The following is a 230,686-nucleotide window of genomic DNA, read 5'->3' as shown; positions in this document are numbered from 1 at the left end:
CGCTCGGCACCGCCCCTCAGCGCACCGCACCCGCACCGCCCCGCACCGTACCCGCACCGCGCTCCGTTCCGGGGCCTCGGACGTCGCCGTCCCGGTTCCGGGTAATTCGCCGTGGCTCTACGGGAGTTGGGCCGCTCCCCGTCCGCACTTCGGTCTCTTCTCACTCCAAGGTGTGAGAACTGGGCGCCCTCTGCGGAGCATTGTGCCGATGACGCCACACTCGGGCCCAGTCCGTCCTATTCTCTCCCCTTCCACCGTGATGTGGGGAGGGAGTCACCGATGCGTGCAGGGCGAGCCCGCCTGCCGTGGGAGGCGCGCGGGCTCATCGCGGCGTCTTCGTCCTGCGCGCTGCTGTGCGCGGCGCCCGCCCTGCTGGACCCGGGCGGCCTCGAATGGAGCGTGCTGCTGCCGCTGGCCGCGCTCTACGCGATCTGTGAATACGCGCCGCGCTGCCCCCTGATGGGCCACAAGGTGCCCGGGAACATGGGCGCCTTCTTCCCCGTGCTGCTGACCGCGGCCTTCCTGCTGCCGCCGGCCGCGGCTGCGCTCGTACCGGTGCCGGGGGCGCTGATCGGGCGCGTCGAGCCGCGTCACGCCGCCGCGCGCCGGTCATGGCACGCCGCCCAACTGGCCCTCGCCGCCTGGGTGTCCGGGCATGTGTGGACCGCGGCGGACGGCAGCCTGACCGCGCCGCACCATGGGACGGCGCTCTTCCCGGACGTACTGGTCGCAGCGGCCGCAGCCGCGCTCACCTTCTGCGCGGTGGTCACGGTGCTCGACGGCGCGGTTCTCGTCGCCGCCGAGCGGTGTGCGCTGCGGGCGGCGTGGCGCGGGCAGTTCCAGCGGGCGGTGGCGCCCCATCTGCTGCACGGATTCGTGGGGTTGATGATGGCGGTGCTGTGGCGCAGCCCGTACGGACCCGCCTCGGCCTTCTTCGTGCTGCTGCCGATGTACATCTGCTGCTGGGTCTTCGCGCAGTACCACCGCGAACGGGGCGCCCACCAGTCGACGATCCGGGCCCTGGTGCAGGCCGTCGACCTCAAGGACCGCTACACGCGCGGCCACAGTGAACGAGTCGGCCGGGCCTCCGTCCTGATCGCCCGCGAACTCGGCATGGACGACGACCGTACGGAGGCGCTGCGGTTCGCCGGAATACTGCACGACATCGGCAAACTCGGCGTCCCCACAAGGCTGTTGCGCAAGGACGGCCCGCTCACCGAGGAGGAGCGGCGCGTCATCGAGCTGCATCCCGAGTACGGGCACGAGATGGTCCGCGGCATCGGCTTCCTCGGGGAGGCGCGCGCCGCGATCCTGCACCACCACGAGCGGCTGGACGGCAGCGGCTATCCGTACGGGCTCACAGGTCTCGAAATCCCCGAGGTCGCCCGCGTGGTGGCGGTGGCCGACGCCTTCGACGCGATGACGTCCACGCGCAGCTACCGGCGTGCGCGGCCCGTCGGCACGGCGGTCGCGGAGCTGGAGCGGTGCGCGGGCACGCAGTTCGACCCCCGTGTCGTACAGGCGCTGGCCCGCGCGCTGGAGCGTCAGGAGTGGTCGCCGGCCGTCACGGCGGACCGGACGGGGAGAGCGGCCGGAGCGGAGGGGCGGGGCCGGAGCGGGCGAAACGTCCCAGCTGCGCGCGACCGGGACGAATCCGCCCTCGCCGCGGACCCGGACCGCGTGCGGTCCGGCGCCGAGGCCGCGGCCGCCGCGGACGAGGCTGTGGCGGACACCGCGGAGGAGGCCGCCGCGGAGGCCGGGGCGGGGCGGCCCCCGGCATGAGATACCTGGTAGCGCTGAGCCGTGGCGCCGCGGCGGCCCTCAGCTTCGCCGCGCTCGGCCTCACCCTGTGGCGCGGGCTCGAACAGCCTTGGGTGGCACTGGCGTTCGCGGCGGTCGTCGCGGTCGGCGAGTCCGTGCGCGTACAGCTGCCCGGCGGCGACCACGACGGCAACCCCGCCACGAGCGCGCCGCTCGCCGCCGCCGGAGCCCTGGGCTACGCCCTGCTCGGCGAGGTCGGCGGCGAACGGACCACCGGCGGCGTCCTCCAGGTCGTCGCCGTGGTGATCGTCGCCGCACTCGCGGGCAACGCCCCGCGCGCCGCGGCGGGCCCGGCCCTCGAACTCGACCACGCCGTACGCGGAGTGCTCGCCGTCGGCTTCGCCGCCACCTGCTTCCAACCCCTTTACACTTCGGGCGCGTTGGCGCAGTGGGTGGGGCCCGGTCCGTACTACGCGCTCTATCTGCTCGCCGTCACGCTGCTGACGGCGCTGTGCGACTCCCTGCTGGCCGCCGTGTTCGCCGCGAACAGCACCGGCCGTCCCTTCGGGCCGCTGCTCCGCGGCCGGTTGCGTACCCGCGTCGGCATAGCTCCGGCCATCGGCGCGACCGGGGCCGTCATCGCGCTCGCCGTCGCCGTCGCCGGACTGTGGGCGCTGCCGGTCTTCTGCGTGCCGCTGCTGCTCACGCTGTTCTCCTTCCGCCGGTACGCGACGGTGCGCGCCACGTACCGGCAGACCATCGCCTCCCTCGCGCGCTCCACCGAGGTCGCCGGCTACACGCCGCACGGGCACGCGCGCAGGGTGGCCGAACTCAGCTGCGCAGTGGGCCGCGAGCTGGGCCTGGCCCATCCCGAGCTCACCGTCCTGGAGTACGCGGCTCTGATGCACGACATCGGGCAGCTCTCGCTCGTCGATCCGGTCGCCTCGGGCGCCACGGAGGGGCTGGATCCGGAGTTGCAGCGCCGGATCGCCCTGCTGGGCGGCGCGGTCGTACGGCAGACCGGGGTGGCGTCCGAAGTCGCCGTGGTGGTCGAGCGGCAGGCGGACCCTTTCCGTGAGCAGCCGCTCACGGCGCGTATCGTCCGCGCGGTCAACGCGTACGAGGACATGGTGGCCGGGAAGGCTTCCATGGAGGGGTCGTTGCGAGCGCTGGAGCGGCTGCGGCTGGGGAGTGCGCACGACTACGAACCACGCGTCGTGGAGGCCTTGTCACGCGTGGTGTCGCGGGGGTCGAGAGGTTGACACCCGGGTAGTGAGCAGCCCCCTGTGCGGGCATGGTTGGATGCGAGAAGGGAACTCCGAGCAGTGCGCACGCCCTGCTCACAGCAGTCGTACGAGGAGCGCCGGGAGGGCGCCGGAAGCAGGGGCGAGCGCCACAGCAGCCGGTCGACAGGCGGGAATCAGGCGGGAACATCGTGAGGATCTTCGGCAGGGTGAGGCACCGTCCCTCCGCCTCGTGGCGGCAGGCGACGGACCGTGCCTTCGCGCTCATCGGGGACGGGCGCTACGAGGACGCGGACGAACTGCTCACGCAGGCCGCCGACCTCGAACCGTGGCTTTCGGAGTCCTGGTTCAACCTCGCGCTGCTGCACAAGTTCCGGCACGACTGGGAGCAGGCACGTACGGCGGGACTGCGGGCCGTGGCGCTGCTGGAGCGGCAGACCGGCGCTCCCGACTGGTGGAACGTCGGCATCGCCGCCACCGCCCTTCAGGACTGGCCGCTGGCCCGGCGGGCCTGGCAGGCGTACGGATTGCGCGTGCCCGGGCAGTCACAGTCCGCGGCGGTCGCCGAACCGTCCGGCATGCAGCTGGGCAGCGCGGCCGTGCGGCTCTCCCCGGAGGGCGAGGCCGAGGTCGTATGGGGGCGGCGAATCGATCCGGCGCGGGTCGAGGTGCAGAGCATCCCGCTGCCGTCCTCGGGGCGGCGCTGGGGCGAAGTGGTGCTCCACGACGGTGTGCCGCACGGCGAGCGCACCACGGCGGGCGGCCCGTCCTATCCGGTCTTCGACGAGATCGAGTTGTGGGCGCCCTCTCCCGTACCGACATGGGTGGTGCTGTTGCAGGCGGCCACCGAGACGGACCGCGACGCGCTGGAACGGCTGGCGGCGGACGCCGGGTTCGCCGCGGAGGACTGGTCTTCGTCGGTGCGGCTGCTGTGCCGTACGTGCTCGGAGAGCCGGATGCCCGCCGACGAGGGCGACGGTTCGGTGCACGTCGATCCGCACGACCACAGCTCGCCGGGGCATCCCGGACCGCTGGGCCACATGACTCCGGGCGGGCCCGGGGAACTCTGGGCGCCCGAGCGCGAGTGCGGGCTGGCCGCACCGGGCGGTCTCGTACGAGGGCTGCTGGACAGCTGGGTCGCCGACAGCCCGGACACCCGGGAGTGGCGCGACCTGGAAGAGGTCTGCTGAGCGCGGCTCCGCTGAGATCCAGCGGGACCTGGTGAGATCCGCCGGGGCCTGTTGAAGTCGGCCGGGGCCTGAAGTCGGCCGGGGCATGCCGAAGTCGGCCGGGGCCTGCCGAAGTCGGCCGAAGCGCGCCGGGGTCCGGTCCGCCGGGCCGGTCGACGAGGCGGCTGCGCACCGTGCGATGCCGGACCTGATGTTGCCGGACTCGATGCCGGGCCTGGTGCTACGGGGCGAGGGCGGCGCACCTCCGGCTACGCTGTGGGGCGAAGGTTCACGTGGCGAGGAAGGCAAACGGCGGGATGGCGCGACAGCAGCAGGAGATCAGCGGGGAGTCCGTGGCGGGTGTGACCGGCACCGCCGGTTCCGGCTTCGTGGACGACACCAGGGACTGCGAGGCGCGTGAGAACGCCCACCGTGAGCGCGGCACGGCCCGCCCGATCACCGTCGTCGGGAACCCGGTGCTGCACAAGGAGTGCCAGGACGTCACCTCCTTCGACGGTGAACTGGCCTCGCTCGTCGACGACATGTTCGCCAGCCAGCGTGCCGCGGAGGGCGTCGGCCTCGCAGCGAACCAGATCGGCGTCGATCTGAAGGTCTTCGTCTACGACTGCATGGACGACGAGGGCGTCCGCCACGTCGGAGCCGTCTGCAACCCGGTGCTGGACGAACTTCCCGCCGCCCGCCGCAGCTTGGACGACTCCAACGAGGGCTGCCTGTCGGTCCCCGGCGCCTACGAGGCTCTCGCGCGCCCCGACTACGCGGTGGTGCGCGGCCAGGACGCCGAGGGCAATCCCGTAGCGATCGAGGGCACCGGCTACTTCGCGCGCTGCCTCCAGCACGAGACGGACCACCTGTACGGCTACCTCTACATCGACCGGCTCTCGAAGCGGGAGCGGAAGAGCGCCCTCCGGCAGATGGCCGAGGGCACACCGCGGTACGAGACCGTGCCCAACGACGGCGTGCCCAACGACTGAGCCCGAGCGGGGACTTCGGCCCCGCCCGCTCGCCCTCCGGCGCCGTCTCCCGTCGCCTGCCGCCTGCCGCCTGCCGCCTGCCGCTTGGCGTCCGGCCTCCGGTGCCGTACGTGCGCCGGTGCACTGGGCGAGGCGTGGATCCACGGAGCACGCAGGGGCGACGGCGTACCGCATGACATCCGTAACGCATGACGGCCGCCTGCGCCTGACAGACATGACGCGTGACGCATGACCGCGGACGGGCGCCCAGCGTGCCGACCGCTGCCGTGCGCTGCCCCTACGGCTCCGGCCTGCGCCTCCGCGTGCCGGAGCCGCAAGTCGTGCGGCCGCCCCGCCCATTGGCCTCGTCCATTGGCAGTTTCCGGCAGTTGTTGACGCGTTCCCTTTGTCCCGACAAGCTCTGGTGCACGCCCCACAAGACATGGAGGCACCATGCCCCGACGTGCGGTCAGAGCCGTACTGGCCCTTGTCATGGTCGCGGCAGCAGTCCTGGTGGGCACGGCCGCAGTGGCGACCGCCGGCCCCGCAGCCCCCAAGGACGGATGCTTCACCTGGAGCCACGACCTCGCCGAGGGCGCCTCCGGGGACGACGTGAAGCAGCTCCAGATCCGTGTCTCGGGATACCCCGCGAGCGGTGAAGTCATCGCCGTCGACGGCGAGTTCGGCCCGGCCACCAAGGCGGCGGTCGCCCGCTTCCAGAAGGCGTACGGGCTGAGCGAGACCGGCAAGGGCGACTCCGCCACGTACAACAAGATCTACGAGTTGCAGGACGACGACTGCTCGCCCGCACACTTCGCGTTCGGCGAGCTGAACAACTGCAACTCCGACTGGAGCGGCGGGGCGGTCAGCGCCGCCGAGGCCAAGTCCAACGCGCTGCGCACCATGTGGAAGCTGGAGGCCATGCGGCACGCCATGGGTGACAAGCCGCTCCGCGTCACCAGCGGCTTCCGCTCCAAGGCGTGCAACGACCAGGTGGGCGGCGCCGCTTCGAGCCGTCACCTCTTCGGTGACGCGGCCGACCTCGGCGCCGGATCCCACTCGCTGTGCGAGATGGCCAAGGAGGCGCGCAACCGCGGGTTCCACGGCATCCTCGGGCCGGGCTTCCCCGGCCACGACGACCACACGCACGTGGACCACCGCTCCAGCAAGTACTGGGACGCGCCCGACTGCGGCGTCACCAACTGACCCGGCACCACTTCTGATCAGCACCGCTCGATTCCAGGAAGGGACCAACCCCCCATGAACAGAAAGATCGCTGTACGGGCGGCCGTCGGCGCTTCGGCGATGGCGCTCGCGATCTTCTCCACCGCCTACGTGGCGGAGGCGACGGCCGAGGCGCCCGCCAAGGCCAAGGACGCGGCTCCGCTCGCGAAGATGAGCCACGCCGCGGCTGCGAAGAAGCTGAGCGACGCCGGGATCGGCATCACCTCCAGCGGCGGCTGCTCCGACCGCAACAACTCCAGCTGCACCTCGCTGGACCAGGTCAACTCGGCGACCATCGACGGCGCCGTCACGCTCAAGGGCGCCAGCAAGTGCGACCTCACGGTCACCGGCGGCACCGAGACGGGCCACGCGAGCGGCACGTACAGCCACTGGAACGGCTACAAGCTCGACTTCCACATGACCAGCTGCCTGACCAGCTACGTCAAGAACACCTTCACCTCCATCGGTGGGAACAAGTGGCAGTCCGGGTCGGGGAACGTCTACTTCGACGAGGGCAACCACTGGGACGTCACCTTCCACAACTGCGGGGGCTGCCTGAGCGGCGGCAAGGGCTGACCGCCGCCGGCTGACGGCAGACGGGGCCCAGTCAGCGGCACGAAGTCAGCAGTACGGAGGGGGCCGCGCCGGCAGCGCGGCCCCCTTGCCGTGCCCCCTCGTGGTGCCCCCCTTCCGCGTGCCGCCGCACTCCGCACTCCTCAACCGCCCGAGCCTGTACGGGCGTACGGCGGCAGCCGCACATCACGTCGGACGTCAGCCGTGTTCAGAATTCGTCGTCGAAGGCGACCGAGCCCTCCACGGCCACCTGATAGGCCGAGGCCCGGCGCTCGAAGAAGTTCGTCAGCTCCTGCACGTTCTGCAACTCCATGAACGAGAAGGGATTACGGGCGCCGTAGCGGGCGGGGAACCCCAGCCGGACGAGCCGCTGGTCGGCGACGGCGCGCAGATACTGCTCCATCGACTCCGTGTTCATCCCCGGCAGCCCTTCGCCGCACAGGTCGCGGGCGAACTGGAGCTCCGCCTCGACGGCCTCTTCCAGCATCCGGGTCACCTCCGACTCCAGCTCCTCGTCGAAGAGTTCGGGCTCCTCCTCGCGGACGGTGTCCACGACGTCGAAGGCGAAGGACATGTGCATCGACTCGTCGCGGAACACCCAGTTGGTGCCGGTGGCCAGCCCGTGCAGCAGCCCGCGCGAGCGGAACCAGTAGACGTACGCGAACGCGCCGTAGAAGAAGAGCCCCTCGATGCAGGCCGCGAAGCAGATGAGGTTGAGCAGGAAGCGCCGCCTGTCCGACCGGCTCTCCAGCCGCTCGATCCTCTCCTCGCCCTCCTCCAGCGCCGCCATCCAGCGGAAGCAGAACTGTGCCTTCTCCCTGATGGACGGGATGTTCTCGACGGCCGCGAAGGCCTCAGCTCGCTCGTCCACGTCGGGCAGATACGTGTCCAGCAGCGTCAGATAGAACTGGACGTGCACCGCCTCCTCGAAGAGCTGCCTGGAGAGATACAGGCGCGCCTCCGGGGAGTTGATGTGCTTGTAGAGCGAGAGCACGAGATTGTTCGCCACGATCGAGTCGCCCGTCGCGAAGAAGGCGACGAGGCGGCCGATCATGTGCTGCTCGCCGGGGGAGAGCTTGGCGAGGTCGGCGATGTCGGAGTGGAGATCGACCTCCTCGACGGTCCAGGTGTTCTTGATGGCGTCCCGGTAGCGGTCGTAGAAGCCGGGATAGCGCATGGGGCGGAGCGTCAGCTCGAAGCCGGGGTCGAGCAGGTTCCCGGCGGGGGCGGCGGTCCTGCCCCCGGAGGTCCCGGCGACGGTCCCGGTGTCGCCCGTGGCCGCGGCGGTCCTTGTGACTTCGGTGGTCTCGGTGGTCTTGGCGCTCGTCATTACTGGCATGCCTCGCAGGACTCGGGGTTCTCCAGGGAGCAGGCGGCTGCTTCGCCGGCGGCTTCGGGCGCCGCGGCACCCGAAGCCGCCCCGGCGGACGTCACTTCGCCCGATGTGACTCCGCCCGGCGTCACTTCGCCCGGCGCCGCTTCTGCGGTCGTGCCGCCGCCCGCGGCGCGCGCGATCCGCGTCGCCGGCCGCGAACGCAGGTAGTACGTGGTCTTGATGCCGCTCTTCCACGCGTAGGCGTACATCGAGCTGAGCTTGCCGATCGTCGGCGCGGCCATGAACAGGTTCAGCGACTGGCTCTGGTCGAGATACGGAGTGCGGTCCGCCGCCATGTCGATCAGCGAACGCTGCGGCAGCTCCCACGCCGTACGGAACAGCGCGCGCGTCTCCGCCGGGATCCGCTCGATGTCCTGCACCGAGCCGTTCGCCTCGCGCAGCTCCTCGCGGGTGCGCTCGTCCCACAGCCCCAGCCGCTTCAACTCCGCGACCAGATAGGCGTTCACCTGGAGGAACTCGCCGCTGAGGGTCTCCCGCTTGAAGAGGTTCGAGACCTGCGGCTCGATGCACTCGTAGACGCCCGCGATGGCCGCGATCGTGGCGGTGGGCGCGACGGCCAGGAGCAGCGAGTTGCGCATCCCCGTACGGCCGACGCGCTCACGCAGCGCCGACCAGCGCTCCGGCCACGCCTGAGCGGCCTGCGGATAGTGGTCGGGGTGCAGCACGCCGCGCGCCGTACGGGTCTCCTCCCAGGCGGGCGGCGGCCCGTGCCGCTCGGCGAGGTCCGCGCTGGTCTCGTACGCGGCGAGCATGATCCGCTCCGCGATACGGGTGGACAGCTCCCGCGCCGCCGCCGAGTCGAAGGGCAGACCGAGACGGAAGAAGACGTCCTGGAGGCCCATCACGCCCAGACCGACGGGACGCCAGCGTGAGTTGGAGCGCTGTGCCTGCTCCGTCGGATAGAAGTTGATGTCGACGACGCGGTCCAGGAACGTCACGGCCGTACGGACCGTGGCGTCCAGGCGCTCCCAGTCCATCGCGCCGGCCGTCCCGTCCAGGTGCGCCGCGAGATTCACCGATCCGAGATTGCAGACGGCCGTCTCGGAGTCGTCCGTGACCTCCAGGATCTCGGTGCACAGATTCGAGGAGTGCACGACGCGGCCCGGCCCGGCGGTCTGGTTCGCGGTGCGGTTGGAGGTGTCCTTGAAGGTCATCCAGCCGTTCCCCGTCTGCGCGAGGGTGCGCATCATCCGCGCGTACAGCCGGCGGGCCGGCACCTGCCGCTCGGCATGGCCCTCCGCCTCGGCCTTGCGGTAGGCGGCGTCGAACTCCTCGCCCCACAGGTCGGTCAGCTGCGGCACGTCGACGGGGGAGAAGAGTGACCAGTCGGCGTCGGCCTCCACTCGGCGCATGAACTCGTCCGGAATCCAGTGCGCGAGATTCAGATTGTGGGTGCGCCGCGCCTCCTCGCCGGTGTTGTCGCGCAGCTCGAGGAACTCCTCGATGTCCGCGTGCCAGGTCTCCAGATAGACGCACGCGGCGCCCTTGCGCCTGCCGCCCTGGTTCACCGCGGCCACGGAGGAGTCCAGGGTGCGCAGGAACGGCACGATGCCGCCCGAGTGCCCGTTCGTCCCGCGGATCAGCGAACCGCGCGCGCGGACACGGGAGTAGGACAGGCCGATGCCGCCCGCGTGCTTGGAGAGCCGGGCCACCTGCGTGTAGCGCTCGTAGATCGAGTCCAGCTCGTCCTCCGGGGAGTCGAGGAGATAGCAGGACGACATCTGGGCGTGCCGCGTACCGGAGTTGAAGAGCGTGGGGGAGGAGGGCAGATACGCCAGCGAACTCGTCAGCGCGTACAACTCCGCGACCTCGTCCGCCGCTTCGCCCGACTCGTCGGCTGCCAGCCCGCAGGCCACCCGGAGCAGGAAGTGCTGCGGCGTCTCGATCACCTGCCGCGTCGTGGGATGGCGCAGCAGATAGCGCGAATGCACCGTACGGAGACCGAAGTAGCCGAAGCGGTCGTCCGCACCTCCGGCGATCGTCTCCTCCACGAGGGCGTCGAACCGCTCGGCGTGCTCGCGTACGAAGTCCGCCGTGCGGTCCGCGATCAGACCCTCCCGGTGCCCGGTCGCGACGGAGGACGAGAAGGACGTCACGCCCTCGCCGCGTGCCTCGTCACGGATCGCGAGCGTGAGCAGCCGGCCGGCGAGCCGGGAGTAGCCGGGCTCCTCACCGATCAGACCGGCGGCCTCCTCCGCCGCGAGCGACCGCAACTCGGCCTCCCCGGCGCCCTGCCGGCGTCCGCGGAGCACCGCTTCGGCGACCCGCTCGGGCTCCGTGCCGGGCAGCCCTTGGGCCAGCTCGGTAAGGGTGCGCAGCAACGCACCCTCCTCGACGGGCGGTTGGGCGGGCGGCGGCACCGCGGCGGAGGACCCGGCGGAGGGCCCGGCGGAGGGCCCGGCAGCGGAGGCCCCGGCATCGGAGTCCGGTGGGGACGCCGCCGGCGAGTCCGGTGGGGACACGGCTGAGGCTGCGGTTGCGACGGTCACGGGATGTGCTCTCCCTCGCTCGGATCAGGTAACCGGGTCACCGGGGGAGGAGCCGCACACGGCGGGCGCGCACAGGCACGCCGCATCGCACACGGCACACCTGGCGGCGTCCACCGGCCCAGTCCTCGGGACCCGGACGTCATTCGTCACGGCCGGCAGGCACTCGGACTCGCGACGGGACTGCGGAGCACCCGTCAACGACGGGCAGCAGGGCAGCACATCGCACACCGTTGCGGGACAGTTCCGGATTCGCACCGGATTCCCCTGCGCGGCAGCGAGCACGAGCATACATCTAGTAGCGGCGAGTGCCACTCGCCCCCACATCTTGTGCCGACCCGATCCGGGTCAGTTGGCACCCGGATCGAGTCGGGGCCCGGGTAGGCCGGCGTCGGCCCGGGGCGGCCCCTGCCCGGCCCCGCCCCGGCCCTCTCTCACAGCCCCGGCTCCCACGGCCCCGACTGCCCTCACAGCCCCGGCCGTCACGGCCCCGACTGCCCTCACAGCTCCAGGGCGTACGCCCGCAGCATCAGGTTCGGATACGGCGCCCAGTCCTTCTCGGGCGCGCGGACGAAGCCCAGCCGCTCATACAGCCGGTGTGCCGTCGTCATCCGCTCCTGGCTGCACAGCAGAAGGCGTATCAGCCCCTGCTCGCGCGCCCGCTCCACGCAGGCCCGCACCAGGGCCTCGCCCGCTCCGCGCCCGCGCGCCTCGGACCGCACGGCGAGCATCCTGAACTCGCCCTCTCCCGGGCCCGCCAGGTCCGCGTACTCCCCGCCGTCGCCGACGAACGCGACCGCGCCCAGCACCCGCTGCTGCGCGGAGCCGACGGCGACCAGCACCTCCGTGTGCAGCGCGCGGCGCCGCGCGGCCCGCAGCGTCTCCAGATACGGGTCGTCCTCGCCGAACTCCACGAGCCCGTCCAGCAGATACGCCTGCGCGGTCAGCTCGCCGACTTCGTCCAGCTCCTCGTCCCGCGCCGGTCTGATCGTGATGTCCATGGAACGAGCATGCCGCGCCCCACTGACAATCGAGCCGTCAGTGGGGCGCGGGCGGTGTTCGTGGTGGTGAGGGTGGTCAGTGCGCGCCGGTCGGCGAGGGCAGCTCCTCCTGTACGCCCGGGTCGCCCGCGTCCGCCGTGTAGTCCGACTCCTGCGTCTCGTCGACGCCGTCCGGCGCCTTCACGGCCCGCAGCACGAAGGTGAGCACCACGGCGACGACCGCGTTGAGCACGAAGGCGGTCAGGCCGATGTAGCCCATCTCCCCGAGCCCCGGGACGATGTCGTTGGAACCGCCGAAGTGCTTCTGCACCGGCGACGCGACGCCGTACGCCGTGACCGTCCCGTAGACCATGCCCACGGCCCAGCCCGCCAGCAGCGCCCACCGGTGGAACCAGCGAGTGAAGAGCCCGCCCACGAGAGCCGGGAACGTCTGGAGGATCCAGATGCCGCCCAGCAGCTGGAAGTTGATCGCGACGGTCTTGTCCATGCCGAGAACGAAGATCAGCGCGCCGACCTTCACCAGCAGCGACGTGATCTTGGAGACCTTGGTCTCCTGCTCCGGAGTCGCGTCCGGCTTGAGGAAGTCCTTGTAGATGTTCCTGGTGAAGAGGTTCGCGGCGGCGATCGACATGATGGCCGCCGGTACGAGCGCGCCGATGCCGATGGCCGCGAAGGCGACGCCCGCGAACCAGCTCGGGAACATGTTCTCGAAGAGCTGCGGGATCGCCAGCTGCCCGTTCTGCACCTTGATGCCCGCCGCGATCGCCATGAAGCCCAGCAGCGCGAGCAGGCCCAGCATCAGCGAATACAGCGGCAGGATCGTGGTGTTGCGCCTGATCACGTTGCGGCTGCGGCTGGAGAGGGTCGCCGTGACCGAGTGCGGATACATGAAGAGCGCCAGCGCCGAGCCGAAGGCCAGCGTCGCGTACGCCCACTGGTTGGGCGAGCTGGTGACCACCTCGCCCTTCGGCTTGCCCGTGGCCGGATTGGTCTGCGAGAGGGCGTCCCCGGCCTTGGCGAAGATGTCGTCGAAACCGCCCAGTTTGATGGGGATGTAGATGATCGCCACCGCGATGACGATGTAGATCAGGGTGTCCTTGACGAAGGCGATCAGCGCCGGCGCCCGCAGCCCGGAGGAGTAGGTGTACGCCGCGAGCACGGCGAAGGCGATCAGCAGCGGCAGGTCCTTGACGAACCAGTGCGTCGACTCGCCGCCGCCGACGCCCATCACGTCCAGCACCGACTGGATCCCGACCAGCTGGAGCGCGATGTACGGCATCGTCGCGAGGATGCCCGTCACGGCGACCGCCAGCGCCAGCGACTTCGAGCCGAAGCGCCCGCGCACGAAGTCCGAGGTCGTCACGTATCCGTGCCGGTGCGAGACCGACCAGAGCCGGGGCAGGAAGGTGAAGATCAGCGGGTAGACGAGGATCGTGTACGGGACGGCGAAGAAGCCCGACGCACCGGCCGCGTAGATCGCCGCCGGCACCGCCACGAAGGTGTACGCCGTGTACAGGTCGCCGCCGAGCAGGAACCAGGTGACCCAGGTCCCGAAGCTCCGTCCGCCCAGGCCCCATTCGTCGAGGCTGTCGGCGTTCTCCGCCTTGCGCCAGCGCGCCGCCAGGAAGCCCATCGCCGTGACGAGCAGGAAGAAGAAGATGAAGACGGCGAGCGCCACACCGTTGATCCCGTTCATCGGGCACCGTCCTCTCCGGCCGCGTCCCGGTCTCCACTCGCGTCCCGGTCTCCGCCCGTGTCCCGGTCCCCGCCGGGCCGCCGCCTGGCGGCCTCGTCACGCTTGACGAGCTTGTAGGCGACCATCGTCATCACTGCCGAGATCAGCACCCACAGCATCTGGTACCAGTAGAAGAACGGCAGCCCGGCGAGCGTGGGTTCGGTGCGTGAATAGGAGCTGACCCACATGAGCGCGACGAACGGGATGAAGAGGCACAGCCCGACCACCACCCGTACCGGCGTGACGACGGGCGAGTGCGACGGCGACTGCGACGCGGTCTCGGATGTTTCGGGGGGCGCTGGCATGCCACGGCTCCGTCCGTCGGGTTTTTCCTGTCGAGACGCGCAGGAAATCTAAACGAGCCTTTCGTGATCCGTCACTACCTGCACTGATAACGGAACGGCACCTTTTGTGGCGCGTTCGGCGGGGTGCGCGGCCCGGAGCCGTCCAAATGCCGGACTCCTGGCGCCGGTTCGCGAATTCCGACCCGCAATGCGTGCTACGTCCCGAAGAGTCCGGGAATCCCGATCCGCGCCGTCAACGGCCTATGAGGCATAAGGCCCTTGACCGCCTGCATCCGCCGCTCTCAGCCGTTACGTCCGTGTCGCGGCCGCTGGAGGTTGGCGACGAACTTGTAGCGGTCGCCCCGGTACACCGAGCGCACCCACTCCACGGGCTCCCCTTCGGTGTCGAGCGAGTGCCGCGAGAGCATCAGCATCGGCAGTCCCACGTCAGTGCCGAGCAGGCCGGCCTCGCGCGGAGTCGCGAGCGACGTCTCGATGGTCTCCTCGGCCTCGGCGAGATGGACGCCGTACACCTCGGCCAGCGCCGTGTAGAGCGAGGTGTACTTCACGAGGCTGCGCCGCAGCGCGGGGAAGCGCCGCTGCGAGAGGTGCGTGGTCTCGATCGCCATCGGCTCGCCGCTCGCCAGCCGCAGCCGCTCGATGCGCAGCACGCGTCCTCCGGGGGGGATGTCGAGGGTGCCGGCGAGGCGGTCGTCGGCCGTGACGTAGCCGATGTCCAGCAGCTGGGAGGTCGGCTCCAGGCCCTGTGCGCGCATGTCCTCGGTGTACGAGGTGAGTTGGAGCGCCTGGGAGACCTTCGGCTTGGCGACGAAGGTGCCCTTGCCCTGTATGCGCTCCAGCCGTCCCTCGACGACGAGTTCCTGAAGGGCCTGGCGCACGGTCGTACGCGAGGTGTCGAACTCGGTCGCGAGAGTGCGCTCCGGCGGGACGGGAGTGCCGGGCGGCATCGTCTCCGTCATCTCCAGCAAGTGCCGCTTGAGCCGGTAGTACTTGGGCACGCGCGTCGTCCGCGCGCCGCCGTTGCCGCTTCCCGACTCCGGCTCTGCCGCGGCTGTGACCGCGCCCCCGTCCGTGCTCATGGCTTGCCTTCCCGCTCGAGTCCCGCTGCCGTCACCGGCTTGCTCCCGGTCCGTCCGCGGCGGCTGCCCGCCGCCTTCCCGGTCCCGGTCACGGCGCCGTGTGCGACGGCGTCTTCGGTGGTGTACCCGGTGGTGTTCCGTTCTCCGGCCGCCGCTCCGGCTGTACTTCGCGGCTCACATCGTGGCACGGGGTCGGGCCTGCTGGACTCCCGCGCCCAGATGTCGTTCCGATAACGGAACCCCAGGCTCGGAATCTGCACCGTTGACACCCCAATAGGTCTAGGCCAAGCTTGCGAACTGGTCTAAACCATTAGACCAGCACATGCAGTCCGTTGGGGAGGATGCCGTGAGACGAGGACTCATCGCCGCTACAGGAATCGCGGCTCTGATGGCGGGAGTTGCCGCCTGCGGGCCCGGCGGCGAGGCGGACTCCGCCGACGGATTCAAGGGACAGACGCTGACGCTGTGGGCCATGGACGGCTCGACGCCCAAGAAGTGGCAGAAGGACGTCGAGGCGGCCTTCGAGAAGAAGACCGGCGCCAAGCTGAGGCTCGAAGTCCAGCAGTGGAACGGGATCCAGCAGAAGATCACGACCGCGCTCTCCGAGCCCGACCCGCCGGACGTCATCGAGGTCGGCAACACCCAGACCCCCGCGTACGCCAAGACCGGCGGCCTCGCCGACCTCGGCGACCTGAAGAAGAGCGTCGGCAAGGACTGGACCCCGTCCGTCAACAGGTCGGCCGTGTACGGCGGCAAGCAGTTCGCGGCGCCCTGGTACGCGGTCAACCGCACCGTCATCTACAACAAGCGGATCTGGGCGAAGGCCGGCGTCGACAAGCCCCCCAGGACACGCGCCGAGTTCTTCGACGCGCTCGACGCCATCGACAAGAAGACCGACGCCGAACCGCTCTATCTCCCCGGCCAGAACTGGTACTTCTTCGACGGCCTGCTCGTCGGCAAGAAGGCGGACCTCATCAAGAAGCAGGGCGGCAAGTGGGTCTCGGACCTGGCCGACCCCAAGGTCGGCTCCGCGATGAAGCTCTACGAGAAGTACGCGTCCTACTCCAAGGCGCCCAAGGACAAGGACGAGGCGACCCCGCAGCAGGCCGAGGTCTTCGCCAAGGGCAAGACGGGAGCCTTCATCGGCCTCGGCTGGGAGGCCGCGACCGCGATCGAGGCCAACCCGAAGATCGAGAAGGACATCGGGTACTTCACGATCCCCGGTGAGCGCGCCGGCAAGCCCGAGGGCGTGTTCCTCGGCGGCTCGAACCTGGCCGTCGCCGCGGGCAGCGAGAAGCAGGAACTCGCAAAGGAGTTCCTCAAGATCGCGCTGTCCGACAAGTTCGAGGGCGCACTCGCGAAGGAGGGCGGCGTCATACCCAACAAGGCGTCCCTCCAGAAGAAGGTCGAGGGCAATCCGGCCGCCGAGGCCGCCGCTCCCGCCGTCGCGGACGGCGGGCTGACACCGCTGATCCCGCAGTGGGCCGCGGTGGAGAACCCGCCCAACCCGGTCAAGCGCTATATGACCGCCGTACTCAAGGGCAAGTCGCACGCCGCCGCCGCCGCGTCCGTCGAGGACGAGATGAACAAGAGGCTCTCGCAGAAGCAGTGACGCCCCGCCGGGCTGCCGGAGTGCAGGCAGTCGTGTTGCCGGAGGGGGCGGCACGACTGCCGGCACACCGGCAGCCCGGGCCCGGGCTCTTCGACCGGTGCGAGCCGGTCGACAGACGTGAGCGATCGACAGACGTGAGCCGAGCTGGAGCAGAGATGTCAGTGCAGACCCACGAGGACGCGCCACCGTCCGCGTTGAGCGCGCCCCCTGCCACGCGCGGGCGCCCGCCGCGGCAGTACGGCGCACAGCGGGACGGCGTACGACCGGGCGGTAAGGGCGGCCGGCTCCCGTACCTGCTGCTGCTTCCCGCGCTCGTGGTCACCGCCGTGCTCCTGGGCTGGCCCCTGGTGATGAACGGGCTGCTGTCCTTCCAGAACCTCAACATGACGCAGCTGATCCAGCACGTCACCGAGTGGGCCGGGTGGGACAACTACCGCGCCACGCTGGGCAGTGAGGACTTCTGGCGGGTCACCCTGCGGTCGGTGGTCTTCACCGCCGTCAACGTCGTACTGATCATGCTCTTCGGCACCCTGACCGGGCTGCTGCTCGCCCGGCTGGGGTCGCGCATGCGGCTGCTGCTCTCCGGGGGCCTCGTGCTGGCCTGGGCGATGCCCCCCATCGCCGCAACGACCGTCTACCAGTGGCTGTTCGCGCAGCGCTTCGGAGTCGTCAACTGGGTGCTCGACGCGGCCGGCTTCCACTCGATGGCCAGGTTCAACTGGACCGGCGGGCAGATCTCCACGTTCTTCGTCATCTCGCTGATCCTCGTGTGGACCTCGGTGCCGTTCGTCGCGATCAATCTCTATGCCGCGACGACGACCATCCCCAAGGAGCTGTACGAAGCCGCCGCACTGGACGGTGCGAGCGCCGCGCAGAGCTTCACCACGGTCACCCTGCCCTTCCTGCGGCCGTTCCTCCTGGTGACGACGTTCCTCGAAGTCATCTGGATATTCAAGGCGTTCCCGCAGGTCTTCGCCGTCAACGAGGGCGGCCCCGACCGCCTCACCGAGACCCTGCCCGTCTACGCCTTCGTCGAGGGCGTCGGCAATCAGCACTACGGCGCGGGCGCGGCGATCTCCGTGCTCACGATCCTGATCCTGCTGGGGCTGATGTCGTACTACCTGCGCATCGCCATGCGCCAAGAGGAGGACGAGAAGTGAAGGCGGCGAAAGCCATGAGGGCCTCCACGGGGCGGCCCGGCGGACCTACGGCGATCCTGGCGGGCGTCTGGCCGAACGCGACGGCACTCGTGCTCTTCGCGGTCTTCGTCTTCCCCGTGTACTGGATGTTCAACACGGCGCTCAAGCCGGACAGGGACATCGTCAGCGAGACCCCGGTGTGGTTCCCGGCACGGCCGACGCTGGAGCACTTCGCCACGGCGGTCCAGGCAGACAACTTCCCCACGCTGGTGCGCAATTCGGTCACCGTGACGCTGCTCGCCGTCGGATTCGCGCTGCTCATCGCGCTCTTCGCGGCCTTCGCCCTCGCGCGCATGCGCTTCCGCGGGCGCAGAAGCGTCGTACTCACCTTCATGGTCGCGCAGATGGCGCCCTGGGAGGTCATGGTCATCGCGATCTACATGACCGTGCGCGACGCGGACATGCTCGACAGCCTCGTCCCGCTGACGCTCTTCTACACCGCGATGGTGCTGCCGCTGACCGTGCTGACGCTGCGGGGCTACGTCGCCGCCGTACCGAAGGAGCTTGAGGAGTCGGCGATGGTGGACGGCTGCGGTCGCGTACAGGCCTTCCGCAGGGTGATCTTCCCGCTGCTCGCGCCGGGCCTGATGGCCACCTCGCTCTTCGGATTCATCACGGCCTGGAACGAGTTCCCGATGGTGCTCATCCTCAACAAGGACGCCGGGGCACAGACCCTTCCGCTGTGGCTGTCGGGATTCCAGACGGCGTTCGGCGACGACTGGGGCGCCACCATGGCGGCAGCGTCGCTCTTCGCGCTGCCGATCCTCCTGCTCTTCCTCTACTTGCAGCGCAAGGCCGTCAGCGGACTCACGGCCGGCGCGGTGAAGGGATAGCCGTACGGCCGGAAGCGGGGGAGACGCGGGCAGAGCGGCGCACCGCGCACCGCGCACCGGCGGAGCGGCCGTGAGACCGGCCGTACGACCGACCAGGCAGGGCACACGACGAGCGGAGGGCGAAGCAGAAACGGCAGCACGAGCCTCAGTACGAGCCCGCGACCGATCTCCCGGCAAAGGGCCTTCAGTGAAGGGACAATGCGCCACATGACCACGCTCGCAACCGGCACCGAGAGCCTCACCCGTGACGCCCTCACCGTGCTCCAGCCCGGCTTCACCGGCACCAGCGCCCCGGAATGGCTGCTGCGGCAGCTCGGCGAAGGCCTCGCATCCGTGGGCCTGTTCGGGCGCAACATCGAATCGCCGGAGCAGCTCGCCGCGCTCACCGCCCAGCTGCGCGAGGTCCGGCCCGAGGTGCTGGTCGCCATCGACGAGGAGGGCGGCGACGTGACCCGCCTGGAGGCCCGCACGGGCTCCTCCTTCCCCGGGAACCTCGCCCTCGGCCATGTCGACGACACCGCCCTCACCCGGGACGTGGCGAACGAACTCGGCCGCCGGCTCGCCGAATGCGGAGTGAACCTCAACTGGGCGCCGTCGGCTGACGTCAACTCCAACCCCGACAACCCGGTCATCGGCGTCCGTTCCTTCGGCGACGAGCCGGGACTGGTCGCCCGGCACACCGTCGCCTATGTGGAAGGGCTCCAGGCGGCGGGCGTCGCGGCCTGCGTGAAGCACTTCCCCGGACACGGCGACACCGCCGTCGACTCCCACCACGCCCTGCCTCGCATCGACGCGGACATGGGCACGCTGCGCGAACGCGAACTCGTCCCGTTCCAGGCCGCGATCGACGCCGGTGCCAAGGGCGTGATGAGCGCCCACATCCTGCTGCCCGCCCTCGACGAGACGCTGCCCGGCACGCTCAGCCCGGCCGCGCTGATGGGTCTGCTACGCGCGTCACGCGAGGACGGCGGCCTCGGCCACACCGGCCTGATCGTCACCGACGGCATGGAGATGCAGGCCATCTCCGGCACCTACGGCCTGGAGCGGGGCAGCGTCCTCGCCATCGCCGCGGGGGCCGACGCGCTGTGCGTCGGCGGCGGGCTGGCGGACGAGGAGACGGTGGTGCGGCTGCGCGACGCGCTCGTACGGGCCGTGCGCGAGGGCGAGTTGACGGAGCAGCGCCTAGCGGACGCCGCGGCGCGCGTACGGACCCTCGCGCGCTGGACCGCCACCGCCGGGGGCGCCGCCGGGGCGGCGGGCGCGGGCGCGCGCGGTTCCCGGGGCGGCGGCGGCCAGAGAGGCGCCGCGGACGTGGGCCTCGCAGCCGCCCGCCGTGCCCTGAGCGTCACCGTCCCGGACGCGGCCCCGGCCGGAGGCGCCGGCGGTGCCGCGGCCGGCGCGCATCCCCACCGGCCGCTCACGGAGCCCCCGTTCGTCGCCTCCTTCTCCCCGGCCGCGAACATCGCCGTCGGCGGCGAGACCCCCTGGGGCGTCGCCGCCGAACTCGCACTGCTGCTGCCGGGCACGTCAGCCGGTACGTACGGAGCGGGAAGCGCCGACGCCGGAGCCGCCGGTACGCCGGCGCTGGTCGCAAGCGTGCTCGCCGATGCGTCGGACCGTAGGATCGTCGCCGTGGTACGTGACGTGCACCGTCACCCGTGGATGGCCGCAGCCCTGGAGGGCCTGCTCGCCGCACGCCCGGACACCGTCGTGGTCGAGATGGGAGTGCCGCAGGCACCGCCCGCCGGAGCACTGCACATCGCCACCCACGGCGCCGCCCGCGTGTGCGGAAGGGCCGCCGCGGAGGTCATCGCCGGCGAGACCGCCGGCGACTGACGACCGCTGACGATTGACGACTGATAGCTGACGACTGACGGCGCGCAACCCGCCCCGCACCACCGACATCTCAACTGGAGGCAGCCAGCATGTCCGCCACGTCGGCATCGACCCCCGAGCAGTCTCCGTCGGCGGACCGGCCCGGCAGCGCGCCGGGCCGCGTCATGGCCGGCGAGATGGCCGAGCAGCCGGCAGTGCTGCGCCGCATCCTCGAAGAGGGGGCGCCGCGGATCCGTGAGATCGCCGAGGAGGTGGCGGCCCGCAGCCCCCGCTTCGTGCTGCTGACGGCACGCGGCACGTCCGACAACGCGGCGCTCTACGCGAAGTATCTGCTGGAGATCCTGCTGGGCAAGCCGTGCGGCCTGACGTCGATGTCCACGACCACCGCCTACGGCGCGAGGCCGGACCTCACCGACTGCCTCGTCGTCACCGTCAGCCAGTCGGGAGGCTCACCGGACCTGGTCGCCTCCACGAGGGCCGCGCGGGAGGCGGGCGCGCTCACGCTGGCGGTGACGAACAACTCCGCGTCGCCGCTCGCGGAGGTCAGCGAGTACCACATCGACGTGCTGGCCGGCGCCGAGAAGGCCCTGCCGGCGACGAAGACGTACACGGCGGAACTCCTCGCCCTCTACCTCTTCGTGGACGGCATGCGCGGCGGCCAGGGCGCCGGGAAGGCGGAACTGCTGCCGGAGCTGGCGCAGTCGGTGCTCGACTGCCAGGCGGAGATCAAGGCGCTGGCGGGCCGCTACCGGTTCGCCGAGCGGATGGTGCTCACCTCCCGCGGATACGGCTATCCGACGGCTAAGGAGGCGGCGCTGAAGCTGATGGAGACCAGCTACATCCCCGCGCTGTCCTACTCGGGGGCCGACCTGCTGCACGGCCCGCTCGCCATGGTCGACAACATCTCGCCGGTGATCGCCGTCGTCACCGACGGCAAGGGCGGCGAGGCGCTCCAGCCCGTCCTCGGCCGCCTGCGCGACCGCGGGGCGGACCTGGTGGTCATCGGCAGCCGCGAGGAGGTCGACCGGGCGTCAGCGGGGTTCGCGCTGCCCACGGAGGGTCTCCCGGAAGAGCTCCAGCCGATCCTGGAGATCATCCCGCTCCAGATGCTCGCGTACGAGGTCACGATCGCCCGCGGCCAGGACCCGGACGCCCCGCGCGCATTGGCCAAGGTGACGGAGACCCGCTGACGGAGACCCGGTGATGCAGACCCGCTGAGACCGCGACGGCACCCGACTCGCGCCGACCGAGCGTGATCCGCGGCGTCCACTGAGACCCGTCCCGTGACACACGCCGGGCCACGGCGCCAGGGCGGGACCCTCAACCCGCCCGGCACCGCAGCCCGATGCCGGAGACCCGGCGCAATCAGGGCAGACGACGCGCGGGCCTCTCTCTGCTCTCCTGTGCGGGGAGAACAGAAGCCGTTGTTACTACGGGTTCATTGTGGACTAGACCACCAAGTCTGTCCATGCCACTGCTGTTTTTCATCACGACGAGACGAATTCCGGCGGTCTTTCGCTACGGATTCCGTCGTGCCCCGCCACGGTCCGTCCACGGCCCCGCGGAATCCGCCCCGGCCACCCGGCACCGCCCGCCGGTAGGCTCGCCGGTGTGCCCTCGATGAACGACCTCGTACGCCAGCACACGGCCCTCTCCGACACCGATCTGGAGTGGCTCCATCTGCTGATCTCCGAGTGGCAGCTCCTCTCGGACCTGTCCTTCGCGGATCTCGTGCTGTGGGTCCCCACCCGGGACGGCACGCGCTATGTCTCCGTGGCGCAGATGCGGCCGAACACCGGGCCCACGTCCCACCAGGACGACATGGTGGGCCACCTCGTGCCGCGCGGCCGGCGCCCCCTTCTGGACGCCGCGCTCGACGAGGGCAGGATCGTGCGCGAGGGCGACCCGGAGTGGCGTGAAGAGGTGCCGGTACGGGTCGAGTCGATCCCCGTGTGCAGGGAGGGCCGCGTCCTCGGCGTCATCGCGCGCAACACCAACCTGCTGACCGTCCGCACCCCCAGCAGGCTCGAACTCACCTATCTCCAGAGCGCGTCCGATCTCGCGCAGATGATCGCCGCCGGCTCCTTCCCGTTCCTGGGACAGCAGCTCGACATCGACCACCTTCCCCGTGTCGGGGACGGCCTGATCCGCCTCGACTCCGACGGCGTGGTCCAGTACGCCAGTCCCAACGCCCTTTCTGCGTACCACCGGCTCGGCCTGGCCACCGAGATCGTGGGCCTCCACCTCGGCCAGGTCACCGCCGAACTCGCGCCCTCGCGCGCGCCGGTGGACGAGGCGCTGGTCAAGCTCGCCAGCGGATGGGCGCCGCGCGGAGCGGAGGTCGAGGCCAACGACTGCGTCGTACAGCTGCGCGCCATCCCTCTCGAACCCAAGGGCACGCGCATCGGTTCGCTCATCCTGCTCCGTGACATCACCGAAGTACGGCGGCGCGAGCGGGAGTTGATGACCAAGGACGCGACGATCCGCGAGATCCACCACCGGGTGAAGAACAACCTCCAGACGGTCGCCGCGCTGCTGCGCCTCCAGGCCCGCAGGATGGACTCCGACAGGGGGCGCGACGCGCTCAACGAGGCCGTGCGGAGGGTCGGTTCGATCGCCATCGTGCACGAGACGCTCTCCCAGACCCTCGACGAGAGCGTCGAGTTCGACGAGATCGCCGACCGCGTGCTGGCGATGGTGGCCGAGATCTCACCCGGCCGCGTCAACGGCCATCGCACGGGCCACTTCGGGGTGCTGGAGGCGGAGGTCGCCACACCGCTGTCCATGGTGCTGACGGAAGTCCTCCAGAACGCCCTGGAGCACGGCTTCGGCCCGGGCGAGCAGGGCACCATCGAGGTCGGCGCGGTGCGCACGGCAGGCAAGGCCAAGGACGCGGGCAAGGCGAAGGAGCCCGGCCGGCTGCTGGTCACCGTCCAGGACGACGGACGGGGCCTGCCCGAGGACTTCGACCCGAAGCACGCGGGCAACCTGGGTCTCCAGATCGTACGGACGCTCGTGGAAGGGGAGTTGGGCGGCGAGTTCGACATGCTGCCCGCGCCGGGACGCGGCACGCGCGTGGTCTTCGACCTTCCGGTCTCGGTCGAGAAGCGCGAACGCTGAGGCATGCGCACAGACTTGGAGCCCCGGTCCTTGTGGGACCGGGGCTCCAAGTCTGTATGAACGCGGTGCGCTTCGTGGCACTGCGCGCTGCGGCTCGGGATGCAGCGGGTGGCCGGGTGTGGGCGTCAGTCTCAGGCGGTCGCGGCGTTGTTCCGCGCCCGGTTGCGAGCGGCGCGGCGCTTCATGGCGCGGCGCTCGTCCTCGCTGAGGCCCCCCCAGACACCGGAGTCCTGACCGGACTCCAGGGCCCACTGCAGGCACTGCTCCATGACGGGGCAGCGACGGCAGACGGCCTTCGCTTCCTCGATCTGCAGCAGCGCAGGACCAGTGTTGCCGATGGGGAAGAACAGCTCGGGGTCTTCCTCGCGGCAAACGGCGTGGTGACGCCAGTCCATGGCTGCTACCTCTCCTCGTGAGTTGCTTTGGCTTGTGAATGTGAACGCTTTCACGAATCCTCTCGCAAGGGAAGGGGTGCCGATCGACTGTGATGCGGGTCCCAGTGGAATGAGAGAGAGGATTCGGGCGCCTAGGGGGCCGCCGTGAGGGGCCGCCCGATCGCCATGAAGAGACTCGCAAACCTCGGCGGCGGATACAACCCCTTCCGCTAAGTTTTTTTTGATTCCTTGGTGTCGCATCACTCACAGTCGTACTTCCAGGGGGTGGACCCTGGTCTAAACGTTCGACTGGAAGGACTTTTGGGCGTTCGACTTAAGCAATCACACGCAGTGCACGGCGTACGCCTGTGAAGTTCACGCTGTTCCGCACTCCCAGGTGGTCACCGTCCAACTGAAACGGCAGCGGCACCTGCGAATGCAAGGTGAAGTCGCTTACGTCGTGCAGGGTTACCGCGTGTTTACCCCGAGGTCCGCGCTCCGGGCTGGAAGTGAGGAGCTGGGTGCCGTACAGGCTCATCGCGAGCGGTGTCAGGCGTGAGAGTCCCAGCACGTCGAGGGCGGTGTCGAAGGACGCATGGGGCGCCGCGTATACGGGACGGTTGCCCAGGTAGGTCCACGGCGAGGTGTTGCAGACTATCGACGCCACGAGTTCGCGTACCGGCTCCTCGCCCTCCCGTTCCAGCGTGATCGTCCCGCCTCTGCGGTGCTGTTCCTTCGCGAACTGCTTCAACACCTGCCGTACGTACAGCGCATGAGTTGAACGCTTGCCGAGCTCCCGCTTCTGTTCGACGCGGCCGACCACGCCCGCGTCGAAGCCGAAGCCGGCGCAGAACGTGAACCAGCGCGGCTGCACGCCCGCGTCGTCGGTGTCCGGCACCCCCGATGCCAGGCCGAGTCCGATCGTCCGCTCGCGGCCGTGCTCGATGGCGTCGAGCAGCGCGCCCGTGGCTTCGACCGCGTGGTTCGGCAGACCGAGCGCGCGGGCGAAGACGTTGGTGGAGCCGCCGGGCACCACTGCGACGCGGGGGAGTCGCTCGGGGTCGGGGCCCTCGTGCAGCAGACCGTTGACGATCTCGTTGACGGTGCCGTCGCCGCCGAGTGCGATCACCAGCTCGGTCTCGCCGTTCTGCGCGGCCAGCCGGGCCAGCTCCCGGGCGTGGCCGCGCGATTCGGTCGTCGCCACGTCCAGTTTGAGATCGCTTGCGAGCGCGTGAGTGATCACCTCACGGGTCCGCTGGCTGGTAGTGGTCGCTACCGGATTGACGACGAGGAGTGCGCGCATGAGGGGCAGCGTACCCATCGGGAGGCCGTGGTCAGCCGGGGTTGGAGAGGTCGGCGGGCGTGGGACTACGCTCTTCACCGTGCCCACACCGAACGAGACCCCAGCCTCCCCCGGCCGTCCACGGCGGATCACGGCCGCCGCTTCGCTGACCGCTCTCGAAGGACTGGTCGTCGCCGCCTTCGGTGTCGTGTCCCTGGTGAAGCTGGCGACGGACAAGCCCGACGGGATGATGCAGGCGGTCACGCTGGCGGTGACCGTACTGGCCCTGTCCGTACTGCCGTTGGCCGCCGCGCGGGGGCTGTGGCTGCGCAGGCGCTGGAGCCGCGGCCCGTCGATGATCGTGCAGTTGATCGCGCTGCCGAGCGGCTATCAGATGGCGCAGAACGGCGGTGTGTGGACGGCCGCGGGCATCGTCATCGGGCTCACGGGTGTGGCGGTGCTCGCCTGCCTCGTCAATCCGACGGCGACCGAGGCGCTGGGGATCGGGCCGCGCGACGCATAGCCGCCTGACTGCTGTCCCGTCTCTGCTGTCCCGTCCGGGTCCTTTCCCCGGCACGCGCGCGCCGCCCGGCCCCGGGAAGGAGACGGGCGGCGCGTGCGGTGGGTCCACTGTGCCGGCGGCGGATCACTCCTCGACGAGAAGCCTGTCGCGCAGCTGCGCCAACGTCCGTGCCAGCAGGCGCGATACGTGCATCTGCGAGATGCCGACCTCCTGCGCGATCTGCGACTGGGTCATGTTCCCGAAGAAGCGCAGCAGGAGGATCTTCTTCTCGCGGGGCGGGAGTTCCTCCAGGAGCGGCTTGAGCGATTCGCGGTACTCGACGCCTTCGAGCGCGTCGTCCTCCGCGCCGAGGGTGTCCGCGACGGCGGGCGACTCGTCGTCCGTGTCGGGCACGTCGAGGGAGAGAGTGCTGTAGGCGTTGGCGGACTCCAGGCCCTCCAGCACCTCCTCCTCCGAGATCGACAGCCGCTGCGCCAGCTCGTGCACCGTCGGTGCCCTGCCGTGCAGTTGGGACAGCTCGGCGGTCGCGGACGTCAGGGACAGGCGCAGCTCCTGAAGGCGGCGCGGGACGCGCACGGCCCAGCCCTTGTCGCGGAAGTGCCGCTTGATCTCGCCGACCACGGTGGGAGTGGCGTACGTGGAGAACTCAACGCCGCGCTCGGGGTCGAAGCGGTCGACGGACTTGATGAGGCCGATCGTCGCGACCTGGGTGAGGTCGTCCAGCGGCTCGCCGCGGTTGCGGAAGCGGCGGGCCAGGTGCTCGACCAGCGGCAGGTGCATCCGCACCAGGTGATTGCGGAGTTCGGCACGCTCGGGCGAACCGTCGGGAAGGCCGCGCAGCGCGATGAACATGGCCCGTGCTCCGCTGCGGTCGTGCGGATCGAAGTGCGCGAACTGCGCAGCCCGTGCCGTACGCGCGCCGCGCTCGCCGGTCCCGTGCTCGAGCCCGTGCGCGGTGCCGTGTCCGTGCGTCTCCTGCTGCTGCATGTCCATCGCGTCCGCCCGCTCTGCCTGCTCCGGTCGCTGACTGCTGGGGTCGGCGGGGTGCGGCCTGGCCTGCTCAGGCACGACTGGGTCGGCCGCCGCACCGACGCGGCCTGCCCAATGCTCCCGTGCCTCGTGGTCGGTCACGGCGCTCCGGGGCCCGCACCGCGCTTCTTGTGCAGGCTGATGCTGACCGTACGGTCTTCGGACACCGCCGAGTCCACCTCGCCGGCCAGGGCGGAGAGCACCGTCCATGCGAAGGTGTCGCGCTCCGGCGCCCTGCCGTCGGTGGTGGGTGCCGAGACGGTGACCCTGAGGGAATCGCCGACGAGCCGGAAGACGCAGCTGAGCACCGAACTCGGCAGCGCCTGCTGGAGAAGGATCGCGCAGGCCTCGTCGACGGCGATCCGCAGATCCTCGATCTCGTCAAGGGTGAAGTCCAAGCGGGCCGCGAGTCCGGCAGTGGCCGTCCGCAACACCGACAGATAGGCACCCGCCGCGGGCAGCCGGACCTCCACGAAGTCCTGCCCGTCCTGCCCCACGGGCTCACCTGCGATCTGGGACACCCTCACCTCCAAGGTGGCACAAGCCGGTTCGGCTCGTTGTCTGTACGAGTGCGTCGGTCCGCCGCCCGGTCCGTGGATCCCCTCCAGGGAGAACCGGCGGACTGACGCCATCGATGTTTCGCCTGCGACGCTATCGCGATCCGCGAGCTGATGTCGCCCGCACGGATCTACGACGGCCCCACGGCGCCCCATCACTTGAGCGTCACCCATAGTAAACATATGGGCACTGTCTGTGGCTAGGGGTCGGGAGTCCCGAATCCGAAGTGATTACGCTGCGTTGCCGTTTGCCAGCTTCCTCAGTGGTGCACCGGACATGCGGAAGACCGTCCACTCCTCCATCGGTTCGGCGCCAAGCGATCTGTAGAAACCGATTGAGGGGTCGTTCCAGTCCAATACCCACCACTCGAAGCGTTCATAACCCCGCTCGACACAGATTCCGGCAAGGGCTGAAAGCAGTTGCCTCCCGTGCCCGGAGCCGCGGGCCGCCGGCCGTACGTACAAGTCCTCCAGATACACACCGTGAGTGCCGGTCCAAGTGGAGAAATTGAGGAACCACAGAGCGAAACCGACGGGGTCACTCTCCGTGTCCTCCTCGGCGATCAACGCGAAGACCGCGGGGTGCTCGCCGAACAACGCGTCGTGCAGCTGCCGCTCGGTGGCCTTCGCGTGCTCCAGCGACCGTTCGTACTCCGCGAGTTCGCGGATCATCGCGTGGATCGCCGGTACGTCCTCGGGCGACGCGGCTCTGATCATGCGTCCACGCTAACGCGGCCCTGTGACAACGGCGGTGACGGTGCTGCCCGGTGCGAAGGCGCCCTCCTCGGCGAGGGCGGTGAGCGCGAACAGCAGCTTGGCGACGTAGAGCGGTTCGAGCGGGGGCAGGCCGTGCCGGGTCGCGAAGTCGGCGGCGAAGTCCTCCAGTTCGGCGGTGGTGCGCGCGTAGCCGCCGAAGTGGAACCGCTCGTCCAGCCGCCATTCGCCGCGGACGCCGCCGAAGGCCGCCCGTTGCAGGTCACGCACTTCGGCGGCGAGGAAGCCGCCGCGCAGGACCGGGACGCCGAGGGCGCGCTGCCCTTCGCCGAGGCCCGCGGCCAGTCCGGCGAGGGTGCCGCCCGTGCCGCAGGCGACGGCCGCCACGTCGGTGCGTCCGCGAAGTTCCGCTCCGAGGGCGCAACACCCCTGTACGGCAAGGGCGTTGCTGCCGCCCTCGGGTATTCGGAAGGCCTCGCGCGGCAGTTGCGGCGACCGCGCGGCTTCCGCGGTGGGCTCTGTCCGGCCTTGCTCTTCGCGGTCCGCGGCCTCCCGGAGCAACTGCCGTGCGTAGTCCGGGTCTTGGCGGCGCCGGTAGTCGGAGCGGGAGACGAAGTGCAGCCGCATGCCGTCGGCGGCGCAGCGCGCCAGTGAGGGATTGAGCGGGCGGGCCGCCAGTTCGTCGCCTCGTACGACGCCGACGGTGGTGAGTCCGAGCATCCGTCCCGCGGCGGCGGTCGCGCGCAGATGGTTGGAGTAGGCGCCCCCGAACGTCAGCAGGGCGGTGTGGCCGCCTTCGAGAGCGGCCCTCAGGTTAGGGGCGAGTTTTCGCCATTTATTGCCTGGAACGGCTGGGTGTATCAGATCGTCGCGCTTGAGCAGCAGCCGTATGCCCCGCCGTACGAAGCGCTCGTCCCGCACCTCCTGGAGCGGTGAGGGGAGCCGCGGCGGCGGGTCGACCGCCGCGAGCACCGCGTCGGCGTCCGGGGCCGAGGGGCGCGGGGGAGGGGCGGGAACGCCGCTGATCCTGCTGCTCACTCCTGCATTCTCGCGCGTGCCGGCGCGCTGCGGCGTCCCGGCGTCCCTCCCCGCAGTCGCTTCAGGCTCCTCTCGCTCCCGGCGTACGGACGGCTCCCGGTGTACGGATCCCTGCCGGTGTACGGGCGGCTCCCGGTGTGCGGCTCACTTCAGGCGGGCGGCGATCCGCTTGCGCATCGCGTCCATCGTGAAGCCGCGCGGATCGGACTTCTGGTCCGTCCACTCCAGATGCCCGATCACCGAGCCCTCGTTCCAGCCGTGATGCCTGCACAGCGCGGCTGCGGCACGTTCGATGGCGTCGAGCTGCTCCTCGGGCCACGGGTCGTCGCCGTCGCCGAGGTTCTCGCATTCGAAGCCGTAGAAGTACCGGTTCCCGTCCGTGTTCATCTGGTTGGGTCCGGGCAGTTCGTCCTCGGCTGTCACCGCGCGTAGCACGTCGTCATCGCCGAGCCCGGCATGGTTCGCGCGGCCGTGGCCGACGAGGTGGACGGTGCCGTCCTTGGTGATCACACCGTGCGCCAGCGGACCGGGCAGATCGGAACGTCCGTCGTAGACGAGGTCGACCGTCTCCTTGGCGCCGCTGGTCACGGTGTGGTGGATCATGATGCCGTGCACCGGGCTCCACGGGCCCTTGTGGTTGCGGTTGTGGTTCCGCCAGTCGCGGACCTCCTCGACCGTGACGCCCTCCTTCTCAAGGGCCGTGATGAAGGCGCTTGCCGTGATGGGTGTGGCCATCTCTGCCCCGTACCTTCCCTGTGCGCTCTCGTGTGTTCGAGGGTGATGCCCGTCAGGCCGGGCGCTTACTCCGCTCCCGGGCCCTTCGGCAGCAAGCCCGTTCGGGTCAACAGGCCCTGTACGCAAGGCTCGTGCGCGTACGGGCGCAGCAGCCGCGGCATCCGGTCCCGGGCCCGGCGGGCACGCCCGGAGCGTACGAGTGCCGAGTCCTCCAGGAACCCCTGCCACGCCGCGCAGGCCTCTTCCAGGCGCCCGGCCGCCAGCAGGAGTTCGGCCAGCTCCGCCTCGCTGAGCGCGCGGGAGCGGCGTTCGCCGGCGGGCCGGGAGCGCAGCGAGGCGTGCAGTTCGCGGACCGCGCCGGCGCGGTCGCCGAGGGCGGCGCGCACCTGGCCCGCCTGGTAGTGGAGCGCGGCGTCCTGGTAGGCGCCGACGGGCTCGCCGCCGTCCGGCGACTCCGGGCCCGTCGTCAAGTCGGCCGGGGCACGGGCGAGTTCGTGTTCGGCACGGCTCAAGGCCGCCGTCGCGCGCGTACGTTCGCCCTCCGCGGCCTGGGCGACGGCCAGCCCCGCGTACAGGAACGAGCGCGTCGAGGGCGCCGCGTCCGCGGGAGCCGTCTCGCACGCGGACTCCGCGAGGACGAGGCTCTGGCGGGGGTGCCCGAGCTGGTGCGCCTGGGAGCTGAGCGCCCGGTGCACGAGCGCCACCGCCTCGGGGTCGTGCCCCTCGGCGGCCAGCTCGGCCGCGGTGCCGAAGGCCCGCTGTGCCAGCCCGTGCCGCTGCTCGTCCGCGTAGACGCGCCCCAGCAGATAGCTCAACCGGGCGGCACCGGCGACCAGTTGAGGGTGGTACGGGCCCTCCCCGCCCGTACGCAGCCGCCGCACCAGCCCCGCGAGGCAGGCGGCCAGCGGCGTCCTGATGTGGCCGCCGCCGTGACGGTCCGCCTGCTGGGCGAAGAAGCGCGCGTGCTCCCGTACGGATGCGACCTCGTCCGGCGTGGTGCGCCGGGCGGGCCGCCCGCCCCGGGGGAGGGAGGGGAAGTGTGCCCGGGGCGGACGGGGACGGAGCGGCTCGGCGGTCTCGGTGGGGACGTCGCCGATGCCGGGCTCGTTTGGTGCGTGTGCGGTGTCGGGGGTGCTGCCGGTGCGGGTGCCGGTGCCGATGCGGGTGGCGCTGCTCGCTGAGCTTGCGGCGCTCGCGGTGCTTGTGGTGCCGGCGGTGTGAGCAGTGCCTGCCGCGCTAGGGATGTCTCCGGTGGCATCTGTCCTCGCGGAGGCCGTGGCGCCCACGGGCAGGCCGAGCGCGAGCCGGTACGGCGCGGGCGGCGGCGGATCCGCGCGCGGCGGGCCCACCACCGCGGCCGTGAGGGCGGCCAGTTGGTCGGCGGGGCGTGCCTCAGTCCGCAACTGCCCGCGAAGTCCGGGGAGTTGCCGCATGCGGTCCGCGTTCCCCGTGCGGTTTTCGGTGTCGCCGTCGGCGCTCCGGCGCCGCCCGGGCCCGCCGGACAGCCCGTCGCCCATGCCCAGTCCGGTCACCGGCACGGGGCGGCCGAGCCGCCTGGAGAGCGCCTCGGCGATGTAGCTCTGCACCCGCGGCGAGGGGCGGCTGCCGCGCAGCCAGTGCGCCACGGACGTACGGTCATAGCCCACTCGTACCCCCGCCTCGGCGGCCACCTTCGCGATGGCGCGGGCGAAGGACTCCTGCGTCCAGCGGGTCTCCTCAAGTAAGGCGCGCAGCACGTCATTCGGCGTCGGGTCACGGCGCCGGTGCTCACCGGGCCGCACGGCGGACCGTCCTCAGAAGACCGAAGCGGAATCGGATCGGGTCGTTCACGGTATTCCCTCCTTGGATGCTCCGCGCGCGGGGTCGCGTACGGAGTGCTTCCAAGCGAACCGCAGCGTCCGCTTCTTCGGGAGCATGTGCGGTGCGCACGGAGAGGTGTGACTTTCACACCCCGTGTGAACGGATGTCCGTTACTCTCTGAAACAAGGGTTGGACGACCGGAGGGCGAGATGGAGCCCAACAGTCAACTGGACGTGCTGCTTGACCAGTCCGGAATCTCCCGGGCCGGTCTGGCCTTGAGAGTCAATCGCCTCGGCGCGGAGCACGATGTCACTCTGCGTTACGATCACACGGCTGTCGCGCGCTGGGTCAAGGGCCAGCGACCGCGCGGCCGCGTACCGGAGTTGATATGCGAGGTCCTCGGTGCGCGCCTGGAGCGCACACTGACTCTCGCGGACATCGGCATGGCGGGTCCGCCGGGCGCACAGCCCGCTTCCTCCCGGCCGTCCGGAACGGCGGGCGAGGACGACGACGGGCAGGCCACGCTGGGCAGGTTCGTGGAGCGGGCCGCCGTCTCCTGGCGGGCGGACGAGATGCACACGTACAGCCAGGGGCCCGCGCTGCTCACGGGTGCCGCGGCGGTCGCGCCCGTATGGGAGTGGGAGAACCCTCCCGACGACCTGGACGTCTCCCACAAGGGGAAACGCGAAGTCTCCGGCGTGGACGTCGCGTTGCTGCACGCCGCTCGCGGCCACTACGAGCACCTCTACCGCAACGCCGGCGGCGTCGCCACGCGCCCCCGAGTCGTCGGCTTCCTCACCGGCGAGGTTGCGCCGCTGCTGCGCGGCGAGTACGGCGACGGCACGGGACGCGAACTGTTCCACGCCGCGGGCGCGTTGGCGGCCGTCAGCGGCATCTGCGCGTACGACGCCGACGAACAGGGCCTGGCGCAGCGCTACTTCCACCAGGCGCTGCGCCTCGGAAAGGCCTCCGGCGACCGGCTGTTCGGCGGCTACGTCGTCTCGCTCATCGTCAACCAGGCGCTCTTCCTCGGGGACAACAGGCGCGCGATCGCCTGCGCCGAGGCGGTGTTGCGCACGCGGGCGCCCCGGTACACCCCGGCGCTGGCGACCGACCTGTACGCGATGCAGGCGAAGGCGTACGCGCGCATCGGCGATCGCAGGGGTGCGCACGACTGCATGCGCAGTGCCGAGTCCTCCTCCGCACGCATACGTCCCGAGGAGGAGCCCGAGGAGACCGGCTACGTCCAACCGGGCCTGGTCCAGGTGCGATTGGCGGAGGCTCTCCTCGTACTCGGAGAGCTCGAACCGGCCCGCCGGTATGCCGAGGAGGCGGCGCGGGCACCCGCCCATGTGCGCGGCCGGGTCAACCGGCTGGCCACGCTCACCGGAGTCGAACTTCGCACCGGCTCGCCGGAAAGCGCTGCGGAGACGGCGGTGCGGATGGCCGATCAGGCGCAGGGCATCGAATCACAGCTGCTGCGGCAGCGCATGCGGCAGGTGCGGGAGCGGCTGCTCCGGCACCCCGGTGCGCCGGTCGCGGAGGCGGCGGAGCTGATCGAGGAGACGCTGAGAGTTCCCCTCTGAAGGGAGGGCGGGCCGTACGGCGCCTCTGTCAGGGGGACGCCGCGGCGTGCTGGGATGTGCCCAACCTCCGTCAGGAAGGGGGCACATACGTGCGATGGAAGAACCTGGGTGAACACACGGTGTACGAGAACCAGTGGTTACGGGTCAATCTCGCGGACGTACTGCTGCCGGACGGCCGTCATCTGGACCACTATCTGATCCGGCTGCGGCCCGTGGCCATGGCCACGGCGGTCAACGAGCGCAACGAGGTGCTGATGCTCTGGCGGCACCGCTTCATCACCGACAGCTGGGGATGGGAACTCGCGGCCGGAGTCGTCGAGGACGGCGAGGACATCGCCGAGGCGGCCGCGCGCGAGATGCTGGAGGAGACGGGCTGGCGGCCCGGTCCGCTGCGTCATCTGATGACGGTGGAGCCCGCGAACGGGCTGACGGACGCGCGCCATCACATCTACTGGTCGGACAGCGCCGCCTACGACGGCCACCCCGAGGACGACTTCGAGTCGGACAAGCGCGAGTGGGTGCCGCTGAAGGAGACGCCGGATCTGATCGCCGGAGGTGAGGTGCCCGCGGCCAACACGGCGGCGGCGCTGCTGATGCTGTACCGGCTGCGCTTCGGATAGCCGGGCCGCGGTCGGGAACGGAAGGCCGGGCCGCGGCCGGGCTCTCCGGTACGGCCGGACGGCCGGGCCGCGGTCGGGAACGTCATGGCCTGGCCGTGGTCGGGAACGTCACGGCCGGGAACCTCACGGCCGGGACGTCACGGCAGCAGAACTGCTTCGGCAGCAAAGTGCCCCGGTCCGCCTTCGGGCGGGCCGGGGCATGCGTACGTGCGGCAGGGGTGCGGCGGGATCCGTCAGCGGAGCCGCGGCGGCGCGGCAGCAGCGCCCCGGGCGGACCGTGAGACGGACCGGACCGGACCGGACCGGACCGGACCGTGGACCGGCACCGGCCGTGGCCCGCCTCAGCTCTGACGCAGGAATCCGTCGCCGTGCTGCGCGATGTGCTGCTCCAGTGCCGACAGCGCCTGCTGCACCTGCGCCGCGGAGCCGCTGCCCCGCTGCTCCGCGTAGTACGCGGCGCCCAGCTTGCGCAGCAGCTCGCTGCCCTGACGCTGCGCCTGGACCTCCTCCACCTTCTCCTTGCCCTGCGCCAGTCCGCGCTGTGCCTGCTCCTTGGCCCTGTCGAGAAAACCCGCCATCGCTCCCGCCTCCTGTGCCTGTCTGCGGCCGGTGCCCGATCCGTGTCCCGGTCCGTCTCCCGATCCGTGTCCCGGTCGGGTCCCGGTACGAGTCCGTATCCGGTCCGGCTCAGTGCCTGATTCGTGTCCGTCTGACTGCTCGTCCAACGTATGCGGTGATCAGGGGGTTCCCTGTGCATCCTCGGCCAGCACCTCAAGGGCCACCCGTACGAGCTGCGGAACGGCGGGATGCCCTGGCCTGCCCGAACCCACGGGGCTCTCCCGCCAGATGAGCATCAGCGGTACGTCGCCGGCTCCCGCGAGCGGCCGGTAGACCACCCCCGGGTGCGGGTGCATCTCGGCGGTCGCGGACGTCGAGACGCCGACGGCGTCGCCGGCCGCGATGGCGCCCAGCCAGTCGTCGGTGTTGGCGACGAGCACGGCCGCGTCCGGGTCGGGACGGATCGGCGCCGGCCACAGGTCGAGCGTCGTGAGCCCGGAGACCGTGTTCAGCGCGATGGGGTGGTGTGCGAGGGCCGCGAGGTTCAACGGGCCGGTGTGCGCGGCCAGTTCGCTGTCCGCGGGCACGGCGGCCACCCGCGGTTCGTCGCACAGCCACTCGCCGAGCAGGCCCTCGGCGTCCCGCGGGATCGAGGGTGCCCGTACGAGCGCGACGTCGACCTTGCCGCTGAGGAGTCCCGCCGTGCGTTCGTCCACGCGCATCAGCTCAAGCGGGGTCTCCGGGCTGGTCTCCTTCCAGCGGCGCAGCAGCGGCGTGGTGTGCCGTCCGAAAGCGGACCAGGAGTGGCCCAGCCGCAGCGGCCAGGGGCGCAGCCGAGCGGGGTCGAGCGCCTCGTCGACGGCGGCGACTGCGGTGGCGGCCTTGTCGCGGAAGCGCCGTCCCTCGGTGGTGAGTTCGAGATGGTGCGTGCTGCGGTCCACCAGCCGCGCCCCGAGGTGGATTTCGAGCTGACGGAGCGTACGGGACAGGGCGGGCTGGCTCATCCGCAGCATCGCGGCCGCGGACGTCACGCTTCCGGCATCCGCGATGGCGAGGAAGGCGCGGAGATGGCGCAGTTCGGCGGTCATGCGCACGGAGCATATCCGCAGGCCGAAACGCATTTCACTCGCCGACGCGGCGGCCATAACGTGTGCTTCATGAGTTCTGGTGACGGCACGTCCGGGGATCGACCGGCACAGGCCGCGGCCCCGGCGGCACGGGCCGGGGCAGGGGGCGGGGACCGGCGCCATGGCCCTGGTGAAGGCCCTGTTCGAGACCCGGGGCGAGGCCCTGTTGAACGCCCCGGGCGAGGCTCTGCCGGCGGTGCCGGTCAGGCCCCCGCGGACGACCCCGGCGGCGGTCCCGGCCAAGGCCGCCTCGGTGCGGTCGGCATGGTCGTCGGCAGCGCCCTGTCGCTCCAGTTCGGGGCGGCCGTGGCCGCCACGCTCTTCCCGCGCGCCGGTGCGCTCGGTGTGGTCGCGCTCCGTCTCGTCTTCTCGGCGGTGCTCCTGCTCGCGGTGTGCAGGCCGCGGCTGCGCGGTCATTCACGTGCGGACTGGGCCGCGGTGACCGGGCTGGGCGTCGCCCTCGGCGCCATGAACACGCTCTTCTACCAGGCCATCGAACGCATCCCGCTGGGTGCCGCCGTCACCCTCGAACTGCTCGGCCCGCTCGTGCTGTCCGTGGCCGGCTCGCGCCGGCTCGTGAGCCTGCTGTGGGCGGGCCTCGCGCTGACGGGGGTCTATCTGCTCGGCAGCGACGGCTTCAGCGGGAGCTTCGGCGGCGTTTCCGGCGGCGGTTCCGGAGGCGGTCCCGGCGAGATCGACCTCGCGGGCGCCGGCTTCGCGCTGGCAGCCGGTGCGATGTGGGTGGCGTACATCCTGGCCAACTCCCGTACGGGCGCCCGCTTTCCGAAGGCCGACGGCCTCGCCCTGGCGATGGCGCTGGCCGCGGTGCTCAGCGCGCCCCTCGGGGTGGCGAGCGCCGGGCGGGCCCTGCTGGACCCGGTGACGCTCGGGCTGGGCGCCGCGGTGGCGGTGCTGTCCTCGGGCGTTCCGTACACGCTGGAGCTGTTCGCGCTGCGCAGGCTGCCCGCGGCCACCTTCGCGCTGCTGATGAGCCTGATGCCGGTTGCCGCGGCGGCGGCGGGCTTCCTGGTGCTGGGGCAGCGACTGGAGACGCCCGAACTGGTCGCGATCGCGCTCGTCATCGTCGCCAGCATGGGCGCCGTACGCACTTCGCCGCGCGCTTAGTCTGGCCCGGTGGACGAGGGCGAGCGGCCGACGGCCGTCTGGAGCGAGGACGGCCGTGAACGGGTGGCGCTTTGGCGTTCGGAGAGCGGCATGCGGCCGCCGCGGCACATCCGCGTCGTGGACGACCGGATGCCGGCGGACGCCGCCTACAAACTGGCCTGCGAGGGGACGGCGCTGCTGTGGCGCGGCGACTACCACGGAGCCAGGCAGCTGCTGTCCGCGCTGGGGCGGCGGGTCGACCGCAAGCAGCCGAAGGCGGGCGCGGATCCGCGCGAGAGATTCCACCGCCATCGTCAGGCGCAGTCGCGGCGGGCGCGGGTGCTGGGCATGCTGCTGGTGCCGCTGGACGCCGGACCGGAGCGCGGGGCTCACGCCGTACCGCTGCGCCGCGCGCCGGATGTGAGCGAAGCGTGCGTCGAGGCGTACGGACCGGCGGCCGGGGCCCCGGAGCACTCGCTGGTGCCGCTGCGTGAACTCCTCGGTGTCGTCGGCGCTCACGAGTGGCACCGCAGGGGTGTACCGGTCCCGGCGCTCGGCGGCGACCGGGTGCACCCGGCGTACGGGGTCTTCGCGCCGGTGCGCGGAGAGTACGTCGACCTGGTGGCCCGTGCCGAACTGCCGCCCGGCGGGCCCGCGTTCGACATCGGCACCGGTACGGGCGTGCTCGCCGCGGTGCTCGCACGGCGCGGCGTGGCACGGGTCGTCGCGACGGACCGGGACGAGCGGGCGCTGGCCTGCGCACGCGACAACGTCCGGCGCCTCGGTGCCGGCGGGCAGGTGACGGTCGTCGCTTCCGACCTCTTCCCGCCCGGCGGCGAACGTGCCTCCCTCGTCGTCTGCAACCCGCCCTGGCTGCCCGCGAAACCGGCCTCTCCGCTGGAGCACGCCGTCTACGACCCGGGCAGCCGGATGCTGCGCGGCTTCCTGTCCGGACTGGCGGAGCGGCTGACGCCGGACGGTGAGGGCTGGCTGATCCTCTCCGACCTGGCGGAGCTGCTTCGGCTGCGTACGCGCGAGGAGTTGACGTCCTGGATCGCGGCGGCCGGTCTCACCGTGGCCGGCCGCGAGGACATCCGCCCGCGTCACCCGCGTACCGCCGACGCCTCGGACCTCCTGCACGCCGAACGCGCCGCGGAGGTCACCTCGCTGTGGCGGCTGCGGCGCATGTGAGGCCGGTCCGCGCGATCCGGGACCCCTTGAGTGCGGGGAGGCGCACCCGGCGTGGCCGCCGGACCGCAACCGGGGCCTGGGGAAGGGGCCGGGGGAAGGGGAGTCAGGCTGCGGACCGCCTCCGTCAGCCGGTCGCCCGCCGGACCTCCGCCGGAGCCGCCGGGTTCTTCTTGATGAGCTCGATGAGGCCGGGGAAGCGGTCTTCGAGGTCCTTGCTCCGCAGCTGTGCCATCCGGCTGTTGCCCCGGTCGACCTGCCGGATGAGCCCGGCCTCCCGAAGGATGCGGAAGTGGTGGCTCCGGGTGGACTTGGAGACCGGAAGCCCGAAGGACGTGCAGTGCCGTTCGGTGCCCTCGGGCTCCCATGCCAGGCGCGAGATCACCTCGTAGCGCATGTGGTCGGAGAGGGCGTCGAGAACCGTCCGCAGGTCCATCTCCTCCACCGCGGGGTGGCCTTCTGAATCGGGCATCGTCGGCGGCTCCTTCGTAGGCGGGCGGGGAAACCGGTAGGTTCTACTTGCATGATACCTAAGGGCTGTGGGATGTTTGCCCCGGCAGGTTCGACATATTGCGAACCTATTGCGGCGGCGGCTTCGCGAACCTGCTTCACGAACCTGCCGAATCCGATGACCGGCCCCGGGTGGTCCTGCCCCGGGCCGCCCTGGGAGCTGAGATGTCCACACAGACCGACCCTCCGGCCGAGGAGCGGACCGCCACCGAAGCGGAGTCCGGGCGGGCGCCCGGGCAGGGCAGCGGAGGCTCGTCCCGGCGGGGGCTCACGCTCTTCGCCGTCCTGCTCGCGGTGTTCGTCGTGCCGACCTCGATCTCCGGGACTGCGGTGGCGCTGCCCGGCATCGGAGCGGACACCCACGCCTCCCTGATCTCTCTTCAGTGGGTGGTCAACGCCTTCAACGTCGCGTTCGCCTGCTTCACGCTCGTCTGGGGCTCGGTCGCCGACATCGTCGGCCGGGTGCGGGCGTTCGCGCTCGGTGCGGGCGTCTACGCTCTCGCCTCGCTCGCGGGGGCACTGTCCGCGAACGTGGTCCTGCTCGATGTGACGCGCGCGCTCGCGGGACTCGGAGGCGCGGCGATCTTCTCGTGCGGCAGCGCGATCCTCTCGACCGTGTTCGACGGGGCGGCACGTGCCAGGGCGTTCGCCCTTTTCGGCACCGTCGCCGGTGCCGGGGTCGCCGTCGGGCCGTCGCTCTCCGGCCTGCTCGTGGAAGGCCTGGGCTGGCGCTCGGTCTTCGGCCTGCACGCCGCCGCCCTGGCCGTCGTGCTCCTCGCCGTGCCCGCCATGGCACGCAACACCCCCGCCGCGCGCCGTGAGGGCGCCCGGATCGACGTCGCCGGCAGCGCCCTGTTCGTGGCGGCCATGGCCTTGCTGACCACCGGAATCGTCCAGGGCTCGCAGTGGGGCTGGGCCGGTCCCGGGGTGCTGGGCCTCTTCGCGGGCGCGGCGGTGGTCCTCGCGGCCTTCGCCGTGGTGGAGAAGCGCCACTCGTCCCCGATGCTCGACCTGGGCCTCATGGCCGACCGCCGCTTTCTCGCGCTGTGCCTCGTGCCGGTCGCCGCGTCCTTCGGATTCGTCACGATGCTCACGTACCTTCCGAGCTATCTGACGACGGTCACCGGTTACAGCAGCGGCAAGGCCGGACTGGTGATGGTGCTGCTCACCCTCCCGGTTCTGCTCTGCCCGATGCTCGCGGCCAGGCTGGTCTCCCGCGGCGTACGGGCGTTGACGGTGATCCGGCTCAGCCTGGTGTGCCTGGTCGTCGGCGACATCGCGCTGAACCTGTTCAGCGCGGACGTGGCCGTCGTCCTCGTGGCCGTGCCGATGCTCGTGACGGGCGCGGGGATGGGGCTGTCCGCCGGGCTGGTCGACGGACAGGCGCTGGAGATCGTGGAGCCCGGGAAGGCCGGCATGGCGGCGGGCTTCCTCAACACGCTGCGGCTGGGCAGCGAAGCGGTCGCCGTGGCCGTCTACGGGTCCCTCCTGGCCACCGTGCTGTCCGCCCGCGTACGGGAGGGCATCGGCGCCTACGCGGACGCCGGCGACCCGTCGCGCGTGGCCAACCAGGTCGCCGGAGGCGATGTGTCGGGACCGGCGCAGGCCGTCGCGGCAGGCGAGCGCGGCCGGTTCACCGACTTCCTCGCCGGTGCCTACGACTCCGCGTTCCACACCGTGCTGTGGATCCTGGCCGTCGTCTGCCTGGTCCTCCTCGCCGTCATCACGGTGCTGCTGCGCACGGGCCGCAACGACCGGCCGCACGGCGCCCGTTGAGCGCGGGGCGCGCCATGTCCGCGTCGGGGGCGGGCAGTTCCGGATTCGGCGGTCCCGGATCCGGGGCTGCCGGATCGGACGCCCCGGGCGCCTCAGACGCACCGGGCACTCCGCGCACAACGGTCCCGGGTACCACGGCACCCGGGGAGCCGCGGCACTTCGAGGTCGCCATCGTCGGCGGCGGTCCCGTCGGGATGCTGCTCGCCGCGGAGTTGGGGCTGCACGGTGTCCGCACCGTCGTGCTGGAGCGCAACCCCGCCACCGTCGATCAGCCCAAGGCCGGGACGCTGCACGCGCGTACGGTGCAGTCCCTCCTCCGGCGCGGTTATCTGCCGGCTCCGCGCGACGGCCGCCCGTACGCACGGGCCACCGCGCCCTTCCACTTCGCCGGGCTGCCGGGCCTGGTCATCAGCGCACCGGCGAGCGAGGGCCCGCCCGTCGTCGGACGGTCCCAGGCCGATCTGGAGCGCGCCTTCGAGCGGCGGGCACGCGAACTCGGGGCGGAGGTCCTCCGCGGCCACGAGGTGACCGCGCTCGAACAGGACGACCGGCGGGTGCTCTTGACGGCCCGGGACCTGCACGGGCAGCCGGTGCGCGTGAGCGCCCTCCATGCCGTCGGTGCCGACGGCGCACGCGGCGTCGTACGGACGCTCACCGGCATCCCCAGCGACGAGACTCCGCCGACGCTGGCCGCCCTGCTGGGCAGTGTGCGCCTCGGCGACCCCGGCGGCACGCCTCCCGGGTGGCGGCTCACCGACCGGGGCTGGACGGTGATCAACGTCGATCCGTACGGGCACAGCCGCGTGATCACCTTCGATTTCACCGGGCCGCACGAGGACCGCGGCGCTCCGCTCGGCCTGGAGGAGTTGCAGGCGACCGCCGGCCGCATCGCGGGCCGGGCCATTCCCATGACCGACCTGGTCTTCGCGAGCCGCTTCAGCGACTACTCGCGCCTCGTGCGCACTTACCGCAGCGGGCGCGTCTTCCTGGCCGGCGACGCGGCGCACGTCCACTTCCCGGTGGGAGGCCAGGGGCTCAACCTGGGGCTTCAGGACGCGCTGAACCTGGGCTGGAAGCTCGCGCTGACCCTGCGCGGCTTTGCCGGGGACCGCCTGCTCGACACGTACCACGAGGAACGGCACCCGGCCGGGGCCCGCGTCGTCGAGAACACCCGTGCCCAGCTCGCCCTGATGAGGCCCGGCGCGGAGACCGCACCGCTGCGCGCGCTCTTCTCCGAGCTCCTCGGACTCGAAGAGGTCCGCTCCCACCTCGGCGACATGATCAGCGCGCAGGAGACGTCGTACGGCATGCCCGGCGAGCCTTCCGGGCAGGGCCGCTTCCTGCCCAACGTGCCGCTGACCGTGGGCGGTCGGGCCACGTCCGTGGCCGAGGAGCTGCACGCGGCCCGGCCGGTCCTGCTGATCTTCGGGGCGAACGGCTCCGGCACCGGCGGCCTGGCCGGCGAGGCGGCGCCGTGGGCCGCGGCCGTCGACGTCGTCCATGCGACCTCGTCGGTGAGGATGCCCTGGGACGCCGTCCTGCTGCGCCCGGACGGCTATCTGGCGTGGACGCCGACGGGGCCGGTGCCCGAGCCGGGGGGTCTGCGTGCGGCGCTTACGCATCTGTTCGGCGAGCCCCCGGCGGCACGGGCGGCCGCCGGGGGACGGAGCGAGCGGGACGTCCAGGGCGTCCACGGCACACAGGGCGGCCGGGCCGTCCAGGCCGTGCGGAGTGCTGGTGCTCAGGGCGCGCAGAGCCCCACGCAGAGCCCCACGCAGCGCCCCACGCAGAACCCGCAGCGCCCGTAGGCCGTCACCAGCGGACGGGCAGCGCCGTGGGGCGGCGCAGCAGTACGCCGTGGTCCCACGGCAGGGAGCGGGGTTCCGCGTCCAGGGCCAGGCCGGGGAACTCCTGGGCGAGCCGGGCGAGTACGAGCGGGATCTGCATCCGGGCCAGCGCGGCCCCCATGCAGTGGTGCATGCCGTATCCGAACTGGAGGTGGCGCTTGCCGGCCCGGTCCGGATCGATGGTCAGGGGGTCGGGGAACGCCCGCGGGTCCCGGTTGGCGGCGAACGCGTCGGCGTAGACGACCTCTCCGGTGCCGATCACGCCGTCGCCCACCGCGACATCGCGGGTAGCGACACGGGGGAAGGCGGAGATGGTGCCCAGCGGCATCAGACGGATCAGTTCCTCCGTCATGCGCGACGCGAGGTCCGGATCGTCGACGAGGCGCCGCCACAGCGGCGGCGCGCACAGCAGCGCGTACACCGCCTTGGTCAGCACGGACAGGATGTTCTGGTCGGCGCCGAGCAGCGAGCCGAGCAGGAGACCGGTCAACTCCTCGTCGCTGAGCGGTGGTTCCGCACTGTCCCGTCCGGTGACGAAGCGGTCGACGAGTCCGCCGGGCTGCACGGGCCGGGCTCCCGTCACCAGGTCCGTCACATAGCCGTAGACCTTCCAGAAGTGGTCGAGGAGGTGGGATATGTCCTCGGCGGAGGCCATCTGCACCGTGCGGGCGTACGGGCGGAAGGAGGCGATGTCCGAGGCCGGGATGCCCAGTAAGCGGCAGTTGACGGTGACGGGCAGCGGATCGAGCACCGTACGGAAGAGGTCGGGGGCCGCGGCGGCGCGCAGCTCCGTGAAGCGTTCGGCGATCACCGCCTCCACGGTGGGGCGGAGCGACTCCACTCCCGCCGCGCTGTAGTCGGCGGCGACGAAGCCCCGCATCCTCGCGTGGTCGGGGACGTCGAGGTTGAGCAGCAGCTCCGGCGGCATGACCGTCGGAAGGAAGCTCGGGCCGGTCTCGACATTGGTCTCGGCGCGGGCGAACGTCGCGTCGGTGAGCACCTTGTGGACGTCGGCGTAGCGGGTCAGGTGCACGGCGGTGTGCCCGCTGGGCAGGACGACCTGCGGCAGGCCGCCGGGAGAACGGGTGCTGTGGGCGCGGTAGGCGGGCGGGGGATCGAGGTGCGGGATGTCCGTGGTCGTCACGGCGGGGGTGGCGGTGGTCATGGGCTGCCTTCCTGACAACGGGCGGGCTTCCTGACAACGGGCGAGGGACGGTCACAACAGGCTCGGGAGACCGGTGAGTTGCTGGAGGTCTGCCAGCGCCTGCCGGTTCTGGCGGAAGTGCACCGCGCGCCAGCCGCGGGCACGTGCCGCGTCGCAGTTCTCGGCGAGATCGTCGATGAGCACGCAGTCCCCGGGGTCCGCGCCGGCCGTCCGTGCCGCCAGGTCGAAGACGGCCGCCTCCGGCTTGCGGTGGCCGGCCTTGCAGGAGTCGACGAGGCAGTCGAGGTCACCGGCGGGAGCGATGATCCGGCGCCAGTGCTCCTCCCACTCCACGACGTTGTTCGACAGGACGCCCACGCGGAATCCGTTGTCACGCGCGTACCGCAGTGCGCACACCATGACGGGGTTGGCCTCGACACCGTCGAACCACTGCTCCCCGAAGCTCTCCAGCCGTGCACGGGAGAGATCGAGGCCGGGGTGGCGGTCGGACAGGACGCGTCTGAGCCGGCCTCCCCACTCGGCCTCGCTCAGCAGGGCGAGTTCGACGGGCGCGAGCGGCGGTAAGTCCATCGCCGCGGCGACCTCCTTGATCGCCCCCTTGAGTTGCTCGGGGGCGATGCCGGTCTTGGCCTGGTACGCGTCGTAGAGGTCGTCCAGCGGTGGGGACAGGACCCCGCCGAAGTCGAACCAGAGCATGGGTGGGGACATGGGGGTTCCCTTCTCTGAGGAGGGCGGCACCGGGAAAGCGAGGCGGCACCAGGAGAGATGTGGCACCGGGAGAGAGATGCGGCGGGCGCTCAGGCCTTCTCAGCGCTCTGCCGTCGTCCTACGGCGCCGCGGCGGCTGCGTGGACGACGCGCTGCCCGGCGGGGCTGGTGCACTTCAGGGCGATCTGCGCGGTCGAGATGACGGCTTCGTCCTGGAGCATCTGCAACTCGAAGACGAGCGCGGAGCGTTCGGGGTCCTCCACCAGCTCGGCCCGGCAGGTGGTGGCCAGTTCGAACTCCCCGAAGCGGGTGAACTCGGCGGCGCACCTGTGGAGCGTCAGCAAGCGCGGGGAGAGACCGAGCAGTTCGTGCGCGGCGTGTACGGCGGTCTGCCGGCAGGCCTCGAAGAGCAGCGCCCCCGGGATGTGGTCCAGCGGGTGGTCGAAGAGCGCGGGGTGCGACTGGTCGACCTCGACCTGGGCCACGACCTCGGTGTCCAGGACCACGGCCTCGCGCAGCACCACGTTGCGCGGCGAGGTGCGGCCGACCGACTCGGGAGTGAGCCTGCTCCCGACGGAGGGCGGTCTCGGGCTGCTCAGATCGAGCCCCGCACGGCCCCGCTCCCGTAACCCGTTCCACACTCCGGGCGGCATCCACTGGATGGACATCGTCATCGACGCCGCGCGCCGCTCGTCGATGGCCAGTCTCATCTCCAAGGTCACGCCGACGAGTTGGCCGTCGCGGCGCTTCTCGGCGACGACGGCGGCGTCGACCACGGCGTGCCCGGGCAGCGGGCCGACGCGCAGCGCGTCCGTGTCGATCACCCGCAGATCGCCGGAGTTGAAGACGAACCTGCTGTCCTGGGGTATGGACAGGTGCTTGTGCGTGAGCAGGATCGAGGTCTGGCGGAAGACCTCCAGGAGAAGCAGCGGATCGTAGGACGCGGGGCTCGCGGCGTGATCGCTGTAGTAGCTGTGCACTCGCGGCAGTTGGGCCGCGACATGGAACTCCGTGTCGGAGAGCCGCACCGAGTCCGTCAGGAAGACTTCGCAGACTGCGGCCCGGTGAACCAGCTGGCGGGAGACGGTCGTGGCGTATGACAGACCTTGTGGGTCACCTGCGGACATTTCGATCCCCGTTTTCGTTCGGCATGGCGATAGGTTCGAAACTGAACGTACCAAGGTTCGATGGAATTAGGCTGTGCCGGGAGTCACACGAGTTGCGTCCTGTGAGTTAAGAGTTCATTGCCGGGCGGTTTGCGGGCGTTTCGCCGGCACGCTCCGAAGCCGGCCACCGCCCAACTCGCCGCAGGAGCCGCCTTGTTGTGGCGGCCGCGGGGGTGCGGCACGTGCGGGCATGTACAACTCCCCTCCCGCCGGGCCGAGTTGCCGCTCCGAGGTGGGCCGGTACCGCACTGCGCGCCGTGCGCTAGCATCACGTGACCGTCGACACAGCGAGGAGCGTGCGGAGATGGCGGACGACGCGGAAGCCGGCGGCGAACCAGGGGTTGACGTCCCGCTGATCGTCAGTCGTGATGTCCCGATGGTTGTCAGCAATGTGCCTCACTCGGCACGCATGTGGGACTACTGGCTCGGCGGCAAGGACCACTATGAGGTCGACCGGCTGGCCGGTGAGAAGGCACGCGAGGCGTATCCCGGCATCGTCGACATCGCGCGTACGAGCCGGGCGCTGCTCAGCCGGGTGGTGCGGTACCTCATAGCCGAGGCGGGAGTCCGGCAGTTCCTCGACATCGGCACGGGGCTGCCCACCGCCGACAACACCCACGAGATCGCGCAGCGGGCCGCGCCCGAGAGCCGCATCGTCTACGTGGACAACGACCCGCTGGTGCTCACACACGCCCGCGCGCTGCTGACCAGCGCGCCCGAGGGCGCCACCGACTATCTGCACGCCGACGTCAACGAACCGGGCCCGATCCTCGAAGAGGCCGCGCGGACACTCGACTTGTCCCGCCCGGTGGGCCTGATCATGTTCGGCATCATCGGGCACGTGCCCGAGCACTCCGACGCCGTCTCCATCGCACGAGGCCTCATGGACGGTCTCGCCCCCGGCAGTCATCTCGCGCTCTACACGGGCACCGACGCCGACCCCGACCTGGTCGAGGCGGAGCGGCAGGTGGGGGAGCACGGCGGAGTCCCCTACCGGCTCTCGAACCTGGAGCAGGTCGAGGAGTTCTTCGCGGGCATGGAGCTGGTCGAGCCGGGCGTGGTCCCCGGGACCCGCTGGCGTCCCGAGGGAGAGGTCGTCGAGTCGGCGGCGGACGTCGCCTCGCTCGGCGGCCTCGCACGCAAGCCCTGACGCTCCGGGGCCCGGCGTTCCCGGGCCCTGACCGACCGGGCCCCGAACTGCCCGGCGGGCCCCTGCGATTGCCCCGGCGCCGCTCAGCGATCCGCCCCTGTACGACGGTCGAGTCCCGTCGTACAGGGGCGGATCGGGCTCGTCCGGCCCGAAGTGCCGGACGTCCGTTGCGGTTTCAGCCCTTCTTCGTCTCCCAGAAGATCTTGTCGATCTGGGCGATGTAGTCGAGGGCCTTCTGCCCGGTGGCCGGGTCGGTCGAGCCCTTCGCGGTGGAGAGCGCCTTGAGCGTCTCGTTGACCAGCTGGTGCAGGTCCGGGTACTTCTCGAAGTGCGGAGGCTTGAAGTAGTCGCTCCACAGCACGGAGACGTGGTGCTTGGCCAGCTCGGCCCGCTCCTCCTTGATCGTGGTGGCACGAGCGCGGTAGTGCGGGTCGTCGTTGGCCTGGTACTTCTCCTGGATGGCCTTGACCGACTCCGCCTCGATGCGGGCCTGCGCCGGGTCGTAGACACCGCAGGGCAGGTCGCAGTGGGCGCTGACCTTCACCGTGGGCGCGAACAGACGGGAGAGCATAGAGCCGTCCTTCCTCGTGATCGTCTTCTCACCTGTGAGATTACTCCGTAGGGGAGGCCCTTTCGCGTGTGCCCCCGGGGGCTTAGGACAAAAGTCCGGTGTTGGGTGAACGTGAGGACGGGGACGAGGTGAGCGGCACGGATGCGGCCGGCGCAGGAAGTGCCGGACGCGGATCGGGAGCGGGCGGTGCGAGGCTACGGAGAGCGGAGGAACGGGGCCGTGAGCGGTTCGGGCGGTTTGCTGAAGCGGATCGGGCTCGCCCGGGTCTACAACCCGTCGATGCTGCCCACGCTGCGTCCCGGCGACCGGCTGGTGCTGAAGTACGGCTCGCGCGTGCGCCCCGGGGCCGTGGTCGTGGTGCGCCATCCCCTCCAGCACGATCTCCTCATCGTCAAGCGGGCCGTGGAGCGCCGTGCGGGGGGCTGGTGGGTGATCGGTGACAATCCGCAGGTGCGCAATGACAGCAGGGAGTTCGGGCCGGTGCCGGACGATCTGATGGTGGCGCGCGCGTGGGTGCGGCTGCGTCCGCCGCGGGGGCCTCAGCGCTCGCTGCGGCCCGTGCTGCTGTGGGCGCTGTCGGCGGTGCGGCCGCTGGTGGCGCCGCCGTCGGCGGCACGGTCCGTGGCGCGCTTGCGGGCGCGGTAGGCGGCCACGTTGGCGCGGGTCGCGCAGCGGTCCGAGCAGTAGCGCCGGGAGCGGTTCGTCGAGGTGTCCAGGTACGCGTTGCTGCACGCCGCGGCCTGGCAGATGCCCAGCCGGTCCACGCCGAGGTCGGTGAGGTGGAAGGCGAGGCCGATGCAGGCCGTGGCGGCGTAGCCGGCCGCGGCTGTGACCGGGTGCTCGGCGAGATGCATGTGCCAGCGGGGGCGCCCGTCGGCGGCGCGGTCGCCGTGGCCGCTGATCCGGGGGCTCGTGGGGAACTCCATCAGCAGGGCGTTCAGCAGGTCCACGGCGCGGGTCTCGTCGCCCTCGCCGGCAGCGGTGAAAACGGCCCGGAGGCGGGTCCGTACGGCGCGCAGACGCGCCACGTCGGCCTCCGTTGCGCGGCGGGCCGTCTGGCGGTTGCCGCCGCACAGCTCCCGTACGGCCTCGACCGACGTGAGGGTGTCCTCGTCGCGCTCAGGCTGCTCGGTGTTGACCAGGCGCACGGCCAGGTCCGAGTAATAGCTGAGTTCCACTTGTGGTCCTTACGGTACCGGTCTATCGTCGACCGTGTCGGTAATGAGTGCGATCGGTGCGAGGGTATTACATCCGTTTCCACCCGGCAGGAGGACGGCGGCGTGACTGCGTACACGGACAGCACAAGCGAGGCGAACTGGCAGGCGTGGCAGGACAGTTGGGACCGGCAGCAGGAGTTCTACCTTCCCGACCGCGAGGAGCGCTTCCGGGTCATGCTCGACATGACCGAGGCGCTGGTGGGACCCGAACCGCGGGTGCTGGACCTGGCCTGCGGCACGGGCAGCATCTCCGCGCGGGTGCTGCGGCGCTTCCCCGCGGCACGCTGCACGGGAGTCGACCTCGACCCGGCGCTGCTCACGATCGCGCGGGGGTCCTTCGAGGGCGACGAGCGCGTGGAGTTCGTGAGCGCGGACCTGACCGGCCCCGAGTGGACGCGCGCGCTGCCGCACCGCTCGTACGACGCCGTGCTCACGGCCACGGCGCTGCACTGGCTGCGCCTGCCTCAACTGAGCGCGCTGTACGGGCAGTTGGCGGGCGTGCTGCGCGAGGGCGGCGTCTTCATGAACGCCGACCACATGCCGGACGGCTCCACGCCGCGCATCAGCGAGGCCGCTCACGCCTTCGCCCGGATCCGCTGGGAGCGGAGCGGCGCAGGGGGCTCGAAGCCCTGGATCGACTGGTGGCAGCGGATCGCCGGTGAGCCGGAGCTGGCGGACGCGGTCGCCGAGCGCTACCGCATCTTCGGGAACCCGGTGAACGGCGATCACGCGGACGGAGAGGTCCAGTCCGCCGGCTGGCACGCCGAGACGCTGCGGGCGTCGGGCTTCGCCGAGGCGCGGCAGGTGTGGTGCTCGCCGGAGGACGGGATGGTGCTCGGGCTGCGCTGACGGCGTCCGGAACGCGGAAGGGCGGTGGGGGCGTTTCCGCCCCCACCGCCCTTCCTGATTCGCGTACTTGCTCCTTGGCGCCGGCCGGCGACCGGTCAGCGCCGCGCGACGCCTTCCGCGCGCGCGGCCGCCGCGACCGCCGAGGTCACGGCAGGGGCGACGCGCTCGTCGAACGGCGAGGGGATCACGCACTCGGGGCTCAACTCGTCGGAGACCACGGCCGCCAGGGCCTCGGCGGCCGCGAGCTTCATCCCCTCGGTGATGTCCGTCGCCCGCACCTGGAGGGCGCCCGCGAAGACACCGGGGAAGGCGAGCACGTTGTTGATCTGGTTCGGGTAGTCGCTGCGGCCCGTCGCGACGACCGCGGCGTACTTGGAGGCGACGTCCGGGTGGATCTCCGGGTTGGGGTTGGCCATGGCGAAGACGAAGGAGTCCTCGGCCAGCGTCGCCACCGCCTCCTCCGGGACCGTACCGCCGCTGACGCCGATGAAGACGTCGGCGCCGGCCATCACCGACTCCAGCGAGCCGGTGCGTCCCTCCTTGTTGGTGAACCGGGCCAACTCCCGCTTGACGTCCGTGAGATCGCCGCGGTCCTCGGAGACGACGCCCTTGCGGTCGCAGACGACGACGTCGCCGATGCCCGCCTCCACGAGGATCTTGGCGATCGCGAATCCCGCCGCGCCCGCGCCGGAGATGACCGCACGCAGGTCGCCCAGCGTCCGCTTCGTCAGCAGCGCGGCGTTGCGAAGTGCCGCGAGCGTGACGATGGCCGTGCCGTGCTGGTCGTCGTGGAAGACGGGGACGTCCAGCCGCTCCTTGAGCCTGGCCTCGATCTCGAAGCACCGCGGCGCCGCGATGTCCTCCAGGTTGACGCCGCCGAAGGACGGTGCGAGACGTGCGACGGTCTCCACGATCTCGTCGGTCTCGCGGCAGTTCAGCGCGACCGGGAACGCGTCCACGCCGCCGAACTGCTTGAAGAGAATGGACTTGCCCTCCATCACCGGGAGGGACGCCTCCGCTCCGATGTCGCCCAGACCGAGCACCGCGCTGCCGTCCGTGACCACGGCGACCACCTGCGACTTCCAGGTGTAGTCCGCGACCAGCTCCGGCTGTTCGGCGATGGCGCTGCAAATCTTGGCGACGCCGGGCGTGTACGCGAGGGACAGTTCCTCCGCGTCGCGGACCGGGACGGTCGCCTGCACGGCCATCTTCCCGCCGCGGTGCAGGGCGAAGGCCGGATCGATCACGTCCTCGTCCAGTCCGTCCTTCGAATTGACGATCTCCGCTGCCACTTGTCGAACCCCTTTGTCGAAAAACCTTGTGAGAGTGGCCGCTCCCTGGTTGAGGAACGGGCGGGCAACCACGTCCGCCGCCGCGGCGCCCCTTGGCCCTGGTGGGAGCCCCGGGCCGAGCCCGGTCGGAGGCCCCCGGGCCGCTGGGCCCAGGGGGAGAAGGCGAACGCCGGGCGCGCCGCACACGCGCCCCGGTCCCCGGGTGAGGGGTGTAATCGACCTTTGTACCTGACGAAGCCCTCCCGTTACGACCCGCTTTCCTCATGAGCGACCGCCGACAACCGGACATTAGCCGACAGAACGCCCGGAAGGTGACGGGGTGTCGGGGATCCGCGGGCTCAACGCGCCCGCCGTTGAAGGGTCTTCGGCGGGGCCCGCCGATGTGCCGAAGGTCTCCTGCCGGACTGAGCGCGACACCTCGTATGCGACGAGTGAGTGCCCTGTATCCGGATCCCGGCCTCCGTTATCCGATTTTGACTCCGGAAGCCTCGGTAAGGGCTCGAACGGATGGCAGGATTTCCATCCAGCCGAGCATCCCCCAGACCGGCCGCTCCCTCATCCGCAGGAGGACCCCGTGATGACCGCACGCACTCCCCGACGCCCGGGCGCCGCGCGCAGGCGGAGCTCCCTCAGGGCCTTCGGCCCGGGAGGCAACCGCCGCATGGCCGCGTCCGTCGCCGTAGCGGTCACCGGCGCCCTGCTGCTGGCCGGCTGCGGCGACCAGACGGACTCCGCGGGCGGCGGCAAGGTGAAGGGCAGCAAGGCCCCGCTCTTCGACAAGCTGCCGAAGAAGATCCAGAAGGCCGGCGTCATCAAGGTCGGTACGGACGCCGCGTACAAGCCCATGGAGTACAAGGACGGGCAGAAGATCGTGGGCCTCGACCCCGATCTCGCGAACCTGCTCGGCAAGCAGCTCGGCGTGAGCTTCCAGTTCACCAACGGCACCTTCGACGGTCTGATCACCTCCATGCAGACCGGGCGCTTCGACCTGATCATGTCGTCGATGACGGACACCAAGGACCGGCAGCAGGGCCTCGACGAGCAGGGCAAGAAGGTCGGCAAGGGCGTCGACTTCGTCGACTACCTCACCGCCGGGTCCTCGATCCTCGTCAAGAAGGGCAACCCGGAGAAGGTCAAGTCGGTGGACGAGCTGTGCGGCGAGAAGGTGGCCACGCAGCGCGGCACGACGTCGCACGAGATCCTCAAGAAGCAGATCGACAAGTGCAAGAAGAACCGTGAACGGCCGCTGACGATCGAGCCGTTCGAGACCGACGACCAGGCTCGCATCCGTCTGGAGGCCGGGGGCGTCGTCGCGGACATCTCCGACTTCCCGGTGGCCGCCAACGCGGCCAAGGGCGGCCAGTTCGAGGTCGTCGGCGAGCAGATGGAGTCCGCGCCGTACGGTATCGCCGTCGCGAAGGAGAACAGCAAGCTCCGCGACGCGCTCAAGGAGGCCCTCGCGAAGGTCATCGAGGACGGCTCGTACAAGAAGGCGCTCAAGAAGTGGGGCGTCGAGGACGGCGGCGTGACCGAGGCGAAGACCAACAGCGGTACGTGAGCCGTGCGGTGACCGGCCGGCCGTGAGAGCACGCGGCCGGCCACGCCACGACCGACGACCCCGGGCGCCCGACGGCGCGCCCGCCCGAACGACAGGCAGCAGCATCCATGACCGCACCCCTCGACAAGGCGCCGAGCGACGCGCCGCAACCGGCCGAAAGAGCGCCTGAAGCGATCAAGGCGATACCGGTACGGCACTACGGCCGCTATGTGTCGGCCCTGGTCGTCATCGGTCTGCTCGGTCTCCTCGTCAACGCCTTCGCCACGGCGGACGAACTCCGGTGGAGCTCCGTCGGCGAGTTCTTCTTCGACGGAGAGGTGCTGGAAGGCGTCAAGAACACCCTCCTCGTGAGCGTGCTCTCGATGCTGATGGGGCTGATCCTGGGCATCGTCCTGGCCGTGATGCGGATGTCGAAGAACCCCATAACCTCCTCCGTGGCGTGGGGCTACATCTGGTTCTTCCGCGGCACTCCCGTGTACGTGCAGCTGCTGCTGTGGTTCAACCTGGCGCTGGTGTTCCCCGTTCTCAATCTCGGGCCCATCTACAAGGACGAGATGACGGACGTCATGACGCCGTTCATGGCGGCCCTGCTGGGGCTCGGGCTCAACGAGGCCGCGTACATGGCGGAGATCTGCCGTGCGGGCATCCAGTCGGTGGACGAGGGGCAGACCGAGGCCTCACAGGCCCTGGGCATGACCCACGGACAGAACATGCGCCGAATAGTGCTCCCGCAGGCGATGCGGGTCATCGTGCCGCCCACCGGCAACGAGTTCATCAACCTGCTGAAGACCTCGGCCCTGTGCGAAGTGGTCCTGTTCGAGGAGACACTGCGCAAAGCCCGGAACATCGGCAACAACGCCGGTTCCGTCGTCGAATTGCTGCTCGTGGCCACCGCCTGGTTCTTGATCATCACGACGGTCTTCAGCATCGGCCAGTACTACCTGGAACGGCGGTACGCGCGCGGTTCCTCCAGGCAGCTCCCCGCGACGCCCTGGCAGCGAGTCCGCCGGCTCGTCTTCAGCATCGGCCGCGGCACGGGATCGGGAGCAGGGGGAAGCGCATGAACGCGATGGTGAAGGCCGAGGCCGTCCACAAGTCCTTCGGGCCCCTGGAAGTGCTCAAGGGCATCGACCTGGAGGTGGCGTCGGGCGAGGTGTTCTGCATCGTCGGGCCTTCGGGCTCCGGCAAGTCGACGTTCCTGCGGTGCATCAACCACCTGGAGAAAATCAACGCCGGGCGCCTGTACGTCGACGGCACCCTGGTCGGCTACCGGGAGCACGGCAACAAGCTCTACGAGCTGCGTGACCGCGAAGTGGCCGCGCAGCGCCGCGACATCGGGATGGTCTTCCAGCGCTTCAACCTCTTCCCGCACATGACGGCCGTCGAGAACGTGATGGAAGCGCCGGTGCAGGTGAAGGGCGAGAGCAAAGCGAGCGCCCAGGAACGCGCGCGGACCCTGCTCGACCGCGTCGGGCTCGTCGACAAGACCGACACCTACCCGACGCAGCTCTCCGGCGGTCAGCAGCAACGCGTCGCCATCGCCCGTGCGCTGGCGATGGAGCCGAAGCTGATGCTCTTCGACGAGCCCACATCCGCGCTCGACCCGGAGCTGGTGGGTGAGGTGCTGGACGTGATGCGGGACCTCGCTCAGGACGGCATGACGATGATCGTCGTCACGCACGAGATGGGCTTCGCGCGCGAGGTCGGCGACTCGCTCGTATTCATGGACGACGGCGTGGTCGTGGAGTCCGGGAATCCGCGGGACGTGCTGAGCGACCCGCAGCACGAGCGGACCAAGTCCTTCCTCTCGAAGGTGCTTTGACGCCTGGCGAAGGTGGCGTGGGCCGGGGTGCTGTAACCCACACCGCATCCGGGGTCCCCGCCGCGTAGCAGGTGGGAGTACCGTCTGGATCATGTTTGCTGCATACGCCGCGCGCATCGACAAGGACCGGCCGCTCGACGGGCTGGAGCTGGGCGACCGTCCGGAGCCCACCGTTCCGGACCGCTGGACGACCATCGACGTCAAGGCGGCGTCGCTCAACCATCACGACCTGTGGTCGCTGCGGGGCGTGGGCCTCGGCGAGGACTCGCTCCCGATGATCCTCGGCTGCGACGCCGCGGGCGTGGACGCCGACGGCAACGAGGTCGTGGTCCACTCCGTGATCGGCGCCACCGGGCACGGCGTCGGGCCGCGCGAGCAGCGGAGCCTGCTGACGGAGAAGTACCAGGGGGCCTTCGCCGAGCGGGTCGCCGTACCCGAGTGGAACGTGCTGCCGAAGCCGAAGGAGCTCTCCTTCGAGGAGGCCGCCTGCCTGCCGACGGCCTGGCTGACCGCGTACCGCATGCTCTTCACCAACGCCGGTGTACGGCCGGGCGACAGCGTGCTCGTGCAGGGCGCGGGCGGCGGCGTCGCGACCGCCGCGATCGTGCTCGGCGCCGCCGCCGGACTGCGGGTCTTCGCCACGAGCCGGCACGAGGACAAGCGGGCGCGGGCCGTGGAACTCGGCGCCGAGGCCGCCGTGGAGAGCGGGGCGCGGCTGCCGCAGCGCGTCGACGCCGTACTGGAGACCGTCGGCGCGGCCACCTGGTCGCACTCGCTGAAGTCGCTCAAGCCGGGCGGCACCGTCGTCATCTCGGGCGCCACCAGCGGGCCCAACCCGCCCGCTACCGAGCTCAACCGGGTCTTCTTCCTCGAACTGAAGGTCGTCGGCTCGACGATGGGCAGCAAGGAAGAGCTGGCCTCCCTGCTGGACTTCTGCGCCGCGAAGGGCGTACGCCCGGTCATCGACTCGACGCTGCCGCTGGACAGGGCTCGCGAGGGCTTCGCGAAGATGGCGGAGGGCGAGCTCTTCGGCAAGGTCGTGCTGACGGTCTGAGCCGTGCGGTGGCGGGGCCGGGAGCTGCGGTCGGCACGGGGAGCCGGAATCCGCTGACCGACCGCGACCCGTCCGTCAGCCGGCGGCTCCTTTGCCTCCGGCGCCTTCCGTGCCTCCGGTGCCGTCGGCGCCTTCCGAGTCGCCGGTGCCTTCCGGGCCGCCGTCTCCGTCGCGCAGCAGGGCGACCAGGTGGGCCGCCGTGGCCGACAGGTGGTGGCGGGCCTCGCGGAGCTGGTCGTCCGTCACGCCGTGGTCGCGTGCCGCGTCGCGCACGTCGTCGCGGAAGTGGTCCAGCAGCCGTGCCAGGTCGCGGCCCGGATCGTCGCTCGGGGCGTCCTTCTCCTGCGCCCAGTCGGGGCGCCCGGCCGCGCCGTCCACGGGCCACTCGTGCCCCGCGAACGGGAACCACGGCGTGGTGTGATCCGTGATGCGGCCCAAGTTGCCCATTTCGCGGGCGAGTTCGGACATGCCTTCGCGGACCGCGCCGGGCCAGTCGCCGGACTTCGCCCGTGACTGGACCTGGTCCTGGACCTGCCGGGCGATGCGCCGCACCTCCTCGGCCGCCGCCGCGCGCGCCTGGGCCTCCTTCGCCTGGCGCCTGGCCTGCTGGGTCTCGCGCTTGGCGCGGCGGGCCTGCTCCTTCCACTCCTCCTTGGCGCGCTTCATCTCCTCCTTGGCCTGCTGCCAGGCCTCCTTCTCCGCCTTCCCGGGCCAGCCGTGCACGCCCGTACCGCCGTTGTCCGTACGGGTGCGGCGGGCCTGTTCGCGCATCTCGCGCCGCAGGTCGCGGGCGGAGCCGCTGACGTCCTCGCGGATGTCGGCGGCCAGGGTGGTCAGCGAAGCGCTGATTTCGACCTCCAGCTCCGCCAACTCGTCCTCGCGGTCGGCCAGTTCGGCGCGCCCGGCGTCGGTGATCGAGTAGACCTTGCGGCCGCCGCCCTCGGTGGTGTGGCTGACCAGTCCCTCGGCCTCCAGCTTGGCGAGCCGCGGGTAGACGGTGCCCGCGGACGGCGCGTAGAGGCCCTGGAAGCGCTCTTCGAGCATGCGGATCACCTCGTAGCCGTGGCGGGGCGCCTCGTCGAGCAGCTTGAGCAGGTAGAGGCGGAGGCGGCCGTGCGCGAAGACCGGAGGCATGTCAGGCGTCCTTGCTGAGGAGGAGGTCGTCGTCGTGGAGGGGGGCCGCGCGCCGGAGGAGGGCGATGGACCCGGAGACGCTGTTGGCGCGGAGCCGGCCGCTGCCGGTGCCGAGGGTGCCCTTCACCTTCTTCGCGCCCCACTCTCCTTCGACCTTCAGCTCGTCGAAGGCGCTGGAGACGGCGCCGCTCGCGGTGCTCGCCTCCACCCTGGCGTCGACGGGGTCCGCGAGCCGCAGGGCGACCTCGCCGGAGACCGTGCCGAGGGCGATGTCGGTCTCGGCGTCGCCGCCGCCCGTGTCGAGGTCGAGGATCATCGAGCCGCTGACCGAATCGGCCTTCACGGAGGAACGGCCGTCGATGACGGTCAGGTCGCCGGAGACGGAGTTGAAGCCGATGCGTCCGGTGAGGCCCTGCGTCTCTACGTTGCCGGAGACGGTCTCGGCGCGGACCGGGCCGTCGATGGCCACGAGTGTCGTGTCGCCGCTGACGCCGCGTACGTCCGTACGTCCCGTGATGCCGGAGACGAAGGCGTTCGCGTCGACGACGCCGACCGAGAGCCGCACCTTCGAGGGCACCGAGACCGAGACCACCGCGTGCCGGTTCCAGCCTTTGCGGTCGAGCCACTTGAGGAAGCCCTTCCAGGGCACGTCCTCGTAGGCGATCACCAGCGAGCCGTCCTTGAGGGTCACGATGAGGGGCGGTCCCTGCACCTCGCCGACCTCGACGCGGGTACCGGGCTCGGAGGAGCCGACGACGTTTACGCTGCCGCCCACGATGCGCACCTGGAGCGATTCGACGCGGTCGTCGATGTCGAGGGTCTGCGGCTCGGAGATCGGCCACGAGGAGCTTTCGGCGGGCACGGCGGCCTCCCGGGTAGGCGGGCGTGAGCACGGGCGCGAAGCGACGACATATCGCGTCCATGCGAGAGAACATGGAACACGATATGTCGTGTGTGGGTCCGCAGGCAACCGTACGACGGACGCGGCCCGGCCCCGGCTCCCAGCCCCGCCCCGGCTCCCTGCCCGGCCCCGGCTCCCTGCCCGGCCCCGGCTCCCTGCCCCGCCTTCCCTCGCTACCCGGCCTCGCCTCCGCCCGCCGCCAGATCGCGCAGCGAGCCGACCGTCATGCCCGGAGCCAGCCGCCCCTCGGCGGGCCGCAGGCAGATCAACGCGGGGCGTCCGGAGCGGCAGTGGGTGAGGGAGCGTTCCAGGGCGGGAGCGAACTCCTCGGTGGCCGCGACCGTTTCGCCGTGTGCGCCGAAGGCCCGGGCGTAGGCCGCGAAGTCGGGATTGCGCAGACCGGTGCCGCTGACGCGGCCGGGATAGGCGAGCTCCTGGTGCTTGCGGATGGTGCCGTAGGTGCCGTTGTCGACGACGAGTATCAGCAGCGCGGCCTCCTCGGCCACGGCGGTGGACAGCTCCTGGCCGTTCATCAGGAAGCAGCCGTCGCCCGCGAACGTGACGACCTGGCGTCCGGGGCTGCTGATCGCGGCGGCGACGCCCGCGGGGACGCTGTAGCCCATCGAGCCGTTGCGCGGCCCGAGTTGGCGCATGCCGTCGCGGTACGTGAGGAAACGCTGGGCCCAGAGCGCGTAGTTGCCGGCGCCGAAGGTGATGACGGCGTCCGGTTCCAGACGGGCGTCGAGGGCGGCCGACACGGCACCGAGGTCGAGCGGTTCGGGATCGTGCAGGGGTCGGTGGAAGGCGAGTTGGGCGGCGTGGCCGGCGCGGGTGAGGTCCGTCCACGGAACGGGCCCGGCCGGCTTGAGAGCCGCCACGGCCTCGCCGAAGGCGGCGGGCGCGGCGAGCAGCGTGAGGTCGGCGCGGTGCCAGACGCCGGGCGGCGGCGAGTCGGGAAGCACATGGACGATCCGCCGGGAGGTCCGCGGCGCCGTCCCCGGAGGCTCGGCGGCATCGGCATCGGCATCGGCATCGGTGTCCGTGTCCCGGTCACCGCGGTCGGCGATCTCCGCCGGGTCGGCCGGATCCGCCGGGTCGGCCAGGCCCACGGGGTGCACCAGCGAGAAGCCGTCAGTGCCCACCTCCCCCGGCGCGGCCCCCACGCAGATCAGCAGGTCGGCCGAGGCGACCTGCCGGGCGAGGGCGTCGGAGCGCCCGTAGCCCAGGTGTCCGGCGAAGAGCTCGCAGTCCGCGGATATCAGGTCCTGGCAGCGGAAGTCGACGGCCACGGGCAGCGACCAGGCCTCGGCCCAGGCACGTACGTCCGCGCGTGCCGTGTCCGTCCAGCGGCTGCCGCCCAGGATCACCAGCGGGCGTTCCGCGTCGGCCAGCAGGCCGTCCAGCTCGCCGAGTTGACCGGCGGAGACGGCGCCCTCGGGCACCGGCAGCGGGCGCGCGTCCGCGACGGCCGCGGTGTCGGTGAGCATGTCCTCGGGAAGGCCGACCACCACGGGGCCGGGACGTCCGGAGGCCGCGGTGGCGAAGGCGCGGGCGGTCACCTCCGGCAGCCGCGCCGCGTCGTCCGCGGTCTCGACGAGCTTCGCGTGCGCGCCGAACGTGCCGCGCAGATCGAACTCCTGGAACGCCGCCCGCCCCGTGTGGCCGCGGGGCACCAGCCCGACGAAGAGCACCAGCGGTGTCGCGTCCTCGTCGGCGGTGTGCAGTGCCACCAGCGCGTTCGTCGCGCCGGGGCCGCGCGTGGTGAAGCAGACGCCGGGACGCCCGTTGAGCTTGCCGGACGCCTCGGCCATATAGGCGGCCCCGCCCTCCTGGCGGCACACGACCATCCGTACGGGAGCGTCGTACAGCGCGTCCAGCACCGCTAGATAGCTCTCGCCCGGCACGCCGTAGACCCGCTCCACGCCGTGTGCCGCCAGCTGGTCGACGAGTATCCGGCCGCCCGTGCGCGGGAGCGTCATGCGATGGCCTTCGACGTCTCGTGCTGCTTGCTCGGGTCGTGGCCCAGCCTGCGCGCGAGCTGCGGGCCCGCCAGGTACGAGCCGACGGCGGTGCACGCCGCGATGAAGATCAGCAGCAGCGCCGCGCTCCACGACGCGCCCCCGGACAGCCCGAGCAGCGAGGCGGCCACGAGCGGCACGAAGCCGGAGAGGACGCCCGCCAGGTTGTAGGACATGGCGACGGCGCTGTAGCGGAAGTTCTCGGGGAACATTCCGGAGACGACGGCGCCGATCGGCGCGTACGGGATGGAGATCGCCCCGATCCCGAGCGCGACCCCGAGGACCACGAGCGGAGTCTCCCCGGTGTCCACGAGCCAGAAGGCGGGGAACGCCGCGAGCACGGAGACGACGCCGCCCACCACGCACACCTTCCACGGTCCTGCCCGGTTGGCGATCCTGCCGCCGACGACGAGCACGCCGATCTCCACGACGGCCCCGACGAGCGTCGCGTTGAGCATCACGGACTTGTCCACGCCGAGCTGTCCGGTCCCGTACGAGATGATGAACGTGGTCAGCAGGAAGAAGCCGCCGATGCCGAGGAAGGCCGCGGCGATCCCGATGAGGATCCGGCCCCAGGTGCGGCGGAAGGCCTCGATCAGCGGTGCCGGGGGCGGCCCGTTCTTCTCGCTGTCGGCCATCATGGCCTGGAAGACGGGCGACTCCTCGATGCGCAGCCGCATGTAGAGGGCCACGAAGAGCAGCACGAAGGCGAAGAGGAACGGTATCCGCCAGCCCCACGAGTAGAAGGCGTCGTCGGGCAGGGCCCCCACCGCCGCGAAGGCGCCGCTGGAGAGCAACGTACCGACGGGGGAGCCGAGTTGGGGCACGGCGGAGTAGCTGCCGTGCTTCTCCTTCGGGGTGTGCTCCAGCGTCAGCAGCATCGCGCCGCTCCACTCGCCGCCCACGGAGACGCCCTGGAGGAAGCGCAGCGCGGCCAGCAGTGCCGGCGCCCAGATCCCGATGGTGCCGTAGCCGGGCAGCAGTCCGATGCAGCCGGTGGTGAGGCCCATCAGCACGACGGTGACGATCAGTGCCGTGCGCCGCCCGTAGCGGTCGCCCACGTGCCCGAAGACGGCGGCGCCGATGGGACGGGCGACGAAGCCGACGGCGAAGGTGATGAATGCGGCGATGGTGCCTACGGCCGGGTCCAGTTCGGGGAAGAAGAGCCTGTTGAAGACGAGGGCCGCGGCGGTGCCGTAGAGGAAGTAGTCGTACCACTCCAGGGCCGTGCCGATGAACGCGGCCGAGAGCAGGCGCCTGATGTCCGCCGTGCCGGGGGCGGCGGAGGCGGTCGCGGACTGAGCCGTGGGCGAGGACGGGGACGGGGAGGAGGACGACGACGGGGACGGGGGCGTGGCGGGGGACGGGGAGGTGCTCATGCGGTCTCCTAGGGGACGGTGACCAGACTGTGCGGGTCGTGTACGGCGGCACCGCCGACGGCGGTGGCCAGGACGCTGATCGAGCCGATGCGGGCGGGGTCGGTGCCGAGCGGGTCGGCGTCGAGCACGGCGAAGTCGGCGAGCATGCCGGGGCGCAGCCGGCCCTTGCGCGCGGCCGTGCCCGTGGCCTGCGCGGACCCGGTCGTCCAGGCGCGCAGCGCGCTCTCGGCGGGCACCCGTTCGTCCGGGCCGAAGGGCGCGCCCGATTCGGTCAGCCGCAGCACGGCCGCCTCGATGGCGGGCAGCGGCGCTCCGGGTGCGACGGGCCGGTCCGAGGAGCCGGGCACGGTCAGCCCGTGGTCGAGGAAGGAGCGCAGCCGGTAGGTCCAACCGGTGCGTTCCGGGCCGCAGTCGGCGGCCATGGCGTCGCCGAAGGCCGCGAGGAAGTTGTGCTGCGGCACGGGGACGATGCCGAGGGCGGCGAAGCGCGGCAGCTGGTCGGGACGTTCGCCGTCCAGCGTGCGGATCTCGGCGTCCCGCACGATCAGATCGAGCCGCATGTGTCCTCTCCTGCGTCAGGCCAGGTGGTGGAGTCGGGCGAGCGGGACTTCCGTGGCGGCGTCGGTGGCGGTGGGCCTGCCGTCGACGAGTACGGGCCCGGCGGAGCGGGGCACTTCGACCCGGGGCGTGGCCGTGTTGTGCAGCATGTCGGCGCGTCCGAGCCCGCGGCTGTCCCGTACGGGCGCGTAACACAGCCCGGAGGGAAGGGAGTTGCGGGCGCCGGTGTCGGCCAGTGCCTCGGCGCCGACGAAGACGCGCGCGAGCTGCGAGGCAGCGTCGCCGAGCGCTCCGTAGTACGGGCGGTAGGTGCGGGGCTGGGTCAGCCTTGTCGAGCCGGAGCCCGATCCGGTGTTGCCCCACGCCACGAAGCCGCTCTTGATGACGAGTTCGGGCTTGGTGCCGAACCAGGCGGGGTGCCACAGCACGATGTCGGCGAGCTGCCCGGGTGCGACGCCGCCAACCTCGTGCGAGATCCCGTGCGCGACGGCCGGGTTGAGCGTGATCTTCGCGAGGTAGCGCAGCACCCGCTCGTTGGCGCGGTGTTCCACGCCGCTCTCCCCGCTGCGTACGGCCTGAAGGTGGGCCAGCTGCCAGGTGCGGCGCACGGTCTCGGCGATCCTGCCCATGCCCATCGAGTCGGAGTTGACGATGCTGATGGCGCCGAGGTCGTGCAGGGAGTTCTCGGCGGCGATGGCGTGCGCGCGGATCCGTCCGCGCGAGACCTCCACGTCGCTGTCGATGTGATGGTTCTGCCGGTGGACGGTCATCGTCATCGGGAACAGCTCGTCGACGGTGTTGACCGTGTACGGGACGGTCGGCGTCGTCGACGACGGCAGGATGTTCGCCTCGGAGAGGATCTCCAGCAGGTCGGGGTGACCGCCGCCGCCCTCCACGTGGTACGCGTGCACGGTGCGGCCGCGGGTCGCGCCCACGGTGTCGCGCAGATAGCCGGACTCGTTCATCGAGTCGGTGTGCAACGCCACGGGCAGATCGGCCTGTTCGGCGGCGTCCAGGCAGGTGTCGACGATGCGCGGCGTCGCGCCGAAGTCCTCGTGGATCTTGAAGCCGCCCGCTCCGGCCAGCACGATCTCGTCCAGCAGCCTGCGAGAGGAGGACGAACCGCGGGCCAGAAAGGCCACGTTGAGCGGAGTGCCGCGCCACGCGCTCATCAGCGTGTGCAGATTGCGGGCCGGGTTGCAGCCGATCTCCCACATCCCGCCCAGGCCCATCCCGACCACGGTCGTCACGCCCGCCGACAGCGCGGCGGGCGCGATCTCGGGCGAGGAGAGATGCACGTGGCTGTCGACGATGCCGGGCGTCGCGAGCAGCCCCTCGCCGGGAACCATCGACGTATGGGAGTCGACCGCGAAGTCGACGGGCGCCACGTCCGGGTTGCCGACCCCGCCGACAGCCACGACACGGCCGTCCTTCACGCCGATGTCCGTCTTGCGCACGCCCAGCCGCGGATCGAGCAGCACCACGTTGGTGACGACCATGTCCAGGGCGGAGTCGCGGTCGGAGCGGGGCGAGGCGAGCAGGCCGTCGCGCACTGTCTTGCCGCAGCCGCCGAGGAGTTCGTCGCCCGGAGTGCCGTCGTCCGTCTCGACCTCGACCCACAGGCCGGTGTCGCCGAGACGGATCCGGTCGCCGGTCGTCGGGCCGTAGAGCGCGTTGTAGGTGCGCCTGTCCACCTGGGCGTGGGTACGCGGGGTGCTCATGCGCGGGCCTCCACCAGTCCGACCTCGCGTTCGCCGCCCGGCTCGAAGACGAGCGCGGTGCCCGCGGGGATGTCGAGCCGCATGCCGGCGGCCGCTTCGCGGTCGAAGCTCAGCGCCGCGTTGGTCTCGTCGAGGGGGTAGTGCGAGGAGACGTAGACGGCGCGGTCGCCGGTGTTCCGCACGGTCAGCCGCAGCCTGCGCCGGCCCTCGTTGATGCGTACGGGCTCGGGAGCGGTGCGCACCGCACCGGGCGGATCCGCCTGCGCAGGGCCCGCGGCGCCCGGTGTGATCGGCGCGTCCACGGCGACGAGCGCCGTGCCGCTCGGGAACAGCGCCTCGACCTGGACGGTGGGCACCATCGCGGGCACCCCCTCCATCACGTCGTCCTCGGTGAGGACCGAGCGGCCCACGGCGATCACGTCGTCCATGCTCAGCCCGTCCCACGCGGCTTCGAGGATCTCGTCGCAGATGAGGGCGACGGCCTCGGGTGCGTTGAGCCGCCGGCCGCGCGCGCGGCGCCTGCGCGCCAATTCCGCGGCGGTGAACAGCTGGAGCCGCTCGTTCTCGCGAGGAGTCAGATGCACTGTCGGGGCCTCCGGGCTCGACCGGCCGGTCGGTGGGACGCGGGCGATCGACCCAGGATTGCTTGCGGTGAGCGGAAGGCCAACGTTGAAGTATCGCGGACCTGAGCCTCACAATTGTGCATATGCACACCCCGCAGGACCGCGCGGCCGAACTCGCCGTCGAGTGCCTCAAAGGCGTCGACGGCCTGCTCGGCGACTGGCTGGAGGCCGTGCAGCCGCTGCGCGACACCTACGAGGGCGCCGTGCCCGACGACGACTTCCGTGAGTCGGCGCTCCAGGCGTTCGAGCTGCTGCTGCGCACGGTCGCCGAGCTGCCCGTGCCCGCCGAGCTGGCGGGGATCTCGGAGCGCATCGGCGAGCGCCGGGCCCGCCAGGGCGTGCCGCTGGACTCGCTGCTCTCCGCGGCACGGCTCGACTTCCGCGTGGTGTGGGACGCGCTCGTCGAACGGGCCGACGACGAGGACAAGGTGCGGCTCGTCGCGTCCGCCTACCACGTGTGGGAGGCGGTGGAGGCGCACGTCACCGGCATCATGACCGCGTACCAGCGCACGGTGCTGGAGATGGGCAGGCAGCGCGAGGACGAGCGCAGGCTGTGGTTCGACCGGCTGCTGGAGAGCGGCGGCCACAATCCGACGGTCGTACGCGACGTGGGGCTGGCGCTGGGATTCGTGCCGTCGGGGCGCTTCCTGTGCGCTGCGGCGCTGCCGGGACCCGGGCCGGGCGGCGGGCTGCACGGAGCGGCGGCGGCGCTGCGCTCCGCGGGGGCCACGCTTCAGCGTCAGACGCTCTCGTCGGCCTCACTGCTGGTCGTGCAGCTGGCGCCCCGCGTCACCGAGGAGACCGTGCTGGACAGGCTCGACGGTGTGCCGTGCGGGGTGTCACCGCTCGCGGACGGTCTCGCCGGGGTGCCGCGGGCCGTCGAGCTGGCCACCGCCACGGTACGGGTGCTTCCCGAGGACGCGGACGGGCCGCTGCGTCTCGCCGACGCCTGGCTGGACGTACTGGTCAACCGGGCGGGCCACTTCGCCGCGCACCTCACGGACGACGTGCTCGGCGGCCTGTACGACGGCGAGGGCGGCGCGGTGCCCGCCGCGGAGAAGGAACGGCTGCTGCACACGGTCCGGGTGCATCTGGCGGGCAACGGCTCCATCGCGGAGACCGCCCGCGCGCTCTACTGCCACCGCAACACCGTCCAGCAGCGCTTCACCCGCTTCTGCGAACTGACCGGCCGCGATGTGCGGCGCCCAGGGGACGCGGCGCTGCTGGCGTTCGCACTGCGGGCACGGGACAGCGGGGCGGCCAAGTAGGCACGGGCGCGGGCGGGTTCGGTTCGGGGAACGGGTCCGCGGAACGGGTCTGCGGGCCTGTCCGGGAAACGGGTCCGCGGAACGGCGGTGCCCGGTGGGGTCCGGCGGCGCCCGTCAGCCTTCGCCCCTGTCAGCCCTCGCCCGTCAGCCCTCGCCCGTCAGTCCTCGTCGTCCTCCTCGTCGAGGCGCGCCAGCCAGGTCGCCAGCCGCTCGACGGGAACCTCGAAGTCCGGGTTGAGATCCACGAACGCCCGCAGCTGCTCCGCCAGCCACTCGAACGTGAACTCCTCTTCGCCGCGCCGGCTGGACAGCTCTTCGATGCCGCGGTCGGTGAAGTACACGGGGACTCCTGGCTCCTTCGGACGGGACGTTGCCTCCCCAAAGATAATGCGCGAGGGGCACCGGAGAGACCGGCCGCCCGCCGAGGGGGAGGGACACCTGTGGAACGGGGCATCCAGGAGATCGAACTGCCGGGCGGCGAGCGGGTGCTCGCGTCCGTGCGCGTGCTGGAGCCCGGGCGGCTGCCCGGCATGTCCGGCGGGTACGAGGAGGAGTCCGAGTTCGAGGACACGGCAGCGCCGGAGTGGCTCGGCGCACGTGTCGAACGGCTCAACGAGCTTGTGAGCGGCGTCGGTTCGGCCGTTCTCGACGCCGCCGCCTCCGCTCGCCCCGACGAGGTGAGCGCGACCTTCGGCGTCGAGGTGATGGCCAAGCCGGGCAGGGCGGTGGCGATGCTCGCGGACGGCGAGATGAAGGGCGCGATCTCGGTGACGCTGACCTGGCGGCCCGAAGCGCGCTCGGCAGGCCGGGAGGGGGCAGATCGGGAACGGCGGGAGCAGTAACCTGGCTGCTGCTTCACACGCCGAGTACCGGGGCAACGGGGGGAGTTGGGGAGCATGGTCACTGAACTCGGGACCGGCACGGCACGGGCGGCACACATCCTTCTGCGGTCGTGCGCCGTGCGTGTCCCGTGAGCGCCGTCGAGAGCGCCGCCCGGGCCGCCGTCGTACGGATTGGTGCACCCGCCGACGGGTATGACGGCGGAGACGATGGTCCACGTGCGGAGTTCTGGGGCAGCGGCTTCTTCATCGCGCCGGGCTGGGTGCTCACGAGTGCGCACGTCGTGGACGTGGGGAGGCGTGCCGTGTGGAGGGGTGAGCGCGTCATCGGCATCACCACCGAGAGCGGCGACAGGCTCGTCGGTGAGCTGGCGTGCGGCCTGCCCTGTCCGTCAGGTGACGGGCCCCGGTCCGGGCCCTGGCCCGATCCCGACCTCGCTCTCGTGCGCGTGCCGGACGCCGTCTCCGGCACCAGCGCCCTCTGGCTGAGCGACCGTATGCGGCTCAGCGCGCCCCAGGTGCAGATGCACGGCTACTCCGTGGCCCTGGGCAGCGGTGGCGAACCCGGATATGTGCAGGGCTCCGGCAAGGCCAGCGCACCGGTCGACGGGCCGATGATGCTCCAGGGCGCGTATGTGCCGCCCGGCTGCTCGGGCGGGCCCGTGGTCGACGTGGAGCGCGGCGCCGTAATCGGCGTCAACAAGGGCCGCTCGAAGGACCCTCAGGTCGCACGGGCGACACCGATCACGGCGCTGCGCAGCTTCATCGAGGCGGGCCCGCGCGAAGCGGAGGCGTGGCACGAGGCGCTGTGCGCGCACGACCGGCACCATCTCCAGCGCTTCCGCGGGCCCGACTGGAGCTGGCCCCGGCTTCAGTTCGACCGGGGCAGGCAGCGGGACAGCGGTTACGCGCTGGGCTTCAACGCACATGACCGCGCCCAGCTCTTCGGCTGTTTCGCCGAGCTGCCACCGCCGGACAGCGCCGGCGAGGTGCTGGGCATGGTGCAGGAGGCACGCCGCGAGGTGGTGCAGGAGGCCATCAGGCTGCACATCAACAAGCCGAGCAGCTGGCGCGAGGGCGTCGGACTCCTCTACGCCGAGGGCGGCGACCGCGACTTCGAACGGGCGGCGGTGGTGCTGTACGCCGCGCAGGTCTGCCAGGCGCTGGCGGGCCGCGGCGTACCGGACGGTGCGCTCACGGAGCTGCGGGAGTGGGTCCGGAACATCGCGATCACCCTGCCGACGGGCGACCTGAGGAAGAAGGTGCGGGACATCCTGGCGGGCGGCGCCGCCGCGTCCGGGGCCCGTACCTCCTACGCCGACGTGCTCGTCGAGATCGACCCGGATCTGTACGGCACGCACCCCTGGCGGATCAAGCTCGTCCAGCCGGACGGCCAGGCGGCCTTTGTGAAGGGGAACGAAACCGGCGCCGAGCGCGACCAGTTGGAGCGGGACATCCGGACAGCGCTCGCCGAGGCCCTCGACCAGGGCGACGTGGGCGAGCATCTGGCCGCCGTGGACTTCATGCTGCCGCGGGCGCTGTTCGACGAGCCCGTGGAGCTGTGGCGGGCCCACGAGCTGGACCCCGGGGAGACGTTCAGCCCGCGCAGCCTGCCCCTGGGCCACCGCCGCACGGTCGCGCTGCGCGACCACCACCGGTGGCAGAAGGGCGAACGCATCCCGGAGTGGCACCAGCGCTGGCGGGCCGTGCGCAGGGGGCAGATGACCGCGGCGCCGCTGTGCCCGGGGCACGACCGCCAGGAGACCCAGCTGACGGCCTGGGGACGGCTGAGCGGGCTGCCGCGGAACGCGGTGCCGGTGCACTGCTCGGGCGTCTCGGAGGAGCCCGGCGCGATGGCGATGGGAGTGGCGCTGGGCGCGGGCCATGCCGTGGCCCTGTGGCGGCGCTGCGACGAACCGCACGCCGACTGCGACGAGTTCAGGGCCCGCGTCGCCGAACTGCTGCGCTCCGCGAAGCCTCACGGTCTGGCGGAGTCCCTGCGCGAGCTTGTCCGGGACGTGCGCAATCAGAGCGCGGGGCTCCACGTCTCGCTGCGCGGTGAGCTGGTTCTGCTCTACGATCCGCCGCACGGGGGGCCGCAGTTCGAGGACGAACCCCTGCGTGCACCGCCGACTCGCCCGTGACCGCCGCCGTCAGCCGACCGATGACCGTCAGGACCACTCACCAGAACCCGGCCCAGGACAGCACCAGCAAGGAGCTCGCAGTGAGCGATTGGCGGATCTACCGGGGAGCGGGGACACCGCACACGGGCGCCCAGAGGTTACCGGACCCCCCGCCCTGGCGGGACTTCACGCAGGAAGGCGACGCGGGCCGGCGGCTGGGCGTGCAGCGGCAGCTGGTGGAGAATCTGCATCCGCGCCCAGAAGAGGTCGAGGCGGTCAACGCGGCGCTGTATCTGCGCCGTCCGCTGCTGGTGACGGGCAATCCGGGCACCGGCAAGTCGACGCTCGCGCACGCCGTCGCGCACGAACTCCAGCTCGGACGGGTGCTGCGCTGGCCCATCGTCAGCCGCACCACCTTGCAGGACGGGCTCTACCAGTACGACGCCATCGGCAGGCTCCAGGACGTACAACTCGAGCAGGCCGTAGAGGGAGAGCGGGCCGAACGGCCGCCCATCGGCTCGTACATCAGGCTGGGTCCGCTGGGGACGGCGCTGCTGCCACGTCCCACCGGCGCGGACGGTGAGGCGCCCCTGCCGCGGGTGCTGCTCGTCGACGAGCTGGACAAGAGCGACATCGATCTCCCCAACGACCTGCTCAACGTCCTCGAAGAAGGCGAGTTCCCCATCCGGGAGCTGGAGCGCAGCGCCGACCGGGAGCCCGTCAGCGAGGTGCTCACGGACGACGGGGACAGGGTGGCCGTCACGGGCGGCTGGGTGCGCTGCACGACCTTCCCCTTCATCGTGCTGACGTCCAACGGCGAACGGGACTTCCCCGCCGCCCTGTTGCGCCGCTGCATCCAGCTCGAACTCAAGCCGCCCACCGACAAGCAGCTCGCCGGGATGGTCGCGGCCCACCTCGGGGAGGAGGCGCTCTCGGAGGGCGAGGAGTACATCCGCCGCTTCCTGGAGCGCGACGCCGGGCAGGTCGTCGCCACGGACCAGCTGCTCAACGCATTGTTCCTTACGCAGCGGGCAGTTGGAGCGGAACGGGTGACGCGCAGCCGTCTGGCGGACATGCTGCTGCGGCCCCTCGACCGCCCGAGGTGATGGCCGATGGACCCGAACGGGCCCGCGCCTCAAGGCCGTTCGCGGCAGCCTGAATCGCGGCTGCCCGAATTCGTCTCCCGGCTGCGCGCGGCGGGCTGGGAGCCGACGGCCGAAGAGATCGCCGAGGCGCTGTGGTTCGCCCGCTGGGCGGACCACAGCACAGGTGAGGCGGAGCCCGCCGACGCGGTACCGGAGGAAGACGGCTCGGACGCACCCAGGCAGGAGGACCCCGCACGGCGCCGCCGGCCGTCCGCGACCCGTGGCCGGGGCGAGCCGCCGTCGCGCACCGGCGCCGTCACGGAGCGTCTGCCGTCCGTCTCCACCGTGTCGCTGTACGCCCCGGACCGGCACGGCGGCGGCGCGGGCGGAGCGGGCACCGCCTTCCCCGTGCGCGCCCCGGCCGCCACCACCTTGCCGGGTCTGCTCGAATTCCAGCGCCGCATGCGTCCGTTACTCGGGTACCGGCCGCCGCTGCGGGCGGTCGAGACCGTACTGGACGAGGCGGCCAGCGCCGAACTGAGCGCCCGGAGCGGCGCCGTACGCCCCGTCTTCGGCCCGTCACCGCGACCCGACGCCGAACTGCTGCTGCTGATGGACGCGTCGGCGACCAACTCCGTCTGGCAGCTCACGTTCGACAAGCTCCGGCAGACCTGCGAACGCCTCGGCGCCTTCCGTGACGTACAGGCCCTGTATCTGCACCGGGGCGCGGACGGCACACCCTTCGTCGGAACCGGCCCCGACCCGAAGACGACCCGGCTGCGGCCCGCCGACCAGTACCGCAACACCACCGGGCGACGGCTGACGCTCATCGTGAGCGACTGCGTCGGCTCGTTGTGGCAGGACGGACGCGCACAGCGGCTGCTGCACCGGTGGTTGAGAAGCGCGCCGTCGGCCGTCGTGCAGCCGCTGCCGCCACGGCTGTGGCGGCGCACCGCCTTGCCGGGCGAACCGGGGCTGCTGATCCGCGACAAGGGCGCGGGCGGGCCCGTCACCTTCGAACCGGACGGCTACGGGCCGCCGCCCGCGGACGACGCACTGCCGGTGCCGGTGCTGCTTCCCACGCCCGCGGCGCTGGGCAGTTGGGCGCGGCTTCAGGGCGGCGAGGGGCGGCAGACGGTGCGCGGCGCCGCCGCGTGGGTCAGGCCGCGACACCACGCGATGCCCCCGCCCACCAGCCCGCGCCGCGGCGAGCCCCGCGAGATGCTCGCCGCCTTCCGCGCCTCCGCCTCACCGGGCGCGCTCGACCTGGCCGTCCATCTGGCGGCCGTACCGCTGCTGCTGCCCGTCATCCAGCTCGTCCAGGAGGCGATGCTGCCCGACACGGGCCCGATGGAGCTGGCGGAGGTGCTGCTCAGCGGCCTGCTGGAGCGGCTTCCGGACGTCGAGGACTCGCCGGGGCCGCGCTACGACTTCGTACACGGCGTCCAGGAACTGCTGCTGCACTCCCTCGACCAGGGCGCCGCGGAGCTGGTGCTCAAGCACCTCTCGGAGTACGTGACGAGGCGCTTCGGCAACGGCACCCGGAACTTCCCCGCGATGGCCGTGGCACGGCTGGGCAACAGGCCCGTGGGGGACGTCGCGGAGGAGGATCTGCGGGCCTACCCGCCGGACGTTCCCGACGAGCTGTTCGCGCAGATTCCGGCGCGGGTGGTACGGCAGTACATCCCGGACCCGGAGACCGCGCCCGACGACATCTCGCAGGCGGAGCTGCTGTTGCGGCGGTGGCGGGCGCAGGCCGACCCGTGGCTGCTGGACGAGGCGCGCAGGCACGCGGAGTCGGCGGTGGAAGCGGCGGGGCCGGCGGCAGCGGCGGGAGCGGCGGCGGACGGGGATGCGCCCGCGCGGCCGCGGCGTGTACTCGGACAGGTCCTGCATGCCATGACGAAGACGGGCCCGGTGCGCCGCAACCCGAAGCGCGTACGGGAGCTGCTGCACGAGGCCGCCTACGTGCTCACCGCGAGCACCGCGGCCGGCGACGAGGCCGCCGCCGGGATCGAACTGGCCGCCGTGCGCTACGACTTGTGGAAGGCCGAGGCCGCCGCCGGGCATCTGCACAGCGCCGTGCGGACGCTGCGCGCCATGGAGGAGCGGATCCGGCACCGCGCGGACGGGGCGCTGCGCGAACACCTGGAGGCCGAGCGGCGCATCTGGCTGGGCAAGGCGCTGCTGGAGCTGAGCCGGGCCGGGGAGACCGCGGAGCAGGGCGCGCCCTCCTACGAGGTGCAGGCCGCGGACGAACTGGGCGCCGCCGCCGAGCTGTTGACGGCCGGCGGTTCGCGCGGCCGCCGGCTCTGCGAGGCGCTGCTCGACCGCGGTGCCGCGCTTCGCCGGGCGGGCGCGGAAGTGGGCGAGCGGCTGGCGAATCTCGACCGGGCCGAGGCGGCGGCGACCGGCGACGCCGAACTCCGGCTGCGCTGCGCCCGCGAGCGGGCCCGGGTGCACCGGGACTCGGGCCGGCGGTCCGCGGCCGAGGCCGCCTATGCGGAGGCCGAGACCTACACCGGCCGGTACAGCTCGCAGAGGGCCGAACTCCTCACGGAATGGGGAGTGATGCTGCTACGCGCCGACGACGAGCCCGCCACGGCGGAGGGCGAACCGGAGGCAGAGGCGGCCGCCCCGGAAGCCGTCGGGACATCGCCGGGCAGCAGGGCCGGCCGTGCCGAGGGTCTGCTGCGTGAGGCGCTCACCACCGCACCGGCCGACGGAGCGCTCGCCGGGCGTCTCCAGCTCCTACTCGGCGGCGCCCTGGTGGACCGCTTCGAGCGCGGCGGCTTCCGGCCCGACCTCTACGAGGGCTGCCACATGCTCGAACAGGCCGCCCGCAAGGCCCCGGAGGGCGAACTCCGCGCCGACGCCTGGCTGTTGCTCGGGAAGGCGCTCGACTCCTTCCAGGACGGCGGTGCCGACCGCGCGGCCGAGGCATTCTCCAAGTCCGCCGACGAGGCGCGGCAGGTGCGCGGCGGTGCCGCCGGGGCGGTGGCGGTGGCGCGTGCCCTGATGGGCCGGGCGAAGGTCAACGAGCGCCGCTCCCACCACGGGGAGGCGCTCGCCGACTACCGGGCCGCGCGCGAGGAGTGGCAGCAGCTGACGGGCCGCCTCGCCGACGACATTCCGTGGGACGAGGTGCGCGAGACCATTGAGCGGCTTGCCGCGCTGGAGGGTCGATGAGGGGCCGGGGGACGGGACTTCACAAGGCCGAAACGCGTCAGGCGGGTCGTCCCGCCCGGCGGCCGAACACGTTTCCGATGCAAGGCGCTTGGGAAGAACCCTGCACTGTCGTTGCCGAACTCCCGCGTGAGGCGGCAGGGAGGAGACCAGCGTGCCGAAACTGGGCCGAGGCGCGCCTGCATCCGCAGGCTCTGACAACACGGGGAGTCCGCCCCTGCCCGACCTCACCGGCGTCGACCTGCACGTTCTGCGGGTCGCCGAGGATCCCGCGCTCCGTGCCGCGGTGGACGACGTGCTGCGTGATCCGTACCGGTGCACCGATCTGTGGTGGGGACCGTCGGACGGCGGCGACACGGGGAAGCTGCACTGCGTGCCCGCACAAGGCGGAACGGGCCACAGAACCGTCTGATCGCGCCAAATCTCGGAGCGGGGGAGGAGGCACGATGCCGCATGCCACGCCATCGTTCGCCGTCCCCCAGGCCACAGTCGGCGCGCTGGCAGGCACCCGTCCCGCTCTCCGCGAACTGCGGCTGTTAGGGGCCGGGTTGCACAGCCGGCGGCTGGTGCTTCTCAAGTCGCTGCTGGTGCGGGCCGAACGGCACGGCGTGCCGCCCTCCGTGCGCCGGAACCTCAACGAGCACTGGCAGTTGCTCGCCCGCGCCGAGGCCCGGGACCCGGTCGCCGCCCGCGAGGCGCTCGACTATCCGTCCGTGGGCAACTGGCTGCTGCACGGCCTGGGCATCCCGCTCAGCCGCCCGTCGGCCTTCGCCGAGTTCCTCGGCGGCCTCGGCGCGCTCGCCGCGTCCGTCGCGCTCCAGACGGGCACCGGCTTCCGTCTCACGCTGCCGGCCCGCAGCGGACGGCTCGTCCTGCCCGGGCTCGGGGTGTACCGGTCCGGGGCCTCGCGTGTACGGGTCGTCGCAGGTCCGCGCAGTCTCCGGCTGACGCCGGGGCGGCGCGGCACCGGCACTGTGCTGGCGCCGCCGTACGAGCGTGCCGCGGGCGCGGGCTGGCACGGGCTCCTGCCGCTGCACGGAGGGGCCACGCTGCTCGACGCACTCGATCCGCACCGCGCGGGCATCCGTCCCCGCGAGCCCGGAACGCCCTCGCTAACCCCGCGGACCGCCCGCCGCTGGGCGGCACGCTGGCGAGGCGCCCTGGTGCTGCTGGAGGCCGCGGACCCGGAACGCCGGGTGGAGGTCGCCCGCCTGGTGCGTGCCCTGGTGCCGCTGCCGCGGCCGGCTGGCAGGACGAAGGGCGCCTCGGCGAGCGGCACGCTGCGCTCCGCGCCCCTCGCCGTTATGACCGAATTGCCCTGTTCCGCACAGGAGTTGGCGGCCGTACTCGTTCACGAGGTGCAGCACAGCAAGCTCGCCCTGCTCTCGGACCTCACCCCGCTCCACCACGCGGACGGCACCCCTGCCCACCGCGTCCCGTGGCGCACGGACCTCCGCCCGTTCGACGCGGTGCTACAGGGCGCCTACGCACACCTGGCCCTCGCCGACCTCTGGCACCGGTTCGCCGCCCGCCCCGGCGCGACCACGGCTGCCCGCGCCGCCGCCCGCGCCACGTGCGAGGGCTACCGCGCACAGGTCGCCGAGGCGCTCGCAGTGCTGGGCGCATCGGGCGAACTCACCGACACAGGAGCCCGGTTCACGGACGGCATGGCCCGCCGTCTGGGGGCTCTGCACAGACATCCGAGCTCTGCATCCCGTACGTGACCCCGTTACCACGGGGTGACGTACGGTGATCCCTGCGGAGCGGCCGGGACGGATCCGGCGGCCCGTGACCACCACTGACGAGGGAGAACGTGCCCATGGTCGAGCAGCGGTACCCGGACGGGAGCAGTGCCCCGGGGGACCTCGGGCAGGAGCCGCAGCATGTCACGGTGGCCTTCCCCGGCTACCACCGTTCCTGGGCGACCTGGCTCGCCCACCGCCTGGAGACCCACGGCCACAGGCCCGCGCTCCAGCGCTGGGACCCGTCGCGCGAACAGCCCCTGGAGGAGGCCCTGGAGGACCTGCTGCTCGCCCGCGGCCGGGTGCTGCTGGTCCTCAGCGACTGGTTCTTCCAGCTCGGGCCGCGTCCCGAGGGCGAATGGAACACGGTGCTGCGCGGCTTCGTACGGGACAACTCCGAGCGGTTCGCGGCGGTCAACCTCACCAACCGTCCCCTGCTTCCGGCCACGGCCGTGCTGGAGCCCGCCGACCTGTGGGGCGTCAGCGAGGAGGAGGCCGAGCGGCGGCTGTTCTCCCGGCTGGGCCTGCCGCGCCGGAGCGAGCCGCTGTCGCTGCCGGGCGGTCCCGGCTCCCGCTTCCCCAACGACCCGGTGGCCGTCTGGGGCGAAGTGCCGCGCCGCAACCGTCAGTTCACCGGACGGGACGAGCTGCTCAACGAGATCCAGCAGCGGCTCACCGACTCCAGGCCGGGCGCCGCGGCCTGCACGCTGGTCGGGATGTCCGGCATCGGCAAGACGCAGATCGCCGCCGAGTACGCCCACCGCTTCAGCCCGGACTACGACGTGGTCTGGTGGATCAACTCCGACCAGCGCAACACCCTGCGCGAACGCTTCGGCGAGCTGGCCGTCGAACTCGACCGCACGGAGAGCTTCGAACTCGGCGAGCGAATCCGCGCCGCACGCGAGGCCCTGCACCGCGGACGGCCCTACGGGCGCTGGCTGCTCGTCTTCGACGGCTGGGACGAGACCGAGGAGGCGAGCCAGTACCTTCCTCAGGGCGGCACCGGGCACGTGCTGATCACATCGCGCAACCGCTCGTGGGGCGAGGTGACGGACGTGATCGATGTGACGGGCTTCCGCCGCGCCGAGTCCACCGGCTATCTGATGCGCCGCGCACCGCACGTCGGCGCCGCCCAGGCCGAGCAGATCGCGGGCGAGTTCAACGACGTACCGCTCCAGATGGCACAGGCCGCGGCCTGGCTCGGCGAGTCGAAGATGGACCCGGGCGAGTATCTGCGGATGGTGCGCCGCAGCGAGAGCGGCGGCACGGCACGGCCGTCTGTGATCCCCGACTACTCGGACTCCTCCATCACGTCCTGGTCGATACTGATCAACCGGCTCCGCTCCTCCGAGCCCCACACCATCGAACTCCTCAAGCTGTGCTGCGCGTTCGCCCCCGGCCGTATCCCGCTGGGCCTCGTGCGCGGGCTCAACCCGGCCGACCTGCCGGAGAACCTGAAGTGGATCGCCACCGACCGCCCCGCCTGGGCCCGGGCCCTGGACAGCCTCGTCAACTTCTCCGTGCTCACCCGGCAGTCGCGCGGCAGCGCACGCAGCGAGGGCGGCCCGGAGCGGGAATCCGTGCACATGCACCGCACCGTGTACAACATCGTCGGCGAACTCACCGTCTCCACCGACCGGCCCGTCTACCAGGAGGTCGTGCGGAAGGTCCTGGCGATGGCCAACCCCGGCGCCCCGGAGGACAGCCGGAACTGGACCGCCTACACCGAGCTGATCCCGCACCTCGGCCCGTCGGGCGCCTTCACCAGCGAAGCGCGGGACACCCAGGCCCTGGTGCTCAACTGCGTGCGCTACTGCCAGTCCGGAGGGGAGTACCGGGCGGGCGCGGACCTCGCCGAGACGGTCCGTGAAGAGTGGTCGCAGTTCCTCGAACCCGACGCCACGCCGATGCTGCACCTCACCACGATCCAGGGGAACATCCTGCGCGCCGCCGGCCGGTTCCAGGAGGCGTACGACCTGGACAGCAGCCGGCTGGAGCGGCTGCGCGGCGTCCCGGACACCGACGAGGAGAAGCTGATGACGGCGACCGCCTCGTTCGCCGCCGACCAGCGCTTCCTCGGGCAGTACGCCGAGGCGCTCCAGATGCAGCGCGAGGTCGTCTCCACCGCGGAACGCCTCCTCGGTCCGGACGACTGGACGACGCTGCTCGCTCACCACAACCTCGCGGTCGGCCTGCGCCTGCTGGGCCGTTACGCCGAAGCGTACGAAGTCGACCTGGAGACGCTGCGGCAGCGGGAGACGCTGCTGCGCCACCGGCACCCCGACACCCTCAGCTCCGTCAACTCCTGCTCCCGCGACCTGCGGCTGATGGGGCGCTACCAGGACGCCCTCGCGCGGCAGGAGCTGTGTGTACGGCGGCACGTGCAGGTCATGGGAGCGCAGCACCCCAAGACGCTGTGGGCACGGCACAACCTCATGCTGTGCGAACGACGTGCCGGCACCTCCAAGCAGGACACCGGCACGGTGCTCGAGAGCCTGCTGGAACAGCAGCAGCAGACCTACGGGCGCAGCCACTACAGCACGTTCGCCCTCATCACCGACTACGGCAACTTCCTGCGGGTGCGGGGCGAACTGGACCGGGCGGCCGACCTGTTGAACGAGGCCGAAGAGGGCTACCGCCGACTGCTCGGCCAGGCACACCCCGTCTCCACCGGCATGCAGTCGAACATCGGCCTCGTCCTACAGGCGGAGGGCGACAGGGGCGGCGCCCTGAACATGTTCGAGCAGGCGCTGGCCGGTCTGCGGACCACGCTCGGCGACAACCACCCGGCGACGCTGGGCTGCGCGCTGAACGCCGCATGCGGGCGGAACTTCATCGGGCGGCTGGACGACGCCGTGGAGCTGAGCCGCGAGACCCTGCGCCGCGCACGGCACGTTCTCGGCGACGACCACCCGCTCACGCTCTCCTGCCAGGTCGCACTGGCCGCTGATCTGCGGGCCGTACGGGAGCGCAAGGAGGCGGGCAAGCAGGAGGAGGACGCCCTCCAGCGGCTCACGCGCTCGCTCGGCGCGCAGCACCCGCACACGCTCTCCGCGCGTCAACGGGTGCGCCCGTACTGGGACTTCGAGCCCTACCTGGGCTGAGCACCCACTGCTGAGAACGCTGCTGGGCACCCACTGCCGCAGCACACGGCGGAGGGCCCGCCGGTACCTTCCGTACCGGCGGGCCCTCCTCGCTGTGCGCGGAACGGCGCGCCGCGGGCGCCGAGTTCGGCTCCTCAGAGGTCGAAGACCTCCTGGATCAGCCGCTGCTGCTCCTCCTGGTGCCGCTTGCCGGAGCCGACGGCGGGCGACGAGGAGGAGGAGCGGGAGACCCGGCGCAGCCGGTCCGCGTTGGGAACCGGCTCGGAGCCGATGATCAGGTCGAGGTGGTCGACCAGGTTGAGCGCGATGAACGGCCACGCGCCCTGGTTGGCCGGCTCCTCCTGCGCCCAGACGAACTTCGCCGCACCGCTGTAGCGCGCCATCTCCGCCTGGATCTCCCTGCCGGGCAGCGGGTACAGCCGCTCCAGCCGGACGATCGCGGTGTCGGTCAGTCCGCGCTTCTGCCGCTCGGCGTCGAGGTCGTAGTAGACCTTGCCGGAGCAGAAGACGACCTTGCGGACGTCGGCCGGGTCCACGGACGCGTCGCCGATGACGGGACGGAAGCCGCCGGAGGTGAACTCCGACGCCTTCGACGCCGCGGCCTTCAGCCGCAGCATCGACTTCGGGGTGAAGACGACCAGCGGCTTGTGGTGCGGGTTGTGGACCTGCCAGCGCAGCAGGTGGAAGTAGTTCGACGGCAGCGTCGGCATCGCGACCGTCATGCTGTTCTGCGCGCACAGCTGGAGGAAGCGCTCGATGCGGGCCGAGGAGTGGTCCGGGCCCTGGCCCTCGTAGCCGTGCGGAAGCAGCAGCGTGACCCCGGAGGTCTGGTTCCACTTCTGCTCGGCGGAGGAGATGAACTCGTCGATCACCGTCTGCGCGCCGTTGGCGAAGTCGCCGAACTGCGCCTCCCACATCACCAGCGCCTGCGGGCGGGCCAGCGAGTAGCCGTACTCGAAGCCCATCGCCGCGTACTCGCTCAGCAGCGAGTCGTAGACGTTGTAGCGGGCCTGGTCGTCGGAGAGGTACAGCAGCGGCGTGTAGTCGTTGCCGGTGTTCTGGTCGAGGAGCACCGCGTGGCGCTGGCCGAACGTGCCGCGGCGCGAGTCCTGCCCGGACAGCCGGACCGGCGTGCCCTCCATCAGCAGCGAACCGATGGCCAGGGTCTCGCCCATGCCCCAGTCGATGGTGTCGTCCTCGATCATCGCCGCGCGCCGCTGGAGCTGCGGCAGCAGCCGCGGGTGCACGGTGACGTGGTCGGGGATGTTGACCTGCGACTCGGCGATCCGCTTGACGACCTCCTGGCCGACGCCCGTCTCGACGTGCACGGGGAACTCCGCCTCGGGCTGCGGGACTTCGGCCGGTGCGGGCGCGTTGGCGACGTCCCGCACCTCGGTGAAGACCTTCTCCAGCTGGCCCTGGAAGTCCTGGAGCGCCTGCTCGGCCTCCTCCAGCGTGATGTCGCCGCGGCCGATGAGGGACTCGGTGTACAGCTTGCGCACCGAACGCTTCTTGTCGACCAGGTTGTACATCAGCGGCTGCGTGAACTGCGGGTTGTCGGTCTCGTTGTGACCGCGGCGCCGGTAGCAGATCAGGTCGATGACGACGTCCTTGTTGAACGCCTGCCGGTACTCGAAGGCCAGCCGCGCGACGCGGACCACGGCCTCCGGGTCGTCGCCGTTGACGTGGAAGATCGGCGCCTCGATCATCCGGGCCACGTCGGTGGAGTACATCGACGAGCGCGCCGACTCGGGCGCCGCGGTGAAGCCCACCTGGTTGTTGACGATGATGTGCACCGTGCCGCCGGTGCGGTAGCCGCGCAGCTGCGACATGTTGAGCGTCTCCGCGACGACGCCCTGGCCCGCGAAGGCCGCGTCGCCGTGCAGCTGCACGGGCAGCACAGTGAAGTCCGTACCGCCCTTGCCGATGATGTCCTGCTTGGCGCGGGCGACGCCCTCGACGATCGGGTCGACGGCCTCCAGATGCGAGGGGTTGGCCGTCAGCGAGACCGTGATCTGCTCGCCGTCGAGACCGGTGAAGGTGCCCTCGGCGCCCAGGTGGTACTTCACGTCGCCGGAGCCGTGCATCGACTTCGGGTCGAGGTTGCCCTCGAACTCACGGAAGATCTGCGCGTAGGACTTGCCGACGATGTTGGCCAGCACGTTGAGCCGGCCGCGGTGCGCCATGCCGATCACGCACTCGTCCAGGCGCGACTCGGCGGCGGCGTCGAGCACGGCGTCCAGCATCGGGATGACGGACTCGCCGCCCTCCAGGGAGAAGCGCTTCTGGCCGACGTACTTGGTCTGGAGGAAGGTCTCGAAGGCCTCCGCCGCGTTCAGCCGGCGCAGGATGCGCAGCTGCTCGTCGCGCTCGGGCTTGGAGTGCGAACGCTCCACCCGGTCCTGGATCCACTTGCGTTCCTTCGGATCCTGGATGTGCATGTACTCGATGCCGGTGGTGCGGCAGTACGAGTCGCGCAGCACGCCGAGGATGTCGCGCAGCTTCATCATCGACTTGTTGGCGAAGCCGCCGACCGCGAAGTCCCGCTCCAGGTCCCACAGGGTGAGCCCGTGCTCGGTGATGTCCAGGTCGGGGTGCTTGCGCTGCTTGTACTCCAGCGGGTCGGTGTCGGCCATGATGTGGCCGCGCACCCGGTAGGAGTGGATCAGGTCGAAGACGCGGGCGGCCTTGGTGACATCGGAGTCGTGCGAGGTGTCGATGTCCTGGTTCCAGCGCACCGGCTCGTACGGGATGCGCAGCGCCTTGAAGATCTCGTCGTAGAAGCCCTCTTCGCCGAGCAGCAGCCTGCTGACGATGCGCAGGAACTCGCCGGAGGCGGCGCCCTGGATGACCCTGTGGTCGTAAGTGCTGGTCAGCGTCATCACCTTGGAGACGCCGAGCCGGTTGAGGGTGTCCTGCGAGGTGCCCTGGAACTCCGCCGGGTACTCCATCGCGCCCACGCCCAGGATCAGGCCCTGGCCGGGCATCAGCCGCGGCACGGAGTGGACGGTGCCGATGCCGCCGGGGTTGGTGAGGGAGCACGTGACGCCGGAGAAGTCCTCCATCGTCAGCTTGTTGTTGCGCGCGCGGCGGACGATGTCCTCGTACGCCTGCCAGAACTCGAAGAAGGTGAGCGTCTCGGCCTTCTTGATCGCCGCGACGACGAGCTGGCGGTCGCCGTTGGGCTTCACCAGGTCGATGGCGAGGCCGAGGTTGACGTGGTCGGGCTTGACCAGCGTCGGCTTGCCGTCCTTCTCGGTGTACGAGTGGTTCATCGACGGCATCGCCTTCAGCGCCTGCACCATGGCGTAGCCGATCAGGTGCGTGAAGGAGACCTTGCCGCCGCGGGCGCGCTTCAAGTGGTTGTTGATGACGATGCGGTTGTCGAAGAGCAGCTTCACCGGGACGGCACGCACCGACGTGGCGGTGGGCAGCTCCAGCGAGGCGTTCATGTTCTTCGCGACGGCCGCGGACGGGCCTCGCATCTGCACGTAGTCCGGGCCCGCGGGCTGCTCCGCCCCGGCGGCGGACCCGGCCGGCGCCGCCGTGGGCTTGGCTGCCTGCTTCGCAGCGGGCTCGGCGGCGGGCTTCGCGGCCTTCGCCGCCGGCGCGGGCTTGGCCGGTGCGGACTTCGCGGGCGCCTGCGCGGCGGACCCGGCCGCCGCCGGCTTGCTCTCCGCCGGCCTGGCGGGCGCGGGGGCGGCCTGCTGCGCGGGCTCGGCGGGAGCCGGTGCGGCCGCCGCCTGCTTGGCGGTGGCCGGCGCTGCGGGCTCCGCCACGGTCCCGGTGGATTCGGCGCCCGGCTTGTAATCGGCGAAGAAGTCCCACCAGGCTCGGTCTACCGAGTTCGGGTCCTGGAGGTACTGCTGGTAGATCTCGTCGACGAGCCACTCGTTTGGTCCGAACACGGCGGCGGGATCGCTTCCCTGACCGTCCTGCTGGGTCGAGACGCTCGAGCTGTTGGGGGACTGTGACGACACGGCGGCAACCGCCCTCTTCCGCGTTCCTTAGGTGGTGGACAGCGGGAACAAAGGCTACGCCCCTCCCCGCCTCCCTTGCAGTCCAGCCCGGGTTGTCGTCACGCAAGTCACATCACGAGTCCGGTTTCGGCGCATGATCTGGCGGGAAACAAGCAAGGTTCGCGACAGAGCGGAACCGATGGACCCCGTTCCGCGTCGTACACCTCAGGGCCCGGGCGGCGCGGTCACTTCTGCGCCTCCTCCACCCCCGGGAGCGTGACCTGGATACGGCACCCCTTCGGGGACTCCGCGACCCTGATCCAGCCGCCGTGCAGGTCGACCGCCCAGCGAGCGATCGCCAGGCCCAGCCCCGTACCGCCGTCGCCGCCGCCGGGGCCCCCGCCCGAGACCCCGCTGCGCTGCGAGGAGCTCTCGGCGGCCTTCGTGGCCTTCGTCCGGTTGAAGCGCTCGAAGACGTGCGCGCGCTCGGACTCCGGGATGCCGGGCCCCTCGTCGAGCACCTCCACCTCAAGGCTCTCCGCGGTCGCCCCGGGCCGTGCGCGCACGGTGACGCGACCGTGCGGCGGGCTGTGCTTGACCGCGTTGTCGATGAGGTTGGCGACGACCTGGTGCAGCCGCTCGGCATCGGCGTAGGCCGTGAGTTCGGGCGGGGAGACGTCCAGGTGCAGATGGACGTCCGTACGCGAGTGCCCCTGCCCCTTGCTCATGTTGGCTTCCTTGAGCACGCCCGCCATGTACGGCCACACCTCGAAGCGGCGTGCGTGCAGCGGCACGACACCGTTGTCCAGGCGGGAGAGGTCGAGGAGGTGCGCCACGAGCCGGCCCAGCCGGTCCGTCTGCTGGAGCGCGATGCGCATCGTCTCGGGATCGGAGTCGGAGACTCCGTCGACGACGTTCTCCAGCACGGCCCGCAGCGCCGCGATGGGGGTGCGCAGCTCGTGCGAGACGTTGGCGACCAGCTCCTTGCGGTGCTGGTCGACCGCTTCGAGGTCGGCCGCCATCTGATTGAAGGTCTCGGCGAGTTCGCCGAACTCGTCCCTGCGGTCGCCCCGCACCCGCCGCGAGTAGTCGCCGTCCGCCATGGCGCGCGCGGCGTCGGTCATCTCGTCCAGCGGCGCCGTGAGCGACTGGGCCACGAACTGCGTGATCAGCAGCGAGGCGATGATCGAGATGATCGTGATCACGCGCAGCTCGGTCGCCGAGTTGACCGCGAAGAGCGCGAGCAGCGTGGTGATCACCACGGAGACGATCACCAGCGCGCCCAGCGCCGCCTTCACCGAGCGGTACGGGTCGAGCGGGCGCAGCCCCTCCCAGATCCGGTCGAGCCAGCCGATCCATACGGGCTCCCAGCGCCGGCGCAGGCGCTGGTGCAGGCGGCCCAGGGCACGCAGAGCGCGCCACAGGAACCGCCCGGTGACCCGGACCGCGTACGGCAGGCGCAGCCTGGGGCGCCTGACAGGCGTGTCGGACACCTCTGTCACGTCGCGACGCCCGCCCGTCAGGAGCCGTCCGCGGCCGGCGCCGGGTATCCGCCGCCCTCCGCACCGGCACCACCGTTCGCACCGTTGGAGCCCGAAGAGGGGGTCTCCAGCGCGTAGCCGACGCCGTGCACCGTACGGATGCGCTCCGCGCCGATCTTGCGGCGCAGCGCCTTGATGTGGCTGTCGACGGTGCGGGTGCCGGAGGCGTCCGCCCAGTCCCACACCTCGGCGAGCAGCTGCTCGCGCGAGAGCACGGCCCGCGGGGAGTGCGCCAGGCACACCAGCAGGTCGAACTCGGTGGGCGTGAGATGCACGTCCTCGCCGGTGACGCGCACCCGGCGCTGCGAGTGGTCGATCTCCAGCTCGCCGAGGCGGAGGATCCCGCTGCGCGGCGTGTGGGCGGCGAGCGTGGCCCGCTCGACGCGGCGCAGCAGCACGTGCACCCGCGCCGCCACCTCGCGCATCGAGAACGGCTTCGTCATGTAGTCGTCCGCGCCCACGCCGAGCCCGACGAGCATGTCGGTCTCGTCGTCCCGCGCGGTGAGCATCAGCACGGGAACCGGACGCTGGGACTGCACCCTGCGGCAGACCTCCAGCCCGTCGAAGCCCGGCAGCATCACGTCGAGCACGATCAGATCGGGCTGCCACGCCTCGGCGGTGTCGACGGCGGCAGGGCCGTCGCCCGCCGTCTGCACCTGGAATCCCTCCGCGCGCAGCCGCATCGCGATGGCGTCGACGATCGTGGGATCGTCCTCGACGACCAGGATCCTGCGCTGTGCGCCGGGGGTGGTCGTCGCGGACGCGTTGCTGCTCTGTGCCGTTGTGATGTTCTTCTGGTCCATTCGACCCCGCCCCTGCAATGGCCCCGTGGCTTGTTTGTATACGTGCTTGCAGCAGCGTAAGGGGCTCGTGTCGGCTGCGGCTATGCCGGTTTGGTTGCGAAGTGGACCACGTCGGGGACGCCTCGGGCGACGGGGATCTCTTCCGTGCGAACCCTCTGGAATCCGGCATTCCACAATGCGTCCGCGAATGTCGGGGAGCTTTGTGCGGACCAGACGGCCAGTACGCCGCCGGGTGCCAGCCGGGCCCGGCAGGCGGCGATTCCCGCGGGGGAGTAGAGGGAGGCGTTGTCCTCGGTGACGGTCCATTCCGGGCCGTTGTCGACGTCGAGGCAGAGCGCGTCGAAGGGGGGCCGCCCGCCGGACGGGTCGCACGGCGCCGCGTCAGGCGCCGCTTCCGGGGCCTCTCCCGGATCCTCCCGTCCGGCGCCCTCCCGCAGAAAGGCGCCGAGGTCCGCGTGCACGATCTCCGTACGGGGGTCGCGCAGGGCAGCGGCCGTCAGCTGCGAGAGCGGACCGCCCTCTCGGTGCCAGTCGACGACGGCCTCTTCGCGCTCAACGACGGTGATGCGGCCCCATCGCGGCTCCCGTGCCGCCTCCGCGAGCGAGAAGCCGACGCCGAGACCGCCGATGAGCAGCCGGGGCGACCGGGGTGGCCGGGACGTCCGGGGCGGCCGAAGCGGTCCGGGGTGCCCGCCGTACCGCTGCTCGCGTCCGCGGTCCAGCTCCGCGAGGGCGGCCCGTACGAGCAGCCGCTCGGAGCGCCCGTCGGAGGTGTCCATGAGGAAGGTCCCGTTGGCGATGATCTGAAGCAGCTCGCCGTGGCGTCGCAGTACCACCTCGCCGTACGGCCCGTCCCTGCGGTCGAGAACGACGGGACGCGCCCCACCGGTCTCCCGGGTCCCGGTCTCTCCGGTCCCGATCTCTCCGGTCCCGGAATCGCGGGCCACGGAATCGCCGCCGGTGGGTTCGCTGCTTACAGAGGTGGGCCGCTGATGCATGGGCCCATCCTGCCGCTTGTGCACCGCCGTCCGGTGGGCCGGTGATCGCTCCTGGCGAACAGCCGGGACCCTGCGGAACATCCGGGGCCCCGCGTGCATTGAGGAAGCACAGCTTGAGCGAATACAGCTCAACTTGCATGCCGAGGGAGAGATCATGGCTTCGATGTCCACACCGCTCACCCTGCCCGTGCTGCCCCTCGATGACGAGGTCGTGCTGCCGGGAATGGTGGTGCCGCTGGACCTGTCCGACAGCGATGTACGGGCGGCGGTTGAGGCCGCACAGGCCGCCGCCACCGGAGGAGAGAAGCCGCAGCTGCTGATGGTGCCGCGGATCGGCGGAAGCTATGCGGCCATGGGCGTGCTCGGCAGCGTCGAGCAGGTCGGACGGCTCGCGGGCGGCGACCGCGGCGCCCTGATCCGCGCACGCGGACGTGTGCGCGTCGGTTCCGGTACGAGTGGTCCCGGCGCGGCCCTGTGGGTCGAGGGCACCCCCGTGGCCTCCGAGGACGGGGGCCCGGGCACGGAGGAGAGCGGCAGCGGCGAAGCACCGGACGCCGCCGCGGACGGGCAGCGTTCCGAGCTGATGACCGAGTACAAGGCCCTCGCCGCCGACTGGCTCCGCAAGCGCGGCGCCTGGCAGGTCGTGGACCGGCTCCAGCAGATCGACGACGCGGGCCAGCTGGCCGACAACGCCGGCTACTCGCCGTTCCTGTCCACCGAGCAGAAGATGACGCTGCTGGAGACGCTCGACCCGGTCGAGCGGCTGCGCTTCGCCGTCTCGACGCTGCGCGAGCACCTCGCCGAGCAGGACGTCGCCGAGTCGATCGCGAAGGACGTGCAGGAGGGCGTCGACAAGCAGCAGCGGGAGTTCCTGCTCCGCCGCCAGCTCGACGCCGTGCGCAAGGAGCTCGCCGAGCTCAACGGCGACCCCGAGGACGAGGGCGAGGACTACCGCTCCCGTGTCGAGGCCGCCGCCCTGCCCGAGCACGTGCACAAGGCCGCGATGAAGGAGCTGGAGAAGCTGGAGCGGTCCTCCGACCAGTCGCCCGAGGGCGGCTGGATCCGCACCTGGCTCGACACCGTGCTGGAGCTGCCCTGGAACGAGCGCACCGCGGACGCGTACGACATCGCCGGAGCACAGGCCGTGCTGGACGCCGACCACGCCGGACTCCAGGACGTGAAGGAGCGCATCACCGAGTACCTGGCAGTCCGCAAGCGCCGTGACGAGCGCGGTCTCGGAGTCGTCGGAGGCCGGCGCGGAGGTGCCGTCCTGGCGCTGACCGGGCCGCCCGGAGTCGGCAAGACCTCGCTGGGCGAGTCCGTGGCGCGTGCGATGGGACGCAAGTTCGTGCGCGTGGCGCTGGGCGGCGTACGCGACGAGGCCGAGATCCGCGGTCACCGCCGTACGTACGTGGGTGCGCTGCCCGGACGCATCGTGCGTGCCGTGAAGGAAGCCGGCTCCATGAACCCGGTGGTGCTGCTGGACGAGGTGGACAAGCTCGGCGCGGACTTCCGCGGCGACCCCTCGTCGGCGCTGCTGGAGGTCCTGGACCCGGCGCAGAACCACACGTTCCGCGACCACTACCTGGAGGTCGAACTCGACCTGTCCGACGTGGTCTTCCTCGCCACCGCCAACGTCATGGAGGCGATCCCGGACGCGCTGCTGGACCGCATGGAGGTCGTGCAGCTCGACGGCTACACCGAGGACGAGAAGGTCACGATCGCCCGCGACCACCTGCTGCCGCGCCAGCTGGAGCGGACCGGCCTGGAGGCCGACGAGGTCCGGCTGGAGGACGGCGCGCTGCGCAAGCTCGCCGGGGAGTACACGCGGGAGGCGGGCGTACGCAACCTGGAGCGCTCCGTCGCCCGGGTGCTGCGCAAGGTCGCGGCCCAGCACGAACTGGGGGAGCGTGAACTGCCCTTCACCGTAGGGGCGGACGAGCTGCGCGCGCTGATCGGCCGGCCGCACCACACCCCCGAGTCCGCTCAGGACCCGGCGGAGCGGCGCACCTCCGTGCCCGGCGTGGCGACCGGACTCGCCGTGACCGGCGCGGGCGGTGACGTGCTCTTCGTCGAGGCGTCGCTCGCCGACCCCGAGACGGGCGGCTCCGGGCTGACCCTGACCGGGCAGCTGGGCGACGTGATGAAGGAGTCCGCGCACATCGCGCTGTCGTATCTGCGGTCGCGCGGCGCGGAGTTGGAGCTGCCGGTCGGCGATCTGAAGGACCGCGGAGTCCATCTGCACGTGCCCGCGGGCGCGGTGCCCAAGGACGGGCCGAGCGCAGGCGTCACCATGACCACCGCGCTGGCGTCGCTGCTGAGCGGACGTCAGGTGCGTACGGACGTGGCGATGACCGGAGAGGTCTCGCTGACCGGCCGGGTGCTGCCCATCGGCGGCGTCAAGCAGAAGCTCCTCGCCGCGCACCGTGCGGGCATCACCACGGTCGTCATCCCGAAGCGGAACGAGCCCGATCTGGACGATGTGCCCGAGGAGGTGCTGGAAGGGCTCGACGTCCGGCCGCTCTCCGACATCCGCCAGGTGCTCGAACTGGCCCTGACGCCCGCGGAGTCCGGCCGCGCCCCCGGCGAGCAGGAGCTCCCGGTGGCGGCCTGAGCCCGCCGCCCGCTGCCCGCCGCGCGCAGGGTGTGCGGCGGCAGACGGGGCTCACCGGCCGGGAAGCCGGTGCCGGACCCCGCCCACACTGCCCGTGGGCGGGGCCGGAGCGCGCCGGAGCCGAGCGCTACCCGTTGGCGAGCGCCTTGAGGCGGTCCATCGCTCCGTTGAACAGATCGTGGTCGCCCACGGTCGGCCCGCTGGAGGTGTACTGCCAGAAGGTGTAGAAGCCCCAGCCCTTCGGGAGCGTGCCGGCCGACGAGGCATAACGCGCGACCCACAGCGGGTTGCTGTTGCCGAAGCCGCCGTTGTTGCCCGTGCACTGGCTCCACCAGTCCGTCGTGGTGTAGATGACGGCGTCACGGCCGGTCTGTGCCTTGTAGGTGCTGGTGAAGTCCTTGATCCAGCTGACCATCGCGCTGTCGCTCTTCCCGTAGCAGGTGGAGCCGTACGGGTTGTACTCGATGTCGAGCACGCCGGGCAGCGTCTTGCCGTCCTTGCTCCAGCCGCCGCCATGGGCCGTGAAGTACTTGGCCTGCGCGGCGCCGCTGGAGTTGTCCGGCAGCGCGAAGTGGTAGGCCCCGCGGATCATTCCGACGTTGTACGAGCCGTTGTACTGCTGCGTGAAGTACTCGTTCGTGTACGAGGTGCCTTCGGTCGCCTTGACGTAGGCCCACTTCACGCCGCTGCTCCACAAGGTCGACCAGCCGACGTTGCCCTGATGGCCGCTCACGTCGACGCCGTGCACGCTTGCGGCGAGAGCCCCCGGCTGTGAACCGCCGGTGGAATCACCGCCCTCGTGCATGCGCACGCCGACGCCCATCGAGGCTTCGCCGGGTTTGACAGGGTCGGGTTGAGGGGATGCCGCGCTCGCCGCACCGGGTGCGGTGATCAGCAGGGCGAGTGCGGAGATGAACAGTGCCGCCGCAGTGAGGAACCTTCCTCCGCGGCGAGCCGTACCGGATCCGTGACCTGGCATCGCTGCCTCCGAGGCCGTGGGGGGGCGGGGGACGAATGGCGGTGCGTGTAGGCGGTGTTGCGGTTCCGTGGGGGGCTCGGCATGCCCTTTCTGGTGTGGGCATGTCATATCTGTAACGGTACGCGCACAGACATATTCGGGGAAGACGGACAGCACGCCTCAGGAGCCCGTACCTGCGAAATCCAGCCGCAGCTGCGACGATCGCCGTCGGCGACGCGGAGTCTGCGCGCGTAGGTGCGGGGACGGGAAGACGGAAGAGGCGTACAGGTGGACGAGTCCATGTGGCAACACGCACCCGAACTGCTCGAACTGGAGCGGGAGTTGGCCGTCTTCCTGCGCCGGGCGCGTGCCTTCTCGGGTGAGCTCGCCCGCGAGGTCCATCCGGAACTGGAGCCCGCCGCCTACGGACTCTTCGTACGGATCGACGACGGCGGCCCCCAGCGGGCCACCGACCTCGCCGTCTACTTCGGCGTCGGCAAGGCGACCATCAGCCGCCAGCTGCGGGTGCTGGAGAACCTCGGGCTGATCTACCGCGCCCCCGACCCGGACGACGGCCGCGCCTCCCTCGTGCATCTCACCCAGCGGGGCCGCGAACGCTTCCGCGCGGTGCGGGAGGCGGTACGGGCCGAGTACATGCGCAAGCTCGGGGCCTGGGACCCGGTGGAGATCGCGGAACTGGCCCGGCTGCTGCACCAGCTCAACGCCATGTCCGACGGCGAGAGTTGACGCTCCGCGCGTCAGGTCCCGACGGGCTCCGGCCCGCCCAGCTCGGCGAAGACCGCCGACGCGTCGTCGTGCCGCTTGCCCCGCGGGTGCGCCGTGCCGTGCGGATCGGCGCGCTCCGCCTCCCGTACGGCTGCGATCAGCGCCGCGGTGCCCTCCTTCCGTACGAAGGCGAGCAGCGCCGCCCAGTCACCGTGCCGGAACGTCTGGCTCCAGCGTGCCGCGCCGTCGCTGAGGGCGAGCAGCGCCCGTACGTCGGCGCGCGGCGTCGAGCCGGTCACCGCGAGCGAGGCGACGCCGGGGTCCGCGGCGGCCGTGTAGAAGCCGGTGCCGCCTGGGGCGTTGCGCAACGCCTCGACGGCGCCCACGTATTCGTCGCGCGCGGCGCCGCGCTCCGGGCTGCCTTCGGGGAGCGCGCGCACCTGGTCGCGGAGCGTGCGGACGTGCTCGGGCAGCCGGTCGAGCCGGGTGTCGAGCACCTCCGTCACCGAGCCGCCCGGAGCCTCGACCAGCAGCGCCGAGTCGGACAGGACCAGGTGCTCCACGCGCTCCTCGTTCCAGCGGACCGCGACGACGGTCGCCTGCGGAGTGCGACTGTGAGAAAGGTCACAGATTGAACCATGTGCCGCGGCGGTAGACGAAATGGCTTCCGCAAGACATGCATCCAGCGTCAGATCCCGCTGTGCGGTGGCGAGTTGGAGCAGCGAACCGCCCAGCCGCGCCGTGAACCACGGCACTCCGTGCACGCATCCGGTCCCGCCCCGAGGGGGCGTCACACCGTCCAGGAGCACCAGCGCGCCGCCCTCTCCGGAGGAGGGGAGAGCCGCCGACACGTAGTCCTCGTTGGGGCGACGAGGATCTCCGGGTTCGCCGGTCATGTCGATGCGCATGCCGTCAGTCTGCACTCCGCCGCCAGCCGGCCGACGGCCCGCTCGCACGTGTCAAGAGCCGGAGAGCCACCTGAGGACCGCCAGGTCAGCGTCCCGGGGGGCCGGAGTTGACCGGAATTAGTCCGTCCGCAAGTATGCGATCGCGCATCCTGCCAGGGCGCCGACGGGTTTTCCAATTGAAGCCCGTTGCAGGCTGGTTGGGGTGCACAAGGGGAGTTGTTCGCCGACTCCCGGTTACGGTTCACTCCTTCGAGTGGTCCAGCAGGAGATGGTCACACCGCCTGTCATCCGTACTGGAAGGGTCTGACGGCGTCCGAGGGGATGCACAGGGACGACACGGGACCAATTCCGCTTCTGCGACACGAGGTTGGAATGAGCCGACCCCGGGCCGGTCCCGGGGCAGGCCCCGACGAGATTGCGAGCACGGGTGCGGACGAAGCTACTGCGGAAACCGGGCGGACCTGGTCTACCGGGCGGACTGCGGGCCAGGCCCGCGAGCCGGACCACGGGGGCGACGGCACAGGGCGGCGGTCCGTCCCAGCAGACCGGTCCCCGCCGCGCCCGGGTGCGCAACCGCCTGCTGGCCTCCGTCGCGCTCTGCTCGATCGCGGTGCTCGGCGCCGGCACCCCCGCGCTGCTCAACGCCTACGACGACCTCACCGAGTCCCAGCAGCTGGTCGACCGTGCCGAACTCGACAAGCGGGCCATCTCCCTGAGCCACGCCCTCGCCGACGAGCGCGACGGAATGGTCGAGTACGTCGCCGCGGGCCGTACGAGCCGCAACGGTGCGGGCGTCACCGAGGAGCAGCGCTCCCGGGTCGACCGGCAGATCACCGAGATCCGTGAGACGGCGCCCGCCTCCGTGCGCAAGGCGCTGGGCAAGCTGCCCCGCATGCGTCAGGAGGCACAGGCCGGCGACAGCGGCCCGCTGGACATCTACGCGGACTACACGGGCACCATCAAGACGCTTCAGGACGTGAGCGCCGGCGTCGCGCGTTCGCTGCCCGCGCGCGCCGACGGGCCGGGCGGCTCGGGCGCGGCGTACGCGCTGCCCGACCTGGGCCAGGCCGCAGCGCAGGCCTCCGCGGTGCGCGGGCTGCTGCGCGGCGGGCTCGCCGCGGGAGGACCGCAGCGCGCGCTGACCGCGGAGGCCCAGCGCGCCTCCGTACGCGAGCAGGGCGCGCTCGCCGACTTCGGCGACGGGGCCGACCGCGCCGCCCGCGATTCGTTCGCGAAGACGGTCACCGGCGCCGATGTCTCCCTCGCCGAGCGGTACTTGGCGCGGCTGACCGACCAGCCGTATCTCGCCCCGTCCGACCGCGGCCTGAACCACGGCCGCGTCGACGCGGCCCTGTCCGCCCGCATCGACGGCATGCGCGGCGTCCAGTCGTCCTTCGCGGCCGACGAGTTGAAGCATCTCGAACGGCTGCGGGACGACGACGTCACCGCCCTGGAGTGGGGGATCGCCCTTGTGGCGGCCTGCCTGCTCCTGGGCGCGGGCATCAGCGTGCACACGGCACGGTCGATGGCCCGCCCGCTGTCCGTGCTCAAGCGCGGCTCGAAGCGGCTGGCGGGCGACCCGGCAGGCGAGGAACCGGTCGTCTTCAACGGCAGAAACGATGAGTTCGCCGAAGTCGTACGGTCGCTGAACACGCTCCGCGAGACGGTCGTCGCCGCTCAGGAGCGTGCCGCCGAGGCCGAGGCCGACAACACCTACCTGGTCCGTCACAAGGACGCGCTCACCGCCGAACGGGACCGCGCCCGCAGCGAGTTCGAGACGCTGAAGGAGCGTCTGGACGCGCTGTCCGGCGCCGTGCACAGCACCTTCGTCAACCTCGCCCTGCGCACCCTGGGCCTCGTGGAGCGCCAGCTCGGCGTCATCGAGGACCTGGAGGAGCGGGAGAGCGACCCCAGCCGCCTCAGCACGCTCTTCAAGCTCGACCACCTGGCGACGCGGATGCGGCGCTACAGCGAGAACCTGCTGCTGCTCGCGGGCGCCGAGCACGTCACCGCGGGCCACTCGGGACCCGTACCGCTGCTGGACGTGCTGCGGGCCGCGATCAGCGAGATCGAGCGCTACGAGCGGGTGGAGCTGGGCACGCTGCCGCCGCACGTGCAGGTCTCGGGACACGCGGCCGACGACCTCAGCCACCTCGTCTCCGAACTCCTGGACAACGCTGCCACCTTCTCCCCGCCGGACGCCCAAGTGCAGCTCTCCGGCTGGCTGCTGGAGAGCGGCGAGGTGATGCTCTCCATCGAGGACGAGGGCATAGGCGTGACGAGCAGAAGACTCGCGGCGCTCAACGCCCGGCTCAGCGTCCCCGAGGGGCAGGACCCCCCGGAGATGGAGCCGGTGGGCGCGCAGTCCGCGAACCGCGGTCCGGAGGCCGGGCTCGGCATGGGCCTTTACGTGGTCGCACGGCTCGCCGCGCGGCACGGGCTGCGCGTGCAGCTGCGGGAGCGCCGGCAGGGCGGCGGCATAGCGGCCGTCGTCGCGGTGCCCAGCGCGCTGCTGCCCTCGCGACCCGCGCCGGTCGCGGCGGGAGCGCACGAGGCCTCCGGCACACGCCTGCCGGAAGCGCCGTCGTCCGCCTTCCCCGGATCGGTCGCGGAGGCCAACTCCAATGCGCTGCCCGACCGTCGGAGCAGCGGCGACCCGCTGGTCACGGCCGCGGAACAGGCCGTGCGGGACGCGGGCGCCACGGGGCGGGACGGCGACGGGGCAGCCGACGCCGCGGAGGAACACGGCTGGGCGCCGGGCGAGTCGGGCACACCGGCCGGTCATGAGCCGGAGCCGGGGGACCAGGCGGAGCCGGAGAGCCGCTCCGGGCCGGGCGGCGGCTCCGGGGCCCGTACCGGATCCGAGTCCGTGTCCGGGCCGGGACCCGAGTCCGTGTCCGAGCCCGAAGACGGCGCGGAGTCCAGCGGAATCCCGGAGCAGCCGACGGTGACCGACAAGGGTCTGCCCAAGCGGACCCCGCATCACGTGGAGGCGCAGACGAAGCCCGCACCGCCGTCCAGCCAGGGCGCGAACGCGGACGAGATGCGCCGCCGCCTGGGCGGTTTCCAGCAGGGCGCCGCCCACGGCCGCCGTGACGCGGCCGCCGAGACCGGCGCTGAGGAGAGTGTGATCGACCGACGGGGGGCGCAGTCAGATGGTGGCACCGCCGAGGAGGCTCGCACGTGAACGCGTCCACCACGCGCACTACCGACAGCACTCAAGCACGCAATGTGCGCTGGCTGTTGGAGAACCTTGTCGACGAGGTGCCGGGCATCCTGTCCGTCGCCGTCGTCTCGTCCGACGGGCTTCTGCTGCTGGCCTCTGACCAGCAGACGGCACCCGACGCCGACGACGCCGCTGCGGGCGCACACGGCCGCCCGCACCACGGCGGCGACGGCGGCGAGTCCGGCGGCACCGGCGAGAGCGGCGGCTCCGCAGGCCCCGCCGGGCACAGAGAGGCCACCGGCCGCCCGGCCGCCCGCAGGGGCGCCCGCCGCAGCCCGAAGGGGTCGAGCGCCGATCTGGCCACCATCGTCTCGGGCCTCGGCTCGCTCACTCTCGGCGCCGCGAAGCTGATGAACGGCGGCGAGATCCGGCAGACGGTGGTCGCGATGGAAGAGGGCTCGCTCTTCGTGATGTCGATCAGCGACGGTTCCCTGCTCGGTGTGCACGCCACGCCGGAGTGTGACATGAGCGTCATCGCGTACCACATGGCGCTCTTCGTCGGCCGCGTCGGCCATGTCCTCACCCCCGAACTCCGAACCGAACTGCGCTCGTCGATGGAGCTGAACCAGTGACACCTGCTGCTTCTCCCTCCCCTTCCTCTCCGCCTCCGTTGCCCGTACGGCGCGAGAGCGGCAAGTCGAAGAGAGTCCGTCCCTACACCCTCACCGGAGGCCGTACCCGCTTCGGCCATGTGCTGCTGGTCGAGACGATCGTCGCGGCGATCGAAGCCCCGGAGGAGCGCCCGGAGTTGACCTCGGGCGGTCTTCGCGACCGCGTGATGCCCGAGATGCGGGCGATTGTCGAACTCTGCCGCCGCATGCGGTCGGTGGCGGAGATCGCAGCACTGTTGAAGATGCCTCTGGGCGTGGTACGGGTTCTGCTGAGCGACCTCGCCGATCAGGGACGGGTACGCGTTCACGGCACCGGGCACGGCAGCGACCGTCCCGACCGTGCGCTGTTGGAAAGGGTGCTGGGTGGACTTCGCAGGCTCTGAGCCGGTCGTGGAAGAAGTGAAGGCTGCGGACGGGACGGCGCCCGGAGTGCAGGACTGGCAGGAGGATCTCTCGCAGGCCCCCATATCCACGAAGATCGTGGTGGCGGGCGGCTTCGGCGTCGGCAAGACGACGCTCGTGGGCTCGGTCTCCGAGATCGAGCCGCTGACGACCGAGGCGCTGATGACGCAGGCGAGCGAGTCCACGGACGACATCGCCGAGACGCCGGAGAAGACCACGACGACGGTCGCGATGGACTTCGGCCGCATCACGCTCGAATCGGACCTGGTGCTCTATCTGTTCGGGACACCGGGCCAGCAGCGCTTCTGGTTCATGTGGGACGACCTGGTGCGGGGCGCCATCGGCGCCGTGGTGATGGCGGACACCCGTCGCCTGGAGGACTGCTTCCCCGCTCTGGACTATTTCGAGAGCTGCGGGTATCCGTACGTCGTCGCGGTGAACCACTTCGAGGGCACCACCGCGTATGCCGCCGAGGACGTGCGGGAGGCCCTGTCCGTCCCGCGGCATGTGCCTGTCGTGGTCATGGACGCACGGGAGCGGCCGACCGTTCTGAAGTCCCTGCTCGCGCTGGTCAGTCACGCCCTGGAAGTCACTCCCGCCTGAACGGGCGCGGGACGCGAACTGCACGTACGTACGGAGAAGAGAGACCGCCATGCGGAAGATACTCATTGTCGGAGCCGGCCAGGCAGGACTTCAGCTCGCGCTGGGCCTCCAGGCGCAGGGCTACGAGGTCACCGTGATGTCGAACCGCACGGCGGACGAGATACGCGGCGGCCGCGTCATGTCGACGCAGATGCAGTTCCACACGGCGCTTCAGAACGAGCGCGACATCGAGGTCAACTTCTGGGAGAGCCAGACCCCCAAGGTCGAGGGCCTCGGCGTCTCCGTCGCGGACCCCGAGTCCGTGCAGGGCCCCGGCGAGACCAAGCGCGCCATCAACTGGCTCGGCATGCTGGACGGTTACGCCCAGTCCGTCGACCAGCGCGTGAAGATGTCCGGCTGGATGGAGACCTTCGCACAGCGCGGCGGCCAGCTCGTCATCCACGGCGCCGCCGTCTCGGACCTCGACTTCTTCGCGCAGAAGTACGACCTGGTGCTCGTCGCCGCCGGCAAGGGCGAACTGGTCTCGATGTTCGAGCGGGACCCGGAGCGTTCGCCGTACGACGCGCCCCAGCGGGCCCTCGCGGTCAGCTACGTCAACGGGCTCGGCCCCCGCCCTGAGCACCCCGACACCGAGGCCGTGCGCTGCAACCTGGTGCCGGGCGTCGGCGAACTGTTCGTCATGCCCTGCCTGACCACGTCCGGGCGCTGCGACATCCTGTTCTGGGAGGGCATCCCGGGCGGTCCGCTCGACGTCTTCCAGGGCGTCAAGGACCCGAACGAGCAGCTCGCCAAGACCCTTGAGCTGATGGAGCAGTTCACGCCCTGGGAATACGCGCGGGCCACGAAGGTGGAGCTGACGGACGCCAACGGCACGCTCTCCGGCCGTTACGCGCCGACCGTGCGCAAGCCCGTCGGGCGGCTGCCCGGCGGCGGCGCCGTGCTCGGCGTCGCGGACGTCGTCGTCGCCAACGACCCCATCACGGGCCAGGGTTCGAACTCCGCGTCCAAGTGCGCCGCGGCGTACCTCGCCTCCATCCTGGAGCGCGGCGACAAGCCGTTCGACGAGGAGTGGATGCACCAGACCTTCGACCGCTTCTGGGCCGACGTGCAGCACACCACGAAGTGGACGAACGCGATGCTCGCGCCGCCGCCCGAGCACGTGCTCAACATCATCGGCGCGGCCGGCCAGCTCCAGCCCGTGGCCGACCGTTTCGCCAACGGCTTCGACAACCCGGCGGACTTCGAGGAGTACCTCTACGACCCGGCGAAGGCCGAGGCGTACCTGGGCAGCGTCGCCGGCGGCTGATCCCCGGCTGATCCCCGGCCTCTCTCCGGCTGGGACTCCCGCCCGGTCTTCCCGTCTCCCGGCCCCGGCCGCCGCGCCCGGTGTTCCCGGCGCGGCGGCCCGTCACGGGCGGGGAAGGGGGACCCGCCCGTGGTCTGCGTGCCGTCCGCGCCTCAGCGCAGCGGCTTCGGCAGCCGGTAGTGGAGCAGCGAGCGCGCACCGGCGTCGGGCCGCACCGCGCCCCGTACATGCGGTACGGCGCCGACCGGCGACAGCTTCACGTCCGAACCCGGCCGCGGCGCGTGTACGACCTTGCCGCGCCCCGCGTACATCGCCACGTGCGACGCGCTCTTGTAGTAGACGACGAGGTCGCCGGGGCGCAGCCGGTTCATCGGCACGTGCCGAAGACCCTTCCACTGGCCCTGGCTGGTCCGCGGGATGGAGCGCCCCGCCTTCTGCCACGCCTTGTGCGTCAGTCCCGAGCAGTCGTACGCCTTCGGGCCCTGCGCGCCGAAGCGGTACGGCTTCCCGATCTGACGCAGTGCGAAGCTCACCGCCTCGGCGCCCGCGCTCGACGGCCTGCGCCGCACCTTCGAACCGCTCAGCCCGTGCGCCGACATCAACGAGCGCTGGGCACCGGCCTGTTGGGCCGTCTCCAGACCGCGCAGCCGGGTCAGCTGCTCGGGGGAGAGCGAGGCCAGCGTGCGTTCGACCTGCTTCAGCCGGGACCGTACGGTGTCGCGCTGCTTCTTCTTGCGGTCCGCGAGCCGCTGCTGTCCGGCGAGCGCCTTGCGGGCGACCGCGGTGAGATGCCGCTGCCTCTTCTCGCCCGCGACCAGACGCTGCACGGTCAGCGCCTGACGTCCCGCGGCGCGGGTGAGCACGCGCATGCCGTCCATCGCGTCGCGGGTGTCGCGGGTGAGCAGCAGCTGGACGACCGGGGGGAGCGCGATGTCGCCGCGCCGGTACTGCTGGCGGGCCAGGCGTCCGGCCTCGCGGCGGGACCCGGCGAGCGCGGAACGCAGCGAAGTCAGCGCGCGCTCGGCCTTCTTGGTGCGCTTGCGCTGCCGCTCCAGCTTGCCGGCCGTGGTGTTGTAGGCGTCGGAGGCCGACTCCGTCCGCTCGTACATGACCCGCAGGTCGCGCAGCAGCTCGGCGACCGGCTTGCCCACCGGGTCCGCCATGACCACGGGCACGGGCTGGAAGGCGAGTGCTGCCGCTGCCACCGTGGCCACCGCCCCGGCGGCGACGGAGCGTGGGACCCGTACGTGCGACACCGCTCGCCTCCGATCTGACTCGCTGACGGAGCGATCGTGCACGGCGCCGCCGGTTACCGGCGGGGATGTCCCGTTCCCGGCCGTGGTCAGTCACCCGAAGGGTGCGCGGGCGTCGTCCGTGCGGCGGCGGCAGGGAGCGGGCGGCGCGGCACGGGCCGCGGGAAGGCGGTTCGGAAGGTCCTTCCGGGCCGGGAACCCCGGGCTCACCTGCCGAAGAGGCGGCGTCCCGTGAGGCGGCGGGCGGCGTCAGCGGCGAGCCCGATCTCGTGCCCGTAGGCGTCGGGCAGCCACCGGAGGGCGGGCTGGTCCGCGGTGTCGGCCAGATCGAGCGCGGTCGCCAGCACGCTGGGAGACGGACGGGACTCCGGGGTCTTGTGCAGGCACGCGAAGAGCGCGGGGCACAGGCCGTCGGGCACGCCGGTCAGGTCGGGATCCTCGCGGGCCATGGGCAGCATGTTCCCGGCGAAGGGCTGGTGGGCGCTGGAGGCGAAGACGAGGGTGGCGCCGAGGTCGAAGACGTCGTCGGCCCGCTCGTCGGTGGCGGGGCCGCTCATCCTGCCCAGCGCGAGACCGTAGTCGACGACGCGGGGCGCGTCGCCGGCGAGTATCACGTTGTGCGGGCCCAGATCGCGGTGGGTTATGCCCGCCGAGTGCAGCGCCATCAGCGAACGGGCCAGCGCACCGCCGAGAGCGCGCACCGACGACTCGGGGAGCGGGCCGTACTTGGCGACCAGCACCTCCAAGGAGACGCCGGGAACGAAGGCGTTGGCCAGCCAGGGCCGGGCGCTGTCGAGTTCGCAGCCGGCGGCGTCCGCCACGTACACGCTGCTCACGTTCGACGAGGCGGACTGCATCTCCTGCCGGAGCCGCGCTCTGAGCGGCCGGTCGCGGATCAGCTCGGGCCGGAGCGTGCGCACGGCGACGAGCATCTTCCGCGCACCGCGCTGTGGTGCCCCCCGCCCCAGGTACACCGCGCCCATGCGCCCGTCGCCGAGAACCCCGTGAAGGCGGTAGGGGCCCAGCTGCTGGGGGTCTGTGCTGCCGAGGCTCGCCATCCCTTGGATCACGCTGAGCAGCCTAGGCGTACTGCGAGTACAAGGGGACGTCGCGAACAGAACCATCGCAGTTCTTCGCAAACTTCACGTGAGCCTCAGAAATCATCACGGATGTGCTAGAGGCGGTTCTGACTCAGCGTCGGATCCGGCCTTGCGCCGGACGGGCCTGCGGGTCGTAGACGTAGCGCCAGCCCCGCGGGATGCCCAGCCTGGATGTGAAGGCGGCCGGTTCCAGACAATAGACGTGGACCGTGTCAGGACCGTCTCCGTCCGCCGAGGGCACCGGGACCTCGTAGCGCTTCGGGGGGCGGCCGTTGATCCCGGTGAGCACCGGCAGCACGCGGCCGTCGAGCGGCCCCCCGACGAAGAGGCTCTCCTCGCTGCGCATCAGCAGCACCCGTCCGTCGAGTCGCAGCCCGCGAGCGAACGCGGGCCGGGGCCTTGCTCGCCGAGGGTGTCGAACGGGTTGGCCAGCGTGCAGTGGTCCAGCGAGAGGCAGCCGCAGCCGATGCACTCCGTGAGGTGGTCGCGCAGCTGCGTCATCAACTTGATGCGCTGGTCGAGGTCCTCCCGCCAGCACTCCGAGACCTTCGCCCAGTCCTCTCTCGTGGGCGTACGGCCCTCGGGCAGCAGCGCGAGCGCCTCGCGGATCGCGGCCAGCGGCATGCCGAGGCGCTGCGAGGCGCGGATGAAGGCGACGCGGCGCAGGGTGTCGCGGCTGTAGCGGCGCTGGTTGCCGGAGGTGCGGCGGCTGCGGATGAGGCCCTCGCGCTCGTAGTAACGCAGCGCGGAAGTGGCGACTCCGGCCCGCTCGGCGACTTCGCCGACCGTGGCCTCCTTGGCGTGCCAGGGCAGATGAGTGGACATGGAGCCACGATAGAGGTTCTTCAAGCGGTGTTTAAGTTCGAGTTCCGGATTTCCGCCGCGACGGGTCGTGCGGACCTGCGGACCGGGTCGGGTGCCTCAGAGTCCGCCGGGTGCCTCCAGCAGGTGCCCCTTGTCGCCGACGACGGGCAGCATCCGCCGCGCCAGCTCGCCGACGGGGCCGTCGCCCTCCTCCAGGTCCAGCGCGTGCCGGACGATGCGGGCGGTCTCGGCGTCCCTCGTCGCCGACGCCATCAGCAGGGCGACGAAGTGGTCGAGCAGCCAGTCGCGCAGCTCGGTGACCGGCGGCTGCTTCTCCTCGTCCAGCCACATCAGCGAGGCGGCCTCGACCACCGTGATCCAGGTGCTGACGGTCATGCGCAGCCGCGAGCCCGCCTCGCCGGGCTCGAAGCCGAGATGGAAGAGGATCTGGTCGGCCGCGGCCCGGCGCACCTCGTCGACGATCGCGTGCGTACGCGACGTCTGTACGACGCTGCCGCCCTGGAGGAGCGCCATGAAGCCGGCGTCGTGCTCGTCGACGAAGGCCAGATAGCGCTCCAGCGCGCGGACCAGCCGCCGCGTCAGCGGTCCGGTCTGCGGCTCGGCGAAGCACTGCTCCAGCTCGTCGGCGGCGCTGCGCAGCGCCGCCTCGTACAACTGCTGCTTCCCGCCCGGGAAGTAGCGGTAGACCAGCGGGCGCGAGACGCCGGCGCCGGCCGCCACGTCGTCGATGGAGACCTCCTCCGGCGGGTGGTGGGCGAAGAGGCCGAGCGCGGTGCCGATCAGCTGCGTACGCCGTTCGTCCACGCTCAGCCTGCGATACGCCGGGGCCGTGCCGCTGCTGCTCATGCCTTGAGCGTAACCGGCAGGTCCCGGCACCGGGCGCCCCGGCCGCTACCTCGGCAGGAGACCCGAGCTGACCCACAGCTTCCGGCCGATACCGCGCATCACGCCGATCTCGTCCAGGAAGTCCGTGAGCCGCCGGGCGCCGGTCTGCATCACGTCGCGGCGGTGGCCGCTGGCCTTCACCTGGGCCATGGCCTCGCGCTTGTCCAGGCCCACGTTCGTATAGACCTCGGGGTTGATGAAGGAGATGGAGAAGACGCGGGCGGCCTCTCCCGAGCTGATGCGGGTGAACTCCGCTTCCCAGCGAGGGCAGTTCACCATCTGGCGGCGCAGCTCCTCACGCGCGTAACGCACGTGGCGCGCCTCCTCCACGACGTGGATGCGGGTGACTCCGCGGATCAGCGGCTGGACCCGCTCGTCGGGGAAGGTCAGCCGCTGCATCCAGTCGAGGATCTCCTCGCCGAGGAGCGTGGCGGTGAACGAGCCGGGCGTCGTGGAGACGGTCTTCAGCAGCCGGGCGAGGTTGTGGTGGATGCGGGAGACGGGGTAGGTGGGCGCTCCGGACTTGGTGATCATGCGGGCGAACATCTTCGAGTGGCGGCACTCGTCCTCGATCTCCGTGAGGGCGTACCGCACATGGCTGCTGGTGAGGGGCTTGTCGTAGATGTGGCGCACCAGGAGCTGCATGAGGATGACCTCGAACCAGATGCCGAGGGAGGCGAGCGAGGCCGCCTCGTGGCGTGCGAGGTCGAGGCGCTGCTCCTCCGGCATCCGCTTCCACAGCGGGGTGTCGTAGAGGGAGACGAGCTCCGGCGGCCAGAACCACTTGCCCTCTTCGAACTCCGCGTCCCAGTCCAGCTCGGTTTCCGGGTCGAACGAGTGCTTCTTCGAGGATTCGAGCAGGCGCTCCGCGACCCGTTCCCTGTCCTTCAGCAGGCCGAGGGCGTCCCGGAGCGGCCGGTTCGGGTTCTCTTCGGTGGTGGCCGTGTCAGGGGTGATCGTCATGCTGCGGCACCTCTTCGTGCGTTACCGGAGTGCTTCCCCTAGGTCTGCGACCTGGGGAGGCCCCAGGCCGTCCTGTCTTATGAGACTGCCTGTCAGTAAGGGAGTCAATCCCCTCGACATACATTGCGCGACTGTTGTTGACCCGGTGGTAACGGCCGTGTGAGCCTGCCAACTGTCTGCCGCAGGGCCCTTGTTGAAGCCGCCGTCGAAGCCGCGGAAGGCCCAGCGACCCCGGAGTCAGGAGGCGTCCATGTCCACCCACGACCTCTATACGAACAGCCCGGGATCCGGTGGCTGGGAGGTTCCCGCCTCGGGGGACGCCCGTTTCAGCTGGGACTACGACGACGGCCGCGACCGCCTCCTCGCCCTCTACCAGAAGGGCAAGGACAAGCAGTGGGACGGGCAGCTGCGCATCGACTGGGACCTGGAGGTCGACCCGAAGGACCCGCTCGGCACCCCCGACGAGGCCATGTCGCTGTACGGCACGTCGTACTGGGACAAGATGAGCGCCGCCGAGCGTGCCGACCTGCGCCAGCACTACGCCTCGTGGCAGTTCAGCCAGTTCCTGCACGGCGAGCAGGGCGCCATGGTCTGCGCGGCGCGCATCGTGGAGTCCGTGCCCGACCTGGACGCGAAGTTCTACTCCGCGACCCAGACCATGGACGAGGCCCGGCACGCGGAGATCTACGGGCGCTTCCTCCACGAGAAGATCGGGATGCTCTACCCGATCAACGACAACCTCCAGTCCCTGCTGGGCGACACCCTCCGCGACTCCCGCTGGGACATGCCGTACCTGGGCATGCAGGTGCTCATCGAGGGCCTGGCGCTCGCCGCGTTCGGCATGATCCGCGACACCACCAACAAGCCGCTGCCCAAGCAGATCCTCGCCTACGTCATGCAGGACGAGGCCCGTCACGTCGCCTTCGGGCGGATGGCGCTGCGCGACTACTACAAGCAGCTCACCGAGGCCGAGCTGCGCGAGCGCGAGGACTTCGTCATCGAGGGCTGCTACCTGATGCGCGACCGGCTCAAGGGCGTGGAGGTGCTGGAGAACTTCGGCGTACCGCGCGAGGAGGCCGAGACCTTCAGCGAGCAGTCGGAGTTCCTGAAGCTCTTCCGGCAGCTCCTCTTCAGCCGCATCGTGCCCTGCGTGCGCGACATCGGGCTGTGGGGCGAGCGGCTACAGCGCGCGTACGTCGACATGGGCGTCTTCGAGATGGGCAACCAGAACCTGGACCTGCTGATGGCACAGGACGAGGAGATCGCCGAGAAGCTGGACGCGGAACGGTTCGCCGCGGAGGAGGCCGAACGTACCGCCGAGGTCGCCGACGCCATCGCCGAGGGCGAGCGGGAGGAAGCGGAGGCCGGCGGTTCCGCGCGCTGACGCTGAGTCGCTGCTGAGTCGCCGGGCGCGGTACGCCGCATAGGCGCTGCTGAGGCGCCGACGTCGCGGGAGGGCCCCGGGTGTGCTGCTGCGCACCCGGGGCCCTCGTGTGTCCGCTGGGCGTGAGGAGCCTCGTGTGCCGGGGCGGCACCAGGGGCCGTCACCGGAAGAGCTGTGCCGAAACACGGCGTACGTGTGGCACGAGACTCCGGCGCGACGTAGTTTGAAGGGGATCGGGAGTAATGAGGATGTAATTACTCTTCGGGTGTTTTGAGCACCATGTGCTTCGGTCAGTAGGCACAGCTGCGGGAGGGCGGTCGGCGCCGCCGCGCTTGATCGCTGTGTCGGCTCCCGTGGGGACCGCGCTACCCGTAGTCCACCGCGCACCGGGAGGCAGCAAGTCATGTCAGCAGTCCGTTTCCGTGCGAAGCACGCACGCCACCCGCATGACGATGCACCCGACACCGCGGCCCACTTCGAGCGCATCACGTCGCTTCCCGACGGGCCGGAGAAGGAGGAGCTGCGCCAGGAGGTCGTACGGGCCTGGATGCCCATGGCCGACCGCCTCGCCCAGCGCTTCCGCAATCGCGGCGAGAACCTGGAGGACCTACAGCAGGTTGCCGCGCTGGGCCTGGTCAAGGCCGTCGCGCGCTACGACCCGGCCCGCGGTTGCGCCTTCGAGAGCTTCGCCGTGCCGACCATCGTCGGAGAGATCAAGCGCCACTTCCGCGACTACATGTGGGATCTGCACGTGCCGCGCCGGGTGCAGGAGCTGCGCAACCGCGTACGTGCGAGCAGCCGTGAGCTGGGCGTGACCCTCGACGACCGTTCGCCCACCGTCGCGCAGATCGCCGAGCACAGCGGCCTGAGCCAGGAGGACGTCGTCATCGGCATGGAGGCGCTGGAGAGCTACAGCGCGCTGTCGCTCGACGCCGAGCTGTCGAAGAACGAGGACGGCTACTCGCTGCTCGACACCCTCGGCGCGACCGAGCCCGGCTTCGACCGCGTGACCTACCGCGAGGCGGTCAAGCCGCAGCTGCGCAATCTGCCGGAGCGCGAGCGGTACATCCTCTACCTGCGGTTCTTCTGTGACATGACGCAGAGCAGCATCGCCGAGCAGCTCGGGATCTCCCAGATGCACGTCTCGCGGCTGATCAGCCGCACGTGCGAGCGCCTGCACCGCGAGGTCGAGGCCGAGGTGGCGGCGCGCGCGCACGAGCCGGCTTCCCAACGGGCCCCGATGACGGTCTGACCGCTCCTCCGGGGCGTCGTCGGGGCTCGCCGGGGTCACCGGGCCCGCTCGCATCCAAGTCGCCAGGGTGCGGGCGGGCCGTTCCGCTGTCTGCGGGCGGGGATCGGATCCGCGAACTCCCTTGTGCGGTCTGCCCGGAGGCCGTCTCCCGCCGCGTTCGTCCGCCGTACGCCGAGCCCTCAGTCGCGGTGTCTCCGGAATCGATTTCAGCATCCTGCGCCGGGTGCCGTATGGAGACTGTATGGAGGTCGGGTACGCCCATTGACGGCCGCAGGGGTGCTTCCTAAGCTCTGCTGAAATCGATTTCTAGAGCTGGTCGGGAGGCGCTGGGGATGGAGAACGGTCACGACGAGGTGGCCGGAAGCGGTGCGCCGCCGCTGCTTTCGATGCGCGGTGTCGCCAAGAGCTTCCCCGGGGTGCGGGCGCTGCGGGACATGCGGCTCGATCTCCGCCACGGCGAGGTGCTCGCGCTCGTCGGCGAGAACGGCGCCGGCAAGTCGACCCTGATGAAGCTGCTTTCGGGCATCCACACGCCGGACGCCGGGGAGTTCGTGCTCGACGGCGAACCGGTGCGCATCACGGGGCCGCGCCACGCGCAGCGGCTCGGCGTCAGCATCATCCACCAGGAGTTCAACCTGATGCCCGACCTCACGGTCGCGCAGAACATCTTCATCGGCCGGGAGCCCCGCGGCCGTCTGCTGCTCGACGAGCGTGCGCTCAACGACCGCGCCCGCGAGCTCATCGAGCGGCTGGAGCTGCCGCTCGACCCGCGGCGTCGGGTGGGCACGCTCACCGTCGCACAGCAGCAGATGGTCGAGATCGCCAAGGCGCTGTCGTACGACGCCAAGGTGCTGATCATGGACGAGCCGACGGCGGCGCTGAACGACGCCGAGGTGCGCGTACTGCACGCGCTGATACGGCGGTTCACCGGCAAGGACGGCAAGGACGGCAAGGACGGCGACGGCCAGGGCGGCGGCGGAAACGGCGGCGGAAACGGCGGCGGTACGGCCGCAGGCACAGGCACAGGCACAGGCACCGGGGTCATCTACATCTCCCACCGCATGGAGGAGCTGAAGTCCCTGGCCGACCGCATCACGGTGATCCGCGACGGCGAGTACGTTGACACCCTGCCCGCAGCCGGCACCCCCATGCGCGAGGTCGTATCGCTCATGGTCGGACGTGAACTCGACGGCGGCACGGGCCCGCAGGGCGTGCGCGACGACCGCGAGACGGTCCTCACCGTCGACGGCCTCTCCACCAAGGACCTGCTGAAGGACGTCTCGCTGGAGCTGAAGCGCGGCGAGATCCTCGGCCTTGCCGGGCTCATGGGCGCCGGACGCACCGAACTGGCCCGCGCGCTCGTCGGCGCCGACCCGGTCACCGCCGGGACCGTCACCCTCGACGGCCGTACGGTCCGGATCGGCAACCCCGCGGACGCCGCCCGGCACGGCATCGGCTATCTCTCCGAGGACCGCAAGAACTTCGGTCTGCTGCTGGAGCAGGACGTGGCCACCAACATCGGGATCGGCTCGCTCAAGCAGCGCTTCCAGTCGGCCGGGTTCGTCGACGCCCGTGCGGTGCGGGCCGCCGCCGAGGACTTCATCGGCAGGCTCGGCATCCGTACTCCCTCCGCGGGCCAGACGGTCAAGCACCTCTCCGGCGGCAACCAGCAGAAGGTCGTCATCGCCAAGTGGCTGCTGAAGGACTGCGACATCCTCGTCTTCGACGAGCCGACCCGCGGCATCGACGTCGGCGCCAAGGAGGAGATCCACCGGCTCGTCGACGAACTGGCGCAGCAGGGCAAGTCGTTGATCGTGATCTCCTCCGATCTGCCCGAGGTGCTGCGGATGTCGCACCGCGTCCTCGTGATGTGCGAGGGCCGTGTCACCGGTGAACTCTCCGCGGACGAGGCGACACAGGAGAAGGCCATGCACTACGCGACGCTGCGCACGCCCGCGCCCGGGGAGACGGCGGACGATTCCCGTACGCCCGGGTCCGCGTCCGGGGCGCCCCCGGAACCCCCGGCACCTGAAGACGGCAACGGCAGGCAGGAGATGGTCCGATGACAGCCCCGACAGTCGCCGCGCCGCAGCAGGAGTCCGGCGGCGGCACACCCTCCGGCGGCGGGATGCGCGGCGGAGTGCTGGGCAGGGTCCAGCAACTGCTCGCGTTCGCAAGCCTGATCGCGGTCTTCGTCTTCTTCTCGGTCGCCAGCCCCAACTTCCTCAACTACAGCAACATCACCTCGATGCTGTTCTCGACGGTGGTCATCGGGACGCTGGCGCTCGGCGCGACCTTCGTGATCGTCACCGGCGGCATCGACCTGTCCGTCGGCACGGGCATGGCGCTGTGCGCCGTCATGGGCGGCGTGCTGATCATCGAGGCGGGGCTGCCCGTATGGCTCGGCGTGCTCGGCACGCTGCTGTTCGGCGCGCTGATCGGGCTCGTCAACGGGCTGAACGTCACGGTGCTGAAGCTCCCGCCCTTCATCGCGACGCTGGCGATGATGCTCGTGGCGCAGGGGCTGGCGCTGGTCATCTCCGGCAGCGCGCCCATCTACTTCTCCGAGGAGTCGGGGTACGCGGACATCTCCACCGGCAGCATCGTCCCGGGCGCGGAGTTCCCGAACGCGGTGCTCATCTTCGCGGTGGCGGCCGTGGCCGGCGGTGTCGTGCTCAACAAGACGCTGCTGGGCCGCTACACGTACTCCATCGGCAGCAACGAGGAGGCGACGGCGCTCTCCGGCATCGACGTACGCAAGTGGAAGATCATCGTGTATGTCGTCTCCGGGCTCTTCATCGGCCTCGCCGGGGTACTGATCTCCGCACGCCTCGGCTCGGCGCAGCCCGCCACGGGCATGGGCTACGAACTCCAGGCGATCGCCGCCGTGGTCATCGGCGGCACGTCGCTGTCGGGCGGCAAGGGCTCGATCGTCGGCACGGTCATCGGCGCGCTCATCATCTCCGTGCTCAACAACGGACTTCAGATCACCTCCGTGCCGCAGGAGTGGCAGAACGTCATCCTCGGCTGCGTCATCGTCGCCGCCGTCTACGCCGACAACGCACGCAGGAGCAGGGCGTGAGGCGGCAACGGCGCTTCGTGCAGGGGCGGTTCGAGCACGGGCGGTTCGAGCGCGAGGGGTTCGCGTACCGGCGGTCCGCGTACCGGCGGTTCAAGCGGGCGCGGGGAGCCCTGGCCGCGGTCACGGCCGCGGCGGCCGCGCTCGCGCTCGGCGGGTGCGGTGGCGAGCAGACGGGCGCGGGCGGCGGGAAGCCGTACGTCGCGATCGTCTCCAAGGGCTTCCAGCAGCAGTTCTGGCAGGCGGTCAAGAAGGGTGCGGAGCAGGAGGCGCGCGAGCAGCACGCCACCATCAGCTTCGAGGGGCCCGCCACCGAGGCCGATGTCGAGGCACAGGTGAACATGCTGGCCAACAGCATCGGCAGGAAGCCGGACGCGGTCGGCCTCGCGGCCCTGGACTCCCGTGCCCTGGAGCCGTATCTGAAGAAGGCGCAGCGCAGCGACACCCCGGTCGTCGCCTTCGACTCGGGCGTCGACAGCGACATCCCGGTGACCACGGCCGCGACCGACAACAAGGCCGCCGCGGCGGAGGCCGCACAGCACATGGCCAAGGCCGTCGGCGGCAAGGGCAAGGTGGCGCTGGTCGTGCACAGCCAGACCGCGGGCTCCGGCATCGACCGCCGCGACGGCTTCACTTCGTGGATGAAGGCACACGCACCGGGAGTCGAGCTGCTGCCCGTGCAGTACGGCGGCGGCGACCAGACGAAGTCCGCCGACATCACCAAGGCGATCATCGCCGCGAACCCCGACGTCAAGGGGATATACGGAAGCAACGAGGGTTCCGCGATGGGCGTCATCCAGGGCGTGAAGGAGAGCGGTCGCAAGGACATCGCCACCGTCGGATTCGACTCGGGCCAGGGCCAGATCAACGCGATCAACGAGGGCCGCATGGCCGGCGCGATCACCCAGAACCCCGTCGCCATCGGCCGCCAGGTCGTAAGGGCGTCGGTCGCCGCCATCAAGGGGAAGAAACTGCCCGAGGTCATCAACACCGGCTACTACTGGTACGACCGGCGCAACATCGACGATCCGAGGATCCGTTCGGTGCTCTACCACTGAACCGCGGCCCGCGGCCCGGGACTTGCGCCGCCCGACGGCGGGGCGGGGCGGGGCGGGGCGTGAGTGTGGCTGCGCACCATGTGCCGTCCGGTGAAGGTGGCGGTCCGTCACGTGTGTCGAGTGCGGCGGGTGCTCATAGTCTTCGGGCACTCACCGCACTACCGCACCATCACGCCACGGCCCCACCGCACCACGGCACCACCACGCCAACGCCCTTGCGCACGCAGCACCTTCCTCCTGGAGGCCTCGCCGATGAAACGGGCCAGCAGCGCAGCCCCGCGCACCGCAGCCGCACGCCCGTACCGCCTCGCGACGGTCGCCGCAGTCACCGCGGCACTGCTCTCGTACCCCACGCCCGGCGGTGCCGCGGCTCAGCAGCAGGACGCGGGCCGCGGCTGCGCCCGTACGCACGTGCCACGCGTGCCCGGCGCCGCCCGCCAGAAGGCGGCGTGCCTCGACGAGCTGACGACGGCGGGCACCGTCCGTACGGGACACACCGACCCCGCCGACTGGGCCGGGCTGACGCCTTCGAAGCTGCCCACGCCGAGCGGGGTGCCCGGCGTCCAGATCGACGGCTACTTCCCGGACACCTCCAGCACGAACACCGACAACGGCTGGGCGCACGACGCCCAGTTCGTGCTGCGCCTGCCCGCCCGCTGGAACGGCGGACTGGTCGTCGGCGGCACACCCGGCAACCGCGAGCAGTACGCCAACGACCGCGCCATCGGCGACTGGGCGGTCAAGCGCGGCTACGCCTTCGCCGCCACCGACAAGGGCAACACCGGCGCCGGCTTCCACCGCGACGGACGCACGCCCGGCGACGCCGTCGCCGAGTGGAACCGGCGCCTCACCCAGCTCACGCGTGCCGCCCGTGCGACGGTCGCCGGCCACTACAAGCGCCGGCCCGCACGGACCCTGGTCACCGGAATGTCCAACGGCGGCTATCTCGTGCGCTGGCAGCTGGAGAACCATCCGGAGCTCTACGACGGCGGCGTCGACTGGGAGGGCACGCTGTGGCGGGCGGGCGGCGAGCCGCCGAACCTGCTCACCTTCCTTCCGCCGGCGCTGCGCCACTACCCGGCGTACGAGAAGGGCGGCCCGGGGGCGGCGAAGGCGCGGAAGGCCATGCACGGCGCGGGCTTCCCGCGCGGCTCGGAGTTCCTGTGGCCGTACTTCCACAAGAACTACTGGGACCTCACCCAGCGCGTCTACCGCGAGGAGATGGACCCCGGCTTCGACGGCGCCACCGAGGCGGGCACTCCGTTCTGCACGCCGGGCGTTCCGGACGGCCCGCCGTGCGACGCGGACTACGAGTACGCGCAGCGCCCGGCCGAGGTGCGCCGTGCCGTGGCGAAGACCGGGCTGACCGGCAGGATCGGCAAGCCCCTCATCACGCTGCACGGCACGCTCGACACGCTGCTGCCCATCGGCGAGGACTCCGACGTGTACGCCCGCATGGTGCGCGACGCGGGCCGGGGCGGGCTCTTCCGCTACTACCGCGTCGAGGACGGCAATCACGTCGACTCGCTCGTCGACACCTTCCCCGGCAGGCTGCGGCCCCTCACGCCGTGCCACCGCTCGGCCTTCACCGCGCTGGAGCGCTGGCTCGACGACGGCCGGAAGCCGCCGCGAAGCCACACCGTGTCCAGGCCCGAAGGGGCCCGGCAGAGCGAGCTGTTGCGCAGCTGCCCCCTCGACGGCTGACGCCGGGTACGGGCGGGACGGGACCCGCTCGGGAACGGTGACCGCGTCCGGCGGGACGGGACCGCTCCGGACGGTGACCGCCTGCGGCGGGGCCGCCGTCCGGGTCCCGCGGGTGAGGCGGCGGCGGGGCACCCGGACCCGCACACGCGAGGGGCCCGTGACGTCCGGTGCGTCCGTACGTCACGGGCCCCGTCCGTACGTCACGGGCCCTCGCGGCAGGATGCCGTGCGGCGCGCTCAGTTGCCGGTGAGCATGCCCGTACGCAGCCCGGTCAGCGCGCGGCTGAGCAGCCTGGAGACATGCATCTGGGAGAGTCCGAGCCGCTCGCCGATCTGCGCCTGGGTCAGCTCCTCGCCGAAGCGCAGCTCGATGATCTTCCGGTCGCGTTCGGAGAGTTCGGCGAGCAGGGGCTTGAGGGCGTGGAAGTCCTCGACCAGCTCCATGGCCTCGTCGCACTCTCCCAGCACGTCCGCCAGCGAGGCCTCGCCCTCCTCGTCGTTGACGGTGGCGTCCAGCGAGGAGGAGTTGTAGCCGTTGGCCGCGACCTGGCCCTCGACGATCTCCTCCTCGGTCACGCCGAGATGCTCGGCCAGCTCGCTGACGCGCGGCGAACGCCCCAGCTTCGAGGTGAGCTTGTCGTTGGCGCGCGCCAGGTCCATGCGCATCTCCTGGAGGCGCCGCGGCACCCGCACGTCCCAAGTGGTGTCGCGGAAGAAGCGCTTGATCTCACCGACGACGTAAGGGATCGCGAAGGTGGTGAACTCCACCTCGCGCGAGAGGTCGAAGCGGTCGATCGCCTTGATCAGGCCGATCGTGCCGACCTGGACGATGTCCTCCATGTCGTCGCCGCGCAGCCGGAAGCGGCGCGCGGAATACCGCACGAGCGTCAGGTTGATCTCGATGAGGGTGTTGCGCACGTACTGGTACTCGTGCGTGCCCTCCTCCAGGACCGCGAGCCGGTCGAAGAGCGACTTGGAGAGCTGGCGTGCGTCTTCGGGAGCGAGCTTCTCGGGCTCCTCGATCACGGGCAGCTGTTGCGACGCCCCGTCTGCTCCCCGCCCTTCGAGTACGGACGGCTCGCCGCTGACGGCTTCCTCCGCTGTCGTGACGGTCGGCGTTGCGGATGTCATCGCGTGGACCTGCCCTTCCTTCGGTTGTGAAGACGTCGGGCTGTTCCGCTTACCCCGCTCCACTCCGAACAAGCCTATGAGGGCGAAAAGTTGTCGTCTATCGCCGGGTTTGTCATCTATTGCGGCCTGCCCGATGTGCCGTTTGGCATGAGCAGTGTGTGGCTGGGCAAGCGGATCTGGGACCGGAAGACCTGCCACGCCGGGCGCCGTAAGGCGCGGCGGCAGTGGATCGACTGCGTCCTCGGCAGAGGACGGGAGGTGATGCCTGTGCCCGCGGGTACCAGCCCTAAGGCGACAGGCGACGGGGAACAGGCCGTTCTCCAGATGGACTCGGTGTACACCGATATCGGACAGGCGCGTAAGGCGGTCGAGGAGCATCTGGCGCCCGCCTGCTCATGGGTGGACATGGGTGGCGTGCTCCTGGTGGTGTCCGAACTCGTCACCAACGCCCAGCGCCACGCCCGCGGGCAGTGGCAGCTGCGCGTACAGGCGGAACACGACCGTGTGCGGGTGGAGGTCACCGACACGGTCCCGCTGCCGCCGCGGTGGCGGCCCGGCCGGCTCGACGGCAGCGGCGGATGGGGCCTGTGCATCGCGGAGCAGTGCGCCGACACGCTGGAGGTGCTGACCTCTGCGCGCGGCAAGACCATGCGGGCGCAGTGGCTGCACCCGGGAGGCCCCGGCGCCGCCTTCGTCTGACCGCGCCGCCCCCGCCGAGGGGCACGGCCGGTCGCGTCGGTTCAGCGGCGTACGGAGCGGCGTGTGACAAGGTAAGACGCTGTGACGACCGGTGACGACGCGACGGGTGAGCCCCAGGCACAGGGGCGGCACGACGAGCAGGCTGAAGTGACGGCGGAGGACGGCCGTCCCGTGGTCTCACGCCGGAACGAGCAGGGCGTGGAGGTCGTGGTCCTCGCCGGCGAACTGGACTTCGAGACCGTCCAGGACATCGCCCCGGTGCTCGACGAGGCGCTCGCCGCCAGCCCCGGCCGCCTCGTCGTCGACCTCTCGCGGGTGAGCTTCGCGGACTCCTCCGCGCTCAATCTGCTGTTGCGCACCCACTCCCGCACGCGGCTGTATCTGTGCGGGCCGCTCCAGCCTTTCGTGGAGCGGCTGTTCGACGTCACGGGCCTCTCGGGAGTGCTCAGCCTCCACCCGGGTCTCGACGAAGCGGTACGGGCGGCGGCCGCGCGCGACTGATCGCCGCGGGGGCGCACGGGTCGCGGGCACGTGGACCCGCGGCGTCACCTCCGGCCCCGCCGATCCGAGTGCGTGCACGCCGGTCCGGATCCGAGTGCGTGCACACCGATCCGGGTACCAGCACACCGATCTGAGTACGTGTACTCATGCGCGGGCCCGCCGCGACGGTGAAGGATCGGCCGGACACGCGCGACCGTCACCGGGCCGCCGCTGCCGTCGGGCCCGGACCGTCATCGGGCCCGAACGCCGTGGGGCCCGGCCGTCATCGAAGAAGGGCGAGAATTGCGGGACCGCAGCGCCTGGAGGCGAATTCTGTCGGCGGCGACGGACAACTGGCTGTCGCGCGGCTATTTGGCGGTGTGTGCCGCACTGCTGATCTGGACGGTCGGCGACGCGCTTTTCGCGAATGACGAAGGCCCGTCGTTCGCGGGTGTCTGGCCTATTTTCGCGACGCTTCCGACGAGTCTGCTCGTCGTGCTTCTCGTGGGCGGACTCGGATTCCTGCTGCCTTCCGCGGTGACGCTCCCCATTTTCGTGATCTTGCTGGCGGCGGTCGCTCTGATCAATGCCACATTGCTCGGACTGCTGCTGCGCTGGGCGCGCAAGTCCAGGTCACGACCGTAAGTCCGGTTTGAATCGCGCCACTTGGCGCTCGGGACGTGCCATTCGGAAAGCCACTCGGAAGGCTGCGGTCAGTGGTGCGCGAATTCGCATCCTGACATTCGTCATGCATGCGGACCGCCGCCCCGGAAAATCTTGACGCGTTCACTTCACCGCTCCTAGTGTCCCCGTCGTCGGGCAACGGACCGCCGAATCAGAAGCGGGGACGAAGGCCGTGAGGACCGGATCCTCTTCCGGACGGGCCGCTCCCGGACCGGATCCGGTCCTCCACCGCCCGGCTGACAGCCCGTAAGGGAATTCCGAAGAACCACGGGGAAACACATGAACCGCAAGATGCGCATTGTTCTTCCCATCGTCGCGGGCGCTGCCGTGCTCGGCTCCCTCGCCCCGCTGGCCACGGCCGGCGACGCCCCGGCGGACGCCGGTGCCAAGGCGAGCGCGGCGAAGGCGGACGCCGGCACGAAGGGCGCCATCAGCCGCGACACCGTCATCGCGCGTGCGAAGACCTGGCTGACCGCCGTCGACGGCCACCAGGTGCCGTACAGCCAGAGCAAGACGTTCCAGGGCTACCGCACGGACTGCTCCGGCTACGTGAGCATGGCGCTCAAGTACGGCAAGCCGGGCACGAACACCGTGGGCTTGGCGTCCTCGCAGTTCACCAGCAAGATCAAGGTGTCGCAGCTCCAGAAGGGCGACCTGATCATCGACGCGAACGGCAGCAACACCACCCGTCACGTCGTCATCTTCGAGTCGTGGGCCAACTCCGCCCACAGCAAGTACAACGCCTATGAGCAGCGCGGCAGTTACGGCACCGACCACAGCGTGCGCAGCTACGGCATCGGCAGCGACGAGTACGACGCCTACCGGCCGAAGAAGTACTGACGGCCGGCACCGCGGCAGCGCGACCCCGCGACTGTGCCCTCGTCCCGCGGCGGCGGGACGAGGGCACAGTGCCGTCTTCGGTGAGCGGTGCCCCCGTCGGCGGGCGGCGGCCTACTTGTAGATGTCCGCGACCCACTCCGGGTGGTCGATGAACGGGTTCCTGTTGTGCTGGAACTTGTCGAAGATGACCTGGTTGCGGTTCTTCTCGAACTTGTCCGGCGGGTCCTCCTCGCTCCACTTCTTCAGCACCGACAGCTTGCCGATGTTGGGCTTGGAGCCGTTGTCCACCTGGTCGTTGGCTTCCAGGTCCGGGAACTCGTCGTCGCCCTCGTAGCGGACGTCCATGTAGAGGATCATGCGGGCCACATCGCCCTTGACCTCGTCGCGCGGCTCGAAGGAGTCCTCGTCGGTGCGGTTGCCCGGCGCGCCCTCGACCTCCTCGCCGCCCTCGTCGAAGTCCTTGTTGTTGCGGATGCTGTTGACCTTGACGTTGGCCGGGCGCAGGTGGTGTACGTCCGTGCCGGGGCCCTGGGAGGTGCCGAAGTCGCCGTGGGACTTGGCCCAGACGTGCTCGCGGTTCCACTGGTCGGCGCCGCCGCCGCTGTTGTCCGCGGATTCGGACTTGCCGCTGTAGAGGAGGATGACGTTGCCGGCCTTGTCCGGGTCCTTGTCGGTCTCCTTCAGCGCGTCCCAGACGTCGTCGTACGAGAGCGTCTTGACGTTCTTGCTGATGATGCCGTGCAGCGCCTTCTTCAGCTCTTCGCCGGTCTTGCCGTCGGCGTCCTTGTAGTAGTCGTCGTCCTCCGCGGCGCTGAAGGCGGACGGTGCGCCGGAACGCGCGGAGTGCTTGTCCGGTGCGGTGGCCGTGCCCGCGGAGGCGGGTATCTGGATGACGGCGGCTATGAGCGCGGTGCCGGCGAGTGCGCCGAGCGTTCTGCGGCGCGCTGCGGAACGTATGAAGTCCACGTTGGCGTCCTCTCCCCGAGGTGTGGCGCCGTGAGCGCAATGTGGGGGTCGCAGCACGGCACCGGCCGAAGGGTGATCGGCCGCTGCGAAGCCTTCCATTGCTTCGAACACCGATGCGGGCAAATATGAAACGTTCCTGTGAAGAAGCAGTGAAGGAGAGCGTGTCGTCACCCAGGGCGATGTGCGTCTCACGCCTCCAACATCTCGACGGGCAGCCGCTGTTGGGGGTCCGACGGCTGCAAGTCCTTCCTGAATGCTGCGGCAAGGCTTGCCAGATGTGCGGGGCGCCGTTACGTTCCCTTCAAGTTCCCGTGGACACAAGGCAGTCGGGGTCATGCGACCTGCGACGGCCTGCCGACGGGACGTCCGGCTGCCGGCGCGTGCGGCCCTTCCGAAGCGATGTGAAGGAGCCTTCGTGCGTACGCGCATCCCACCGCGCCGGCCGGGAGCGGCCGGCACCCTCGTGCCCGTCCTCGTACTCGTGCTCGGCCTCGCCCTGCTCACCGGAGTCTCCGGGCCACCGCCTGCCGGCGGCCAACGCGCCCTCGCCGCCAGCGAGATGGGCGGGGTCGCGGGCGAGAAGGCCCCCGCCGCGGGCCAGAAGAGCCCCGCGGTGGGCGGGAAGGCCGGGGCCGCGGGCGGGAAGGCGGGCCGCGCGTCCGCCTCGCTCGGCGCCCACTACGACGACGGCGGGGAGCACATCACCTTCCGGGTCCGCTCCTCGTCCGCGACACGGATGCTCGTCGCGCTCTACGACAAGCCCGCGGACGCCGACGACAAGGGCACCCTGCTGCTGAAGAAGGACCCCGAGTCCGGCGGCACCTGGACGGCGACCGTGTCCGCCGCCGAACTCCGCGAGAAGTACGGCATCGACGGCACCGTCTACTACGGCTACCGCGCCTGGGGCCCCAACTGGCCCTACGACAAGGCCTGGACGAAAGGCTCGGGGGCGGGCTTCGTCTCCGACGTGGACTCGCACGGCAACCGCTTCAATCCGAACAAGCTGCTGCTCGATCCGTACGCCCGCGAAGTCAGCCACGATCCGCTGCGCGAGGGCATGACCGACGAGGGCGTCTACGGTTCGGGACCCGCACACCGCACCGAGGACAGCGGCCGTCAGGCCCCGAAGGGCATCGTGCTGCCCGAGACGGCGCCCGGCGACGGGGGAGGCACGGGTGAGAAGCCGAAGCGCGCGCTCAAGGACGACATCGTCTACGAGGTGCATCTGCGGGGCCTGACGAAGAACGACCCGGCGGTGCCCGCGGACGAGCGCGGAACGTACGCGGGCGCTGCGGCCAAGGCGGGGGAGCTGGCCGAACTCGGAGTCACAGCAGTGGAGTTCCTGCCCATGCAGGAGTCGCAGAACGACGCCAACGACGCGGATCCGGGCAGCAGCGCCGACGACAACTACTGGGGATACGTCACCGACGACTTCTTCGCGCCCGACCGCCGTTACGCAGCGGACCGCTCACCCGGCGGCCCCACAAGGGAGTTCCGCGCGATGGTCAGGGCGTACCACGACGCGGGGATCAAGGTCATCGCCGACGTCGTCTACAACCACACCGGCGAGGGCGGTCCCTGGAAGGAAGGGGACAAGGACACCTACGCCATCCACTCCTACCGCGGCCTCGACAACCCGGCGTACTACTCGCTGACCGACGACCGCCAGGAGCCGATGGACAACACGGGAGTCGGCGGCAACTACAACACCCGCAACCCCGTCGCGCAGGACCTCGTCATCGACTCGCTCGCGTACTGGAAGGACACCCTCGGCGTCGACGGCTTCCGCCACGACCTCGCGCCCCTGCTCGGCAACACCTGCCAGCACGGCTGCTTCAAGTACAGCGCCACCGACCCGAAGACCGCGCTGCACCGCATCACGGAGGAGATGCCGGCGCGCGGCCCCGGCGGCGGCGAGGGAACCGACTGGATCGCGGAGCCCTGGGCGCTCGGCGAAGGCACCTACCAGATCGGCGAGTTCCCGGCGGGCTGGTCGGAATGGAACGGCAAGTACCGCGACACCCTGCGGACCGGCCAGAACAAGCTGGGAGTCGAGGAGGTGACGCCGAAGCAGCTCGCCACGCGCTTCGCGGGCTCCTCCGACCTGTACGGAGACGACGGCAGGCGGCCCTTCAACTCGGTCAACTTCATGGTCGCGCACGACGGGTTCACGCTGCGGGACCTGTACGCGTGCAACGAGAAGGACAACGGCCGGTCCTGGCCGTACGGGCCCTCCGACGGCGGCTCCGACGACAACATCTCCTGGGACCAGGGCGGTTCGGCCACGGCCCAACGGCAGGCGGCCCGCAACGGGTTCGCCTTCCTGATGCTCTCGGCGGGCACGCCGATGATGACGGGCGGCGACGAGGTCCTGCGCGGCACCCGCTGCAACAACAACCCCTACAACCTCGACAACGAGGCGAACTGGCTCGACCACGAACCCGGCGCCGACCAGCGCACGTTCCGTACGTACACCCACCGGCTGCTCGAATTCCGCAAGGCCCACCCGGCGCTGCGGCCCGCGGACTTCTACAAGAGCGGTGACGGCAACGGCAACGGCATGGGACAGCTCGACTGGTTCACGCCGGCCGGCGAGGCGCCCGACGAGACGTACTGGAACGGCACGTCCAACCACGCGCTCGGCTGGCGCCTCGACGGCACGGAGCTCGGCGACCCGGCGGACGCGCTCTATGTGGCCTACAACGGGTCGTCGGACCCCGTGGACTTCACGCTGCCCTCGCCCGGCGAGGGCAAGGAGTGGCACCTGGTCACGGACACGGCCGCCGGCTCGGAGGGCCCGGACCAGGTCGCCGAACCGGGCACGGAGCCACGGGCGGGCGGCAAGGGCGACTCGTACGAGCTGGGCGCCCGCTCGACGGCGGTTCTGATCGCCAAGCGGCAAGGAACGACGGGCCGTTGACCGAACGGCTCCGCCCGGCGGTGCGGGGCCCGTGCGGGCGCACCGCGGGGCGGAGCACGGGCAGCCGCTGTCGTCCAGCGCTGCCCGTGCCGGTCCCGAGGGCTCTGCGTGTCTGCTTCTGCGACCGCGGAACGTCAGCACGGGATCACCGTCGGTCGGCGCGGGTCCGTTGGCGGGGCGTCGGGGCGGTGGGTCGGGAGGTGGTGGCGTATGTCTCGACCGGAGGTCTCGGCGGAGCTACCTTTGAAAGTGGTTCTCTCCCTGAATGCCGGGCTTGTACGGCAGTGCAGGAGGCCGTGATGGTCGTCGAGGTGATCGTTGGGCTCGTCATCGCGCTGGCTCTGTATGCGATGACGGCGGCACGTGTGGTCAGGCAGTACGAACGGGGCCTGGTCTTCCGGCTGGGGCGGTTGCAGTCGGGGCTGAAGGAGCCGGGGTTCACGATGATCGTGCCCGGCATCGACCGGCTCCAGAAGGTCAACATGCAGATCATCACGCTGCCGGTGCCGGCCCAGGAGGGCATCACCCGGGACAACGTGACCGTCCGGGTGGACGCCGTCGTCTACTTCAAGGTCGTACAGCCCGCCGACGCGATCATCCGCGTCGAGGACTACCGCTTCGCCGTCTCGCAGATGGCACAGACCTCGCTCAGGTCGATCATCGGGAAGAGCGAGCTCGACGATCTGCTCTCCGACCGCGAGAAGCTCAATCAGGGCCTGGAGTTGATGATCGACAGCCCCGCGGTGGAGTGGGGCGTCACGGTGGACCGGGTCGAGATCAAGGACGTGTCGCTGCCCGAGACGATGAAGCGCTCGATGGCGCGGCAGGCGGAGGCGCAGCGGGACAGGCGCGCCCGCGTCATCAACGCGGACGCGGAGCTGGAGGCGTCGAAGAAGCTCGCGCAGGCCGCCGAGCAGATGTCGGAGACACCGTCCGCGTTGCAGCTGCGGCTGCTCCAGACGGTCGCGTCCGTGGCGACGGAGAAGAACTCCACCCTCGTGCTGCCCTTCCCCGTGGAGCTGCTGCGCTTCCTGGAGGGGCCGCGTGAGGGCACGGTCACGGACGGCGGTCGGGGCGGAGACGGCGGCGGCAAGGCCAAGACGGGCAAGGCGAAGGCACTGAAGGCCGGGAAGACGGAGAAGGCCGCGAAGTCGGAGAAGACCGGGAAGGCCGGGAAGGCGGCTGAGATCGGCAAGGGGGAGCGGCAGAAGCCGCTGCCGGAGGGCGTCGGCGCTCTCCCGCCGGACGCTCCGCTTCCGCCGGAGGCGGTCGTGCCGGAGGGGCCGGCGCCAGGGGCGATCTCCCCGGACGACGTGCAGGAGGAGGCCGTACCCGAAGAGGCCGTATCCGAGGAGCCCGTGCCCGAGGAGGGCGTGGCCGAGGAGCTTTCCGGGACGGACGGGGAGCAGGCGGCTGAGGAGGCGGAGGACTCCGCCCCGGGCGAGGAGGACGTGCCGAGAAGCCGCCGCAGGCGGCGGCGCTAGCGGCCGGTGGCCGGAGGGGCCGGGGCCCGCGGAGGTGCGGGCATGCGTGCCGTCCGTACGGCTCGGCTCGGCTCGGCTCGTAAGGCTCGCACGGTCGGCCGGTGCGAAGGACCGCGGAGGACGGGGACAGTGTGCGTGTCTCCGTCCTCCGCGCTGAGCCCTCCGCACCCGCGGAACCGCGCAACGGTACGGCGGTGCGCCGCGGCGGCGGCCGTACCGGGACGTCGGCCGTAACGAAACGGCCGGGCACCGCGCCGGGTCAGGTCAGGCGGTGCACCGGACGCCCGTCGCCCCAGCGGTCGATCGCCTCTTCGTCGGCGAAGGCGAGCGCCCTCAGCATGTTCCCGCCGTCGCTGACCTTGACGGAGTGCCGCAGACGCTCGACGTGCGCGTCGCTGAGCTTCGTCGTGCCGGCGTCGATTGTGTCGCCGAAGAACGGCTCGAAGGCCACACCCGCGAAGCCCGCCTGGCGCAGCAGCCTCGGCATGGTCTGCTTCGAGTAGAACATCAGGTGGTTCCGGGTGAACCCGTTCCACTTCGAGCCGTACGACTTCAGCAGCATCGACTCGGCGTTGACGGTGAGGATCATCAGCACGCCGCCGGGCGCGAGCAGATTGCGGAACGTGGTGAAGTCGTCGACCGGGCGCGGCAGATGGGCCAGCACCGACCACAGGGTGACGACGTCGAAGCCGCCGGCCGCGATCTCCGGTACGTCCTCGGGGGCGCCGAAGTGCGCGGTGGCCGACGTCAGGCGCTCGTTGGCCTCCTTGACGGAGTCCGGCGAGAGATCCACGCCCTGTGCGTCGAAGCCGCGCTCCTCCGCCAGCTCCAGGAAGAGACCGGCGCCGCAGCCGAAGTCCAGCAGCCTGCGCTTGTCGCCCTCTTCGAAGACGGGCTTGAAGGCGTCCATGGCCTGGCGGTAGCGGCGCTGCCTGTTGGCGGCGTAGTTGCCGGTCAGGAAGCTGCTGTAGTTCTTGGAGTACAGATCGCCGAGGCGCTCGGGCAGGACGTTGGGATTGCGGTACAGGAATCCGCAGGAGGGGCAGCGGACGACGTGGTACGACCACGCGGTCTTGCCGTTCTTCTTCACCTTGGTCGGCTCGTAAAGCGGCTGCTGCCTTGTCTCGCCGCACATATGGCAGGAGATGAACTCCTCGATCGCGCCGAGCTTGACGCGTGAACGGTATTCATCGAGGGATATGACCGGGGAACTGCGCAGGAGCCTGCGGTACTGAAGCTCCCGGAACGTACGCTCGCCCGGCCTGACGTAGACGCGCTGTTCCCACGGAACGCTGTCGTAACGCGAACCGTAAACGGCACGGGCGACGGCTCGTTTGACTGACACCATGTGGGTACCTCTCGAACGGCTTTCGGATCACAGTGTCACTCGGGATCGGTTTTCTTCAAATAGCTCTGTGACTTTTTTGTGCCGTGATTGGCCGCGCGGGGACCACATCTGATCGACGAGGCGAACTCCCCGAGTCGTATGGGGCGTTATGTCCGTTAGTGCGGGCGATTGATGATGATTTGGCGCGCTCCTGGCGGGCTGAATGCTTCGCTCCGCTTCCGCGTGTGCAGCACCCATGGAGTTCGCGCAGCACCTGTAGCCGGTGGTGACGTTGCGTGTCTTTTCCCGGCCCCAGCAGGGCTTTCCGTGACCGGTCTCCTCGTGAATGCACAGCCGAATCCCGCGCCCCTCCAGGCCTCTTCCGGCGATGATTTCACTGCTGTCCGGTCTTCAACCGAAGTGCTTCTCTTCATCAGCCGTCAATGTGTGCACACGCCAACGGAGTTGAAAAGCCGCGCCATGACCAGTGCGGACTTCGCTGCGAAACAAGACGGACACGCAACTGTTCTACGAGGCGGTAATGTGACGGAGGGCGACTGTCATGAGTCGGTAACAGATTCCGCGACCGCACCGGTAAAGCGGCCTCCATTGCCGGGAATTGGGTGCCGTATTACCGGCGATTGATCGTCGCGCCCGCTACGGGAGTCCTTCTCCGCCGCTGCCGGGTACGACCCTCATCGTGTGCCTACGGGCGGCGTAAGGGCTGCGTAATGGCGCGTACGGAAGGCGCACGGAACGCCTACGGAACGCCTGCGGAAAGGCGCACGGGCCGGGGCCGTGACCCTTGCCGGGGTCGGGCGGGGCCGGGCGCGCGTGCCCGGCCCCGCGCACAGCAGCGCCCCCGCTCCGGTGTCCGTGCGGACACCCGGAACAGGGGCGGGTCCGGCCGCCGCCGGTGTGCTCAGAGCCTGCGTACGCGCGCCGAGATGCCGTGCCCCACGAGCAGGTAGATCAGTGCGGGGAGCCCGTAGTTGAAGAAGACCCGCAGGCCCTCGCTCTCCATCGTGAAGATGTCCTGCGCCCATGCGGCGAGCCAGTCGGCGGTGCCCTTCACGAACTCGACGAAGGGGTTCGCCTGGTTCGCCTCCAGCAGGTACAGCATGATCCACAGGCCCAGGATCACGGCCGCGATGTCCGCGATCGTGTGGATGACGAGCGCCGCGCGCTGGGTCCCCTCGCCGTCTCCGCGCGGACGCCGCTCGCGGCGCGGAGGAGGAGGCGGCGGCGGGCTGTTGTACCCGTAGTCGGGGGGCGGGGGCGGGCCGCCGCCCTGATAGCCGGGGCCGCCGGGACCGGGACCGCGGCCGGGACCACCGGGGCCCGGGCCGGGGCCGTAGCCCGGGCCGGGTCCGTAACCGGGGTCTCCAGGCGGGCCGCCCTGCCTGTATACGGGCGCCGGGCCCGGAGGGGGCCCGCTCGGGCCCTGGTTGTACGGCTGCCGGGGCATGGGCTGGGTGTCGTCCACGGGATCGGTCCTATCCGACGCGCAATCAGCGTCTCGTCGCTGTCAGGAGTCTCGTCCAGGAGAAGAACGGTGATGGGCGGCCGCGGGCGGACGGAATCCAGGCGGAGTGCGGGGTGAGTCCGGCCGGAGATCCGGCCGATCCGGATGGAACCCGGCGACCCCGGCGAACCCGGGCGAGAAGCTCCGGAATCCCGTGCCCGCATTCCCTCTGCGCCGCGGCACGCCGACGGCGTTACTCACGTCACCGCACTCGCACACCACGGGTTCAGCCCGCACGCATGCGCTGCACGCACGCTCCACACCGGTTAGTGCCCGGTCCGCGGCGGTTCCATCCCCAGGGAGCGGGTCCGAGGGGGCGGGCCCGGGGAAGCGGTCCCGTCCCGAGGGAGGCTTCGCCGCATCGCGGGCACGCGTCACCGCATCATCGACGCCGCCTTCTTGATCGCCTCACGTATGCGGAAGTACGTCCCGCAGCGGCACACGTTCGCGATCGCGTCGATGTCCTCGTCCGAGGGGTTCTCGGTCCTGCGCAGCAGCGCCACGGCCGCCATGATCTGCCCGGGCTGGCAGTAGCCGCACTGGGCGACGTCCTGCGCCAGCCACGCCTCCTGCACCGGATGCAGCCGGTCGCCGTCCGCCAGGCCCTCGATCGTCGTCACGTCCCTGCCCTCGGCGTCGGAGACGGGCACGACGCACGGGTTCACCGCCTGCCCGTCGAGATGGCTCGTACAGGCCTTGCAGACGTCGATGCCGCATCCGTACTTCGGGCCCCGTACGCCGAGCAGGTCGCGGAGCACCCACAGCAGGGGCATGTCGTCGGGGGCGTCGACCGTGACGGACTCGCCGTTGACGGAGAAGGTGTGGGAAGGCAACTCGGGCTCCTCAACGGGGGAACGGGTCGAAGTCGACGTCGAAGTTCACGGGGAAGGAGCGCGGCCGGGTGCCGGTCGCACGCGCGTAGGCGTTGGCGATCGCGCCGACCGCGGCCGGTACGCCCAGCTCGCCGGCGCCGCCGGGCTCCGCGCCGTCCTCGGCGGGCATCACGTGCACGCGTACGTCACGGGGACTGTCGGCCTGCCGCGCGTAGTGGAACTGCGAGTAGCTGCCCTCCAGCGGCAGCCCGTCGTCGATGTGCAGGCCCGCGCGCAGCGTCGTGGAGATCGCGTCGGTGAGCCCGCCGAGCATCTGCGCCTCCAGGCCGCGCGGATTGACGGGCCGGCCGACGTCGACGGCGATCACCGCCTTGGTCACCCTGGGGTCCTTCGGGTCGCGGGCGTCGATCTCGACGAGGCACGCCGTGCAGGACTTGTACTCCTCGTGGAAGCCGACGCCCTGCGCGAAGCCCTCCGGCAGCTCCCTGCCCCACTCGCCGCTCTCCGCGGCCTTCTCCAGCACGGCCCGCTGACGTGCCGACTTGAGGAACTCCCGGCGGAAGGCGACGGGGTCCTTCTTCATCTTCCGGGCCAGCTCGTCGACGATGATCTCCTCGGCGCCCCGGGTGTTCGCCGAGTAGACCGAGCGCCAGGACGCCGTCGGCATCCTGAGCGGCACCTCGTTGAGGAGCTGCGTCGTGACGCCGAAGTCGTACGGGGACTTCACCGTGGTCAGGAAGAGCGACTGGGCGAGCGTCGCGTTACCCGCGACGGGCAGCTTCGCGGCGTTCGCGGAGAGGATCTCGCCCAGGCCGTGCCGGAAGTCGGTCTCGACGGCGGCGACCCGGTGCTCGAAGCTGATCACGTTGCCCAGCGAGTGCGTGGCGCGGATCTTGTGGTGCGTGGCGGGCCGCATCCGGCCGTGGCGCATGTCGTCGATGCGCGACCACATCAGCCGCACCGGCCGCCCGCTCTTCTTCGAGATGCGTGCCGCCTCCAATGCCGCGTCGAAGAAGAGGCGCCGCCCGAACGAACCGCCGCCCTGGACGACATGGACGGTCACCTTCTCCTCCGGCAGCCCCAGTTCGGCGGCGATGGTCTGAAGCGCCACGATCGGCGACTTCAGCCCGGACCAGATGGTCGCCCCGTCCTCCCGTACGTCCGCGACGGCCGAGTTGGACTCCAGCGGCGCGTGCGAGACGAACGCGAAGTCGAACTCCGCGTCGACGTGGTCCGTCAGCACCGGAGGCACCGCGAGAGGCGGGGCCGCGGCGCGCAGCTTCTTTCGTATGCCGTCGTCGGACAGGCCGTCGACGCTGCCCCCGCCCCAGCTGACGTCGAGGGCGTCCTTGCCGTCGAGCGCCTGCCCGAAGGTCTCCGCGACCACGGCCACGCCCGTCTCGACGACGACCACGTCCAGCACGCCGGGCATGCCGCGTACGGCGGCCTCGTTGTGCACCTTCTTCACGGTGCCGTTGAGCGTCGGGGGCCGGCGCACCATGGCGGGCTTCGCGCCGGGTACGTCCAGATCGAGGGTGTAGTGCTGCTGCCCGGTGACCATCGCCCGCGCGTCGACGCGGGAGGTGGGGCTGCCGACCAGCGAGTGCTCCGACTCGCGCTTCGTGCGGGCCTGTTCGCCGCTCAGCTCCTCGGTCCGTGCGGCCGCCGCGGCCCTGGCGAGAGACGCGTAGGAAGCGCGCCTGCCGCCGGGCCCGGCCACCACGCCCTCGTGGACGGAGAGTTCGTCCGGCTTCATGTCCCACTTGCGCGCGGCGGTGGCGACCATGCGGGCGCGGGCGGCCGCCGCGGTCTGCCGTACGGGACCGTACAGCGACCTGATCGAGTTGGAGCTGCCGGTGAGCTGGTTCCAGAGCAACTCCGGGCGTGCGTCGTCGAGTCGGACCCGTACCTTCTCCAGGGGCGTGTCCAACTCCTCCGCGACGAGCATCGCCACGGCCGTCGTGAGGCCCTGGCCGACCTCCTCGCGCGGCAGCCGGAAGTGCGCCGTGCCCTCCTCGTCGACCGTCAGCACCAGCATGTCCGCCGTGGGCTTCCCGGCGAGGATCAGCACGTCACCGAGGTCGAGCACGTCGGCGGGCGCCGGGGGCGAGGGAACTGAAGCACGGGCCTCGGCGGGCGCGGCGGCCTCCGAGCCGATGCCGGTGGCAACGGCGAGCGTGGGCGCCGCCACGAGGTAGGTGAGGAACGTGCGGCGGGCGGGCCCGGACGGGCCGGGCTCGCGGACCTGCACGGGCTCCCGGGCCTGTACGGGCTCACGGGCCCGCGCGGTCCGCACGGCCTGCCCGGCGCCGCCGGGCTCCTCGTCCGCTCCGGCCATGGTCGGCTCCTTCGCAACGGGACGGCTGCCGGACAGCGGTACGGGCGGGCTGCGGCCAAGACGGCACCGCCAGCCCGCGATCCGGCTGGCGAACACACTTCCGGGCCCTGGCCTGCCGGGCAATGTGCGCCCCGTGAGGATTGTGCGTAAGTACGTGTTCGTGACACGGCCTACTTGCTGGGCGGGTGCTTGCTGAGCGAGACCCCGTGCTCTTCAGCGAAGGCCCGGCGGCACAGGCCGTGGCAGAAGCCGTACAACGCGCCCTCGTGCACCAGAGTGGGAGTGGAGGCGTCGATCTCCACACCCATGCCGCAGACGGGGTCGATCAGCTTGCCCTGTGCCGTTCCCGCCGTCGGACCGCTGTCGCTGCCGTCCCGGTACGGCCGGGAGACGAACTCCATGAGATCCATGCTGCCCATGACCTCTCCGCGGATTCCGATGCCGCCCTCAGAGATCCCATCCACCAGGACCACCGCGTGAGGTTCGCGCCGTACACGCTCGGGATCGCGACCGGCGGCGCGTTCGATCTCGCCCAGGACACCGGTAACGAGCTCGACGACGCTTCTGCTGATCTCCTTGCGCCAGGACGCGGGCGCACTGACCCGCACCAGGTAACGCGGCGGGTCCGCGGGGTCCGCAGAGGTTCGCTGGCCCAGAACCCAAGTGGCGGGCTCATGCACGAGCACCTGCGTGATCATGCGCTGAGCGTCGATGACCTCGATGGCATGGCTGTCGTCCTCAACCATCAGCGTGTCGACCAGTCGTCGCCCCAGGCTTTGGCGTTCCGCTTCACTCAGCGCACCTCTCGGAACCCAGACCTCGATGAGAAGCATCCGTAGTCACCCCTTCCGGCAGACCGTCGGCGAATGGCCAATATACCCACTAGGGGTATATGGGAGTATCCGTCCGGAGAGAGAAGGGACCGCTGCCGGCCGTGATGCCGGAGGCGCACATCCGGCGCACCGCGGGAAGTCGGCTCGGGGTCGAGAACGCGCGCTGGGCATTGGAAACCCGGAATCACATGCGGCGCGGAGATGGGCGGGGGCTTGGAGCGCGGGGCGCCGAGGGTGCGTGGCGGCCGGAGCTCCCGGGGCAGTGGTTACCGCCTTGCACGCGGCCCGGGCGGGGCTGTCTGGCGGGTGAGGCTCAGCCGGTCCGCGCTTGCGGGGCCCTGCCGTGGGGGCCGGGTCTAGGTACTTATTGCTCATGCCTCCGCTGTCACCGTTCTGTGATCCTGGGCGAGGGCAGGGTGCGGACGAGGCGCGGTCGGGTGCCTGCATCCGCGTAGGAGCGACACGGAGGACCGACGGAAGCCGGAGACACGGACCACCGACTGACGGCGTCGGGCTCGGCCGGGGCGCCGTCGACTCCCGGGGAATGAACGAGCGGATGGTATTAACGCGACTGTCTGACGCCGAGCTGCGCCGGCTCGTCCAGGAGGACGGTAGCGCCGCCTCCGGTGCGCGCGAGGAGCTGGAGAAGCGTCACTATCAGGCCGTACGGGCCTTCGCGTTCGTCGCCGGTCCCGGAGCGGGCGACCGGCTGGCAGGGGAGGCGTGGGAGCAGGCGCTGCGGCCCCTGGACGAGGACATCACGGGTGCGGTGCGTCCGCGTGCGCTCACGGCTGTGCTTCGTACGGCCGCCGAGTGGCTGCGTACGGGTCAACGGGGCGAGCTGGCACCGGAGTTGGTGGACTGGTTCGAGCCGGACGGTACGGAAGACGCGGGTGCGGCGGGTGCGTTGGGCGTCGTGGACGGCGCGGGCGGCGCGGAGGACGGAGGTGGCACGGACGGTGCGGGCGGCGGTACCGCCGATGTCGTGGGCACCGCCGACGTCGGGGCGGATCTCGTCCCCGGCCCGGACTCCGCAGCCGCCGTCCGGGCCGGAGCCGCCGACGCGCGGAGTGAGGCGGGGGCCGCGCGGCTCGCGCGCTTCCGTTCGTCGTCGGTGACCGCGCGCGCCTTCGAACGGCTGCCGGCCCGCAGCCAGACCGTGCTGTGGCACCACGAGGTCGAACACGACGACTCCGCCGCCATCCACGAACTCCTCGGCTCCGACGCCGAGGACGTGTCGCTGCTCGACAGGCGCGCACGCCGGGAGCTGTACAACACCTACGTCGCCCTCCACCAGAACGAGACCGTCGACGACGCGTGCCGGCGGCTGCACCGGATGCTGCTCGCCTACGCCGAGCAGACGACCATGAACACCCCCGGCGACCTCGTCTCCCACCTCGACCGCTGCGCCCACTGCGCGAGGGCCGTGGACGATCTGGAGCGCATGCGCTTCGAGTTCGGGAGCGTGCTGGCGGAGGCGCTGCTGCCGTGGGGAGGCGCCGACTACGCACTCTCGGCGCACACGCTCTCGTCCCCGACCCTGGACGTCTCCGGCGCCGCGGGCACCGGTCTGCGCCCCAGGGCCGCGAGCATGAAGGCGTGGGCGGCGGCCGGTCCCGGCGGGCGGCTGCTCGGCGCGATGCGTACGCGTGCGGCTGCGCTGCCCGGCATGGGTGCCGTGGGTGCCAAGGGTGCCGTGGGTGCCGTCGCGGGGCGCGAACGCAGCCCGCGCGCACGCCGGTTCGTGCTGTCGGCCGCGCTCGTCGGACTCTGCTCGCTGGTCGTGGCCGTCGCCTATACGGGCGGGCTGCGGCAGGGAGCGGAGAACAGCGCTGCGCCGCGGCCCGGGGAGTCGGGTGCGGCGGCGCCCGGCGGCTCGAAGCCGACCGCGACGGCCACGTCCACCGTGACGGCCACGCGATCACCCGGCGGGAACGGATACAAGCCCTCATCTCCCGTGCGCGGACCGGTACTTGAGTGGCTGTTCGACGCGGTCGACGACGGTACGACGGTCGACACCTCCGGCCGCGGCAAGGACGGAACGCTCGACGGCGACCCGCTCCCGGAACCGGTGAAGGGCGGGGCGCTGGAGTTCGACGGGGAGCAGTCGGTGGTCTCCGACGGTCCCGTCGTCGACACGTCCAAGAGCTTCTCCGTGTCCGCCCGCGCCAAGTTGAACGGCACCGAGGACTTCCAGACGGTCGTCAGCCAGGACGCCTCCTACATCAGCGGTTTCGCCGTGCAGTACGACCCGGATTCGGACCGCTGGGAGATGATCGCGCCCGAGGAGGACGACGAGGACGCCGAACTGGTACAGGCGGGCGGCTCGCCGGGACCTCCCGCGGACAAGTGGACGTATCTGACCGGTGTACACGACGCCGGTGCGGGTGAGATCCGGCTGTACGTGGACGGAAAGCTGGAGGGCAAGGCCTCAGTTGGGGGAGGCGGTGGCGGCGCCGCTGCCGGCGGCGGTGCTGACGGGGCCGCGGGTTCGGGCGGTTCGCCGACCGCCACGCCGACCGCGACCTCGGGAGGTGGCGCCGGCGGCGGGGGCGGCGGGGCCGGCAGGAACGGTGGTGGCGGGCGCGGCGGCCCGGGCGGTTTCGGCGGTGGCGGGCGCAGCGGCCCGGGCGGCGGTGGGGGATTCTTCGGCGGGCCGGTGGGCAGGGGGGACGACTTGGCAGTCAGCGCGGCCGACGCGGTCGGTGCGGCCGACGCGGCCGACGCGGCCGGTGCGGCCCGTGCCGCGGGCGCCCAAGTCATCGACGCGGACGGGGACTTCGCGGTCGGCCGCAGCCTGGCGGGCGAGGAGTTCGACCGGGGCTTCGACGGGACGATCGACGACGTGCGGGCGTTCAAGAGGGCGCTCACGGCGAGGGAGGTCGCTGCGCTGGCGGGGCGGTGAGGGGCGGCCTGGCGGCCGCGGGTTGTGACGGGGTGGCGGCTGCGCCGCCGCGGTGGGTGTGTTTCCCGCCCGCCCGCCCGTTGCTCCGAGGTGGCGTTCGGACCCGGTCGGCAGCGGCTGGCGCCGTGCCGACGTGTGTGTGGTCGGGGCGTGCGGCGCGTGAACGTCCGTGCGGGTTGGGTGGGTTCGGGGTGCGCCTGGGCGTGGGGCGGGGTGCCGTTGGTGGGCGGGCGCGCCGCCGTGGGGGGTGTTTCCCGCCCGCCCGCCCATTGCTCCGAGGTGGCGCTCGGGGGCGTTCGGACCGGCCGCCGCCGCGCCGCTCGCGGAGGAGGCGGAACCCCCGCCGGAGGTCCGGGTCCCCGGGCGCGGTGGCGCCAGTTGTCGGGGCCGCCCGCCCGTTGCTCCGAGGCGGCGGGCGTCAGGCGAAGTCCTCTCTCAGGTACTCCGCCCGGAGGGCGCGCCGGCTGCGGACGCCCAGCTTTCGGTAGATGTTCTGGAGGTGGTTGTCGACCGTGCGTTTGGAGATCGTGACCGTCTCCGCCACCTCGATGTTCGTGAGGCCGGAGCAGACGAGGCCCGCGATCTCGGCCTCGCGTGCGGTGAGGTGCTTGGCGGCGCCGAGCACTGTGAGGCCCGGGGTGCGGGCGTGTTCGCAGTGGCGCTGGAGGGCGAAGGAGAGGTTCTCGGCGGCCGTCGCCGGGCGCTGTTCGCCGCGTTGGCTCCACTGGTTGCACGCCGAGGCGGCTGCCTCGGCGGCGATCAGTGAGGCGCCGGTCTCCTCCAGCGCGCGGGCGCCGTCCGTCAGCCGCTCGGGGTCTCCCGCGGCGAGCGCGGCGACGAATGCGGCGCGTGCGCGTATGAGCCGTCCGTCCGAGATGTCCGCGATGTGCGTCAGCCGGGGCTCGGGGCCCCGCGGGTCCCCGAGGCGGGCGATGTCGGTGAGGATCCTCGCCTCGCTCGCGAGATGACCCGCCGCACGGGCGTCCTCCGCCGCCTCCCACAGCACGCTGCGCGCGGCCTGCTGCTTGCCCTGCGCGGCGAGCAACCACGCCCGGCCCAGCGGCAGTTCGGAGCGGAAGGCGCCCCAGCGCGGCAGGTCCGCGCTCGCCGCGACGGCCTTCGCCGCGGCGGGCACGTCCTGCATCAGCGCGCACGCCTCGGCCTTGCGGGCCAGTGCGACGTGGAGGGTGCCGGGGAAGGAGTTGCGAGAGGCGATGCACGCAGACTGCGCGGCCCAGCGGCGCGCCTCTGCGGGCCGCCCCAGCAGCAGCGCGCACCGTGCGAGCGCCCCGGCGATCAGCGCCTCCGCGCCCGCGACGTCGTCGGCGAGGGCCTCCTGCCAGCCCCGTTCGCCGGTCTTGTAGGCCTCGTCGAGCCTGCCCTCCTCCTCCAGCGCGAACATGACGATGGCCAGGTACTCCACCGGGTGCGGTATCGCCGGGGACTCCTCCAGGCGTACCCGCTCGTCGTACGCCTCGTGTGCGGCCTCCAGGCCCTCCTTCACCCGGCCCGTGGCGACCAGCGCCGTGGCCCGCGAGCCGTTGCCGAGGACGCCGGCGAGGCAGTTGCCCTCGAATCCCCCGAAGTCCTCGAAGCCCCGCATCTCCCCGAAGCCCCGCATCTTCTCGGAGTCCCGGACCTCCTCGAAGTCCCGGATCTCCCCGAAGTCCCGGGAGTCCTCGAAGCCGTCGGGCCCGGTGCGTCCGGTCACGCGCAGCGCCTCCTCGGGCCGTCCGAAGGCCATGAGGATCGCGCCGCGGGACGCGGTCAGCGCCTCCAGGTGCCGCGGTTCGGTGATCTCGCGGGCAGCCTCCGCGTTGACGTCCAGCGCCTTGCGGGCATCGATGCAGCCCCATGCCAGCAGCCGCGACCTGCCCAGCGCGAGGAGCAGCCGGTCGAACTCGCCGTCCGTACGCTCGGCCGCCTCGTCGAAGACCTCCCACGCGCCGGCGAAGTCGCCGAGTTCGTAGAGGGATTCGGCGAGCAGCAGCCGGGAGAGGAAGTCCTCGCCCTCGCGGCACGCTGCGCGTGAAAGCTCGCGTACCGTACGGAAGTTCTGCGTGCGGCGGGCGAACGTCGCGGCACGCAGCAGCATGTCGGGGTCGGCCGAGCCGGTGGCGGCGAGCTGCCAGGAGGCGATCCGGATCTTGTCCGTGAGCCGCTTCGCGCCTTTGGCCCGCATCAGTTGGGCCTCGTCGCCGAGGATGCGCCGCCGCTCGGTGGAGGGGATCGCGGAGCGCAGCACCTTCTCGTGCGCGGGATGGCGCAGGGAGACCGATTCGCGGCGCCCTTCCCGCACCGTGCGTGTGAAGCCCAGGACTTCGAGCTCGTCGAGCGCGCCGTCGCGGAGGGTGGAGGCGTCCACGGGCTGGCACAGCGCGATCCGGTTCAGCGCCCTGCGGGTCTCGGCCGAGACACCGGCCAGGCTGCGCTCGACCATCTCCGTCAGCAGCGGGGTGACGCCGACGTCGGAGATCAGCGTCCACGACTCGCCGTCCTCGAAGACCAGGCTCTCCTCCGCGAGGGACTGGACGACGAACTCGCGGAGATAGCAGGGGTTTCCGCCGCTGATCCGGTGCAGCAGCGAGACGGTGCGCGGCTCGACGGGGCCGCCGAGCACCCGGCGCATCACCGCGCCGGTCTGCGGCTCGCTGAGGGCGGCGAGGTCGGTGCGGCGGACCTGGGCGCCCGACTGAAGGCGGTACGCGGCGAGGCCGAGGCTCTGTAGCGAGCCGACGGTGGCGACGAGGAACACGGCCTTGGCTTCGAGGAGTTGGGCCGTGAGCGACGCGGACGCCTCGTCGAGTCCGTCGAGTTCGTCGACGACGAGGGTGAACCTACGGGGAGCGGAACGGGCTCCTGCATCAGCGCCGGTCTCGGCCCCGGTCCCGGTCGCGGACCCGCTCCGGGCCGCGGTTCCCGCTCCGGACCCGGTTCCCGTCCCCGACCCGAACCGGGTCGCCGTCTCGGCCCCGGCCCCGGCCCCGGCCCTGGCCCGGGTCTCGGTCCCGGTCACGCCCCCGGCTCCGCCCTCAGCCCCGGCCCCCCGCCCGGCCCCCGGCCGGGCCCCCGCATCGGCGCCGCCGCCGACCGACCCGCTCCTAGCCGTCAGCGCATCGCGGGCCTTCCCGAACAGCGCCACCGCGTCCCCGGTGTTCGTGCCCTGCGGCAGCAGATGCGCCAACGAGGCCAGCGGAAAGCCCTGTTCGAAGGCGGCTATCGCGTTGCCCGTCGCGTGGCCTCGGTGTTCCGCGCGCTCGCGGCAGATCTGCGCGAAGCGCGACTTGCCGATGCCCTGCGGTCCGTGGACGACGTACGCGTGCCACTCTTCGTTCGCCAGCGCCTCGTCGAAGTCCGCGATCTCACGCTCGTGTCCGACGAAGGGCCATGCTGTCGGAGCATCCACGCTGTCGCCCCCTCGCAGGAAGTCGGCTCGCAGCAGAGTAGGGACCGCGCCGCCCGGAGCGGGGCCGTACGTACGGGAATTGGCGGATCCCGAGTGTTCGGGTGTGCGGTCCGGATGCGGCCGGGCGCGGTTCGGAGGTGTGACGTACCGGCTTCCCGTACGGACCCGCGGACCCGCCGTACGGGAAGCCGCCGCGCGGGCGCCGACGCGGGAAAAAGCGGTGGGGGAGCGCGGCACGAGCGGCGATACTCGGCCGGGTGTTCTTGACGATAAGCACCGAAGGAAACGCGCGGGATCCGGCGACCGACCTGGGCTTTCTGCTGCACAAGCACCCGGAGAAGGCCCAGCGGTTCGCCACCTCGTACGGCGACGCGCACGTCTTCTACCCCGAGGCGTCGCCCGAGCGCTGCACCGCCGCGCTCCTGCTCGACGTGGACCCGGTGTCGCTGGTCCGCCGCGGGAAGGGCAAGGGCCGCGGCGGCGCGCCCGACTCCGCGCTCGCGCAGTACGTCAACGACCGTCCGTATGCGGCGTCTTCGCTGCTCGCGGTCGCTCTGCGCACGGTCTTCTCCAGCGCGCTGCGCGGCCGTTGCGACGCCAGGCCCGCCCTCGCGGAGCGTGCGCTGCCGCTGCGCATCGACGTGCCCGTGCTGCCCGCGCGCGGCGGCCCCGCCCTGGTGCGGCGGCTGCTGGAGCCGCTGGGGTGGAGCGTCGGGGCCGAAGTGCTGCCGCTCGACGAGGAGTTCCCCGACTGGGGCGGGTCGCGGTACGTGCGCCTGGCCCTCACCGGGGAGGCGCGGCTGTCGGACGCCTTGCGCCATCTGTACGTACTGCTGCCGGTGCTGGACGACGCGAAGCACTACTGGGTGGCGCCGGACGAGGTCGACAAGCTGCTGCGCGCCGGCGAGGGCTGGCTGCCCGGGCACCCCGAGCAGGAGCTGATCACCCGGCGCTATCTGGCCCGGCGCCGGGCGCTGACCCGTGACGCGATGGAGCGGCTGGAGCTGGCGAGGCTCGCCGAGGCGGACGACAGCGAGGCGGAGGAGCTGGACAACGCCGTCGACGAGGAGGCCGACACCGAGGAGCGGCCGGTGCCGCTTGCGGTGCGGCGCCGTGCGGCGGTCGTTCGCGCGCTGGAGGAGACGGGGGCACGGCGCGTGCTCGATCTGGGCTGCGGCCAGGGGCAGTTGGTGGGCGAGCTGCTGAAGGACGGCCGCTGGACCCAGATCGTGGGCGTGGACGTGTCGGTGCGCGCGCTGAACGAGGCGGCCCGGCGGCTGCGCCTGGAGCGGATGCCGGAGCGGCAGGCGGCACGCGTGAAGCTGATGCAGGGCTCGCTCGCCTACAGCGACGCACGGCTGAAGGGGTACGACGCGGCGGTGCTCAGCGAGGTCGTCGAGCACGTGGACCCGCCGCGGCTGCCCGCCCTGGAGCACGCGGTCTTCGCCGTGGCCGCGCCGCGGTCCGTCGTGGTGACCACGCCGAACGCCGAGTACAACGTCCGCTGGGAGTCGCTGCCCGCCGGGAGCGTCCGCCACCCCGACCACCGCTTCGAGTGGGACAGGAAGCAGTTCCGTGCCTGGGCCGAGGAGGTGGCGGGCCGCTACGGATACGGAGTCGAGTACCGGCCGGTCGGCGACGACGACCCCGAGGTGGGCCCGCCGACGCAGATGGCGGTGTTCCGGGCCGTGAGCCCGGAGGCCGTAGGGACCGGTGAGGCCGTAGAGACCGGTGAGCCCGGAGGGACGGGCGGAGCGAAGGAGGAACCGAGATGACCGGCAGCACGCAGCGCACCGGCACCACGCAGCGAACCGGCGGCCCGGAGACCACCGGGGCGGCTCTCGGCGTGCCCGACCTCTGCCTCGTCGTCCTCGTCGGCGTCACCGGCTCGGGCAAGTCCACGTTCGCCCACAGGCACTTCCTGCCCACCCAGGTGCTCTCCTCCGACTTCTGCCGCGGTCTCGTCGCCGACGACGAGAACGACCAGGGCGCCACCCGCGACGCCTTCGACGTCCTGCACCACATCGCCGGCAAGCGGCTCGCCGCCGGCCGCCTCACCGTGGTCGATGCGACCAACGTGCAGCCCGAGGCGCGCAAGTCGCTGGTGAAGCTGGCACGCGAGCACGACGTGCTGCCCGTCGCGATCGTCCTCGACATGCCGGAGAAGCTGTGCGCGGAGCGCAACGCGCAGCGGCCCGGGCGCGCGGACATGGGCCGCCACGTGCTGCCGCGTCAGCGGCGCGAACTGCGCCGCTCCATGGGCTCGTTGCAGCGCGAGGGCTTCCGCAAGGTGCACGTGCTGCGCGGCCCCGAGGAGGCTGAGGCGGCACGGATCGTCATCGAGAAGCGCTACAACGACCTGCGGCATCTGACCGGCCCGTTCGACATCGTCGGCGACGTGCACGGCTGCCGCGCCGAGCTGGAGTCGCTGCTGGAGCGGCTCGGCTACGCACTCGTGCGGGACGACGAGGGCCGGCCCGTGGACGCGCGCCACCCCGAGGGCCGCACTGCCGTCTTCGTCGGCGACCTCGTCGACCGCGGCCCGGACAGCCCCGGTGTGCTGCGGCTGGTGATGGGCATGACGGAGGCGGGGAACGCGCTGTGCGTGCCCGGCAACCACGAGAACAAGTTCGGCCGGCACCTCAAGGGCCGCAAGGTGCGCCTCACCCACGGACTGGCCGAGACGGTCGCCCAGATGGAAGGCGAGAGCGAGGAGTTCACGCGGCGGGTCGGGTCGTTCATCGACTCCCTCGTCAGCCACTACGTGCTCGACGGCGGCGGCCTCGTCGTCTGCCACGCGGGACTGATCGAGAAGTACCACGGCCGCACGTCCGGCCGGGTGCGCTCCTTCGCGCTGTACGGGGACACCACGGGCGAGACCGACGAGTACGGCCTGCCCGTGCGCTATCCGTGGGCCGAGGAGTACCGGGGCCGCGCGGCCGTCGTGTACGGGCACACGCCGGTGCCGTCCGCGTCGTGGGTGAACAACACCCTCTGCCTGGACACCGGTTGCGTCTTCGGCGGAAAGCTGACGGCGCTGCGCTGGCCCGAGCGCGAACTCGTCGACGTCGACGCCGGGCAGGTCTGGTACGAGCCGGTGCGACCGCTGGACGAGCCGGGCGGGCACGGGCACGGGGCGGACCGCGGCCACCGGGAGCGTCCGCTGGAGCTGACCGACGTCGCCGGGCGGCGGATCGTCGAGACCGCGCACCACGGCCGGGTCTCCGTGCGGGAGGAGAACTCGGCGGCGGCGCTGGAGGTGATGAGCCGGTTCGCCGTCGACCCGCGGTGGCTGGTGTATCTGCCGCCGACGATGGCGCCGTGCGCCACCTCGTCCGAGGAGGGCTTCCTGGAGCATCCGCGGGAGGCGTTCGCGGCCTACCGGGCGGACGGCGTGGGGGAGTTGGTGTGCGAGGAGAAGCACATGGGCTCGCGTGCGGTGGCCGTGGTGTGCCGCGACGCGGAGGCCGCCCGGCGGCGCTTCGGCGCGGCGGACGGCACCACCGGCGCCGTGCACACCAGGACGGGGCGGCCGTTCTTCGACGACGCCGGGACGTGCGAGGAGGTCGTACGGAGGCTGCGCGAAGCGGTCGCGGCGGCCGGGCTGTGGGACGAACTGGCCACGGACTGGCTGCTGCTGGACGCGGAGATGCTTCCGTGGTCGCTGAAGGCGTCGGGTCTGCTGCGCAGGCAGTACGCGGCCGTCGGCGCCGCCGCCCGCGCGGTCCTCCCGCCGGCGGTCGGCGCGCTGCGGGACGCCGGAGCGCGCGGCGTGGACGTGGCGGAACTGCTGGAGCGGCAGCGTGAACGGGCTGGCTGCGCCTCGGCGTTCACCGACGCCTACCGCCGCTACTGCTGGCCGGTGGACGGGCTGGACGGCGTGCGGCTGGCACCGTTCCAGCTGCTCGCCGCCGAGGGACGCTCCCTGGCGGCGGTGCCGCACGGCGAGCAACTGGCCTGGCTGGACCGGCTGGTGGAGGCCGACCGCGGCGCGGCGCAGTCCGCGGGCCGCCGGCCGCTGCTGCGGAGCACCGCACGGATCACGGTGGACACCTCCGACCCGGAGAGCGAGGCCGCCGCGGAGAAGTGGTGGCTGGAGACGACCGCGTCGGGCGGCGAGGGCATGGTCGTCAAGCCGCGGGACGCCCTGGTGCTGGGTGCGAAGGGCCTGGTGCAGCCGGGCGTGAAGTGCCGCGGCCAGGAGTACCTGCGGATCGTCTACGGGCCCGAGTACACCCTGCCGGGGCAGCTTTCGCGGCTGCGCTCCCGCTCCCTGGGGCACAAGCGGTCGCTCGCGCTGCGCGAGTACGCGCTGGGTCTGGAGGCGCTGGACCGGCTGGCGGCGGGTGAGCCGCTGTGGAGGGTGCACGAGGCGGTGTTCGCCGTACTGGCGCTGGAGTCGGAGCCGGTCGACCCGCGGCTGTGAGCGCGTTGCGAGCGCGTTGAGAGCGCCCGCGAAGAGCCGTCGCGTCCGGGCCCGAGGCGCGACGCGACGCTCACCGGAGCCCGGGCCGGGGCAGCCGTGCCGGGATGCGGCTGCCCCGACTGCCGGGCTCCGACTGGGCATTGCTCCTCACGCCGGGCCGCCAAACCCCTGCCCGCCGGGACCGGCGGTAACCACCCGGCGCGGCTACGCCACATCACCCGGGCCCGCCCCGCCGGGTGATTGGACGGCGACATCGGAAGCGGTGCCCGGCTAGGTACATATTGCCTATGGCCTTTTCAGCATCCTTGCGCTGAGCTGGAGATCGACCTTTGTCGCCGGCGCGGTCAGGGCGCCGGCGGGCACGCGAAGCAGCCGGCCCGCACGGGGCCGCCGCCCAACCCGTCGGGGAGATTGAACGAACGGATGGAATGCGCGCACCTGTCTGACGCGGAACTGCTCCGGCTCGTACGAGGGGGCGGGGAGCCCTCGGCTGCCGCTCTCCGCGAGCTGGAGCGGCGCCACTTCCAGGCCGTGAGGGTCTACGCGTCGTCCTGCGCCAACACCTCCTCGGCGGCCGACGCGCTGGCCGGGCAGGCCTGGAAGCTGGCGCTGCGTCCGCAGGACGGCGGCGCCTCCGGTGCCGTGCGTCCGCGGGCGCTGTCGGTGGTGCTGCGCACGGCCGCCGCCTGGTCGCGCACGGACCGGCGCGAGGCGCTCGCACCGGAGTTGATCACCTGGATCGGTACGCATGTGCCTGCGCCGCCGGGTCTCACCGCGGGTGCGGACGGCACGTACGGCGACGGCACGTACGGCGGCGGAACGTACGGCACGGCCGGTGCGGACGCCGCCAACGCACACGTCGCGGAGCCGGAGTTCCTGCCCCTCTCCGTGGCCGGGCGGACCTTCGAGGGCGTCGCCGACCACAGCCAGACCGTGCTGTGGCACCAGGCCGTCGAGCACGACGAGCCCGAGCGCATCGAGGACCTGCTCGGCCCGGACGCCGAGGCGATCCCCCTGCTCGCGCGGCGTGCGCGCAGCGAGCTGTACAACATCTACGTACAGCTCCACCAGGCCGGACTGGCCGACGAGTGCCGGCCCTTCCACCGGATGGTCCTCGCCTACGCCGAGGAGAGCGCCATCGACATGGCGGCGGATCTCGCGCCGCACCTCGAAGGCTGCGCGGCCTGCACCCGTGCCGTCGCCGACCTCGGACGGATGCGCGTCGACCTCGGGGCGTTCCTCGCGGAGGCCGTCCTCCCGTGGGGCGGCGTGGAGTACGCCGCGCTGCGGGCCGAGGAGGACGCCCCCGTCGGCTCCGCTCTCGAACTCCTCCCGGCCGGCGCCCACTTGGCGCGCGCTCCCGGCAGGGTGCGCCGCCGCCTGTTCGGGCGCTGGGGCGCCGGAGTACGCCCGGGAGCGGGCCGTCCCGCGGGCCGCGGACTGCGCGCCAACCGGCTCGTGCAGAGCCTCGTCCTCATCGGACTCGCCTCCCTGGCCGTCGCGTTCGCCGTCTCGGGGAACCTCCGCAACGGAGCGCCGCAGAGCGACGATTCCAAGCCGTCGGAGAGCGCGCAGCCGGCGCCGCCGCAGAAGCAGCCCGGCCCCTCCGGTCCGACGGCGACCGAGACAGCCACCTCCACGGTGACGGCGAGCCCCGGCTCCAAGCCGCCCGGCACCGGCAAGAAGCCGCCGCCGGCCTCGAAGCCCCCGGTGGACGGCGCCATCCTGGAATGGCTCTTCGGCGGGGCGCGCGCCGGAGTCGTGGCCGACACGTCGAAGCACGGCCGCAGCGGAACCCTCAGGGGCTCGCCCCCGGCGACGGTGTCCGGGGGAGCGGTGGACCTCGACGGTGGTCAGGCCGTCGTCTCGGACGGGCCGGTGATCGACACCGAGAGCAGCTTCTCCGTCTCGGCACGCGTGAGGCTGGACGACACGGAGGACGACCAGGCGGTGGTGACGCAGGACGCCGACGAGTCCAGCGGCTTCCTGCTCCAGTACGACGCGGACGAGGACCGCTGGGAGATGCGGATCCCGTTCGAGGACGAGGAGGACGCCGAGGACGCCGACGCCGACGAGGCGGCGGCCGACTTCGGGCCCGAAGAGGGCGAGTGGACGCAGCTGACGGGCGTCTACGACGACCCCGACGACGAGATCCGCCTCTATGTCGACGGCAGGTTGCAGGACACCACCGAGCACGCGGACGACTTCGCCGCAGAGGGCGTCTTCGCCGTGGGCCGCGGGCTGTCGTTCGGCGAGGGCTTCCGCGGCGTGGAGGGCACCGTCGACGACGTACGGGTCTTCGCCAAGCCGCTCACCACGAGCCAGGCGGCGGCACTCGCGCGATAGCGCCGCACGCCGCCCGCCCGGCACCCGCCCCCGCTCGGCTCCCTCCGTGCTCGGATTCGTTGCCGCTCGGTTCGTTGCCGCTCGGCTCCGTCCCCGCTCGGCTCCGTCCCAGCTCGGAGCGGCTTCCCCCGGCGGTGGGTCCGGCCGCGGAACTCCCGTACGGGGTCTGATAGTTGCTTGAGGCTCCCATCTACTAGTGTGCGCCCGGGTGCCGCCCGCACGGGTCACCGGGCCGCCGCACGGCCAGGGCGTGAGCGGCGCCTCGCAGCACGGACCAGCACAACCGCGAACACGGAGGTGTCCGTTGAGCACGGACCAGCAGTGGGACATCGTCACCGGCGTCGGGCTGACCGCCCTGGCGGTGGCCGCCGGCAGAGCGGCCGAGTCCACACGCACGGATGCGCTGATACGCGATCCCTACGCCTCCCGGCTGGTCGCCGCGGCGCAGGCGCCGGTGCCGTTCCCCTTCGCCGACGGTACGGAGAACGGCGGCGCGGACGGTGCCGGAGGCGGCGGCGAGGCGAACGGCGGGGCGAACGGCGAGGCGAACGGCGACGGGCACCCGCTCTCCTTCCCCGGCATGGGGGCCGGCGAGCAGGAGATCTGGACCGCGACCTCGGAGTACGTGGGCCTTCGCTCGCGCGTCTTCGACGACTACTTCCTGAGCGCGTCCGAGGACGGCATCCGGCAGGTGGTGATCCTCGCCTCGGGTCTCGACACCCGTGCCTACCGGCTCGGATGGCCCTCCGGCACCGTCTGCTTCGAGCTGGACCAGCCCGCGGTGCTGGAGTTCAAGTCGAAGACGCTTCAGGAGGAGGACGCCACCGCGGGCTGCGAACACCGCCTCGTACCCATCGATCTGCGCCACGACTGGGGAGCCGCGCTGGAGGCGGCGGGCTTCGACGCCTCCCGCCCGACGGCGTGGCTGGCCGAGGGCCTGCTGCCGTACCTTCCGCCCGAGGCCGAGACGCGGCTCTTCGAGGAGGTCAGCCGGCTCTCGGCGCCCGGCAGCCGGTTCGCCGTCGAGCGGATCGACGACCTCACGAACCTGCTCGACGATCCGGTGCTGCGGGAGCGCTCCAAGGACCTCGGCATGGACATCGGCGCCCTGTTCCCCGGCGGTGAGCGGGTGCCCGCGCAGGACCAACTGGCCGGTCTCGGCTGGCGGTTGGAGCACCGCTCGATCGAGGAGTCGGCGGCCGACCTGGGGCGCCGCCCCGATCCGAGCATGCCGATGTTCACCGACCACGTCACCCACACCTTCGGGCGGTTGGGCTGACGCGCGCCCGGCGGCCGGCGACGTAGCGCCGGCGGCACCCGCCCGCCGGCCCACCGGCCGTCACCGGGCGGGTGCCTCACCGGGCGCGAAGTCCCGGCCGTACACGGCGAGTCGGGGAGTCGGGCCGCGGGCCTCCCGGATCAGAGCCGGTAGCCGCCGCCCGCGGGAGGCAGTCCCAGCGGTGGCCGCACCGCCTGCGGCGACCCGGCGGCCGGCCAGACCGTGGTGGGCGCGGACGGTCCCGCCGTCACCGCGAGCGGGCCGTTGCCGCCGGAGGGAGTGGCACGTCCGGGGGCGAGCAGCGCATAGAGGACCGTGTCCCGCCAGCTGCCGTCCGGGCGCCGCTGGTGCCGCCGCATCACGCCCTCGCGCACGGCCCCGATCTGGAGCATCGTCTCGTGGCTCGCGCGGTCGAGGTCGTCGAGCTGCCACTGCACCCGGGAGAAGCCCAGGTCGTTGAAGGCGTGCTGCACCAGCAGCAGATGCATCTCGACGGTGGCGTACGTGCCGGACAGCGAGTTCCCCAGCCAGTGCCAGCCGATGTCGACCCGCTGGTCGATGACGTCGATGTTGAGGTACGCGATCCAGCCCACGGGCCGCCGGATGCCGGGATGCAGCGCTGCGAAGAGGAAGGCCCCGCCGGCGGCCTGCTGGGCGAGCCGCTGCTCGACGATGAGACGCATCTCGGCCGGTGAGCGCGGAGCGTGCACCGGAAGCCAGCCCCATTCCGTCTCAAGGCCGCCCTGAGCCGCGAAGAGGTCGGGGACGTGATCGATCCTGAGGGGCTCCAGCACGACGTACCGGCCTGTCAAGGCCACGGGAGCGGGGGGCCGCGCGGTCATGAGCGCACGCTAGCGGGCCGATGACGGCATGTGTGAGAGATGTGCAGCAAACCATCAGGACTCTTTCACAGGCGCGGGCCGACGGACCTGACCAGAACCGGACGGACCGGACGGGCGCCCTCCGCTCCTCAGTCGGCGGCCGACTCCAGCTCCCGCCAGAAGCGCGTCCACGGGCCCCTCGGAAAGCGTTCCTCCACGATCTTCCTGTTGACCTCCAGCCGTCCCCGCAGCCAGTCGTCGCCCCGGCGGAAGGCCGCCAGCGTCCGTATGAACTCGGCGGCGCCCGTACGGGCCGCCTCCGGCGGGACGCCCGTCCGCACCCGGCTGAACTCGGGCCCGTACACCGGCTCGAAGACGTCGTAGTCCGTCGTCAGGCACGGCAGACCGGCCATCGCCGCGAGTCCCGGCCCGAGCCCCACCGTCTCCACGTCGGTGACGCCCGGGGTGAAGACGACGCCGCCCGACGAGGCGGCGGCCACCCGCAGCAGGTCCACCTCGTCCAGGTGCCAGCCGCCTTCGTCGTCGCGGAAGCTGGTGAGCGGGACGCCGTCGAGGAAGCGGATGTCGTCCTCGACGCCCGCCCGGGCGGCGAGGGCGGTCACCTCGCCCGCGTACTCGGGGTCCTCGTCGAGTCCGCCGAACACCAGCAGATACGGCACGGGCTCGCCTGCGGCGCCTGCGGCGTCCTTCATCTCCGCGAGCAGCCGCACGGCCACGTCCACGCCCTTGATCCTGAAGACCCGCACCGGGTCGAGCAGCACGGGCCGTTCCGCGTCCAGGCCGTGCTGTGCCGCGAACTCCCGGTGGCGTGCCTCCAGCCGGCCTTCGGGTACGGAGGGCAGCAGGTTGGAGACGACCTCCGGTACGGCGTCGGTCGGATAGCCGGCGGCCTCCTCGGCGAGCCCGTCGGAGATGACGATCCACCGCGTGTGCGCGTCGTCTCGGGGGAGCGGCGTCAGGTCGTAGGGCCGTTCCGGATAGACGCGTGCGCCCGTCTCCTCGTCGTGGATGGCGCAGCTGCCGAACAGGTCGTGGTCCCAGAAGACCATTCCCCCGCGGCGCCCGCCCGCGAAGTGGTCCCGCACGGCGGCGTGCAGTCCGGCCGTGGCCGGCACGGCGTCGGAGAGGGTCATGTTGAGCCCGAAGATCCAGTCCGGTTTGTGTTCGGCCAGCCATTCGGCGAAGTACGCGCGGTAGGCGTCGGACAGCCTGTCGATGCGGGACGACAGCTCGCGCCGTGCCGCGTCGTCCAGCGAGCCGTGGGCCGCGACCTGGTCCCTGATGGACAGCAGCTCCTCGGCGCGTTCGGCGTCGGTCATCCCGTCCCGCACGCGCCGCCGCGTTGTGCGCATCCACCCCGAGTCGGCCGGGCGGCGGCCTCCGGCCGGAAAGTACTCGGCCTTGTCCGGGCGCCACGCGTAGCCGAGGTCGGTGGCGACCGGCAGGTCGACGAGGCCGAGGTCGCGGCCGACGTCGAGCACGTTGCGGAACACGGTCAGCAGTCCGGACGTGGGCAGTCCGTCACCGGATACGAGTGCGATGCGCACGCTGTTCCTCCTCGGGGGATCTGTGAACGCCTTTGCGGGGGCGGGTACTTCGGCATGCGGCGGCCGGAGTGCGACCGGGCCGCGGGACGGGCCGGGGCAGGGCGGGCGGCCGCGGGGTACGGATCAGCGGAATCCGGCGGACGGGCCGCCTCGCCGGTGCCGGGCCGCGCTCAGCCGCGCAGTACGCGCGAGCGCGGGTGCCCTCGCTGCCCGGCCGACTTGCGCAGGTCCCGCGTCACCGTCAGCTTTCTCAGCCATCTGTCGGTGCCGTCGAGCCGTGCACGGAACGGCTTACGGCCGTGCACACAGCGCTGGTTGTCGATGACGAGCACGTCCCCCGGTTCGAGCGCCACGTCCACGAGCCCGGCCTGAAGCTGTTCGCAGAGCCTCCCCAGCGCCGCCGCGGCCTCCGGGTCGCCGGGCAGGGCCTCCATGTACGGGGGGTCGACGCGTACGCCCGGATCGTCGCGGTCGCCGAAGAGCACCGCCACGGGCCGTTCGTACGAGGCGATCTCCGCTTCGGTCATGTGCCGCCGGTGCTCCGTGTCGGGCCTGATCACGAACCGCCGCTGGAAGAGCACGTCACGGTCCTCGCCGCTCAGCCGCAGCGCACGGGACGCGCCCACCGTCGTCGGCACCCGGTCGTGATTGCGCAGGGAAAGCAGCAGGATGTAGTCGCAGCGGTATTCGTGGAACGCGTCCTCGGTGTGGAATTCCAGCACCGATGTGCTGCCGTGGCCAGTCTGATGGAGTTCGTTCCCTTTTATGGGATGGATGTCGTTGTAGAGGCGGCCGTCCTGGAGGGTCGACCAGCAGAAGGGGTCGCCGAGAAGCGACGCGAGAAGCCCGAGCCAGAAGTCCTGTGCGGCGGTACGGCCCGGTTCGCGGTGCCTCCAGTGCGAGGGGGTCGGGCCGATGGCCGAGTCGTCCACGGGGAATCCGCGTACGAGCGCCGCGGGAGGAACGTCGTCATAGCGCAACTCCCGTAAGCCCTCGGTCAAATGGGCCGGAAGCGACAGGGACTCCGCCTGGGCGGACCGGAGGAAGTCCTCGTCCTCGGGGCTCGTGTGCCGGTCTCTCAGCTCCTCGACGAGTTCCTGCGCGGAGGCAGCCTGTGCCTCGTCCAAGTCCATGATCGCCAATGCGTCTCGCAACAAAGGCATTCCTTGCGTGGGGGGCTCACTCGAACTTCAGGCGGATACGGGAACGCCGCCCCGAGGACTACCCCGGTAAGCCGCCGCCATTCCCGCGACGCGGAAGGGCGCCGCGGGAAATGCGTGCACCCGGACGAGCCCGCGCACCGTCCCGTCCCTGGTGAAGGCCGTTCACAGAGAACTCACAAGGTCCACCGCCAACATGCCCGGCACGCAAGGGACTTGAGGATCCGAGAGGAGGGCCGATGCCCACCGGCAAGCGTCTTCACCACCAGGGCCGAGGGCTCGGGCGACCGGGCCGCACTGCCGTCGCCGGACTGTGCCTCGCCGTCACCGCGGCGCTGCTGACGTCGTGTTCGGCAGCGCTCGGCACGGACGCGGAGGACTCCGCGAAGGCGTCGTCCGCCGGAAGCAGTGAGGCGGACGGCGGCAAGCCCAACATCGTTCACGTGCAGACCGACGATTTGTCGTGGAATCTCGTGCGGTACATGCCGCACGTACAGCAGATGCAGAAGAAAGGGGTGACGTTCTCGAACTTCTTCGTCACCGACTCGCTTTGCTGCCCGTCCCGTTCGACAGGTCTCACGGGGCAGTATCCGCACAACACCGGCGTATTCACCAACAACGGGAACGACGGCGGCTACGGCGCCTTCAACAAGAAGGGCAACGAGAAGAAGTGCTTCGCGCCCGCCCTCCAGGACGCCGGCTACCGGACCGGATTCATGGGCAAGTACCTCAACGGCTACCAGCCGGCCGACGAGAACGGCACGTCGAAGCCGTACGTTCCGCCGGGCTGGGACGAATGGGACGTCGCCGGGAACGGCTACCCGGAGTTCGACTACGACCTCAACGAGAACGGGCGCGTAAAGCACTACGGACACGAGCCGCAGGACTATCTGACGGACGTGATGGCGAAGAAGGCGTCGTCGTTCGTGGACTCCTCGGCGAAGGCGAAGAAGCCGTTCATGCTCCAGCTCACGCCCTTCGCCCCGCATTCGCCGTCGACTCCGGCGCCCAGGGACAGGGATGAGTACCCGTCGCTGAAGGCGCCCCGCACCGAGGCGTACGACAAGGCGCCGAAGCCGGCTCCCGACTGGCAGAAGGACGTCAAGCCGCTGACCGCGAAGGAGAAGAAGCAGATCGACCGCAAGTTCGCCAAGCGGGTGCGCTCCGTGCAGGCGGTCGACAAGATGATCGGCGACCTTCAGGACCAGCTGAAGGAGAAGGGGCTGGCCGACGACACCTACTTCGTCTTCGGCTCCGACAACGGCTTCCACATGGGCGAGCACCGGCTGCGGCCGGGCAAGCAGACCGCCTACGACACGGACGTCAACGTGCCGCTGATGGTCACGGGCCCGGCGGTGCCCTCCGGCGAGCGGGTCTCGGAGCTCACGGAGAACACCGACCTCAATCCCACGTTCCTAGACCTGGCCGGGGTGAAGCCGCCCCCGTCCGTCGACGGAAGCAGCCTCGCGGAGCTGCTGCGCGGCAAGCCGGGAGAGGACTGGCGCGAGTCCGTACTGGTGGAGCACCACAACGCCAAGTCCAAGAAGGGCGATCCGGACGCGGCGCCCCGCAAGAACCACGGCGATCCGCCGAGTTACGAGGCTCTGCGGACCTCGGACTCGCTGTACGTCGAATACGCGGGCGGCGACCGCGAGTTCTACTCGATGAAGTCCGATCCCGAGCAGCTGCGGAACCGGATCTCGTCGCTCCCCGACGACCGGCGCGACGAACTGCACGACACTCTGCACGACTTGAAGAGCTGTGACGGCTCGGACAGCTGCCGCAAGGCGTCCCGCGTCGGCGAGTGAGATATCGCGGCCGCCCGCGCCCCGTCTGCCCGGATGCGGCGGGCTGGGCGCGGGCGCGGGCGAGGCTCATCGCGGGCGGCGGAGGCGTGCGTTGCGGGGGCAGTGGCTCGGGTCAGCCGCCGTCCCCGGCGCTCGCGGTGCTTCCGCCGCTTCCGGTGTTCCCGGGGTTCCCGCCGTCCCGGCCGCTGTTGCTGTCGTCGCCGTCGCCCTCGCCGTCGGCGTGCTCCTCGCCGGGCGCGGGGTCGATCTCGGGTCGCTGTTCGCCGGACCGGGCGACGCGCTCGGCGAGCCGCCGGGCGAGCGCCCGCCGGGTGGCGGCGCAGCCGGGGTCTGCGACCCGGTTCGCCGACTCCTCCGGATCGGCGTCCAGATCGTAGAGGTAGGTCTCCACATAGCGGTCGGCCGACGGCACCCGCCAGGCGTCGGCGCCCGGTGCCACCACGCCGTACTTCCAGCGGTGCGTGCGGATCGCCCGCCCGACCTCGGACTCGCTGATCTGGATCAGCACCTCGTCCGGCCAGCCGGTGTCCTCGCCGCGCAGCAGCGGCAGCAGCGTGCGGCCCTGCATCCCGGCGGGTACGGCAACTCCGGCCGCGTCGAGGAGCGTTGGAGGCAGGTCGACATGGCTGACCACCTGCTCCAGCCGCACCCCCTGCGGCAGGCCCGGCCCGCACAGCACGGTCGGCACCCGTACCGACGCGTCGTGCAGGCTGCGCTTGTACTCGTCGTTGCGGGTCTTGAAGTGGCAGCCGTGGTCGGAGGTGAAGAGCACGACGGTGTCCTCCAGCGTCCCCTGCTCGGCGAGGGCGTCGAGCACCGTGCCGAGCACCTCGTCGAGACGGCGCACCATGCCGTAGTAACCGGCAAGGTGCTCACGGGAGTTGCCGCCGCCCAGCGCACGCAGATCGGCGGGTGTCCAGGGGTCCGCGTAGCGTTCGCGGTAGCCGTCGGGGGCGGGGTAGTCGTCGCGGGAGTTCTGGTGGTGGGGTTCCAGGAACGACAGGAACAGGAAGAACGGCCCGTCCCGCCGCTCGCGTACGAACTCGGCGGCGGCGGTGCCCAGCGCGTCGGCGCGGTAGCCGTCGAAGTGCCGGGGCCGTCCTTCGCCGTCGTAGAGCGTGGTCGTGTAGGCGTCCGAGGTGAACTCCAGCAGGTTCGCGGCCAGCCAGTGGTCGTAGCCGCCGCGGTAGCGCTCCGGCACGGGCCCCGTGTACTCGTCGGGTGCCAGATGCCACTTGCCGATGTATCCGGTCTCGTAGCCCGCGGCGCGGAAGTGGTGGGCGAGGGTGGGGATGTCGGGTGCGAGGGCGATGCCGTTGCGGAAGACGCCGGTGGTGGTGGGGTAGAGGCCCGTCTGCATGCTCGCCCTGGACGGAGCGCACACGGGCTGACAGGTGTAGGAGTGGTCGACGCTCACGCCGCGCTCCGCCAGGCCGTCGAGGAGCGGGGTCAGGCCGAGCGGATTGCCGTGCAGACCCGTCGTGTCCCAGCGCTGCTGATCGGTGAAGAAGACCAGCACGTTCGGCTTCGTGCGGGGGCCGTCGCCGTTCACGCGGTACCAGCGGCCTTCCGGCCGGAGTGCGGGGAGACGGGCGGGCGTCGTGCTTCGGCTTCGGCGACGTCCTCCCCGCGGGTCTCGGTGAGCAGCACCGTCGAGACGAGCGAGGCGAGCGCCACGACGATCAGCAGCACCGCCGCCGGCCAGCTCGAACCGGACACCACGATCAGCGATGTCGCGACCGCGGGCACGAAGCCGGCCACGAGCGCCGACGCCTGGGTGGCCATGCCCAGTGCCGAGTAGCGCACCCGTGGCCCGAACAGCTCCGTGAAGTAGGTGGCCTGGATGCTGGACATGCCGACGGCGCCGCCGAGCGCGGCGAGGCACATCGCGCTCCAGGCCAGCGGGGTGGAGCGGCTGTCGACGAGCCAGAAGTACGGGAACGCCGAGACCGCGACGAAGACCGCCCCCGCCAGATACAGGGGCCGGCGGCCGATCCGGTCCGAGAGCGCGCCCGCCACGGGCATCAGCGCCAGACCGAGCACGTTGTAGAGGACCACGCCGAACAGCACGGCGTTCCTGCCGTAGCCCACGGTCGCGGTGGCGTAGGCGATGACGAACGGCTGGTAGATCTGCGAGCTGCACGCCTCTCCGATGCGGGCGCCGAACGCGAGCGCGACCGTGCGCGGATACTTCCGCAGGGCCGCGATCAGTGGCATCCGCTCGCGGGTGCCGGAGTTCTTGATCCTCTGGAAGTCCGGGGTCTCGCGGATGGTGCGCCGTACGAGCACCCCGGCGGCCATCAGCACCGCGCTCAGCAGGAACGGCACGCGCCAGCCCCAGGCGAGGAACTGATCCTCCGGAAGCGTGGCGAACAGGCTGGTGGTGCCCACCGCGATCAGATAGCCGATCGGTGCCCCGGTCTGCGGCAGGCTCCCCCAGAAGCCCCGCCGGTGGCGGGGCGCGTGCTCCACCGTCAGCAGGGAAGCGCCCGCCCATTCGCCGCCGAGCCCGAGGCCCTGTCCCAGCCGCAGCACGACGAGGAGGACCGGGGCCCAGATGCCGATGTGGCGGTAGTCGGGCAGCAGCCCGATCAGGAACGTGGCGCCGCCGATGATGAGCATGGTCGCGACGAGCGACTTCTTCCGTCCCACGCGGTCCCCGAGGTGCCCGAAGAGAAGGGCGCCGAGCGGCCGCAGGACGAAACCGGCGCCGAACGTGGCGAGGGCGGCCATGGTTCCCACGGCCGGGTCGGCCTCGGGGAAGAAGATCTTGTTGAAGACCAGGGCGGCGGATATGCCGTAGAGGTTGAAGTCGTACCACTCCAGGGCGGCCCCGGACAGGCTGGCCGCCAGGACCTGGCGCATCGACTGCGGCCGGGGCCCTTCATCGGACGACCCTTCATCGGACGACCGGGCATCGGACGACCGGGCATCGGACGACCGGGCATCGGACCCGGACTGGGACCCGGACTGGGGGACATGATCCGGCGGCGGTGCGGCTGTCACGTCATCACCTTCCGACTGGTGACTGGAGGGGCCCGTCGGTGTCCGCCGGTGCCGGGGCGCGCGGCGGAGCGCGGTGGTCCGGCTCGGGGCTTCGCGGCTGCGGGGGCCGGACGGCGGCGGGCGGTGCGGGGGAGCAGTGCTCGGGGTGGCGAGCAGTGCCTTTAATAAGACTCGTTTATTTATTGCTGGCGTTACGCTGGCATGCCATGCCGAGCACGTCAAGAGATGTCGCGGACACCGCCTATGTCCGCCGGCTCAACGCCCAGCGCGTACTGACCGCGCTTCGCGCCGGCAGCGCGATGTCCGCCAGCGAACTCATCTCGGCCACGGGCATGTCCCGGCCCACCGTGCACGCCGCCGCCCGGCATCTGATCGACCTCGGCTGGGTCGCCGAGGCGGCCGCCGACCACGGGACGAGCGCCCCGCGCAGGGGACGCCCCTCACGGGTCTTCGCCTTCCGTGCCGACGCGGGGCACGTTCTCGGCATCGACGTCGGAGCCCACACCGCACGCGCGGTCCTCGCCGATCTGCGGGGCGAATCCGTGGCCGAGCGGCAGATCACGTTCGACGACCCGGACGTCGAGGCGCGGCGGCGGATCGCCCTCGTCCGTGACCTGGCCGCCGGCACCGTGCATGACGCGGGCTTCGGGCCCGGCCATGTGCTGTCGGTGTGCGTGGGCACCAGCGGCACCATCAGCGAAGCCGGTGTCGTGCGCGTCCGCACCGGCATCCCCGGCTTCCTCGACGTCGATCTGCGCACCGCCATGGCCGAGGGCTTCGGCTGGCACGTCACCGTCGAGAACGACTGCAACCTCGCCGCCGTTGCCGAGCGCTGGCGCGGCACGGCCGCCGGGACCGAGGACTTCCTCTGCCTCCTGGCGGGAGAGCGGCTGGGCGTGGGCGTCTTCACCGGGGGGACTCTCCTGCGCGGCCACCACAACAAGGCCCGCGACCTGTCCTTCCTCAAGCTCATGCCGGGCGCGACGCTCGACGGGATCGGCCTCCTCGCGCGCCGCCGCGGAGCGGAACTGGTGGCCGGGCCGGCCCGGCGGCGCACCGCCCGGACTCCCCGCGCGGCCGCGGCGGTTCTCCACGACCTCGTGGACGGGGACCCGGAGCGCGTCGACGCCGAGGCCGTCTTCAGGGCCGTACGGGAGGGCGACAAGGCGGCGGCCGGGATCCTCGACCAGGCCCTGGACTCCACGGCCAGGGCCGTGGCGACGCTGTCCATGATCCTGGCGCCCGAACTCGTCGTCGTCAGCGGCGCGGTGGCCGCCGCGGGCGACGTGCTGCTCGAACCCCTGCGCCGGGCCGTCGGGCGCATCGTCGACGACGTTCCCCGGCTCGCGGCCTCCCCGCTGACGCACAGAGCCGTCGTCACGGGCGCACTCCACCACGCGCTCCAGCACACCGAGGGGCGCTATCTCGACGCGCTCGCCGAGGCTCCCTCCGGTGTGCGGCCGTGACGTCAACGCGAGCCGGCGTGGGCCGTTTTGTACGGATTTCACGCTTCCCTCATCAGCGCGTGCAAACGATCCCCTAACGGACCGTGCTGCTCCGCAGTGCGATCCGGGCCAGAGTCGCGCCGCCCGCTCTACGCGGGTCAACGCCGCCTGGGGCCGTCAACTCGCCTGTCGCGCCGCTCCGTTGCAGGTGGGAGCGGTCGCCGGGTGCGGGTCGGGGCGCAGCGGGCATATGTTGCGGATTGTGACGCTCCGCTCCTGTTCCGGCCGTACCGGCCCGATGCACCCAGCGTGACCTGGGGCGAAGTCCGCCCCCGCGGGAGGCTCCGCCGCCTGACGGGTTTTCACCCCTGGCCCCGGGGCCCGTAATGAGGGACGCCGGCCGAGCGCGCTGACCTGGCGCTTCTTCCTGACGCGAAGTCAGCCGCACCGGGCGGCACTTGGCGGAACCTTTCCGTGTGGCCGGAAATCACGGCTGTGAGAGCGCGTTCTTCCCTATAACAATGGCGACGCACTCGGGCATCAGGAGTCGCACCACGGGATCGCTGAGTCCGTACGCAACCGCATGCGTACGGCGGGCCGGGACCGGCGGTGAGGCACGGGGGGAAGTTCGCGAGTGCGTCGTCGCGCGCCCTGGCCGGCGCTTCCGACCGGCCTTGTCGTCCCCCTTTCCCCCTGAATGCCGCTGTTCAGGCGCTCGTAGGGATTGGAGGGGGAATGCCGACGAAGCCGACCTACCCCGGTGTTTACGTCGAAGAGATTCCCAGCAGCGTACGTACGGTCACCCAGGTCACCACGGCGGCGACCGCGTTCGTGGGCCACACCCGGCGCGGCCCTCTCAACAAGCCGGTGCGCGTCACCAGTTACGCGGAGTTCGAACGCCGTTTCGGGGGCCTGACCTCGCAGAGCGCCGTCGCCTACGCCGTGCACCAGTTCTTCCGCAACGGCGGGTCCATAGCCGTCATCGTGCGCGTGGCCAAGGCCGGTTCGGGCAAGGCGGCCTGCGTCACGCTCGACTCCACCGAGGACCGCAGCGAATGCCCCGTGCTGGAGATCACCGCCAGGGAGCCGGGCGTGTGGGGCTGCGGGCTGCGGGTGGCCGTCGACTACGACACCGCCACGCCCGAGGAGACCTTCAACCTGCGGGTCTTCGACGCACGCGGCGGTGCACGGGAGTTCTTCGGCGGGCTGTCCATGGACTCCGGCCACAGTCGCTACGTGCAGACCGTCGTCAACTCCGGGTCGGCGCTCGTACGGGCCGAGGTCGTCGGAGAGGGACGGCCCGACCCGTCCGGCACGGTCTCCAGGCCCTACTCCGGTGACCTGCCCGACCTCAACGTCGAACTCACCGTCAAGATCGGCGAGACCGAGCGGCAGTTCGTCCTCTACGAGCCGGACGAGGACGGCGAGGCGCCCTGCACCGTGGCCGAGATGGCGCTGCTCCTGGAGCGCAAGCTGCGCTCACTGCCCGACGCACCGGGCCGCCACGACTTCGCCGCCGCGGAGGTCACGCCGTTCGGCGAGCGGCACCAGACCGTCGCGGGCAGCGACGACCCCGAGGCCGTCGTGCGCTACCTCGGCGAGTGCGCCAACGACCTCGGCCTCGAAGCCTCGGTCAATCCGCCCGTGTTCGCCCTGGAGGGCGGCGAGGACGGCGAGGCCCCGGGGCCTCGCGATCTGATCGGCAGCCAGGCACGCAAGTCCGGGCTGCACGCGCTGCGCGACGTCGACGACGTCAACCTGCTCGCGCTGCCCGAACTCGCGTCGTACGAGTCGACCGAGGACATGATCACCGTCCTCGCGGCGGCCCAGCGGCTGTGCCGCGAGGAACGCGTCTTCCTCATCGCCGACGCACCGGCCGCCTGGTCCTCGGTGGACGCGGTGCGCACCGGCATCTCTGCCTTCGAGTCCGTGCGCGGAAGCCACGCCGGACTGTACTTCCCGCACCTGGAGATGACCGACCCGCTGACCGGGCGGCTGCGTTCCTTCCCGCCGTCCGGCGCCGTCGCCGGCGTCATCGCCCGCACCGACGGCGAGCGCGGCGTGTGGAAGGCGCCCGCGGGCACCGAGGCGCGCCTCGACGGCGTGCACTCCCTGTCGGTGCGGCTGACCGACCGCGAGAACGGGCTGCTCAACCCCCTCGGCGTCAACTGCCTGCGGACCTTCCCGCTGGTCGGCAACGTCGTGTGGGGCGCCCGGACCCTGGAGGGCTCGGACGCGCGGGAGAGCGAGTGGAAGTACACCCCGGTGCGGCGGCTCGCGCTGCACATCGAGGAGAGCCTCCACCGCGGGCTGCGCTGGGCCGTCTTCGAGCCCAACAACGAGCAGCTGTGGCAGCAGATCCGGATGAACGTGTCCTCGTACCTGCACACGCTCTTCCAGCAGGGCGCCTTCACCGGCGGCACCCCGCGCGAGGCCTACTTCGTCAAGTGCGACCACGACACGACCACCGACGAGGACGTCGAGAACGGCGTGGTCAACGCCGTGGTCGGCATCGCGCCGGTGCGCCCCGCCGAGTTCGTGATCGTCAAGGTCCAGCAGATGGCGGGGCAGTTCACGTCCTGACGGCGCCGGGCCGCCCGGCGCACGGGACCCGCCAGGGTCCCGCGGGCGGCCCGGCGGCCGGGCATCCGAACAACCCCAGGAACCGAAGGAATCCGATGGCAGAGTTCCAGATAAACGCCCATCGCTTCGACCCGTACAAGAACTTCAAGTTCCTCGTCCTGTGGGACGGACGTACGGTCGCGGGCATCAGCAAGATCAGCCCGCTGAAGCGGACCACCGAGGTCGTCAAGCACCGGCACGGCGGCGACCCCAACTCCCCGCGCAAGTCCCCGGGGCGCTCCGAGTTCGAGGGCGTCACCCTGGAGCGCGGCGTCACCCACGACCCCGAGTTCGACCGCTGGGCCAACAAGGTGTGGCAGGTCGGCGCGGGGCTCGGCTCCGAGGTGTCGCTGGCCGACTTCCGCAAGGACATCGTCGTCCAGGTCCTGAACGAGGCCGGTCAGGTCGCCGTCTCGCACAAGCTCTACCGGTCGTGGCCGAGCGAGTACCAGGTGCTGGGCGAGATGGACGCCAACGCGAACGCGGTCGCGATCCAGAGCCTCAAGCTGGAGTGCGAAGGCTGGGAGCGGGACTACGAGGTCCCGGAGCCCGCCGAGCCCTCCTTCACGCACCCCGCCTGAACGCCGGGCGGGGAGAGCGAGGGGGAGAGCGACGGCGATGGCGCACACGGAAGCCGCACGTCTGCTGTCGGTCTGGGAGGAGGCCCTCCCACGGACCGACGCGGACCGTGCGCGAATCCTGCACCGGGCGGCGCGTCCGCAGGCCGGTCCGGGCGAGCTGCCACGCGTCCCGGTCGGCGAGCGCGAGGCCGACCTGTACGCGCTGCGGCGCGCGCTGTTCGGCGACCGGATGCAGGTGCTGCTGGAGTGCGCCCCGTGCGGCGAGGCCATGGAATTCGACCTCGACGCGGGTGAGTTGGCGGCGCGGCCACCGCGGTCGCGGGAACCGCTGCGGGTGGCGGCGGACGGCTGGGAGATCGACTTCCGGCTGCCCGCCGTCGCCGACCTCGAAGCCGCGGCGGCCGGAGCGGCTGCCGGAGCGGGTGCCGAGGGCGACCCGGCGGGCGCCGCTCGCGAACTGCTCGTCGCCTCCTGCGTCGTCACCGCGCGCAGGGACGGAGCGGAGGTGCCCGCCGAGCGCCTGCCGCGGATGCTGCCCGCGGCTGTGGCGGAGCGGATCGCGGCGGCGGCCGAGGAGGCCGACCCGTCGGCCGAGATAAGCCTCGACATCGCCTGCCCCGAGTGCGGCGAACGCACCACCGCCGAGCTCGACATCGCCTCGTACCTGTGGACCGAACTGGACGCCTGGGCCCGCGACGTGCTCCTCGACGTCCACCTGCTCGCCACCGTGTACGGATGGACGGAGCCGGACATCCTGGCGCTCAGCCCGGCGCGGCGCCGCTACTACCTGGAGCTGTGCGCTGATGTCTGACTACTTCGACCGGCTGCTGGCGCGGCACGTGCCGGGGGTGCGTGGTGCGGCGGCGGGCGGCCCGGCGGGTGGTTCGTCGCCGGGGGGCGGCGACTCGTCCGGGGCTGGGGCTGGGGCTGCCGCGCGGCCGGTGCGCGTACGGCCGCGGCTCGCGGGCCCGTTCGAGCGCGTCGAGGCGCTGCGCGAACGGTCCGACGCCGGCGACGGGCTCTCCGCTCCGGTCACGGGCGCACCCGCCGCGCGCCCCGTCCGCACCGGCCAGGGAGAGGGCGGAGTGCCGCGCACCGTGCGCGAGATCCGTACGGAACGGCACACCGTCGTACGTGACACATCGGCGGCCCAGGCACCGGCCCCGGAACCCGCGCGGTCCCAACGGCTCCCGGACGGCGGCCGGTTGAGGCCCGCGCCCGGGCCGCCGCGGCCCGCCGGGAACACGCCGGCGCGGCAGGCGGGGCGGCCGGCGGCCCGTGACGCCGGTCCGGACGGCTACGGCGCACCCGCCGCGGGAGCCGCGCCCGCGCTCGTCGCACGCAGCGGAGAGGTGGTGGCCCGCCCGGCCGGAGTGCGGCCGGGGGACGACGGCCTCTCGCCGGAGCGCGGCGCCCGGCAGCAGGCGGCGGCACGGCGCGGCGGGGGCCGCCGGCAGGAACGCGTCGTACACGTGCAGATCGGCCGCCTCGAAGTCACCGCCGCCACGCCGCCCGGAGCGGCACGGGACGGCGCCGGCGGCACGGGGCGGCAGGCGGGCGGGCGGCCCGTGCCGACGGTGAGCCTCGACGACTACCTCGCGCGCGGCCGCACCGGGGAGAGGAGCAACTGAGCCCATGAGCAACGCACTTGCCGTCGCCCATGTGACGCAGGCACTGGCCCTGCTGATCGAGAGCAACCTGCGACCCGAGATCGACATGGCCGTGTCCGTGGAGACCCGCAAGCCGCCGGCCGAGCCACCGACGGAGCCGACGATCACCGTCTTCCTGTACCAGGTCACGCACAACCCGTCGATGCGCAACCACGACCTGCCCACCCGCGCTTCCGACGGCACGCTCCTCAACAGGGCCGTGGCGGCGCTCGATCTGCACTACGTGATCAGCGCGTACGGGGAGGAGAACGAACTGGTCGGGCAGCGGCTCATCGGCTGTGTCGCCCGGATCATGCACGAGTTCCCCGTGCTGCCCGCCGACGTCATCGAAGAGGCGGGCGAGCGGCCCTACTTGGCGGGCAGCGACCTGGCGCAGTCGGAGCAGAAGGTGCGCTTCACGCCGCAGCAGATGGACGTCGACGAGACCTCGAAGCTGTGGGGGATGCTCCATCAGACGCCGTACTCGCTGTCGATGACGTATCAGGCGTCGCTGGTGCTGGTCGAGGGCCGTGAGGAGCCGGAGCGCAGCCGCCCTGTGCGGCGTACGGAGGTCGCCGTCGGCGCCTCGTACGGGGCGGGCGCCGGGGGCGGCGATTCGCTTGCTGCGGGGGGCGGTTCAGCGGCCCGGCCAGGGGCGGGCGCACCCGCGAACGCGTCGGCCGGTGCGTCGGGTGGTGCGTCGGGTGGTGGCGCGCCGGGCGTGTCCGTGACGCCCGGTGGCGGGGAGGCGGGAGCGCGGAACGGCGGTCGTGCGGATGGGACGGTCCCGGCCCGGGCCGGGACCGCTGACGGAAGGGCCGCCGGAACCGCTGCCGGGGCCGAGGCCCGGGCCGCGGGCGCGAAGCGGACCGCCGCGAGGCGGACCGAGCCGCACTCCGGCGCCCGGCAGTCCGCGGCGAAGCAGACCGTCGGGAAGAACGCCGTCGGGAAGAACGCCGTCGGGAAGAACGCCGTCGGGAAGAAGGCCGTCGCCAAGCAGACCGCCGCCAAGACGGCGGCCAAGGGGGCGGCCAAGGGGGCGGCTGCCCAGAGCGCGGGTGCGAAGAAGGCGGGCGCCACGAAGGCGAGCGCCAAAAACACGGGCGCAACCACCAAAGCCGCTGCGAAACAGGCCGCTGCGAAACAGGCCGCTGCGAAACAGGCCGCCGTGAAGCAGGCCGCCGCGAAACAGGCCGCTGCCAAGAAGAGCGGCGCCGCGAAGAAGGCCGCCGGGAGCCCCGCGCGCAAGGCGTCCCCCGGCAGGCCCGCGAACGGCACGTCCGACGGCTGGGGGAGCTGAGGCGCGGTGCACATGACGGGGGGTGAACGGGAGAAGACGTCTGCGGCCGCCGGGCTGCCGGCCGCGGTCGCCGGGGTGCTCGCACGCCTCGACGCGCACGCGGCCCGCGCCCGTACGCGTGGGAAGGGCGCGGACGCCGACGCGGACGAAGCCGTACGTACGGACCCAGGCGCACCTACGGACCCAGGCGCACCTATGGACCCAGGCGTACCTACGGACCGAGGCGTACCTACGGGTCGAGCCGCACGTACGAAGACAGGCGTACGTACGGACCGAGCCGCACGTACGGATCGAGCCGCACGTACGGACCCGGAGCCCGGAGCGGGAACGGACCCGGCGTCGGAGCGGGACCCGGCGTCCGAGCCGGACCACGCACCGGACCCGGCGTCCGAGCCGGACGCGGACCCGGGCCCCGCCCCCGCCGTGCCCGCGCCGCTCGCCACGCTCCGATCCGCCTTCGGGCTCAGCGAGTTCGAGCGCGACGTCGTACTGCTGTGTGCCGCCGCCGAGCTCGATCCGACCACCGGCTCCCGCTGTGCCGCCGCATCCGGCGACCCCGAGCGCGCGCACCCCACCTTCTCCCTCGCGTTGGCGGCGCTGCCGGACGCCCACTGGAGCGCCCTGACGCCCGTGGCGCCGCTGCGCCGGTGGCGGATCGTCGAACTCGCCGACGAGACCCGGCTGACCACCTCCCGGCTGCGGCTCGACGAGCGCATCCTGCACTTCCTCACCGGCACCCCGTACCTCGACCCGAGGCTGCACGGCACGCTCCGCCGGGCCGCCGTGCCAGACGACCTGCCCGCGCCGCACGAGGAGGCCGCCGAGCGGGTCGCCGCGGGCTGGAGTGTCCGCCGTCCCGACGCGCCGTTCCGGGTCGAGCTGGTCGGCGGCGACCTGCGCACACGCGAGGACATCGCCGCAACGGCCGCCGCACGGGCGGGACTCGGGCTGTACGCGATGTCCGCCGAGGACGTGCCCACCGATCCCGCCGCCCGCGACGCCTTCGCGCGCCTGTGGCAGCGCGAGGCCGTACTGCTGCCCGCCGCGCTGCTGGTGGAGACCGGTGAGCAGGACCGCGAACGGGCCGCCGCCACCGAGGCGTTCATCGCCTCCGCCGCCGTACCGCTCGCCGTCGCGGGCGCGGAGCCGCGCCGCACGGACCGGCCGCGCGGCGAACGAGTCGCCGTGCCGCGGCTGGACGACGCGGAGGCGCAGCGGCTGTGGCGGGACGCCTTCGACGGCGTACCGGGCCTGGACGAGGGTCAACTGCACTCGCTGGCGGCCCAGTTCCAGCTGCCGCCGCACACCGTGCGGTCCGCGGCCGTCGCCGTGCGCCGTGACCTCGGCGACGAGACGGGCACGGGGGCGGCGGCCGACGGAGCGAGCGCCCTGGCCTGGCAGGCCGGGCTCGCCGAGGCCCGCGTGGGCCTGGAGGGACTCGGACGCCGCATCGAGCCGGAGGCCGGCTGGGACGATCTCGTGCTCGCCGAGCGGCAGTTGAAGATCCTCCGCGAGATCGTCGCCCACGTGCGCCAGCGTGCCCGCGTGCACCAGGAGTGGGGCTTCGCCCGGACGCTGCGCCGCGGACTGGGCGTCACCGCGCTCTTCGCGGGCGGCTCCGGCACCGGGAAGACCCTCGCCGCCGAGGTGATGGCGCGCGAGCTGGGCCTCGACCTGTTCGTCATCGACCTGTCCCAGGTGGTCAGCAAGTACATCGGGGAGACCGAGAAGAACCTGCGGAAGGTCTTCGACGCGGCCGAACTCGGCGGCGCGCTCCTGCTGTTCGACGAGGCGGACGCGCTGTTCGGCAAGCGCAGCGAGGTCAAGGACAGCCACGACCGGTACGCCAACCTCGAAGTCAGCTACCTGCTGATGCGCATGGAGGCTTACCGCGGTCTTGCCGTGCTCACCACCAACATGAAGAAGGCGCTCGACACCGCGTTCATGCGGCGCATCCGCTTCGTCGCGGACTTCCCCTTCCCCGGGCAGGGCGAACGCGCCGAGATCTGGCGCCGAGTGCTGCCCTCGCAGGCACCGGTGAAGGACGTAGACCCCGAAGCCCTCGCCCAACTGACCGTCGCAGGCGGCTCCATCCGCAACATCGCGCTGTCCGGCGCCTTCCTGGCGGCGGAGGAGGGCGACGCGCTCCAGATGCGGCACATGCTCGCCGCCGCCCGCACCGAATACCAGAAGCTCGAACGTTCGCTGACGCCGTCGGAGGTGCGCGGATGGGTGTGAACGCGGTACCCGGCGACGACCGCGCGCGGGCCGGGAGTTCGGGCGTCACGGGCACGGGCACGGCTGGCTCCGGCACGTCACACGAGCGCGAAGTGCGCGTCGACATAGGCGAGTTGGCGCTCGACGGCTTTCAGGGCGACCCCGACCTGGTGCTCGCCGCGTTCGAGACCGAGCTGGCCCGTCTCGTACGGGAGCACGGCGTACCGCTGGCGGCGGGCGACGGCCCGCACACGGTCGACGCGCTCGCCGGGCTGCCGCCGCTGCCCGCGACCGTCTCCGCGGGCCGGCTCGGCGAAGCCCTGGCCCGTTCCGTGCACGCGGGGCTCGCCGGCGACGGCGAAGCGCCCCGGCGGACCCGGGGTCCGGACGGGAGGGGGCGCCGATGAGCAGCACCCACGTCTCCGCCGGCCAGCGGCGCGACGCGAACGAGGCCCGGCGCCGCAAGCGCAGGGAGCGCGCCGCCAAGTCCCGTACACCCGAGCCGAAGGACATCGTCAGCGGCGCGGGACAGCCCCTGGACGTGGGCGTACGGCGGGAGCTGGAGGAGCAGCTCGGGCACGACCTCGGCAGCGTGAGGCTGCACACCGACCGCGACGCGGACGCGCTGACGGGCATGCTCGGTGCCGACGCCATCGCCGTCGGCCAGGACATCTTCTTCCGCGAGGGCGCCTACTCGCCGGGCACGGCCGACGGCAGGCGGCTGCTCGCGCACGAGGTGCTGCACACAGTCCAGAGCCCTTATGGCGCGGGCCCGTTGACGGCGGGACGCGAACTGGGCGCCGTGAGCCTGCCGCAGGAGGCCGCCGAGCAGGAGGCGGAGACGACGGCGCGGCGCCTGATGCGCGAGGAGACGGCTGCGGAGACGGCGCAGGCCCCGCGGCCCGTGGAGGTCGAACAGGGCGAGACGACCCCCGCCTGGATGCGCTACGCCACGGTCGACGCGGACCGCATGCGCACCGAACGGCTCGACCCCGCGGACCTGATGGAGCGCCTCATAGGCACGGTGCTGCGCTCGCTGCGCGGCGACCCGGCTGACATGTCGGGGCGTGTGCGTCTCGAACTGGCCCGTATGGCACCCGAGTTGCAGGACTCGGTGCTGGACCGGCTCGAAGTGCGGCTCTCCACACCGGAGTACGGGCGGCTGCTGGACATCGTCGGCGAACTCGACCCGGACGGGCCGCTGCCCATGGAGGGGATGCTCGCCCCGGAGTCCGTCCCGGACACGGTCGACGAGGTCGAGCGGGAGCGCGAGCACAAGCGGGCCGGTGCGAAGGCCGCCGAGGACGACAAGGAGAAGACGAAGGACGAGCGCCGCAAGCGCACCCAGCGCCGCAAGGCCGAGGCCCCGGACCGAGAGGACTCGCGCGAACGCCACGCGGGCGGCGGCGGGGGCGGCGGCAAGGCGGCCGCGGGCCCGAAGGGTTCCAACGGCTCCGGCAAGGGCGCCGGCACCGAGTCCGGCGAACCGGAGTCCGTGGACGGCAGCAGCGCGCGCGAACAGGACGGCAAGCAGCGGGAGAGCGACCAGAACTCCGAGGACGCCGACAAGCAGAAGCAGCAGAAGCAGGACGAGGCGGAGCAGAAGAAGCAGGACGAGGAGAAGTCCGGGCAGGACTCCGCCCGCGAGAAGGAGGAGCAGGAGAAGAGGAACGCCGGGGAGGAGGAGGCCAGGGACGAGAAGAAGCAGCAGGAAGAGTCCGGCGACAAGGACGAGGAGGCGCGGAACGAGGAGGACGAGAAGGACTCCGGCGGGCGCGAGGAGGAGCGCGAAGCCGGAGAGAAGGAGGCCGAGTCCACCGCGGAGCGGGAGCGGGACGGCGAGGGGGACAAGGCCGAGGAGGAGAACCGCAAGCAGAGCGCGAAGACCTCCGGCGGACTCGACCGCAGCGACGCAGAACCGGGTGAGAAGAGCCCACAGGGCGGGCACGGCAAGGACGAAGCGGAGGCCGCCGGGGAAGAGGGCGCCGACGACGACGGCCCGCTCGGCGTGGAGCAGGACGGCGAGGACGAGACCGCCGGTCCCGGCGACGCCGCGGCCAAGGACGACGAGCAGGACGCCGAGGACGGCGGGCAGGACGGCGGGAACAGCGCCTGGGACAGGGAGATCAAGCCCCAGGACCACGTCCCCGAGGGGGATTTGGACGTATCCGGTGTGCAGACCGCGGACCGGATGGCCCCCGGCTCGCCGGCGGCGTCCGGCGGCCCCGCTCAGCAGCGGGGCGGCGGGCCGGACTCGGCTGCGGGCGGCCGTACGGACTCCGCACCGGGCTCCCCGTCGGGCACTGCCTCGGCCACGGGCACGGGACCGGCCGGCGACGCGGCACGGCAGGGCGGCGGACAGGACGGCACGGCCTCCGGCGAGTCCGCGGGCGGCGACCGCGAGAAGCCCGGCGGGGCGGCACAGGCCCAGGCCGTCGGCGGGAAGTTCGGCGTACCGAGCGTGGCGAAGCCGCCGCCCACCAAGGCCGACGCCGTCGAGGGCGCCCGGCAGGAGGAGGACGCCGAGGAGGACGCGGACGGACCCGACGGGCAGAACGAGGCCGACGCCGACGGAAAGGACCTGGACGCCGGGAAGAGCGCGGACCAGGAGGTCGGCCCCGATCCCGAGGCCGGAACGGACAAGGACGACGAGGACGAGGAGAGCGACGGGCCGGACGGGCCGGACGGGCCGGACGCGGAGAACGCGGGCCAGGACGGCGACGGCGGCTCCGGCGCCTCGGACGACCCCGAGACGAAGCAGCAGCGCAGCGAGGACCGCGAACGCGACCGGCGGGAGGACGAGGCGCGCCGCGACGGGGAGGACTCCGGCGACGACGCCGGGGCGGACTCGGGCGAGCGTGGCGAGGGCGGCGACGGCAAGGACGGCTCCGCCGAGAAGCTGGCCAAGGCGGACGAGGACAAGCGGGCCCAGGCCGGCGGCTCCGGTTCCGGGTCGGGCCCGGGCTCCGGTACGGAGACGGACGGCGCGAAGAGCGGCACGCAGGACGGCAAGAGCGCGGAGGGCGGCAAGGACTCCGGCTCCTCCGAGGACAAGGCCGAGGACGGCGGCTCGGGCAAGGACCAGAAGGCGGGTTCCGGGGCCGGGGAGAAGTCCTCGGAGGGCAAGAGCGGTGAGCAGTCCGGGAGTTCGGGCTCCGAGCCGGGCGGCAAGGAGTCCGGGAGTACGGACCCGGAGGCCTCCGGCGGTTCGTCCGCCGGCCAGAAGTCGGGGGAGTCGGCGGAGTCGGGGGACGGGCCCCAGGAGGACGGCGCCACGAAGGAAGCCTCGGCGGGCAAGGGGCAGGCCACCGAGGAGGACAAGGCGGCGGGCGAGGAGTCGGCGTCCGCCCAGGCCGCACCGAAGGTGTCCGAGAGCGCGGGCAGCGGCGGCGCCAAGTCCGGCGGAGGCGGGGGCGTACCCGTCGTATCGCAGGCCGCGGGCAAGTCGACGGCGCCCAAGGCGAACGCCGAGCCCAAGGCGGACGCGCCCGCCAAGCACGAGAAGCCGACACCGCAGGCGAAGAAGGCCGCCAAGTCGGCCAAGGCGGCGAAGCCCCAGGCGAAACAGCCCGGCCGGTCCGCCTCGTCCGCCAAGTCCGCCCCGCCGAAGCCCAGTTCACCGAAGGCGGACGCGTCGGCGTCGGCGTCGGCGTCGGCGAAGGCGGGAACGGGCGGCGGCGGAGCTGCGCCGAAGGCCCCCAAGGGCGGAGGTGGAGGCGGTCCCGCTCCGCTGAAGAGCAAGAAGGACGGACCGGCTCCCGACGTCTCGGGCTCCACGCCCGAGGCCGGTCTCGCCACCGCCGGGAAGCTGAAGCCGCATCAGGCGCTGGAGACCATCAAGGGCGTCGACGGCGCGGTCAACAAGTCCGTCGGCAAGGAGAAGACGGCGCTGAAGAAGGCCCCGCCGAAGATGGAGAGGCCCTCCGGCTCTCCCCGGACCCTGCGCGGCGGCCCGAAGCCGGCCGCGCCCGGCCAGTACACCGATCAGAAGGTCGCCAAGACGGACGCGGCCAAGGGCAAGACCCCGGAGATCAACGGAGAGCACAAGCCCAAGGGCGAACTGCCCGAGTCCCAGACGGAGGAGCCGAGTTGGTGGGACATCGGCGGCGCTCTCGTCAAGGAGATCATCAAGCGGATCCTCCCCGGCAAGGTCGCCGACTCCATCGACGCCATCACCACCACCGACGACGGCCTGCAAGGAGCCCGCGTAGGTGACGCCCCGAGGCTGCCGACCGACGCGGACGCCGATCCGGAACGTACGGACCACCAGCAGAAGAAGCTCGACGACAAGAGCCGGGAGATGCACAAGGCGGGCCGCGACGACGCCGCCCGCCCCATGGGCGAGGACCAGATCTACCCGGACGTGCCCAAGGAGACCCTCGAAGCGAAGGTCGACGGCGCGAACGGCGGCGACAAGGGCGGCGACAAGGGTGGGGGCAAGGACGCCAAGGGCGGCGCAGCGCGCGGCGGCAAGGCACCCGGTACGGGCGGCCCCGTGTCCGTCGAAGCGGTCGACGCCGTGGCCGAGCACGACCACGGGCCGAAGATCAAACGGGGCTTCGCACAGGGCCAGAAGCAGATGTCCAAGGCCCGGACCGACAAGGAGAAGAAGGCCCGGACGGACAAGCAGCGCCACGAGCGTGACGTCAAGCGGGAGGTCTCCTCCAGCGGCAAGACGCAGGAGAACGCGCGGAACAAGGGCCGTTCCGACGTGGCCGACTCCCGCGACAAGTGGCGCAAGGAGCAGGACGACAAGACCAAGGACATCGACGGCAAGAAGGGCAAGAAGTACGACAAGGCGCGCAAGGACATCAAAGACAAGAAGGAGGACACCGACAAGCACGTCGACAAGCGCACCGAGGACGACAACAAGGAGATCGACAAGAAGCGTCAGGGCGCCAACAGGGACGCCGAGAGCAAGCGGGACAACGACAAGGACAAGTCGGACGACTGGATCAGCCAGGGCATCGACTGGGTCAAGGAGCAGTTCAACAAGCTCAAGAAGGCCATCAAGGACATCTTCGCGGCGGCCCGCAACCTCGTCACCGGCATCATCGACAAGTTCAAGAAAGAGGTCTTCGACCTCATCGACAAGGCCCGCGACTGGGTCGTCAAGCAGATCAACGACTTCGCCGACGCCCTCATCGCCCTCGGGGACGAACTCCTCAAGGACTACCCGGCGATGCGCGACAAGTGGCGCCGCACCATCGACGGCGCCCGCGACGCCGCGGTCAAGAAGGTCAACGAGGCCGCGGACGCCCTGAAGAAGGGCATCGGCAAGCTCCTCGACGGTCTCGGCAAGCTGCTGATCGCCGGCCTCAATCTGCTGGAGAAGAACCTGCTGGACGCCGTCGACCAGGTGGAGTCCGGCATCGTCAGCGGCATGGAGGCCGCCGGGGCCGTGCTGAAGGGCCTCGGCGAGTGGGCGCAGATCGCGAGCGACATCGTCTCCGATCCCGGCGGCTGGATCGGCAACGCGAAGTCCTCCGCGGAGAGCGGCGCCCGCCACCACCTCTTCACCGAGGTCAAGGCCGCGGTGAAGGAATGGTTCAACCAGAAGGTCCAGGAGATCGTCGGCGTACCCCTGGAGACCTTCAACACCCTCGTCAAGGGCGGCGTCAGCAAGGAGAAGATGGCCAAGATGGCCTGGGACGCCGCCGTCCCCCAACTCCCGCTCATCATCGGCGAGTTGATCGTCACCAAGGTCGTCGCGAAGCTCATACCGGGCGCCGGCTGGGTCATGGCCGTCATCGACGCGCTTCAGACCGCCTGGGGCGCGCTGAGCGAGATCCTCCGCGCCTTCGGCACGTTCATGGAATACCTCAAGGCGGTGAAGGCGGGCGGCGCGAAGGCCGCGATGATGTTCGCCAAGGCGGTCGCCTCCGGCGTCGTCGCGCTGCTGGAACTCGTCTACGAGGCGCTGATCGCCGGCGTGGGCAAGTACATGGGCAAGGTCAGCAAGACGCTCAGCCGCATGGCGAAGGGCCTGCGCAAGAAGAAGCGCCCCCGCGCCAACAAGCCGCGTTCGCCCCGCAAGAAGCCCGGGTCGCGGAAGAAGCCGGGATCACACAGGAAGCCCGGCTCGCACAAGAAGCCCGGCCCGGAGAAGGAGGCCCGCCCCGAGAAGCGGTCCTCCCCGGAGAAGAAGCCCAGGCCCGGCGAGCAGCGCGACCGTGCCAGGCGGGAGGACGACAAGGACCGCAGGGAGGAGCGCCGCGAGGAGGGCAAGGACGTCAACCACGCGCGGCGGCGCGTACGCGCCGCCAACCGCAAGGTGCGCGACGGCGATGGCCGCCGGGACCGCGACGACGGGCCTCGCAGGGGCGCGGCCCGCGACACCCTCAAGCACCCGGACCGCCGGCGCGGGCGCGGCCGTACGGACCGCGACACGACGCGGCCGGGCGGCCGCGGGGACACCCGCCGCCCCGACGACAACCGCCCCGACTCCCCCCGCCGCAACCGCCCGGACTCCCGCCGCCCGGACCGCGACCGCAAGGGCGACGACCGCGACCGCCCCGAGGGCGACCGCCGCAGGGACGCGGACCACCGCAAGGAGACGGAGGGCAGCAAGCGCAAGCCCCACCGCGACGGCGACACCCGCCGCGGCCGCGCGGGCCGCCGCGCCCGCCAGACGGTCAAGTCGGCCCTGAACAGGGCCCGTCGAGCAGGCCGCAAACTCGCAGGCAAGGGCCGCGACCTGGGCCGCAAGCTGAAGCACAACGCGCGGCGCGTGCGGGACGCGTACAAGCGCCGCAGGGATTCGCTGAAGCAGCACCGCCAGCGGCGGGCTGAGCAGAAGCGGCAGCAGAAGGAACGGAAGCGGGAGAAGACGCGGAAGAAGGAGAACTCGCAGGAGTCGAAGAACGAGCGGCTCGAAAAAATTCTGTCACGCATCCGTCCGAAGATCAGGGCGCTGCTAATGCGGGGCGTTCGACGGTTGGTCATGCGCTCCGCGCTTCTTGGGATGCAGGCATGGTATCGCCTTAGCAGCCTGAAGAGCGAAGGCAGCTCATCCAATTTCGTCATCATCGCCCGAATAAACCCCCCGGGGCAGGCGGGATTTGGAATCTTGGCGCAGATGCGGGACCTGTTGGGCTCTGCGTTCATGGAGCAAATCGAGGGTCAGTACCAGATCTCCAGTGATGAAGACCTGAACCGTCTACAGGACGGCCAGTCGACATCGGAATTCGTTAGTGAGATGAAGTCTCTCAAGGTAGACCTAGCGAGTCGTATGGGTGTTGCCAACCCAAACGACTGGGTGATGTTCCTCGATGAGGCAGGGAAGCAGAGATTCGCTAAGGCACTCAGGGATGCGCACGATGAGGGAATGCCCGGTGTGCACCAGGCAAGTCCACTCAGGGGCGGCACTAAGGAAAACCCTCAAAGATATAAGTACCGAAACCCTGCGCTCGACCGCAAAAATACCCCGGAGCCCACTCCGGAAAAGATACAGAAGGCTGGTCGTAGCAAGAATCCGCCCGCCGGCTCAGAAGAGCACATGTATCAGAAATGGCAGAAGTACCAGATGCGCAAAGCCGCAGAAGGGAAGACGCCGCAGACCTGGGCTCGGTGGAGAGCTGGGTATATCAGAAATATGGGGAACGATGCGAAGGGGACTGCTTTCGAAAAGGCCTTTGCTAAGATCCACGGAATCGAGCGTAAGGGCGAAGACTCGGAATGGCGCGGCGCTGCAGAGCAGAATGAGTCGCGCAGGCTCATGAATGAGAGTACGGGAGAAGATAGGAAGCCCGATGGTGTCAACTTTCGCAAACGAGTCATGTATGAGATGAAATCTGGGAAGGGGGTCGATAAAAAGCAAGTAGAAAAGGACCGAAGGCTAGTGCGCAAGGGGTGGCGCATAATCTATATATTCGGAGTGAAGCCCACTAAGGGCACGCAAGATCTGCTTGGAGGGGCACGCATCCTATGGCAGGTCTGGTATGCAGAGGGGACAGCAGAAAGTTGATGAGGGACGCGAGGTGTCAGTGGTGAATGAGGAGAGCCGGTCCATTCAGGAGTATATGGATGCCGATCGCGAGGGGATGACACGTGCTGCCTGTGATTTCCTCGACAAGTGGTTGAGTGAGATGCAAGATGAACTGCGGACCTGGCGATCCACGTATCTTCCTTCCGATTTTCCGTTCGACTTTTCGCTGAACTCCCTGGACATTCTAGAAGGTGTGGCCCTCGAGCGTTACGGCGACCCCGCCGACGTTGAAACATCCGGGAATGCTGAATTCACGAACGGCGCCGTCCGCTACATTGGAGAAACAGTCGTGCGGAATTTTCCCAGTAGGTGGGGTTACCAGGACTTGGGGGATGACAGCCCGGGAATCTACAACAAGATTCCCGTGGTTCGCGCGAATGTACCGCATGAGTTCTTGGACGGATTTGCGCCGGTCTTCGAGCTCAGGCTCCTTGCTGAGGAGCGTCAAGCAGGGATGTTGAAGGAATGCCCTGCGCCTATTGTCAACGCTATTGAAGAGTGTGAAGAGGCGACGGGAGGAAAATCTAATGGCTGAGGTCACGGACTTTGAAATGAAAGTGCGGGCTCACGTAAGGAACGATGAGGCCTCATGACCCGATTCGCAGACATACCCCGACCCATCCGTTGCGGCATCGTCATCGTCGACCCCGAGAGGGGAACCCCGCAGCGCGTCATCGTGTTGCAGTTCAATCCCGACACCCTGGAGCGGTCGCTTCAGCCGCAGGCCGCCGGGGGTGAAGGGGACGGCAAGGGCGGGGGTGACAAGAATGAAGCCCTCCGGCTGAAGGGGCCCGCGCAGGAGAGCTGGAAGTTCACCGCGGAGATCGACTCGACCGATCAACTCGAGATCGCCGCGCCCGACGGGATCCATCCCCAACTGGCCGCGCTGGAGATGCTCGTGCATCCCACGACGGCTCAAATACGGGAGAACAGCCGGCTGTCGAAGAAGGGCGCGATCGAGATCAGCCCGATCGAGAAGCCGTTGACGCTGTTCACGTGGGGGAGCAAGCGTGTGATGCCGGTGCGGCTGACGGAGCTGTCCGTCAACGAGTCGGCGTTCGACGTGAATCTCAATCCGATGCGGGCCGCGCTCAGCATCGGCATGAAGGTGCTGTCGGTCAGCGATCTGCCCGCCGGGCACCGGGGTGCCGAGCTGTACATGGCGCACCTCGCGCAGAAGGAACGCCTCGCGGGCATCGCGCCCGCCGCCGGTATCGGCGCCCTCGGCCTGGGCGCGGGCGGACTGGGCGGCGGCGCTGGTGGAGGCGCGGTCGGCGGCGGGTTCGCAGCCAGCGGGACCGGCAGGGGCTAGGGGGGAAGAGGAATGGCAGGGATCGAGCCGTACGAGAGCGCGCTGGACCGGATACCGGGCGCGCATCCGTATCCGAGCGACAGCCGGTACCACGACGCGGAGATCGGCGTGCACCGCATGCCCGACGGCACCGAAGTCCGGTACGCCAAGCGGCGGTTACTTCCGCCTCTGCCCGAAGGGGAGGCCGGGGACGACGACTTCGCGACGCACACCGTCGCCGCGGGGGAGCGGCCGGACCATCTGGCGCAGCGGTACTTCGGGGACCCCGGCCAGTGGTGGCGCATCGCGGACGCCAACCCGGTGTTCGATCCCGCCGAGTTGACGGAGGAGCCCGGGCGGGAGATCCGTATACCGATGCCGGGCGGCTTCCCGGAGAGCGGGGGGCCGCGTGTCTGAGCAGCCCGTGGGGGGCGGTCCCGTACATCTGGGGCTGCTGATGGGGCCGAAGCTGGCGAAGCCCGTACCGCCGGAGGTCGCGGACGCGCTGCTGTCGGCGCAGATCACGATGACGTCGGGTGAACGCAGCGGTTTCCAGATCGCGTTCGACCTGACGAAGCGGGGCTCGATCATCGAACGGCTGCTGCCCGAGGGGTTCTTCAGCCCCCGTACGCGGTTGATCGTCACCGTCACCGTGAAGGGCACGCCGACCGTGCTGCTGGACGGGCTGATCGTGCGGCACGAGGTCGGCGCGAGCAACCGGCCCGGCCAGTCGACGCTGACCGTCACCGGCGAGGACCTGACGCTGCTGATGGACCTGGAGGAGCGCACGGACCGCTTCCCCAACCTCGCGCCCTCGCAGCGCGTGGCCCGCATCCTCGGCCACTACGCCGACTACGGCATCGATCCACGGATCGTCCGCGAGCAGATACCGCAGCAGCCGCGCCGCGAACTGCGCGTCGACTACCAGACGGGCACCGACCTCAGCTACATCAACGACCTTGCCCGCGCGAACGGTTACACCTTCTATCTGGAGCCCGGGCCGCGTCCCGGCCGTTCCACCGCCTACTGGGGACCCGAGCAGCGCCTCGGCCGGCGCCAGCACGCGCTGAACGTCAACATGGACAGCGAGTCCACCGTCGACCAGCTGACGTTCGCGTACGACGGCACCGCGCGCGAGGAACCGCAGGCCCGCGTGCAGGACCCGCGCAACCGGGAGTCGAGGCTGCTGCCGCAGCGGCCCATCGATCCGCTGCGTCCGCCGCTGGGACTGCGGCCGACGCCCGCGCTGAAGCGCAAGACCCTCTCCGGTACGGCGAAGAAGGACCCAGCGCAGGCCGAGGCCGAGGCCCTGGCCCGCGCCGCCACGTCCGCCGACGCCATCTCCGGCTCGGGGCATCTGGACGTCAACCGTCACGGATACGTCCTGCGCCCGCGGGAGTTGGTGGGCGTGCGCGGCGCGGGACGTACGTACGACGGCGACTACTACGTCAAGAGCGTCACCCACCACCTCAAGCCCGGGTCCTTCCAGCAGAACTTCACCCTCTCCCGCGAAGGACTGATCGCCCGCAGCGACCGCGTCCGTCCCTGAGCCCGAGAGCGGGCCCGGGAACCAGGACCGGGACCGTACCGACCATCCGTCAAAGGAGCGCCCCGCATGCCACCCGCACAGAACAACCGCTTCCTCGGCAAGTACCGGGGGAGGGTCGTCGACAACGAGGATCCGCTGCGCATCGGACGGATCACGGCGCAGGTGCCGGACGTGCTCGGGGACGAGGCGTCGACGTGGGCGCTGCCGTGCCTGCCGTTCACGGGGCAGGCGGCGGGGCAGTTCGTGCTGCCGGAGGTGGGCGCGGGCGTGTGGGTGGAGTTCGAGCAGGGCGATCCGAGCTTCCCGGTGTGGACGGGCTGCTGGTACGGCGAGGCGGCGGAACTGCCGCCGGACGTGCGCAAGGAGCTGCCCGGCAGCCATCCCGTCGTCATCGAGACGGAGGGGAAGCACAAGATCGTCATGTCGGACGTGCCGGGCGGTACGGGGATTCTCCTGAAGGCGCCGGGCGGGGCGTACGTGCAGATCGACGAGAAGGGCGTCGTCATCAACAGCGGTCACGGGGCGTCCATTTCGGTGACCGGAAGCGACGTGGACATCAACGAGGGCGGGCTGACCGTCCGGGGGGACCGATGAGGGCCGGAAGAGGGCTGGGGCAGCAACTGGCGACTGGCAGACGGCAGATGACGGATAACGGCTGGCAGATGACGGATGACGGATGACGGCTGGCAGACGACAGCTGACGGATAACGGCTGACGGACGACAGCCGGCAGACGACAGATAACAGCTGACAGATATCAGCAGGTGTCAGCCGATACCCGCCGCCCGCCTCCGAGCGCCGCACGCAGCAAGACAGCCAGAGCAAGACGCCAGGACCAGCGAGCCAGGCGAGACAGCCAGGCGAGACAGTCAGGCGAGAGAGCCAGGGCGAGAGACGACCAGGGGGAGTACACACCGTGTCCGAGAACGCGGGGACCACAGCGAGTCCCCTCACCAGTGAAAGCGCCCTGCGCTGCCCGCACGGCGGCGCGGTGCGTGCGGCGCAGGGCGCCGCGGGGGCGGTGCACGTCGCGGGCGCGCCTGCCGTCGCACACGGCGCCGCCTTCACCGTCGTCGGCTGCCCGCACACCGACGGCCGCGGCGTCCCCCGCCCGTGCGTCACGGTCCGCTTCACCCCGGACACCGGGGGCGCCCGGGTCCTCGCCGATGGACGCCCGCTGCTGCTGAGCACGACGGCCGGGCAGTGCTTCGCCGCCGATCTGACGCCGCAGGGCCCGCCCCTCGTGGGCGGCGCACAGCAGGGGGTGAGCTGCCGATGAGTACGCGTGACAGGCGCCGGACGGACATCGCGTTCCCGTTCCGTACGGACAGCCGGGGCCGCACCGCGCACGCCCCGTACGACGAGCATGTGCACGACCTGATCGAGCAGTTGCTGTTCACCAGTCCCGGGGAGCGCGTGATGCGCCCCGACTTCGGATGCGGGCTGCTCGACCTGGCGTTCGCGCCGAACAGTCCCGAACTCGCCGCCACCGTCGAGATGTCCGTGCAGGGCGCGCTCCAGCGCTGGCTCGGCGATCTGATCGACGTGGAGGGAGTGGACGTCGCCAGCGAGGAGGAGACCGTGCGCGTACGGCTCCGCTATGTCGTCCGGCACGGTGCGGGCGGCGGCGCCCGCCGCGACGAGACCTTCGAGGGGAGGGCCGCCGCGTGAACGCGAACAGCCCCGCGAACTCCGGGAGTTCCGCAGGCTCCGCACGGCTGCCGGTCTGCCGCAGCGACACCAGGCGCGGCAGGATACGCAGCGCCGCCCTCGGCGGAGTGGACGGAGTGGAGGTCGGCGACGACGGCCGCACCCTCACCGTCACCTTCCTCGGCAAGGCACCGCACGGCGTCGGCCCCGGCAACGTACGCATCGACGGCGGCCGTCGCATCACCGGGCTGACCGCCGAGAGCGTCACCGTGGAGCGCGAGGAGGACCCGGGGCTCGACGACCGGATGACGGTCGTGCTGGACCGTACCGGCGACAGGTCCTCGTATCTGCTCTCGCTCGTCGCGGAAGGGCCCGGCGGGCGGCCGGGCAGCGAGCCGTATCCGGGGTTCGACCAGCGGTACTTCAGCGCCGCGTTCCGCTTCGGCGCGGACTGCCCTTCGCCGTTCGACTGCGCCGACGGCTGCGGCTGCGGTTGCGGTTGCGGCGGTGGAGGCGGGTGCGCGGAGTCCGCGGCCGGAGCCACGGGCGCGGGTGCGGGCACGGGCACGCACGGAGCCCCCGCTCCCGTAATCGACTACACGGCACGCGACTTCGACACCCTCCGCCAGGTCGTCCTGGACCGGCTCGCGCTGACCGCGCCCGACTGGCGCGAGCGCCACGCCGCCGACCTCGGCACCACGCTCGTCGAACTGCTCGCCCACACCGCCGACCGGATCGGCTACGAGCAGGACGCCGTCGCCACCGAGGCGTATCTGGACACGGCGCGCCGCCGCGTATCCGTACGACGGCACGTGCGGCTCATCGACTATCCGATGCACGACGGCTGCAACGCGCGGACGTTCGTGACCCTGGAGGTCGCGGAGCCGCTGGTGCTGCCCCCGTACGGCTACCGCTTCGCCGCGATCGACGTGCGTACGCCCGGACTTCATGAGCCGCCCGCCCCCGGCACCGTCCTGGACGAGGAGGAACTGGCGGCCCTCGACGAGCGGGGAGCGGCGGAGGTCTTCGAGCCGCTCGGCGACCGTTCGCTGCACCTGCACCCCGCGCACAACGCGATCCGGCTGTGGACGTGGGGCGACGAGCAGTGCTTCCTGCCCGAGGGGGCCACCTCGGCGACCCTGCGCGACGAGTGGGCGGACGACGAACGCACCTGCCGCACACTGCGGTTGCGCCCCGGCGACCTGCTGATCCTGGAGGAGGTGCTCGGCCCGCGCACCGGCACCCCCGGCGACGCGGACCCGGCCCACCGGCAGCCCGTCCGGCTGACCTCCGTCACAGAGGGGATCGACGAGCTGGAGGACCGGCCCGTACTGGAGGTGACCTGGGCGCCCGAGGACGCCCCGGACTTCCCGCTGGTGCTCTCCACCGTCGCCGGGCCGGACTGCGAACCGGTCGCCGACGTGACCGTGGCACGCGGCAACACCGTCCTCGTGGACCATGGGCGCTCCCTCACCTGGGCCGGGGCCGAGCCCGAGTGGACGGTGCTGCCCGGCGAGCCCGCCGTGACGGCGTCCTGCGAGCCGCAGCCCGGCTGCGCGGACCGGCGGTCCGGCAACCCGCCCGCCCGGCTCGTCGGCTCCCTGCTGCGCGAGGCGGACCACGGCCGTCAACTCGCCCCGGACTCCGTCCGGGAGCTGCACCGGCTGTTCGGCGCGGACGCCACGGCGCGCGCCGGGATCGGTCTGGAGAGCGCCGGGCTGCGGGGCGCGGGGGCGCCCCCGGCCGGTGGCGGGGAGCGGGTCTTCCCCGCCACCGTGCACGGGCAGGCCGCGGCGCTGCGTACGCTCCTCGCCCAGTCCGTGTATCCGGGCATCGCGCCGCGGCCACGGCCCGTACTGGAGAACCCTCCCCCGAGCTCTGGCCGGGGGTACCCCCACGTCGTGCAGGCCGTGCCGTATCCCGAGCCGCGGCATGTCGCGGGCGGGCAGGCACGGCGGCTCGCGGCCGTTCCGGAAGCCGTACGGCAGCGGCTCACCGCGCTGTGGCGCTCCGCCCGCGACCGCGACGGGCTCTCGGACGACGAAGTCGCCGAGCTGACGGTGCTGTTCGGGCTGGACGTGCTGGAGCGGCTGGCGCTGGAGGAGCGTCCCGCCGCGGCGCTGCGTGAGCTGCTGGCCCGCAGCGACCACTACCTCGTGGGGAAGCTGCGGCGGCTGGAGGTCCTCACCGCCCGGGCCCGCGCGGGCACCGTGCTGGACGGGCGCATCGCCTGGGAGATCGCACAGACCTGGGGACGGGCGTACGCGGCGGGGCTGCACCCGGACGATCCGGTGCTGCACGGGCCGGCGTCGGCGTCCGTGCAGGATCCCCGTTCGGCGCTTCCGGCGGTGGTCGCGGTCGTCGCGGTCGGCCACGAGGGCGCCGGGGACGACCGGAATGATCGCGGCGACCGGGACGAAGACGGAGAGGGAGGCGGAGGCGGCGGCCTCGGTGGCGGTCGCGACGGATTCCAGGTGTGGCGCCCGCGCCGCGATCTGCTCGAAAGCGGCCCGTACGACCGCCACTTCACCGGCGAGCTGGAGGACGACGGGCGCCTCGCGCTCCGCTTCGGCGACGGTCTGTACGGGGCGGTGCCCGAGCCGGGCAGCAGGCTCGCCCTGCACTACCGCGTCGGGGGCGGCCCGGCGGGCAACGTCGGCGCGGAGGCCATCGGACACCTGGTGCTCGGCCGCGACCCCGACGTCGTGGACGCGGCCGAGGCGCAGCCCGTCGCCGGAGTGCGCAACCCGCTGCCGGCCACGGGCGGCACGGCACCCGAACCGGTCGACCAGGTACGGCAGTTGGCGCCGCTGAGCCTGAAGCGCGAGCGGCTGCGCGCGGTCACCGCAGAGGACTACGCGCATCTCGCGGCGCAGGTGCCGGGCGTGCAGCGCGCGGCCGCCGAGATCCGCTGGACGGGAAGCGTGTCGGAGGCGCACGTCGCCGTCGACGGCTGCGGCTCGGCGGAGCCCGCGGCCGGGCTGCTGGCGGCCGTCGAGCAGGCGTTGGAGGGCTTCCGCAGGATCGGTCACGACCTGGTCGTCCGGCCCGCGCAGAGCGTTCCGCTCGACATCGCGGTCACGGTGTGCGCCGCCCCCGGGCACCAGCACGGGCAGATCCTCGACGAGCTGTACCGGGTGCTCGGACCGCGCCGGCTGCCCGGCGGGCGCGGGCTCGGCTTCTTCCACCCGGACGCGCTCACGTTCGGCGAACCGGTCAGGCTCTCCCGCCTGGTCGCCGCCGGAGCGGCCGTCGCCGGTGTGGAGAGCCTCCAAGTGACCAGGCTGCGCAGGCAGTTCCACGAGGTCCCCCTCGCTTCGCGGGGAGGTGCCCCCAGAGGAGAGCTGGAGGACGGAGTGCTGCGGCTGGGACCGCTGGAGATCGCGCAGTGCGACAACGATCCGGTGCTGCCGGAGAACGGCAGGCTGGAGATCACGCTCGCGGGTGGGGGCACCCCCGGCGACGCCTGGGGGAGTGACGCCCGATGAGCCCAGCACGTGACGACTCCGTACGTGACGACTCCGTACGTGACGACTCCGTACGTGACGACTCCGTACGTGACGACTCCGTACGCGACAACTCGGCACGCGACAACTCCGCACGAGGCACCGGGAGTTCACGAACCGGGAGTTCACGCATCGTCGGCGTCGGCGTCGGCGTCGGCGTCGGCGTCGGCGTCGGCCGCGGCCCCGGCTCGGGCTGCGGCTCGGGCTGTGGCTGCGCGGGACGGGGCCATGACGAGACCCGTGCCCCCGCCGCCCTCTACAACCCGCCGGGCCGCACCGCGCTGGAACTGCGTACGGGCACGCACGGCACATTCCTCGCCGCGATGCTCGACCGGCTCGCCTCGCCCGCCTATCCGGCCCTGCGCGGGCTGACCGCCCGTACGACCGACGACCCGGCGATCGCGCTGCTCGACGCCTGGGCGGTCCTGGGCGACCTGCTGACCTTCCACTCCGAACGCATCGCAGACGAGGGTTACTTGAGGACGGCGGACGAGCACCGCTCGCTCGCGCTGCTGGCCCGGCTCGTCGGGCACCGGCCGCGTCCGGGCGTCGCGGCGGACACCCATCTCGCGTACACGGTCGACCGGGATCCCCGCGCCGACCGTGACACCGAGGTGCTCATTCCGCGCGGCTCCCGCAGCCACAGCGTGCCGGACGCCTCCGAGGACGAGGCGCAGACGTACGAGACCGACGAGGACCTGCTCGCCCGTGCGGCCTGGAACCAGCTGAAGGTGCGGCGTCGCCGTCCCTCCCTGATCGTCCCGGGCGATCTGGAGAAGCGTTCCGAGATCCATGTGGCGGGCACGGCCGACTCGGTGAGGAAGGGCGACAAGCTGCTCTTCGTCTTCGGCGGGAACGAGTACCGGCTGCTGTCCGTTGCGGACACCCGCATCGACCGCGACGACGACCTCACCGCGATCCGGCTGCCGCGCTCGGCACCGCCGAGCCTGGAAGAGCTGGTGGAGCTGCTGCGCTCCTGGATCACCGTGCCCGCGGCGGAGGAACCGGGGCAGGAGGACGGGAGTGCGCAGGACGAGGCGCGGCCCGTGCCGAACCCGCGGCCGGTCAGCAGGCTGATCGAGGACTTCGACGAGCAGGTGCTCGCACCGCTGCGCGACGACCTCGAACAGCTCACCGCCCCGGGGAAGTTCGTGCGCAGGCTCACCGGCCCGCGCGAGCGGCTGGCCGAGGCGGAGGCCCTGGCGGCGCCGTACGCGGAAGCCGCCGCATGGTTCGCGGAACTGGCCGCCGTCATGGCCGAACTCAGTGAGCGCGCCGCCGAGTTGGGCACCGCCGACGACTCCGTACCCGACTCGCCGCAGACACCCGCGCCGACCGCCGGGGGCCGCGAGTCCGCCGCGCCCGCAGCCGAGGGCACGGGAACCACCGGGACGGACACCGCCGCGCTGCGGGTGCTCGACTCGCTGCTCCCCGCCTTCCGTTCCACGGGCCGTACCGGGGCCGGGCCGCGGGGGCGTCCCGCCTCCGGTGCTCCCGCATACGGGCAGGCGCCCTTCGCGGGCGCGGGTCTCGGCACCGGGCTGCTCGGGGCGCTGCATCCCGCCGCGGCCGGTGAGCTGTACGGGGCGTGGCAGCGGGCCGACGCCGCGGGCGTCTCCGTGGGGCACGCCCGGCCCACGGCGTTCGCGCCGGGCTCGCCGGGTGCGCAGCCCGTGCCGGACGCGCTGCGTGAGCTGCTGGCGATGCGGGTCACCGCGGCACCGTTCGGTTCCACGGCCCCGCTGAAACCCGTGCAGGACCAGGACGGCCGGAACGTGCAGCAGACCGACTGGCCGCTGAACGGTGCCGAACTCACCGGCGTCCGCATCGAGTTCGACACCACGGGGAAGGTGCCGCAGCGGGCCGAGTTCGGTTACGCGCGCTACGACCTGTCCCGGCAGCGCACCGAGGCGCTGCCCGCCGAGACCTCGTTCCGGCTGGGCCCGGGCCGCGTCGAACTGCACACGCGCAGCGGCCAGGACCACGGCCTCGGCTGGCTCAACCGCCGCCCCGAGACCTCGCAGGAGCCCGGCATCACGGTGCGGCTGCATCCGGGTCTGCCGGAGCGCACCGTGTTCATCTCCCGCCCCGGCGACGAAGGCGCCGTCCAAGTGGCCGTGCACAACGGTGAGACGGCGGGCTGGCTGCTGAAGCCGGGCGAGGAACAGCGTGAGCGGCAGGGCGACATAGAGATCACCGTCCGCTACACCACCCGCAGCGAACCCACGTGCGTCGAGGTCGTGCTCGCCACGATGCCGGACCCGGAGGGCCGCAACGTCCTGCGCCTGGACGGAGTCCACGACGGCATCGAGGTGGGCAGCCGCATCGCGATCCGCAGACCGCGCAAGGGCGCGAAGGGCGGAGTGCCGGGCGACCGCGCGCTCGCGTCCGTCGACACCCGTGTCACCGCCGCGCGTACGGCCTCGTACGCGGACTACGGCATCACGGGCCGCGGCACCGAACTCACCGTCGCCGACCCCTGGCTCGACGAGCACGACGTGCTGCTCTCCCACATCCGGGACACCACCGTGCACGCGGCGGGGGCCGAACTCCACGTCGCGGACGAGCCGTTGCCCGACGACGTGCACGGCAACGAGATCGTCCTGGACCGTCTCTACGAGGGCATAAGGCCCGGCCGCACGATCGCCGTCACCGGTGAGCGCAGCGACGTGCCGCACACCTCCGGCGTCCGCGGCACCGAACTCGCCGTCGTCGCCCGCGCCGAGCCGTACCTCGACCCGCTGCTGCCGGGCGACCACGTGCACACCGTGCTCACCCTCACCGGCGACCTGGAGCACCGCTACCGCCGCGAGACCGTGCGCGTACTGGGCAACGTCGTCTCCGCCACCCACGGGGAGAGCCGCGAGGAGGCCGTCGGCAGCGGCGACGCGGGCCGTACGCACCAGACGTTCCGGCTGTGGCAGGCCCCGCTGACGTGGCTGCCCGACCCCGGCCCGCTGGGCGCCCGTCCCACCCTGGAGATCCGCGTCGACGGGCTGCTGTGGCACCCGGTCGACAGCCTCGCCGGCCGGGGCCCCACCGAGCGCGTCTACGTCATCGGCACCGGCGGCGACGGCCGTACGACGGTCACCTTCGGCGACGGCGTGCACGGCGCGCGGCTGCCGTCCGGCCACGAGAACGTCCGTGCCCGCTACCGCTTCGGCACCGGCGCGGACGCCAACGTCGCGGCGCAGCGCATCACCCAGCCCGTCACGCGCCCGCTCGGAGTCACCGCGGTCACCAACCCGGTGCCCGCCTCCGGCGGCGCCGACCCCGACGGGCCCGTGCATGCCGCGCCGTCCCGCAGGCCCGGCCGGCTGCCCGCGGGACGGCGCCGCATACCGCTCGCCGTCTCCGCGCTGGACAGGCTCGTCTCCACGCGGGACTACGAGGACTTCGCGCGATCCCGGGCCGGGATCGGCAGGGCCGTCGCCCGTGAAGTCACCGACGGCAGGCGGCGGTTGCTCCACCTGACCGTCGCCGGCGACGACGACATCCCGCTGGAGCCGGACTCCAGGACCCTGCGCGCCCTGCGTTCGGCCCTGGCCGCGTACGGCGACGCGCGGCTGCCCGTACGGGTCGACGTACGGGAGCGCGTGCTGCTGGCCGTCGCCGCGAAGGTCAAGGTCGCCCGCGACCACGCCTGGCGCGACGTCGAACCACGGCTGCGCCGCGCCCTGGAGGCCGAACTTGGCTACCAGGGGCGGGACTTGGCCGTACCGGCCCGGCCCTCCGACGCGCTGGCCACGGCACAGTCCGTGCCCGGCGTCGACTGGGTCGACCTCGACGTCTTCACCGGGATCCCCGAGGGCACGACGCCGCAGCGGATCGCCGAACGGCTGGCGAATCCGGGGCCGCCGCGCACCGTGCCGGCCCAACAGGCGTCGTATGACGAGCAGTTCCACCTCGTCACCGCGCCCGGCGGGGAGACGCTCAGCCACATCGCCGCGGAGCGCCGCATCCCCCTCGGGGAACTGCTGCGCCTCAACCCCGACATCACCGACACCCGGCCGCTGCCGCGCGGCCGCTCCGTATGCGTCTTCCGCGGCATACGGGCGGCGCAGTTCGTGCTGCTGCCGGAGAAGTCCGCCGACACGCTCGTCCTGACGGAGGCCGAACAGTGACCAGGCAGCCGGACCACATCGCCGACCTGCTCCCGCAGTGGCACCGCCTGCGGGACGCCGAGCAGGGGGAGCCGCTGCGCGCCCTGCTCGCCGTCATCGCCGAACAGTCCGACCGGATACGCAGCCAGGTCGAACAGGGCTATGACGACTGGTTCGTGGAGACCGCCGACGAGTGGGCGCTGCCTTATCTGGGCGACCTCGTCGGCCACCGGCCGCTGCCCGGCTATGAGCGGGTACTGGCCCCCGGCGGCCCGGACGGCCTGCCCGACGCGTCGCGCCGCCGCCTCGCCGAGGTGCTCTCGCCGCGCCGCGACGTGGCCGCGACCGTCGCCAACCGGCGCCGCAAGGGCACCCTGCCGCTGCTGGAGGAGCTGGCCGACGGCGTCGCCGGCTGGCCCTCCCGTGCCGTCGAGCTCTCCCGTCGGCTCGCGCACCATCAGCCGGTGCGGCTCTACGGTGCGGCGACACCCGCCGCCGATGTGCGCAGGGCCGCACGAGGCCGGCTCGCCGACGTCCGCGACGGCGACGAACTCGACCTCGCCGCGGGCCCGTTCGGCTCCCTCGCCCGCACCGCCGACGTGCGGCGCGCGGAGTCCCGGCGCCGGCAGGGCGGGCACACCCCGGCCGGCGTCGGGCTGTACGTGTGGCGGCTTCGCCCGTACTCCGTCACCAGGGCCCCGGCGTACTGCATCGACCGGGCCCGCAACCTGTACACCTTCTCCGTGCTCGGCAACGACACCCCGCTGTTCACGCGGCCCGAACCCGAGCCGCACGCCGCGCACATCGCGACGGCGGACAACCTGCCCGACGCCATCGGGCGCCGCCGCCTCGCGGACCGGCTCGCCGACTACTACGGGCCGGGCAAGAGCCTCACCGTGTGGCGGGACGGCCAGGAGGAGCCCGTGCCGATGGAGGACATCGTCGTGGCCGACCTGTCCGGCTGGCGCTACCGGCCGCGGCGCGGGCAGATCGCCGTCGATCCGGAGCTGGGCCGCATGGCGTTCGGCTCCAGGTCGGCGCCCCGGCAGGGCGTGTGGGTCACCTACCACTACGCGTTCTCCGACGAGCTGGGCGGCGGAGAGTACGTACGAGACCGCCCCGAGACGCCCGGTGCGACCGTCTACGGGGTCGGCCCCGCACAGCCGCACCAGCGGATCATGGACGCGTACGCGCAGTGGCGCGAGGACCGCGCGAACGGCGCCTGCACGGGCGAGGGCATCCTCGAACTCCACGGCGGCACCTTCCAGGAGCAGCTCGACTTCGACCTGGAGGCCGGCGACAGGCTCCAGCTGCGCGCCGCCGAGGGCACCCGGCCCGTCATACGGCTGCTGGACTGGTACAGCAACCGGCCGGACGCCCTCAACATCCGTGCCGTAGAGGGGAGTCCGGGACAGGCGCCGCCGCCCGGCGAGGAGCCGCGGGTGGTGCTCGACGGGCTGCTGGTCACCGGCCGGGGCGTCCATGTGACCGGTCCGGTCGGCGCGGTCGTGCTGCGCCACTCCACGCTCGTGCCCGGCTGGAGCCTTCAGGAGGAGTGCAGCCCGCACTCGCCGCAGGAGGCCAGCCTCGTACTCGAATCGACCACCGCCTGCGTCGAGATCGACCGCAGCATCCTCGGCACCATCGAGGTCATCGGCGACGAGGTCGGCACCGATCCGCTGCCGCTGCACCTGCGCGACAGCATCCTCGACGCCACCGGACACGACCGCGAGGCGCTCTCGGCCCCGGACTGCCGGCACGCGCACGCCGTGCTGCACGCGCACCGCAGCACCGTCATCGGCGAAGTGCACACGCACGCCGTGCGGATCGCGGAGAACAGCATCTTCACGGGGACCGTGCAGGTCGCACGGCGCCAGGTGGGCTGCATGCGCTTCAGCTACGTGCCGTACGGCTCGCGCACGCCGCGCCGCTTCCGCTGCGTCCCCGACCCGGAACGTCCCGGCACCGCCGCGGACCGGCCCGTGTTCACCAGCGAGCGCTACGGCACGCCCGCGTACGCGCAGCCGGCCGCCGCCTGCCCCCGCAGCATCAGCCGCGGCGGCGACGACGGCGGCGAACTCGGCGCGTTCCACGACCTGTTCCAGCCGCAGCGCACCGACGCCCTGCGCGCGCGGCTCGACGAGTACACCCCGGCCGGAACGGACGCCGGGATCTTCTTCGTGACCTGACCTGACCGACCGCATCCGCCCGGTCCGGCCCGCCGGTTACGGGCGCAAGCTTCCGTCCGCACGCAATGCCCGTACCGCACCGGGCACTTCAGAGGGGGACCCCTTCCATGCACGCAGATCTGTCCCGCAGCACATTCCGGCCGCAGCGGCACTACTCCGCCGTCCTCGCCCAGCAGGGACGCGTACAGCTGGACGCCGACGCCAACGAGCAGACGGCCATCCAGCTGCACCGCGACCGCACCGTCACCGCCGACCTGATAGGGCAGCACGGCGGGCCGAGCGGGGCCGCGGGGTTCGCCGTCGAGTTCGCGGCGGGCAGCGGCGAACTGGACGATCTGAACATCGGCTCCGGGCGCTACTACGTCGACGGCATCCTCTGCGACGCCGCACGACCGGCACCGGGCGTCCCCGTACCGGACGACAGGAGCGGCGACGGCGGCGACGGGGACGCGGGAGACGGCGGAGACGGCAAGCAGCCCGGGCCGCCGGACCACTGGACCTACTGGGACCAGCCCGGCGCGCACCTCGACCCGGAGCGCCCAGGCGACCGGCTGCCCGCACGGCCGTTCCTGGCCTATCTGAAGGTGTGGGAGCGTGCCGTGACCGCCGCGGAGGACCCGTATCTGCGGGAGAGCGCGCTCGGCGCCGCCACCACCGACACCGCCGCCAGGCGCAAGGTGATCTGGCAGGTGCGCACGCTCCCCGGCGACGTGCTCGGCGTCGAGGGCGACGAGCCCGGCAAGGACGCCGTACGTGAGGCCTTCGCCAAGTGGACGCGGGAGAAGGACACTTCGACCGGCAGGCTGGGCGCCCGCAGCGAACGCCCCGACGGCGCGGACGACGAGCCCTGCCTCGTACGGCCCGACGCCCGCTACCGGGGCCCCGAGAACCAGCTGTACCGGGTGGAGATCCACCAGGGCGGCGACGCGAAGACGGCGGGCTTCAAGTGGTCGCGTGAGAACGGCTCGGTGACCTTCCCCGTCGACGAACTCGACGGCACCTGGGCGGCGTTGGGCACCCTCGGCGACGACAGCGCGCTCGGGCTGACCGTCGGCGACCTCGTGGAGTTCACCGACACCGCCACGGCCGAACGGCTCGACGTCACACAGCTGCTGCGCATCGAGGAGATCGACCTGCCCGGCCGTCAGGTGCGGCTGTCCGGCGAACCCGAGACGTACCGCCCGCAGAAGAACCCGTATCTGCGCCGCTGGGACCACCGCGCGCCCGACGGCCCCTCGCCACGGGGCGGCCGAAGCGCCCGGAGCGGCCGGGGCGGGGAGGAGGGACGGCTGCGGGCCGGGGCCCTCCCCGTCGAGGAGGGCCGCTGGCTGCCGCTGGAGGACGGCGTCGAGGTCTGGTTCGCCGAGGGCGGCACCTACCGTACGGGCGACTACTGGCTGATCCCCGCCCGTACCGCCACCGGCGAGGTCGAGTGGCCCGCGGACGCCGCACGCCGCCCGCTGCTCCGGTCCCCGGCCGGCATCGCGGTGCACTACGCGCCGCTCGCCTGGGTGATGGGGGAGCGGGCCGCATCCGACCTGCGCCACGTCTTCAAGCCGCTGGCCTCTCCCGTGCCCGCGGCGACCGACGAGGAACTGGCGGTCGAGGCGGAGGCCGCGGCCGAGGAGGACTACGAACAGCGGCGTGCCGAAGCCGACTCGGCACCGCTGTACCCGGGCACCGGCGGCCAGTGAGACGTCCGGCGGGCATTCCGGGAACGAAGGGCGTCGCGGGAGCCGAGGGTCTCCGGGGCGTCGAGGGAAGTCAGGGAAGGGGGACACGGCCATGGCGAAGGCACTGAGCGCGGACCGGCTGGTCAAGGCGCTCAAGGATGAGGGCCTCACGGTCCACGAGGTACGCAACTGGCGCAGCCACAACCGCAATTCGAAAGGGGCCTGGGGCCCGCTGAACGGCGTGATGATCCACCACACCGCCAGCTCGGGCACCGACGGCAGCGTCCAGCTGTGCTACAACGGCCGCTCCGACCTGCCCGGCCCGCTCTGCCACGGCGTCATCGACAAGGACGGCGAAGTGTGGCTCGTCGGCAACGGCCGCGCCAACCACGCCGGTCTCGGCGACGGCGACGTGATGGCGGCGGTCGTCGCGGAACGCAACCTCCCGGCCGACAACGAGGCCGACACCGACGGCAACGCCCGCTTCTACGGCTTCGAATGCATCAACCGCGGCGACGGCAAGGACCCGTGGCCCAAGGCGCAGCTGGAGGCCATCACCCGTGCCTCCGCGGCCATCTGCCGCGCCCACGACTGGTCCGAGCGTTCCGTCATCGGCCACAAGGAGTGGCAGCCGGGCAAGACCGATCCGCGCGGCTTCACCATGGACGGCATGCGGGGGCGCATCGCCGACCGGCTGAAGAAGAAGCCGGGCGACGGCGGCAAGGTCGGCGGCGGTGACGGCGACGGCGGAGGGGGCGGTGACGGCGGTGGCGGTGGCGGTGGCGGGAAGCCCGCCCACGAGCCCTTCCCCGGACGGGACTTCTTCCACGAGGGCCGCACCAGCGCCGTGATCACGGCCATGGGCAAGCGTCTCGTGGCGGAGGGGTGCGGCGAGTACAAGGTGGGCCCCGGCCCCGACTGGACCGAGGCCGACCGCAAGTCGTACGCGAAGTGGCAGCGCCACTGCGGCTATCGGGGCAAGGAGGCGGACGGCTACCCGGGCCCGGACAGCTGGAAGAAGCTCAAGGTCCCCAACGTCTGAGCGGCGGGCGGGCACCGGCGCCGGTGCCCGCCTCCGCTACCCGGCCGCCTCCGGTATCCGCCCGGCTCCGCTTCCGTCCCGGGCGCGGACACGGGTGCCGCCACTGGTCCCGGGGCCCGCCGCCCGGCCCCGGGCACCGTCCGGCTAGCCTCCTTCCCGCACGTGTGTGCTACGCAGCCCACCGCGGGCCGAGAACAGGGAGGGACGCCGTGCCGAACGGGCAGCCGGCGGAAGCGGCGGACACCGCCCCCACGCAGACCGAGGAGCGCCGGCTCCGCCGCGACCTCGGCTTCTGGGGTCTGACGGCCATCGGCTTCTCCAACATCGTCGGCTCCGGCTGGCTGTTCGCCGCCATGTACGCGGCGCAGACGGCGGGACCGGCGGCGCTGCTGTCATGGGTGGGCGCGGGCCTGCTCGTCGGTCTGATCGCCCTCGTCATGGTCGAGTTGGGCGCGTCGCGGCCGGAGGGCGGCGGCACGGTCCGCTGGCCCCTGTACGCCGGCGGACGCCTCGTCGGCACCCTCATAGGCTGGTCGGTGCTGCTGTCCGTGGGCGGCACCGCGGCCGAGATCAGCGCGATCATGCAGTACGCCGACCACTATCTGCCCGGCATCTACAGCGGGGGGACGCTGACCGCCTCGGGGCTCGGCCTCGCAGTCGGCCTGAGCGTGCTGCTGACGGCGCTGAACTGGTTCGCCGTGAGGATGTTCGCCAGGGTCAACAACCTCGTCTCGGCGTTCAAGGTGATCGTCCCCATACTGACCGTCGTCGCGCTCGTGGCGTCCGGCTGGCACTCCGGCCGGCTCACCGACCACGGCGGCTTCGCCCCGTACGGCTACGCGGCCTGCCTGAGCGCCCTCGCGGGCGGCGGAATCGTCTACTCCGTCAACGGCTTCCAGGCGCCTCTGGACTTCTCCGGCGAGACCCGAAGGGCCCGCCGCATCGTGCCGGCCGCCGTACTCACGGGCATCGCGCTGGCCCTTGCGATGTATCTGGCGCTCCAGATCGCGTTCCTTTACGCCGTGCCGGAGAGCATGCTCGGCGGCGGCTGGAAGGGCGTCAGCTTCGACTCCCCCTTCGGGCAGCTCGCACTGATCCTCAACCTGCACTGGCTCTCCAGCCTGCTCTACGCCGACGCCGTGGTCTCGCCCGGCGGTTCGGCGTACGTGGGCGTCGCGGTCAACGCCCGGCACACCTACGCGCTCGCCAAGAACCGCACGCTTCCCCGGTACTTCATGCGGGTCGACGAGAAGACGGGCGTGCCGCACCGGGCGCTCCTGCTCAACTTCCTCGTCATCGTGGTCTTTCTGCTGCCGTTCGGCGGCTGGCAGAGCATCGTCACGGTCATGGGCGACATGTATCTGCTCATCTACGCGGCCTCGGCCGTGGCCGCCGCGGTCTTCCTCGCCGAGCCCGGGGGCACCACGGCCGGCTGGGTGCCCGGGCTGCGCTGGATCGCGCCGGTCAGCTTCGTCGTGGCGAGCGAGTTCGTGTACTGGTCGGGCTGGGACGAGCTGCGGATCGCGCTGCCGCTCGTACTGGGCGGCCTGCTGCTCTTCCTGCTGATGCGCCGCGGCCACCAGGGCGGCGAGTCGCTGGGCTCCGAACTGCGCACGGGCGCCTGGCTGGTGGTCTATCTGGCCGCCCTGACCGCGCTGTCGTGGGCCGGTTCCTTCGAGGGCAGCGGGCGGCTGCCCGCACCCTGGGACACGGCGGCGGTGGCGGCGCTGTCGCTGGGCCTGTTCTTCTGGGCGGTCCGTGCGGGCGTCGCGTACCGGGCGTCGCTGAAGAGCCCGGCCTGAGCGGGACGGGTCTGGGGGGCCGGTCTGAGGGGGCTGGTCTGAGGGGGACCGTACGACCGCAGGCGCGGGGCCCGGCCGCCGTGACGCGGCAGCCCGGCCTCTCGGGGGGAGGAAGAGGCCGGGACCGGCGCGGGAGTTCGCAAGACGCCGAAGGGCGTCCGGGACGTCAGGGAAGGATGGAGTCGACGTAGCCGCCGTCCACCCGGAGCGCGCCCCCGGTGGTGGCCGACGCCAGCGGGGAGCTGAGGTAGACGGCCATGTTGGCGATCTCCTCGGGCTCGATGAGCCGCTGGAGCAGCGACTGCGGCCGGTGCTCGATCATGAACTTGCGCTGGGCCTCGTCCCACGGCAGGTCCCGGCCGACCAGCTCGTACACGAAGTCCTCCACACCGCCGGTGTGAGTGGGCCCGGCGATCACGGAGTTGACCGTGACCCCGGTCCCCGCGGCGTCCTTGGCGAAGCCGCGCGTGACGCCGAGCAGGGCCGTCTTCGACATCCCGTAGTGGATCATCTCGGCCGGGATGACGACGGCCGAGTCGCTGGCGATGTTCAGGATCCGCCCCCACGAACGGTCCTTCATGCCGGGCAGACAGGCGCGGATCATCCTGACCGCGGTCAGCACGTTCACCTCGAAGTACCGGCGCCACTCGTCCTCCGTGATCTCCAGCGCCGGAGTCGGGCCGAAGACGCCGAGGTTGTTGACGAGGATGTCCACGTCCGGGGCGGCCGTCGCGACCTCGCGGGCGCCGTCGTCGCCGGTGACGTCGCCGGGCGCGGCGACGAACGCCTCGCTGCCCGTCTCCTCACGCAGCCGTGCGATCGCCGCCTGGACGGACTCCCGCCGCCGTCCGTTGACGGCCACGCGCGCGCCCGCTCTGGCCAGGCCGGCGGCGATGGACCAGCCGATCCCCTGGGTGGAACCGGTCACGAGGGCGGTGCGGCCTGTCAGGTCGATGAGCACGTGTTCTCTCCTCGTCGAAGGCGGACGCGGTGGGTCTGGTCGATCCACTCCGACCGAGCGTACCCAGCGGCCTGTCGACGGCGCGGAGGCCGGGCGGGCCGAGCGGACCGGGCTCGCCCCGCAGGCCGTTCCCGTTCCTGTGCGCTGCTGCCACCGGGCCGTTCCGGACGGGCGTCAGGCGCCCTCGGCGTCTCAACGCCCCTCGCAGCCGGGCGAGTTCGCCGTATGCGACGGTGCGCGGCGGTGCGGCCCGGCGGCGCCGCGGCACTCGCCCGACGCGGAAGGGCCGCCGAGCGGTAACTCGGCGGCCCAGTGCAGAACACGAGCAACCGATTGCATGCGGATAAAACCCTCGCGGAGTTCGCTGGCAACGGTCCGCGCGGGTGCCGCATTCCCACTGAGGGAGATCACCCATGCTCGCTGCTTCCAGCGTAGCCACCGACACCGGCGCGTACGCGGTTTCCATCGCAGGCTCGGAGGACGAAGTACGCGCCGCCCAGCGGCTGCGCCACCGGATCTTCGCCGAGGAGAAGGGCGCACGGCTGCGCTCGCCGCTCCCCGGGCACGACGTCGACGTCTACGACGAGGTCGCCGACCACTTGGTCGTCACGTCGCGCGCAGACGGCGAAGTCGTCGGCACATACCGGGTCGTGCCGCCCGCCCGCACCGAACGCCCGTACTCCGAGGGCGAGTTCGACCTGCGCGCCCTGCCTCCGGAGGTCAGGACGTCGATGGTCGAGGCCGGCCGTGCGTGCGTACACCCCGATCACCGCTCGGGAGCGGTGATCAACGCCATGTGGGGCGGGCTCGCCCGCTACATGCTGCTGTCCGGGCACCGCTATCTGGCCGGCTGCGCCTCCGTACCGCTGGCCGACGGCGGGCAGTCCGCCGCCGACGCCTGGCTGCTGGCCACTTCCAGGCACGCCGCTCCGCCCGAGTTCCGGGTCCACCCGCTCGACCCGTGGCTGCCGCCGGGACCGCTGACCGCACGGCCGAGCTACGCGGCGCTTCCCGCGCTGCTGCGCGGCTATCTGCGAATCGGCGCCTGGATGTGCGGCGCGCCCGCCCACGACCGGGACTTCGGCGTCGCCGACTTCTTCGTGCTGCTCGACATGGAGCGGCTCAACGAGCGCTACCGGCGCTACTTCCTGGGCGCGGGCCGTTGAACGCCTGGGACGTCGTCTCCCCCTGCACCCAGCGGTGCGTCACACCGCCGTACGGCGACCGCGCGGGCGCCCGCAACCGGCGGGTGCCCGCAACGGCCCGCAACGGGCGGATGCCCGCGGCGGCCCTGCTCCGCCGGTACGCGTCGCTCACGGCAACCGTGGGCGGCGCGCTGGCGGACGGTACGCGGCTCGCCGAGCCGCGGGTGCTCCAGCGCCGTGCCCGCTCCGTGCTCGACGCGCTCCGCGTCGGCCTGGACGCCACGGGGCCGCTGCGTGTGCCCGGCACGGCCACGGGGACGCTGATCGTCGCGAACCACGTGTCCTGGCTGGACGTCGTCGCGCTGCTGGCCGTCGAGCCCGTCCCGCTGGTGGCCAAGCGGGAAGTGGCCGGGTGGCCGGTCGTGGGACCGCTGACCCGCAGAACGGGCAACCGCTTCCTCAACCGGGACGCGCCCCGCGAACTGCCTGTGTTCGTACGGGAGTTGGCGGCGCATCTGCGCGGCGGCGGATCGGTCGCGGTCTTCCCGCAGGCGACCACCTGGTGCACGGCCCCGGGCGGCCCGTTCCGGCGTGCGATGTTCCAGGCGGCGCTGTGGGCGGCGGCGCCTGTACGGCCCGTCGCCGTCGACTACGACCGCCACGGCACCCGGAGCACGTCCGCGGCCTATGTCGGGGGCGACACCCTCACCGGTTCGCTCCACAGGGTGGCCGCCACCGGCGGGCTCAGCGTCCGCATACGGGCCCTGCCGCCGCTGCTGCCGCAGGGCCACGACCGCCGCTCACTCGCCGCCGCGGCGCACGCGGCGGTTTCGGGGGCGGTCGGCGGTGCCGGCCTCGTCGGCATCGGTGATGTGGTCGCTATCGGTGTCGGCGGTCCCGGCGGTCTCGGTGGCGTCGGTGATGTGGGCGGTGTCGGCGGTGTCCCGTCCCGCGCGCCGTGCTGCGGCGGCGCGTCACGGCGGGCGGAGGACCGCACGGCTGCCGCGTCGCATCCATGAGCGCGCCGGGCCGGGGGAGAGGTCCCGTCCGGGCGTGACGGCGCCCCGGCGCGGGTGGTCGACGGGAGCTCGCGCCGGGGGCGCCCGTCGTGCGCTCAGGTCTCCGCCGCGCGCGAGGGAAGCGACGTGCCGGAGCCGTGAAGCGGGGGCCGGGGCGCCGGATCCGTGCAGCGCGGGCCCGGCCCGCCGGAGCCGTCAGGCGCTCTCCGGCTCGCCCGTCTCCCCGCCCGCCGTGGCCCGGACGCGACGGCGGCCCAGCAGGGCGCTTCCCGCGATCACGAGGCCGATGGCGATGACCTTGGCGGACTGGTAGTAGCCGGTCGCCGGCATCTCCGGGGTGCCGGGCAGCCGGAAGAAGACCCAGCCCGCCGCGAGACCCCCGAGGACGATCAGCGCGACCGCGCCCCACGTCCCCAGATCCGCCCACCAGGGCTCCGGGGCGTATGCCTGGATCCGCTCGCCGGTCTCTTCAACGTCCTTGTCGGTCACGGGAGTTCTCCTGCGGGGGTGGTGGCTGTGCGAGGGAAGACGCGGTCCTGTCGCGTGCGGTTCAACGGACGTGCCGTGATCTCCCGCGCCGCGCCGCGCCGTTCCGCGCCCCGCGCGCCCGCCGTCCCGGTCTTCGCCGTCGGGATCACCGCCCGTGGGCGGTCACCGTACGGGCGTAGCGCCCCGGAGCGATCCCCACCAGCCGCTTGAAGTGCCGGTTCAGATGCGACTGGTCGTAGAAGCCGGCCGCTGCCGCGACCTGGCCGGGCGGCCGACCGTCGAGCAGCAGCCGACGGGCGCGGTCGACGCGACGCGTCATCAGGTACTGGTGCGGGGCGATCCCGAACGCCGCGGTGAAGGCCCGCACCAGGTGCGTGGGATGGGCGTGCACCAGCTTCGCGGCCTCGTCCAGGGCCACCCCCTGGAGGAGCCGTTCGTCGAGGAGTTCCCGCAGGCTGTGAGCCACGCCGCGGTCGCGTGCGGGAGGGCGGTGGACGAGCCGCGGCCGCAGGTGGCCGCGCAGCCGCTCGCCGATCAGGGCGAGACGGCAGTCCGCCTCCAGTTCGTCACCCGGGTTCTCGAGGGCGGTGTGCAGCTGTCCCACGCGCCGCCGCAGTACGGGGTCGACCAGGTCGGGCCCGTCGACCGCGGGGCCGATGAAGCTCTCGTCGAGCCGGGTCAGGTCCAGATAGAGCACCCGCTTGCGGAAGCCGCCGGGGGTCGCGGGCGAGCCGTTGTGCGGCACCTGCGGCGGGAGCAGGGACACGGTGTCGTGCGGGGTGCCGTGCTCGTGGCGGTCGAGGTCGTAGCGGACCGCGCCGTCGTCGACGATCAGCAGGGTCCATGCGTCGTGTACGTGCATCGGGTACGAGTGCCGGGTGAAGCGGGCGTGGAAGACCTCCACGACACCCGGGACCCGCGGGCGCCATGCGGAGATCTCCGGTCGGCCCACCATGCAAAGAACGTACAAGACGGCTCGTTGCGACGGCCGTCAGTCTCGGAGCATGACCACCGAGCACACGCCCGTACGCTTCGACACCAAGATCGCCGTCCTGCTGCGCGAGGACCTGGAGCCCTGGCAGCGGCTGAACGTGACCGCGTTCCTGGTCAGCGGCCTCGGCTCCGAACTCCCCGAGGTGATCGGCGAGCGATACGCGGACGCCGACGGCACCTCCTATCTGCCGATGTTCCGTCAGCCCGTACTGGTCTTCCGGGGCGCGAAGGAGACGCTGACCGCCGCGCACGGCCGGGCCCTCTCCCGCTCGCTCCACCTCTCGGTGTTCACGTCCGACCTCTTCGCAACGGGCAACGACCGCGACAACCGCGCGGCGGTACGGGCCGTGCCCAAGGACCGGCTGGACCTGGTGGGTCTCGCCGTGTACGGGCCGCGCAACGCGGTGGACAAGGTGCTCAAGGGCGCCTCGATGCATCCCTGAGGGCAGCGCATGAAAAGGTCCCGTACCCGCTCGTCGCGAGCGAGTACGGGACCCTGGCGTTCACAGCCGACGAGTCACGGCAGGTCGGTCACCGGAAGGTGTTCCTTCGGCGCAGCCACCACACCTGGGCGCCACCGGCGGCCACCACCGCGGCGGCGATCCCGATGATCACGCCGATCGGGGTGCCGGAGCCGGTGCCGGTGAGTTCGCCGTCCCGGTCCTTCGCCACCTGGGCCGACTCGTCCTCTGCGGAGGACAGCCCGTCCCGGCCCGTGGCCGAGGAGGCGGAGTCGTCCGTCTTCGAATCCGGCTTCGAGCCCGGCTCCGGGTCCACGGCAGCGGACGACTCGTCCCGCTTCGCGGCCGAGGAGATGGAGCCGTTCGACTTCGAGTCCGGTGCCGAGGACCGCTCATCGCGGGTGGCGGTCGAGGACTTGGAACCGTCCTGCTTCGAGGACGGCTTCGAGTCCGCTCTCGACTCGGGCTTCGAGCCCTCCTTCGAGCCGGAGCCGGACTTCGCGTCCGGCTTCGACTTGGAGTCGGACTTCGACTCCGAGCCGGTCTTGGAGCCGGAGCTTGAGCCGGACTTCGAGTCGGGCTTGGAGGACGGCTTGTCCGGCTTCGACGGCGACTTCGCGGGCGGCGCCGAGTCCGAGTCCTTCCCCTTTCCGCCACCCGTTCCCTTGCCGTCGTCCGGGCAGGTCTTGTCGTCGTTGATGCAGTCCACGGCCTCCTTCATCAGGTCCTCAGGCATGACGTTGATGAAGTCGCTGTGGTCCGTGATCGGCTTGTGCAACTGCTCCGGGAAGGAGTCGACGGCGAACGGCGTATCGGTGTCGAGCAGATTCTTCTGCGGGATGTCGTACTTGATCGTCTGCTGCACCTGCGGGATGTTCTGGAACCCCTGGGGGCAGTTGCCCTGGTCGTCCGAGAACTTCATGTGGTCGCGGTGGTTGCCGCTGTCCGTGTTCTTACCGTCCCAGCAGTTCTGGAACTTGAACGTACGGATCGTCTTCTTGCCCTCGGGGCAGATCGGGTACTTGTCCTTCAGCTGACGGTCCTCGAAGCCCTCGCAGCTCCACGACGCGTTGGCGTTCTCGTCGCCGTTGGTGAAGGACTTGGCGTCACCGGTGATGATGCGCAGGAAGCGCGGCATCTCGGTCACCCGGTCCGCTCCGCCGGAGGTCAGTTTGATCGTCGCGTCGGGGTCGAGGATGCTGCCGACGTTGAGGTCGTTGGCACCGCCGTCACCAGGCTGGGCCTCGGCACCCTGGCCGCCGCCGACCTTGTCATCGCCCTGGCCCTGATCCTGACCCTGATCCTGACCTTGGTCCTGACCCTGGCCCTGGTCCTGGCCCTGGTCCTGGCCTTGGTCCTGGCCTTGGTCCTGTCCCTGGTCCTGTCCCTGGTCCTGGCCTTCGGCGGGGGGCTGCTGCTGTCCCTGGTCCTGCTCCCCGGCGGGCGGCTGCTCCTGGCCCTGATCCTGGCCTTGATCCTGTCCCTGGTCCTGTCCCTGGTCCTGGCCTTCGGCGGGCGGCTGCTCCTGTCCCTGGTCCTGACCCTGGCCCTGGTCCTGACCGGCGTCCTCACCGGTCCGGTGGCCCTGCGGCTTCTGCTGGTCCTGGCCGCCCTGCTCCTTCTGGACGTCGCCCTCCTGCACGGCGCCCCGCTGGTCCTCGTTCCCGTCCAGCGAACGGATCACGGGCCAGTAGTGCGTCGACTGGTCACCCTTGGCGCACGTGGTGCGGGCCGCGGCGAGGGACTCGTCGCTGGACCGCGCGTTGGTGTCCTCGTTACCCACGTAGTCGTGCACGTGGTGAGCACCGTTGAGAACACCGGGAGCGGCGATCACGTTGTCCGAATTGAAGTGCTCTTCCTCGTTGTTGCCGCACTTCGTCTCGAAACTGCCGCCCTTGTCCTCGGCCTTGGAGGTGTTGGGCTGGACGTCTTCGATCTTGACGAAGTCCTCGGCGACCGGGCCCTGGACCTGCTTGCCGTCGTCGCCTCCGCCCTGCTGGCCGTCCTGGGTGGCCTGGTCCTGCATCATCCGGCACTGGGCCATGGACTGCATGTCACCGGGGGCCTGGCCGCCGGCGTTCCGGATGTCCTGCCCCATGCTCCTGATGGTCTCGGAGCGCTGCTGCTTCAACTGGCCGAGGGCCTCCTCGGAGTTCTGCTCCTGGGAGTTCCACTGGCCGTAAGCCTGCGCGACCTGCCGGTCGAGAGTGGCGAGCTTCTGGCCCACGGGCTCCTTGGCACCCTTGGGTACCTGGCCCAGTGCGAGGCTCACATCAGGACAGTCGATCGTGCTCGCGGCAGGAGCGGCGTCGTCCGATCCCGCGAAGGCGCTCACACCGATCGCCGCTGCGCCGCCACCACCGACCACCAGCGCCGCGACGATCGCTATCGATCTGTTCGCCGTATGCGAGCGTCTGTGGCCTTTTCTTCCCATATCGACTTCACTCCACTCATATCGCGTCATTCAGCGCCCCGAATTACGCGAGCCCGGTTTCCAGGGCTGCGAGATGTTCGAGGACAATGGCGTTGGGTCAGGTCGTCGCGAACGACAACACCATTGAGTTGCAGGTCTGATCGCGTGCAAGGCCAAGGCCTACGAGGGGCCTGAAGGCGGCGCGAGCCTAGCGCAGCCCGTCGGAGCGGAGAGCAGTCTCGTACCGATGGAACAACTTTGTGGTGGCCGAGCACTCTCCGGCGCCGTACCACTTCGCTCTGCTGAGTGCGACGCCGAGAGGATTGAACGGCGTCACAGCGGATTTGCGCCGAATTGCTCGGAGATTCCCGCAAGATGACGCCGCGGTCGGCCCCGGCAGCGTCGTCGACGCATCGGCCCGCGGCGGTGTCCGGCCCGGGGATCTCGGTACGGAAAGCGTCCGTTGCCGATGGCTGCGGACGCCGCCCGGTGGCCGAGATGACTGCGGTGCAGCCGGCCGTCGGCTGCCGCCCGGAACGCGGGCGCGTCAGGCTCGTCCCAACTCGTGCCCGCCGACCGGGTGTTGCATTACCCTCCCCCCTTGTGAAGCCGGTCGGCCACTAGGGGTCGGTGTTGGAAATCGGAACGGAACCCACCGACGCTTCCGGCGGCCGGTCTTCCCAGGCACAGCCTTCGGACGAGCCGTCCGAGACCACTCCGACCACTCCGACCACTCCGCCGAGCGACGACAAGGGGAATCCGCCGCATTCTTCGGACGGGGAGTCCATCACCCTGAAGCCTTCCTCCGGTCCTCCCGGTACGAGGTTCACCGTGAGCGGAAAGGTCGAAGAGTTCGAGATACGAGCTGTGTTGATGCTGCGGGACGGCTCCGCGCTCGGGGCGCCTCTGGGAGCCGTCACAATCAAGGACGGAGGGGAGTTCTCGGAATCCGCCCGCATTCCGAAGGACACCTCTCCCGGGGAATATCAAGTCGTGCTGAAGGACGAGGACTTCTCGGTGGAGTCCTCTTTCGACGTCGAGTAGACGGGTGGTCGACTGCCCCGCCGTGCATACGACATGGCCGCACCTGCGCCGCGGCGTGACCGCCCCGACCGGGACCATCGGCGACGCCCGCTGACGGCGGGCCCTCGGAGGCAGAACCCGGGAGGCCGGACACGCTATGCGCCGGTCCTCGCGCGGGCGCGGAAGGCGCGTTCACGCCTCACTTCTTGGATGTGACTGCCCGTCCCGTTCCGCGCGCTCCGTCGTTCGAGGGGTTGGGCCTCACGGCTCTTGTTCGCGCTGTTCAGCCGCCGCATTACTTGGGGGACTCATTCCTGTTCGGCCTTCCCCTGCCCGGCGCTGACCGGCGCTGAGGCGTGCGCCGTCATGCCCTTCTCCGTCCGGCCGGTCGACGGCAAGGCGGCGGCAGGGGCGGCGCGAACAGGCCCAGACTCCATGAGGGAGACGAAGAATGGCCTCGACCAGATCCATCGTCAAGTCGCTCCTCAGTACCGGCATGGCCGCCCTGCTCTGGGCGGCCGGTCTCGCCGTATCGCCACCGGCCGCCGCGCAGGCGGTGATCGTCGTGGGCACCCCGAGCGCGGCATGTCCGAACCCCCAGTACGCGACCATTCAGGCCGCGGTCGATGCCGCGTCAGCGGGGGACACCATCCGCGTCTGCGCCGGCACCTTCAACGAGGCGGTGACGGTGAACAAGTCATTGGTCTTCCGCGGAGCGCGGGCGGGTGTGGACGCACGCGTCGGCCGTACGAATCCCGCGCAGGAATCCATCGTCCAGCCTCCGGCGGGGTCCACGGGGTTCACCGTCACCGGCGGAGTCAGCGACGTCACCATCGACGGCTTCACCGTCCGCAACTCCACGGCGGACGGGATCAGCACGCTGGCGGGCGGCAGCGGCTTCACCATCGTCAACAACATCGTCAGCGGCAACCGGATCGGCATCAACTTCCGTTCCCCCGGCACGAGTTCCAGTCCGTCGCTGATTCGCCGGAACCGGCTGACGGACAACAACAACAGCCTGCCGCAAGGCGGGACCGGCATCTTCCTGGGCGGCGGCCAGGGCACTGACTTCACTTCGATCACCCAGAACCGGTTCAGCGGTCACGTCAACGCGGATGTCAACACCCAGGGCGTCCTGGCCGGCACCGACCCCGCGGAAGAGCTGAGCATCACCAACAACACGAGTGCGGACAGCTCCACATTCCTCGTGCTGGTCAACGCCGACGCTCCCGAGGTGACTTCGAACCAGATCACCAAGAGCTCCGCTCTCCCCGCCGGCACCGCCGTGCTCGTCGACTCGAACACCGATCAGGCGCAGATCCAGGGGAACACCATCACCGGCGGCGCCGGCAACGGCATCAGCGTGACGGCGCAGTTCGGCTCGCTGGACCCCAGCACCGCACTGAACGTACGGGGGAACATCATCACTTCCCGCACCAACGGCGTGAACGTCAGCGCGCTGGGCTCCGGCACGTTCTCCAGCAACGTCATCAGAAGCAGCAGCAACAACGGAATCCAGGTGAACTCATCGGTGGCGCCGACGGTCCCGCTGGTGTTCAACGGCAACGTCGCCACAGGCAACGCCGTATGGGACGCCAATGACGACACCAGCGGCGGCGGCACGGCCGGCACCGCCAACACCTGGACAGGGAACGTGTGTCCCAAGGACGACCCCAACGGGATCTGCGTCTGAGACCGGCTCTGACCGGCCGCCGTCCGGCGGCGCCGGCGGGCCTGCTCCACAGGCCCGCCGGCCCCGGGCCGGGCACGGATTCCACCCCGCCCCGGCTCACCGCTGCCCGAAGTAGACCTCCAGTTCCGCGATCGAGGTGAAGGTCCGCGTGCTGCCGGGTGTGCCGATGATCCGTACGCCGTCGCCCTCGGCGGCGTCGAAGGACAGCTCGTACGTCTTGTGCGGCCCGGCGCCCGCGTCGCCCGGGTAGGAGGGCGAGATCCTCAGGCCGGCACCGCGTACACGGCCCTCCCGTGCGCCCCGCCTATGTGCGCACTGGCGCGTCCGCCCTCTCCAGCCGCTGCGTGCCGGACAGGGTGCGGTAGGAGCGCGCCACCTCGGCGGTGGCGTCGGGGTCCGTCTTGTCGGAGAGGACGAAGTAGTCCATCTGCACGCGTTCGGCGTCGACGTCCAGGACTCCGTATCCGTGGGAGTCCGTGTCGAGCCACCGCACATGGGGGTTGCTGCGGCGGATCGCCGTCTGCGCCCTGGGGGAGGCCTCGACGGCGGGGACCAGCGAGATGTCGTCGAGGTTCGGGGAGGTGACGGACGTGACGACGAACTCCGTGGCCACCGGTGCCCGGTGCGACGAGCCGGCAGCCCGTAACGGCACGTCGTTGGCGAAGGCCATGTGCATGTCCCCGGCGACGAACACCGTGTCGGCGATCCCGTTGTCGCGGAGGTGGGTCAGCAGCTCACGGCGGTCGTCGGTGTAGCCGTCCCATTCGTCGAGAGTGAGCGAGGAGCCCAGCAGCCGCTCCAGGGACCGGAGCGTATCGGCGGGCACGGTGTCGAAGGCGAGGGGCGTGATCATCACCGAGGTGCCGACCAGCCGCCACCGGGCCGTCGACCCGGACAGTCCGGCCTTCAGCCAGTCCAGCTGCGCGCGTCCCGTGATGGTGCGGCCGGGGTCGTCGCGGACCCGGCGGCCGAAGAAGCCGGGCGGCTGCCGGTCGCGGAAGGAACGCAGGTCGAGCACGTGCAGGTCGGCGAGCCGGCCGAAGCGGAAGCGGCGGTACGTGGTGCCTTCCGTGGACGGCCGCACCGGCATCCACTCGAAGTACGCCTGCTTCGCGGCCCGTACGCGTCCCGCCCAGTCCTCTTCTTCCCCTCGGCCTGCCGGCCCGTGAGGCGCCCCCGCTTTGGACGTGTGGTTCGCGGCGCCTCCGGACCAGGCGTTGTTCGCGAACTCGTGGTCGTCCCACATGGCGATCACGGGGTGCGCCGCGTGCATGGCCTGAAGGTCGGGGTCGAGCTTGTGGTGTGCGTGCCTGCCGCGGTAGTCGGCAAGGGTGACGGCCTCGTTCTCGGGCTGGACCTTGCGGACGATCCTCCCCGCCGAGGCGTACTCGCCCGTGCCGCACTCGTAGATGTAGTCGCCGAGGTGGAGGACGGCGTGCAGGTCGGTGCGGGCGGCCAGGTGCCGGTAGGCGGCGAAGTAGCCGCTCTCGTAGTGGGAGCAAGAGACCACGCCGAAACGGAGGTTGGGGACCGCGGCGTTCTCGGCGCCGGCCGTACGCGTGCGCCCGTGGGGCGAGCGGACCGTGCCGGTGCTGAAGCGGAACCAGTACGTGGTGTCGGGGCGCAGCCCGCGCACGTCGGCCCTGACGGTGTGGTCGGCGGCGGCACGGGTCTTCGCCCTTCCCCGTGCGACGACGGTGGTGAACTGCTCGTCCTCCGCGACCTCCCAGGTCACATGGACGGGTGCTCCCTTTCCGGAACCGGGTACGGCCTCCCGGGAGGGGGTGACCCGGGTCCACAGCAGAACGCCGTCGGGCAGCGGGTCACCGGAGGCGACACCGTGCAGGAAGGCGGGGCCTTCGTCCGACTGTGCGCCGATGAGGCCGTTGCTGAGCGGCAGCAGCACGGCGGTCGCCGCGGTGGCCACGGCGACGGTGCGGCGCCGGGGGGTATGAGCGGATCGGCCTTCGGGAGCGGGGTCCTGGGGGGCGGCCCTGCCATCGGTCACGGCACCGGACATTACCCCCGTACATGCATAAACCAGTCGTTATCCGGTGCCCGGCGATTGGCGTCACAAGGAGCGTCGAACGGCCGGGACGAGCGAGCGGATCAGCGGATCACGAGGGCCCGTGGACGGTTTCACAGTCTGACGATCACGCACTTGAGCTGCGAGTAGTGGTTGAGCGCCTCGATGCCCTTCTCGCGGCCGTAGCCGGAGTTCTTGTAGCCGCCGAAGGGTGTCTCCACGCGCCCCGTGACCCAGGTGTTGACCCCGATCTGCCCGGCCTCGATCCGCTCGGCCACTCGAAGCGCGCGGGAGATGTCGCGGCTGAAGACCGCTCCGGCGAGACCGAATTCGGAGTCGTTGGCGATCCGGAGCGCGTCCTCCTCGGTGTCGAAGGGGATGGCGACCAGGACCGGGCCGAAGATCTCCTCGCGCGCCAGCTTGTCGTCGGGGTCGACGTCGGCGTAGAGCGTGGCCTCTACATAGGCGCCCTCGGCCAGTTCGGCGTCGTCAGCCGGGCGGCCGCCGACGACCGGTTGCCGGCCCGACGACGCCGCGTGGTTCAGGTAGTTCTTGACCTTCTCGAACTGGTCCCAGGTGATCATCGGCCCGTAGTGCTCGCCTGCCCGTATGGAGTGGAGCAGTTCGGCGACCTTGCCGACGAACTCGTGGTGAATCGAGCGCTGCACCAGCAGCCGGGTGCCCGAGGAGCAGACCTGGCCCGCGTTCGTCACGAAGGCGCGTACCGCCTCGCCTGCGGCGGCGTCCAGGTCGGCGTCCTCGAAGACGATGTTGGCGCTCTTGCCGCCGAGCTCCAGCGTCAGCGGGATGATCCTCTCAGCGGCGATCCGGCCGATCGTCCGGCCGACGTCGACGCTCCCGGTGAAGGCCACTTTGCGGACCAGAGGGTGCCTGACGATCGCCTCGCCGACGACCGGGCCGGACCCGCAGACCACGTTGAAGACCCCTTCGGGCAAGCCGCACCCGGAGGCCAGCCGAGCCAGCGCGACGGTGGTCTGCGATGTCGGCTCGGCCGGCTTGCAGACCACGGTGTTGCCCGCGGCGAGAGCCGGAGCGATCGCGCGAGCGGCCTGGTTGAGCGGCAGGTTCCACGGGGTGATCACGCCGACCACCCCGAAGGGCTCGCGCCGGGTGAAGACGTGCTGGTCCGGGGCCACATCGAGCACGTCACCGACCGGGAGGTTCACAAGGCCGGCGTAGAACTCGAAGTAGGCGGCCGAGTTCTCGATCTCGCCGAGGACGGTCGTACGCACCTTCCCGGTGTCCGCGATCTCCAGCCCGGCCAGCTCCTCGGCGTTCGCGCGGATCCCGCCCGCGATGTCGCGCAGCAGCCGGCCCCGGTCGGCGGCGGTGAACCATCGCCAGCCGGCGGCCGCGGCGGCGGCCGCCTCCGCCGCCGCGTCGACGTCGGCCACGGTGCCTGTGGCGACGGCGACATGAGGAAGGCCGCTGACGGTGCTCCGGATCTCCTGGACTTCGCCGCCGGACTCGACGAACGATCCGGCGATCCAGTGGCCGACTGTCCTTGTCATGCCTTCTCCTCCTCCGTGACGCGGAGCAGGATGGGGGCGGCCGTCATCGTGCCGTGGATGCCGAGGGTACTGGCGATCTCCATCACCTCGAGGATCTCCTGGGCGGTGGCGCCATGGCCGAGGGCGTTCTTGACGTGCAGCCGCAGGCCGGGCTCGTAGAGGTGTGTCGCGGCCGTGTCGAAGGCGATGTAGATGAGCTCCTTCACCTTCGGCTCCAGAACCCCGGTCCGCCAGGGCACCGAGGAGAACTCCAGATACGCCTCGAACATCTCCGGGTCGAGTTCGAGCATCTCGTCCCAGAACGAGTGCCAGTATCCGCGGCTCTCGGTGAACTCGTCCTTGAGCCGCTGCTGGTATTCGCCGAGCGGCGCCGGCCCCTCGTATCGGCCGGTCTCCTTGAGCACGTCCACCAGGATCGGCACTCCGATGTTCATCGCGTGGATGCCGAGGGTCGCGATGAGTTCGAGAACCTCCATCAACTCCTCGCGGGTTGCCCCCAGTTCGAGTGCCTTGCGCAGATGGGGCTCGACGCCGGCGGTGAACATGTGGGTGGCGTTCGCGTCCACCGCGAGGAAGACCAACTCCTGGGTCTTGGGGTCGAGATGGCCCTTGCGCAGCGGTGTCATCGACAGGCGGCGATATGCGTCGAGGAAGTCCGGGTCGAGCCGGCCCACGGCGTCCCACGCCGGGCTCCAGCTGCCGCGCTCCTCGATGAACCTGGCCTTGGCGGCTTCGAACTTCGAGCCGTTGGCGTCGGTGCTGGTGCTGGTGCTGGTGCTGGTGCTGGTGCCGGCGTTGGCGCTGGCGTTGGCGTCGGCGTGGTCCTGCGTCGACGAGGACGTGCGGCGCTCGGCGGTCAAGTTGCCCTCCCGGGGACGTGATCGGCGATTTCGTTCAAGGTGCGGCGGATGAGCGGTGCCACGGCGGGATAGTTCTCGGCGACGGGGAAGTGGCCGATGCCCGGCAAGGAGCCCCCCACGATTCCGGGATTGAGCCGGAGCGTCTCCAGGGTGTCCTGGGGACGGCAGGCATGGTCGTACTCGCCCGTCCACAGGTGCACCGGGCAGCGGTCGGTGTCGATATCGGCGATCCGGCCGGTCAGGTCCGAGTCCTCGGAATAGAAGTAGGTGTCTCCGCGATAGACGCCGGGCCCGCCCTGGGCATACGTCCACCACACCTCGCGGCGGGCGCCTTCAGGGCTCTGCGGCGCCATGAGGCCGTACGTCCACGACGGAATCGACTGGTGCGCGTTGATGTCCGGGCGCATCGACCAGTCCATGAAGCGGCCCGGTACCTTCGCCGCGCCCGAGAAGCCGAGCACGCCCCGGAACTCCTCCGGGTGTTCGAGCGCCAGGTGCAGCACCAGCGACGCGGCCATGGAACAGCCGACGACGATCGGCCGGTCCAGGCCGAGACCGGCGACGACGGCGCGCACCGTCTCGACGTAGCGGGACCGGGTGAGCAGGTACTCCTCGCGCCACCAGCCGTCCGGCGGCGAGGACTTGCCGTGGAAGGGCAGGTCGAAGGCGCTCAGCTGACAGCGCTCCGTCAGCCGCGGGTCGGCGAGCATGTGCCGGTACTGCCGGGAGTCGGAGCCCGCGGTGTGCAGGCACAGCACGGGAACGCCCTCGCCGGCACGCTCGACGTAGATCCGGCAGTCCCGCCCGTCGATCGTCAGCGTCACATATCCGCCCGTGACCGCCTCGAACTCGGCTCGGCCGTGAACGCCGGCCGTCATGCCGTCTCCCGGGCGACCTCGACGAACCGGTTGAGGATCCGCAGGTTCCGTACGAGCACCTCCAGCGAGGGCGACACCGTGAAGGTCGTCGCGGACTTGCCCAGCGAGAGCAGATCGTGCAGTCCGGGCGACGGCGCCGGGTCCAGCAGCGCCGTCCAGTCGGCCGCCGTTCCGCGGAGCGTGACCTCGTCCGAGTGCTCGGACGGACGGCCGAGCCGGACCACGCGGCGCTCGCCGTCGCAGTCGATCACGACGGCGACGGGACCGAACCGGGCCAGCAGGTCCAGTTCGGCGTCGGCACCCGACACCGCGGCCGACGCGAGCCGGTCGAGCACGGACTCAGTCGGTCGTGAAGTCGACATTCTTGGTCTCCGGACCGAGCGCACCTCCGATGCCGCCGAGCAGTCCGCCGACGGCCAGCAGCGTGACCGCGGCGGCGGTGGGCGACATGAAGCTCTCCAGCCCGGTGAGGTAGAAGGCGTAGAACGAGGGGATGACCACCGAGGCGCTGAAGCCGAGGCCGAAGCCGGACGCCCGCACGCCGGTGTGGAAGCGCTCGGTGATGTAGGGCAGCACGACGCCCCACGGCGCGGTGACCAGGATCGAGAAGAGGCAGACGATCAGGGTGATGAAGCCCCAGGACTCGTCCTTGCCGTTCATCAGGACGACCAGCAGGACCGAGCCGACGACCGCGATCAGCGGCCCGACGACCATGAAGAAGGTGCGCCGGCCGATCCTCTGGCCGAGCAGGCCCGCACCGATGTAGCTGAAGACCAGGCAGAAGTAGGCGATCAGCAGCGTGGTGGTCAGCTGGGTGCCGGTCAGGCCGAGGGTCTTGGGCAGCGCGGAGGCCGGCAGGAAGAGGGTCACCATGTTCTGCGTCAGCCAGAAGCCGGTCATCATCAGGAAGACCTGAAGGAAGTTCCGCAGACTGGCGCCGCGGAACACCTCCTTGAGAGGCGACCCCTTGGTCTCGGAGACCTTCCAGATCTCCGACTCCGACACGCTCCTCGTGTAGTAGAGCGCCAGAGCTCCGGCGAGCAGGGCGCCGATGACGAACGGGATTCGCCACCCCCACTGCACATAGCTGGAGTTGACGTCCCCGACGGTGAAGATGCTGAACGAGGCCAGACCGACCAGGTTGATCACGATGTACGCGGCCGGGAAGGCGGCGAGGACCAAGCCGCCGACCAGACCGCGGCGTTCCTTCGGCGAATACTCCATCGCCAGCGGCAGCGCGCCCGTGTAGCCGCCGCCGAGGAAGACGCCGTCGAGGAAGCGCAGGGCGATCAGGATCCAGAAGGACGCGATGCCGATGCCGGCGTAACCGGGCAGCAGCCCGATGAGCAGCGTGACGACGCCGAAGCCCGCGACGGACAGGATCGTCGTCCTGCGCCTGCCGAGGCGGTCGGCCATGTGACCGAAGATCGCGGCGCCGACCGGACGGCCGACCAGGGTCGTGGCGAAGATGAGCGACGTCATGATGGCGTCGAGACCCGGGCTGACGTCCTTGGGCCTGAAGTAGAGCATGGCCGGCGTAAGGATCACCGTGGGCAGATAGATGTCGAACATGTCGACGAACTCGGCGTAGACCGCGCCTCGCGTCGCCGCCTTGCGCTTGGTCTCGCTCCGGGCGGAGTCCTCCGCCGTGATCCCCGGCCGGGGCACGCGCTGATCGGGCCCGGACTGAGCATTCGCCATGGCTCCCACTTCCCGTCCCGAGATTGTCAGACATTCGAGATGCGGGACATCGTGGATGCCGGCTTCCGCGCTGTCAACCCTTTGTCGGGCACGCGCTCCTGACCGTGATCCTCCCTCTTTTCTCCGTCCTAAACAGTGGGCTAATCATGACAGAAGGGGCGTAACGGCCCGTGGAAATGCGATCGTTGGGCGGCGAACCGCGGGACCTGCCGTCACGTGGAGAACCCGTCTTGCGTCACGAATTTTTGTCAGACAAACTCTGCGGCGGAGGAGGTGGGCAATGACGGACACCTATGAGGTGCTCGCGCTGCGATACGCATCGCGGACGACCAGCCGCGCGCAGGTCTTCCTCAACTACCACCTGTACGACGAGCCCGACGCCCCGATACAGATGGACTACTACGTGTGGGTCGTGCGCAACCACAGGCGCACGGTCGTGGTGGACACCGGCTACGGGGAGTCGGGCGGCCGCAACCGCGGTCGCGGGCACCTGGTGCATCCTGTCCGGCTGCTGTCGCGGGCGGGGGTCGACGCCGCAGACGTCGGCCTGCTGCCCATCACGCACGCGCACTACGACCACATAGGCAACCTCACGTCCTTCCCGGCCGCGCGCATCAGGATCGCCCGCTCCGAGCGGGACTTCTGGCGCGGACCCACGGCGGACCGGTTCATGTTCAATCACGCCTGCGAGGCGGCCGAACTCGCCGAGCTGGAGAAGGCCGACGCGGAGGGCCGGGTCGAGGTCTTCGAAGGGCGCACGGAGATCGCGCCGGGCATCGAGATGATCGAGGTCGGCGGTCACACCCACGGCCAGTCGATCCTGACCGTCCCGACCGGCGAGGGCCTGGTGGTGCTGGCCAGCGACGCGGCCCACTACTACGAGGAGATCGAGCGGGACAGGCCGTTCAGCATCGTCGACGATCTCGACCGGATGTACCGCGGATTCGACCTGCTGCGCTCGCTCATAGAGAACCAGCAGGCGATCGTGCTGCCCGGACACGACCCCGACGTGATGCACCGCCACCGGCCCCTCGACGGAGAGCTGGCCGGTCACGGAATCGTGATCGGGGACATGGGCGAAGGAGCGACCTCATGACTGCCGCGCCACCCGGATCCGGATCAGGAGTGGAAGGCGCCTACGGCCCGGTCGGATGCATCGGCCTGGGCAACATGGGCGGGCGGATGGCGGCCCGGTTGTTGCGCGCCGGCCACACCGCGGTCGGCCACGACCCGCACACCTCGGGCCCCGAGGGCGCAGAGCGTGTTTCTTCGCCCGCCGAGGTCGCTCGCCGCTGCCGGACGATCCTGCTGTCGCTTCCGTCCTCGCGGACCGTCGAAGAGGTGATGCACGGCGCGGACGGCCTGATCGACGCCGTACGGCCCGAGACGGTCGTCGTCGACCTCAGCACCTCGGAGCCCGCCTCGACCATCGCGCTCTCGCCGAAGCTCGCGGACAAGGGCGCGGAGCTGGTCGACGCCGGAGTCTCCGGCGGTGCGGCAGCGGCCGAGGCCGGTGAGCTGACCCTGATGGTGGGCGGACCGGAGGCCACGGTCGACCGACTCGCGCCGGTCTTCTCCGCGTTCGCCACCAACGTCTTCCGGCTCGGGTCGGTCGGGGCCGGGCACACCGCGAAGCTGCTGAACAACTTCCTCAACGCGATCGCCCTGTCGGCCACGGCCGAGGTGATGGTGGCCGGGCGCAAAGCCGGGCTGGACCTCACGGTCCTGCTCGACGCGATCAACGTCAGCTCGGGGGTCAACTTCGCCACCCAGAAGCGCTTCCCGAAGATCATCGAGGGCGACTACCTCAAGGGCGGCCTGACGAACGCCCTGATGATGAAGGACGTGCTCGCCTACGTCGATCTGGTGGCCGGGCTGGGTGTCGCCAGCCCCAACTCGGCGGCCGCCGTCTCCTCTTTCGGCACGGCATTGCAGCTGGGCTACGCCGACGTGATCAGCAACACCGTCGTCGACGCGATCGGCGACCTCTCTGGCGGCGTCCGGGTCCACGACAAGGACCACGACACCGGAAGGAACGGGAAATGAAGCTCATACACGGCACCGAACAGCACGGCATGGGAACGAAGTCGGGGTCACAGTTCACCGGCTCGGTGAACTCCTATCTCGTGATGCCCGCCACCGACGGAGTGGTCGTCAACACGGTGAACTTCAATCCCGGTGCGCGCACCTTCTGGCACGAGCACGAGCGCGGACAGATCCTTCAAGTGCTCGCGGGCGAGGGCGTGGTGTGCACGGACGCCGACGGGATCCGGCGGCTACGCGCCGGGGACACGGTGTGGTGCCCGCCCGGCGAGCGGCACTGGCACGGGGCCGCGCCGGACTCCTACATGGTGCACACCGCGATCTCGCTCGGCACGACGGTCTGGGCCGAGGAGGTCTCCCAAGAGGAGTACGAGGCCCCGCAGAGCGAAGAGGCCCCGCAGAGCGAAGGAGAGCGCTGATGTCCAGCGGCACACGCGAGGACGGCACACGCGAGGACGGCACACGCGAGGACGGCACACGCGAGCCTGGCACACGCGAGGACGGCACACGCGACGACGTCTACGACGCCGGCCTCCGGATGCGGAAGGCGGTTCTCGGCGCCGAGCACGTCGAGCGGTCGTTGGAGGAAGTCAGCGACTTCGCCCGTCCGGTGCAGGAACTGGTCACCGAGTACTGCTGGGGCGCGGTGTGGACCCGGCCGGGCATCGACAAGCGGACCCGCAGCATGATCAACCTCGCCATGCTCACGGCGCTCAACCGCGGGCACGAGCTGGCCGTTCACGTGCGCGGGGCGCTCACCAACGGGGTCACCGAGGAGGAGATCCAGGAGGTGCTGCTCCAGACCGCCGTCTACGTAGGCGTACCGGCCTCGCTCGAGTCCTTCCGCGTGGCGGAGCGAGTGATCAACGAGGTGAACGGCGATGGCTGAGCCCGTTCCACAGGACGCCGAATCCGCAGCGGGCGCGGGCGTCATCGCGTTCATCGGCCTGGGCAAGATGGGCATGCCGATGGCGAGTTGCCTGATCGGCGGCGGCCACGGCGTCGTCGGCTTCGACGTCTCGCAGGCCCCGCGGCAGAAGCTCGCGGCGGCCGGGGGCACGGCGGTCGCGACGCCCGCGGAAGCGGTGACGGGCGCCCGGACGGTCATCCTGATGCTGCCCGACTCGCGAACCGTCGAGGCGGTAGTCGACGACATCGGCGACTCGCTGGCGGCCGGGACCACGGTGATCGACATGAGTTCCTCGGAACCGACGTCGACCCGCAGGCTGGCGGATCTCCTGGCTGCGCGGGACATACGGTTCATTGACGCCCCGGTCTCCGGCGGAGTGATCCGGGCCGTGGACGGATCGCTCACGATCATGGTGGGCGCCCCGGAGGAGGAGTTCGAGCGGCTGCTCCCGGTCCTGTCGCTGATGGGCACACCGCAGCGCGCCGGCGAAGTCGGGGCCGGTCACGCGGCCAAGGCGATCAACAACCTGCTGTCGGCGACTCACTTGCTCATCACCGCGGAGGGCATCGAGGCGGGCAGGCGGTTCGGACTGGACCCGGCGCTGCTCATCGACATCGTCAACACCTCCAGCGGGCGCAGCGGTTCGACCGAGACCAAGTACCCGAAGTTCGTGCTCCCGGAGACCTTCGACTCGGGCTTCGGACTCCGGCTGCTCGTCAAGGACATGCGCATAGCGGCCTCGCTCGCCAGGGAGGTGGGCTCCTCGACCGAGCTCACGGACGCGGCGATCGAGCAGTGGGCAGCGGCGGCCGAGGAGCTCCAGGCGGACGCCGACCACACTGAGATCGCCCGCTGGATGTCCGCACGCCACGGGTAGGATGTTGGCTTTCGGTGGTGAAGGGGGTGGATCCGTGCCCAAGGCTCCCGAGCGAACGACCAAGGTCCGGCGGCCGGTTGAGCCGTCGGCCGGCGCCGACGGAGCGACCGTCCGTCTCAAGGTGACGACGGCCCTGCGCGACGCGATCCGCGATCTGACCCTCTCGCCCGGTCAGCGGCTGGTGGAGCGGGAGCTCGTCGAGTCCTACGGGGTGTCGCGGGCGACCATCCGCGAGGTGCTTCAGACGCTTTCCAGCGAGGGCCTGGTGACGTGCGTCCCGCAGCGCGGCGCGACGGTCTCGACGGTCGACATCTCGGATGCGCGCGACATATACGAGATCCGCGAGAAGCTCGAATGCATGCTGGTGCGCCAGTTCGCCGAGCGCGCGTCGCGCGCCCAGCGCCTCCGACTGGAGGTCGCCGTCGAGGAGTTCGCCGAGGCGGTCGAGGCCGGTCTGCCGATCGGCCGGACCCTGACGGTCAAGGACCGGTTCTACGAAGTGCTCCTGGAGGGCGCGGACTCGAACGTGCTGAAGGAGGTCATCGGCAGCATCCAGGCGCGGGTGACCCAGCTGCGGGCGACGTCGATGTCGACCTCCGGCCGTGGCGAAGTCGCCGCCCAGGAGCTGCGTGCGGTCGCGGCGGCCGTGTCCGGCGGGGACGCCGCCGCAGCAGTCAGCGCGTACGCCCACCACATCCGGCGGGCGGCGCAGACCGCCACCGACGCGCTCAGCCGGACCGGCCCGGACCGTGAGGAAGCCGGCGCCGGGCTCACGGAGCAGGCGTCCTCGTAGCACGCTCTGTGGGCGAACGCCCCGACGTGCAGGCCGGGTTACGTGCAGGCCGGGTAGGGCCGGACTTCCCAGCTCACAGGTGGCCCAGGCTGCGGGGGCGGCCGGTCCGGCGGCGAATCCGCGGTGACCGCGCCGGGAGCGGCGGGTGATACTGGTCCGCGACCGAGTAGATGTACCAGGAACCGGAGTTGCGGTGGACGGCGCGGAGACCACAGGCGAGGACACCGCGCGGGCGGAGGGCAGGCAGGCCGGGCGGGATCTCCCGGCGGCCCGGGACGCGCCGGTCGACGATCCGCCGGGCACCGACGCGCCCGTCAACGACCTACCCGTCAACGACCTGCCGGTCAACGACCTACCCGTCAACGACCTGCCGCCGCGCGCCGGTTGGCGGCGGCTGATGATGGACACCCGCCCGCTGCGCCACCTGCCCTTCCGCCGGCTGTGGCTCTCCACGGCCGTCACCGCGGTCGGCAGCCAGCTGACCGCCGTGGCCGTGCCCAAGCAGGTGTACGACATCACCGGCTCCTCGGCCTGGGTCGGCTACGCAAGCTTCGCCGGGCTGATCCCGCTCGTACTCTTCGCGCTCTGGGGCGGCGCGATCGCGGACACCGTGGACCGGCGCAAGCTGCTGCTCGTCACGAACGCGGGCATCGCCGTCACCTCGCTGCTGTTCTGGGTGCAGGCGGCCACCGGCGCCGATTCGGTTCTGTTGCTGATTCTGCTGCTGGCGTCACAGCAGGCGTTCTTCGGCATCAACCAGACCACCCGCAGCGCCTCCATCGCCCGGCTCGTGTCCCTGGAGGAACTGCCCGCCTCGAACGCGCTGATGTCGACCGTGGGATCCACCGGCATGGTCTTCGGCCCCCTGCTGGCCGGTGCGCTCATCCCCGTCGTCGGACTGCCGGAGCTGTATCTGATCGATGCGGTGGGACTGTGCGCGGCGCTGTGGGCGGTGTGGCGGCTGCCCGCCCTGCCGCCGCTGACCGGGACCGGGACCGGGACGGAGGCTGGGACCGCGACGGAGGCGGGTACCGGAACCGGGAGTCGGACTCGGACTGGAACCGGGACTCGGACCGGGACCGGGACCGGGACCGCGGCCGCGGCTCCGCGGCGCGCGGGCTGGCGTGAAGTGGCGGCCGGATTCCGGTACATCACCGCCAGCCGGGTCCTGCTGCTCTCCTTCGTCGCCGACATCGTCGCCATGGTCTTCGGCATGCCCCGCGCCCTGTTCCCCCAACTCGCCGCCACGACCTACTCGCCGTGGGGCGAAGGCCTCGCCCTGGGCCTGCTGTTCGCGGCGATCCCTATCGGTGCGGTCGTGGGCGGGCTGTTCTCCGGGACCTTCTCCCGGGCACGCAACCACGGCGTCATGGTCATCGCAGCCGTGGTCGCCTGGGGGATCGCCGTCGCGGGCAGCGGCCTGAGCCCGAGCCTCTACTGGGCGGTCGGCTTCCTCGTGGCGGGCGGCGCCGCCGACATGGTCTCCATGGTCTTCCGCGGCGCCATCCTCCAGTCCGTGGCCACCGACGACATGCGGGGCCGCATGCAGGGGGTGTTCACGGTCGTGGTGGCGGGTGGCCCGCGAGTGGCTGACCTGGTGCACGGCATGGCGGGCGCCGCCCTGGGCACGCGCACGGCCGTCACCGCCGGCGGCCTTCTCGTCGTCGTCACCATGCTGGCCCTGGCGCTCGCGATGCCGGCGCTGCGCCACTACCGGGCCTGATTCCGGGGCGACTTCGGAGCTTCCCGGGCGGTGGCGCGAACCTCCGCCAGAGCCGCTGGGGCCGGGCGAGGTGCCTCCGACTCTCCGATGCTGCCGGACTGGTAAGAGCGCCAGGTGGCTTAGCTGCCCGGCGGTCCACGGTTTTCCTCGTACCGGCCCTCCACCCGCCGTCGGCGAGGATCGCGCCTCCGCCGTGGACGGGACCGCCGCCCGCGCCGACCACTCAGCGGCGCAGCCGGGCCGCGAGCCCGTCGAGCACGCAGTCCAGGCCGAACGCGAACTCGGCGTCCGGGTCCTGTTCCTCGGCTTCGTGTACGCGGCGGGCGAGCATCGGGTGCTCGCCCGCCGCGAGGACCTCGCTGATGTAGGGACCGACGCTGCGCTGCCACTCCTCCTCGGTCAGGCCGGTGCGCTGCTCCGCGCGCCGATGGGCCTGCTGGGCCGCGACCGAGCCCAGCACGTACGCGTGCACCACGCCGAGCGCCTGCGAGGCCGGCGTGATGTCGGGCGTGAGCGCGACGGCGGCACGCAGCGCGGACTCGGACCGCCGCAGCGAGTTGGGGCCGAGCGCGGGCCTGCCCGCCAGTTCACCCGCCAGCCAGGGGTGCCGCAGCAGCGTCGCCCGCAACGCGTGGGCGACCGCCCCCAGATCGGCACGCCAGTCCCCGGTGGACTCGGGCAGCGGATCCTCGCCCTGCGCCGCGTCGACCATCAGGTCCACCAGTTCGTCGCGGTTGGTGATGTACCGGTACAGCGAGGCGGTGCCGGAACCGAGATCGCCCGCGACCCGCCGCATCGACACCGCCGCCAGTCCCTCCGCGTCCGCGACGGCCAGCGCGGCGGCCACGTACTGCTCCACGCCGGGTGCGCGTCGACGCGGCTCGGGGCGCGGCCGGGTCCAGACCGACGAGGGGACGGGCTCGGTCATCGGGCGGTTCCTTTCCTCGTTGACCCGCATCGTACCTTCTGGCTACGGTGTGCCTATGGTGGCTACAGCGTATCCAGAAGCAGTGCATCCAGAAGTGCCGGTGATCGTGGTCGGAGGCGGCAGCGTCGGCCTGCTCACCGCGGCGCTGCTCGCCCATCACGGCGTCCACGCGGTGCTCGTGGAACGCCGGTCGGGGCCGTCGGTCCACCCACGCGCCACCGGCATCGGACCGCGCACCGTCGAGATCCTCCGCGAACTCGGGCTCGACACCGCCGTGGACGCCGCCGCGGTCGACCTCCGGGGCGCCGCGGGCAAGGCGGTGGCGCGGACCGTCGTCGAGATGGGCGCGGGCGATGTCGTGAGCGTGCCGATGCCGGCGCCGTCCGCCGACGAGCCGGACGTGACGCCGTTCCGGCTGCGCGGCGTCTGCGCCCAGGACCGGCTCGACGCCGTCGTGGCAGCCGAACTGCCGCGCCGCGGGGCGGACTTGCGCTGGTCGACCAGCCTGGTCGGCATCGGGCAGGACGCCGACGGGGCCGACGTCGAACTGGAGGGACCCGACGGCCGCTACACCCTGCGCTGCGCGTACGTGGTCGCCGCCGACGGCACGCACAGCACCGTGCGGAGCGCCCTCGGCGTGGGCACGTCCGGTCCGGGCGACCTCGGCAAGTCGATGATCAACATCCTGTTCCGCGCCGACCTCCGGCCCCACCTGCGGGGCATGTCCTTCGCCACCTGCACCATCACCACGCCGGAGGCACCCGGCCTGCTGGCCACCGTGGACGGCGAGACGGACTGGGTCTTCCACGTGGCCTGCGACGTCGACGCCGGCGAACGCCCCGAGGACTTCACGCCCGAGCGCTGCGCCGCGATCGTACGGACGGCGGTCGGCGATCCCGGTCTCGATGTCGAGGTGCGCAGCGTGCTCCCGTGGCGTCCCCGTAGCGCCGCGGCGGAAAGCTTCGCGGTCGGGCGCGTGTTCCTCGCCGGCGACGCCGCGCACACCGTGTCACCCCTGGGCGCGTTCGGCCTCAACACCGGCGTCGCCGACGCGCACAACCTGGCGTGGAAACTGGCCGCCGTGCACAAGGGCGAGGCAGGCGCCGCCCTGCTCGACACCTACGCACAAGAGCGTGAACCTGTCGCCGCGGCGACGCTGGACCAGGCGAGGCGCCGGCTCGCCGACCCGGAACTGCACTGGGGACGCGGACCCGAGGCCGACGCCGCAAGGGCGGCGGCGGGAGTGTGGGCAGCACCGGTCGTGCACCTCGGCCAGCGGTACGACTCGGCTGCCGTCGTCGATCCGCAGCCGGAACTCCCGTCCACGGTGGACCTGGTGGCGGTGCTGGACGGTTCACCGGGCTCACGGGTGCCCCACGCGTGGATCGACGGGGTCTCGACCCTCGACCTGGTGGCGTCCCGGTGGACCCTGCTGGCGGGCACCGCGGGCGAAGACTGGCTGACCGCCGCGGCGGACGCCGGACTTCCCGCGCACCGCGTCCCGGTCCCGTGGCTTCCCGCCGAAGGGGCCCTGCTCGTCCGCCCGGACGGGATCGTCGCGATGCGGAAGACGACGTCCGTCCCGGAACCGGGGCGGTTCCTCACCGAGGTCCTGGACCAGGTGCTGGCGAGGTCCGCCCCGGTGCGGAGCACCTGAGCGTGGGGCCCGGCCGTCGGCGGCGCACGCGACTGGTGACTCTGTCGCGTGGGGTGGGGGCGATCCGGAAGGGGAAACGGGAAAGCGCCAGGGGAGACGGGAAGGCGCCAGGGCAACGGGAAGGCGCCAACGGCCGGTCGGGTCAGGGACGTTGGGCTCGGCATCCCGTGTGCCGGTGGAGTCCGATGCACGACGAGGGGACGGGGGACAGGGGACGTCGCACTGCTCGCGGTACGCGTCGCCCGCCTGCGATGGGCGACGCGTACCGCGAGCGCCGCAACCGTCTGCGGCTTCCGTCGTGTCATCGCCAGCGGATGTGACCTTGTGACCGAAGGAAGCAACGCATGAGCCCCGTACGAAAAGGCACCGCCGCCCATGACGGATCGCGCACCCGCAAGAAGCGAGCCCTCCGTGCCGGGGTGACGTCAACTGCCTTGCTGCTGGCGGCCGTCGGCGGCCTGACCGGCTGCGCGCCCGACTCGCAGGAGGCGGAGCCGGCCGCGCGGAAGCCGCCGCAAAAGGAGGACTTCAACGGCGACGGCTACGCGGACCTGGTGGCCGGTGCGCCGGGCGGCACCGTCGGCGGCAAGGAGAGCGCCGGCTATGTGGTGGTGACGTACGGCTCGGCCAAGGGGCTCGACCCCTCCCACGGAAAGACGGTGAGCCGTTCGACGAGCGGCGTGCCCGGATCGGCCGCCGCCGGGCAGGAGTTCGGCACGTCGTTCAGCAAGGGGGACCTGGACGGCGACGGCTACGGCGACCTCGTCGTCGGCTCCGCGGACGATGCCTCCGTGGACGACGCCTCGGCGGACGGCGTGATCCTTTGGGGCTCGTCCAAGGGCCTGACGGGAGGCACCGCGATCCCCTCGTACGGAACGTCGCCGCAGATCGGCTACTTCGACGGCGACGGCAATGCCGACCTGGCGCTGCTCGGATACCCCGACCCCGATGAGATCGGAGACATCCCCGCGGCGCAGCCCGCAGCCCTGTGGAAGGGGCCCGTCTCGCGGAAGGGCACCCCCGCCAAGCGGCTCGACTTCCTGGACGAGTCCGAGTGGGGCGAAGGCACCAACGGGCCCAAGTCGGTCAGAGGGCCATCGATGGCCCGCGCCGTCGGCGACGTCAACGGCGACAACCGGCAGGACATCGCGGTCTGGCTCAACGACGGCGACGGCCTGTGGAACGGCGACGTCCTGCTCGGCGGTGATTCGGGCTTCACGCTGACCAAGGGGCCCGAGGACGGCGACGACATGGACCTGCACGACATGGACCTGGGCGACGTGGACGGCGACGGCTACGACGACCTGGTGGTGAACACGAGCGACGACAGCTGGGGGGACAAGGTCACCGTCGCCTTCGGAACGAGGCACGGCCTCTCCGCCGGCCGCCGTCAGACCGTCGACCGGAGCCTCGACGGATTCCCCGGCAAGCACGGGGAAGGCACCATGGAGGACTCCTGCGTCTCGGTCGCCGACGTCACCGGCGACGGCCGCGCGGAGGTCGCGCTCGGTATACGTACGGAGGACGACGACGATGCGCGCCCGGGCGCGGTCGCCCTGCTGCACGGCTCCAAGTCGGGCGTCACGGGCGCCGGCAGCCGGCTGGTCCACCAGGACACCGAGGGCGTGCCCGAAGTCGACGCGGAGGGCGACGAGTTCGGCGCATCCTGCGCCCTTCTCGACGTCGACGGCGACGGGCACCGCGACCTCAACGCGTCGGCACCCTACGGAGGCGAGACCGCCGGCACCGTGTGGTCGCTGCACGGCACCGCCAAGGGTCTGACGACGAAGGGCGCGACGGCCTTCGGACCGGGCGACCTCGACGCTCCCGCCAAACAGGCCGCTCCCGGCGCCCAGTTGCCCTGAACCGGGCCGCCGGGCGGAGCGAGTCGCCCCGCCCGGCGGCCGGCCACCCTGTTCAGCCACGCCAACCGGGCTCAGCAGTCGAAGTTCTTTCCGGCGCCCAGGTTCTCGCAGTGACTCCTGAACGATTTGATCGGCCCCGCCGGCGCCGTCACAGTGGCGCGTTCGCTCAGCGGCGCCGATGCCGCGCCGGGGTGTCCGTCGGGAGCCACAGGGGTATGTCCTTCGCCTGCCGCGGCGGGAGTTGCGGCGCCTCCTGCCATGGCGGCCGTGACGGCGAGTGCGACAAGGACCGTCCTGGTGCGGTTCATATTCCACGCCCCTTCTTCGGCGCTGGTGGTGGCCGCTCGGACGGCGACCCCACGTACCCGTTGAGACGGTGAACTCCTGACGTACGCGTCTCGCACGAACGTCTCGCATGAAATCGAGGTGCGATTCCCCCCGACACCGTCTCCCCACCAGGCTGACGCGGTCCCGGCGTGCGGTCGTCAGCGCTGAGTCCACAGCTCTTAGCAGTGCGTGCACTGACGCACGTCGAGAGCTTCCCGGCGGTAGTCGCTGGGAGTTCTGCCGTAGGCAGCACGGAAGGCCCTGGTGAAGTCGGCTGCGCGGACGAAACCCCAGCGGGCCGCGATGGCGTGAATGGGAGTGGCCCGCATGCCCGGGTCGGCGAGGTCACGGCACGTCTTCTCCAGGCGCCGATTGCGGATCCACGCAGCGACCGTCTCGTCCTCGTATCGGAAGAGACGATGCAGATAGCTGAGGGAAATGTGGTGCGCAACGGCGATCCCACGCGGCGTCAGCTCCGGGTCGCGCAGATTCTGCTCGATGAAGGCCTGGATACGCAGGACCAGAGTGCGCCAACGGGCCTGTTCCGGGAGGGAGTTGTCGGCATCTACGGCGTGAGCGAGAAGCGCGGTCAGCAGGTCGGCCACGACCGTCCCCAATCGTGGCCCGTCGGAGGGCCGGTAGGAACCGGCGTCTGCCGCCAGCCGCGTGAGCATGTCCGCGAGCAGTGCGCCGATGCCGTCCCGCCCGGACAACCGCCGCGTGATCAGCGTGTCGATGCTCTTCCTCGGCAAGGGCAGTGCCTCCCGGGGTAAGAAGGCCCCGGTTCCGGCGATCCGCCTGTGGCCGTGGCCGGTGATCGCCTGTATCGAGTACGGACGCGAGGTGTCCAGGAGCACCAAGTCATACGGGGCGTACGTGATCTCGCGGTCGAGCTCGGTCAACCCCATCGTCCCGCGCCGTACGAGCGACAGGTGATACAGCTCGGGGTCGGACCGGCGGATCAGCTTCGGCGTCCGCCGGAGCGTCAACGCCGGGTGTTCCATGGTCCACAGCTGTACGGCACCCAGACTCAGGGTGCGCTGGCACGCTGAGAAGTCCTCCACGTGGTCGGCGTGGATCTCCGTCGGCGCATACGCCTGGGCCATGTGCTCCCGCCAGTGGGAGAACCGATCCGCCGCGGGTACGTCCTCGCTCCGGAACACCGACTCGACCAGCACGTCCGCACCGCCTCCCCGCAACTGCTGAACCCGCGCGACCTCTGCGGCCTGTTTGCAGGACAGGAGTTCACCAGCGGCCGGTACACACGTGATGAACGTCGAGGTGGGGCGCCGATGCGCCGATGACCGGGATGCTCTGCCCGGCGCCGACGGCTTCCCTTCCGCGCCACCCCACCCCGCATCCCGAACGCCTCGTGGACGAAGCCGAGTTGAGCGCCGCGTCCACTCAAGCCGGCGCCCCCCGGGGAAGGCCGGAGCTCCCGAACGCGGCGGTTCGACCTCGCGGTGAGCGACGGCCGCTATTCCAGCCACGTCCCGTCGCGCATGATGACCCTGCCGCGTAGTTCCGGTTCACCGCGCCAAGCGCGGACGCTCTTCGGCACCACGCGCACGTACAGAAAGGAACCTTCCTCCGCACGCGGATCCCACCCGAACTTGGCGGCGAACGCCTCGGCCGCGTCTCCGGGCACGTCCTGGTCCAGGAAGCATTCCGCCTCACCCTGGATGAGCACCACGTCGAAGGTGTCCGGCAACGCCAGGCGCACGCGCGGCTCCTCGCGGACGTTCCGCGCGGTCGCGGAAGCGGCACCGGTGCACATCCACACGACTCGTCCGTCCCACATGAACCACAACGGCACCTGATGCGGCCCGTGATCGGGATGTGCGGTCGACACCCATACATCCCGCTCGGCGACGAGCCGATCCAGAGTGTCACGCCTACGCTCCGCCACCTGGCGGCGAACAGTCCCCGTGGTCCGCATGGATGCCGACCATAGCCAGCATCCTCAAAGCACGCATGAGCCGAGCGACCTACGCCGGGCGACGGATGAACGCCGGAGTATTCGCGGCCGAATCCAAGGCGGTGGGCTACGGCGCGAGCTGTTGAATCGACGCGATCGGGGTCCGGCCGGGTCGGCCGGACCCCGATCGCTGAGCTGCCGCCTGTCAATACCTTGCTCCCGTGCCGCGATCGCCGCACATTACGGGTTGCTTCCCCGGGAATTGGTCAAATGCCATATCTGGTGGTCTGGGGTCTGGTGGTCGGTCATTTACATCCCATAGCCGGGTATCTCTCGTAAACCTCGCCACCATCTACGCGCCAACACCGGGTCTCCAGCCGGGCGTTGGCTTCTTGCCTCTCGGTGTTGAGGTACTGTTGGCGGGGCCGTGGCCTCTGGCCCTGGAGCGGCTATGAATCGGGGATTACTCAGTCAGCCGTGGGAGAAGCCCGCCGCATCAAGTATGCACGGGGCTTCGATACCGACCTTCACGGAATGACCCTTCCGTCAAGCCGCATCGGTGTAACTCAACTACGCAAAACGGGGAGTTCAACAAGTGAAGTTCAAAAACATGCGACGTATTGCGGCTGTCGCAACGGCCGCAACTCTGGGATTGGGCGGCCTTGTTGCCACCGCACCCAGTGCAAGCGCTGTCCCCTGTTACAAGAACGTCAAGAACCACTGGCGCAACGTCGACGTTCTCGAAGGAACTTGGATGCGCAAAGGGCCAGGGACAGACTGGAGCAAGAAGAAGCGCATGGATTTCAAGGACACCTTCGTCGCCTACTGCTACGGCTACAGCGTCCACGACAAGAAGTGGTACTACGGCAAGACCCCGAGCGGAACCAAGGGCTGGGTCTACGCAACCTGGACCTCGAAAGGCAGGGGCTACTAGGATGCCGGTCACGGCGTTCCCCTGAGGCCCACACCCTTTTAAGTCCTCCTCCTCGGTCCTCTGGGAGCCGGCTTTGCTGACGGGCCGCAACATCCCGGGAAGAGCCAGTAGCGGCAGGTCCTCACCGCCGTGGCAGAGCGATAGCCGTCGGCCCTCTACACGCACCGCAGGATCAGATCCCGTCCCACCGCGGAGCAGCAGGGTGGGCGCGGATGCTGAGAGAGGGTGGGAGTCAGCTGGACTGACTCCCACCCTCTCTTTCGTGTGTACGTGCAGGCCGGGGGTGCGATCACGCTGGTTGAGGAGCGGGCGGAGAAGCTGCCAAGGACTACGACGTCCCGGGTCGGCCGGCGGCCCTCGTCATGCACCCCGATCCGTCGTTCCGTCGCGGGGCAGCGGCCAACGTGCCAGGACGAATCACGTCAAGCCGCAACCCGCGTGGGCCGGTATCGCTGGGCGACCGCCCCAGACCGGAACTCATGGCGATCCACGAGCTCGAGCTGGATGCGCTCGCGCAGACCGGCGAGCAACGTCGGCCCGTGTCCGGCAAGGACCGGCTGCACAAGGAACATGTACTCGTCGATCAGTCCCAGATCTGCCAACGCCGAGGGGAGCGTCACGCCACCAACGAACAGGCCGTCGCCCGGCTCCTGCTTGAGCCGCTGAACCGCTTGCCCCAAGTCGCCTCGCACCAGCTCGGCATTCCAATCGACCCCGCTCAGCGTGCTCGACACCACGTACTTCTTCGCCCGGTCGATGGTCTCGGCGAACGGAATCTCCCACTCGCCCATCCAGTCAGGCCACGTGCCCGTGGCCGGCTGCCGCCACGCCGACTCCATCATCTCGTAGGTCACCCGGCCGAACAGCAGGGCATCGGCTCGTTCCATCTCGGCGGTCCAGTAACGCATCGACTCCTCGTCCGGGGGGAGCCCTGCCTCGTGGTGGCAGCAGCCGTCGAGCGTGACGTTGATCGAGTATCGAAGTGGTCTCATCTCGTGGCTCTCCCTCGATGCGCGCCGCGCGTTCACCGGACCGTACTCAGACGACTGTCGGCGCCATTTCTCATCGGCGCCCGATCGCACCTGCTCGACACCGTCGTGCTGCGAACCCACCGCAGACCGAGCGCGCGACCGATTCGGCGCTCGGGCCGCCGCCGCGACTGCCACCGCTGCTGTCACCGAACACGCGGGGCCCGGCCCCGGCCCAGCAATCGTGCCCACCAACGCCGCGGCTCAGAGTCACGCTCCGAACATCGCAAACGTTGCCTGACGCGGCACCAGCTCAGTACGGGAGCCTCACTTCGCGAGCCTCCTGCCACGGACGGTGCTCCACGACCTGCTCGTGGAAGTCCCGAACGGGCGCGGCATTGCCCAACTGCTGGGCCATCAACGGATGACTGATCCGCGTGGGTCGCATATGGGCGCGATCGTGATCAGTGAGAGACAGCAAGAGCGGGCGGGAGTCAGCTGACTCCCGCCCGCTCTGTTCATGTGTCCTTGCAGCCGGAGGCAGCCAACGGCGGCTGTCAGGGCGCGAGCAGGAGGTTGTTGCTGCGCTCCTTGGCGGCGGTGTAGCGCTTGGCGACGTCCTGCCAGTTCACGACTTGCCACATGGCTTCGATGAAGTCGACCTTCTGGTTCTTGTACTGGAGGTAGAAGGCGTGCTCCCAGGCGTCGAAGACCAGAATCGGGGTTGAGCCCTGGCCGACGTTGCCCTGGTGGTCGTAGACCTGCTCGACGACGAGCCGGCCGCTGAGGGGCTCGTAGGCGAGGACGCCCCAGCCCGAACCCTGGGTGGTGGCCGCGGCCTTGGTGAGCTGGGCCTTGAACCCCGCGAAGGAGCCGAATGACTCGGCGATCGCGTCTGCGAGTTCGCCGACGCCGTCCTTCTCCAGCGGCTCTCCGCCGCCGTCGCCGGTCATGTTGTGCCAGTAGATGGAGTGCAGGATGTGGCCGGAGAGGTGGAACGCGAGGTTCTTCTCCAGGCCGTTGATCGCGCCCCACGTCTCCTTGTCGCGTGCCTCCGCCAGCTGCTCCAACGTGTCGTTGGCGCCCTTGACGTAGCCGGCGTGGTGCTTGTCGTGATGCAGCTCGATGATCTCCGGGCTGATCACGGGCGCGAGCGCCGAGTAGTCGTAGGGGAGTTCGGGGAGCGTGTAGGTCGCCATGGCTGGTCCTCCGCATCATCGTCTATGGCTTCGGCTCCTAGCCGGGGCCAGTTGTTGCGATCGGTATGCAGGTGAACAGTAGTGGCAGTTGGCTCATTCCTTGCGAAGGGGGAGTGGGCTGCGGCGCCGCGGGCTTCCGGTGTGGCGCTATGGCCACGATGCCCGGGGTTGTTCCGGGCGTCGGCTCGGTTCACCTTGTCGCTGTCAGGACGTCGATCAACTTGCAGAGGGCCTGGCCGAGTTGGCCGGCGGGGATGCCGCCGCCCTGGGCGATGTCGTCCGTGCCGCCGCCGCGGCCGTGTAGTGCTTCCTTGACCAGGGTGCTGGCGGAGAGTCCGGCTGTGCGTGCGGCGGGGGTGAGGGCGATGGTCATGAGGCCCTTGTCGCCGTCCCGTGCGCCGATGGCGGCGATACCGGGCCGGTCCTGGGGGAGCTTGTCGCGTACGTGCTGGGCCAGCTGCCGTGCTGCGGTTCCGTCTCCGTCGATCACCGATGAGGCGAGCCGTGTGCCTGCGATCTCGCGGCTCTCGGCGGCCAGTTCGGCGGCCCGGACCGCGTTCGCGTGCTCGCGCAGGCGCTGGTTCTCCTGGTCGGTGGTCTTGAGGCGGTCGAGGAGGGTGGCGATGCGGTCGGGGAGCTCGGCGCGTGGAGCCTGGAGTTGTTCGGCGATGCGGGTGACGAGGTCGCGTTCGCGTGCCAGGTGGCCGAACCCCTCGTTGCCGACGGCTGCTTCGAGGCGGCGCATGCCGGCGCCGACGGAGGTCTCGCCGGTCAGAGCGACGACGCCTACTTGGGAGGCGTGGGCGACGTGGGTGCCGCCGCACAGTTCGCGGGACCAGGCTCCGCCGATCTCGACGACCCGCACCTGCTCGCCGTAGGTCTCGTCGAACAGGGCGAGCGCACCGAGTTCCTTGGCCTCGGGGAGGGGCATCCATCGCACGTCCACGGGCAGATCGCGCCGGAGGGCGCGATTGGCGGCGTCTTCGATCTCGCTGCGGGCGGACGCGGACAGGGCGCCGCGCCAGGGGAAGTCGAGGCGGAGGTGTCCGGGGCGGTTGTAGGAGCCGGACTGTAGGGCGCCGGGTCCGAGGATCTCCCGCAGGGCGGCATGGAGGACGTGGGTGCCGGAGTGGGCCTGGCGGGCGCCGAGGCGCCATTCGGGGTCGACGGCGGCGTGTACCAGGCCATCGACGCCCAGTTCCCCTGCGGTGACGCGGACTTGGTGAACGACGAGCCCGGGCAGGGGGCGCTGGACGTCGAGGACGTCGGCCTCCACGGAGGCGCCGGTCAGGCGCCCCGCGTCGCTCTCCTGGCCTCCGGATTCGGCGTAGAAGGGGGTGCGGTCCAGGACCACGGTGACGATCTCTCCCGCATGGGCGACCGGCTGCGGTCCGCTGGGGCCCAGCAGGGCGAGGACGCGGGAGTCCGTCGTGAGGGTCTCCCAGGCGCGCCAGTCGGTGGCGCCGTGTTCGTCGAGGACGGTGCGCAACGCTGAAGTGTCCGCTGTGCCACCGGACTTGCGGGCGCGGGCATCGGCGCGGGCGCGTTCGCGCTGCTGTTCCATCAGTGCGGTGAAGCCCTCGCGGTCGACGGCGACGCCCTGTTCTGCGGCCATCTCCAGAGTGAGGTCGATGGGGAAGCCGTAGGTGTCGTGCAGCAGGAACGCCTGTGAGCCCGGCAGTCTGCTCTCTCCCTTCTCACGCACTTCCGCGACTGCGGTGTCGAGGATCGTGGTGCCCTGACGGAGAGTGGAGCGGAAGGCGTCTTCCTCGGCATACGCCTGGTCGGCGATCCGCGCGAAGGAGTCCGCGACATCGGGGTAGCCGGGCGCCATGCACTCGCGTGCCACGGGCAGCAGTTCCGGCAGCGCCGGGTCGTGGTGCCCGAGCAGGCGCATGGACCGTACGGCGCGGCGGAGGATCCGCCGCAGCACGTAGCCGCGGCCCTCGTTGCCCGGAGTGGTGCCGTCGGCGAGGAGCATCAGCGCGGTGCGCACGTGGTCGGCGACGACGCGGAGTCGTACGTCGTTCTCCTCGCCGGATCCGTAAGCCACGCCTGCGAGTTGGGATGCACGGTCCAGGACGGGCCTGGTCTCGTCGATCTCGTAGAGGTTGCCGACGCCCTGGAGGAGCGTGGCCATGCGTTCCAGGCCCATGCCGGTGTCGATGTTGCGGCTGGGCAGTTCGCCGAGGATCGGGTAGCCGGACTTGCCGTGGCCCTCGCCCCGTTCGTACTGCATGAAGACGAGGTTCCAGAACTCCATGTACCGGTCCTCGTCGGCGTCGGGCCCGCCCGCCCGGCCGTAGTCCGCCCCGCGGTCGTAGTACAGCTCCGAGCAGGGACCGCAGGGGCCTGGCACGCCCATGGACCAGTAGTTGTCCTCATCGCCGCGGGAGACGATCCGCTCGTCCGGCAGGCCGGCGACGCTCCGCCACAGGCCGCGTGCCTCGGCGTCGGTGTGGTGGACGGTCACCCAGATCCGGTCCGGGGCCAGGCCGTAGCCGCCGTCGGCGACGGGCGCGGTCGACAGCTCCCAGGCGAAGGCGATGGCCTCCTCCTTGAAGTAGTCGCCGAAGGAGAAGTTGCCGTTCATCTGGAAGAACGAGCCATGCCGAGTCGTCCGGCCGACTTCCTCGATGTCCAGTGTGCGCACGCACTTCTGCACACTGGTCGCCCGCGGCCAGGGGGAGGCCGTCTCGCCGGTCAGATAGGGCTTGAACGGCACCATGCCGGCGTTGACGAACAGCAGCGTCGGGTCCGGCGTGGGCAGAGCTGCGCTGGGGACCACGGAGTGGCCGCGATCGGCGAAGTAGTCGAGGAAGCGGGTGCGGATCTCAGCGGTGCGCAAGATGACTCCGGGACGGTCAGGGAGGTGCGGAGCGGAGTGGTCAGAAGGGGAGTTCGGCGGGGTGGCGGGGGCCCAGGAAGACGGCTGCTCCGCGGCCGGAGGGAGCCGGGTGGGTCACCTGATGCCATCCGAGGCGCCGGTAGAAGCGCAGCGCGGGCTCGGCGCGGATCGAGGTCAGCAGCCAGCACCGGCCGTCGTCGACCGCGCCAGTGACGGTCTCCAACAGCCCGCGGCCCACGCCACAGCCACGCGCGGCTTCGCCCACGGCGAGTTCGTCGACCTCCAGGCCCCCGCACAGCCACTCCTCGGTCCGCCGGGCTCCCAGAGCCGCCGCGGCCTGGGGGTAGCAGCGCCCGGAGGGAAAGGGGGACGGCGTGGTCCAGGCGGCAGCGAAGCCCACCACTTCGGAGCCGGCGACTGCCAACGCCGATGTGAATCCCGGCCGTTCCACGTCGCGCGCGAGGCGTTCCAGGTAGGCCTCCGCCCGGTCCTCGCTCTCCTCCCAAGGTGGGGAGCCGAAGGACTCCAAATAGACCTTGCGTACCCCCGCCGCATGCCATGACAGCGAGGCCCCATCGGCGAGTTGAACGGTGACGGTCATAACGCGACCCGCCCCGGGGCTGAGGACGGCTGGAGCGCCGCGAACTCCAGGGGTGCCGACGGGTCGATGGACACATCGAGCGGTGCCGCGGGCGAACCTGCCCGCACCAGCAGATCGCCCACTGCGGCGATCATCGCGCCGTTGTCCGTGCACAGCTTCATCGGCGGTACGCGCAGCGAGATTCCCGCCGCGTCACAGCGCTCCTGGGCGAGGCGACGCACCCGCGAGTTCGCCGCGACGCCGCCGACGACGACGAGGGTGTCCACACCGTGCTCGGTGCAGGCGGCCACCGCCTTGCGGGTCAGCACGTCGGCGACCGCCTCCTGAAGCGATGCCGCTCCGTCCGCGACGGGCAGTCCACCGGCGACGTCACGCAGGCTCTCCGCCCAGCGGGCCGCCGCCGTCTTCAGACCGGAGAAGGAGAAGTCGTACGGGGCGTCGCGCGGCCCGGTCAGCGGACGGGGAAATGAGACCGCGGCGGGATCACCCTGCCGTGCCGCACGGTCGATGGCCGGCCCGCCCGGATAGGGAAGACCGAAGACCCGGGCGACCTTGTCGAAGCACTCGCCGGCCGCGTCGTCGAGGGTGTCGCCCAGGTGCAGGATCGGCTCGCGCACCAGATCGCGCACGAGCAGCAGTGAGGTGTGGCCGCCAGAGACGATCAGCACCATGCACGGATCCGGAAGCGGACCGTGCTCCAGGGTGTCCGCGGCGACGTGCCCCGCCAGGTGATGGACGCCGTGGAGCGGCACACCCAGCGCGTAGGCGAGCGACTTGGCGGCAGCGACGCCGATCTGGAGGGCCCCGGAGAGCCCCGGCCCGGTTGTCACGGCAACCGCGCCGACGTCGCCGAAGGTCAGGTCTGCTTCGTCCAGCGCCTGCCGGATCACCTGCTGGATGGCGTGTACGTGAGCGCGTGCGGCGATCTCCGGCACCACCCCGCCGAAGCGCGCGTGCTCGTCCATGCTCGACGCGAGGGCCTGCCCCAGCAGCTGTCCGTCCCGCACCAGCCCGGCACCCGTCTCGTCACAGGACGACTCGATGCCCAGCACCACCCCTTGGACCACGTCGCAGACCTTCCTGCATCAGTCATGTTGTTGCAACCAATATGCAGTAAGGCTACCCATGGCGGAGCCCGGCAAGGGCGCGGAGCCGCCGGGTCAGGAGAGTGCGCCGCGGCGTCCGTTGACAGCTCCGAGGAATCTGGCATTGGCCAGCGCATCTGCGGCAGTGCCGCCTGTGACAATCGGCGGGCTGGTTCGGGGGTTCAGAGACAGGTCCTCGGCTCACTCTCGGGGAGTCGAGCAACAAGTCGGAACGCGTCTGGGTCGCGAACACTGAGAGAGGGCGGGAGTCAGTTGGACTGACTCCCGCCCTCTCTTGCGTGTGTACGTGCAGGTCAGCGGCGCTTTCACGCTGTTCTCTGCGAAGTACCCCCGGCAGGATTCGAACCTGCGCACACGGCTCCGGAGGCCGTTGCTCTATCCCCTGAGCTACGGGGGCTCGTCGGGCTGGCAGTTGTGCTGTCAGCAGCGACAGGAAGAACAGTACCAGCTCGGTGGTGGTGCGCCGGAACCCGGTTTTGTCCGCCCCAGAGCCGCCTCGAAGCAACCCCGGAGGGGCTCCGCGTCCGCCCGTTGGGCCCGTCGCGGGCGCGTACCGCCCGCGCGGAACCCCCTCCCCGCACGGGTGGAAAAGGGCAAAAGCCGGACGCCGGAGCAGGGGTGTGCCTAGGCTCTGGGTGTGCCAGGTACCTCGGGCCGGGTCCTCGTCGTGGACGACGACAAGGTCATCCGGCAGCTGATCAAGGTCAATCTCGAGCTGGAAGGCTTCGAGGTGGTGACCGCTGCCGACGGTGCCGAGTGCCTGGACGTGGTGCACGGTGTACGGCCGGATCTCGTCACGCTCGACGTCGCGATGCCGCGGCTCGACGGGCTGCGTACCGCTGAGCGCCTGCGTTCCGATCCGCGCACTCGGCACATCCCGGTCGCGATCGTGAGCGGGCACACGCAGTTCGACGGTGAGGACGGCAAGGAGCCGCCGGTCGACGCGTTGTTGGCCAAGCCCTTCGAGCCGTCCGAACTCGTGCGCATGGTGCGGCAGTTGACGGGCCGCAGCGGCGGTGGCGAATCCCGTGCGGGGGATGCGGACGAACAGGAGCCGGCCGGTTGGCCGGCTCACCACTGAGCCGTCCGTAAGCCCGCAGCCGTAACCCCGCGGGTCACTCGCAGCCGTGCGGCTCACGATGCCAGGTCGGCCTCCTCGCGCACCGTCGCCCTCCCCGCTTCCGTCCGCCAGCGGAATCCCGTTCGCGCCGACCCACCCCCTCTCCCATACGCTTGCTCTGTGACACCCGCCCAGCTCTCCCGCACCGTGCTGCATGCGGTACGCCGTACCGCGGAGGACGGCGAGCTGGGGGCCGTACGCGCGGGCACCGGGTTGCCGCAGCGGGTGACCGTCGAGTCGCCGCCGCGCCGCGGGGCCGGGGACTACGCGGTGAGCGTGGCCTTCCGGCTGGCCGGACCGGCGGGCATGACGCCGTACGACGTGGCCGGAGCGCTGCGGGACAGGCTCGTGCGGGAAGCCGGGATCCGCAACGTGGAGATCACCGGAGGCGGGTTCCTCAACGTCACCCTGGACGAGCGCGCGCGGGCGGACCTCGTCGCGGAGCTGTCCCGGCCGCAGCGGCGGCCCTCGCACCCGGCGTCGAAGAACCCCCCGGGCCGGTCGCCCAACGACGACGACCAAGAGCCCCCCGTCTCCTTCGGCACACAGGTCACCGACGCTCCCGCCGCCGACATCGCGCGGTGGAGCGGTGCCACGGGCGAGGCCCCGGCCGCGCTGGCCGTTCGTACCGCGGAGGCGAGCACCCTCTTCCGGGTGCAGTACGCGCATGCGCGGGCCCGTGCGCTCGTACGGAACGCCCGTGACCTGGGCTTCGGCAGCGAACCGTACGCGGCAGCCGACGCCGGATCCCCGTACGGCCCCAGCGGTGCGGCGCTGCTCGCGCTGCTCGCCGATCAGCGGCGCGTCAGCGAGCAGGGGGACGCCGGACGTCACGCCCGCCACCTGGTCGCCGTAGGTGACGCCTTCTTCGACTTCCACGACCGGTGTCCGCCGCTGCCCAGCGGCGACGAGAAACCCGGGGCCGCCCACCGCGCCCGGCTGGCCCTCGTCGAAGCCACCGGGACCGTGCTGGCAGGCGGCCTGACCCAGCTCGGCGTGAGCACGCCCGCACATCTCTGAGCCCGGGACCCGGGCACCGGATACCGGCACCGGATACAGAGACCGGACACAGAGACCGGAGCCCGGCACCTCAGACCGCACCGGAGCGAGCCACCGAGCCCGAGCCTCCGAGAACCCCGAGCCCGAGCCTCCGAGAACCACGAGCTTCAAAGAACACCAAGCTCCAGAGACCCCCGAGCTTCAAAGAACCCCCGAGACCCCAGACTTCTAACCGCGCAAAGGACCACCGCATGAGCCGCTCCGCGCACCCCGCAGGGCCCCGGCACGCCGATGTGCTCCCCGAGGGCCACTACACCGCGCCTCCCGACGACCTCAACGAGCTGAACCCCCGCGTCTGGCCGAAGACCGCGGCCCGCACCTCCACCGGTTCGGTCACCGTCGGCGGCGTCGACGTGAAGGATCTGGCCGAGGAGTTCGGCACCCCCCTCTTCGTGCTCGACGAGGCCGACTTCCGTGCCCGCTGCCGCGCCTGGCGCGACGCCTTCGGCGCGGACGCCGACGTCTTCTACGCGGGCAAGGCCTTCCTCTCCCGTGCCGTCGTGCGCTGGCTGACCGAGGAAGGGCTGAATCTCGACGTCTGCTCGGGCGGCGAACTGTCCGTCGCCCTCGCCGCCGGCATGCCCGCGGAGCGGATCGCGCTGCACGGCAACAACAAGTCCTCCGCGGAGATCGAGCAGGCCGTGAAGGCGGGCGTCGGGCGGATCGTGCTGGACTCCTTCCAGGAGATCGTCCGGGTCGCGCACGTCGCCGAAAGCCTCGGCCGCCGGCAGCCCGTCCAGATCCGCGTCACGGTCGGCGTCGAGGCGCACACCCACGAGTTCATCGCCACGGCGCACGAAGACCAGAAGTTCGGCCTCGCGCTCGCCGGCGGCGCCACCCAGCCGGAGGCCGGGGGAGGCCAGGCCGCCGAAGCCGTACGCCGCGTGCTGAAGCTCGACAGCCTCGAACTGGTCGGAATCCACTCGCACATCGGCTCCCAGATCTTCGACACCTCCGGCTTCGAGGTCGCCGCGCACCGCGTCGTCGGCCTGCTCGCCGACATCCGCGACGAGCACGGACTGGAGCTGCCGGAGATCGACCTCGGCGGCGGTCTCGGCATCGCGTACACGCCCGAGGACGACCCGAGCGAGCCGCATGAGATCGCCGCGTCGCTCCGCGAGATCGTCGGCCGCGAGTGCCGTGGCGCGGGTCTCGCCGTGCCGCGGCTGTCGGTCGAGCCGGGCCGCGCCGTCGTCGGCCCCTCCGCGTGCACGGTGTACGAGACGGGCACGGTCAAGGAGCTCCAGGGCCTGCGTACGTACGTGAGCGTGGACGGCGGCATGTCGGACAACGTGCGCACCGCCCTGTACGACGCGGAGTACAGCGTCTCGCTCGTCTCCCGGTCCTCGACCGCAGGGCCGATGCTCTCCCGGGTTGTCGGCAAGCACTGCGAGAGCGGGGACATCGTGGTGCGGGACGCGTTCCTGCCCGCCGATCTGGCCCCGGGGGACCTGCTGGCCGTGCCCGCGACGGGCGCGTACTGCCGGTCCATGGCGAACAACTACAACCACGCGCTGCGCCCGCCGGTCGTCGCCGTGCGGGACGGCGGGGCGCGCGTGATCGTGCGGCGGGAGACGGAGGAGGATCTCCTCCGGCTGGATGTCGGTTAGCGAGACATTCGTCCCACATCTTGGAACGAGCGTGGAATCTCCGTACCGGTACGTGAGACTGACAGCACAGGAAATGACGAGAGGCGAGGTCGGATGATGCGTACGCGTCCGCTGAAGGTGGCGCTGCTGGGCTGTGGGGTCGTCGGCTCAGAGGTGGCACGCATCATGACGACGCACGCGGAGGACCTCGCCGCCCGTATCGGCGCCCCGGTCGAGCTGGCCGGCGTCGCGGTGCGGCGCCCCGACCGGGTGCGCGAGGGCGTGGACCCGGCGCTGGTGACGACGGACGCCGCCGCCCTGGTACGGCGTGCGGACGTCGACGTGGTCGTCGAGGTGATCGGCGGCCTCGAACCGGCGCGCAAGCTGATCACCTCCGCCTTCGAGCACGGCGCGAGCGTCGTGACGGCCAACAAGGCCCTGCTCGCCGAGGACGGCCCGACCCTCCACGAGGCGGCCGAGAAGCACGGCGCCGACCTCTACTACGAGGCGGCGGTGGCGGCCGCGATCCCCCTGGTCAGGCCGCTGCGCGAGTCCCTGGCGGGCGACAAGGTCAACCGGGTGCTCGGCATCGTCAACGGCACCACGAACTTCATCCTCGACCGCATGGACTCGACCGGCGCCGGCTACGCCGAGGCCCTGGACGAGGCCACCGCGCTCGGCTACGCGGAAGCAGACCCCACGGCCGACGTCGAGGGCTTCGACGCCGCGGCAAAGGCGGCCATCCTCGCGGGGATCGCCTTCCACACGCGGGTTCGCCTGGACGACGTGCACCGCGAGGGCCTCACCGAGGTCACCTCCGCCGACATCGCCTCCGCGAAACGCATGGGCTGCACGGTGAAGCTGCTCGCCATCTGCGAGCGGACCGCCGACGGCCGCTCCGTCACGGCCCGCGTGCACCCCGCGATGATCCCGCTCGGCCATCCGCTCGCGGGCGTACGCGAGGCATACAACGCCGTCTTCGTCGAGTCGGACGCCGCCGGCCAGCTGATGTTCTACGGACCGGGCGCGGGCGGTTCCCCCACGGCCTCCGCCGTGCTGGGCGACCTGGTCGCCGCCTGCCGCAACAAGCTCAACGGGGCGCGGGGGCCGGGCGAATCGGCGTACGCGCAGCTGCCGGTCTCACCGATGGGCGAGGTCGTCACGCGCTACCACATCAGCCTCGACGTGACCGACAAGCCCGGCGTCCTCGCACAGGTCGCCACCACCTTCGCGGAGCACGGCGTCTCCATCGACACCGTGCGCCAGCAGGGCAAGGACGGCGACGCGTGGCTCGTCGTCGTCACGCACAGCGCGCCCGACTCGGCGCTGAGCGCGACCGTGGAGGCGCTGCGCGGCCTCGACACCGTGCGCGGCGTGGCCAGCATCATGCGGGTCGAGGGCGAATGAGAGCACGGACGAGCCATACGGGGCGTCGTACGTACGGGAACCGCAACGGGTCCCGGGCACAGGGGAATCGAGGACAGTGACGACCATGGAAACCGCAGCACCCGCCACCTCCCGCCAGTGGCGCGGCGTCATCGAGGAGTACCGCGAGCGGCTGCCCTTCGGCGCGGACACCGCTCCCGTCACCCTGCGCGAGGGCGGCACGCCGCTCGTGCCCGCGCAGCTGCTCTCCGAACTCACCGGCTGCGACGTCCACTTGAAGGTGGAGGGCGCCAACCCCACGGGCTCCTTCAAGGACCGCGGCATGACGACGGCGATCACTCGCGCCCGCGAAGACGGCGCGCAGGCCGTCATCTGCGCCTCCACGGGCAACACTTCGGCGTCGGCCGCCGCCTATGCCGTACGCGCCGGGATGGTCTGCGCCGTCCTCGTGCCCCAGGGCAAGATCGCGCTGGGCAAGATGGGCCAGGCCCTGGTGCACGGCGCCAAGATCCTCCAGGTGGACGGCAATTTCGACGACTGCCTCACGCTTGCCCGCGGGCTTTCGGAGAAGTACCCGGTGGCGCTTGTCAATTCGGTCAACCCCGACCGCATCGAGGGCCAGAAGACCGCTGCGTTCGAGATCGTCGACATGCTCGGGGACGCTCCCGACGTGCATGTCCTCCCGGTCGGCAACGCCGGCAACATCACTGCGTACTGGCGCGGTTACAGCGAGTACCTCGCCGACGGTCCCGCCACACGCGCTCCCCGCATGTGGGGCTTCCAGGCCTCCGGCGCCGCACCCATCGTGCGCGGTGAGCCCGTGAAGGACCCGAGCACGATCGCCACCGCGATCCGCATCGGCAACCCTGCGTCGTGGCAGCTCGCGGAGCGCGCACGGGACGAGTCGGGCGGCTTCATCGACTCCGTGACGGACCGTCAGATCCTGCGCGCCTACAAGCTGTTGTCGTCGCGGGAGGGCGTCTTCGTCGAACCGGCGTCGTCCGCTTCGGTCGCCGGTCTGCTCCAGGCCGCCGAGCAGGGCAGGCTGGAGCCGGGGCAGCGCGTGGTCTGCACGGTCACCGGCAACGGCCTGAAGGACCCCGACTGGGCGGTCGCCGGCGCTCCGCAGCCGGTGACGGTGCCGATCGACGCGGACGCCGCGGCCGAACGCCTGGGCCTGGCCTGAGAGTTGGGGACGGGAGCGGACGGGAACCGGCTCTCGACGGCCGCGGTCCTGACCGTCGCCGAGTCTTCCGTTTCGAAGCCGTCGGCCGTACGGTTCGTACGCGCGGGCGGCGGGCAGTCATCCGTCGACCGGCGCGGCACCCCGCAGCCGGTGACGAAAGCCGTCCGGTACGGAGACCGGTGGCGAGGGAGCGCGCAGCGGCTTGCGACACGCATCGTGCGCCTCCCGTGCGCCCTGTGTCGCCACTGAACCTTCCTTCGATAAGCTTGCGTTCATCCCACCCCCCGTACGTACTCCGGGGCATCTCCTCGTCCCCAGCAGTGGAGCACTGGAGACCCCACCCGGTCCGGCGGGCCGGAACCGCACAGGGTCGCCTGGCCGCGACCCTCCCGGCGTCGCCGCCGCGGTCCATGGGAAATCGCGTCAACAATCCAAGGAGAGTCATCGGGAGATGGCCGGTCCCGCCTTCCGCGCCGCAGCCGTCCGCGTGCGCGTTCCCGCCACCAGTGCCAACCTCGGCCCCGGCTATGACGCACTGGGCCTCGCACTGGGTCTCTACGACGACGTCGTCGTCCGGGTCGCCGACTCCGGCCTGCACGTCGACATCGCGGGAGAGGGCGCGGAGACCCTGCCGCGCGACGAGGACCATCTGCTCGTACGCTCGCTGCGTACGGCCTTCGACCTGCTCGGCGGCCAGCCGCGCGGCCTCGAGGTCGTCTGCGCCAACCGCATCCCGCACGGACGCGGCCTCGGCTCGTCGTCCGCGGCCATCTGCGCGGGCGTCGTGGCCGCGCGTGCGGTCACCACGGGCGGCGAGGCCAAGCTCAACGACGCGGCGACGCTGGAGCTGGCCACCGAGATCGAGGGACACCCGGACAACGTCGCGGCCTGTCTGCTGGGCGGATTCACCCTGGCCTGGATGGACGGGGGCGCGGCGCGGGCGATCAGGATGGAGCCCTCCGAAGCCGTCGTGCCGGTGGTCTTCGTACCCGCGAATCCCTTGCCGACGGAGACGGCCCGGGAGCTGCTGCCCCGTCATGTCCCGCATGTGGACGCCGCGTTCAACGCCGGCCGCGCCGCGCTGCTCGTCGAGGCGCTGACCAGGCGCCCCGATCTGCTGCTGCCGGCCACGGAGGACCGGCTGCACCAGGAGTACCGCGCACCCGCCATGAAGGAGAGCGTGGAATTGGTGAACCGGCTGCGGGCCGACGGCGTCCCAGCTGTTGTCTCGGGTGCGGGCCCCACGGTGCTCGCACTCCCCGAGGGCCACGGTGCCGCCGACAAGGTGGCGCAGCTCGCGGGCGAGCAGTGGACGGCGAACAGGCTGAGCCTCGACACCGCGGGGGCCAGTGTCCTGCCGCTCAAGGCGGACGGCGGCGCGGATCGCGGCACGTCCCGGTGACGACGTTGTACGGCCCGGCGCAGCCGGCGGGGGCCCGGGAGAGGCCCATGATCCAGGAAGGGGGAATGTTTGTTGGGTCCGGTAGTGTTAACCTCAAGTCAGTGCTCGCAGTCTCGTGATCCACACGTGAAACTCTGTGCTGGTCCGTAGAGTGCAGTGCTTGAGTGATCCCCAGGGCAGAGGCCCAGGATCGCCTCTTCCTCCAGGAGCCTCCCACGCTGCTTCGCTTTGCGGAGCGGTCCCGAGCACGCTCCGGAGCCGACGTGAAGGACGCAATTCCTCCTTGCACGCCGAACCATGAATTGATCTCCCCGCCGTACATCCGGGCGGGAACCACCGTTTCGGCCAGGTCCGCGCGCACAGGACCATCGCCGGACAGCACGACCGGTCGCCGAGCCAGACAGGCCGACGTCCGCTCCAGGGAAGGACCCTTTGTGAGCGACACCACCGATCTGATGGGCGTGAACGCCGCTCCTCCTGAGTCCGAGGGCTCGGGTGGCGACTCCTCCGGGAGCGCTCCTGCGGAGAAAGCCGACGCGCCTGCCACGGACGCTGCTGCCGCGCCTGCCTCCGGTGCTGCGCCCAAGCGTCGGCGCTCCGGCACCGGGCTCGAGGGCATGGTGCTCGCCGAGCTTCAGCAAGTTGCCTCCGGTCTCGGCATCAAGGGCACTGCGCGCATGCGCAAGAGCCAGCTGATCGAAACCATCAAGGAGCGGCAGGCGGGCGGGAGTTCGGGCTCCGGCGCGGACGCGTCCGCGGTCCGCGGCAAGGACTCCGAGGGCGCCGCCGGCGAAGGCGACGAGCAGTCGGCCAAGCCGAAGCGCCGCAGCACGTCCCGGGCGCGTACGGGCGATTCCGAGGCGGAGACCCAGCAGGACGGCCAGATCGACATTCCGGGACAGCCCGCGAACGAGGAGAAGGCCGGCGGCGAGCGCCGCGGCCGGCGCGAGGGCGGTGGCGGCAAGGCGGAGGCCGCCGCGGACACCGCCGAGGGCAAGACCGACGGCCGCGACGGCGGCGGCCAGCAGCACAAGGGCGACGGCGGCGGCCGTGGCGACGGCTCCCGCGGTGACCGCGAGCGCGGTGACGGCGGCGGTGGCCGTCAGCAGCAGGACCGCCAGTCCAAGCGCGACCGCCAGCGCGGCCGCGGCGGCAAGGGCGGCGACGGCGGCGGCCAGAACCAGGGCGGCCAGAACCAGAATCAGGGCGGCGGCCGTCGTGACGACGACGACTTCGACGGTGGTCGTCGTGGTCGTCGGGGGCGTTATCGGGATCGTCGTGGGCGTCGTGGTGGGCGTGAGGATGCTGAGCCGCAGGTCGCTGAGGATGATGTGCTGATCCCGGTGGCGGGGATTTTGGACA

The 230,686-nt window shown here is 71.3% G+C and carries 174 protein-coding genes, 1 tRNA gene, 3 pseudogenes and 1 riboswitch; of the genes and pseudogenes, 103 read left to right on the top strand and 75 right to left on the bottom strand.

Annotation, left to right across the window (positions count from 1 at the left end; all coding sequences use genetic code 11):
* Positions 1-279 precede the first annotated feature (279 nt).
* The 6 genes from HCC61_RS04900 to HCC61_RS04875 all read left to right on the top strand — a co-directional run bounded on the left by HCC61_RS04900 (position 280) and on the right by HCC61_RS04875 (position 6,945).
* Positions 280-1,782, top strand: a complete 1,503-nt coding sequence (locus tag HCC61_RS04900; RefSeq protein WP_169134030.1) for an HD-GYP domain-containing protein — start codon at positions 280-282, stop codon at positions 1,780-1,782.
* Positions 1,779-3,023 carry an HD domain-containing protein gene (locus HCC61_RS04895; protein ID WP_169134029.1) on the top strand — a complete coding sequence of 415 codons (1,245 nt, stop codon included), beginning with the start codon at positions 1,779-1,781 and terminating at the stop codon, positions 3,021-3,023. The genes HCC61_RS04900 and HCC61_RS04895 overlap by 4 nt, the downstream gene beginning before the upstream one ends.
* Before the next feature lie 173 nt (positions 3,024-3,196).
* Positions 3,197-4,195 (top strand): tetratricopeptide repeat protein, encoded by a 999-nt coding sequence (locus tag HCC61_RS04890; protein ID WP_169134028.1) that lies wholly within the window; start codon positions 3,197-3,199, stop codon positions 4,193-4,195.
* A gap of 296 nt (positions 4,196-4,491) precedes the next feature.
* A complete protein-coding gene (def, locus tag HCC61_RS04885; protein ID WP_169134511.1) occupies positions 4,492-5,166 on the top strand; it encodes a peptide deformylase in 675 nt (224 codons plus the stop codon).
* Positions 5,167-5,598: 432 nt separating this feature from the next.
* Positions 5,599-6,351 (top strand): D-Ala-D-Ala carboxypeptidase family metallohydrolase, encoded by a 753-nt coding sequence (locus tag HCC61_RS04880; RefSeq protein WP_169134027.1) that lies wholly within the window; start codon positions 5,599-5,601, stop codon positions 6,349-6,351.
* 54 nt (positions 6,352-6,405) lie between these two features.
* A complete protein-coding gene (locus tag HCC61_RS04875; protein ID WP_169134026.1) occupies positions 6,406-6,945 on the top strand; it encodes a hypothetical protein in 540 nt (179 codons plus the stop codon).
* Between the two features lie 205 nt (positions 6,946-7,150).
* Here the strand turns inward: HCC61_RS04875 and HCC61_RS04870 are convergent, their stop codons facing one another.
* The 6 genes from HCC61_RS04870 to HCC61_RS04845 all read right to left on the bottom strand — a co-directional run bounded on the left by HCC61_RS04870 (position 7,151) and on the right by HCC61_RS04845 (position 14,944).
* On the bottom strand, positions 7,151-8,119 hold the full coding sequence (locus HCC61_RS04870) for a ribonucleotide-diphosphate reductase subunit beta (RefSeq protein ID WP_240968583.1): 969 nt from the start codon (positions 8,117-8,119) through the stop codon (positions 7,151-7,153).
* A gap of 152 nt (positions 8,120-8,271) precedes the next feature.
* Entirely contained in the window at positions 8,272-10,698 is a 2,427-nt protein-coding gene (locus HCC61_RS04865; protein ID WP_346777072.1) for a ribonucleoside-diphosphate reductase subunit alpha, read from the bottom strand.
* 265 nt (positions 10,699-10,963) lie between these two features.
* A riboswitch (cobalamin riboswitch) is annotated at positions 10,964-11,128 on the bottom strand.
* A gap of 196 nt (positions 11,129-11,324) precedes the next feature.
* Positions 11,325-11,825: a GNAT family N-acetyltransferase gene (locus HCC61_RS04860; protein ID WP_169134025.1), complete on the bottom strand. Its 501-nt coding sequence runs from the start codon at positions 11,823-11,825 to the stop codon at positions 11,325-11,327.
* 76 nt (positions 11,826-11,901) lie between these two features.
* Entirely contained in the window at positions 11,902-13,521 is a 1,620-nt protein-coding gene (locus HCC61_RS04855; protein ID WP_169134024.1) for a sodium:solute symporter, read from the bottom strand.
* The gene (locus HCC61_RS04850; RefSeq protein ID WP_169134023.1) at positions 13,518-13,865 is read right to left on the bottom strand and encodes a DUF3311 domain-containing protein; all 348 of its coding nucleotides are present in this window, start codon (positions 13,863-13,865) and stop codon (positions 13,518-13,520) included. The genes HCC61_RS04855 and HCC61_RS04850 overlap by 4 nt, the downstream gene beginning before the upstream one ends.
* A 281-nt stretch (positions 13,866-14,146) precedes the next feature.
* Positions 14,147-14,944 carry a GntR family transcriptional regulator gene (locus HCC61_RS04845; protein ID WP_169134022.1) on the bottom strand — a complete coding sequence of 266 codons (798 nt, stop codon included), beginning with the start codon at positions 14,942-14,944 and terminating at the stop codon, positions 14,147-14,149.
* Between the two features lie 346 nt (positions 14,945-15,290).
* Between HCC61_RS04845 and HCC61_RS04840 the strand changes: the two genes are divergently transcribed.
* The 6 genes from HCC61_RS04840 (at position 15,291) to HCC61_RS04815 (ending at position 23,544) form a co-directional block, all read left to right on the top strand.
* The gene (locus tag HCC61_RS04840; protein ID WP_169134021.1) at positions 15,291-16,556 is read left to right on the top strand and encodes an extracellular solute-binding protein; all 1,266 of its coding nucleotides are present in this window, start codon (positions 15,291-15,293) and stop codon (positions 16,554-16,556) included.
* A 155-nt stretch (positions 16,557-16,711) separates the two neighbouring features.
* Complete coding sequence (locus HCC61_RS04835; protein ID WP_169134020.1) at positions 16,712-17,716, top strand: sugar ABC transporter permease; 1,005 nt, start codon at positions 16,712-16,714, stop codon at positions 17,714-17,716.
* A gap of 14 nt (positions 17,717-17,730) precedes the next feature.
* Positions 17,731-18,588 (top strand): carbohydrate ABC transporter permease, encoded by an 858-nt coding sequence (locus HCC61_RS04830; RefSeq protein ID WP_169134508.1) that lies wholly within the window; start codon positions 17,731-17,733, stop codon positions 18,586-18,588.
* A 207-nt stretch (positions 18,589-18,795) separates the two neighbouring features.
* Positions 18,796-20,424 (top strand): glycoside hydrolase family 3 protein, encoded by a 1,629-nt coding sequence (locus HCC61_RS04825; protein WP_169134019.1) that lies wholly within the window; start codon positions 18,796-18,798, stop codon positions 20,422-20,424.
* Positions 20,425-20,588: 164 nt separating this feature from the next.
* Positions 20,589-21,614, top strand: a complete 1,026-nt coding sequence (locus HCC61_RS04820; protein WP_240968580.1) for an SIS domain-containing protein — start codon at positions 20,589-20,591, stop codon at positions 21,612-21,614.
* A 430-nt stretch (positions 21,615-22,044) separates the two neighbouring features.
* On the top strand, positions 22,045-23,544 hold the full coding sequence (locus HCC61_RS04815; protein ID WP_169134507.1) for a PAS domain-containing sensor histidine kinase: 1,500 nt from the start codon (positions 22,045-22,047) through the stop codon (positions 23,542-23,544).
* A 131-nt stretch (positions 23,545-23,675) separates the two neighbouring features.
* Here the strand turns inward: HCC61_RS04815 and HCC61_RS04810 are convergent, their stop codons facing one another.
* Positions 23,676-23,939 (bottom strand): WhiB family transcriptional regulator, encoded by a 264-nt coding sequence (locus HCC61_RS04810; protein WP_016469673.1) that lies wholly within the window; start codon positions 23,937-23,939, stop codon positions 23,676-23,678.
* Between the two features lie 313 nt (positions 23,940-24,252).
* Positions 24,253-25,221, bottom strand: coding sequence for a diacylglycerol kinase family protein (locus HCC61_RS04805; protein WP_169134017.1), 969 nt, complete (start codon positions 25,219-25,221; stop codon positions 24,253-24,255).
* 79 nt (positions 25,222-25,300) lie between these two features.
* Between HCC61_RS04805 and HCC61_RS04800 the strand changes: the two genes are divergently transcribed.
* The gene (locus HCC61_RS04800; protein WP_169134016.1) at positions 25,301-25,723 is read left to right on the top strand and encodes a hypothetical protein; all 423 of its coding nucleotides are present in this window, start codon (positions 25,301-25,303) and stop codon (positions 25,721-25,723) included.
* 123 nt (positions 25,724-25,846) lie between these two features.
* On the opposite strand, the gene HCC61_RS04795 is transcribed toward HCC61_RS04800, so the two are convergent.
* The 6 genes from HCC61_RS04795 to HCC61_RS04770 form a co-directional block, all read right to left on the bottom strand.
* Complete coding sequence (locus HCC61_RS04795) at positions 25,847-26,962, bottom strand: RNA polymerase sigma factor SigF (protein ID WP_206322117.1); 1,116 nt, start codon at positions 26,960-26,962, stop codon at positions 25,847-25,849.
* The gene (locus HCC61_RS04790) at positions 26,851-27,273 is read right to left on the bottom strand and encodes an anti-sigma regulatory factor (protein ID WP_169134014.1); all 423 of its coding nucleotides are present in this window, start codon (positions 27,271-27,273) and stop codon (positions 26,851-26,853) included. Before HCC61_RS04790 ends, HCC61_RS04795 begins: the two co-directional genes overlap by 112 nt.
* A gap of 267 nt (positions 27,274-27,540) precedes the next feature.
* A complete protein-coding gene (locus HCC61_RS04785) occupies positions 27,541-28,026 on the bottom strand; it encodes a GNAT family N-acetyltransferase (protein WP_169134013.1) in 486 nt (161 codons plus the stop codon).
* Between the two features lie 9 nt (positions 28,027-28,035).
* A complete protein-coding gene (locus HCC61_RS04780) occupies positions 28,036-28,995 on the bottom strand; it encodes a pyridoxal-phosphate dependent enzyme (RefSeq protein ID WP_169134506.1) in 960 nt (319 codons plus the stop codon).
* 210 nt (positions 28,996-29,205) lie between these two features.
* Positions 29,206-29,796 (bottom strand): peptidoglycan recognition family protein, encoded by a 591-nt coding sequence (locus HCC61_RS04775; RefSeq protein ID WP_169134012.1) that lies wholly within the window; start codon positions 29,794-29,796, stop codon positions 29,206-29,208.
* Between the two features lie 65 nt (positions 29,797-29,861).
* Positions 29,862-31,577, bottom strand: a complete 1,716-nt coding sequence (locus HCC61_RS04770; protein ID WP_169134011.1) for a helix-turn-helix transcriptional regulator — start codon at positions 31,575-31,577, stop codon at positions 29,862-29,864.
* Positions 31,578-31,805: 228 nt separating this feature from the next.
* Here HCC61_RS04770 and HCC61_RS04765 point away from each other — a divergent pair, with 228 nt between their 5' ends.
* The gene (locus HCC61_RS04765) at positions 31,806-33,182 is read left to right on the top strand and encodes a transcriptional regulator (protein WP_169134010.1); all 1,377 of its coding nucleotides are present in this window, start codon (positions 31,806-31,808) and stop codon (positions 33,180-33,182) included.
* Between the two features lie 89 nt (positions 33,183-33,271).
* Complete coding sequence (locus HCC61_RS04760) at positions 33,272-33,802, top strand: NUDIX hydrolase (protein WP_169134009.1); 531 nt, start codon at positions 33,272-33,274, stop codon at positions 33,800-33,802.
* A 341-nt stretch (positions 33,803-34,143) separates the two neighbouring features.
* On the opposite strand, the gene HCC61_RS04755 is transcribed toward HCC61_RS04760, so the two are convergent.
* Together HCC61_RS04755 and HCC61_RS04750 are read right to left on the bottom strand one after the other, a co-directional pair.
* Positions 34,144-34,380 (bottom strand): hypothetical protein, encoded by a 237-nt coding sequence (locus tag HCC61_RS04755; protein WP_169134008.1) that lies wholly within the window; start codon positions 34,378-34,380, stop codon positions 34,144-34,146.
* A 159-nt stretch (positions 34,381-34,539) separates the two neighbouring features.
* The gene (locus HCC61_RS04750; protein ID WP_169134007.1) at positions 34,540-35,448 is read right to left on the bottom strand and encodes a LysR family transcriptional regulator; all 909 of its coding nucleotides are present in this window, start codon (positions 35,446-35,448) and stop codon (positions 34,540-34,542) included.
* A gap of 282 nt (positions 35,449-35,730) precedes the next feature.
* Here HCC61_RS04750 and HCC61_RS04745 point away from each other — a divergent pair.
* Positions 35,731-36,612: pseudogene (locus HCC61_RS04745) on the top strand (EamA family transporter); the annotation flags it as partial.
* Positions 36,613-36,621: 9 nt separating this feature from the next.
* On the top strand, positions 36,622-37,782 hold the full coding sequence (locus HCC61_RS04740) for a class I SAM-dependent methyltransferase (RefSeq protein WP_346777027.1): 1,161 nt from the start codon (positions 36,622-36,624) through the stop codon (positions 37,780-37,782).
* Positions 37,783-37,906: 124 nt separating this feature from the next.
* Here HCC61_RS04740 and HCC61_RS04735 read toward each other — a convergent pair whose 3' ends face one another.
* On the bottom strand, positions 37,907-38,251 hold the full coding sequence (locus HCC61_RS04735; RefSeq protein ID WP_169134005.1) for an ArsR family transcriptional regulator: 345 nt from the start codon (positions 38,249-38,251) through the stop codon (positions 37,907-37,909).
* Positions 38,252-38,454: 203 nt separating this feature from the next.
* Here HCC61_RS04735 and HCC61_RS04730 point away from each other — a divergent pair, with 203 nt between their 5' ends.
* Complete coding sequence (locus HCC61_RS04730) at positions 38,455-40,065, top strand: MFS transporter (protein ID WP_169134004.1); 1,611 nt, start codon at positions 38,455-38,457, stop codon at positions 40,063-40,065.
* A 14-nt stretch (positions 40,066-40,079) separates the two neighbouring features.
* Complete coding sequence (locus tag HCC61_RS04725) at positions 40,080-41,873, top strand: FAD-dependent monooxygenase (RefSeq protein ID WP_169134003.1); 1,794 nt, start codon at positions 40,080-40,082, stop codon at positions 41,871-41,873.
* A 4-nt stretch (positions 41,874-41,877) separates the two neighbouring features.
* On the opposite strand, the gene HCC61_RS04720 is transcribed toward HCC61_RS04725, so the two are convergent.
* From HCC61_RS04720 to HCC61_RS04710, 3 genes are all read right to left on the bottom strand, one after another.
* On the bottom strand, positions 41,878-43,077 hold the full coding sequence (locus HCC61_RS04720) for a cytochrome P450 (RefSeq protein WP_169134002.1): 1,200 nt from the start codon (positions 43,075-43,077) through the stop codon (positions 41,878-41,880).
* 51 nt (positions 43,078-43,128) lie between these two features.
* Complete coding sequence (locus HCC61_RS04715; protein WP_169134001.1) at positions 43,129-43,785, bottom strand: HAD family phosphatase; 657 nt, start codon at positions 43,783-43,785, stop codon at positions 43,129-43,131.
* 118 nt (positions 43,786-43,903) lie between these two features.
* The gene (locus HCC61_RS04710; protein WP_169134000.1) at positions 43,904-44,911 is read right to left on the bottom strand and encodes a ScbA/BarX family gamma-butyrolactone biosynthesis protein; all 1,008 of its coding nucleotides are present in this window, start codon (positions 44,909-44,911) and stop codon (positions 43,904-43,906) included.
* Between the two features lie 415 nt (positions 44,912-45,326).
* Here HCC61_RS04710 and HCC61_RS04705 point away from each other — a divergent pair, with 415 nt between their 5' ends.
* Positions 45,327-46,100 (top strand): SAM-dependent methyltransferase, encoded by a 774-nt coding sequence (locus HCC61_RS04705; protein ID WP_169134504.1) that lies wholly within the window; start codon positions 45,327-45,329, stop codon positions 46,098-46,100.
* Positions 46,101-46,275: 175 nt separating this feature from the next.
* Here the strand turns inward: HCC61_RS04705 and sodN are convergent, their stop codons facing one another.
* A complete protein-coding gene (gene sodN, locus HCC61_RS04700) occupies positions 46,276-46,671 on the bottom strand; it encodes a superoxide dismutase, Ni (protein ID WP_028434210.1) in 396 nt (131 codons plus the stop codon).
* Between the two features lie 186 nt (positions 46,672-46,857).
* Here sodN and sodX point away from each other — a divergent pair, with 186 nt between their 5' ends.
* Positions 46,858-47,316, top strand: coding sequence for a nickel-type superoxide dismutase maturation protease (sodX, locus tag HCC61_RS04695; RefSeq protein ID WP_346777026.1), 459 nt, complete (start codon positions 46,858-46,860; stop codon positions 47,314-47,316).
* On the opposite strand, the gene HCC61_RS04690 is transcribed toward sodX, so the two are convergent.
* Positions 47,211-47,849, bottom strand: coding sequence for a CGNR zinc finger domain-containing protein (locus tag HCC61_RS04690; protein WP_169133998.1), 639 nt, complete (start codon positions 47,847-47,849; stop codon positions 47,211-47,213). The two genes, sodX and HCC61_RS04690, sit on opposite strands and share 106 nt — an antisense overlap.
* A gap of 102 nt (positions 47,850-47,951) precedes the next feature.
* Between HCC61_RS04690 and HCC61_RS04685 the strand changes: the two genes are divergently transcribed.
* Complete coding sequence (locus tag HCC61_RS04685; RefSeq protein ID WP_169133997.1) at positions 47,952-48,737, top strand: class I SAM-dependent methyltransferase; 786 nt, start codon at positions 47,952-47,954, stop codon at positions 48,735-48,737.
* A gap of 95 nt (positions 48,738-48,832) precedes the next feature.
* Here HCC61_RS04685 and HCC61_RS04680 read toward each other — a convergent pair.
* A pseudogene (locus HCC61_RS04680) lies at positions 48,833-49,978 on the bottom strand (NADP-dependent malic enzyme); the annotation flags it as partial.
* Between the two features lie 712 nt (positions 49,979-50,690).
* On the opposite strand from HCC61_RS04680, the gene HCC61_RS04675 reads away from it, so the two are divergent.
* From HCC61_RS04675 to HCC61_RS04660, 4 genes are all read left to right on the top strand, one after another.
* Positions 50,691-51,587, top strand: a complete 897-nt coding sequence (locus tag HCC61_RS04675) for an ABC transporter substrate-binding protein (protein WP_240968488.1) — start codon at positions 50,691-50,693, stop codon at positions 51,585-51,587.
* 107 nt (positions 51,588-51,694) lie between these two features.
* On the top strand, positions 51,695-52,651 hold the full coding sequence (locus HCC61_RS04670; RefSeq protein WP_169133995.1) for an amino acid ABC transporter permease: 957 nt from the start codon (positions 51,695-51,697) through the stop codon (positions 52,649-52,651).
* The gene (locus HCC61_RS04665) at positions 52,648-53,409 is read left to right on the top strand and encodes an amino acid ABC transporter ATP-binding protein (protein WP_169133994.1); all 762 of its coding nucleotides are present in this window, start codon (positions 52,648-52,650) and stop codon (positions 53,407-53,409) included. Before HCC61_RS04670 ends, HCC61_RS04665 begins: the two co-directional genes overlap by 4 nt.
* A gap of 91 nt (positions 53,410-53,500) precedes the next feature.
* Entirely contained in the window at positions 53,501-54,463 is a 963-nt protein-coding gene (locus HCC61_RS04660) for a zinc-binding dehydrogenase (RefSeq protein WP_169133993.1), read from the top strand.
* Between the two features lie 75 nt (positions 54,464-54,538).
* Here the strand turns inward: HCC61_RS04660 and HCC61_RS04655 are convergent, their stop codons facing one another.
* The 7 genes from HCC61_RS04655 to HCC61_RS04625 all read right to left on the bottom strand — a co-directional run bounded on the left by HCC61_RS04655 (position 54,539) and on the right by HCC61_RS04625 (position 62,758).
* The gene (locus HCC61_RS04655) at positions 54,539-55,597 is read right to left on the bottom strand and encodes a helix-turn-helix transcriptional regulator (RefSeq protein WP_169133992.1); all 1,059 of its coding nucleotides are present in this window, start codon (positions 55,595-55,597) and stop codon (positions 54,539-54,541) included.
* Between the two features lies 1 nt (position 55,598).
* On the bottom strand, positions 55,599-56,432 hold the full coding sequence (locus HCC61_RS04650) for a hypothetical protein (RefSeq protein ID WP_346777071.1): 834 nt from the start codon (positions 56,430-56,432) through the stop codon (positions 55,599-55,601).
* Positions 56,433-56,671: 239 nt separating this feature from the next.
* Positions 56,672-58,477: a thiamine pyrophosphate-dependent enzyme gene (locus tag HCC61_RS30070; RefSeq protein ID WP_206322113.1), complete on the bottom strand. Its 1,806-nt coding sequence runs from the start codon at positions 58,475-58,477 to the stop codon at positions 56,672-56,674.
* Positions 58,474-59,895, bottom strand: a complete 1,422-nt coding sequence (locus HCC61_RS04640) for an MFS transporter (protein ID WP_169133990.1) — start codon at positions 59,893-59,895, stop codon at positions 58,474-58,476. Before HCC61_RS04640 ends, HCC61_RS30070 begins: the two co-directional genes overlap by 4 nt.
* A gap of 8 nt (positions 59,896-59,903) precedes the next feature.
* Positions 59,904-60,455, bottom strand: a complete 552-nt coding sequence (locus HCC61_RS04635) for an amidohydrolase family protein (protein WP_169133989.1) — start codon at positions 60,453-60,455, stop codon at positions 59,904-59,906.
* 15 nt (positions 60,456-60,470) lie between these two features.
* Positions 60,471-62,174 (bottom strand): urease subunit alpha, encoded by a 1,704-nt coding sequence (locus HCC61_RS04630; RefSeq protein WP_169133988.1) that lies wholly within the window; start codon positions 62,172-62,174, stop codon positions 60,471-60,473.
* Positions 62,171-62,758: an urease subunit gamma gene (locus HCC61_RS04625; protein ID WP_169133987.1), complete on the bottom strand. Its 588-nt coding sequence runs from the start codon at positions 62,756-62,758 to the stop codon at positions 62,171-62,173. Before HCC61_RS04625 ends, HCC61_RS04630 begins: the two co-directional genes overlap by 4 nt.
* Positions 62,759-62,880: 122 nt before the next feature.
* Here HCC61_RS04625 and HCC61_RS04620 point away from each other — a divergent pair, with 122 nt between their 5' ends.
* Positions 62,881-64,065: a helix-turn-helix domain-containing protein gene (locus tag HCC61_RS04620; protein ID WP_169133986.1), complete on the top strand. Its 1,185-nt coding sequence runs from the start codon at positions 62,881-62,883 to the stop codon at positions 64,063-64,065.
* Between the two features lie 158 nt (positions 64,066-64,223).
* Here the strand turns inward: HCC61_RS04620 and HCC61_RS31435 are convergent, their stop codons facing one another.
* Positions 64,224-64,406 (bottom strand): DUF6104 family protein, encoded by a 183-nt coding sequence (locus HCC61_RS31435; RefSeq protein WP_169133985.1) that lies wholly within the window; start codon positions 64,404-64,406, stop codon positions 64,224-64,226.
* A 99-nt stretch (positions 64,407-64,505) separates the two neighbouring features.
* On the opposite strand from HCC61_RS31435, the gene HCC61_RS04610 reads away from it, so the two are divergent.
* The 7 genes from HCC61_RS04610 to fxsT all read left to right on the top strand — a co-directional run bounded on the left by HCC61_RS04610 (position 64,506) and on the right by fxsT (position 76,144).
* Positions 64,506-64,907, top strand: a complete 402-nt coding sequence (locus HCC61_RS04610; RefSeq protein WP_169133984.1) for a CU044_2847 family protein — start codon at positions 64,506-64,508, stop codon at positions 64,905-64,907.
* A gap of 128 nt (positions 64,908-65,035) precedes the next feature.
* The gene (locus HCC61_RS31430) at positions 65,036-67,048 is read left to right on the top strand and encodes a serine protease (protein ID WP_169133983.1); all 2,013 of its coding nucleotides are present in this window, start codon (positions 65,036-65,038) and stop codon (positions 67,046-67,048) included.
* Positions 67,049-67,128: 80 nt separating this feature from the next.
* Complete coding sequence (locus HCC61_RS04600) at positions 67,129-68,133, top strand: MoxR family ATPase (protein WP_169133982.1); 1,005 nt, start codon at positions 67,129-67,131, stop codon at positions 68,131-68,133.
* A gap of 6 nt (positions 68,134-68,139) precedes the next feature.
* Positions 68,140-71,301 (top strand): SAV_2336 N-terminal domain-related protein, encoded by a 3,162-nt coding sequence (locus HCC61_RS04595; protein WP_169133981.1) that lies wholly within the window; start codon positions 68,140-68,142, stop codon positions 71,299-71,301.
* A gap of 151 nt (positions 71,302-71,452) precedes the next feature.
* Entirely contained in the window at positions 71,453-71,710 is a 258-nt protein-coding gene (locus HCC61_RS04590) for a hypothetical protein (protein WP_169133980.1), read from the top strand.
* Between the two features lie 34 nt (positions 71,711-71,744).
* Complete coding sequence (locus HCC61_RS04585) at positions 71,745-73,022, top strand: HEXXH motif-containing putative peptide modification protein (RefSeq protein ID WP_169133979.1); 1,278 nt, start codon at positions 71,745-71,747, stop codon at positions 73,020-73,022.
* A 95-nt stretch (positions 73,023-73,117) separates the two neighbouring features.
* Positions 73,118-76,144 carry an FxSxx-COOH system tetratricopeptide repeat protein gene (gene fxsT / locus HCC61_RS04580; RefSeq protein WP_169133978.1) on the top strand — a complete coding sequence of 1,009 codons (3,027 nt, stop codon included), beginning with the start codon at positions 73,118-73,120 and terminating at the stop codon, positions 76,142-76,144.
* A 134-nt stretch (positions 76,145-76,278) separates the two neighbouring features.
* On the opposite strand, the gene HCC61_RS04575 is transcribed toward fxsT, so the two are convergent.
* The 4 genes from HCC61_RS04575 to HCC61_RS04560 form a co-directional block, all read right to left on the bottom strand.
* Complete coding sequence (locus HCC61_RS04575) at positions 76,279-80,124, bottom strand: multifunctional oxoglutarate decarboxylase/oxoglutarate dehydrogenase thiamine pyrophosphate-binding subunit/dihydrolipoyllysine-residue succinyltransferase subunit (RefSeq protein WP_169133977.1); 3,846 nt, start codon at positions 80,122-80,124, stop codon at positions 76,279-76,281.
* Positions 80,125-80,348: 224 nt separating this feature from the next.
* Positions 80,349-81,497, bottom strand: coding sequence for a HAMP domain-containing sensor histidine kinase (locus HCC61_RS04570; RefSeq protein ID WP_240968564.1), 1,149 nt, complete (start codon positions 81,495-81,497; stop codon positions 80,349-80,351).
* 125 nt (positions 81,498-81,622) lie between these two features.
* Entirely contained in the window at positions 81,623-82,447 is an 825-nt protein-coding gene (locus HCC61_RS04565) for a response regulator transcription factor (RefSeq protein ID WP_169133976.1), read from the bottom strand.
* A gap of 80 nt (positions 82,448-82,527) precedes the next feature.
* A complete protein-coding gene (locus tag HCC61_RS04560) occupies positions 82,528-83,445 on the bottom strand; it encodes a spermidine synthase (RefSeq protein WP_240968487.1) in 918 nt (305 codons plus the stop codon).
* Between the two features lie 154 nt (positions 83,446-83,599).
* Here HCC61_RS04560 and lon point away from each other — a divergent pair, with 154 nt between their 5' ends.
* Positions 83,600-86,059 (top strand): endopeptidase La, encoded by a 2,460-nt coding sequence (lon, locus tag HCC61_RS04555; RefSeq protein ID WP_169133975.1) that lies wholly within the window; start codon positions 83,600-83,602, stop codon positions 86,057-86,059.
* A gap of 127 nt (positions 86,060-86,186) precedes the next feature.
* On the opposite strand, the gene HCC61_RS04550 is transcribed toward lon, so the two are convergent.
* Positions 86,187-87,038 (bottom strand): lysozyme, encoded by an 852-nt coding sequence (locus HCC61_RS04550; protein ID WP_169133974.1) that lies wholly within the window; start codon positions 87,036-87,038, stop codon positions 86,187-86,189.
* A gap of 279 nt (positions 87,039-87,317) precedes the next feature.
* Between HCC61_RS04550 and HCC61_RS04545 the strand changes: the two genes are divergently transcribed.
* Entirely contained in the window at positions 87,318-87,764 is a 447-nt protein-coding gene (locus HCC61_RS04545) for a MarR family transcriptional regulator (RefSeq protein ID WP_169134499.1), read from the top strand.
* Between the two features lie 11 nt (positions 87,765-87,775).
* Here the strand turns inward: HCC61_RS04545 and HCC61_RS04540 are convergent, their stop codons facing one another.
* Positions 87,776-88,651 (bottom strand): protein phosphatase 2C domain-containing protein, encoded by an 876-nt coding sequence (locus HCC61_RS04540; protein ID WP_169133973.1) that lies wholly within the window; start codon positions 88,649-88,651, stop codon positions 87,776-87,778.
* A gap of 427 nt (positions 88,652-89,078) precedes the next feature.
* Here HCC61_RS04540 and HCC61_RS04535 point away from each other — a divergent pair, with 427 nt between their 5' ends.
* From HCC61_RS04535 to HCC61_RS04515, 5 genes are read left to right on the top strand one after another with little or no spacing between them, the layout of a single operon-like run.
* A complete protein-coding gene (locus HCC61_RS04535) occupies positions 89,079-91,838 on the top strand; it encodes a nitrate- and nitrite sensing domain-containing protein (RefSeq protein ID WP_346777025.1) in 2,760 nt (919 codons plus the stop codon).
* Positions 91,835-92,449, top strand: coding sequence for a roadblock/LC7 domain-containing protein (locus tag HCC61_RS04530; RefSeq protein WP_169133972.1), 615 nt, complete (start codon positions 91,835-91,837; stop codon positions 92,447-92,449). Before HCC61_RS04535 ends, HCC61_RS04530 begins: the two co-directional genes overlap by 4 nt.
* A gap of 38 nt (positions 92,450-92,487) precedes the next feature.
* Complete coding sequence (locus HCC61_RS04525; RefSeq protein WP_051344608.1) at positions 92,488-92,871, top strand: DUF742 domain-containing protein; 384 nt, start codon at positions 92,488-92,490, stop codon at positions 92,869-92,871.
* A 7-nt stretch (positions 92,872-92,878) separates the two neighbouring features.
* On the top strand, positions 92,879-93,493 hold the full coding sequence (locus HCC61_RS04520; RefSeq protein WP_346777024.1) for an ATP/GTP-binding protein: 615 nt from the start codon (positions 92,879-92,881) through the stop codon (positions 93,491-93,493).
* Positions 93,494-93,542: 49 nt separating this feature from the next.
* A complete protein-coding gene (locus tag HCC61_RS04515; protein ID WP_169133969.1) occupies positions 93,543-94,799 on the top strand; it encodes a styrene monooxygenase/indole monooxygenase family protein in 1,257 nt (418 codons plus the stop codon).
* Positions 94,800-94,951: 152 nt separating this feature from the next.
* Here HCC61_RS04515 and HCC61_RS04510 read toward each other — a convergent pair whose 3' ends face one another.
* The 6 genes from HCC61_RS04510 to HCC61_RS04485 form a co-directional block, all read right to left on the bottom strand.
* Complete coding sequence (locus HCC61_RS04510) at positions 94,952-96,004, bottom strand: C40 family peptidase (RefSeq protein ID WP_346777023.1); 1,053 nt, start codon at positions 96,002-96,004, stop codon at positions 94,952-94,954.
* 254 nt (positions 96,005-96,258) lie between these two features.
* Positions 96,259-97,122, bottom strand: a complete 864-nt coding sequence (locus tag HCC61_RS04505) for a protein kinase (protein WP_169133968.1) — start codon at positions 97,120-97,122, stop codon at positions 96,259-96,261.
* Positions 97,123-97,243: 121 nt separating this feature from the next.
* Complete coding sequence (locus HCC61_RS04500) at positions 97,244-97,498, bottom strand: hypothetical protein (protein WP_169133967.1); 255 nt, start codon at positions 97,496-97,498, stop codon at positions 97,244-97,246.
* Positions 97,498-97,977 carry a redox-sensitive transcriptional activator SoxR gene (gene soxR, locus HCC61_RS04495; RefSeq protein WP_169133966.1) on the bottom strand — a complete coding sequence of 160 codons (480 nt, stop codon included), beginning with the start codon at positions 97,975-97,977 and terminating at the stop codon, positions 97,498-97,500. The genes HCC61_RS04500 and soxR overlap by 1 nt, the downstream gene beginning before the upstream one ends.
* A gap of 96 nt (positions 97,978-98,073) precedes the next feature.
* Complete coding sequence (locus tag HCC61_RS04490) at positions 98,074-98,823, bottom strand: TetR/AcrR family transcriptional regulator (protein WP_169133965.1); 750 nt, start codon at positions 98,821-98,823, stop codon at positions 98,074-98,076.
* Between the two features lie 45 nt (positions 98,824-98,868).
* Positions 98,869-99,825 carry a diiron oxygenase gene (locus tag HCC61_RS04485; RefSeq protein WP_169133964.1) on the bottom strand — a complete coding sequence of 319 codons (957 nt, stop codon included), beginning with the start codon at positions 99,823-99,825 and terminating at the stop codon, positions 98,869-98,871.
* A gap of 250 nt (positions 99,826-100,075) precedes the next feature.
* Here HCC61_RS04485 and HCC61_RS04480 point away from each other — a divergent pair, with 250 nt between their 5' ends.
* From HCC61_RS04480 to HCC61_RS04455, 6 genes are all read left to right on the top strand, one after another.
* Positions 100,076-101,209 (top strand): ferritin-like domain-containing protein, encoded by a 1,134-nt coding sequence (locus HCC61_RS04480; protein WP_169133963.1) that lies wholly within the window; start codon positions 100,076-100,078, stop codon positions 101,207-101,209.
* A gap of 403 nt (positions 101,210-101,612) precedes the next feature.
* Positions 101,613-102,461, top strand: a complete 849-nt coding sequence (locus HCC61_RS04475; protein ID WP_169133962.1) for a SigB/SigF/SigG family RNA polymerase sigma factor — start codon at positions 101,613-101,615, stop codon at positions 102,459-102,461.
* Between the two features lie 332 nt (positions 102,462-102,793).
* The gene (locus HCC61_RS04470) at positions 102,794-104,527 is read left to right on the top strand and encodes a sugar ABC transporter ATP-binding protein (RefSeq protein WP_169133961.1); all 1,734 of its coding nucleotides are present in this window, start codon (positions 102,794-102,796) and stop codon (positions 104,525-104,527) included.
* The gene (locus tag HCC61_RS04465) at positions 104,524-105,543 is read left to right on the top strand and encodes an ABC transporter permease (protein ID WP_169133960.1); all 1,020 of its coding nucleotides are present in this window, start codon (positions 104,524-104,526) and stop codon (positions 105,541-105,543) included. Before HCC61_RS04470 ends, HCC61_RS04465 begins: the two co-directional genes overlap by 4 nt.
* Positions 105,540-106,598: an ABC transporter substrate-binding protein gene (locus HCC61_RS04460; protein WP_346777022.1), complete on the top strand. Its 1,059-nt coding sequence runs from the start codon at positions 105,540-105,542 to the stop codon at positions 106,596-106,598. Before HCC61_RS04465 ends, HCC61_RS04460 begins: the two co-directional genes overlap by 4 nt.
* Before the next feature lie 252 nt (positions 106,599-106,850).
* Complete coding sequence (locus tag HCC61_RS04455; protein WP_169133959.1) at positions 106,851-108,302, top strand: 3-hydroxybutyrate oligomer hydrolase family protein; 1,452 nt, start codon at positions 106,851-106,853, stop codon at positions 108,300-108,302.
* 236 nt (positions 108,303-108,538) lie between these two features.
* Here HCC61_RS04455 and HCC61_RS04450 read toward each other — a convergent pair whose 3' ends face one another.
* Positions 108,539-109,432, bottom strand: a complete 894-nt coding sequence (locus HCC61_RS04450; protein WP_169133958.1) for an RNA polymerase sigma factor SigF — start codon at positions 109,430-109,432, stop codon at positions 108,539-108,541.
* Positions 109,433-109,579: 147 nt separating this feature from the next.
* Here HCC61_RS04450 and HCC61_RS04445 point away from each other — a divergent pair, with 147 nt between their 5' ends.
* The 4 genes from HCC61_RS04445 to HCC61_RS04430 all read left to right on the top strand — a co-directional run bounded on the left by HCC61_RS04445 (position 109,580) and on the right by HCC61_RS04430 (position 112,135).
* Positions 109,580-110,131, top strand: coding sequence for an ATP-binding protein (locus HCC61_RS04445; RefSeq protein ID WP_169133957.1), 552 nt, complete (start codon positions 109,580-109,582; stop codon positions 110,129-110,131).
* A gap of 81 nt (positions 110,132-110,212) precedes the next feature.
* Positions 110,213-110,632, top strand: coding sequence for an STAS domain-containing protein (locus tag HCC61_RS04440; protein ID WP_169133956.1), 420 nt, complete (start codon positions 110,213-110,215; stop codon positions 110,630-110,632).
* 282 nt (positions 110,633-110,914) lie between these two features.
* Entirely contained in the window at positions 110,915-111,256 is a 342-nt protein-coding gene (locus HCC61_RS04435) for a hypothetical protein (protein ID WP_169133955.1), read from the top strand.
* A 330-nt stretch (positions 111,257-111,586) separates the two neighbouring features.
* Positions 111,587-112,135 (top strand): NlpC/P60 family protein, encoded by a 549-nt coding sequence (locus HCC61_RS04430; protein ID WP_240968486.1) that lies wholly within the window; start codon positions 111,587-111,589, stop codon positions 112,133-112,135.
* A 111-nt stretch (positions 112,136-112,246) separates the two neighbouring features.
* Here the strand turns inward: HCC61_RS04430 and HCC61_RS04425 are convergent, their stop codons facing one another.
* Positions 112,247-113,092 (bottom strand): endonuclease, encoded by an 846-nt coding sequence (locus HCC61_RS04425; protein ID WP_346777070.1) that lies wholly within the window; start codon positions 113,090-113,092, stop codon positions 112,247-112,249.
* 424 nt (positions 113,093-113,516) lie between these two features.
* Here HCC61_RS04425 and HCC61_RS04420 point away from each other — a divergent pair, with 424 nt between their 5' ends.
* Positions 113,517-116,021, top strand: a complete 2,505-nt coding sequence (locus tag HCC61_RS04420; protein WP_206322111.1) for an isoamylase — start codon at positions 113,517-113,519, stop codon at positions 116,019-116,021.
* A 299-nt stretch (positions 116,022-116,320) separates the two neighbouring features.
* Positions 116,321-117,505, top strand: a complete 1,185-nt coding sequence (locus tag HCC61_RS04415; RefSeq protein WP_169133952.1) for a slipin family protein — start codon at positions 116,321-116,323, stop codon at positions 117,503-117,505.
* Between the two features lie 259 nt (positions 117,506-117,764).
* Here HCC61_RS04415 and HCC61_RS04410 read toward each other — a convergent pair whose 3' ends face one another.
* The 5 genes and pseudogenes from HCC61_RS04410 to HCC61_RS04385 all read right to left on the bottom strand — a co-directional run bounded on the left by HCC61_RS04410 (position 117,765) and on the right by HCC61_RS04385 (position 124,361).
* Positions 117,765-118,853: a class I SAM-dependent methyltransferase gene (locus tag HCC61_RS04410; protein ID WP_169133951.1), complete on the bottom strand. Its 1,089-nt coding sequence runs from the start codon at positions 118,851-118,853 to the stop codon at positions 117,765-117,767.
* 901 nt (positions 118,854-119,754) lie between these two features.
* Positions 119,755-120,024 (bottom strand): annotated as a pseudogene (locus HCC61_RS04405) (hypothetical protein); the annotation flags it as partial.
* A 707-nt stretch (positions 120,025-120,731) separates the two neighbouring features.
* Positions 120,732-121,190, bottom strand: coding sequence for a (2Fe-2S)-binding protein (locus HCC61_RS04395; protein ID WP_169133950.1), 459 nt, complete (start codon positions 121,188-121,190; stop codon positions 120,732-120,734).
* A gap of 10 nt (positions 121,191-121,200) precedes the next feature.
* Positions 121,201-123,528: a molybdopterin cofactor-binding domain-containing protein gene (locus HCC61_RS04390; protein WP_169133949.1), complete on the bottom strand. Its 2,328-nt coding sequence runs from the start codon at positions 123,526-123,528 to the stop codon at positions 121,201-121,203.
* A gap of 170 nt (positions 123,529-123,698) precedes the next feature.
* Positions 123,699-124,361 (bottom strand): hypothetical protein, encoded by a 663-nt coding sequence (locus HCC61_RS04385; RefSeq protein ID WP_169133948.1) that lies wholly within the window; start codon positions 124,359-124,361, stop codon positions 123,699-123,701.
* A 544-nt stretch (positions 124,362-124,905) separates the two neighbouring features.
* Here HCC61_RS04385 and HCC61_RS30065 point away from each other — a divergent pair.
* Positions 124,906-127,266, top strand: coding sequence for a LamG domain-containing protein (locus tag HCC61_RS30065; RefSeq protein ID WP_206322110.1), 2,361 nt, complete (start codon positions 124,906-124,908; stop codon positions 127,264-127,266).
* Positions 127,267-127,684: 418 nt separating this feature from the next.
* On the opposite strand, the gene HCC61_RS31425 is transcribed toward HCC61_RS30065, so the two are convergent.
* The gene (locus tag HCC61_RS31425; RefSeq protein WP_169133947.1) at positions 127,685-130,672 is read right to left on the bottom strand and encodes a helix-turn-helix transcriptional regulator; all 2,988 of its coding nucleotides are present in this window, start codon (positions 130,670-130,672) and stop codon (positions 127,685-127,687) included.
* A gap of 257 nt (positions 130,673-130,929) precedes the next feature.
* Here HCC61_RS31425 and HCC61_RS04370 point away from each other — a divergent pair, with 257 nt between their 5' ends.
* The 4 genes from HCC61_RS04370 to HCC61_RS04355 all read left to right on the top strand — a co-directional run bounded on the left by HCC61_RS04370 (position 130,930) and on the right by HCC61_RS04355 (position 138,723).
* On the top strand, positions 130,930-132,447 hold the full coding sequence (locus tag HCC61_RS04370) for a 3' terminal RNA ribose 2'-O-methyltransferase Hen1 (RefSeq protein ID WP_169133946.1): 1,518 nt from the start codon (positions 130,930-130,932) through the stop codon (positions 132,445-132,447).
* Positions 132,444-135,098 (top strand): polynucleotide kinase-phosphatase, encoded by a 2,655-nt coding sequence (locus HCC61_RS04365; RefSeq protein WP_169133945.1) that lies wholly within the window; start codon positions 132,444-132,446, stop codon positions 135,096-135,098. Before HCC61_RS04370 ends, HCC61_RS04365 begins: the two co-directional genes overlap by 4 nt.
* Positions 135,099-135,521: 423 nt before the next feature.
* Positions 135,522-137,444 (top strand): LamG domain-containing protein, encoded by a 1,923-nt coding sequence (locus HCC61_RS04360; protein WP_169133944.1) that lies wholly within the window; start codon positions 135,522-135,524, stop codon positions 137,442-137,444.
* A 304-nt stretch (positions 137,445-137,748) separates the two neighbouring features.
* On the top strand, positions 137,749-138,723 hold the full coding sequence (locus tag HCC61_RS04355; protein ID WP_169133943.1) for an SAM-dependent methyltransferase: 975 nt from the start codon (positions 137,749-137,751) through the stop codon (positions 138,721-138,723).
* Positions 138,724-138,863: 140 nt separating this feature from the next.
* On the opposite strand, the gene HCC61_RS04350 is transcribed toward HCC61_RS04355, so the two are convergent.
* From HCC61_RS04350 to gntD, 3 genes are all read right to left on the bottom strand, one after another.
* Positions 138,864-139,565, bottom strand: a complete 702-nt coding sequence (locus HCC61_RS04350; protein ID WP_169133942.1) for a GNAT family protein — start codon at positions 139,563-139,565, stop codon at positions 138,864-138,866.
* Between the two features lie 128 nt (positions 139,566-139,693).
* Positions 139,694-141,112 (bottom strand): hypothetical protein, encoded by a 1,419-nt coding sequence (locus HCC61_RS04345; protein WP_169133941.1) that lies wholly within the window; start codon positions 141,110-141,112, stop codon positions 139,694-139,696.
* A gap of 170 nt (positions 141,113-141,282) precedes the next feature.
* A complete protein-coding gene (gene gntD, locus HCC61_RS04340) occupies positions 141,283-142,266 on the bottom strand; it encodes a guanitoxin biosynthesis L-enduracididine beta-hydroxylase GntD (protein ID WP_240968485.1) in 984 nt (327 codons plus the stop codon).
* Positions 142,267-142,511: 245 nt separating this feature from the next.
* Between gntD and HCC61_RS04335 the strand changes: the two genes are divergently transcribed.
* On the top strand, positions 142,512-144,080 hold the full coding sequence (locus tag HCC61_RS04335; RefSeq protein ID WP_169133940.1) for a sulfatase: 1,569 nt from the start codon (positions 142,512-142,514) through the stop codon (positions 144,078-144,080).
* A 112-nt stretch (positions 144,081-144,192) separates the two neighbouring features.
* Here HCC61_RS04335 and HCC61_RS04330 read toward each other — a convergent pair whose 3' ends face one another.
* Entirely contained in the window at positions 144,193-145,632 is a 1,440-nt protein-coding gene (locus tag HCC61_RS04330; protein WP_169133939.1) for a sulfatase-like hydrolase/transferase, read from the bottom strand.
* Positions 145,629-146,945, bottom strand: a complete 1,317-nt coding sequence (locus HCC61_RS04325; RefSeq protein WP_169133938.1) for an MFS transporter — start codon at positions 146,943-146,945, stop codon at positions 145,629-145,631. The genes HCC61_RS04330 and HCC61_RS04325 overlap by 4 nt, the downstream gene beginning before the upstream one ends.
* Positions 146,946-147,292: 347 nt before the next feature.
* Here HCC61_RS04325 and HCC61_RS04320 point away from each other — a divergent pair, with 347 nt between their 5' ends.
* The 22 genes from HCC61_RS04320 (at position 147,293) to HCC61_RS04215 (ending at position 183,691) form a co-directional block, all read left to right on the top strand.
* Positions 147,293-148,552 (top strand): ROK family transcriptional regulator, encoded by a 1,260-nt coding sequence (locus tag HCC61_RS04320; RefSeq protein WP_169133937.1) that lies wholly within the window; start codon positions 147,293-147,295, stop codon positions 148,550-148,552.
* Positions 148,553-149,266: 714 nt separating this feature from the next.
* Positions 149,267-151,114 (top strand): phage tail sheath C-terminal domain-containing protein, encoded by a 1,848-nt coding sequence (locus HCC61_RS04315; RefSeq protein ID WP_169133936.1) that lies wholly within the window; start codon positions 149,267-149,269, stop codon positions 151,112-151,114.
* A gap of 95 nt (positions 151,115-151,209) precedes the next feature.
* Positions 151,210-151,734 (top strand): phage tail protein, encoded by a 525-nt coding sequence (locus HCC61_RS04310; RefSeq protein ID WP_169133935.1) that lies wholly within the window; start codon positions 151,210-151,212, stop codon positions 151,732-151,734.
* A gap of 37 nt (positions 151,735-151,771) precedes the next feature.
* The gene (locus HCC61_RS04305; RefSeq protein WP_169133934.1) at positions 151,772-152,545 is read left to right on the top strand and encodes a hypothetical protein; all 774 of its coding nucleotides are present in this window, start codon (positions 151,772-151,774) and stop codon (positions 152,543-152,545) included.
* Positions 152,538-153,365, top strand: coding sequence for a hypothetical protein (locus HCC61_RS04300; RefSeq protein WP_169133933.1), 828 nt, complete (start codon positions 152,538-152,540; stop codon positions 153,363-153,365). Before HCC61_RS04305 ends, HCC61_RS04300 begins: the two co-directional genes overlap by 8 nt.
* A 4-nt stretch (positions 153,366-153,369) precedes the next feature.
* Entirely contained in the window at positions 153,370-154,683 is a 1,314-nt protein-coding gene (locus HCC61_RS04295) for a DUF4255 domain-containing protein (RefSeq protein ID WP_169133932.1), read from the top strand.
* Between the two features lie 12 nt (positions 154,684-154,695).
* Positions 154,696-156,921 carry an ATP-binding protein gene (locus HCC61_RS04290; protein ID WP_169134492.1) on the top strand — a complete coding sequence of 742 codons (2,226 nt, stop codon included), beginning with the start codon at positions 154,696-154,698 and terminating at the stop codon, positions 156,919-156,921.
* Entirely contained in the window at positions 156,912-157,307 is a 396-nt protein-coding gene (locus HCC61_RS04285) for a hypothetical protein (protein WP_240968484.1), read from the top strand. The genes HCC61_RS04290 and HCC61_RS04285 overlap by 10 nt, the downstream gene beginning before the upstream one ends.
* Positions 157,304-164,866, top strand: coding sequence for a DUF4157 domain-containing protein (locus HCC61_RS04280; protein ID WP_169133882.1), 7,563 nt, complete (start codon positions 157,304-157,306; stop codon positions 164,864-164,866). Before HCC61_RS04285 ends, HCC61_RS04280 begins: the two co-directional genes overlap by 4 nt.
* Positions 164,867-164,888: 22 nt before the next feature.
* Positions 164,889-165,422 (top strand): hypothetical protein, encoded by a 534-nt coding sequence (locus tag HCC61_RS04275; RefSeq protein ID WP_169133931.1) that lies wholly within the window; start codon positions 164,889-164,891, stop codon positions 165,420-165,422.
* A 54-nt stretch (positions 165,423-165,476) separates the two neighbouring features.
* Complete coding sequence (locus HCC61_RS04270) at positions 165,477-166,199, top strand: hypothetical protein (protein ID WP_169133930.1); 723 nt, start codon at positions 165,477-165,479, stop codon at positions 166,197-166,199.
* 12 nt (positions 166,200-166,211) lie between these two features.
* The gene (locus HCC61_RS04265) at positions 166,212-166,595 is read left to right on the top strand and encodes a hypothetical protein (protein ID WP_169133929.1); all 384 of its coding nucleotides are present in this window, start codon (positions 166,212-166,214) and stop codon (positions 166,593-166,595) included.
* On the top strand, positions 166,588-167,727 hold the full coding sequence (locus HCC61_RS04260; RefSeq protein ID WP_169133928.1) for a hypothetical protein: 1,140 nt from the start codon (positions 166,588-166,590) through the stop codon (positions 167,725-167,727). The genes HCC61_RS04265 and HCC61_RS04260 overlap by 8 nt, the downstream gene beginning before the upstream one ends.
* 66 nt (positions 167,728-167,793) lie before the next feature.
* Positions 167,794-168,321 (top strand): phage baseplate assembly protein V, encoded by a 528-nt coding sequence (locus tag HCC61_RS04255; RefSeq protein ID WP_169133927.1) that lies wholly within the window; start codon positions 167,794-167,796, stop codon positions 168,319-168,321.
* Between the two features lie 321 nt (positions 168,322-168,642).
* Complete coding sequence (locus HCC61_RS04250) at positions 168,643-169,005, top strand: hypothetical protein (RefSeq protein WP_169133926.1); 363 nt, start codon at positions 168,643-168,645, stop codon at positions 169,003-169,005.
* Positions 169,002-169,397: a GPW/gp25 family protein gene (locus HCC61_RS04245; RefSeq protein ID WP_169133925.1), complete on the top strand. Its 396-nt coding sequence runs from the start codon at positions 169,002-169,004 to the stop codon at positions 169,395-169,397. The genes HCC61_RS04250 and HCC61_RS04245 overlap by 4 nt, the downstream gene beginning before the upstream one ends.
* A gap of 47 nt (positions 169,398-169,444) precedes the next feature.
* Positions 169,445-172,864 carry a putative baseplate assembly protein gene (locus HCC61_RS04240; protein ID WP_169134490.1) on the top strand — a complete coding sequence of 1,140 codons (3,420 nt, stop codon included), beginning with the start codon at positions 169,445-169,447 and terminating at the stop codon, positions 172,862-172,864.
* Entirely contained in the window at positions 172,861-177,006 is a 4,146-nt protein-coding gene (locus HCC61_RS04235; RefSeq protein ID WP_169133924.1) for a putative baseplate assembly protein, read from the top strand. The genes HCC61_RS04240 and HCC61_RS04235 overlap by 4 nt, the downstream gene beginning before the upstream one ends.
* Positions 177,003-179,174, top strand: a complete 2,172-nt coding sequence (locus HCC61_RS04230; protein ID WP_169133923.1) for a hypothetical protein — start codon at positions 177,003-177,005, stop codon at positions 179,172-179,174. Before HCC61_RS04235 ends, HCC61_RS04230 begins: the two co-directional genes overlap by 4 nt.
* Before the next feature lie 107 nt (positions 179,175-179,281).
* Complete coding sequence (locus HCC61_RS04225; RefSeq protein WP_206322109.1) at positions 179,282-180,868, top strand: DUF6519 domain-containing protein; 1,587 nt, start codon at positions 179,282-179,284, stop codon at positions 180,866-180,868.
* Between the two features lie 91 nt (positions 180,869-180,959).
* Positions 180,960-181,889, top strand: coding sequence for a peptidoglycan-binding protein (locus tag HCC61_RS04220; protein WP_169133922.1), 930 nt, complete (start codon positions 180,960-180,962; stop codon positions 181,887-181,889).
* Between the two features lie 209 nt (positions 181,890-182,098).
* Positions 182,099-183,691: an APC family permease gene (locus tag HCC61_RS04215; RefSeq protein WP_169133921.1), complete on the top strand. Its 1,593-nt coding sequence runs from the start codon at positions 182,099-182,101 to the stop codon at positions 183,689-183,691.
* A 166-nt stretch (positions 183,692-183,857) separates the two neighbouring features.
* On the opposite strand, the gene HCC61_RS04210 is transcribed toward HCC61_RS04215, so the two are convergent.
* On the bottom strand, positions 183,858-184,652 hold the full coding sequence (locus tag HCC61_RS04210; protein WP_169133920.1) for an SDR family oxidoreductase: 795 nt from the start codon (positions 184,650-184,652) through the stop codon (positions 183,858-183,860).
* Positions 184,653-185,065: 413 nt separating this feature from the next.
* Here HCC61_RS04210 and HCC61_RS04205 point away from each other — a divergent pair, with 413 nt between their 5' ends.
* The gene (locus HCC61_RS04205; RefSeq protein ID WP_169133919.1) at positions 185,066-185,818 is read left to right on the top strand and encodes a GNAT family N-acyltransferase; all 753 of its coding nucleotides are present in this window, start codon (positions 185,066-185,068) and stop codon (positions 185,816-185,818) included.
* Positions 185,815-186,816: a lysophospholipid acyltransferase family protein gene (locus HCC61_RS04200; RefSeq protein ID WP_206322108.1), complete on the top strand. Its 1,002-nt coding sequence runs from the start codon at positions 185,815-185,817 to the stop codon at positions 186,814-186,816. The genes HCC61_RS04205 and HCC61_RS04200 overlap by 4 nt, the downstream gene beginning before the upstream one ends.
* A gap of 195 nt (positions 186,817-187,011) precedes the next feature.
* Here HCC61_RS04200 and HCC61_RS04195 read toward each other — a convergent pair whose 3' ends face one another.
* Together HCC61_RS04195 and HCC61_RS04190 are read right to left on the bottom strand one after the other, a co-directional pair.
* Positions 187,012-187,305 carry a hypothetical protein gene (locus HCC61_RS04195; protein WP_169133918.1) on the bottom strand — a complete coding sequence of 98 codons (294 nt, stop codon included), beginning with the start codon at positions 187,303-187,305 and terminating at the stop codon, positions 187,012-187,014.
* A gap of 145 nt (positions 187,306-187,450) precedes the next feature.
* On the bottom strand, positions 187,451-188,260 hold the full coding sequence (locus HCC61_RS04190) for an AraC family transcriptional regulator (RefSeq protein ID WP_169133917.1): 810 nt from the start codon (positions 188,258-188,260) through the stop codon (positions 187,451-187,453).
* Between the two features lie 49 nt (positions 188,261-188,309).
* Between HCC61_RS04190 and HCC61_RS04185 the strand changes: the two genes are divergently transcribed.
* On the top strand, positions 188,310-188,741 hold the full coding sequence (locus tag HCC61_RS04185; protein ID WP_169133916.1) for a DUF2000 domain-containing protein: 432 nt from the start codon (positions 188,310-188,312) through the stop codon (positions 188,739-188,741).
* A gap of 88 nt (positions 188,742-188,829) precedes the next feature.
* Here HCC61_RS04185 and HCC61_RS04180 read toward each other — a convergent pair whose 3' ends face one another.
* Positions 188,830-191,193: a DUF1996 domain-containing protein gene (locus tag HCC61_RS04180; protein ID WP_240968481.1), complete on the bottom strand. Its 2,364-nt coding sequence runs from the start codon at positions 191,191-191,193 to the stop codon at positions 188,830-188,832.
* 810 nt (positions 191,194-192,003) lie between these two features.
* On the opposite strand from HCC61_RS04180, the gene HCC61_RS04175 reads away from it, so the two are divergent.
* Entirely contained in the window at positions 192,004-192,216 is a 213-nt protein-coding gene (locus HCC61_RS04175; protein ID WP_169133915.1) for a hypothetical protein, read from the top strand.
* 430 nt (positions 192,217-192,646) lie between these two features.
* A complete protein-coding gene (locus HCC61_RS04170) occupies positions 192,647-193,888 on the top strand; it encodes a right-handed parallel beta-helix repeat-containing protein (protein ID WP_169133914.1) in 1,242 nt (413 codons plus the stop codon).
* 304 nt (positions 193,889-194,192) lie between these two features.
* Here HCC61_RS04170 and HCC61_RS04165 read toward each other — a convergent pair whose 3' ends face one another.
* The 6 genes from HCC61_RS04165 to HCC61_RS04140 all read right to left on the bottom strand — a co-directional run bounded on the left by HCC61_RS04165 (position 194,193) and on the right by HCC61_RS04140 (position 200,885).
* The gene (locus tag HCC61_RS04165; protein WP_346777021.1) at positions 194,193-195,896 is read right to left on the bottom strand and encodes an alkaline phosphatase D family protein; all 1,704 of its coding nucleotides are present in this window, start codon (positions 195,894-195,896) and stop codon (positions 194,193-194,195) included.
* Between the two features lie 131 nt (positions 195,897-196,027).
* A complete protein-coding gene (locus HCC61_RS04160; RefSeq protein WP_169133912.1) occupies positions 196,028-197,446 on the bottom strand; it encodes an aldehyde dehydrogenase family protein in 1,419 nt (472 codons plus the stop codon).
* The gene (locus HCC61_RS04155) at positions 197,443-198,306 is read right to left on the bottom strand and encodes a carboxymuconolactone decarboxylase family protein (protein WP_206322107.1); all 864 of its coding nucleotides are present in this window, start codon (positions 198,304-198,306) and stop codon (positions 197,443-197,445) included. Before HCC61_RS04155 ends, HCC61_RS04160 begins: the two co-directional genes overlap by 4 nt.
* The gene (locus HCC61_RS04150; protein WP_169133911.1) at positions 198,303-199,184 is read right to left on the bottom strand and encodes an alpha/beta hydrolase; all 882 of its coding nucleotides are present in this window, start codon (positions 199,182-199,184) and stop codon (positions 198,303-198,305) included. Before HCC61_RS04150 ends, HCC61_RS04155 begins: the two co-directional genes overlap by 4 nt.
* Positions 199,181-199,546, bottom strand: a complete 366-nt coding sequence (locus tag HCC61_RS04145) for a hypothetical protein (protein WP_169133910.1) — start codon at positions 199,544-199,546, stop codon at positions 199,181-199,183. Before HCC61_RS04145 ends, HCC61_RS04150 begins: the two co-directional genes overlap by 4 nt.
* On the bottom strand, positions 199,524-200,885 hold the full coding sequence (locus HCC61_RS04140) for an MFS transporter (RefSeq protein WP_169133909.1): 1,362 nt from the start codon (positions 200,883-200,885) through the stop codon (positions 199,524-199,526). Before HCC61_RS04140 ends, HCC61_RS04145 begins: the two co-directional genes overlap by 23 nt.
* Before the next feature lie 280 nt (positions 200,886-201,165).
* Here HCC61_RS04140 and HCC61_RS04135 point away from each other — a divergent pair, with 280 nt between their 5' ends.
* The 7 genes from HCC61_RS04135 to HCC61_RS04105 all read left to right on the top strand — a co-directional run bounded on the left by HCC61_RS04135 (position 201,166) and on the right by HCC61_RS04105 (position 207,231).
* Positions 201,166-201,981 carry an N-acyl homoserine lactonase family protein gene (locus HCC61_RS04135; protein WP_169133908.1) on the top strand — a complete coding sequence of 272 codons (816 nt, stop codon included), beginning with the start codon at positions 201,166-201,168 and terminating at the stop codon, positions 201,979-201,981.
* Entirely contained in the window at positions 201,978-202,931 is a 954-nt protein-coding gene (locus HCC61_RS04130) for an NAD(P)-dependent oxidoreductase (protein WP_169133907.1), read from the top strand. Before HCC61_RS04135 ends, HCC61_RS04130 begins: the two co-directional genes overlap by 4 nt.
* Positions 202,928-203,347, top strand: coding sequence for a cupin domain-containing protein (locus HCC61_RS04125; protein ID WP_169133906.1), 420 nt, complete (start codon positions 202,928-202,930; stop codon positions 203,345-203,347). Before HCC61_RS04130 ends, HCC61_RS04125 begins: the two co-directional genes overlap by 4 nt.
* Positions 203,347-203,817, top strand: a complete 471-nt coding sequence (gene pcaC, locus HCC61_RS04120) for a 4-carboxymuconolactone decarboxylase (RefSeq protein ID WP_169133905.1) — start codon at positions 203,347-203,349, stop codon at positions 203,815-203,817. Before HCC61_RS04125 ends, pcaC begins: the two co-directional genes overlap by 1 nt.
* On the top strand, positions 203,810-204,715 hold the full coding sequence (locus tag HCC61_RS04115; protein WP_169133904.1) for an NAD(P)-dependent oxidoreductase: 906 nt from the start codon (positions 203,810-203,812) through the stop codon (positions 204,713-204,715). Before pcaC ends, HCC61_RS04115 begins: the two co-directional genes overlap by 8 nt.
* Before the next feature lie 34 nt (positions 204,716-204,749).
* Positions 204,750-205,508, top strand: a complete 759-nt coding sequence (locus tag HCC61_RS04110) for a GntR family transcriptional regulator (RefSeq protein WP_169133903.1) — start codon at positions 204,750-204,752, stop codon at positions 205,506-205,508.
* A 397-nt stretch (positions 205,509-205,905) separates the two neighbouring features.
* Positions 205,906-207,231 (top strand): MFS transporter, encoded by a 1,326-nt coding sequence (locus HCC61_RS04105; protein ID WP_169134486.1) that lies wholly within the window; start codon positions 205,906-205,908, stop codon positions 207,229-207,231.
* 223 nt (positions 207,232-207,454) lie between these two features.
* On the opposite strand, the gene HCC61_RS04100 is transcribed toward HCC61_RS04105, so the two are convergent.
* Positions 207,455-208,159: a TetR/AcrR family transcriptional regulator C-terminal domain-containing protein gene (locus HCC61_RS04100; RefSeq protein ID WP_206322106.1), complete on the bottom strand. Its 705-nt coding sequence runs from the start codon at positions 208,157-208,159 to the stop codon at positions 207,455-207,457.
* Between the two features lie 55 nt (positions 208,160-208,214).
* On the opposite strand from HCC61_RS04100, the gene HCC61_RS04095 reads away from it, so the two are divergent.
* Both HCC61_RS04095 and HCC61_RS04090 read left to right on the top strand, forming a co-directional pair.
* Complete coding sequence (locus HCC61_RS04095) at positions 208,215-209,816, top strand: FAD-dependent monooxygenase (protein WP_169133902.1); 1,602 nt, start codon at positions 208,215-208,217, stop codon at positions 209,814-209,816.
* Positions 209,817-210,160: 344 nt separating this feature from the next.
* Positions 210,161-211,681 carry an integrin alpha gene (locus HCC61_RS04090; protein ID WP_169133901.1) on the top strand — a complete coding sequence of 507 codons (1,521 nt, stop codon included), beginning with the start codon at positions 210,161-210,163 and terminating at the stop codon, positions 211,679-211,681.
* Between the two features lie 506 nt (positions 211,682-212,187).
* On the opposite strand, the gene HCC61_RS04085 is transcribed toward HCC61_RS04090, so the two are convergent.
* The gene (locus HCC61_RS04085; RefSeq protein ID WP_169133900.1) at positions 212,188-213,186 is read right to left on the bottom strand and encodes a helix-turn-helix domain-containing protein; all 999 of its coding nucleotides are present in this window, start codon (positions 213,184-213,186) and stop codon (positions 212,188-212,190) included.
* 299 nt (positions 213,187-213,485) lie between these two features.
* A complete protein-coding gene (locus tag HCC61_RS04080; RefSeq protein WP_169133899.1) occupies positions 213,486-213,947 on the bottom strand; it encodes a pyridoxamine 5'-phosphate oxidase family protein in 462 nt (153 codons plus the stop codon).
* 733 nt (positions 213,948-214,680) lie between these two features.
* Here HCC61_RS04080 and HCC61_RS04075 point away from each other — a divergent pair.
* On the top strand, positions 214,681-214,860 hold the full coding sequence (locus tag HCC61_RS04075; protein WP_169133898.1) for a hypothetical protein: 180 nt from the start codon (positions 214,681-214,683) through the stop codon (positions 214,858-214,860).
* Positions 214,861-215,282: 422 nt separating this feature from the next.
* Here HCC61_RS04075 and HCC61_RS04070 read toward each other — a convergent pair whose 3' ends face one another.
* The 6 genes from HCC61_RS04070 to HCC61_RS04045 all read right to left on the bottom strand — a co-directional run bounded on the left by HCC61_RS04070 (position 215,283) and on the right by HCC61_RS04045 (position 221,979).
* Positions 215,283-215,852 (bottom strand): dihydrofolate reductase family protein, encoded by a 570-nt coding sequence (locus tag HCC61_RS04070; RefSeq protein WP_169133897.1) that lies wholly within the window; start codon positions 215,850-215,852, stop codon positions 215,283-215,285.
* A gap of 533 nt (positions 215,853-216,385) precedes the next feature.
* A complete protein-coding gene (locus HCC61_RS04065; protein ID WP_169133896.1) occupies positions 216,386-217,027 on the bottom strand; it encodes a superoxide dismutase in 642 nt (213 codons plus the stop codon).
* A 190-nt stretch (positions 217,028-217,217) separates the two neighbouring features.
* Positions 217,218-219,875: an alanine--tRNA ligase gene (alaS, locus tag HCC61_RS04060; RefSeq protein WP_169133895.1), complete on the bottom strand. Its 2,658-nt coding sequence runs from the start codon at positions 219,873-219,875 to the stop codon at positions 217,218-217,220.
* A gap of 40 nt (positions 219,876-219,915) precedes the next feature.
* On the bottom strand, positions 219,916-220,476 hold the full coding sequence (locus tag HCC61_RS04055; protein ID WP_169133894.1) for a GNAT family N-acetyltransferase: 561 nt from the start codon (positions 220,474-220,476) through the stop codon (positions 219,916-219,918).
* Positions 220,473-221,543, bottom strand: coding sequence for a tRNA (adenosine(37)-N6)-threonylcarbamoyltransferase complex transferase subunit TsaD (gene tsaD, locus HCC61_RS04050; RefSeq protein WP_169133893.1), 1,071 nt, complete (start codon positions 221,541-221,543; stop codon positions 220,473-220,475). Before tsaD ends, HCC61_RS04055 begins: the two co-directional genes overlap by 4 nt.
* 364 nt (positions 221,544-221,907) lie before the next feature.
* Positions 221,908-221,979, bottom strand: a tRNA-Arg gene (locus HCC61_RS04045).
* A gap of 240 nt (positions 221,980-222,219) precedes the next feature.
* Between HCC61_RS04045 and HCC61_RS04040 the strand changes: the two genes are divergently transcribed.
* The 7 genes from HCC61_RS04040 to HCC61_RS04010 form a co-directional block, all read left to right on the top strand.
* The gene (locus HCC61_RS04040) at positions 222,220-222,663 is read left to right on the top strand and encodes a response regulator (RefSeq protein WP_169133892.1); all 444 of its coding nucleotides are present in this window, start codon (positions 222,220-222,222) and stop codon (positions 222,661-222,663) included.
* 159 nt (positions 222,664-222,822) lie between these two features.
* Complete coding sequence (locus HCC61_RS04035; RefSeq protein WP_169133891.1) at positions 222,823-223,722, top strand: DALR anticodon-binding domain-containing protein; 900 nt, start codon at positions 222,823-222,825, stop codon at positions 223,720-223,722.
* Between the two features lie 230 nt (positions 223,723-223,952).
* Entirely contained in the window at positions 223,953-225,371 is a 1,419-nt protein-coding gene (gene lysA, locus HCC61_RS04030) for a diaminopimelate decarboxylase (RefSeq protein WP_169133890.1), read from the top strand.
* A gap of 93 nt (positions 225,372-225,464) precedes the next feature.
* Positions 225,465-226,757 (top strand): homoserine dehydrogenase, encoded by a 1,293-nt coding sequence (locus HCC61_RS04025; RefSeq protein WP_169133889.1) that lies wholly within the window; start codon positions 225,465-225,467, stop codon positions 226,755-226,757.
* An 85-nt stretch (positions 226,758-226,842) separates the two neighbouring features.
* Positions 226,843-227,922 carry a threonine synthase gene (gene thrC / locus HCC61_RS04020; RefSeq protein ID WP_169133888.1) on the top strand — a complete coding sequence of 360 codons (1,080 nt, stop codon included), beginning with the start codon at positions 226,843-226,845 and terminating at the stop codon, positions 227,920-227,922.
* A 451-nt stretch (positions 227,923-228,373) separates the two neighbouring features.
* A complete protein-coding gene (thrB, locus tag HCC61_RS04015; RefSeq protein WP_169133887.1) occupies positions 228,374-229,324 on the top strand; it encodes a homoserine kinase in 951 nt (316 codons plus the stop codon).
* A gap of 434 nt (positions 229,325-229,758) precedes the next feature.
* Positions 229,759-230,686: Rho termination factor N-terminal domain-containing protein (locus HCC61_RS04010; RefSeq protein ID WP_346777020.1), on the top strand; the 928-nt coding region annotated here is incomplete at its 3' end.

Origin of the sequence: Streptomyces sp. HNM0575 (assembly GCF_012726265.1) — a bacterium.
Taxonomy (GTDB): domain Bacteria; phylum Actinomycetota; class Actinomycetes; order Streptomycetales; family Streptomycetaceae; genus Streptomyces.
The sequence above is the reverse complement of the archived record's forward strand: the minus strand, read 5'-3'. Positions and strand labels throughout refer to the sequence as shown.

Coding starts and splice junctions, on each gene's coding strand:
- HCC61_RS04515 (WP_169133969.1), top strand. CDS start 93,543: ATGCGGAAGATACTCATTGTCGGAGCCGGCCAGGCAGGACTTCAGCTC.
- HCC61_RS04225 (WP_206322109.1), top strand. CDS start 179,282: ATGCACGCAGATCTGTCCCGCAGCACATTCCGGCCGCAGCGGCACTAC.
- HCC61_RS04135 (WP_169133908.1), top strand. CDS start 201,166: ATGACGGACACCTATGAGGTGCTCGCGCTGCGATACGCATCGCGGACG.
- HCC61_RS04150 (WP_169133911.1), bottom strand. CDS start 199,184: ATGACGGCCGGCGTTCACGGCCGAGCCGAGTTCGAGGCGGTCACGGGC.
- HCC61_RS04115 (WP_169133904.1), top strand. CDS start 203,810: ATGGCTGAGCCCGTTCCACAGGACGCCGAATCCGCAGCGGGCGCGGGC.
- HCC61_RS04585 (WP_169133979.1), top strand. CDS start 71,745: ATGCCGCATGCCACGCCATCGTTCGCCGTCCCCCAGGCCACAGTCGGC.
- HCC61_RS04665 (WP_169133994.1), top strand. CDS start 52,648: ATGAACGCGATGGTGAAGGCCGAGGCCGTCCACAAGTCCTTCGGGCCC.
- HCC61_RS04540 (WP_169133973.1), bottom strand. CDS start 88,651: ATGCGCATCGACATGACCGGCGAACCCGGAGATCCTCGTCGCCCCAAC.
- HCC61_RS04365 (WP_169133945.1), top strand. CDS start 132,444: ATGACCGGCAGCACGCAGCGCACCGGCACCACGCAGCGAACCGGCGGC.
- fxsT (WP_169133978.1), top strand. CDS start 73,118: ATGGTCGAGCAGCGGTACCCGGACGGGAGCAGTGCCCCGGGGGACCTC.
- HCC61_RS04160 (WP_169133912.1), bottom strand. CDS start 197,446: ATGACAAGGACAGTCGGCCACTGGATCGCCGGATCGTTCGTCGAGTCC.
- thrC (WP_169133888.1), top strand. CDS start 226,843: ATGGAAACCGCAGCACCCGCCACCTCCCGCCAGTGGCGCGGCGTCATC.
- sodN (WP_028434210.1), bottom strand. CDS start 46,671: ATGCTCTCCCGTCTGTTCGCGCCCACGGTGAAGGTCAGCGCCCACTGC.
- HCC61_RS04810 (WP_016469673.1), bottom strand. CDS start 23,939: ATGGACTGGCGTCACCACGCCGTTTGCCGCGAGGAAGACCCCGAGCTG.
- HCC61_RS04465 (WP_169133960.1), top strand. CDS start 104,524: ATGACAGCCCCGACAGTCGCCGCGCCGCAGCAGGAGTCCGGCGGCGGC.
- HCC61_RS04145 (WP_169133910.1), bottom strand. CDS start 199,546: ATGTCGACTTCACGACCGACTGAGTCCGTGCTCGACCGGCTCGCGTCG.
- HCC61_RS30070 (WP_206322113.1), bottom strand. CDS start 58,477: ATGACGCTCCCGCGCACGGGCGGCCGGATACTCGTCGACCAGCTGGCG.
- thrB (WP_169133887.1), top strand. CDS start 228,374: ATGGCCGGTCCCGCCTTCCGCGCCGCAGCCGTCCGCGTGCGCGTTCCC.
- lon (WP_169133975.1), top strand. CDS start 83,600: ATGGCTTCGATGTCCACACCGCTCACCCTGCCCGTGCTGCCCCTCGAT.
- HCC61_RS04710 (WP_169134000.1), bottom strand. CDS start 44,911: ATGTCCGCAGGTGACCCACAAGGTCTGTCATACGCCACGACCGTCTCC.
- HCC61_RS04300 (WP_169133933.1), top strand. CDS start 152,538: ATGTCTGACTACTTCGACCGGCTGCTGGCGCGGCACGTGCCGGGGGTG.
- HCC61_RS04080 (WP_169133899.1), bottom strand. CDS start 213,947: ATGCGGACCACGGGGACTGTTCGCCGCCAGGTGGCGGAGCGTAGGCGT.
- HCC61_RS04550 (WP_169133974.1), bottom strand. CDS start 87,038: ATGCCAGGTCACGGATCCGGTACGGCTCGCCGCGGAGGAAGGTTCCTC.
- HCC61_RS04125 (WP_169133906.1), top strand. CDS start 202,928: ATGAAGCTCATACACGGCACCGAACAGCACGGCATGGGAACGAAGTCG.
- HCC61_RS04095 (WP_169133902.1), top strand. CDS start 208,215: ATGGTGGCTACAGCGTATCCAGAAGCAGTGCATCCAGAAGTGCCGGTG.
- HCC61_RS04140 (WP_169133909.1), bottom strand. CDS start 200,885: ATGGCGAATGCTCAGTCCGGGCCCGATCAGCGCGTGCCCCGGCCGGGG.
- HCC61_RS04100 (WP_206322106.1), bottom strand. CDS start 208,159: ATGACCGAGCCCGTCCCCTCGTCGGTCTGGACCCGGCCGCGCCCCGAG.
- HCC61_RS04305 (WP_169133934.1), top strand. CDS start 151,772: ATGGCGCACACGGAAGCCGCACGTCTGCTGTCGGTCTGGGAGGAGGCC.
- HCC61_RS04285 (WP_240968484.1), top strand. CDS start 156,912: ATGGGTGTGAACGCGGTACCCGGCGACGACCGCGCGCGGGCCGGGAGT.
- HCC61_RS04660 (WP_169133993.1), top strand. CDS start 53,501: ATGTTTGCTGCATACGCCGCGCGCATCGACAAGGACCGGCCGCTCGAC.
- HCC61_RS04470 (WP_169133961.1), top strand. CDS start 102,794: ATGGAGAACGGTCACGACGAGGTGGCCGGAAGCGGTGCGCCGCCGCTG.
- HCC61_RS04350 (WP_169133942.1), bottom strand. CDS start 139,565: ATGACCGCGCGGCCCCCCGCTCCCGTGGCCTTGACAGGCCGGTACGTC.
- HCC61_RS04360 (WP_169133944.1), top strand. CDS start 135,522: ATGGAATGCGCGCACCTGTCTGACGCGGAACTGCTCCGGCTCGTACGA.
- HCC61_RS04385 (WP_169133948.1), bottom strand. CDS start 124,361: ATGCTTCTCATCGAGGTCTGGGTTCCGAGAGGTGCGCTGAGTGAAGCG.
- HCC61_RS04640 (WP_169133990.1), bottom strand. CDS start 59,895: ATGAGCACCTCCCCGTCCCCCGCCACGCCCCCGTCCCCGTCGTCGTCC.
- HCC61_RS04735 (WP_169134005.1), bottom strand. CDS start 38,251: ATGCCCGATTCAGAAGGCCACCCCGCGGTGGAGGAGATGGACCTGCGG.
- HCC61_RS04705 (WP_169134504.1), top strand. CDS start 45,327: ATGGTTGTCAGCAATGTGCCTCACTCGGCACGCATGTGGGACTACTGG.
- HCC61_RS04335 (WP_169133940.1), top strand. CDS start 142,512: ATGCCCACCGGCAAGCGTCTTCACCACCAGGGCCGAGGGCTCGGGCGA.
- HCC61_RS04450 (WP_169133958.1), bottom strand. CDS start 109,432: ATGACATCCGCAACGCCGACCGTCACGACAGCGGAGGAAGCCGTCAGC.
- HCC61_RS04265 (WP_169133929.1), top strand. CDS start 166,212: ATGGCAGGGATCGAGCCGTACGAGAGCGCGCTGGACCGGATACCGGGC.
- HCC61_RS04730 (WP_169134004.1), top strand. CDS start 38,455: ATGTCCACACAGACCGACCCTCCGGCCGAGGAGCGGACCGCCACCGAA.
- HCC61_RS04475 (WP_169133962.1), top strand. CDS start 101,613: ATGTCAGCAGTCCGTTTCCGTGCGAAGCACGCACGCCACCCGCATGAC.
- HCC61_RS04390 (WP_169133949.1), bottom strand. CDS start 123,528: ATGGCCGGAGCGGACGAGGAGCCCGGCGGCGCCGGGCAGGCCGTGCGG.
- HCC61_RS04755 (WP_169134008.1), bottom strand. CDS start 34,380: ATGGCGGGTTTTCTCGACAGGGCCAAGGAGCAGGCACAGCGCGGACTG.
- HCC61_RS04845 (WP_169134022.1), bottom strand. CDS start 14,944: ATGAGCACGGACGGGGGCGCGGTCACAGCCGCGGCAGAGCCGGAGTCG.
- pcaC (WP_169133905.1), top strand. CDS start 203,347: ATGTCCAGCGGCACACGCGAGGACGGCACACGCGAGGACGGCACACGC.
- HCC61_RS04105 (WP_169134486.1), top strand. CDS start 205,906: ATGATGGACACCCGCCCGCTGCGCCACCTGCCCTTCCGCCGGCTGTGG.
- HCC61_RS04830 (WP_169134508.1), top strand. CDS start 17,731: ATGAGGGCCTCCACGGGGCGGCCCGGCGGACCTACGGCGATCCTGGCG.
- HCC61_RS04065 (WP_169133896.1), bottom strand. CDS start 217,027: ATGGCGACCTACACGCTCCCCGAACTCCCCTACGACTACTCGGCGCTC.
- HCC61_RS04090 (WP_169133901.1), top strand. CDS start 210,161: ATGAGCCCCGTACGAAAAGGCACCGCCGCCCATGACGGATCGCGCACC.
- HCC61_RS04775 (WP_169134012.1), bottom strand. CDS start 29,796: ATGGCCACACCCATCACGGCAAGCGCCTTCATCACGGCCCTTGAGAAG.
- HCC61_RS04630 (WP_169133988.1), bottom strand. CDS start 62,174: ATGAGCACCCCGCGTACCCACGCCCAGGTGGACAGGCGCACCTACAAC.
- HCC61_RS04415 (WP_169133952.1), top strand. CDS start 116,321: ATGGTCGTCGAGGTGATCGTTGGGCTCGTCATCGCGCTGGCTCTGTAT.
- HCC61_RS04860 (WP_169134025.1), bottom strand. CDS start 11,825: ATGGACATCACGATCAGACCGGCGCGGGACGAGGAGCTGGACGAAGTC.
- HCC61_RS04485 (WP_169133964.1), bottom strand. CDS start 99,825: ATGACGATCACCCCTGACACGGCCACCACCGAAGAGAACCCGAACCGG.
- HCC61_RS04255 (WP_169133927.1), top strand. CDS start 167,794: ATGCCACCCGCACAGAACAACCGCTTCCTCGGCAAGTACCGGGGGAGG.
- HCC61_RS04295 (WP_169133932.1), top strand. CDS start 153,370: ATGAGCAACGCACTTGCCGTCGCCCATGTGACGCAGGCACTGGCCCTG.
- HCC61_RS04280 (WP_169133882.1), top strand. CDS start 157,304: ATGAGCAGCACCCACGTCTCCGCCGGCCAGCGGCGCGACGCGAACGAG.
- HCC61_RS04655 (WP_169133992.1), bottom strand. CDS start 55,597: ATGCCTCCGGTCTTCGCGCACGGCCGCCTCCGCCTCTACCTGCTCAAG.
- HCC61_RS04410 (WP_169133951.1), bottom strand. CDS start 118,853: ATGGTGTCAGTCAAACGAGCCGTCGCCCGTGCCGTTTACGGTTCGCGT.
- HCC61_RS04595 (WP_169133981.1), top strand. CDS start 68,140: ATGGACCCGAACGGGCCCGCGCCTCAAGGCCGTTCGCGGCAGCCTGAA.
- HCC61_RS04835 (WP_169134020.1), top strand. CDS start 16,712: ATGTCAGTGCAGACCCACGAGGACGCGCCACCGTCCGCGTTGAGCGCG.
- HCC61_RS04320 (WP_169133937.1), top strand. CDS start 147,293: ATGCCGAGCACGTCAAGAGATGTCGCGGACACCGCCTATGTCCGCCGG.
- HCC61_RS04900 (WP_169134030.1), top strand. CDS start 280: ATGCGTGCAGGGCGAGCCCGCCTGCCGTGGGAGGCGCGCGGGCTCATC.
- HCC61_RS04205 (WP_169133919.1), top strand. CDS start 185,066: ATGCTCGCTGCTTCCAGCGTAGCCACCGACACCGGCGCGTACGCGGTT.
- HCC61_RS04480 (WP_169133963.1), top strand. CDS start 100,076: ATGTCCACCCACGACCTCTATACGAACAGCCCGGGATCCGGTGGCTGG.
- HCC61_RS04720 (WP_169134002.1), bottom strand. CDS start 43,077: ATGACCACCGCCACCCCCGCCGTGACGACCACGGACATCCCGCACCTC.
- HCC61_RS04565 (WP_169133976.1), bottom strand. CDS start 82,447: ATGGACCAGAAGAACATCACAACGGCACAGAGCAGCAACGCGTCCGCG.
- HCC61_RS04815 (WP_169134507.1), top strand. CDS start 22,045: ATGAACGACCTCGTACGCCAGCACACGGCCCTCTCCGACACCGATCTG.
- HCC61_RS04490 (WP_169133965.1), bottom strand. CDS start 98,823: ATGAGCAGCAGCGGCACGGCCCCGGCGTATCGCAGGCTGAGCGTGGAC.
- HCC61_RS04500 (WP_169133967.1), bottom strand. CDS start 97,498: ATGCGCAGCGAGGAGAGCCTCTTCGTCGGGGGGCCGCTCGACGGCCGC.
- HCC61_RS04310 (WP_169133935.1), top strand. CDS start 151,210: ATGGCAGAGTTCCAGATAAACGCCCATCGCTTCGACCCGTACAAGAAC.
- HCC61_RS04445 (WP_169133957.1), top strand. CDS start 109,580: ATGAGCAGTGTGTGGCTGGGCAAGCGGATCTGGGACCGGAAGACCTGC.
- HCC61_RS04455 (WP_169133959.1), top strand. CDS start 106,851: ATGAAACGGGCCAGCAGCGCAGCCCCGCGCACCGCAGCCGCACGCCCG.
- HCC61_RS04820 (WP_240968580.1), top strand. CDS start 20,589: ATGGCCGGCGAGATGGCCGAGCAGCCGGCAGTGCTGCGCCGCATCCTC.
- HCC61_RS04635 (WP_169133989.1), bottom strand. CDS start 60,455: ATGCGGCTCGATCTGATCGTGCGGGACGCCGAGATCCGCACGCTGGAC.
- HCC61_RS04620 (WP_169133986.1), top strand. CDS start 62,881: ATGCACACCCCGCAGGACCGCGCGGCCGAACTCGCCGTCGAGTGCCTC.
- HCC61_RS04190 (WP_169133917.1), bottom strand. CDS start 188,260: ATGGTGGGCCGACCGGAGATCTCCGCATGGCGCCCGCGGGTCCCGGGT.
- HCC61_RS04245 (WP_169133925.1), top strand. CDS start 169,002: ATGAGTACGCGTGACAGGCGCCGGACGGACATCGCGTTCCCGTTCCGT.
- HCC61_RS04715 (WP_169134001.1), bottom strand. CDS start 43,785: ATGTCCCCACCCATGCTCTGGTTCGACTTCGGCGGGGTCCTGTCCCCA.
- HCC61_RS04785 (WP_169134013.1), bottom strand. CDS start 28,026: ATGATCAGAGCCGCGTCGCCCGAGGACGTACCGGCGATCCACGCGATG.
- HCC61_RS04795 (WP_206322117.1), bottom strand. CDS start 26,962: ATGGACGGTGCTCTCCGCCCTGGCCGGCGAGGTGGACTCGGCGGTGTC.
- HCC61_RS04070 (WP_169133897.1), bottom strand. CDS start 215,852: ATGAGACCACTTCGATACTCGATCAACGTCACGCTCGACGGCTGCTGC.
- HCC61_RS04880 (WP_169134027.1), top strand. CDS start 5,599: ATGCCCCGACGTGCGGTCAGAGCCGTACTGGCCCTTGTCATGGTCGCG.
- HCC61_RS04075 (WP_169133898.1), top strand. CDS start 214,681: ATGCGCAAAGGGCCAGGGACAGACTGGAGCAAGAAGAAGCGCATGGAT.
- HCC61_RS04325 (WP_169133938.1), bottom strand. CDS start 146,945: ATGCGCCAGGTCCTGGCGGCCAGCCTGTCCGGGGCCGCCCTGGAGTGG.
- HCC61_RS04850 (WP_169134023.1), bottom strand. CDS start 13,865: ATGCCAGCGCCCCCCGAAACATCCGAGACCGCGTCGCAGTCGCCGTCG.
- HCC61_RS04545 (WP_169134499.1), top strand. CDS start 87,318: ATGTGGCAACACGCACCCGAACTGCTCGAACTGGAGCGGGAGTTGGCC.
- HCC61_RS04315 (WP_169133936.1), top strand. CDS start 149,267: ATGCCGACGAAGCCGACCTACCCCGGTGTTTACGTCGAAGAGATTCCC.
- HCC61_RS04180 (WP_240968481.1), bottom strand. CDS start 191,193: ATGGGAAGAAAAGGCCACAGACGCTCGCATACGGCGAACAGATCGATA.
- def (WP_169134511.1), top strand. CDS start 4,492: ATGGCGCGACAGCAGCAGGAGATCAGCGGGGAGTCCGTGGCGGGTGTG.
- HCC61_RS04895 (WP_169134029.1), top strand. CDS start 1,779: ATGAGATACCTGGTAGCGCTGAGCCGTGGCGCCGCGGCGGCCCTCAGC.
- HCC61_RS04670 (WP_169133995.1), top strand. CDS start 51,695: ATGACCGCACCCCTCGACAAGGCGCCGAGCGACGCGCCGCAACCGGCC.
- HCC61_RS04025 (WP_169133889.1), top strand. CDS start 225,465: ATGATGCGTACGCGTCCGCTGAAGGTGGCGCTGCTGGGCTGTGGGGTC.
- HCC61_RS04130 (WP_169133907.1), top strand. CDS start 201,978: ATGACTGCCGCGCCACCCGGATCCGGATCAGGAGTGGAAGGCGCCTAC.
- HCC61_RS04805 (WP_169134017.1), bottom strand. CDS start 25,221: ATGCGCGCACTCCTCGTCGTCAATCCGGTAGCGACCACTACCAGCCAG.
- soxR (WP_169133966.1), bottom strand. CDS start 97,977: ATGTCCACTCATCTGCCCTGGCACGCCAAGGAGGCCACGGTCGGCGAA.
- HCC61_RS04870 (WP_240968583.1), bottom strand. CDS start 8,119: ATGCGCTATCCCGGCTTCTACGACCGCTACCGGGACGCCATCAAGAAC.
- HCC61_RS04290 (WP_169134492.1), top strand. CDS start 154,696: ATGACGGGGGGTGAACGGGAGAAGACGTCTGCGGCCGCCGGGCTGCCG.
- HCC61_RS30065 (WP_206322110.1), top strand. CDS start 124,906: ATGAACGAGCGGATGGTATTAACGCGACTGTCTGACGCCGAGCTGCGC.
- lysA (WP_169133890.1), top strand. CDS start 223,953: ATGAGCCGCTCCGCGCACCCCGCAGGGCCCCGGCACGCCGATGTGCTC.
- HCC61_RS04765 (WP_169134010.1), top strand. CDS start 31,806: ATGGAGCCCAACAGTCAACTGGACGTGCTGCTTGACCAGTCCGGAATC.
- HCC61_RS04675 (WP_240968488.1), top strand. CDS start 50,691: ATGGCCGCGTCCGTCGCCGTAGCGGTCACCGGCGCCCTGCTGCTGGCC.
- HCC61_RS04855 (WP_169134024.1), bottom strand. CDS start 13,521: ATGAACGGGATCAACGGTGTGGCGCTCGCCGTCTTCATCTTCTTCTTC.
- HCC61_RS04825 (WP_169134019.1), top strand. CDS start 18,796: ATGACCACGCTCGCAACCGGCACCGAGAGCCTCACCCGTGACGCCCTC.
- HCC61_RS04235 (WP_169133924.1), top strand. CDS start 172,861: ATGAGCCCAGCACGTGACGACTCCGTACGTGACGACTCCGTACGTGAC.
- HCC61_RS04220 (WP_169133922.1), top strand. CDS start 180,960: ATGGCGAAGGCACTGAGCGCGGACCGGCTGGTCAAGGCGCTCAAGGAT.
- HCC61_RS04875 (WP_169134026.1), top strand. CDS start 6,406: ATGAACAGAAAGATCGCTGTACGGGCGGCCGTCGGCGCTTCGGCGATG.
- HCC61_RS04055 (WP_169133894.1), bottom strand. CDS start 220,476: ATGACCGTCACCGTTCAACTCGCCGATGGGGCCTCGCTGTCATGGCAT.
- HCC61_RS04170 (WP_169133914.1), top strand. CDS start 192,647: ATGGCCTCGACCAGATCCATCGTCAAGTCGCTCCTCAGTACCGGCATG.
- HCC61_RS04750 (WP_169134007.1), bottom strand. CDS start 35,448: ATGACCGCCGAACTGCGCCATCTCCGCGCCTTCCTCGCCATCGCGGAT.
- HCC61_RS04270 (WP_169133930.1), top strand. CDS start 165,477: ATGACCCGATTCGCAGACATACCCCGACCCATCCGTTGCGGCATCGTC.
- HCC61_RS04430 (WP_240968486.1), top strand. CDS start 111,587: ATGCGCATTGTTCTTCCCATCGTCGCGGGCGCTGCCGTGCTCGGCTCC.
- HCC61_RS04185 (WP_169133916.1), top strand. CDS start 188,310: ATGACCACCGAGCACACGCCCGTACGCTTCGACACCAAGATCGCCGTC.
- HCC61_RS04725 (WP_169134003.1), top strand. CDS start 40,080: ATGTCCGCGTCGGGGGCGGGCAGTTCCGGATTCGGCGGTCCCGGATCC.
- HCC61_RS04560 (WP_240968487.1), bottom strand. CDS start 83,445: ATGCATCAGCGGCCCACCTCTGTAAGCAGCGAACCCACCGGCGGCGAT.